General features: G+C 66.1%; 212 protein-coding genes and 5 tRNA genes (2 of these 217 running past the window's edge). 87 read left to right on the top strand and 130 right to left on the bottom strand.

What is annotated here, in order from left to right; translation table 11 throughout:
- The 16 genes from ASG11_RS11775 to ASG11_RS11700 all read right to left on the bottom strand — a co-directional run.
- Window positions 1-4, bottom strand: partial view of a PilZ domain-containing protein gene (locus ASG11_RS11775; protein ID WP_055779329.1) — the 5' end (the start) only. It extends 323 nt beyond the left edge of the window; the window shows 4 of its 327 coding nt (coding positions 1-4); it begins with the start codon at window positions 2-4; its stop codon lies off the left edge, out of view.
- Between the two features lie 83 nt (window positions 5-87).
- Window positions 88-318 (bottom strand): 50S ribosomal protein L31, encoded by a 231-nt coding sequence (gene rpmE / locus ASG11_RS11770; protein WP_055779325.1) that lies wholly within the window; start codon window positions 316-318, stop codon window positions 88-90.
- A gap of 107 nt (window positions 319-425) precedes the next feature.
- Window positions 426-917 (bottom strand): 3-hydroxyacyl-ACP dehydratase FabZ, encoded by a 492-nt coding sequence (fabZ, locus tag ASG11_RS11765; RefSeq protein ID WP_082472727.1) that lies wholly within the window; start codon window positions 915-917, stop codon window positions 426-428.
- Complete coding sequence (locus tag ASG11_RS11760; RefSeq protein ID WP_055779320.1) at window positions 914-1,576, bottom strand: OmpH family outer membrane protein; 663 nt, start codon at window positions 1,574-1,576, stop codon at window positions 914-916. The genes fabZ and ASG11_RS11760 overlap by 4 nt, the downstream gene beginning before the upstream one ends.
- Window positions 1,576-4,329, bottom strand: coding sequence for an outer membrane protein assembly factor BamA (gene bamA, locus ASG11_RS11755; protein WP_443024463.1), 2,754 nt, complete (start codon window positions 4,327-4,329; stop codon window positions 1,576-1,578). Before bamA ends, ASG11_RS11760 begins: the two co-directional genes overlap by 1 nt.
- Before the next feature lie 70 nt (window positions 4,330-4,399).
- On the bottom strand, window positions 4,400-5,533 hold the full coding sequence (gene rseP / locus ASG11_RS11750; RefSeq protein ID WP_055779317.1) for an RIP metalloprotease RseP: 1,134 nt from the start codon (window positions 5,531-5,533) through the stop codon (window positions 4,400-4,402).
- Window positions 5,530-6,687, bottom strand: a complete 1,158-nt coding sequence (locus tag ASG11_RS11745; RefSeq protein WP_055779314.1) for a 1-deoxy-D-xylulose-5-phosphate reductoisomerase — start codon at window positions 6,685-6,687, stop codon at window positions 5,530-5,532. The genes rseP and ASG11_RS11745 overlap by 4 nt, the downstream gene beginning before the upstream one ends.
- Window positions 6,684-7,478 (bottom strand): phosphatidate cytidylyltransferase, encoded by a 795-nt coding sequence (locus ASG11_RS11740; protein WP_055779311.1) that lies wholly within the window; start codon window positions 7,476-7,478, stop codon window positions 6,684-6,686. The genes ASG11_RS11745 and ASG11_RS11740 overlap by 4 nt, the downstream gene beginning before the upstream one ends.
- Before the next feature lie 8 nt (window positions 7,479-7,486).
- Complete coding sequence (locus tag ASG11_RS11735) at window positions 7,487-8,209, bottom strand: isoprenyl transferase (protein ID WP_269083393.1); 723 nt, start codon at window positions 8,207-8,209, stop codon at window positions 7,487-7,489.
- A gap of 29 nt (window positions 8,210-8,238) precedes the next feature.
- Window positions 8,239-8,796 carry a ribosome recycling factor gene (gene frr / locus ASG11_RS11730; protein ID WP_055779308.1) on the bottom strand — a complete coding sequence of 186 codons (558 nt, stop codon included), beginning with the start codon at window positions 8,794-8,796 and terminating at the stop codon, window positions 8,239-8,241.
- 2 nt (window positions 8,797-8,798) lie between these two features.
- Window positions 8,799-9,467: a UMP kinase gene (gene pyrH, locus ASG11_RS11725; RefSeq protein WP_055779305.1), complete on the bottom strand. Its 669-nt coding sequence runs from the start codon at window positions 9,465-9,467 to the stop codon at window positions 8,799-8,801.
- A gap of 159 nt (window positions 9,468-9,626) precedes the next feature.
- Window positions 9,627-11,432 (bottom strand): tetratricopeptide repeat-containing sulfotransferase family protein, encoded by a 1,806-nt coding sequence (locus ASG11_RS11720; RefSeq protein ID WP_055779302.1) that lies wholly within the window; start codon window positions 11,430-11,432, stop codon window positions 9,627-9,629.
- 253 nt (window positions 11,433-11,685) lie between these two features.
- On the bottom strand, window positions 11,686-12,618 hold the full coding sequence (gene tsf, locus ASG11_RS11715) for a translation elongation factor Ts (protein WP_055779299.1): 933 nt from the start codon (window positions 12,616-12,618) through the stop codon (window positions 11,686-11,688).
- A 179-nt stretch (window positions 12,619-12,797) separates the two neighbouring features.
- Window positions 12,798-13,688 carry a 30S ribosomal protein S2 gene (rpsB, locus tag ASG11_RS11710; RefSeq protein WP_055779296.1) on the bottom strand — a complete coding sequence of 297 codons (891 nt, stop codon included), beginning with the start codon at window positions 13,686-13,688 and terminating at the stop codon, window positions 12,798-12,800.
- A 392-nt stretch (window positions 13,689-14,080) separates the two neighbouring features.
- On the bottom strand, window positions 14,081-14,890 hold the full coding sequence (gene pssA, locus ASG11_RS11705; protein ID WP_055779293.1) for a CDP-diacylglycerol--serine O-phosphatidyltransferase: 810 nt from the start codon (window positions 14,888-14,890) through the stop codon (window positions 14,081-14,083).
- Between the two features lie 10 nt (window positions 14,891-14,900).
- Window positions 14,901-15,632 carry a phosphatidylserine decarboxylase gene (locus ASG11_RS11700; RefSeq protein WP_055779290.1) on the bottom strand — a complete coding sequence of 244 codons (732 nt, stop codon included), beginning with the start codon at window positions 15,630-15,632 and terminating at the stop codon, window positions 14,901-14,903.
- Between the two features lie 154 nt (window positions 15,633-15,786).
- Here ASG11_RS11700 and ASG11_RS11695 point away from each other — a divergent pair, with 154 nt between their 5' ends.
- The gene (locus ASG11_RS11695; protein ID WP_055780785.1) at window positions 15,787-17,007 is read left to right on the top strand and encodes an NADP-dependent isocitrate dehydrogenase; all 1,221 of its coding nucleotides are present in this window, start codon (window positions 15,787-15,789) and stop codon (window positions 17,005-17,007) included.
- Window positions 17,008-17,010: 3 nt separating this feature from the next.
- Here the strand turns inward: ASG11_RS11695 and ASG11_RS11690 are convergent, their stop codons facing one another.
- Window positions 17,011-18,219, bottom strand: a complete 1,209-nt coding sequence (locus ASG11_RS11690; protein ID WP_055779287.1) for an FAD-dependent oxidoreductase — start codon at window positions 18,217-18,219, stop codon at window positions 17,011-17,013.
- Window positions 18,220-18,258: 39 nt separating this feature from the next.
- Here ASG11_RS11690 and ASG11_RS11685 point away from each other — a divergent pair, with 39 nt between their 5' ends.
- On the top strand, window positions 18,259-20,061 hold the full coding sequence (locus tag ASG11_RS11685; RefSeq protein WP_055779284.1) for a cation:proton antiporter domain-containing protein: 1,803 nt from the start codon (window positions 18,259-18,261) through the stop codon (window positions 20,059-20,061).
- A 607-nt stretch (window positions 20,062-20,668) separates the two neighbouring features.
- On the opposite strand, the gene alaS is transcribed toward ASG11_RS11685, so the two are convergent.
- A complete protein-coding gene (gene alaS, locus ASG11_RS11680; protein WP_055779281.1) occupies window positions 20,669-23,329 on the bottom strand; it encodes an alanine--tRNA ligase in 2,661 nt (886 codons plus the stop codon).
- 107 nt (window positions 23,330-23,436) lie between these two features.
- Here alaS and ASG11_RS11675 point away from each other — a divergent pair, with 107 nt between their 5' ends.
- Window positions 23,437-23,838 (top strand): GFA family protein, encoded by a 402-nt coding sequence (locus tag ASG11_RS11675; protein ID WP_201781311.1) that lies wholly within the window; start codon window positions 23,437-23,439, stop codon window positions 23,836-23,838.
- A gap of 100 nt (window positions 23,839-23,938) precedes the next feature.
- Window positions 23,939-24,145 carry a hypothetical protein gene (locus ASG11_RS11670; protein WP_156363748.1) on the top strand — a complete coding sequence of 69 codons (207 nt, stop codon included), beginning with the start codon at window positions 23,939-23,941 and terminating at the stop codon, window positions 24,143-24,145.
- Window positions 24,146-24,169: 24 nt separating this feature from the next.
- Here the strand turns inward: ASG11_RS11670 and ASG11_RS11665 are convergent, their stop codons facing one another.
- Together ASG11_RS11665 and ASG11_RS11660 are read right to left on the bottom strand one after the other, a co-directional pair.
- Window positions 24,170-25,081, bottom strand: coding sequence for a diacylglycerol/lipid kinase family protein (locus ASG11_RS11665; RefSeq protein WP_055779274.1), 912 nt, complete (start codon window positions 25,079-25,081; stop codon window positions 24,170-24,172).
- The gene (locus ASG11_RS11660) at window positions 25,078-26,340 is read right to left on the bottom strand and encodes a M24 family metallopeptidase (RefSeq protein ID WP_055779271.1); all 1,263 of its coding nucleotides are present in this window, start codon (window positions 26,338-26,340) and stop codon (window positions 25,078-25,080) included. Before ASG11_RS11660 ends, ASG11_RS11665 begins: the two co-directional genes overlap by 4 nt.
- 76 nt (window positions 26,341-26,416) lie before the next feature.
- Here ASG11_RS11660 and ASG11_RS11655 point away from each other — a divergent pair, with 76 nt between their 5' ends.
- A complete protein-coding gene (locus tag ASG11_RS11655) occupies window positions 26,417-27,736 on the top strand; it encodes a dicarboxylate/amino acid:cation symporter (RefSeq protein WP_055779268.1) in 1,320 nt (439 codons plus the stop codon).
- Between the two features lie 58 nt (window positions 27,737-27,794).
- On the opposite strand, the gene ASG11_RS11650 is transcribed toward ASG11_RS11655, so the two are convergent.
- From ASG11_RS11650 to dapA, 10 genes are all read right to left on the bottom strand, one after another.
- The gene (locus ASG11_RS11650; protein ID WP_269083387.1) at window positions 27,795-28,433 is read right to left on the bottom strand and encodes a glutathione S-transferase family protein; all 639 of its coding nucleotides are present in this window, start codon (window positions 28,431-28,433) and stop codon (window positions 27,795-27,797) included.
- 10 nt (window positions 28,434-28,443) lie between these two features.
- Window positions 28,444-29,157, bottom strand: a complete 714-nt coding sequence (locus tag ASG11_RS11645) for a class I SAM-dependent methyltransferase (RefSeq protein WP_055779265.1) — start codon at window positions 29,155-29,157, stop codon at window positions 28,444-28,446.
- 182 nt (window positions 29,158-29,339) lie between these two features.
- Window positions 29,340-29,519 carry a hypothetical protein gene (locus tag ASG11_RS11640; protein ID WP_055779262.1) on the bottom strand — a complete coding sequence of 60 codons (180 nt, stop codon included), beginning with the start codon at window positions 29,517-29,519 and terminating at the stop codon, window positions 29,340-29,342.
- Window positions 29,520-29,850: 331 nt separating this feature from the next.
- A complete protein-coding gene (recA, locus tag ASG11_RS11635) occupies window positions 29,851-30,960 on the bottom strand; it encodes a recombinase RecA (protein ID WP_201781310.1) in 1,110 nt (369 codons plus the stop codon).
- A 134-nt stretch (window positions 30,961-31,094) separates the two neighbouring features.
- Entirely contained in the window at window positions 31,095-31,448 is a 354-nt protein-coding gene (locus ASG11_RS11630) for a response regulator (RefSeq protein WP_055779260.1), read from the bottom strand.
- 37 nt (window positions 31,449-31,485) lie between these two features.
- The gene (locus ASG11_RS11625) at window positions 31,486-33,879 is read right to left on the bottom strand and encodes a hybrid sensor histidine kinase/response regulator (RefSeq protein WP_055779257.1); all 2,394 of its coding nucleotides are present in this window, start codon (window positions 33,877-33,879) and stop codon (window positions 31,486-31,488) included.
- A 186-nt stretch (window positions 33,880-34,065) separates the two neighbouring features.
- The gene (locus tag ASG11_RS11620) at window positions 34,066-36,135 is read right to left on the bottom strand and encodes a M13 family metallopeptidase (protein ID WP_055779254.1); all 2,070 of its coding nucleotides are present in this window, start codon (window positions 36,133-36,135) and stop codon (window positions 34,066-34,068) included.
- Window positions 36,136-36,276: 141 nt separating this feature from the next.
- Window positions 36,277-36,795 carry a DUF2062 domain-containing protein gene (locus ASG11_RS11615; RefSeq protein WP_055780773.1) on the bottom strand — a complete coding sequence of 173 codons (519 nt, stop codon included), beginning with the start codon at window positions 36,793-36,795 and terminating at the stop codon, window positions 36,277-36,279.
- Between the two features lie 235 nt (window positions 36,796-37,030).
- A complete protein-coding gene (gene smpB / locus ASG11_RS11610; RefSeq protein WP_055779252.1) occupies window positions 37,031-37,513 on the bottom strand; it encodes an SsrA-binding protein SmpB in 483 nt (160 codons plus the stop codon).
- Window positions 37,514-37,903: 390 nt separating this feature from the next.
- The gene (gene dapA / locus ASG11_RS11605) at window positions 37,904-38,785 is read right to left on the bottom strand and encodes a 4-hydroxy-tetrahydrodipicolinate synthase (RefSeq protein WP_055779250.1); all 882 of its coding nucleotides are present in this window, start codon (window positions 38,783-38,785) and stop codon (window positions 37,904-37,906) included.
- An 88-nt stretch (window positions 38,786-38,873) separates the two neighbouring features.
- On the opposite strand from dapA, the gene ASG11_RS11600 reads away from it, so the two are divergent.
- From ASG11_RS11600 to ASG11_RS11575, 6 genes are all read left to right on the top strand, one after another.
- On the top strand, window positions 38,874-40,856 hold the full coding sequence (locus ASG11_RS11600; protein WP_055780770.1) for a lytic transglycosylase domain-containing protein: 1,983 nt from the start codon (window positions 38,874-38,876) through the stop codon (window positions 40,854-40,856).
- Between the two features lie 134 nt (window positions 40,857-40,990).
- Window positions 40,991-41,494: a transcription elongation factor GreB gene (gene greB, locus ASG11_RS11595; protein ID WP_055779248.1), complete on the top strand. Its 504-nt coding sequence runs from the start codon at window positions 40,991-40,993 to the stop codon at window positions 41,492-41,494.
- Between the two features lie 53 nt (window positions 41,495-41,547).
- The gene (locus ASG11_RS11590) at window positions 41,548-41,928 is read left to right on the top strand and encodes a DoxX family protein (RefSeq protein WP_055779246.1); all 381 of its coding nucleotides are present in this window, start codon (window positions 41,548-41,550) and stop codon (window positions 41,926-41,928) included.
- Window positions 41,929-41,998: 70 nt separating this feature from the next.
- On the top strand, window positions 41,999-42,784 hold the full coding sequence (locus ASG11_RS11585) for an NYN domain-containing protein (protein ID WP_055779243.1): 786 nt from the start codon (window positions 41,999-42,001) through the stop codon (window positions 42,782-42,784).
- A complete protein-coding gene (locus tag ASG11_RS11580; RefSeq protein WP_082472829.1) occupies window positions 42,784-44,427 on the top strand; it encodes a M28 family peptidase in 1,644 nt (547 codons plus the stop codon). The genes ASG11_RS11585 and ASG11_RS11580 overlap by 1 nt, the downstream gene beginning before the upstream one ends.
- Before the next feature lie 163 nt (window positions 44,428-44,590).
- The gene (locus ASG11_RS11575; protein WP_055779237.1) at window positions 44,591-44,863 is read left to right on the top strand and encodes an acylphosphatase; all 273 of its coding nucleotides are present in this window, start codon (window positions 44,591-44,593) and stop codon (window positions 44,861-44,863) included.
- A gap of 97 nt (window positions 44,864-44,960) precedes the next feature.
- Here ASG11_RS11575 and ettA read toward each other — a convergent pair whose 3' ends face one another.
- A complete protein-coding gene (gene ettA / locus ASG11_RS11570) occupies window positions 44,961-46,640 on the bottom strand; it encodes an energy-dependent translational throttle protein EttA (RefSeq protein WP_055779235.1) in 1,680 nt (559 codons plus the stop codon).
- A 447-nt stretch (window positions 46,641-47,087) separates the two neighbouring features.
- Here ettA and ASG11_RS11565 point away from each other — a divergent pair, with 447 nt between their 5' ends.
- From ASG11_RS11565 to ASG11_RS11545, 5 genes are all read left to right on the top strand, one after another.
- Window positions 47,088-48,515 (top strand): M20/M25/M40 family metallo-hydrolase, encoded by a 1,428-nt coding sequence (locus ASG11_RS11565; protein WP_055779232.1) that lies wholly within the window; start codon window positions 47,088-47,090, stop codon window positions 48,513-48,515.
- 156 nt (window positions 48,516-48,671) lie between these two features.
- Complete coding sequence (locus ASG11_RS11560; protein WP_055779229.1) at window positions 48,672-48,938, top strand: hypothetical protein; 267 nt, start codon at window positions 48,672-48,674, stop codon at window positions 48,936-48,938.
- A gap of 164 nt (window positions 48,939-49,102) precedes the next feature.
- A tRNA-Pro gene (locus ASG11_RS11555) sits at window positions 49,103-49,179 on the top strand.
- A gap of 59 nt (window positions 49,180-49,238) precedes the next feature.
- Window positions 49,239-50,342 carry a DUF47 family protein gene (locus tag ASG11_RS11550; RefSeq protein ID WP_269083386.1) on the top strand — a complete coding sequence of 368 codons (1,104 nt, stop codon included), beginning with the start codon at window positions 49,239-49,241 and terminating at the stop codon, window positions 50,340-50,342.
- A gap of 12 nt (window positions 50,343-50,354) precedes the next feature.
- Window positions 50,355-51,368, top strand: coding sequence for an inorganic phosphate transporter (locus ASG11_RS11545; protein ID WP_055779226.1), 1,014 nt, complete (start codon window positions 50,355-50,357; stop codon window positions 51,366-51,368).
- A gap of 46 nt (window positions 51,369-51,414) precedes the next feature.
- Here ASG11_RS11545 and ASG11_RS11540 read toward each other — a convergent pair whose 3' ends face one another.
- From ASG11_RS11540 to ASG11_RS11530, 3 genes are read right to left on the bottom strand one after another with little or no spacing between them, the layout of a single operon-like run.
- Complete coding sequence (locus tag ASG11_RS11540; protein WP_055779224.1) at window positions 51,415-52,191, bottom strand: NTP transferase domain-containing protein; 777 nt, start codon at window positions 52,189-52,191, stop codon at window positions 51,415-51,417.
- Window positions 52,188-53,102 (bottom strand): hypothetical protein, encoded by a 915-nt coding sequence (locus ASG11_RS11535; protein ID WP_055779221.1) that lies wholly within the window; start codon window positions 53,100-53,102, stop codon window positions 52,188-52,190. Before ASG11_RS11535 ends, ASG11_RS11540 begins: the two co-directional genes overlap by 4 nt.
- The gene (locus ASG11_RS11530) at window positions 53,099-54,148 is read right to left on the bottom strand and encodes a diacylglycerol/lipid kinase family protein (RefSeq protein WP_055779218.1); all 1,050 of its coding nucleotides are present in this window, start codon (window positions 54,146-54,148) and stop codon (window positions 53,099-53,101) included. Before ASG11_RS11530 ends, ASG11_RS11535 begins: the two co-directional genes overlap by 4 nt.
- Before the next feature lie 281 nt (window positions 54,149-54,429).
- Between ASG11_RS11530 and ASG11_RS11525 the strand changes: the two genes are divergently transcribed.
- On the top strand, window positions 54,430-55,761 hold the full coding sequence (locus ASG11_RS11525; RefSeq protein WP_236697465.1) for a glycosyltransferase family 39 protein: 1,332 nt from the start codon (window positions 54,430-54,432) through the stop codon (window positions 55,759-55,761).
- Here ASG11_RS11525 and ASG11_RS11520 read toward each other — a convergent pair.
- Genes ASG11_RS11520 through ASG11_RS11500 form a run of 5 tightly spaced genes read right to left on the bottom strand, consistent with a single transcriptional unit; the run spans window position 55,758 to window position 59,796 of the window.
- Window positions 55,758-56,573: a hypothetical protein gene (locus ASG11_RS11520; RefSeq protein ID WP_055779213.1), complete on the bottom strand. Its 816-nt coding sequence runs from the start codon at window positions 56,571-56,573 to the stop codon at window positions 55,758-55,760. The genes ASG11_RS11525 and ASG11_RS11520 overlap by 4 nt on opposite strands.
- Window positions 56,570-57,904, bottom strand: coding sequence for a lipopolysaccharide biosynthesis protein (locus ASG11_RS11515; RefSeq protein WP_055779210.1), 1,335 nt, complete (start codon window positions 57,902-57,904; stop codon window positions 56,570-56,572). The genes ASG11_RS11520 and ASG11_RS11515 overlap by 4 nt, the downstream gene beginning before the upstream one ends.
- Entirely contained in the window at window positions 57,901-58,584 is a 684-nt protein-coding gene (locus ASG11_RS18775) for a hypothetical protein (protein WP_055779207.1), read from the bottom strand. Before ASG11_RS18775 ends, ASG11_RS11515 begins: the two co-directional genes overlap by 4 nt.
- Window positions 58,581-59,267 (bottom strand): hypothetical protein, encoded by a 687-nt coding sequence (locus ASG11_RS11505; protein WP_055779204.1) that lies wholly within the window; start codon window positions 59,265-59,267, stop codon window positions 58,581-58,583. The genes ASG11_RS18775 and ASG11_RS11505 overlap by 4 nt, the downstream gene beginning before the upstream one ends.
- A 31-nt stretch (window positions 59,268-59,298) precedes the next feature.
- The gene (locus ASG11_RS11500) at window positions 59,299-59,796 is read right to left on the bottom strand and encodes a DUF2141 domain-containing protein (protein WP_055779201.1); all 498 of its coding nucleotides are present in this window, start codon (window positions 59,794-59,796) and stop codon (window positions 59,299-59,301) included.
- A 99-nt stretch (window positions 59,797-59,895) separates the two neighbouring features.
- Between ASG11_RS11500 and ASG11_RS11495 the strand changes: the two genes are divergently transcribed.
- Window positions 59,896-60,090: a hypothetical protein gene (locus ASG11_RS11495; protein WP_055779197.1), complete on the top strand. Its 195-nt coding sequence runs from the start codon at window positions 59,896-59,898 to the stop codon at window positions 60,088-60,090.
- Here ASG11_RS11495 and ASG11_RS11490 read toward each other — a convergent pair.
- The 3 genes from ASG11_RS11490 to ASG11_RS11480 form a co-directional block, all read right to left on the bottom strand.
- Window positions 60,091-60,167, bottom strand: a tRNA-Ile gene (locus ASG11_RS11490).
- Window positions 60,168-60,211: 44 nt separating this feature from the next.
- A complete protein-coding gene (locus ASG11_RS11485; RefSeq protein WP_236697464.1) occupies window positions 60,212-61,198 on the bottom strand; it encodes a polysaccharide deacetylase family protein in 987 nt (328 codons plus the stop codon).
- A gap of 44 nt (window positions 61,199-61,242) precedes the next feature.
- A complete protein-coding gene (locus tag ASG11_RS11480) occupies window positions 61,243-63,033 on the bottom strand; it encodes a sensor histidine kinase (RefSeq protein ID WP_055779196.1) in 1,791 nt (596 codons plus the stop codon).
- A gap of 182 nt (window positions 63,034-63,215) precedes the next feature.
- Here ASG11_RS11480 and ASG11_RS11475 point away from each other — a divergent pair, with 182 nt between their 5' ends.
- Window positions 63,216-63,683, top strand: a complete 468-nt coding sequence (locus tag ASG11_RS11475; protein ID WP_055779193.1) for an Lrp/AsnC family transcriptional regulator — start codon at window positions 63,216-63,218, stop codon at window positions 63,681-63,683.
- A gap of 235 nt (window positions 63,684-63,918) precedes the next feature.
- On the opposite strand, the gene ASG11_RS11470 is transcribed toward ASG11_RS11475, so the two are convergent.
- A complete protein-coding gene (locus ASG11_RS11470) occupies window positions 63,919-65,202 on the bottom strand; it encodes a tetratricopeptide repeat protein (RefSeq protein ID WP_156363745.1) in 1,284 nt (427 codons plus the stop codon).
- A gap of 185 nt (window positions 65,203-65,387) precedes the next feature.
- On the opposite strand from ASG11_RS11470, the gene yaaA reads away from it, so the two are divergent.
- The 5 genes from yaaA to ASG11_RS11445 all read left to right on the top strand — a co-directional run bounded on the left by yaaA (window position 65,388) and on the right by ASG11_RS11445 (window position 70,596).
- Window positions 65,388-66,143: a peroxide stress protein YaaA gene (yaaA, locus tag ASG11_RS11465; protein WP_055779187.1), complete on the top strand. Its 756-nt coding sequence runs from the start codon at window positions 65,388-65,390 to the stop codon at window positions 66,141-66,143.
- A complete protein-coding gene (locus tag ASG11_RS11460; protein WP_055779184.1) occupies window positions 66,140-66,838 on the top strand; it encodes an SDR family NAD(P)-dependent oxidoreductase in 699 nt (232 codons plus the stop codon). The genes yaaA and ASG11_RS11460 overlap by 4 nt, the downstream gene beginning before the upstream one ends.
- A gap of 106 nt (window positions 66,839-66,944) precedes the next feature.
- On the top strand, window positions 66,945-67,286 hold the full coding sequence (locus ASG11_RS11455; RefSeq protein ID WP_055779183.1) for a hypothetical protein: 342 nt from the start codon (window positions 66,945-66,947) through the stop codon (window positions 67,284-67,286).
- A gap of 188 nt (window positions 67,287-67,474) precedes the next feature.
- Window positions 67,475-70,231 carry a DNA gyrase subunit A gene (gyrA, locus tag ASG11_RS11450; RefSeq protein WP_055779180.1) on the top strand — a complete coding sequence of 919 codons (2,757 nt, stop codon included), beginning with the start codon at window positions 67,475-67,477 and terminating at the stop codon, window positions 70,229-70,231.
- Window positions 70,228-70,596 carry a DUF952 domain-containing protein gene (locus tag ASG11_RS11445; protein WP_055779177.1) on the top strand — a complete coding sequence of 123 codons (369 nt, stop codon included), beginning with the start codon at window positions 70,228-70,230 and terminating at the stop codon, window positions 70,594-70,596. Before gyrA ends, ASG11_RS11445 begins: the two co-directional genes overlap by 4 nt.
- Before the next feature lie 139 nt (window positions 70,597-70,735).
- On the opposite strand, the gene ASG11_RS11440 is transcribed toward ASG11_RS11445, so the two are convergent.
- Window positions 70,736-71,167: a DUF488 domain-containing protein gene (locus ASG11_RS11440; protein WP_055779174.1), complete on the bottom strand. Its 432-nt coding sequence runs from the start codon at window positions 71,165-71,167 to the stop codon at window positions 70,736-70,738.
- Window positions 71,164-71,802, bottom strand: a complete 639-nt coding sequence (locus ASG11_RS11435; RefSeq protein WP_156363744.1) for a lysoplasmalogenase — start codon at window positions 71,800-71,802, stop codon at window positions 71,164-71,166. The genes ASG11_RS11440 and ASG11_RS11435 overlap by 4 nt, the downstream gene beginning before the upstream one ends.
- Window positions 71,803-71,893: 91 nt before the next feature.
- On the opposite strand from ASG11_RS11435, the gene ASG11_RS11430 reads away from it, so the two are divergent.
- The 3 genes from ASG11_RS11430 to trmFO all read left to right on the top strand — a co-directional run bounded on the left by ASG11_RS11430 (window position 71,894) and on the right by trmFO (window position 74,871).
- Window positions 71,894-72,445, top strand: a complete 552-nt coding sequence (locus ASG11_RS11430) for a GbsR/MarR family transcriptional regulator (protein ID WP_055779170.1) — start codon at window positions 71,894-71,896, stop codon at window positions 72,443-72,445.
- A gap of 79 nt (window positions 72,446-72,524) precedes the next feature.
- Entirely contained in the window at window positions 72,525-73,538 is a 1,014-nt protein-coding gene (locus tag ASG11_RS11425) for an SRPBCC family protein (protein WP_055779167.1), read from the top strand.
- Between the two features lie 16 nt (window positions 73,539-73,554).
- Window positions 73,555-74,871 carry a methylenetetrahydrofolate--tRNA-(uracil(54)-C(5))-methyltransferase (FADH(2)-oxidizing) TrmFO gene (trmFO, locus tag ASG11_RS11420; protein ID WP_055780762.1) on the top strand — a complete coding sequence of 439 codons (1,317 nt, stop codon included), beginning with the start codon at window positions 73,555-73,557 and terminating at the stop codon, window positions 74,869-74,871.
- Window positions 74,872-74,991: 120 nt separating this feature from the next.
- Here trmFO and ASG11_RS11415 read toward each other — a convergent pair whose 3' ends face one another.
- Window positions 74,992-75,453, bottom strand: a complete 462-nt coding sequence (locus ASG11_RS11415; protein WP_055779164.1) for an EF-hand domain-containing protein — start codon at window positions 75,451-75,453, stop codon at window positions 74,992-74,994.
- A gap of 48 nt (window positions 75,454-75,501) precedes the next feature.
- Window positions 75,502-76,197, bottom strand: coding sequence for a squalene/phytoene synthase family protein (locus tag ASG11_RS11410; RefSeq protein ID WP_055779161.1), 696 nt, complete (start codon window positions 76,195-76,197; stop codon window positions 75,502-75,504).
- Between the two features lie 77 nt (window positions 76,198-76,274).
- Between ASG11_RS11410 and ASG11_RS11405 the strand changes: the two genes are divergently transcribed.
- From ASG11_RS11405 to ASG11_RS11395, 3 genes are read left to right on the top strand one after another with little or no spacing between them, the layout of a single operon-like run.
- The gene (locus ASG11_RS11405) at window positions 76,275-78,224 is read left to right on the top strand and encodes a TadE/TadG family type IV pilus assembly protein (protein WP_055779158.1); all 1,950 of its coding nucleotides are present in this window, start codon (window positions 76,275-76,277) and stop codon (window positions 78,222-78,224) included.
- Window positions 78,221-78,841, top strand: a complete 621-nt coding sequence (locus tag ASG11_RS11400; protein WP_055779156.1) for a TadE/TadG family type IV pilus assembly protein — start codon at window positions 78,221-78,223, stop codon at window positions 78,839-78,841. Before ASG11_RS11405 ends, ASG11_RS11400 begins: the two co-directional genes overlap by 4 nt.
- On the top strand, window positions 78,838-79,587 hold the full coding sequence (locus tag ASG11_RS11395) for a TadE/TadG family type IV pilus assembly protein (protein WP_055779152.1): 750 nt from the start codon (window positions 78,838-78,840) through the stop codon (window positions 79,585-79,587). Before ASG11_RS11400 ends, ASG11_RS11395 begins: the two co-directional genes overlap by 4 nt.
- A 54-nt stretch (window positions 79,588-79,641) precedes the next feature.
- Here ASG11_RS11395 and ASG11_RS11390 read toward each other — a convergent pair whose 3' ends face one another.
- The gene (locus tag ASG11_RS11390; protein WP_055779149.1) at window positions 79,642-81,078 is read right to left on the bottom strand and encodes a pyruvate dehydrogenase complex E1 component subunit beta; all 1,437 of its coding nucleotides are present in this window, start codon (window positions 81,076-81,078) and stop codon (window positions 79,642-79,644) included.
- Window positions 81,078-82,121: a pyruvate dehydrogenase (acetyl-transferring) E1 component subunit alpha gene (pdhA, locus tag ASG11_RS11385; protein WP_055779146.1), complete on the bottom strand. Its 1,044-nt coding sequence runs from the start codon at window positions 82,119-82,121 to the stop codon at window positions 81,078-81,080. The genes ASG11_RS11390 and pdhA overlap by 1 nt, the downstream gene beginning before the upstream one ends.
- A 151-nt stretch (window positions 82,122-82,272) precedes the next feature.
- Between pdhA and ASG11_RS11380 the strand changes: the two genes are divergently transcribed.
- The 6 genes from ASG11_RS11380 to ASG11_RS19285 all read left to right on the top strand — a co-directional run bounded on the left by ASG11_RS11380 (window position 82,273) and on the right by ASG11_RS19285 (window position 89,016).
- Window positions 82,273-83,574 carry an MFS transporter gene (locus tag ASG11_RS11380; protein WP_055779144.1) on the top strand — a complete coding sequence of 434 codons (1,302 nt, stop codon included), beginning with the start codon at window positions 82,273-82,275 and terminating at the stop codon, window positions 83,572-83,574.
- Window positions 83,571-84,491 (top strand): cysteine synthase A, encoded by a 921-nt coding sequence (cysK, locus tag ASG11_RS11375; protein ID WP_055779141.1) that lies wholly within the window; start codon window positions 83,571-83,573, stop codon window positions 84,489-84,491. Before ASG11_RS11380 ends, cysK begins: the two co-directional genes overlap by 4 nt.
- Window positions 84,492-84,590: 99 nt before the next feature.
- Complete coding sequence (locus tag ASG11_RS11370) at window positions 84,591-84,887, top strand: hypothetical protein (protein ID WP_055779138.1); 297 nt, start codon at window positions 84,591-84,593, stop codon at window positions 84,885-84,887.
- Window positions 84,888-84,944: 57 nt separating this feature from the next.
- Complete coding sequence (locus ASG11_RS11365; RefSeq protein ID WP_055779135.1) at window positions 84,945-86,282, top strand: cell wall hydrolase; 1,338 nt, start codon at window positions 84,945-84,947, stop codon at window positions 86,280-86,282.
- 355 nt (window positions 86,283-86,637) lie between these two features.
- The gene (locus ASG11_RS11360) at window positions 86,638-87,927 is read left to right on the top strand and encodes a hypothetical protein (RefSeq protein ID WP_156363743.1); all 1,290 of its coding nucleotides are present in this window, start codon (window positions 86,638-86,640) and stop codon (window positions 87,925-87,927) included.
- Between the two features lie 525 nt (window positions 87,928-88,452).
- Window positions 88,453-89,016 carry a PEPxxWA-CTERM sorting domain-containing protein gene (locus tag ASG11_RS19285; protein ID WP_236697463.1) on the top strand — a complete coding sequence of 188 codons (564 nt, stop codon included), beginning with the start codon at window positions 88,453-88,455 and terminating at the stop codon, window positions 89,014-89,016.
- Between the two features lie 352 nt (window positions 89,017-89,368).
- Here ASG11_RS19285 and ASG11_RS11350 read toward each other — a convergent pair whose 3' ends face one another.
- From ASG11_RS11350 to ASG11_RS11330, 5 genes are all read right to left on the bottom strand, one after another.
- Complete coding sequence (locus ASG11_RS11350; RefSeq protein ID WP_055779127.1) at window positions 89,369-91,171, bottom strand: acyl-CoA dehydrogenase C-terminal domain-containing protein; 1,803 nt, start codon at window positions 91,169-91,171, stop codon at window positions 89,369-89,371.
- A gap of 10 nt (window positions 91,172-91,181) precedes the next feature.
- The gene (locus tag ASG11_RS11345; RefSeq protein ID WP_055779124.1) at window positions 91,182-91,601 is read right to left on the bottom strand and encodes a MerR family transcriptional regulator; all 420 of its coding nucleotides are present in this window, start codon (window positions 91,599-91,601) and stop codon (window positions 91,182-91,184) included.
- A gap of 31 nt (window positions 91,602-91,632) precedes the next feature.
- Window positions 91,633-92,136 carry a hypothetical protein gene (locus tag ASG11_RS11340; RefSeq protein WP_055779121.1) on the bottom strand — a complete coding sequence of 168 codons (504 nt, stop codon included), beginning with the start codon at window positions 92,134-92,136 and terminating at the stop codon, window positions 91,633-91,635.
- Window positions 92,133-92,495 (bottom strand): phosphoribosyl-AMP cyclohydrolase, encoded by a 363-nt coding sequence (gene hisI / locus ASG11_RS11335; RefSeq protein ID WP_055779119.1) that lies wholly within the window; start codon window positions 92,493-92,495, stop codon window positions 92,133-92,135. The genes ASG11_RS11340 and hisI overlap by 4 nt, the downstream gene beginning before the upstream one ends.
- 180 nt (window positions 92,496-92,675) lie before the next feature.
- On the bottom strand, window positions 92,676-92,924 hold the full coding sequence (locus ASG11_RS11330; protein WP_055779116.1) for a Rho termination factor N-terminal domain-containing protein: 249 nt from the start codon (window positions 92,922-92,924) through the stop codon (window positions 92,676-92,678).
- 130 nt (window positions 92,925-93,054) lie between these two features.
- On the opposite strand from ASG11_RS11330, the gene purF reads away from it, so the two are divergent.
- The gene (gene purF / locus ASG11_RS11325; RefSeq protein ID WP_055779113.1) at window positions 93,055-94,524 is read left to right on the top strand and encodes an amidophosphoribosyltransferase; all 1,470 of its coding nucleotides are present in this window, start codon (window positions 93,055-93,057) and stop codon (window positions 94,522-94,524) included.
- 146 nt (window positions 94,525-94,670) lie between these two features.
- Complete coding sequence (locus tag ASG11_RS11320; RefSeq protein ID WP_055780760.1) at window positions 94,671-95,381, top strand: SDR family NAD(P)-dependent oxidoreductase; 711 nt, start codon at window positions 94,671-94,673, stop codon at window positions 95,379-95,381.
- Window positions 95,382-95,518: 137 nt separating this feature from the next.
- Here ASG11_RS11320 and ASG11_RS11315 read toward each other — a convergent pair whose 3' ends face one another.
- The 8 genes from ASG11_RS11315 to ASG11_RS11280 form a co-directional block, all read right to left on the bottom strand.
- Window positions 95,519-96,694: a serine hydrolase domain-containing protein gene (locus tag ASG11_RS11315; RefSeq protein WP_055779111.1), complete on the bottom strand. Its 1,176-nt coding sequence runs from the start codon at window positions 96,692-96,694 to the stop codon at window positions 95,519-95,521.
- Window positions 96,695-96,717: 23 nt separating this feature from the next.
- The gene (locus ASG11_RS11310) at window positions 96,718-97,986 is read right to left on the bottom strand and encodes an SAM-dependent methyltransferase (protein ID WP_055779108.1); all 1,269 of its coding nucleotides are present in this window, start codon (window positions 97,984-97,986) and stop codon (window positions 96,718-96,720) included.
- 45 nt (window positions 97,987-98,031) lie between these two features.
- Window positions 98,032-99,408: a cryptochrome/photolyase family protein gene (locus tag ASG11_RS11305; RefSeq protein ID WP_055779105.1), complete on the bottom strand. Its 1,377-nt coding sequence runs from the start codon at window positions 99,406-99,408 to the stop codon at window positions 98,032-98,034.
- A gap of 62 nt (window positions 99,409-99,470) precedes the next feature.
- A complete protein-coding gene (locus tag ASG11_RS11300; protein ID WP_055779102.1) occupies window positions 99,471-99,863 on the bottom strand; it encodes a GxxExxY protein in 393 nt (130 codons plus the stop codon).
- Between the two features lie 46 nt (window positions 99,864-99,909).
- Window positions 99,910-100,941: a 2-oxoacid:ferredoxin oxidoreductase subunit beta gene (locus ASG11_RS11295; protein ID WP_055779098.1), complete on the bottom strand. Its 1,032-nt coding sequence runs from the start codon at window positions 100,939-100,941 to the stop codon at window positions 99,910-99,912.
- Window positions 100,942-100,992: 51 nt separating this feature from the next.
- Complete coding sequence (locus tag ASG11_RS11290) at window positions 100,993-102,879, bottom strand: 2-oxoacid:acceptor oxidoreductase subunit alpha (RefSeq protein WP_055779095.1); 1,887 nt, start codon at window positions 102,877-102,879, stop codon at window positions 100,993-100,995.
- A gap of 306 nt (window positions 102,880-103,185) precedes the next feature.
- The gene (locus ASG11_RS11285; RefSeq protein WP_055779093.1) at window positions 103,186-104,010 is read right to left on the bottom strand and encodes a PEPxxWA-CTERM sorting domain-containing protein; all 825 of its coding nucleotides are present in this window, start codon (window positions 104,008-104,010) and stop codon (window positions 103,186-103,188) included.
- 89 nt (window positions 104,011-104,099) lie between these two features.
- Window positions 104,100-105,017 carry a histone deacetylase family protein gene (locus tag ASG11_RS11280; protein WP_055779090.1) on the bottom strand — a complete coding sequence of 306 codons (918 nt, stop codon included), beginning with the start codon at window positions 105,015-105,017 and terminating at the stop codon, window positions 104,100-104,102.
- 57 nt (window positions 105,018-105,074) lie between these two features.
- Here ASG11_RS11280 and ASG11_RS11275 point away from each other — a divergent pair, with 57 nt between their 5' ends.
- The 8 genes from ASG11_RS11275 to ASG11_RS11240 all read left to right on the top strand — a co-directional run bounded on the left by ASG11_RS11275 (window position 105,075) and on the right by ASG11_RS11240 (window position 112,755).
- Entirely contained in the window at window positions 105,075-106,049 is a 975-nt protein-coding gene (locus ASG11_RS11275; protein ID WP_055779088.1) for an alpha/beta hydrolase, read from the top strand.
- A gap of 135 nt (window positions 106,050-106,184) precedes the next feature.
- On the top strand, window positions 106,185-106,670 hold the full coding sequence (locus tag ASG11_RS11270; protein WP_055779086.1) for an RNA pyrophosphohydrolase: 486 nt from the start codon (window positions 106,185-106,187) through the stop codon (window positions 106,668-106,670).
- A gap of 63 nt (window positions 106,671-106,733) precedes the next feature.
- Entirely contained in the window at window positions 106,734-107,612 is an 879-nt protein-coding gene (locus ASG11_RS11265; protein WP_055780757.1) for a DUF481 domain-containing protein, read from the top strand.
- A 187-nt stretch (window positions 107,613-107,799) separates the two neighbouring features.
- The gene (locus tag ASG11_RS11260; protein WP_055779083.1) at window positions 107,800-109,008 is read left to right on the top strand and encodes a hydrolase; all 1,209 of its coding nucleotides are present in this window, start codon (window positions 107,800-107,802) and stop codon (window positions 109,006-109,008) included.
- Window positions 109,005-110,018: an arginine N-succinyltransferase gene (locus ASG11_RS11255; RefSeq protein WP_055779080.1), complete on the top strand. Its 1,014-nt coding sequence runs from the start codon at window positions 109,005-109,007 to the stop codon at window positions 110,016-110,018. Before ASG11_RS11260 ends, ASG11_RS11255 begins: the two co-directional genes overlap by 4 nt.
- A 153-nt stretch (window positions 110,019-110,171) precedes the next feature.
- Window positions 110,172-111,428 carry an N-succinylarginine dihydrolase gene (locus ASG11_RS11250; RefSeq protein WP_055779078.1) on the top strand — a complete coding sequence of 419 codons (1,257 nt, stop codon included), beginning with the start codon at window positions 110,172-110,174 and terminating at the stop codon, window positions 111,426-111,428.
- 65 nt (window positions 111,429-111,493) lie between these two features.
- Window positions 111,494-111,712, top strand: coding sequence for a hypothetical protein (locus tag ASG11_RS11245; protein ID WP_055779075.1), 219 nt, complete (start codon window positions 111,494-111,496; stop codon window positions 111,710-111,712).
- A gap of 74 nt (window positions 111,713-111,786) precedes the next feature.
- Window positions 111,787-112,755, top strand: coding sequence for a magnesium and cobalt transport protein CorA (locus ASG11_RS11240; protein ID WP_055780754.1), 969 nt, complete (start codon window positions 111,787-111,789; stop codon window positions 112,753-112,755).
- On the opposite strand, the gene ASG11_RS11235 is transcribed toward ASG11_RS11240, so the two are convergent.
- From ASG11_RS11235 to ASG11_RS11205, 8 genes are all read right to left on the bottom strand, one after another.
- Window positions 112,750-114,321, bottom strand: coding sequence for a ShlB/FhaC/HecB family hemolysin secretion/activation protein (locus ASG11_RS11235; protein WP_055779073.1), 1,572 nt, complete (start codon window positions 114,319-114,321; stop codon window positions 112,750-112,752). The two genes, ASG11_RS11240 and ASG11_RS11235, sit on opposite strands and share 6 nt — an antisense overlap.
- Window positions 114,322-114,402: 81 nt before the next feature.
- Window positions 114,403-115,371 (bottom strand): hypothetical protein, encoded by a 969-nt coding sequence (locus ASG11_RS11230; protein WP_156363741.1) that lies wholly within the window; start codon window positions 115,369-115,371, stop codon window positions 114,403-114,405.
- A gap of 269 nt (window positions 115,372-115,640) precedes the next feature.
- A complete protein-coding gene (locus tag ASG11_RS18765) occupies window positions 115,641-115,781 on the bottom strand; it encodes a hypothetical protein (protein ID WP_156363740.1) in 141 nt (46 codons plus the stop codon).
- A gap of 121 nt (window positions 115,782-115,902) precedes the next feature.
- Window positions 115,903-116,178, bottom strand: coding sequence for a hypothetical protein (locus ASG11_RS11225; protein WP_156363739.1), 276 nt, complete (start codon window positions 116,176-116,178; stop codon window positions 115,903-115,905).
- Between the two features lie 73 nt (window positions 116,179-116,251).
- Complete coding sequence (locus ASG11_RS11220) at window positions 116,252-116,713, bottom strand: hypothetical protein (RefSeq protein ID WP_156363738.1); 462 nt, start codon at window positions 116,711-116,713, stop codon at window positions 116,252-116,254.
- Between the two features lie 47 nt (window positions 116,714-116,760).
- The gene (locus tag ASG11_RS11215; protein ID WP_055779061.1) at window positions 116,761-117,132 is read right to left on the bottom strand and encodes a hypothetical protein; all 372 of its coding nucleotides are present in this window, start codon (window positions 117,130-117,132) and stop codon (window positions 116,761-116,763) included.
- A 36-nt stretch (window positions 117,133-117,168) separates the two neighbouring features.
- The gene (locus ASG11_RS11210) at window positions 117,169-117,645 is read right to left on the bottom strand and encodes a helix-turn-helix domain-containing protein (protein ID WP_168371729.1); all 477 of its coding nucleotides are present in this window, start codon (window positions 117,643-117,645) and stop codon (window positions 117,169-117,171) included.
- A 293-nt stretch (window positions 117,646-117,938) separates the two neighbouring features.
- Window positions 117,939-118,015 (bottom strand) — tRNA-Arg (locus ASG11_RS11205).
- A 101-nt stretch (window positions 118,016-118,116) separates the two neighbouring features.
- Here ASG11_RS11205 and ASG11_RS11200 point away from each other — a divergent pair.
- Window positions 118,117-118,644 carry a hypothetical protein gene (locus ASG11_RS11200; protein WP_156363737.1) on the top strand — a complete coding sequence of 176 codons (528 nt, stop codon included), beginning with the start codon at window positions 118,117-118,119 and terminating at the stop codon, window positions 118,642-118,644.
- A 139-nt stretch (window positions 118,645-118,783) separates the two neighbouring features.
- Here the strand turns inward: ASG11_RS11200 and ASG11_RS11195 are convergent, their stop codons facing one another.
- From ASG11_RS11195 to hemB, 4 genes are all read right to left on the bottom strand, one after another.
- Window positions 118,784-120,910: a fused MFS/spermidine synthase gene (locus tag ASG11_RS11195; RefSeq protein ID WP_168371743.1), complete on the bottom strand. Its 2,127-nt coding sequence runs from the start codon at window positions 120,908-120,910 to the stop codon at window positions 118,784-118,786.
- 101 nt (window positions 120,911-121,011) lie between these two features.
- Complete coding sequence (locus ASG11_RS11190) at window positions 121,012-121,548, bottom strand: GNAT family N-acetyltransferase (protein ID WP_055779047.1); 537 nt, start codon at window positions 121,546-121,548, stop codon at window positions 121,012-121,014.
- Window positions 121,545-122,087, bottom strand: coding sequence for a GNAT family N-acetyltransferase (locus ASG11_RS11185; RefSeq protein WP_055779045.1), 543 nt, complete (start codon window positions 122,085-122,087; stop codon window positions 121,545-121,547). Before ASG11_RS11185 ends, ASG11_RS11190 begins: the two co-directional genes overlap by 4 nt.
- Entirely contained in the window at window positions 122,084-123,076 is a 993-nt protein-coding gene (hemB, locus tag ASG11_RS11180) for a porphobilinogen synthase (RefSeq protein ID WP_055779043.1), read from the bottom strand. Before hemB ends, ASG11_RS11185 begins: the two co-directional genes overlap by 4 nt.
- Before the next feature lie 77 nt (window positions 123,077-123,153).
- On the opposite strand from hemB, the gene ASG11_RS11175 reads away from it, so the two are divergent.
- A complete protein-coding gene (locus tag ASG11_RS11175) occupies window positions 123,154-124,041 on the top strand; it encodes a diacylglycerol/lipid kinase family protein (RefSeq protein WP_055779040.1) in 888 nt (295 codons plus the stop codon).
- A 121-nt stretch (window positions 124,042-124,162) separates the two neighbouring features.
- Here the strand turns inward: ASG11_RS11175 and ASG11_RS11170 are convergent, their stop codons facing one another.
- The 8 genes from ASG11_RS11170 to ASG11_RS11135 form a co-directional block, all read right to left on the bottom strand.
- Window positions 124,163-125,617, bottom strand: coding sequence for an MATE family efflux transporter (locus tag ASG11_RS11170; protein ID WP_055779037.1), 1,455 nt, complete (start codon window positions 125,615-125,617; stop codon window positions 124,163-124,165).
- A 121-nt stretch (window positions 125,618-125,738) separates the two neighbouring features.
- Entirely contained in the window at window positions 125,739-128,519 is a 2,781-nt protein-coding gene (locus tag ASG11_RS11165; protein WP_055779035.1) for a valine--tRNA ligase, read from the bottom strand.
- A gap of 20 nt (window positions 128,520-128,539) precedes the next feature.
- Window positions 128,540-129,199: an AAA family ATPase gene (locus tag ASG11_RS11160; RefSeq protein ID WP_055779031.1), complete on the bottom strand. Its 660-nt coding sequence runs from the start codon at window positions 129,197-129,199 to the stop codon at window positions 128,540-128,542.
- Window positions 129,171-129,380, bottom strand: coding sequence for a hypothetical protein (locus ASG11_RS11155; protein WP_055779030.1), 210 nt, complete (start codon window positions 129,378-129,380; stop codon window positions 129,171-129,173). Before ASG11_RS11155 ends, ASG11_RS11160 begins: the two co-directional genes overlap by 29 nt.
- Window positions 129,381-129,430: 50 nt before the next feature.
- Window positions 129,431-131,485 (bottom strand): S9 family peptidase, encoded by a 2,055-nt coding sequence (locus ASG11_RS11150; RefSeq protein ID WP_055779027.1) that lies wholly within the window; start codon window positions 131,483-131,485, stop codon window positions 129,431-129,433.
- Window positions 131,486-131,665: 180 nt separating this feature from the next.
- Window positions 131,666-132,214, bottom strand: a complete 549-nt coding sequence (locus ASG11_RS11145) for a DUF2497 domain-containing protein (protein WP_168371728.1) — start codon at window positions 132,212-132,214, stop codon at window positions 131,666-131,668.
- Between the two features lie 40 nt (window positions 132,215-132,254).
- The gene (locus ASG11_RS11140) at window positions 132,255-133,754 is read right to left on the bottom strand and encodes a TolC family outer membrane protein (RefSeq protein ID WP_055779024.1); all 1,500 of its coding nucleotides are present in this window, start codon (window positions 133,752-133,754) and stop codon (window positions 132,255-132,257) included.
- A gap of 13 nt (window positions 133,755-133,767) precedes the next feature.
- A complete protein-coding gene (locus ASG11_RS11135) occupies window positions 133,768-134,436 on the bottom strand; it encodes a protein-L-isoaspartate O-methyltransferase family protein (RefSeq protein WP_055779021.1) in 669 nt (222 codons plus the stop codon).
- 189 nt (window positions 134,437-134,625) lie between these two features.
- Between ASG11_RS11135 and ASG11_RS11130 the strand changes: the two genes are divergently transcribed.
- Window positions 134,626-134,699: transfer RNA gene (locus tag ASG11_RS11130), tRNA-Cys, on the top strand.
- A gap of 54 nt (window positions 134,700-134,753) precedes the next feature.
- Window positions 134,754-135,551, top strand: a complete 798-nt coding sequence (locus ASG11_RS11125; RefSeq protein ID WP_055779019.1) for a hypothetical protein — start codon at window positions 134,754-134,756, stop codon at window positions 135,549-135,551.
- On the opposite strand, the gene ASG11_RS11120 is transcribed toward ASG11_RS11125, so the two are convergent.
- Window positions 135,548-135,940, bottom strand: a complete 393-nt coding sequence (locus ASG11_RS11120; protein ID WP_236697462.1) for a (deoxy)nucleoside triphosphate pyrophosphohydrolase — start codon at window positions 135,938-135,940, stop codon at window positions 135,548-135,550. The two genes, ASG11_RS11125 and ASG11_RS11120, sit on opposite strands and share 4 nt — an antisense overlap.
- 98 nt (window positions 135,941-136,038) lie before the next feature.
- Between ASG11_RS11120 and ASG11_RS11115 the strand changes: the two genes are divergently transcribed.
- The 3 genes from ASG11_RS11115 to ASG11_RS11105 all read left to right on the top strand — a co-directional run bounded on the left by ASG11_RS11115 (window position 136,039) and on the right by ASG11_RS11105 (window position 136,768).
- Window positions 136,039-136,224 (top strand): Flp family type IVb pilin, encoded by a 186-nt coding sequence (locus ASG11_RS11115; protein WP_055779013.1) that lies wholly within the window; start codon window positions 136,039-136,041, stop codon window positions 136,222-136,224.
- Between the two features lie 129 nt (window positions 136,225-136,353).
- Window positions 136,354-136,521 (top strand): Flp family type IVb pilin, encoded by a 168-nt coding sequence (locus ASG11_RS11110; RefSeq protein WP_055779010.1) that lies wholly within the window; start codon window positions 136,354-136,356, stop codon window positions 136,519-136,521.
- A 76-nt stretch (window positions 136,522-136,597) separates the two neighbouring features.
- A complete protein-coding gene (locus ASG11_RS11105; protein ID WP_055779008.1) occupies window positions 136,598-136,768 on the top strand; it encodes a Flp family type IVb pilin in 171 nt (56 codons plus the stop codon).
- A 28-nt stretch (window positions 136,769-136,796) separates the two neighbouring features.
- Here the strand turns inward: ASG11_RS11105 and ASG11_RS11100 are convergent, their stop codons facing one another.
- The 4 genes from ASG11_RS11100 to ASG11_RS19010 are packed head-to-tail and all read right to left on the bottom strand — an operon-like array spanning window position 136,797 to window position 140,645.
- The gene (locus tag ASG11_RS11100; RefSeq protein ID WP_055779006.1) at window positions 136,797-137,744 is read right to left on the bottom strand and encodes an acetyl-CoA carboxylase carboxyltransferase subunit alpha; all 948 of its coding nucleotides are present in this window, start codon (window positions 137,742-137,744) and stop codon (window positions 136,797-136,799) included.
- A gap of 12 nt (window positions 137,745-137,756) precedes the next feature.
- On the bottom strand, window positions 137,757-138,656 hold the full coding sequence (locus ASG11_RS11095; protein WP_055780749.1) for a tyrosine-type recombinase/integrase: 900 nt from the start codon (window positions 138,654-138,656) through the stop codon (window positions 137,757-137,759).
- Between the two features lie 41 nt (window positions 138,657-138,697).
- The gene (locus ASG11_RS11090; protein ID WP_055779003.1) at window positions 138,698-140,527 is read right to left on the bottom strand and encodes a hypothetical protein; all 1,830 of its coding nucleotides are present in this window, start codon (window positions 140,525-140,527) and stop codon (window positions 138,698-138,700) included.
- Window positions 140,508-140,645 carry a hypothetical protein gene (locus ASG11_RS19010; protein ID WP_168371727.1) on the bottom strand — a complete coding sequence of 46 codons (138 nt, stop codon included), beginning with the start codon at window positions 140,643-140,645 and terminating at the stop codon, window positions 140,508-140,510. Before ASG11_RS19010 ends, ASG11_RS11090 begins: the two co-directional genes overlap by 20 nt.
- Window positions 140,646-140,730: 85 nt before the next feature.
- On the opposite strand from ASG11_RS19010, the gene ASG11_RS11085 reads away from it, so the two are divergent.
- The 3 genes from ASG11_RS11085 to ASG11_RS18420 are packed head-to-tail and all read left to right on the top strand — an operon-like array spanning window position 140,731 to window position 142,550.
- Window positions 140,731-141,294 carry a shikimate kinase gene (locus ASG11_RS11085; protein ID WP_082472715.1) on the top strand — a complete coding sequence of 188 codons (564 nt, stop codon included), beginning with the start codon at window positions 140,731-140,733 and terminating at the stop codon, window positions 141,292-141,294.
- Window positions 141,291-142,391, top strand: a complete 1,101-nt coding sequence (gene aroB / locus ASG11_RS11080; protein ID WP_055778998.1) for a 3-dehydroquinate synthase — start codon at window positions 141,291-141,293, stop codon at window positions 142,389-142,391. Before ASG11_RS11085 ends, aroB begins: the two co-directional genes overlap by 4 nt.
- Entirely contained in the window at window positions 142,392-142,550 is a 159-nt protein-coding gene (locus ASG11_RS18420) for a DUF2256 domain-containing protein (RefSeq protein WP_082472714.1), read from the top strand.
- Window positions 142,551-142,736: 186 nt separating this feature from the next.
- Here ASG11_RS18420 and ASG11_RS19275 read toward each other — a convergent pair whose 3' ends face one another.
- From ASG11_RS19275 to ASG11_RS11040, 9 genes are all read right to left on the bottom strand, one after another.
- Window positions 142,737-142,904, bottom strand: coding sequence for a hypothetical protein (locus tag ASG11_RS19275; protein ID WP_236697515.1), 168 nt, complete (start codon window positions 142,902-142,904; stop codon window positions 142,737-142,739).
- A gap of 87 nt (window positions 142,905-142,991) precedes the next feature.
- Window positions 142,992-143,771 carry an SDR family oxidoreductase gene (locus tag ASG11_RS11075; RefSeq protein ID WP_055778995.1) on the bottom strand — a complete coding sequence of 260 codons (780 nt, stop codon included), beginning with the start codon at window positions 143,769-143,771 and terminating at the stop codon, window positions 142,992-142,994.
- Window positions 143,772-143,910: 139 nt separating this feature from the next.
- A complete protein-coding gene (locus ASG11_RS11070; protein ID WP_055778993.1) occupies window positions 143,911-144,243 on the bottom strand; it encodes a DUF423 domain-containing protein in 333 nt (110 codons plus the stop codon).
- Between the two features lie 2 nt (window positions 144,244-144,245).
- Window positions 144,246-144,614, bottom strand: coding sequence for a diacylglycerol kinase (locus ASG11_RS11065; RefSeq protein ID WP_055778989.1), 369 nt, complete (start codon window positions 144,612-144,614; stop codon window positions 144,246-144,248).
- A complete protein-coding gene (locus ASG11_RS11060) occupies window positions 144,611-146,389 on the bottom strand; it encodes a cation:proton antiporter domain-containing protein (protein WP_055778986.1) in 1,779 nt (592 codons plus the stop codon). Before ASG11_RS11060 ends, ASG11_RS11065 begins: the two co-directional genes overlap by 4 nt.
- Window positions 146,389-146,829 carry an iron-sulfur cluster assembly scaffold protein gene (locus ASG11_RS11055; RefSeq protein WP_055778982.1) on the bottom strand — a complete coding sequence of 147 codons (441 nt, stop codon included), beginning with the start codon at window positions 146,827-146,829 and terminating at the stop codon, window positions 146,389-146,391. Before ASG11_RS11055 ends, ASG11_RS11060 begins: the two co-directional genes overlap by 1 nt.
- 73 nt (window positions 146,830-146,902) lie before the next feature.
- Window positions 146,903-147,460 (bottom strand): CvpA family protein, encoded by a 558-nt coding sequence (locus ASG11_RS11050; protein WP_055780746.1) that lies wholly within the window; start codon window positions 147,458-147,460, stop codon window positions 146,903-146,905.
- A gap of 57 nt (window positions 147,461-147,517) precedes the next feature.
- Window positions 147,518-148,900 carry a DNA repair protein RadA gene (gene radA, locus ASG11_RS11045; protein ID WP_443024459.1) on the bottom strand — a complete coding sequence of 461 codons (1,383 nt, stop codon included), beginning with the start codon at window positions 148,898-148,900 and terminating at the stop codon, window positions 147,518-147,520.
- A 110-nt stretch (window positions 148,901-149,010) separates the two neighbouring features.
- Window positions 149,011-149,715: a glutathione S-transferase family protein gene (locus tag ASG11_RS11040; RefSeq protein WP_055780741.1), complete on the bottom strand. Its 705-nt coding sequence runs from the start codon at window positions 149,713-149,715 to the stop codon at window positions 149,011-149,013.
- A gap of 78 nt (window positions 149,716-149,793) precedes the next feature.
- Between ASG11_RS11040 and ASG11_RS11035 the strand changes: the two genes are divergently transcribed.
- Window positions 149,794-150,945 (top strand): glycosyltransferase family 4 protein, encoded by a 1,152-nt coding sequence (locus ASG11_RS11035; RefSeq protein ID WP_055778979.1) that lies wholly within the window; start codon window positions 149,794-149,796, stop codon window positions 150,943-150,945.
- Window positions 150,946-151,094: 149 nt separating this feature from the next.
- Here ASG11_RS11035 and ASG11_RS11030 read toward each other — a convergent pair whose 3' ends face one another.
- Together ASG11_RS11030 and ASG11_RS11025 are read right to left on the bottom strand one after the other, a co-directional pair.
- Entirely contained in the window at window positions 151,095-151,415 is a 321-nt protein-coding gene (locus tag ASG11_RS11030; protein ID WP_055778976.1) for a DUF2218 domain-containing protein, read from the bottom strand.
- Window positions 151,412-152,026 (bottom strand): PadR family transcriptional regulator, encoded by a 615-nt coding sequence (locus ASG11_RS11025; protein WP_082472713.1) that lies wholly within the window; start codon window positions 152,024-152,026, stop codon window positions 151,412-151,414. The genes ASG11_RS11030 and ASG11_RS11025 overlap by 4 nt, the downstream gene beginning before the upstream one ends.
- 218 nt (window positions 152,027-152,244) lie before the next feature.
- On the opposite strand from ASG11_RS11025, the gene ASG11_RS11020 reads away from it, so the two are divergent.
- Together ASG11_RS11020 and ASG11_RS11015 are read left to right on the top strand one after the other, a co-directional pair.
- A complete protein-coding gene (locus ASG11_RS11020) occupies window positions 152,245-153,558 on the top strand; it encodes a replication-associated recombination protein A (protein WP_055778970.1) in 1,314 nt (437 codons plus the stop codon).
- Between the two features lie 130 nt (window positions 153,559-153,688).
- Window positions 153,689-154,486: a hypothetical protein gene (locus ASG11_RS11015; RefSeq protein WP_330218898.1), complete on the top strand. Its 798-nt coding sequence runs from the start codon at window positions 153,689-153,691 to the stop codon at window positions 154,484-154,486.
- Window positions 154,487-154,510: 24 nt separating this feature from the next.
- Here the strand turns inward: ASG11_RS11015 and ASG11_RS11010 are convergent, their stop codons facing one another.
- From ASG11_RS11010 to ASG11_RS10965, 10 genes are all read right to left on the bottom strand, one after another.
- Entirely contained in the window at window positions 154,511-157,291 is a 2,781-nt protein-coding gene (locus ASG11_RS11010) for an alpha-L-rhamnosidase (protein ID WP_055778964.1), read from the bottom strand.
- On the bottom strand, window positions 157,288-159,654 hold the full coding sequence (locus tag ASG11_RS11005) for a glycoside hydrolase family 95 protein (RefSeq protein WP_055778963.1): 2,367 nt from the start codon (window positions 159,652-159,654) through the stop codon (window positions 157,288-157,290). Before ASG11_RS11005 ends, ASG11_RS11010 begins: the two co-directional genes overlap by 4 nt.
- Window positions 159,651-161,957, bottom strand: coding sequence for a GH92 family glycosyl hydrolase (locus ASG11_RS11000; protein ID WP_055778960.1), 2,307 nt, complete (start codon window positions 161,955-161,957; stop codon window positions 159,651-159,653). Before ASG11_RS11000 ends, ASG11_RS11005 begins: the two co-directional genes overlap by 4 nt.
- Window positions 161,954-163,390: a glycoside hydrolase family 125 protein gene (locus tag ASG11_RS10995; RefSeq protein ID WP_156363736.1), complete on the bottom strand. Its 1,437-nt coding sequence runs from the start codon at window positions 163,388-163,390 to the stop codon at window positions 161,954-161,956. The genes ASG11_RS11000 and ASG11_RS10995 overlap by 4 nt, the downstream gene beginning before the upstream one ends.
- Entirely contained in the window at window positions 163,387-165,852 is a 2,466-nt protein-coding gene (locus tag ASG11_RS10990; protein WP_236697461.1) for a glycoside hydrolase family 3 C-terminal domain-containing protein, read from the bottom strand. The genes ASG11_RS10995 and ASG11_RS10990 overlap by 4 nt, the downstream gene beginning before the upstream one ends.
- Before the next feature lie 305 nt (window positions 165,853-166,157).
- Window positions 166,158-168,803: a beta-mannosidase gene (locus ASG11_RS10985; RefSeq protein ID WP_055778954.1), complete on the bottom strand. Its 2,646-nt coding sequence runs from the start codon at window positions 168,801-168,803 to the stop codon at window positions 166,158-166,160.
- Window positions 168,800-171,391 (bottom strand): beta-mannosidase, encoded by a 2,592-nt coding sequence (locus ASG11_RS10980; protein ID WP_055778952.1) that lies wholly within the window; start codon window positions 171,389-171,391, stop codon window positions 168,800-168,802. Before ASG11_RS10980 ends, ASG11_RS10985 begins: the two co-directional genes overlap by 4 nt.
- A complete protein-coding gene (locus ASG11_RS10975) occupies window positions 171,391-173,673 on the bottom strand; it encodes a beta-N-acetylhexosaminidase (RefSeq protein ID WP_055778949.1) in 2,283 nt (760 codons plus the stop codon). Before ASG11_RS10975 ends, ASG11_RS10980 begins: the two co-directional genes overlap by 1 nt.
- Window positions 173,670-175,808: a glycoside hydrolase family 2 protein gene (locus tag ASG11_RS10970; RefSeq protein ID WP_236697460.1), complete on the bottom strand. Its 2,139-nt coding sequence runs from the start codon at window positions 175,806-175,808 to the stop codon at window positions 173,670-173,672. The genes ASG11_RS10975 and ASG11_RS10970 overlap by 4 nt, the downstream gene beginning before the upstream one ends.
- Window positions 175,809-175,956: 148 nt before the next feature.
- Window positions 175,957-178,698: a TonB-dependent receptor gene (locus ASG11_RS10965; RefSeq protein WP_055778943.1), complete on the bottom strand. Its 2,742-nt coding sequence runs from the start codon at window positions 178,696-178,698 to the stop codon at window positions 175,957-175,959.
- A gap of 403 nt (window positions 178,699-179,101) precedes the next feature.
- On the opposite strand from ASG11_RS10965, the gene ASG11_RS10960 reads away from it, so the two are divergent.
- The 6 genes from ASG11_RS10960 (at window position 179,102) to nagE (ending at window position 187,159) form a co-directional block, all read left to right on the top strand.
- Window positions 179,102-179,881, top strand: a complete 780-nt coding sequence (locus ASG11_RS10960; RefSeq protein WP_055778940.1) for a copper homeostasis protein CutC — start codon at window positions 179,102-179,104, stop codon at window positions 179,879-179,881.
- 69 nt (window positions 179,882-179,950) lie between these two features.
- Window positions 179,951-180,688, top strand: coding sequence for a GntR family transcriptional regulator (locus tag ASG11_RS10955; protein ID WP_055778938.1), 738 nt, complete (start codon window positions 179,951-179,953; stop codon window positions 180,686-180,688).
- 101 nt (window positions 180,689-180,789) lie between these two features.
- Entirely contained in the window at window positions 180,790-181,797 is a 1,008-nt protein-coding gene (locus tag ASG11_RS10950; protein ID WP_055780735.1) for an SIS domain-containing protein, read from the top strand.
- Window positions 181,794-182,939 carry an N-acetylglucosamine-6-phosphate deacetylase gene (gene nagA / locus ASG11_RS10945; RefSeq protein WP_055778936.1) on the top strand — a complete coding sequence of 382 codons (1,146 nt, stop codon included), beginning with the start codon at window positions 181,794-181,796 and terminating at the stop codon, window positions 182,937-182,939. Before ASG11_RS10950 ends, nagA begins: the two co-directional genes overlap by 4 nt.
- A 3-nt stretch (window positions 182,940-182,942) precedes the next feature.
- Window positions 182,943-185,453 carry a phosphoenolpyruvate--protein phosphotransferase gene (gene ptsP / locus ASG11_RS10940; RefSeq protein ID WP_055778934.1) on the top strand — a complete coding sequence of 837 codons (2,511 nt, stop codon included), beginning with the start codon at window positions 182,943-182,945 and terminating at the stop codon, window positions 185,451-185,453.
- A complete protein-coding gene (nagE, locus tag ASG11_RS10935; RefSeq protein ID WP_055778931.1) occupies window positions 185,450-187,159 on the top strand; it encodes an N-acetylglucosamine-specific PTS transporter subunit IIBC in 1,710 nt (569 codons plus the stop codon). Before ptsP ends, nagE begins: the two co-directional genes overlap by 4 nt.
- 103 nt (window positions 187,160-187,262) lie before the next feature.
- Here nagE and ASG11_RS10930 read toward each other — a convergent pair whose 3' ends face one another.
- The 10 genes from ASG11_RS10930 to ASG11_RS10885 form a co-directional block, all read right to left on the bottom strand.
- The gene (locus tag ASG11_RS10930) at window positions 187,263-187,817 is read right to left on the bottom strand and encodes a cupin domain-containing protein (protein ID WP_055778928.1); all 555 of its coding nucleotides are present in this window, start codon (window positions 187,815-187,817) and stop codon (window positions 187,263-187,265) included.
- 52 nt (window positions 187,818-187,869) lie between these two features.
- Window positions 187,870-188,850, bottom strand: coding sequence for a fumarylacetoacetate hydrolase family protein (locus ASG11_RS10925; protein ID WP_055778925.1), 981 nt, complete (start codon window positions 188,848-188,850; stop codon window positions 187,870-187,872).
- A complete protein-coding gene (locus ASG11_RS10920; protein WP_168371726.1) occupies window positions 188,847-189,800 on the bottom strand; it encodes an NAD-dependent epimerase/dehydratase family protein in 954 nt (317 codons plus the stop codon). The genes ASG11_RS10925 and ASG11_RS10920 overlap by 4 nt, the downstream gene beginning before the upstream one ends.
- Window positions 189,797-190,513 (bottom strand): EthD domain-containing protein, encoded by a 717-nt coding sequence (locus ASG11_RS10915; protein WP_055778921.1) that lies wholly within the window; start codon window positions 190,511-190,513, stop codon window positions 189,797-189,799. The genes ASG11_RS10920 and ASG11_RS10915 overlap by 4 nt, the downstream gene beginning before the upstream one ends.
- A gap of 18 nt (window positions 190,514-190,531) precedes the next feature.
- The gene (locus ASG11_RS10910) at window positions 190,532-192,946 is read right to left on the bottom strand and encodes a TonB-dependent receptor (protein WP_082472710.1); all 2,415 of its coding nucleotides are present in this window, start codon (window positions 192,944-192,946) and stop codon (window positions 190,532-190,534) included.
- Window positions 192,947-193,052: 106 nt separating this feature from the next.
- Window positions 193,053-193,568 carry a hypothetical protein gene (locus ASG11_RS10905; RefSeq protein WP_055778915.1) on the bottom strand — a complete coding sequence of 172 codons (516 nt, stop codon included), beginning with the start codon at window positions 193,566-193,568 and terminating at the stop codon, window positions 193,053-193,055.
- Window positions 193,565-194,722 carry an alpha/beta hydrolase family protein gene (locus ASG11_RS10900; RefSeq protein ID WP_055778913.1) on the bottom strand — a complete coding sequence of 386 codons (1,158 nt, stop codon included), beginning with the start codon at window positions 194,720-194,722 and terminating at the stop codon, window positions 193,565-193,567. Before ASG11_RS10900 ends, ASG11_RS10905 begins: the two co-directional genes overlap by 4 nt.
- Before the next feature lie 5 nt (window positions 194,723-194,727).
- Entirely contained in the window at window positions 194,728-195,642 is a 915-nt protein-coding gene (locus ASG11_RS10895; RefSeq protein ID WP_055778909.1) for a VOC family protein, read from the bottom strand.
- An 11-nt stretch (window positions 195,643-195,653) separates the two neighbouring features.
- On the bottom strand, window positions 195,654-196,763 hold the full coding sequence (locus tag ASG11_RS10890) for an FAD-dependent oxidoreductase (RefSeq protein WP_055778906.1): 1,110 nt from the start codon (window positions 196,761-196,763) through the stop codon (window positions 195,654-195,656).
- A gap of 123 nt (window positions 196,764-196,886) precedes the next feature.
- Window positions 196,887-197,804 (bottom strand): LysR family transcriptional regulator, encoded by a 918-nt coding sequence (locus tag ASG11_RS10885; RefSeq protein ID WP_055778903.1) that lies wholly within the window; start codon window positions 197,802-197,804, stop codon window positions 196,887-196,889.
- A gap of 195 nt (window positions 197,805-197,999) precedes the next feature.
- Here ASG11_RS10885 and ASG11_RS10880 point away from each other — a divergent pair.
- The 3 genes from ASG11_RS10880 to ASG11_RS10870 all read left to right on the top strand — a co-directional run bounded on the left by ASG11_RS10880 (window position 198,000) and on the right by ASG11_RS10870 (window position 201,448).
- A tRNA-Thr gene (locus tag ASG11_RS10880) sits at window positions 198,000-198,075 on the top strand.
- A gap of 46 nt (window positions 198,076-198,121) precedes the next feature.
- On the top strand, window positions 198,122-198,817 hold the full coding sequence (locus ASG11_RS10875) for an endonuclease/exonuclease/phosphatase family protein (protein ID WP_055778901.1): 696 nt from the start codon (window positions 198,122-198,124) through the stop codon (window positions 198,815-198,817).
- A gap of 324 nt (window positions 198,818-199,141) precedes the next feature.
- Window positions 199,142-201,448 carry a patatin-like protein gene (locus ASG11_RS10870; protein WP_055778898.1) on the top strand — a complete coding sequence of 769 codons (2,307 nt, stop codon included), beginning with the start codon at window positions 199,142-199,144 and terminating at the stop codon, window positions 201,446-201,448.
- A 43-nt stretch (window positions 201,449-201,491) separates the two neighbouring features.
- On the opposite strand, the gene ASG11_RS10865 is transcribed toward ASG11_RS10870, so the two are convergent.
- A complete protein-coding gene (locus ASG11_RS10865; RefSeq protein ID WP_156363735.1) occupies window positions 201,492-201,956 on the bottom strand; it encodes a hypothetical protein in 465 nt (154 codons plus the stop codon).
- Window positions 201,957-202,126: 170 nt separating this feature from the next.
- Between ASG11_RS10865 and ASG11_RS10860 the strand changes: the two genes are divergently transcribed.
- The 9 genes from ASG11_RS10860 to ASG11_RS10820 all read left to right on the top strand — a co-directional run bounded on the left by ASG11_RS10860 (window position 202,127) and on the right by ASG11_RS10820 (window position 209,372).
- Complete coding sequence (locus tag ASG11_RS10860; RefSeq protein WP_055778890.1) at window positions 202,127-202,486, top strand: DUF1049 domain-containing protein; 360 nt, start codon at window positions 202,127-202,129, stop codon at window positions 202,484-202,486.
- Window positions 202,486-203,160, top strand: a complete 675-nt coding sequence (gene pyrF / locus ASG11_RS10855) for an orotidine-5'-phosphate decarboxylase (RefSeq protein ID WP_055778887.1) — start codon at window positions 202,486-202,488, stop codon at window positions 203,158-203,160. Before ASG11_RS10860 ends, pyrF begins: the two co-directional genes overlap by 1 nt.
- A gap of 137 nt (window positions 203,161-203,297) precedes the next feature.
- Window positions 203,298-203,936, top strand: coding sequence for a phosphoribosylanthranilate isomerase (locus ASG11_RS10850; protein WP_055778884.1), 639 nt, complete (start codon window positions 203,298-203,300; stop codon window positions 203,934-203,936).
- Between the two features lie 185 nt (window positions 203,937-204,121).
- Window positions 204,122-205,351 carry a tryptophan synthase subunit beta gene (gene trpB, locus ASG11_RS10845; protein WP_201781342.1) on the top strand — a complete coding sequence of 410 codons (1,230 nt, stop codon included), beginning with the start codon at window positions 204,122-204,124 and terminating at the stop codon, window positions 205,349-205,351.
- Window positions 205,352-205,481: 130 nt separating this feature from the next.
- Window positions 205,482-206,285 (top strand): tryptophan synthase subunit alpha, encoded by an 804-nt coding sequence (trpA, locus tag ASG11_RS10840; protein WP_055778879.1) that lies wholly within the window; start codon window positions 205,482-205,484, stop codon window positions 206,283-206,285.
- Window positions 206,282-207,136 carry an acetyl-CoA carboxylase, carboxyltransferase subunit beta gene (gene accD, locus ASG11_RS10835; protein WP_055778876.1) on the top strand — a complete coding sequence of 285 codons (855 nt, stop codon included), beginning with the start codon at window positions 206,282-206,284 and terminating at the stop codon, window positions 207,134-207,136. The genes trpA and accD overlap by 4 nt, the downstream gene beginning before the upstream one ends.
- Window positions 207,137-207,180: 44 nt before the next feature.
- The gene (locus ASG11_RS10830; protein WP_055780731.1) at window positions 207,181-207,552 is read left to right on the top strand and encodes an endonuclease domain-containing protein; all 372 of its coding nucleotides are present in this window, start codon (window positions 207,181-207,183) and stop codon (window positions 207,550-207,552) included.
- Window positions 207,552-208,859 carry a bifunctional folylpolyglutamate synthase/dihydrofolate synthase gene (locus ASG11_RS10825; protein WP_055778872.1) on the top strand — a complete coding sequence of 436 codons (1,308 nt, stop codon included), beginning with the start codon at window positions 207,552-207,554 and terminating at the stop codon, window positions 208,857-208,859. The genes ASG11_RS10830 and ASG11_RS10825 overlap by 1 nt, the downstream gene beginning before the upstream one ends.
- A 69-nt stretch (window positions 208,860-208,928) precedes the next feature.
- Complete coding sequence (locus ASG11_RS10820) at window positions 208,929-209,372, top strand: DUF6628 family protein (RefSeq protein WP_055778869.1); 444 nt, start codon at window positions 208,929-208,931, stop codon at window positions 209,370-209,372.
- 89 nt (window positions 209,373-209,461) lie between these two features.
- On the opposite strand, the gene ASG11_RS10815 is transcribed toward ASG11_RS10820, so the two are convergent.
- Both ASG11_RS10815 and ASG11_RS10810 read right to left on the bottom strand, forming a co-directional pair.
- Window positions 209,462-210,799 (bottom strand): AmpG family muropeptide MFS transporter, encoded by a 1,338-nt coding sequence (locus ASG11_RS10815; RefSeq protein WP_055778866.1) that lies wholly within the window; start codon window positions 210,797-210,799, stop codon window positions 209,462-209,464.
- An 82-nt stretch (window positions 210,800-210,881) separates the two neighbouring features.
- Entirely contained in the window at window positions 210,882-211,319 is a 438-nt protein-coding gene (locus ASG11_RS10810; RefSeq protein WP_055778863.1) for a response regulator, read from the bottom strand.
- 143 nt (window positions 211,320-211,462) lie between these two features.
- On the opposite strand from ASG11_RS10810, the gene ASG11_RS10805 reads away from it, so the two are divergent.
- Together ASG11_RS10805 and rsmD are read left to right on the top strand one after the other, a co-directional pair.
- Complete coding sequence (locus ASG11_RS10805) at window positions 211,463-212,845, top strand: pseudouridine synthase (RefSeq protein ID WP_443024458.1); 1,383 nt, start codon at window positions 211,463-211,465, stop codon at window positions 212,843-212,845.
- A 3-nt stretch (window positions 212,846-212,848) separates the two neighbouring features.
- Window positions 212,849-213,385: a 16S rRNA (guanine(966)-N(2))-methyltransferase RsmD gene (gene rsmD, locus ASG11_RS10800; RefSeq protein WP_055778860.1), complete on the top strand. Its 537-nt coding sequence runs from the start codon at window positions 212,849-212,851 to the stop codon at window positions 213,383-213,385.
- 246 nt (window positions 213,386-213,631) lie between these two features.
- Here the strand turns inward: rsmD and ASG11_RS10795 are convergent, their stop codons facing one another.
- The 8 genes from ASG11_RS10795 to ASG11_RS10760 all read right to left on the bottom strand — a co-directional run bounded on the left by ASG11_RS10795 (window position 213,632) and on the right by ASG11_RS10760 (window position 221,469).
- Window positions 213,632-214,909: an MFS transporter gene (locus ASG11_RS10795; RefSeq protein WP_055778857.1), complete on the bottom strand. Its 1,278-nt coding sequence runs from the start codon at window positions 214,907-214,909 to the stop codon at window positions 213,632-213,634.
- A 102-nt stretch (window positions 214,910-215,011) separates the two neighbouring features.
- Window positions 215,012-216,661 carry an inorganic phosphate transporter gene (locus ASG11_RS10790; RefSeq protein ID WP_055780727.1) on the bottom strand — a complete coding sequence of 550 codons (1,650 nt, stop codon included), beginning with the start codon at window positions 216,659-216,661 and terminating at the stop codon, window positions 215,012-215,014.
- Between the two features lie 83 nt (window positions 216,662-216,744).
- Window positions 216,745-217,125 carry a nuclear transport factor 2 family protein gene (locus ASG11_RS10785; RefSeq protein ID WP_330218897.1) on the bottom strand — a complete coding sequence of 127 codons (381 nt, stop codon included), beginning with the start codon at window positions 217,123-217,125 and terminating at the stop codon, window positions 216,745-216,747.
- Window positions 217,126-217,170: 45 nt separating this feature from the next.
- Window positions 217,171-217,824, bottom strand: a complete 654-nt coding sequence (locus ASG11_RS10780) for a class I SAM-dependent methyltransferase (RefSeq protein WP_055778851.1) — start codon at window positions 217,822-217,824, stop codon at window positions 217,171-217,173.
- 4 nt (window positions 217,825-217,828) lie between these two features.
- Window positions 217,829-219,067, bottom strand: coding sequence for a DUF3419 family protein (locus ASG11_RS10775; RefSeq protein WP_055778848.1), 1,239 nt, complete (start codon window positions 219,065-219,067; stop codon window positions 217,829-217,831).
- 155 nt (window positions 219,068-219,222) lie between these two features.
- Window positions 219,223-219,687 (bottom strand): hypothetical protein, encoded by a 465-nt coding sequence (locus ASG11_RS10770; RefSeq protein WP_055778846.1) that lies wholly within the window; start codon window positions 219,685-219,687, stop codon window positions 219,223-219,225.
- A gap of 150 nt (window positions 219,688-219,837) precedes the next feature.
- Window positions 219,838-220,998 carry an aspartyl protease family protein gene (locus ASG11_RS10765; protein ID WP_082472708.1) on the bottom strand — a complete coding sequence of 387 codons (1,161 nt, stop codon included), beginning with the start codon at window positions 220,996-220,998 and terminating at the stop codon, window positions 219,838-219,840.
- Window positions 220,999-221,070: 72 nt separating this feature from the next.
- Window positions 221,071-221,469, bottom strand: a complete 399-nt coding sequence (locus ASG11_RS10760) for a GFA family protein (RefSeq protein ID WP_055780724.1) — start codon at window positions 221,467-221,469, stop codon at window positions 221,071-221,073.
- Between the two features lie 102 nt (window positions 221,470-221,571).
- On the opposite strand from ASG11_RS10760, the gene ASG11_RS10755 reads away from it, so the two are divergent.
- The 6 genes from ASG11_RS10755 to ASG11_RS10735 all read left to right on the top strand — a co-directional run bounded on the left by ASG11_RS10755 (window position 221,572) and on the right by ASG11_RS10735 (window position 226,306).
- Window positions 221,572-223,893: an ATP-dependent helicase gene (locus tag ASG11_RS10755; protein ID WP_055778840.1), complete on the top strand. Its 2,322-nt coding sequence runs from the start codon at window positions 221,572-221,574 to the stop codon at window positions 223,891-223,893.
- Window positions 223,894-223,898: 5 nt separating this feature from the next.
- Window positions 223,899-224,375 carry a hypothetical protein gene (locus ASG11_RS18755; RefSeq protein WP_156363734.1) on the top strand — a complete coding sequence of 159 codons (477 nt, stop codon included), beginning with the start codon at window positions 223,899-223,901 and terminating at the stop codon, window positions 224,373-224,375.
- 384 nt (window positions 224,376-224,759) lie between these two features.
- Window positions 224,760-225,002: a type II toxin-antitoxin system Phd/YefM family antitoxin gene (locus tag ASG11_RS10750; protein WP_055778836.1), complete on the top strand. Its 243-nt coding sequence runs from the start codon at window positions 224,760-224,762 to the stop codon at window positions 225,000-225,002.
- 70 nt (window positions 225,003-225,072) lie between these two features.
- Window positions 225,073-225,414 (top strand): type II toxin-antitoxin system VapC family toxin, encoded by a 342-nt coding sequence (locus tag ASG11_RS10745; protein WP_236697459.1) that lies wholly within the window; start codon window positions 225,073-225,075, stop codon window positions 225,412-225,414.
- A 106-nt stretch (window positions 225,415-225,520) separates the two neighbouring features.
- Window positions 225,521-225,802 (top strand): hypothetical protein, encoded by a 282-nt coding sequence (locus ASG11_RS10740; protein ID WP_055778835.1) that lies wholly within the window; start codon window positions 225,521-225,523, stop codon window positions 225,800-225,802.
- 120 nt (window positions 225,803-225,922) lie between these two features.
- Window positions 225,923-226,306, top strand: coding sequence for a hypothetical protein (locus tag ASG11_RS10735; protein ID WP_055778831.1), 384 nt, complete (start codon window positions 225,923-225,925; stop codon window positions 226,304-226,306).
- 90 nt (window positions 226,307-226,396) lie between these two features.
- Here ASG11_RS10735 and ASG11_RS10730 read toward each other — a convergent pair whose 3' ends face one another.
- On the bottom strand, window positions 226,397-226,741 hold the full coding sequence (locus ASG11_RS10730) for a hypothetical protein (RefSeq protein WP_055780721.1): 345 nt from the start codon (window positions 226,739-226,741) through the stop codon (window positions 226,397-226,399).
- Window positions 226,742-226,829: 88 nt separating this feature from the next.
- Here ASG11_RS10730 and ASG11_RS10725 point away from each other — a divergent pair, with 88 nt between their 5' ends.
- Both ASG11_RS10725 and ASG11_RS10720 read left to right on the top strand, forming a co-directional pair.
- Entirely contained in the window at window positions 226,830-227,267 is a 438-nt protein-coding gene (locus tag ASG11_RS10725) for a cupin domain-containing protein (RefSeq protein ID WP_201781308.1), read from the top strand.
- An 11-nt stretch (window positions 227,268-227,278) separates the two neighbouring features.
- Window positions 227,279-227,610, top strand: partial view of an MFS transporter gene (locus ASG11_RS10720; RefSeq protein ID WP_055778828.1) — the beginning only. Its footprint extends 1,063 nt past the window's final position; the window shows 332 of its 1,395 coding nt (coding positions 1-332); it begins with the start codon at window positions 227,279-227,281; the stop codon falls past the right edge of the window.

The raw sequence follows: 227,610 nt of genomic DNA, 5'->3' as shown, positions 1-227,610 counted from the left end.
ACATGGCTTTCCTCTCGTCGATAACGAGGGAAAGCCTAGTCCTGCGATGCCTAATGCGCCGTTAAGAACGACGCACCAGGCAGGATATTATTTCTTGCCGAACGAGAGGCCACCAAAGCGCTTGTTGAAGCGCGCAACCTGGCCACCGGTGTCGAGCATCGTGCCACGGCCGCCGGTCCAGGCCGGATGCGCGAGCGGATCGATTTCGAGCGTCATCGTGTCGCCTTCCTTGCCCCAGGTGGAGCGGGTTTCGTACACGGTGCCGTCGGTCATCTGCACCTTGATGGTGTGATAATCGGGGTGAATGTTCTTCTTCATGATCAATCTCCGTCAGTGGCTGGTTTCCGACCAGCCGGGACAAGCGCGGCGCACTACACGCCGCGCCCAAGTAGAGCAAGGTGTTTAAGCCGAGGTGGCTTGACCGGTCAGCCGGCTTTGGGCGGATCCGCGATCATCGCCATGAACTTCGCCTCGGCGGCGAGCTTCCCGTCGATCAGCGCGCGACCGGCGAATTTGGTACTGCGCGAGCTTTTCTGCACGATCTCGACCTCAAGGCGCAGCAACACGCCGGGTTCGACCGGCTTGCGAAACTTCACTTCGTCGATCGACATGAAATAGACGAGCTTGCCGGTACCGGCGAGCCCGAGCGATTCCAGCGCGAGGATGCCTGCGGCCTGCGCCATCGCCTCGACGATGAGTACGCCGGGCATGATCGGCCGTCCAGGGAAATGCCCCTGGAAGAACTGCTCGTTGATCGTCACCGCCTTGATCGCCACGATCGACCGGTCGAGGATCACTTCCTCGACACGATCGACCAACAGCATCGGATAACGATGCGGCAGAGCCGCCATGATCCGCCCGATATCGAGCGGACCAAGCGTCACCGCCTCCGCAGCCTGGACTGCGTCTTCACTCACCGCGTGGTCGGCTTCTTGGCCGGAGCGGTCGTCGCGGCCGGAGCAGCCTGCGCGGCACCAGCCTGGCCCGGCTGCCAGTTCGCCGGTGGCGTGGTGCTGACGCTCGGCACGACCGTGTCGAGTTCGGCAGTGATCGCCGGGGTCAGGTCCGCCGCCGGCTGGGCGAAGATCACCGCATCCGGACGAACGATCAGTTGAACGCTACGCTTGGAAACGACCGACTGCAGCGCAGCTTCGTACTTCATCGCGATCTGCTCGGCGGCATATTGCTGCGCGCGTGCGGCCGGTGCCTCTAGGCGGCTGACTTCCTGCTGGACCGCGGCCTGCTTCTGCTGGATCGCGGCGATCTCGGGACGCTTGGCAGCCTGAGCGGCTTCCAGTTCCTGCTGGCTGACCTGGCCGTTCTTGTCGGTATCGAGAGCAAGCGCGAGCGCCTCGATTTCCTTCTGGACGGCGGCGCGGCGTGCGGTGGATTGATCGAGCTGAGTCTTGTAGGTGGTCTTGATCTGCGCGACCGCGGCGCCGAACGCCTTGGTGTTGGCGATCGCCCCCTGCGGATCGGCGACCGCGACCGCCTGAGCATTGGCCTGGGCCGCGCCGAGCGTCGCGGCGGGGGCCGCGAGAATGGCGATCAGCAGCATCTTTGTGTTCGTGTTCATCAGAAACTTGTCCCTACGTTGAATGTTACGAGTTTGGTGTCGTCGCCCTTGTCCTTGACGAGGGCATAGGCCACGTCGATGCGCAGCGGCCCGAACGGCGAGGTCCAGTTGACGCCGGCACCGATCGAGATGCGGGGCTTGGCCGAGTTGCCGACGAAGCGCTCGAGGAACGGCGAGATCGTCGAACCCTGAGGCGTATTGGGAATGATGCCATTGCACGCGCCGCTGGCGTCGGGAAGACCCGCGCGGCAGGAGGTCGACACCAGACCGCCGTCAGCCTGCGTGAAGTAATAGAGCTGATTGCCGGCCGTATCCAGCACCGGAACGAACGCCGATCCGATCGTCGTCACGCCATTGGCGTCGGTGGACTGAGTGAAGCAATTGAGGGTTGCCCCGTTCGTGCAGGTGCTGATCGTCGGGAGCGGCTTGGTCACGCCGAACAGGGCACCGGCCTGCACGTAGATCGACGGCCGCAGACCCAGTTCGCGCGCACCGGCACCGAGCGGGATTTCGAGTTCGAGACGACCGGAATAATAAGCCCGGCCGCCGAGCGCATCGTCGACGATGCTGTTCTTGTCGGTGGTCAGCGTCTGTACGCCATTCGAATCGGTGACGTAGGGCACGCGCTGGACGCGCGGGCCGACACCGCGAATGTCGAAGCCGCGGAATTCCGGCTCGCCGAGATAGAAGCGATCGGTGATGCGGACCTTGTCGATGCCGGGCCCGCGACTGCCTTCGAGCGACTTGATATAGCCGCCTTCCGCCGTGGCCGACGCGATGAAGCCCCCGCCAATCCCCCAATATTTCGAGGCATCGAACTTGGTGCGGATATATTTCACGTCACCGCCGAGGCCGGCGAAATCCTGGCTGAAGATGAAGCGATGCCCGGCGCTCGGGCGCAGTCGGCTGTTCAGGCTGTCATAGACCAGCGAGTAGCCGACCGACGATGTCGCACGGTTGCCGATCGAGTCGCACAGATAGCGCCCGGCCTTGATCGGGTCGCAGACGCCGTTGGAATAATAGGTACTCTGATCCAGCGTGACGTTGTCGAAGCTGAGACCGTAGCGACCGGACAGCGACCAATATTCGGTCAGCGGCACGCCGGTGCGGATCTGGAAACCGGTGGAAACCTGTTGATAGGTCGTGTTGCGGTCGCCGCTCGCGGTCAGATTGAACGAATTGTAGTCGCGCCGGAAGATGTCGCCGCCGATCGCGATATTCTTGTCGAACAGATACGGCTCGGTAAAGCCGAGTTCGACGGACTTGGAATAGCTCGAATAATTGACGCTGGCGCGCAGTTCCTGGCCCTTGCCGCGGAAATTGCGCTGCTTGATCGAGGCCTGGACGATGAAGCTCTCCAAGCTCGAGAAGCCCGCCGACAATTGCAGTTCGCCGGTCGACTTTTCCTCCACGTCGGCGGTCAGCACCACACGATCGGGTGCTGACCCCGGATTCTGCTTCAGCTCGAACTTGTCCTGGAAATAGCCCAGCGAGTTGATGCGATCGGTCGACCGCTTGACCTGGAAGCTGTTGAACGCATCGCCTTCCGCCAAACGGATTTCCCGGCGGATGACCTTGTCCTGCGTATTGGTGTTGCCGTTGATCTCGACCCGCTCGACATAGGAGCGCTTGGCTTCGGCGATGTTGAAGTTCATCGACATCGTGAGCGTTTCACGGTCGCGGTTGAACTCCGGATTCACTTCGGTGAAGGCGTAGCCGAACAGACCGGCAGTCTCGCTCAGCTGATCGACCGAATTCTCGACCTTCTTCGCGTCGTACCAGTCGCCCTTCTTGATCGTCAGACCCTCGGCCAGCTTCTTGTTGTCGAAATCGCGGATCGAACTGTCGACCGTGACGTCGCCGAATTTATAGCGCGGGCCTTCCTCCACCACATAGGTGATGATGAAGTCCTTCTTGTCCGGCGTCAGTTCCGCCACGGCGGAGGTGACGCGGAAATCGGCATAGCCCTCGGTCAGGTAGAACTGACGCAGCTTCTGCTGGTCGTACGCCATCCGGTCCTGATCATAGCTGGTGTTCGAGCTGAGCAGGGTCAGCAGGCGCGCCTGCTTGGTCGCCATCTGCTCGCGCAGCTTGCTATCCTTGAACACCTCGTTGCCGATGATGTTGATCGCGCGGACCTTCGACTTGGCACCTTCGCTGATCTCGAACACCACATCGACGCGGTTCTGATCGAGCGTGACCATCTTCGGCTGGATCGAGGCGGCGAAGCGGCCCTGGCGACGATACAGCTCGACGATCCGCGCGATATCCTGACGGACGGCGGTCCGCGTGAAGATCTGGCGCGGCGCGAGCTTGATCTCCTTGCGGATCTTGTCTTCTTTCAGGCGCTTGTTGCCTTCCAGGATGACGCGGTTGATCACCGGGTTCTCGCGGATGCGCAGGACAATATCGCCCTTTTCCGCGCCGGCGATCGACACGTCGGCGAAGAAGTCGCTCGCGTAGAGATCCTTGATCGCCTGATCGAGGCTTTCGTTGGTGTACGCCTGGCCGACCCGCAGCTTGGTATAGGACAACACCGTGTCGGGCTCGATGCGCTGCGATCCCTCGACGCGCAGCGACTTGATCGTGCGCGTCACCGGCGCGACGACCGGGGCCGGCGTGACAAGCTGGCGAACCGGGGCGGCCGGTGCCTGCTGCGCACGAGCGGCGATCGGCAGGCTGGACAGCATCGTGCCAGCCAGCAGAGCCGTCGTAGCGCGCACGCCGTATTTCGAAACCTTGATCGCTGTCACTATCCCACCCCAAAAACGGAGAAATTACGCGGGCCGCCTAAAATCGCGCGCCCGCCCTGCCTTACCTGCGTCAACCGATCAACCCGGCGAGGCTCTTCCATAGCCCGAACGTGCCGAGATCGTTGAACGTCACCATCAGCATCAGCGCCAGAATTGCGATCAATCCGCCGCGGAACGCCCATTCCTGCACCGCCGCCGGAACCGGACGCCGCCGGATGCCTTCGATCGCGTAGAAGAACAGATGACCGCCATCCAGCATCGGAACTGGCAAAATATTGATGAACCCCAAATTAATCGACACCAGCGCAATCAAACCGATCAGATCCGGAATGCCGAGCGCCAGTTGTTCGCCCGAGACTTTGGCGATGCGCAAAGGACCACCCAATTCGCTCACCGGCCTCTTGCCGGTGACGATCTGGCCGATGCTGTCGACCATCATCGTCAGGATCGATCCCATCCGCTTGACCGCGACGACCGGAGCCTCGACCACCCCGACGGGAACCCAGACCGGCTTGACCGGCGCGATGCCGAGCAGGCCGAGCTTGAATTCGTTGCCGAAGCGATCGCGCAACGTCTGCGAGCCGACGGCGGCGTCGACGCGCATCGCGCGACCGTTGCGGTCGAAATCGACCTGCACCGTCTCGTTGGCGCGCAGCTGGATGTATTTGGCGACATCGTCGAACGTCTCGACGCTGCGACCGCCGAGCGCGGTGATGCGGTCGCCGGCCTGCATCCCGGCCTTGGCGGCAGCGCTGCCGGCGACGATCTCACGCGCCACGGCCGGTGTGCGACCGTCGCCGTACGTGAGCGCGAACCCCATCAGGATCAGGAAGGCCAGTACGAAGTTCACGAACGGCCCCGCCGCGACGATGATCGCGCGCTGCCACAGCGGCTTGGCCTGGAAGGTCTGTTCGCGCACGTCGGCGGGCAGCAGATACCAATCCGGGTCGGGCTGGCTCGCGGGGTTCATGTCGCCGGCGAACTTGACGTAGCCGCCGAGCGGCAGCCAGCCGAACTTCCAGCGCGTACCGCGCTGGTCGGTGAAGCCGAACACTTCCTTGCCGAAGCCGATCGAGAACGCCTCCGCCTTCACGCCGAACCAGCGCCCGGCGAGGTAGTGGCCCATCTCGTGCACGAACACGAGCGGCCCGATGACCAGAGCGAACGCCAGGATGGTCAGAAAAAGGCCGGGGGCTTCGATCAACGTACGCAATCCTTTACACGCTCATCTGCAATTCTACGCGCCCCCGCGTCGATTGCCAAAACCTCGTCCAGCGTTTCGGGTGCCGGCGGATCGTAACGATCGAGCGTATCGGCGACGATTGCGGCAATTTCGAGGAAGCCGATGCGTTTCTTGAGAAACGCGGCAACGGCGATCTCGTTTGCGGCATTAAGGATGGCGGGGCGAGCGCCGCCCGCGTCCAGCGCCTCGCGTGCCAACCGCAATGCCGGGAAGCGCGTGTCGTCGGGTGCGGCGAAATCGAGCCGGCCGATCGCGATCAGGTCGAGCGGTGCCATCGGCGTGGCCATGCGATCGGGCCAGGCAAGGCAATGCGCGATCGGCGTACGCATGTCGGGCGGCCCGAGCTGGGCCAGCACCGATCCGTCGACATAGTCGACCAGCGAATGGATCACCGATTGCGGGTGGATGACGATCTCGATCGCGTCGTGCGGCACCGGGAAGAGGCGCGCCGCCTCGATCAATTCGAGGCCCTTGTTCATGCAGGTCGCCGAATCGACCGAGATCTTCGCACCCATCGACCAATTGGGATGGGCCACCGCCTGTTCGGGCGTCACGTCGCGCATCCGCTCGGTCGACCAGTCGCGGAACGGTCCGCCGCTGCACGTCAGGATGATGCGCCGGACGTTGCCCGGGCGGCTCGCGTCGAAGCATTGGAAGATCGCGTTATGTTCGGAATCCGCCGGCAGCAACGTCGCGCCGCTGCGCTCCGCCGCCTTGAGGATCACGTCGCCCGCCGACACCAACGGCTCCTTGTTGGCGAGCACCACGATGCCCCCGTGCTCCACCGCCGCCATCACGGGTTCCAGCCCGGCGCAGCCGACGATCGCGCCCATCGTCCAGTCCGCGCCCATCGCCGACGCTTCGAGCAACGCCTGCGCGCCGCCCGCCGCCTCGACTCCGGTTCCGGCGAGCCGTTCGCGCAGGTCCGCCAGGCAGGCTTCGTCGGCCACCACCGCGCGCTTAGCATGGGTGCGAATGGCCGCGGCCGCCAGCTTCTCGGTATCGCAATTGGCGGTGAGCGCGAGGATCTCGAAACGGTCGGGCTCGCGCTCGATCAGGTCGAGCGTGGAGGTGCCGACCGAACCGGTCGCGCCGAGGATAGTCACGGTCTTCATGTATAGAATCTCGGCAGGATCAGCAGGAAGGCGGCGAGAGGCGCGACCGGGACGAGGCCGTCGAGCCGATCAAGCACGCCGCCATGGCCGGGCAGGATCGATCCGCTATCCTTGACGCCGGCACGGCGCTTCAACCAGCTTTCGAACAGGTCTCCGCCCTGCGCCAGAACGGCCAGCACCGGAGTCGCCAGCGTCATGCGCCACGGCAGGCCGTACTCGATATGCATCACACCTGCGAACAGGCTTGCCGCGACGACGCCGCCGATCAGCCCGGCCCACGTCTTGTTGGGGCTGATCCCAGGCGCGAGCTTCGGCCCGCCGATCGTGCGACCGGAAAAATAGGCGCCGATGTCACACGCCCAAACCAGCGCCAGTGCCCAGAGCGTGAAGACGATCCCGGCATCCTGCCGGCGCAGGAACACCAATGCCAGCACCGGCAATCCGCAATAGACCAAGCCGGCCGCCAGATCGCGCCGCCGCGTGACGATCACCGCGAAGAACGCGGCGCCGGCGAGCAGCCCCAGCGTGAAGAAATAATGCACCTCGAGGATCAAGGACGGCGGCGCCATCGTCGCCAGCGGCACCGACAGGCTGAACTGCGCGATCCGCTTGTGCGCCGCCCCGGCACCGACCAGATCGGCCCATTCGCCCATCATCACGATCGCGCCAGCGACGCAGAGCAGCCAGAACCAGATCCCGCCCGCCCACAAGGCCGTGGCGGCGACCGCGATCATCGCCACGCCCGTGACGGCACGGACGGGCAGATCGGACGAGCGTTTCGCCCCGTTCACATCTGGGCTCACAGGCCGCCGAAGCGCCGTTGACGCTGGCCGAACGTCGCCACTGCCTGTTCGAGCGCGGCGCCGTCGAAATCGGGCCAGAGCGTGTCGACGAACAGCAACTCGGCATAGGCCGCCTGCCACAGCAGGAAATTCGACAACCGGATTTCGCCCGACGTGCGGATCATCAGATCGAGCGGCGGCAGATCGTGCGTGTCGAGTTCGCGCTCGATCGCGGCCTCGTCGATCGCATCGGCGGCGAGGTCGCCCGCCGCGACCTTGGCCGCCAGCGCGCGCGCGGCGGCGGCGATCTCCGCCTGCGCGCCGTAATTGAGCGCGATCGCCAGGATCGGCCCGTCATTGCTCGCGGTGCGCGCGATCGCATCGTCGACCAGCTTGACCAGATCGGGCAAGAAGCGGCGGTAATCGCCGATCACGCGCAGCCGCACGTTCTCGCGCGCCAGTTCGTCCAGATCGCTGCGGATGAAGATGCGCAGCAACCCCATCAGGTCGCTGACCTCTTCCTCCGGCCGCCGCCAATTCTCGGAGGAGAAGGCGTAGAGCGTCAGCGCCTCGATCCCGAGCGCGCGCGCGGCCCGCGTCACCTTGCGCACCGCCTCGACCCCGGCCTTGTGTCCGGCGAGCCGCGGCAGGAAACGCTTTTTCGCCCAGCGCCCGTTGCCGTCCATGATGATGGCGACATGGCGCGGCAAATGCGACGGTCCGCCCGACGCCTCACCCACCGCGGCGGGAATCCTGGCCGGCGCCGGGCTCACTTGCCCAGGATTTCCTTTTCCTTGGCCGACGCCGCCGCATCGATATCGGCGATCGTCTTGTCGGTGAGCTTCTGGACCTCGGTCTCGAGCTTCTTGCGATCGTCCTCGCCGAACAGGCCCTTCTTTTCGTCGGTCTTCAGCGAATCCATGCCGTCGCGGCGCACGTTGCGTGCGGCGATGCGGGCGTCCTCGGCATATTTGCCGGCCAGCTTGGCCAGTTCCTTGCGGCGTTCCTCGGTCAGGTCCGGGATCGGCAGGCGCAGCGTCGTGCCGTCGACGATCGGGTTGAGGCCGAGGCCGGCCGAACGGATCGCCTTGTCGACCGGGCCGACGTTCATCTTGTCCCACACCTGAACCGATAGCATGCGCGGCTCGGGCACGGACACGGTCGCGAGCTGGTTAAGCGGCATGTGCGCGCCGTACACCTCGACCGTCACGGGATCGAGCAGCGAGGTGGAGGCACGCCCTGTGCGCAGCCCCACCAGATCGCTCTTCAACGCCTCGACGCTACCGGCCATGCGGCGTTCGAGATCGGCTTTATCGTATGCGGCCATGTTCAGCCCTCCTTCTTAACGGTCGTCGAAATGCCCTCACCCGCCAGCACCGCGGCGAGATTGCCGTGATCGCGGATGTTGAACACGACGATCGGAATGTCGTTGTCGCGGCACAGGGCGATGGCGCTGGCGTCCATCACCTTGAGATTGTCTGCAAGCACGGTGTCGTAACTCACGGTATCGTAACGCTTGGCGGTCGGAACGGTCTTGGGATCGGCGTCGTACACCCCGTCCACCGACGTGCCCTTGAACAGAGCGTCGCACTTCATCTCGGCGGCGCGCAGCGCGGCACCGCTGTCGGTGGTGAAGAACGGGCTGCCGGTGCCGGCGGCGAAGATCACCACCCGGCCCTTTTCGAGATGCCGCATCGCGCGGCGGCGGATGAACGGCTCGCACACGCTGGCCATCGGGATCGCGGATTGCACGCGCGTCTCGACATTGATCTGCTCGAGCGCGTTCTGCACGGCGAGCGCGTTCATGACGGTGGCGAGCATGCCCATATAGTCGCCGGTCGCCCGGTCCATGCCGCGCGCCGCGCCGGCCATGCCGCGGAAGATGTTGCCGCCGCCGACCACGACGCAAAGCTCGAATCCCTGGTTCTTGGCATCGGCGATCTCCTGGGCGACGCGCGCCGTCACGGCCGGATCGATCGCCAGACCACCCTCTCCCATCAGGACTTCACCCGACAATTTGAGCAGGATGCGTTTGTACGAAGGGACTGTCACGGGATTCCAATAGGCTGCTGTCGGGGGGCGGCGCGGACCTTAGTTGGGCAGGCGCGGGATTGGAAGCGGGAAGGCGCTATGGCGTCGTCGCTTTCGGGCCGGCTGCTACGGCACCTCGGGATAGCGCGTGAGGACGTCGCCGAGCGCATCCTTCATCGGACCCAGCCACGCCTCGTAGTGACGCCAATGATCGACGGCTTCTGTGTAGATCGGCTGCCGCACCTGTTCCGCGCTCGGCGTGCGGACGGCGCGGGTGCTGGCGTGGAATTCGAGGCAGGCCGGATCGAACGGGAGCCCAAGAAAATCGAGCAGCCGCCGCACTTCAGTCTCGGCATCGGCGATGAGGTCTTCGTACATCACCCGATGGACGAAACCGGGCAACCGCGCATCCCACGATCGCATCAGCCGCACGTAATCGGCATAGAAGCGCCCGACATGCTCGATCGACGTGGCAAAGCTCTGCCCGGTCGGGAAATATTGCTTGAACACCGAAAAACCGCAACCGAGCGGATGACGGCGCACATCGACGATCTTCGCGTTGGGCAGGATCAGGCGGATCAGCCCGACCGACATGAAGTTCATCGGTAATTTGTCGATGAAGAACGGCCGATCCGTGTTTCGCCAGCGCGCCGCGCGATGCAGATATTCCGCGCCCAGCCCGGCGAGTTGCGCGGCGGAAAGCTTGGCGATGCTGTCGGGATAGGGCATCGTCGCCGGATCGCCGATACCCCCCAACAGGCGGACGATGCGTGGAAGTTCGGGCAATTCCATCGTGCCCTCGATCGCTGGATGGCTGGCGAGGATCTGTTCGACCAAAGTCGAGCCCGAACGCGGCATGCCCAGGACGAAGATCGGGTCGGGCGCGGGATCGCCGCTGCCGACGCGCGCGGTGAAGAAATCCGGCGTGAAAAGAGCCTCGCAGCGCCGGGCGAAGGTCGACAGATGTTCGGGATCGTGCGGGGCGTGAGCCTGCTGCAGCCGGTTGCCGGCGCTGTAATGGGCAAAGGAATCGGGATACCGGCCGTGATCTTCCAGAGCCTTGCCCAGAGCGAATTCCAGGCAGATGCGGTTGACGTCGCTCAGCGCCGGGCGCGCCAGTTCCGCCTGCATCGCGGCGATATCGGCCTCGTCGAACGCGAACGACTTCAAATTGGCCAGGCCCCACCAGCTTTCCCCGGTTTCCGGTGCCAATTCCAGACTGCGTCGAAACGCGGCGATGGCGGCAGGGACGTCGCCGATCGTCTTTAGGACGTTGCCGAGCGTCATCCACACCAGCGGCTGGGCCGCATCATCGGCGAGCATGTCGTTATACGCCGAGACCGCGCCCGGATAATCGCCGAGCAGATCCAGCGTCGCGGCACGCAGGTTGCGATAGCCGTGATGTTTCGGGTTCAGCAGCAGCAGCCGATCGAACTCCGCCAGGGCCTCGGGAAGATCGCGGCTCCCGTATCGGACCCGCGCAAGCTGGCCGCGCGCCCGCTCGTGATCTGGCGCGATCTCCAGCGCGTGATTCAGGAACCGCACCGCATCCGCGAAACGTCCGGCCCGGGCGGCGATGTCCGCCAACACCGCGATCGCGGCGACGTCGGTCGGCGCGGTGCGCAACCGTTCACGCACGATCTGTTCCGCCGTCGCCAGCCGGTTGCCGTCGATCGCGACCAGCGCGTCGCCGAGCGGCGGCCGGGAGATCGACAGGCTCGCGGCGCGATCGTGCGCGAACGAGGCCCCCGCCCCGTCGCCGGCCGCCCGCCTGGCGTCACCGAGCGCACGCCAGGCACCGTCCGCGTCGGGCCGAAGGCGCAAGGCGCGCTCCAGCGCGTCGATCGCCTCGCGCCAATGCTGTGCATCGACATGCGCCTGCGCCCTGGTGATCTCGGTTTGGAAAGCGGCGGCGGGATCGGGTTGGGTCATCGCGCGATCAAGCCCGGCCGCGATGTGGTGTCAATCACGCTCGGCGGAGGGTCCGTTTCAGTTTGACCCCATTTCCAATCCGTTCGTGCCGAGCTTGTCGAGGCTCATGCCTCGAACACGTCTTTCGACAGGCTCAGGACTATACGACTTTGTTCGAACCATCCCTTGTTCGTTCAATTCAAACGGCTGGCTCGAATCAAAAAGGGCCGCGTCTCGCGACGCGGCCCTTCCGTTTCGATCAAGTGGCAGCGGCTCAGGCCGGCTGCTTGACACCCGAAGCGGCGGCGACTTCAGCCGCGAAATCGGAGGCTTCCTTCTCGATGCCCTCGCCGAGCTGGAAGCGGACATAGTCGACCAGCTTGATCGGCTTGCCCGCTGCCTTCGCCGCATTGGCGACGACGTCGGAGATCTTGGTCTTGCCGTCCATCACCAGCAGCTGGCTGACCAGCGCATTCTCCTTGCGATACTTGGCAATGCCGCCTTCGACCATCTTGGCGACGATGTCGGCAGGCTTGCCGCTCTCGGCGGCCTTTTCGGTGGCGATCGCGCGCTCGCGCTCGATCACTTCCGGATCCAGGTCTTCCTCGTTCAGCGCCAGCGGGAAAGCGGCCGCGATGTGCATCGCGATCTGCTTGCCGAGCGGCTCGAGCACGTCCGCGCCCGCTTCGCTCTCAAGTGCGACGAGCACGCCGATCTTGCCCAGGCCCGGTGCAGCGGCGTTGTGGACATAGGGCACGACCGCGCCCGACGTCACTTCCAGGCGCTTGGCGCGGCGGATGTTCTGGTTCTCGCCGATCGTCGCGATGTTGTTGGTCAGCGTTTCCTCGACGGTCTTCTCGCCCAGCGAGGTCGCCTTGATCGTCTCGATCGAATCGCCCAGTTCGAGCGCGACCGAGGTCACGTCACGAACGAACGTCTGGAACTGCGCATTCTTGGCGACGAAATCGGTCTCGGAATTCACCTCGACCGCCGCACCCTTGGTGCCCGACACCTCGACGCCGACCAGGCCCTCGGCCGCGGTGCGGCTGGACTTCTTGGCTGCCGAAGCGAGGCCCTTGGCGCGCAGCCAATCGATCGCCGCCGTCATGTCGCCACCGGTTTCGGTCAGCGCCTTCTTGCAATCCATCATGCCCGCGCCGCTCTTTTCGCGCAGATCCTTCACCGCTGCTGCCGTGATCTCGGCCATGTCTCTAATCCTTCCATTGCGGCCCCTTTGCTCTGCGGGGCCTTTCAAAACCAAACCGTTCGCCCCGAGCCTGTCAAAGGGCCGTCCGTCTTTTTCCGGTTGGAAAAGGAAGAACGATGCTTCGACAAGCCCGGCACGAACGGTGAGAGAGTGACTTATATAGTCACGCTCCGTGACGTTTACGCGTCGATCTGGCGCTCGCCTTCGACCGCCGTTTCCGGCTCGGTCGAAGCCGCCGGGGTTTCCGGATCGGCAGCGGCGAAATCCGCCTCGGTCACCGACGTATCGGCCGCAACCGAAGGCGAAGCCTCGACCGGGGCAACCGTCAGCGCTTCCTCGACCGGGGGCTGCTCGAGCGAACCCACGTCGACGCGACGGGCCTGCTCCTGCTGGCCGCCACGCGTCGCGGCGATGGCGATCGCTTCGCAATACAGGCGGATAGCACGGCTCGCGTCGTCGTTCGCCGGAACCGGGAAAGCGATGCCGTCGGGCGAGACGTTCGAATCGAGGATCGCAACGACCGGAATACCCAGCGTGTTGGCTTCCTTGATCGCCAGCTCTTCCTTGTTGGCGTCGATCACGAACATCACGTCCGGAATTCCGCCCATGTCGCGGATGCCGCCGAGCGAAAGCTCCAGCTTGTCCTTCTCGCGCGTCAGCTGCAGGACTTCCTTCTTGGTCAGGCCGTGCGTGTCGCCGGACAGCTGCTCTTCGAGCGTCTTGAGGCGCTTGATCGAGTTGCTGATCGTCTTCCAGTTGGTGAGCATGCCGCCCAGCCAGCGATGGTTGACGAAGTGCTGGCCCGAACGACGGGCGGCATCCGCAACCGGATCCTGCGCCTGGCGCTTCGTGCCGACGAACAGCACCTTGCCGCCAGCGGCGGTCGAGGCGGCGACGAATTCGAGCGCGCGGGCGAACAGCGGGACGGTCTGCGACAGATCGAGGATGTGGACGCCGTTACGGTCGCCAAAGATGTAGGGCTTCATCTTCGGGTTCCAGCGGTGCGTCTGGTGTCCGAAGTGCGCGCCAGTTTCGAGCAATTGCTGCATCGAGACGACAGGTGCCGCCATAGGTAGTTCCTTTCCGGTTGTTCCTCTGGGAAGCGAGTGATCCATCGGGCGAAGCCCCGGACACCGGCTATGTATGCTTCCCATGCGGTGTGAAGGCGCGGTCCCTAGACGACCTTCCGGTGCAAATCAAGCGTTGACATGTGGAACAGGAGTGGAACATACGGGGTCCGTAAGGCGGACAAGGAACCGAATGCACCATGAGGTGTTAGCGTTTCCGAACTCTGGCCCACATGCAGGGAGTTGGGCAATGATGACGATCGTGGTTTTCTTGGTTTTCGGAATCGCACTGGCAGTATCGCTGACGGTAATCGGTCATACGCTCGCGCCGGCGATGCCGCGAATCATCGCCTTGTTCTCGGGCAAAGATGTCGCGACGATGCCGCAACTCGTGCTCAGGGATCGACGCCCTGCCCCGCGGGTCCGCCTGGCACCGCAACCCCGGCCGGCGCACCGCGCAGCCGCTTGATGCGCGCATAGCTGGCGATGCTGAACGGAATCGACAGAATATAAACGACGCATAACGCGGACACGGTGTGCCAGGGCGCGGAGATGACCGCGGCACCGAGCAGGACCACCACTGCCAGTGCCTCGAACCGGATATTACGCCGCAACTTGAGCGATCCCCAGGAAAACGTCGCAACGCTCGATATCATCAATGTCGCCATCAGAGCGACCCAGGGCGCGACGAGATAGGGCGAGCGAAACACCGGCTCGCCGGTCCAGACCCAGAAGAACAATGGTAGCATCGCCAGCGCAGCTCCAGCCGGGGCGGGTACCCCGGTGAGGAAGCCGGCCGATTTGTGCGGCTGCTCCTCCAGATCGATCTGAGCATTGAATCTCGCGAGCCTCAGTGCGCAGAATACCGCCAGAACGAGGGCGCAAAGCCAACCGATACGCGGCAGATCCTTCAGCGACCACAGATACAGGATCAGTGCCGGAGACACGCCAAATGAAATCGCGTCGGCGAGCGAATCGAGTTCCGCACCGAAGCGACTCTCGCCGTGCAGCATCCGGGCGATCCGCCCGTCGAGCCCATCGAGCACGCCCGCCAGCATGATCATCGTGACCGCGATCTCGAAATCGCCGGAAATACCGAAACGAATCCCGGTCAGCCCACAGCACAAAGCCAGGGCGGTGACGGCATTCGGCGCCACGGCGCGCAACGGAAGCCCGCGCCGGACCCGGGGTAACGGCCGCCTCATCGTGCCAATATCACTGCGAGATACCACTCGGCACCCCGCCGCCGACCCGGCCCAGCACCGTTTCGCCCGCAACGCTGCGCTGGCCCAGGCACACTTGGCACGCGACGTCGTCGGGCAGGAATACGTCGACGCGGCTGCCGAAGCGGATCAGCCCGACACGCTGCCCGGTCGCGACCATGTCGCCCGGCTTGACGAACCCCAGGATGCGCCGCGCGACCAGCCCGGCGATCTGCGTGAAGCCCACGCGTCGCCCGTCCTTGCCCTCGACCACGATGTGCTGGCGCTCATTCTCGTCCGATGCCTTGTCGAGATCGGCATTGAGGAATTTGCCGGAGATATAGACGACCTGCCGGATCGTTCCCGCGATCGGCGTACGGTTGATGTGCACGTCGAACACCGACATGAAGATCGACACGCGCACCAAAGGTACGTCGCCCAGACCATTCTCGCCGGCCAGTTCGCGCGGGACGGCCACGCGCTCGATCATCGTGATCAGCCCGTCGGCCGGCGCGACGATCAGATCGTCGCCGTGCGGCGTCACGCGCACCGGATCGCGGAAGAACACGACCACCCAGGCCGTCACGCCGAGCAGCGGCCAGAACAGTACCTTGGAGATCAGCCAGGTGCACAACAGCGTGATCGCCAGCGCGATCATCACGTATTTGCGCCCCTCCGTATGCATTTCGGGGAAGCGCCATTTGACCGGCGGCTTGCCGGTCGGCGAATTGTCTAGGGATGCCATGCCTGCGTTCTATCGGTCGCGGCGGACGCTGACAACGTTCCTCGGCGCGGCACGCCGTCCAGACGGCCGGCCAAAGGTTGATCCCAAAGGTTGATCGACACGGTCCTTGCTCCTAGACGCATCGTCAAACCTCCCCAGAATGGACAAGAGCAGCATGGCGAAGATCAAGGTTAAGACGCCTGTCGTGGAGATCGACGGCGACGAGATGACGCGGATCATCTGGCAGTGGATCCGCGAGCGCCTGATCCTCCCCTATCTCGATATCGACCTGATCTATTTCGATCTCGGCATCCAGAAGCGCGACGAGACGGACGACAGGATCACCGTAGACAGCGCCAAGGCGATCCAGAAATACGGCGTCGGCGTGAAGTGCGCGACGATCACCCCGGACGAGCAGCGCGTCGAGGAATTCGGCCTCAAGAAGATGTGGAAGTCGCCCAACGGCACGATCCGCAACATCCTGGGCGGCGTGGTGTTCCGCGAACCGATCGTGATCAAGAACGTCCCTCGCCTGATCCCGAGCTGGACCCACCCGATCGTGGTCGGCCGCCATGCGTTCGGCGATCAGTATCGCGCGACCGATTACAAGGTGCCCGGCCCCGGCAAGCTGCGCCTGGTGTTCGAGGGCGATGACGGCACGATCATCGACGAGGAGGTGTTTCAGTTCCCGAGCGCCGGCGTCGCGATGGCGATGTACAATCTCGACGATTCGATCCGCGATTTCGCCCGCGCCTCGATGCATTACGGCCTCAACCTGAAATGGCCGGTCTATCTCAGCACCAAGAACACGATCCTGAAGGCCTATGACGGCCGCTTCAAGGACATCTTCGCCGAGGTCTTCGAGGCCGAATTCAAGGACAAGTTCAAAGAAGCGGGCATCGTCTACGAACATCGCCTGATCGACGACATGGTCGCATCGGCGCTGAAGTGGAACGGCGAGTTCGTGTGGGCGTGCAAGAATTACGACGGTGACGTGCAGTCGGATCAGGTCGCGCAGGGCTTCGGCTCGCTCGGCCTGATGACGTCGGTGCTGCTGACCCCGGACGGCAAGACCGTCGAGGCCGAAGCCGCGCACGGCACCGTCACGCGCCACTTCCGCATGCACGAACAGGGCAAGGCGACTTCGACCAACCCGATCGCCTCGATCTTCGCCTGGACCGGTGGCCTGAAATATCGCGGCAAGTTCGACGGCACGCCGGAAGTGACCGAGTTCGCCGAACTGCTGGAGCGCGTCTGCGTCCAGACGGTCGAGAACGGCCACATGACCAAGGATCTCGCGATCCTGATCGGCCCGGAACAGCCCTGGATGACCACGGAGCAGTTCTTCGAACAGGTCCGCGTCAACCTCGAAACCGCGATGGGCGCGCGCGCCTGACGCTCAGGTCCGCTCGCCGGCATCCGGCGAGCGGATCTGTTCCGGCCGGAATCCCATCCCAACGATGCGAGCCGGGATCCGGCGCAGCGGGGGGACCCGGTCAATCATCCGCGCCACCAAGGGCGGCCGTTCCATCGGTTCGGTCGCACTCAGCACCGGGGCGATAATCCGGTTCTGCACCAGCTTCTGTAGACCCTGAGTGATCCTTACCGCACCGATCCGCCGATCGCGGACCTTGTGCAGCAGCGGATCGGGGTCGCGCCCCGCCGCGATCGGCCCGGCGAGCAGGTTCGCCGTCGCCACCGCATCCTGCACCGCCAGATTGATGCCGACGCCGCCGATCGGCGACATCGCATGCGCCGCATCGCCGATCACCAGCAGACCCGGGCGATGCCATTGCGCGAGCCGGTCGACCGTCACGGTCAGCAGTTTCACATCGTCCCAACGCGTCACGCTCTCGCCGACCCGCGCGGTTTCCGCACCCACGGCGCGGACGCGATCGACGAATGCGGCCAACCCCTCGCCCCGCACCTTTTCCGCACCGCCCTTGGGAAAGACGAACGCGCATTGCCAATAGTCGCCGCGATCGATCAGTACGAAGATCCGTCCGGTATCGAACACGCCCATCGAATCGTTGGTCGCCCGCTCGGTCTTGGGGATGCGGAACCAAAAGACATCCATCGGCGCGCCGATATCGGTGACCGGCAAGCCGCCGCGATGTCGCGAATCCCGCCCGTCGCAGGCGATCACCAGCCTGGCGCGCACCTCCTCCCCGTCCCCGGTCCGCACGCCGATGACGCGGCCCCGATCCTCGATCAGATCCATCCCCTCGCAACGCCTGCGCAGCGAGAAGGCCGGATAGCGCGCCGCCGCCTCGGCCACGAAATCGAGGAATTCCCATTGCGGCATCAACGCGATGTACGGTGCCGGCACCGGCAGGTGGCGAAAATCGACCATCGTCAGATCGCGCCCGGCGATCCGTGCCCCGAGCTGCTCGACCTTCTGGTGCGGCCGCGCGAGCAACTCGTTCAGCAGGCCAAGGTCGTGGAAGATCCTGAGCGTCGACGGGTGCACCGTATCGCCGCGAAAATCCCGCAGGAAATCCGCATGCTTCTCCAGCACCAGCGTCTTCACGCCGGCCCGGGCGAACAGCAGACCGGCCATCATTCCGGCCGGTCCGCCGCCGATTATCGCCACTTCCGTCTCGACCATGGGCTGACAACGCCTTCCATTCCCGGTTAGATGCCCGCCATGGCTTCACCACTCGACAATAGCGGTTTCAGCGACGCGCTGGTGATTCTGGGCGCGGCCGGCATCGTGATCCCGGCGTTCGCGCGGTTCAAGATCAGCCCGGTCATCGGCTTCATCTTGGTCGGCCTGCTGGTCGGCCCGTCCGGCCTCGGCGCGTGGGTCAACGAATATCCCTGGCTCTATTATCTCACCATCTCCAACGCGCATTCGATCGAACCGTTCGCCGAATTCGGCATCATCCTGCTGTTGTTCTCGATCGGCCTGGAATTGTCGCTCAAGCGCCTGTGGTCGATGCGCGGGCAGGTGTTCGGCACCGGCGCGGGCAAGCTGTTGACATCGGGCCTGATGATCGGGCTCGGCCTGTACCTCGTCGGCCAGGCGCCGGTCGGCGCGGCGGCGCTCGGCATGGCGCTGGCCTTGTCCTCGACCGCCCTGGTGTTGCCGATCGCGGGAACGAGCAGCGCGGTCGGGCGATCGTCGTTCGCGATGTTGCTGTTCGAGGATCTGGCGCTCGTTCCGATCATCTTCGTGCTCGGCGCGCTGGCCCCGCATGCGGCGGGCGACGGGCTGACCAACATCGTCGGCGTGCTCGGGCGCGGCGTGATCACCGTCGTGATCATCTTCGTCGGCGGGCGGTTGCTGCTGCCCAAGCTGTTCGCGCAGGCCGCGCGCACCAAGAGCCCGGAGCTGTTCCTCGCCGCGTCGCTTCTGGTGGTGATCGCCGCCAGCCTCGCCACCACCGCTGCCGGCCTGTCCCCGATCGTCGGCGCCCTGCTCGCCGGGCTGCTGATCGCGGAGACCGATTATCATAGCGAGGTCGAAGTTATCACCGCGCCGTTCAAGGGGCTTGCGCTGGGCGTGTTCCTGATCACGGTGGGGATGAGCCTGAACCTCGAGCTGATCGCGGAGAATTGGGTCAGCCTGCTGCTCGCCATCGCCGGGGTCGTCGCGGTGAAGACGGCGGTGACGTTCGGCCTGCTCAAGCTGTCCGGCATCCGCAACGGCGTGGCGGCGGAAACCGGCGTGCTGATGGCCAGCCCGTCCGAAACCACGCTGATCGTGCTCGGCGCGGCATCGACCGCGCAGCTGATCCAGCCCTCGACCGCCAATTTCTGGCAGACCGTCACCGCGATCGGCCTGACGATCACGCCGCTGCTCGCGTTGCTCGGCAAGCGCGTATCGAAGCGTATCGAATTGCGCACCAAGGACGATGCCGGTGCGCTGGAAATCCCGCCCGAAGGCCCCGGCACGGTGGTGATCGGCTTCGGCCGGGTCGGGCGGATGGTCGCCGACATGCTGAAGGTCCACAACCAGCCGTTCATCGCGGTCGAGGCGGATATCGATGCGGTCGCGGCGGCGCGGCTGGAAGGCTATCCGGTGATCTTCGGCGACGTCGCGCGCAGCGAACTGGTCGACCGGCTCAATCTCGGCCGGGCCAAGGCGCTGATCCTGACGATGGACGATCCGGTATTGTCGGTGCACCTGACGCGGCGCGTGCGCGGCTGGGTGCCCGACCTGACGATCGTGGCGCGCGCCCGCGACACGGCGCATGCCGCGCAACTCTACAAGGCCGGCGCGACCGACGCGGTGCCCGAAACGCTGGAAAGTTCGCTGCAATTGTCCGAGGCGGTGCTGGTCGATCTCGGCGTCGCGGTCGGCCCGGTGATCGCCTCGATCCACGAAAAGCGCGACGAATTGCGCAAGGAAATCCGGGCTGTGGCGGAAATGGACCGCGATCCGCGACTCAAGCGGCTGCGGCGCCAGACGCCGGGGCCGAGCACGCTGGGCGAGAACGTGGCCTGACCGGCGTCCCCTCCGGCGTCGCGAAATGCGGCGAGATTGGGGCGAAGTTCACACAACGTCACGCACTCCGGGGCATCTCGCCCCAATCGGGGAGACCCTCGCGCGGAAATTGCGGGAGGGGTGCTGACCTGACGTCAGCTCTGAAGCAGCGATTTCAAACAGCGTTAGCTGTCTAGCAAGTTGCCGGCGTGTAGGACATAGCGCGGCCGGATTTCAGGTCATGCCGGGGTCATGACCAGCCGATGCTCTCTCCCGAGGGGGGAGGGAATGGGCGGCGAAGGGTGAGGTTGACCGCGAAACCTGAAGCTGGTGCCTATTCCACCGTTCGTGCTGAGCTTGTCGAAGCACCGTTCCTTGATCGACACGCGACGAGTTCGCGGCATGAAGTACGATGCTTCGACAAGCTCAGCATGATCGGGTGAGTTTTATGTCACTTAAACAGGTGTCGTCATGCTGAACTCGTTTCAGCATCCAGGCGCGATCAGCCGGTCCACGGACACCGTATTCTTGGCACACGACCGCGCCTGGCTCCTGAAACATGTTCAGGAGGACGGGGTACATGTCGCGATGGCATAAGCATTAACGGGTCGGGAGATACGATCCCGTTCTACCCCGCCAGCGCCGCGCGGATCGCGGCGATCGCCTCGTCCGCCTTCGCGCCGTCGGGGCCACCACCCTGTGCCATATCGGGACGGCCGCCGCCGCCCTGACCGCCCAGCGCCGCCACAGCGATCTTCAAAAGATCGACCGCATTGTGGCTGCCGGCGAGATCGGGCGTCACGCCGACCGCGATCGAGGCGCGGCCCTCGTTGACCGCGACGATCGCGGCGATGCCCGAGCCGATGCGCTGCTTCGCTTCGTCCACTGCGCCGCGCAGCCCCTTGGCCTCGAAATCCTGCAGCACCTGACCGACGAAATTGATCCCGCCGACCTGTTCCGGGCCGGCCGGAGGCGCCCCTGCCCCGCCGCCCAGCGCCAGTGCCTTCTTCGCCTCGGCCAGTTCGCGCTCCAGCCGGCGACGATCCTCGACCAGGGCCGCGACGCGCGCCGGAACCTCGTCGGGGGTCGCCTTCAGCGTCGCCGCCGCCTCGCGCAATTTGTCGTCGCGCGACGTCAGATAGTGGCGCGCCGCCTCGCCGGTCAGCGCCTCGATCCGCCGCACGCCACTCGACACCGCGCTCTCGCCGACCACCTTGAACAGACCGATATCGCCGAGCGCCGTGACATGCGTGCCGCCGCACAGTTCGAGCGAATAGACCCTGCCGTCCGCTTCCGCGCCCATCGAGACGACGCGCACCTCGTCGCCATATTTCTCGCCGAACAAAGCCATCGCGCCTTCCTCGATCGCTTCGTCGGGCGTCATCAGGCGCGTCGAAACGGCGCCGTTGCCGCGGATCTGGTGGTTCACATCGGCCTCGACCTCGCCGATCCGCGCCGGATCGATCGCGCTGGGCTGCGAGAAATCGAAACGCAGCCGATCGGGCGCGACCAGGCTGCCCTTCTGGGCGACGTGCAGGCCGAGGCGCTGGCGCAGCGCCTCGTGCAGCAGATGGGTGGCGCTGTGATTGGCGCGGATCTGGTCGCGGCGCGCGACATCGACGTTGAGCTTCACGGTATCGCCGACGCGGACGCCGCCGGCGTCGACGATCGCCTGATGCACGAACACGCGGCCCAACTGCTTCGACGTTTCGGTGACGTGCGCGCGCAGGCCATCGTCGTTCGAGATCGTGCCGGTATCGCCGACCTGCCCGCCACTCTCGCCATAGAATGGCGTCTGGTTGACGACGATCGCCACGGTATCGCCGGTCGCGGCATGCTCGACGCGTGCGCCGTCCTTGACCAGAGCGACCACCTGCCCCTCGCCCGCCGTCGCGGTATAGCCGAGGAATTCGGTGCCGCCCGAGACTTCGGCGATGTCGAACCAGATATCGTCCGAGGCCTTCGCGCCCGAACCCTTCCAGGCGGCGCGCGCCGCCCGCTTCTGCTCCGCCATCGCCGTGTCGAACCCGGCGCGGTCGATGTGCATGCCGAGGCTGCGCAGGGCATCCTCGGTCAGGTCGTAGGGGAAGCCGAACGTATCGTAGAGCTTGAACGCGGTTTCGCCCGGCAACGTATCGCCCGCCGTCATGCTCGCGGTCGCCTCGTCCAGCAGGCGCAGGCCGTTGGTCAGCGTGCGGCGGAACTGGGTTTCCTCCTGCAACAGGGTCGATTCGATCGACGCCTGCGCGCGCAGCAGTTCGGGATAGGCCGCGCCCATCTCGGCGATCAGCGCCGGGACCAGCCGGTGCATCAACGGCTCCTTCGCGCCGAGCAGATGCGCGTGCCGCATCGCGCGGCGCATGATCCGGCGCAGCACGTAGCCGCGCCCCTCGTTGGCCGGTAGCACGCCGTCCGCGACAAGGAAGCCGGACGTACGCAGGTGATCGGCGATGATGCGATGGCTCGCCTGATTGTCGCCGGTCGTCGCCGTGCCGGTCAGCGCGCCCGATGCCGCGATCAGCGCCTTGAACGTGTCCGTATCGTAATTGTCGTGCACGCCCTGCAGCACGGCGGCGATGCGCTCCAGCCCCATGCCGGTATCGATCGACGGCTTGGGCAGATCGGCGACGATGACGTTGTCGGCCTGCTCGTATTGCATGAAGACGAGGTTCCAGATCTCGACGAAGCGATCGCCGTCCTCGTCCGGGCTGCCCGGCGGGCCACCGGGAATATGATCGCCGTGATCGTAGAAAATCTCGGAACACGGCCCGCACGGTCCGTTATCGCCCATCGTCCAGAAATTGTCCGAGGTGGGGATGCGGATGATCCGCTCGTCGGGCAGGCCGGCGATCTTGCGCCACAGCTCGAACGCCTCGTCGTCGGTATGATAGACGGTGACGGTCAGCTTGTCGGCGGGCAGGCCCCAGACCTCGGTCAGCAACGTCCAGGCGTGCGTGATCGCCTGGTCCTTGAAATATTGCCCGAACGAGAAATTGCCGAGCATCTCGAAGAACGTATGGTGCCGCGCGGTATAGCCGACATTGTCGAGATCGTTGTGCTTGCCCCCGGCGCGCACGCATTTCTGGCTCGACGTCGCGGTCGTGTACGGGCGGCTTTCCAGCCCGGTGAAGACGTTCTTGAACGGCACCATGCCGGCATTGACGAACATCAGCGTTGGATCGTTCTGCGGCACGAGCGGCGCGGAGGCGACGCGGGCGTGCCCCGCATTCTCGAAATAGTCGAGGAAGGAGCGGCGGATGTCGTTGGTGGACATGAAGTGTGCGGTCATGGGCAAGCGATCTAGGCGAGCGCGCGCCTGCGCTCAAGCCATGGCTGGACGATATGCCGATGCCACCATATTTTGCCTGTTGGAAACGTTCCGCCGGGAGAAACGTCGTGCGCACCGCATCGTGCAGCTGCGGCCAGTTGCAGATCCATCTCGCGGGTGCGCTGCGCGGTGTCGGCGTGTGCCACTGCCTCGCCTGCCAGCGGCGCACCGGCAGCGTGTTCGCCGCGCTGGCCGGGTTCGACGCGCCGTATACGGTGACGGGCGAGGCGACGGACTATGTCCGCACCGGCGATCACGGCGCGCGGTTCCGCTTCCGCTTCTGCCCCGTTTGCGGAACGTCCCTCTTCCACACCGAGGAGGGATGTAACCGATCGTCGGTGAGCGTCGCGGTGGGTGCGTTCGGCGATCCCGATTTCCCGCCGCCCGAGGATTCGGTCTATGATTGCCGGCGGCATGGCTGGGTGGAATTGCCGGCCAGCATCCGGGTCTACGACCGGGATCCGGAGTGAGCGCGGGCAGCGCGTCGCGGTTCGCAACAAAATGTCACGATCGGTTCTACCGCCAGCCAAACGATCTTCGTTCTGCACCTGAACGCGAATGGAGATGTTCATGAAAAGCACGCACGGCCGAGGCTCGAACCCGAAGACCTATACGTCGCGCCCCGCTCTCGGGGTGATGGCGCTGGTGCTGGCGATCATCGCCGCGGTGGTGATCATCAGCCAGACCGAGATGTTCCAGCTCCGCCCAGCCTCCGGCACGGCGCGGGCGATCGCCGAGGCCGCCGCGCCCCCGGCGGCGGAGAGCGCGAAGCCCTGATCGCCGCCGCCGCGCCCGCCTGTTTCAGGGGATCGGGGGTGCCACCACGGCCAGGGCGCCCGGCTCGATCGTGAACTCGAGCGGCAGCGGCAGGTCGATCACCTCGCCGTCCAGCGCGATATCCACCTTGCGCGAGCGGCCGGTGACGGTGAGCGCGGCGACATCGCCGATCGCGGCGAAATCCTGCCGGCGATCGGCGCGCCCGACCAGCGTGCGCAGCGCGAAACCGATCAGCGCCGTTCGGCTCCGCTCGGCCACCGCGAAGACCGAGAGCTTGCCGTCGTCCAGCGCGCTGCGCGTGCCGACCTGGCCGGCCTTCAGCTCGTAATGGTTGTTGCCGACGAACAGCATCGGCGTGACGACGTCGCTGAACCCGCCCGGCGCGTGGAGGCGCAGGCGATGGTGGCGCAGCCGTTTCAGCGTGCCCCACGACGCCGGGACCGCCGCGAGCCATTTGGGCAGCCTGAACTGGGCCTGCTCCTCGTCGCGCAGCCGCACCATTTCCGGATACAGGCCGATCGAGGCATTGTTGATGAACAGATGCCCGTTGACGCGCGCGACATCGATCCGCCGCCGCTCGCCCGAGGCGATCAGTTTCGCCGCGCCGGGCAGGTCCAGCGGTACGCCGAGCTCGCGCGCGAGATGGTTGCGCGTGCCGAGCGCCAGGATGCCGAGCGCCGCCTTGCCCGTCAGCACCTCGCCCGCCGCGCAGCCGATCGTGCCGTCGCCGCCGCCGACCACGACCAGCGGCAGGTGCGCGCGCGCCTTCACCGCGTCCTGCATGTCGCAGCCTTCGATCAGCTGCAGGTCAATCGCGAGCCCCGCCCCGGCAAAGGCGGCGCGGACTTCGGCTTCGAGCTTGTCCCCCTTCGACGCGGCGGTCCCGCCGCCGGCGTTGATCAGGACGGGGATCAGAACGGGGACGGGCGCGCTCACCCGAACGGAGCGTCGATGGAGGTCGGCGGCTTCGAGAACCAGGCCGGCCCGGTCGCGGTCATGTGGAAGCAATCCTCCAGCCGCACGCCGAACTTGCCCGGGATGTAGATGCCCGGCTCGTTCGAGAAGCACATGCCGGGCTCCAGCCGCGCCGTCTCGCCGCGCACCAGATTGACGGGCTCGTGCCCGTCCATGCCGATGCCGTGGCCGGTGCGATGCGACAGGCCCGGCAGCCTGTAGTCCGGGCCGTAACCGAGCGATGTATAATAGCGCCGCACGGCATCGTCGACGCTGCCCGCCGTCGCGCCGAGCTTCGCAGCGGCGAACGCCGTCTGCTGGCCGCGCGCGACCTGATCCCACACCTTGCGCTGCGCCGCGTCGGCGCTCCCGAACACGAACGTGCGCGATACGTCCGATTGATAGCCCTGCACCGTGCAGCCGCAATCCATCAGCACGATCTGCCCGTCGGCGACGATCTGCGGTTTCCGGCTGCCATGCGGATAGGCCGCCGCCTCGCCGATCAGAACCAAGGCGAATTCGGGACTTCCGCCCAGCTTGCGCGTCGCGGCGTTCATCAGCGCGCCGACATCGGCGTTGCTCATGCCCTTTTCGATCCGGCCATGCGTCCAGCGATAGGCGGCGATCGTCACGTCGGTCGCCGCCTGCATCAGCGCGATCTCGGGCGCGGTCTTGATGCCGCGACAGCCGCGCACGACCGGGTTGGCGGAGACGATCTTCGCCCCGGGCAGCGCGCGCGCCAGACCGTCGACCGCGAAATAGCGCACCGTCTCCTCGATCCCGATCGGTCGCACCGCCAGCTTGCGCTCCTTCAGGAACCCGGCGACCACCGCCAGCGGATCCTGATCCTCCTGCCACACGCGCACATCGGCCGCGATACCCAGAGTCTCGCGCACCGAGGGTGCCTCGAAGAACGGCGTGACGATGCACGGCATGCCCTCGACCGGCAGGACGACACAGGTCAGCCGCTCGCTTCGGCCCCAGCGCACGCCGGTGAAATAGGTCAGCGACGAGCCCGCCTCGATCAGCACGGAGCCGATGCCGTTGGCGCGCATCAAGCCCTGCGCCCGCGCGACCCGCGCACGCCGCTCCGCCTCGCCGATCGGCACGACGCCCCTGGTCATGTCGGACAGGCCTGAGAGGTCCGGCTCGGCGGCGCGCAGCACGGCGGGCATCGACAGCAACGGCATGGCTGCAGCGGCACCGATCAGCTGGCGGCGGTTGAAGGGGGCTTGCCTCATGCATCATGCGATACGGCGCTTGACCGCGCCGCCGCAATCCCCTTCCTTGCCCGCGACAACGAACACCGGAGCATTCATGGGCAAGCGCCTGACCTATTACATCCTGATCGGGCTGGTCGCCGGCCTCGCGCTCGGCCTCGCCATCAACGGCTATTACGACGACGATGGCGGGCCGGGGACGAAGTTCGCCGCCGAGATCGCCGGGTATTTCTCGATCGTCACGGCGCTGTTCCTGCGCCTGATCAAGATGATCATCGCGCCTCTCGTTTTCTCCACGCTCGTCGTCGGCATCGCGCATATGGGCGACACGCAGGCGCTCGGCCGCGTCGGGTTCCGCGCCGTCGCGTGGTTCATCTGCTGCAGCCTGGTATCGCTGACCCTGGGGCTGATCCTGGTCAATCTGTTCCAGCCGGGCGTCGGCCTCGCCATTCCGGTCCCGCCGGTCGATGCGGCCAGCGGCGTGGATCGTGCCGCGTTCAACATCAAGGATTTCATCACCCATATCGTGCCGTCGTCGATGGTCGACGCGATGGCCAAGAACGAGATCCTGCAGATCGTCGTCTTCTCGCTGTTCGTCGGCGTCGGCATCACCGCGGTGGGCGAGAAGGCCGCGCCGTTGGTGCGCGGCGTCGATGCGCTGGCGCAGGTGATGCTGCAGGTGACGAACTATGTGATGCGCTTCGCCCCGCTCGCGGTGTTCGCCGCCGTCACCGCGACGCTCGCCGAACAGGGGCCGTCGATCATCGGCCGGCTCGCCTATTTCATGGGCACGTTCTACATCGCGATGGGGCTGCTGTGGTGCCTGCTGATCGGCGTGTGCTTCCTGATCGTCGGGCGGCGCACGGCGTTGCTGGTGAAATATATCCGCGAGCCGTTGCTGCTCGCTTTCTCCACCGCTTCGTCCGAGGCCGCCTATCCGCGCACGCTGGAGGCGCTCGACAAATTCGGCGTGCCGCCGCGCATCGCCAGCTTCGTGCTGCCGCTGGGCTATTCGTTCAACCTCGACGGATCGATGATCTACATGACCTTCGCGACGATGTTCATCGCCCAGGCGTACGGCATCCCGCTGACGATCGGGCACCAGATCACGATGCTGCTGGTGCTGATGGTCACGTCCAAGGGCGTCGCCGGCGTGCCGCGCGCCAGCCTGGTCGTGATCGCCGCGACCCTGGCGTTCTTCGACATCCCGGAGGCCGGCCTGCTGCTGATCCTCGCGGTCGATCACTTCCTCGACATGGGCCGCTCCGCCACCAACGTGGTGGGCAATGCGGTGGCGAGCGCGGTGATCGCGAAGTGGGAGGGCAATCTCGATCCGCTGGAATCACCGGTGATCGATCCCCTGCCCGCGCCGTCCGGACACGGCCCGAGGGTCGATCGGGACAGTTTTCAGGGGTGAGGGCTTCGCGCCGATGCCCGACCCGCCATCGCCGCACGGGCGGCGAGGACGGGAGGGATCAGGCGTAGGCGTAAGGCCCGCCCTTCTCGAGCGCCGTCTGATACGCCGGCCGGGCGTGGATCTTGTTCAGCCAGGCGATCGTCGCCGGACGCGATTCGTTCAGGCCGGCGCGGCCGCGCGCGGCTTCCAGCGGGAAGCTCATCATGATGTCGGCGGCGGTCATCTCGTCGCCGGCGAACCAGGGGCGGGAGGCGAGTTCGCTTTCGACATAATCGAGATGAGCGTCCGCCATCGGTTGCACGCGCTTGATCGCCTTCTTGCCGAAGAACGGGATCCGCCCGAGGATCAGCAACAGCAACAAGGGCGGCATCATCGAGCCTTCCGCATAATGCAGGAACTGGCGGTAGCGCAGCACCGATTCGCGATGCCCGCTTGGCCCCAATCTGCCATCCGCCTTCTCGACCAGATACTCGCAGATCGCGCCGGTTTCGACGATGACCCGACCGTCATCCTCGATCACCGGCGACTTGCCGAGCGGATGGACCTTCTTGAGTTCCGGCGGTGCGAGCATGGTCTGCTTGTTGCGCTCGTAGCGCTTGATCTCATACGGCAGGCCGAGTTCCTCGAGCATCCAAAGAATGCGTTGCGAGCGCGAATTTTCGAGATGATGGACGATGATCGTCCCGGGGATGGTCACTGGCGCTCTCCTATCGGTTCTCGGCCGACCATAGCCATGCCGCGGCAGGGAAATCCACAGCATTGCCATGGCGGTAGCGTGCGCAGACCTCCGCCACGCGGTCGAGCATGTCCCGTCGGCGTCCGGCGGGCGCATCGCGCAGCACGCGCGCGGCGGGACCGATGCGCGTGAAGAAGGCGACCGCATCGGCGACCGGGTCTTCGCCCTCGCCGGCACGATAGGTGAAATCCACCGCGCGCGGCTCCGCGTTCGACCAGCCCGCCGCCGCCAGTACCGACCGCACGAACTTCTCGTCGGCAAAGGCGAACGGCCCGGGGGCATAGGCTTCGGGCGGCGGTGGCGGCGCGTCGAGCATGGCGGCGACGATCTCCGACGACCAGAGATTGTGCGACGGCGCCCGGAAACAGGAGAAGATCAGCCCGGCGCCCGGTGCCGCCCCAGCCCGCATCGCGGCGAGCCCGTCCACGGGATCGGGAAAGAACATCACGCCATGCCGCGATACGATCAGGTCGAACGGGCCGAGCGGCGGGAGGATGTCCTCGACCGGCCCGGCGACGAAGCCGAGATTGTCGAGCCCGGCGGCACGCTCCGCCGCGACGGCGAGCAACGCTTCGGACAGGTCCATGCCGATGATCCGCGCCTTGGAATTGGCCCGCGCCGCAGCGATCGATGTGGCACCCGCCCCGCAACCGACATCGCCGACGAGCATTGCGGCACCGTCCATCCGGTCCCGGATCGCGGCATCGAGGTGGCGCGACAGATCCGCGAACGTCCGATCGGTCCGCCGCCATTCCGCCGCCCAGACATCCCCGACCGGCCCGGTCCATTCGCTCGCGTCGATGATCGTGCTCCTTTGGCGCGAGTCTCTACCTGCGTTGGAACGGGCGCAAGTGTTTGCGGGTAAAGTCAGGCCGGCGAATTCACCTCACCGCCGTTCGTGCTGAGCCTGTCGAAGCACTGTTCTTTTTTCTTTACCGCCGAAAAGAAAGGACGGCCCTTCGGCAAGTTCAGGACGAACGGGAATGATGTGGTCGATCCGAATGAGGCGGTGTCGAGGCCGATATCCGAGGTGCGCCAATCCGTCATTTCCGCGCAGGCGAAAGTCCATAGTCTCGACGTCTGGTATTCTCGCAGCGGTGGCCAGCATGGATTCCCGCCTGCTCGGAAATGACGACACTGATATGCTGGAGCGAAATTGCCGCCGAGATACCGTGACAGTCTCGCCGGGGACGTCCGCGAAAACCAACGCGAAAGGCTCGCCGACGCGGGCGAGCCTTTCCATGTGTGTGCGACGCGCAGTCGAACGCCGCCTTGAAATTCTTTGTGCTGGACGCTGAGTGGAGTTTTCCGGCCAACCGGTAGTGGGCAGCTCTATGTCCAGAACCCCGCCCCTCTCACCTGAGAGGGGCGCAGGCGATCACATCTCGTCGTCGGTATCGTCCTCGGGCTCCGGCCCGGCCATCATTTCCTCGGCCACCTTGTCGGTGCGGGTACGGATCGCCAGTTCCAGGCGGTCGCACATTTCCGGATGCTCCTTGAGATAGGTCTTCGAATTCTCGCGACCCTGTCCGATGCGCACGCTGTCGTACGAGAACCACGCGCCCGATTTCTCGACCAGCCCGGCCTTGACGCCAAGATCGAGGATCTCGCCGATCTTCGACACGCCCTGACCGTACATGATGTCGAACTCGACCTGCTTGAACGGCGGCGCCACCTTGTTCTTGACCACCTTCACCCGGGTGGTGTTGCCGATGATATCGTCGCGATCCTTGATCTGACCGGTGCGACGGATATCGAGACGGACCGACGCGTAGAATTTCAGTGCGTTGCCGCCGGTCGTCGTTTCCGGATTGCCGTACATCACGCCGATCTTCATGCGCAGCTGGTTGATGAAGATCACCATGCAGCGCGAGCGGCTGATCGATCCGGTCAGTTTGCGCAGCGACTGCGACATGAGGCGGGCCTGAAGCCCGACATGGCTGTCGCCCATCTCGCCCTCGATTTCCGCGCGCGGCACGAGCGCCGCGACCGAATCCACCACCAGCACGTCGATCGCGTTCGACCGCACCAGCGTATCGACGATCTCCAGCGCCTGCTCGCCGGTATCCGGCTGCGAGACGATCAGCTCGTCGATATTGACGCCCAGCTTCTTGGCATAGACCGGGTCGAGCGCATGTTCGGCATCGACGAACGCGGCCGTGCCGCCCGTCTTCTGCGCCTCGGCGATGACGTGAAGCGCAAGCGTCGTCTTGCCCGAGCTTTCCGGGCCGTAGATCTCGATCACGCGGCCGCGTGGCAGGCCACCGACGCCGAGCGCGATGTCCAGCCCGAGCGACCCGGTCGAGATCGTCTCGACCTGCATCGTCTGCTTCGACCCCAGCTTCATCGCCGAACCCTTGCCGAAGGCGCGATCGATCTGCGCGAGCGCCGCCTCGAGCGCCTTGGCGCGTTCGCCGGAGGCCTTTTCTGCGGCCTTGTCGTTGGATGCTGCCATTTTGCTGTCGATGACCTTCAAAGATGCCGCCATGTGCGAAGCTCCACCGCTAGACCGAACGCCCGTTGCGTTCAATCGTCGAAGCAGCATGTATCGCCTTTGTTCTCATGGAACAAGAGTGGAACGAAATTTATTTCCAACACGCCGGACCGGCGCGCCGCAGCCGGTCAGGCCAGGCCTTCCAGGGCCTTAGCCACGCCGTCCATCGTGAACGGCTTGGCCAGGGTCGGGCGGTCGCGGTGATCGTCGCCTAGGCCGTCCTGCGATCCGCCGGTGGCGAAGACGAACGGCACGCCCTGCGCCGCCAGCGCATCGGCGATCGCGAAGCTCTTCTCGCCGCCGCGCAGGTTGACGTCCAGAATCGCCGCGTCGATCCCGCCGCCCGCGACGAGAGCGAGCGCATCGCCGACATTATCCGCCTGGCCCGCCAGCTCCTTGCCCAGGACTTCGAGGAAATCCTCGAGCATCATCGCGATCAGGGGTTCGTCCTCGACGATGAGGATGCGTTGCGGAGCCGTCATATCACGGCCTTAGCCAATGCGCCCCTTTATCGCCACCTTATTTCGCAACCAGAACGGCGCGGGCGGCCTCGGCAAGTTGCTGCACCGAAAAGGGTTTTGCCAGGAACTGAACGTTGTCGAGATCGATCGACTTGCGCAACGTCTCTTCGGCATAGCCCGACATGAAGAGGATCGGAAGGTCGGGATAGCGCTCGCGGGCCTGTCGCACCATCGTCGGACCGTCCATGATCGGCATCATCACGTCGGAGATCAGCAAATCCGGCCGGTCGTTCTTGGCCAATACTTCCAGCGCGGCCTCGCCATGTTCCGCGGTCAGCACGGTATAGCCCTGACGACTGAGCGCGCGCTCGGCGATCGCGCGGACCATGTCCTCGTCCTCGACCAGCAGGATCGTGCCGGTGCCCCAAAGATCGGTCGGCCTTTCCTTCGCCACAACGGGCGCGCGCGCCGGTTCGGGCGCGGCGGTCGCGGTATGGACCGGCAGATAGATGGTGAAGGTGGTGCCTGGTCCGCTCTTGTTGTTGTCGGCGAAGATATAGCCGCCGGATTGCTTGACGATGCCGTAGACGGTCGAGAGGCCGAGGCCGGTGCCCTTGCCCACTTCCTTGGTGGTGAAGAACGGTTCGAAGATCTTGGGCAGGATCTCGGCCGGAATGCCGGTGCCGGTATCGGCGATCTCCAGCGCGACGTAATCGGCGATCGGCAGGATGTCGTTGCCCATGTGGCGGACCTGCGCCGAGGAGATCTGCCGGGTCTGGATCGACAGGACGCCGCCGCCGCCTTTCGACATCATCGCGTCGCGCGCATTGACCGCGAGGTTGACGACGACCTGTTCGAGCTGCCCCGGATCGGCCCGTACCGCACCGAGGCTGCGACCATGCTTGACCGTCAGCGTGACGGTCTCGCCGAGCAGCCGCTTGAGCAGGTTCGACACCTCGGAAATCACGTCCGGCAGCTGCAGCACCTGCGGGCGCAGCGTCTGCTGGCGCGAGAAGGCGAGCAATTGCCGCGTCAGGCTGGCCGCGCGGTTCGAATTGGCGCGGATCTGCTGGATGTCGTCATAATCGCTGTCGCCCGGCGTATGGCGCATCAGCATCAGGTCGCAATGCCCGATGATCGCGGTGAGGATGTTGTTGAAATCGTGCGCGACGCCGCCGGCGAGCTGCCCCACCGCCTGCATCTTGGTCGCCTGCGCCACCTCGCGCTTGAGGCGGGTTTCCTCGCCATTATCCTTGAGGCTGAGAAGAACCGCCGCCTCGCCCAGCCCGCGCGCGCCGGCGATCGACAAGGCGACCGGCTCGTCGGGATGATCCTTCAGCCGCACGGCCAGGTCGGTCGAATGCGTCGCGCCATTGGCGAAGCGGCGGATCGCGTCGGCGACCACGCCCTTGTCCTCGCGCACCAGCAGATCGCCGGGATAGAGCGGCGGACTGTGCGAATCGACCTGCGCGGCGCGTGCGAAGGCGTCGTTCATCTGGATGAAGCGCCCGTCGCGATCGACCAACGCCATGCCGAACGGCATCAGGCTGACGAGGCTGCGGACATGCGCGGTGGCGTTCCCGCCGATCGCCGGGGTGGCGATGTTCGTTTCCTCGTCGAGCAACGCGACGAGCAAGGGCGCGTCGTCGCCCTCGAGGAACGGGATCTGCAGTACGCGCAGCGGCACGCCGCTCAGCCCCTCGCGCTCGAAGCGCACCTGGCCGTGATCGTCGGTGATCAGGAAACGCGCGAAATCGCGGCCGGAGACGGCGCTGTCGTCCTGCCCCATCGCCCGGGCGCGAAACACGCGGTTGGCGCTGCGAATGCGCCCTTCCGGACCGATCAGGGCGGTCATGATGCCGGCGGCGGCGAGGCGATCGCCGGTCGGCCCGGAGATCAGGCCCTCGACCGAGGCGGCCATGTCCAGCCCCTCCGCGCCGCGAAAGCGCCAGACGAGCAGATCGTCGGCCTGCCCGGCCCGCTCGACCATCGCGGCGAGCGGCGTGCCGCGCGCGAGGATGCGATCGACCCGCGCGCTGCCGTCGCGCCACGCCGCGCGCCCGGCGACGCTCAGGCGATCGACGCCATTATCGTCCACCGGCAGGCCCGGCGGCGTGGGGAAGCCGGCGAACAGTTCCTCATAGCGGTCGTTGGCGCAGATCAGCCGGCCGGCGCGGTCGGTGATCGCCACCGCGTCGGGGCTGGCGGCGGCGAGCGCGCGGGCCACGCTCCAGTCGGGCTCGGCCACCTTGCCGCGCGTTTCGGGAAACAGCCGCCGCGTGGCGACCACGCCGCCGGCAAGGATCAGTCCGGTGGCCAGGAACGCGCCGGCGATGGCGATATTGCCGATCAGCCACAGCACGAGCGCGGCCGCCGCGACGCCGCATCCGCCGGCGATCAGCGCGGCGGTGCGGCTGGGGTGGGGATCGGTACTAACGGGGAGGCTGGCCATCGACCTTGTCTTGGAGCCTGTGGCTTTGGCGTCAAGGGGTTAGGCGCGCGTTAGGCAACAGCCCCTCCCCGTTCGCCCTCAGCCTGTCGAAAGGCCGTTCTTCCTCCTGTCGTTCGAAGAAGGAAAACGGTGCTTCGACACGCTCGGCACGAACGGGTTGGGGTTAGCGCATGGCGCTGGTGGCGATTACCAGACCTTCAGGCGATCCGCCGGCGCCAGATACAGCTTCTCGCCCGGCTTGGGCTGGAACGCGCCGTACCACGGGTCCATGTTGCGCACGATCGAGGCGCGCTGTTCGGACGGGCTGTGCGGATCGGTCAGCAGGCGCTGGCGCAGCGTCGCCTCGCGATAGCTGCGCCGCCACACCTGCGCCCAGCCGAGATAGAAGCGCTGGTCGCCCGAGAACCCGTCGATCACCGGAGCCGCCGCCCCGTTCAGCGATTTCTTGTAGGCGTCGTACGCAACCGTCAGGCCGGCCAGATCGGCCATGTTCTCGCCCAGCGTCAGCGCGCCCTTCACATGCATGCCCGGCAGCGGCTCGTACGCATCGTACTGCGCCACGACCTTGCCGGTCAGCGCGGTGAAGTTTTTCACGTCGGCCGGCGTCCACCAGTCGGACAGCGTTCCGCTGGCGTCGTACTTCGCGCCCTGATCGTCGAAATGGTGGCTCAGTTCGTGGCCGATCACCGCGCCGATGCCGCCATAATTCACCGCCGGGTCGGCCGCCGGATCGAAGAAGGGCGGCTGCAGGATCGCGGCCGGGAAGACGATCTCGACCATGCCGAAATTGGCATAGGCGTTCACCGTCATCGGCGTCATGCCCCATTCCCAGCGCTCGACCGGCTTGCCCAGCTTGGCGACCTGATAGGCGATCTGCCACTTGTTCGCGCGCAGGTTGTTGCCGAACGCGTCGCCGGCAACGATCTGCAGGCCGGAATAGTCCTTCCAGCGATCGGGATAACCGATCTTGGGCACGAACGCGGCCAGCTTGGCATGCGCCTTCACCTTGGTCTCGGGCGCCATCCACTCCAGCTTGTCGATCCGCGAATCCATCGCCGAGATGATGTTCTTCACCAGCTGGTCCGCCGCCGCCTTGGTCTCGGGCGGGAAATATTTCGCGACGTACAGCTTGCTGACTTCGTCATCCATCGCGCCGCTGGTGAACTGCACCGCGCGCTTCCAGCGCTCTTCCTGCTGCGGCGTGCCGCCCAGGATCGTGCCGAAAAAGGCGAAATTCTCGTCGTCCAGCGCCTTGGGCAGCACGTCCGAGAAATTGCCCAGCGCGTTGACGATCAATTGATCGCGCAGCACGCCGATCGGCGCGTCGGCGACCAGTTTCGCGATGGCCGCCACCGCGCTCGGCTGCGCGACGACGAGGTCGGTGACGTTCGCCGCGCCGCCGGCCTTGAACATCGCGTCGAAATCCACGCCGGGCGCGAGCTTGCGCAGTTGCGCGACCGTCATCTTGTTATAGGTCTTGGTCGCATCGCGGCTGTCGATGCGCGTCCAGCTGACGTTCGCGATCGCGGTCTCGAAATCGACGATCGCCTTGGCGCGGGCATCGGCATCCGGCTCGCCGGCCAGCGTCAGCATCTTGGCGATGTGCACCTGATACGCTGCCTTGGCCTCGGCCAGCTTGGCATCCTTGCTGAGGTAGTAATCCCGATCCGGCAGGCCGAGCCCGGCCTGATACACGCTGAAGATATAGGCGTTGGGGTTCTTGTCGTCCTGCCCCACGCCGCCGCCGATCGGGCTGCGCACGCCGATCGTCGCCATCTCGCCGAGCAACGCGGAATAGCCGGCCTTCGACGTCGCCTTGATCTTGGCGATCAGCGGCTTGATCGGAGCGAGGCCCTTGGCGTCGATCGCGGCGCGATCGAGATAGGTCGCATAGGCGATACCGATCTTGGACGACGACATCTTGGCCTGCTCATCCAGAATGCCGCGCGTGCGCGATTCGGACAGGTCGGACAGGATGTTGAACGCGCCGTAATTGGATTTGTCGGCCGGGATCGGCGTGGTCTTCGCCCAGGTGCCGCTGGCGTAATCGTAAAAGCTGTCGCCCGGCTTCACGCTCCGGTCCATGCCAGCCTCGTCGAAACCGAACGTGCCATATGCGGGCTTGGACGCGGGCGCGGCCGCCGGTGCCGCGGGAGCCGCGGCCTTGGCGACAGGCTTGGCATCCTTGGCTTGGGCCGCGGCGAACCCGGCGAGCGCGGTGGCGGACAGAAGAACGATGGCGAGCGAACGGTTCATATACGGCGACTCCGAAAGAGCGGGATGCCGCGTGTGTTCTACGTCGCCAATACGCTTGTCAAATAGTGGTAACAAATTTTACCGGATGCCGGGATGACGGCTGTCGACTCTCCTCCCTGGAAGCAGGGGAGAAATATCGAGTCAGCCCTCGAAGGCCTCCGCGCGGTTGTGCCGATTGCGCCATTTATGCCCGATCCACAGCCGCCAGCCGAGCGCCGTCAGCGCGTAGCCGGCGACCGACAGCGCGACGGTGATCACCACCAGCCCGACGATCGTCGCCGGCAGCGCGCCCGCCCAAAGCCAGTGGATCCAGTCGGTATTGGCCGCCACGGTCTGCGCGATCGGATCGCCCGGCACGGCCTGATCGAGCCGAAGCACCGTCTTGCCGATCCAATAGGCCGCGACCCACAAAGGCGGCGTCGTCAGCGGATTGGTGATGAACGTTGTCGCCGCGGCGGTCGGGATATTGGCGCGGAACGGCAAAGCGAGCACCGCCGAAAGAACGATCTGCGCCACGGGAAACAGAATTCCCGTCACCATGCCCAGCGCGACGCCGCGCGGCACCGAACGCCGGGTGAAGCGCCACAATTCGGGCGCCAGCACGCGGTGCGCCACCGGCTTGAGATAGCGATTGCCCTCCAGGCTCTCGCGCGTCGGCATCGACCGGCGCCACCATGCGGCGAGGCGGGCGGGCAGGCCGGGTTTTTCAGCCACGACCAAGCGAAACCGTCAGTTGGTCCTGATCAGGGATTGCCTTCAAAACGCACCGTCATGCTGAACGTGTTTCAGCATCCAGGCGCGGTCGCCCGCCCCTACAACACCGCCCGTTTGGCAAGTGTACGCGCCTGGATCCTGAAACAAGTTCAGGATGACGGGGTACTTCGGAGCGCTGGGCTCACCCACGATCACGCATGATCCTCCCCTGCTCCCGCTTCCAGTCGCGTTCCTTGATCGTGTCGCGCTTGTCGTGCGCCTTCTTGCCCTTGGCCAGCGCGAGTTCGACCTTCGCCTTGCCCGAGGGATTGAAGTAGACCGACAGCGGCACCAGCGTCATGCCGTCGCGCGCCACCGCGCCGTGTATCTTCTTGATCTCGCGCTCGTGCAGCAGCAATTTGCGCGGCCGCTTGGGTTCGTGGTTGAAACGGTTGCCGTGGCTGAATTCGGGAATGTTGGAATTGATCAGCACGACCTGCCCGTCGGACACCTCGGCATAGCTCTCGACGATCGAGCCCTGTCCGAAGCGCAGCGACTTCACTTCGGTGCCGACCAGAGCGATCCCCGCCTCGAATACCGTCTCGATGAAATAGTCGAACTTCGCGCGCCGGTTCTCGGCGACGACCTTGGTCTTTTCGAAGGTAGCGGGTTTGGGTCTGGCCATGGGAGGCAGCGATGTAGGCGCGGGCGACGCGGAAGGGAAGCGCGGCGGGCGCGGATTCCGAATTCGCCCCTACTCTCCCGTTCGTTTCGAGCGCAGTCGAGAAACAGGCTGCGAGCGCTGTGCCCAACTTTCTCGACTGCGCTCGAAACGAACGGACGGGGGTTCGTCGATCTGGCGCGCGGCTCTCGATCTGGCGGCGGCAGCTTCAAAGACTATTTCGCACGAAGCCACGAAGAGAAGACTACGAAGAGAAACACCTTCTTTTTCTTGCTCTTCGTGTCTTCGTGTCTTCGTGCGAAACCCTCTTTTCTATCCACATAAGGGTTCGCGCAGAGGCGCGGAGGACGCAGGGACGAGGGAGGAACGGCTACGCCGTTATCGCGCGTCCGATCACAGCACGTCCGCCGCGACCAGCGCCGCATCCACCGCCGCGCGGCTCGCTTCGTTCGGCGGGGTCATCGGCAGGCGCAGATACATCGGCCATTCGGGCTTCAGCTTGCCCAGCGCGTACTTCACCGGCCCGGGCGAGGCATCGGTGAACATCGCGACGTGCAGCGGGAACAGCTTGTCCTGCAAGTCCAGCGCCAGCGTATAATCCTCGTCCGCGCACGCCGCCTGGAATTCGGCGCACAGGCGCGGCGCGACGTTCGCCGTGACCGAGATGCAGCCGACCCCGCCCGACGCGTTGAACGCCAGCGCCATGTCGTCATTCCCCGACAATTGGCAGAAATCCGCCCCCGCCGCGATCCGCTGGGCCGAGGCGCGCTGGATCACGCCGGTCGCGTCCTTGATGCCTACCACGCTCGGGAACGCCTTGGCGATGCGCGCGACCGTCTCGACCGCGATGTCGGTCACCGTCCGGCCCGGCACATTGTACAGCACGATCGGCAGATCGCAGGACTGCACCACCGCCTCGAAATGGCGGAAGATGCCGTCCTGGTTCGGGCGGTTGTAATATGGCGGCACCATCAGCGCGGCATCGGCGCCCGCATCCCTGGCCGCCCGGATGTTGGCGATCGCCACCCGCGTGTCGTTGGAACCGGCCCCGGCGATCACCGGCACGCGACCCTTCGCCTGATCGACGCACACCCGCACGGCATGGAAATGCTCCTCGGCCGACAGCGTCGCCGCCTCGCCGGTGGTGCCGCAGGGGACCAGGCCGTTCGATCCTTCCGCGATCTGCCATTCGATGAAATCGCGATAGGTTTGTTCCGCGAACGACCCGTCGGATTCGAACGGGGTGACGAGCGCCGGGATCGATCCGGAAAACATGGCTAATCTGCTCCTGTGGTGCGACAATCCGCCGATCCCGGCGCTTTTGGTGGGCGACAGATACGAAGCGATGGCATATCCTGTCCACATGATACCGCTGTTCAAGACCGCCCTGATGTTTGCCACCGCAGCCGGCCTGATGGCGGCCGGGCAGGAACAGCTCGGCTGGGGCCGCGTGCAGCAGATGCTGGAGGGCCAGACCCCGTCGCAGGATGCCGCTCTCGCCTCGGCGGTGGTCGAGTGGCAATCGCTGCGCCAGTCGCCCGGCTATCCGTTCGAGAATTACGCCCGTTTCCTGCTCGCGCATCCCGGCTGGCCGGGCGAAACGGGTCTGCGCGACACGGCCGAGCGCGCATTGGCCAAGGGTGCCTGGGCGCCCTCCACCGTGGTCGCCTTCTTCCGTCGCTTCCCGCCGCGTTCGGGCGCGGGCGGCACGGCGTTCGCCAGTGCCCTGGCGATGAGCGGCTTCCGCGACGAGGCCAATGCGGCGGCGCGCAAGGCGTGGGTCGGTGGATCGCTCGCCGCCACCGACGAGGCCAAGCTTCAGGCCGATTTCTCCTCCGCCTTCGGCCCGCTCGATCAGGACGCGCGGATGGACAAATTGCTCTGGCAGAACAGCCTGCAATCGGCCCAGCGCCAGATTTTCTTCGTAAGCCCCTTGAAACGACCGATTTTCGAGGCCCGCCTGGCCTTGCGCATGAATGCCCCACAGGCGGCAACTTTGGCAACTTCCGTCGAAGCGACCGGCGCGAACGATCCCGGCTTCATCGCCGATCGCGCGATCTGGCTCCGCAACGGCGCGGCCGCCCCGGCCGCGCGCACCCTGCTCGCCCGCCCGCGCCTTCTCGCCACCCGGCCGGGCGATGTCGGGCGCTGGTACGACGTGCTGCTGACCAACGCGCGCGAATCCGCCAATGACGGTCAGTTGACGCTGGCCTATGACATCGCCAGCAAGGTCGACGATGCCTATCCCGCCGGCACCGACGTGTCGAAGGCACCGCTGAGCGAACGCGACGATTACACCAGCCTCGTCTGGCTCGCCGGGCAGACCGCGATGAAGGCCGGCCGCCCGGCGGACGCGATCGGCATGTACGATCGCTACGCCCGCGGATCGCAGACACCGCAATCCCAGTCGAAAGGCTATTACTGGGCCGGACGCGCGGCGGAGGCCGCCGGACGTCAGGTGGATGCGCGCGCCTGGTTCGCCCGCGCCGCCGGCTATCGCGATCTGTTCTACGGCCAGTTGGCGATCGAGCGGCTGGGCCAGTCGCTGACCCCGCCCGCCGCGCCGCTCGCCCGGCCGATCGACGCCAGCGCGCGCAGCAAATTCTACAATCGCGAGGTCGTGCGCGCCGCGCAATATCTCGGCACCACCGGGCGCTGGGAGGACCAGAGCCTGTTCGTCCGCCAGATCGCGATCGACGCCAAGAGCGACAGCGATCATGCGCTGGCCAGCGAATTTTCGCGCGTAATCGGCCGGCCCGATCTCGGCGTGATGGTCGGGCGCAGCGCGATGCAGAACGGGCTGACCGATTATACGACGGTCGCGTTCCCGAGCGTGAAGGTGCCGGCGGACCAGGCGGCGAACTGGTCGATGATCCACGCCATCGCGCGGCAGGAAAGCCAGTTCGATCGCGCCGCGATCAGCCGGGTCGGCGCGCGCGGGCTGATGCAGTTGATGCCCGGCACTGCGCGCGAGCAGGCGGGCAAGCTCGGCATGTCGTACGATCCGGCCGCGCTGACCGCCAATACGGACTATAACATCCAGCTCGGATCGACCTATTTCCAGCGCATCTACGGCAATTTCGCGAGCTATCCGCTGGCGATCGCGGCGTACAATGCCGGGTCCGGCAACGTTAACAAGTGGCTCCGCGCCAATGGCGATCCGCGCATGGGCACGATCGATATCGTCGACTGGATCGAGGCGATTCCGCTGCAGGAAACGCGCAACTACGTGCAGCGCGTGCTGGAGAATGCGGTCGTCTACGATCTGATGAACCCGGCCCAGGCGCGGTCGGCCAGTGCGACGAACAAGATGAGCTGGTATCTCGGCAAGGGCCGGCCGGGCTGAGGTTTGTAAGCCCATCCCACAACGTTCGTCACCCCAGCGAAGGCCGGGGTCTCTACGGGGAGAACGCTACGCCCGCCCCATAAATATCCCAGCCTGCGCTGGGATGACGAACGGGGCTGGGTTACGGTAAGAAAATGGATCGCCCGAACTACATCACCCCGGCAGGCTATGCCGTGCTCAGCGCCGAATACCGTCAACTCCTCGGTGAAGAACGGCCCAAACTGGTCGACGTCATCTCCTGGGCCGCCGGCAATGGCGACCGGTCGGAGAACGGCGACTATATCTACGGGCGCAAACGCCTGCGCGAGATCGATCGTCGCGCCGCCTTTCTCGCGCGCCGCATGAAGGCCGCCAAGGTGATCGATCCGACCCAGCAGCCCGACCGCTCGAAAATCTATTTCGGCGCCACCGTCACCATCGCCGACGAGGACGACAATCACCGCACGCTGACGCTCGTCGACGACGACGAGACCGAGGCCGGCGAAGGCCGCATCGGCTGGAACGCCCCGCTCGCCCGCGCACTGCGCGGGGCCGGCATCGGCGACGTGCGGCGCGTGGAACTGCCCGGCGGAGAGCGCGAATATGAGGTGATGGCGATCACCTATCCGTCACCGGAGGGTTTCGCGGACGAGAATTGACGCATCCGTACGGAAGTGAAACGAATGCACGTTCGTAACGGAGACTGTCTGCCATGCCGATTCCCGCCACCTGGTCCCCCAAGCTTCTCGCCTTGCTGCGCATCGTCGCCGGGCTCGGATTTCTCCATCACGGCACGTCGAAATTCTTCAACCTCCCGCCCTTCCCGATGCCGCTGAACCCGTTGTTTACGGTGGCGGGCGTGCTGGAACTGGCCGGCGGTGCGCTGATCGTGCTGGGCTTGCTGACGCGTCCGGTCGCCTTTGTCCTCGCGGGCATGTCGGCCGTCGCCTATTTCATGGTCCATGCGCCCAAATCGCCCTTCCCAAGCGTCAATGGCGGCGAGCCGGTGATGCTCTATTGCTTCATCTTCCTGTACCTCGCAGCGGCCGGCGCGGGTGCCTGGAGCGTGGACGCGACGCGTTCCAGATCATGAGGCTTGGCGGGGGGTGACACGCCCCCCGCCCGCCTGATACCGCTCCGCGCGACAATCCGAGGAGACGGCCATGAGCGACGAACCTTCCCGCAACGTCGCGCTTCTGATCGACGCCGACAATGCCCAGCCCTCCTCGCTCGATCCGGTGCTGACGGTGCTGGCCGATCTCGGATCGGTCAACGTGCGCCGCGCGTATGGCAATTGGAGCAAGCCGGGCCTGAAGACCTGGGCCGCGCTGACGCTGAAGCACGGGATCGAGCCGCAACAGCAGTTCGACATCACCAAGGGCAAGAACGCCACCGACATGAAGATGACGGTGGATGCGATGGACCTGCTGTATCGCGGTCGCGTGACCGGCTTCGGCATCATGTCGTCGGACAGCGATTTCATGCCGCTGGTAATGCGCATCCGCCAAGAAGGATTGCCGGTCTACGGGTTCGGATCGTCGCGTACGCCCGAGGGTTTCCGCCAGGCCTGCACGCGCTTCATCGACGTCACCGGCCTCGCCGTGCAGGAGGAGATGCCGCTGCCCCCGGCGATCTCGCCCAAAACGACGACCGCCAAGCCTGCGCCGGCCAAGGGTGCCGCCGCTGCTCCAACGCCCACCCCGGCCAAGGACAAACCCCTCCCGGTTGGCGAAGAACTGCTCAAGCTGCTCGGCGATGCATGGAAAGCGGCTAAGCGCGACGCGGACGGCTTTGCCAGCGTGTCCGAAGTCGGACGCATCGCCGGCAACCGCTCCAGCTTCGACGTGCGCAGCTACGGCTTCGCGAAGCTGGGCGACCTGATCGCCACCCTGCCCGAGTTCCGCAGCGAAGTGCAGGACGGGCGCACCTATGTGAAGCGGGTACGATGATGCGCAAGATCGCCCTTGGCCTGATGGCTCTGTCGTTGACCGGCGCGGCCGAGGCGCCGCTTACCGTCGATTCCGCGCGCCTTTCGGACACCGTGAAGGTGCTCGCGTCCGACGAATTCGAGGGCCGCAACCCCGGCACGCCGGGCGAGGCGAAGACGATCGAATATCTCATCGCGCGGTTCAAGGCGCTCGGCCTGCAACCCGGAGGCCCCGGTGGTGCCTGGGTGCAGAAGGTGCCCTTGATCCACACCCGCCTCGGCGAGGGCGAAACGGCGCTGATCGCCGCGAACGGCAAGCGCATTCCGCTGATGCGTCCGAGCGATCTCAACCTGACGACCGTCGGCGCTGCGCCGAAGATCGACATCGCCGGCGCGCCGATGGTGTTCGTGGGTTACGGCGTTTCCGCGCCCGAAGCGGAATGGGACGATTTCAAGGGCGCGGACCTGAAGGGCAAGGTCGCCGTCTTCCTCGTCAACGACCCCGATTTCGAGGCGGTCGAAGGCGAGGACGCGTTCGGTCGCTTCGGTGGAAAACGCATGACCTATTACGGCCGCTGGACCTACAAGTTCGATGAGGCGGCGCGGCGCGGCGCGGTGGCGGCGCTGATCGTCCACGACACCGGCGGCGCCGGCTATGGCTGGAGCACCGTTTCGGCCAATCAGGGCGAGAATTACGACATCGTCCGCGGTCCCGAGGATCGCCGCGTGCCGCTGCAGGGCTGGATCGCACACGATGTCGCCGACCGGATGTTCGCCGATGCCGGGCTCGACCTGAACGCGATGCGCAAGGCGGCCCGCTCGGCCAGCTTCAAGCCCGTCGCGCTGCCGTTGCGTTTCGCTGCCTCGATGCCGGTGAAGGTCGATCGGATCGAGAGCGGCAACGTTCTTGCCAAGATCCCCGGCGCGAAACGCCCGGCTGAAAGCGTGATGTTCGGCGCGCATTGGGATGCGTACGGCCAGGGCCAGCCCGACGCGACCGGCAAGACGATCCGGCCCGGTGCGAACGATGACGGGCTGGGCGTGGCCGGCGTGCTTGAACTGGCGCGGCTGTTCAAAGCCGGGCCCGCGCCGGACCGCTCGCTGGTCTTCGCATTGTGGACCGGCGAGGAACGCGGCCTGCTCGGTTCGGAATATTATGCCACGCATCCGGTTTATCCGTTCGCCACCACCGCCGCGAACCTGACGCTGGATATCCTGCAGACCGCCGGCCCGGCCAAGGACGTGATCCTGGTCGGGGCGGGCAATTCCTCGCTCGACGCGCTGCTGGCCGATGCGGCGAAAACGCAAGGGCGAACGATCACGCCGGAAACGTTCAGCGAACGTGGGCTGTTCTACCGCGCCGATCACTTCTCGGTCGTGCGCAAGGGCGTGCCGTCGCTGTTGCTGATGGCGCTGGGCGGCGCGCCGGACTTGAAGGCCGGCGGCAAGACGGCGGGACAAGCCTGGCTCGATGCCTACATGGCCTGCTATCACAAGACCTGCGACGTCTGGTCGGCGGATTGGGATCTGCGCGGCGCGGCCGAGGACATCGCGCTGTTTCACGACATGGGCGCGCGGCTCGCAAAGGCCGGTGTGTGGCCGGAATGGAGCGCAGGTTCGGAGTTCGCCGGCTTGCGGGCCAAAACACGTGCCGCCCGAAAATGAGGATGAGATCGGGTCGTCGCATCTGGTGACCGTTTGACGGCAGAAGCTGTTCGAATCGCGACGGAATTCAGCGCCCCATCTGTGACGACGGCGGCTAGCTGATAGCCATCGCGAACGAAGCCGGGCGGGGGTCGCACGGACGAAGGCGACGGGCATAGACGACATGGCGGCACACCGAATCATCGTAACCGGCAAGGTGCAGGGCGTGGGTTATCGCAACTGGACAGTCACACGGGCGCGGGTGCTGGGCATCACCGGCTATGTCCGCAACAGCGGCAAATCGGTCGAGGTCGTCGTTTCGGGCGACGATGCCGAGGTCGAGAAGATGATCCAGTTGCTGCATGAAGGCCCTGCGCTGGCCCGCGTCGACAATGTCGAGATCCATGCTGCCAACGATGCGCGGTTGAAGGGGTTCACCAAGCGGCTCGGCGCCTGACGCGAAGGCCGCCGGATTGCCCCGACGGCCTATATATCTATCGATCATCCTCACCTGCCCGGAGATGACGAGGCATCGTTGAAGCCCCCCTCCCCGATCAGCGCGTGAGTTTCTTGTACGCCAATGCCGTCGGTCGATCGGCCGCGTCGCCCAGGCGGCGGCGCTTGTCTTCCTCATAGGCCGCGAAATTGCCCTCGAACCATTCGACGTGCGAATTGCCTTCGAACGCCAGGATGTGCGTGGCGAGGCGATCGAGGAAGAAGCGGTCGTGGCTGATCACCACCGCGCAGCCCGCGAAATTCTCGATCGCTTCCTCCAGCGCGCCCAAAGTCTCGACGTCGAGATCGTTGGTCGGTTCGTCGAGCAGCAACACGTTGCCGCCACGCTTCAGCATCTTGGCGATGTTGACGCGGTTGCGTTCGCCGCCCGAGAGCTTGCCGACATTCTTCTGCTGGTCCGAACCCTTGAAGTTGAACGCGCCGACATAGGCACGGGTCGACTGGTCGTGGCCGTTGACCTTCATGTAATCGAGCCCGTCGGAGATTTCCTCCCACACGTTCTTCTTGGGATCGAGATGGTCGCGGCTCTGATCGACATAACCGAGCCGGACGGTGGTGCCCTTGTCGATCGTGCCGCTGTCGGGCGTCTCGTTGCCGATGATCAGCTTGAACAACGTCGATTTGCCCGCGCCGTTCGGCCCGATCACCCCGACGATGCCGCCGGCGGGTAGCGTGAAGGACAGATTCTCGAACAGCAATTTATCGCCATACGCCTTGGAGACGTTCTCGACCTCGATCACCTTGCCGCCCAGACGCTCGGGCACCTGGATAACGATCTGCGCCTTGCCGGGGGTGCGATTCTGCTGTGCTTCGACCAGGCGATCAAAGTTGGCAATACGTGCCTTCGACTTGGTCTGGCGCGCCTTGGCACCCTGACGGATCCATTCCAGCTCGTTGCGGATCGCGGTCTTGCGGCCCGATTCCTCGCGATCCTCCTGTTCGAGCCGCTTGGCCTTCTTCTCGAGATAGGTCGAGTAATTGCCCTCGTACGGGAAATACTTGCCGCGATCGATTTCGAGGATCCATTCGACAACGTTATCTAGGAAATAGCGGTCGTGGGTGATCATCAGCACCGCGCCGGCATATTCCTTCAGGTGATTCTCCAGCCATTCGACGCTTTCGGCGTCGAGATGGTTGGTCGGCTCGTCGAGCAGCAGGATCGACGGCTTCTGGATCAGCAGGCGGGTGAGCGCCACGCGGCGCTTCTCGCCGCCCGACAGGCTGTTGACCGGCGAATCCGACGGGGGGCAGCGCAACGCTTCCATCGCCAGTTCGAGCTGGCTGTCGAGCGACCAGCCGTCGATCGCGTCGATCTTGGCCTGCAGGTCGCCCATCTCCTCCATCAGCGCGTCGAAATCCGTATCGTCCGTCGGATCGCCCATTTCAGCGGAAATCGCGTTGAAGCGATCGACCATGTCCGCCGCCGCCCGTGCGCCGTCCTTGACGTTTTCCAGCACCGTCTTGGTCGGATCCAGCTCCGGCTCCTGCTCGAGATAGCCGACCGTGATGTTCTCGCCCGGCCATGCCTCGCCGGTGAAATCCTTGTCCACGCCGGCCATGATCTTCATCAGCGTCGACTTGCCGGCGCCGTTCGGGCCGACGATCCCGATCTTGGCACCCTGGTAGAATTGCAGGTTGATGTTGCTCAGCACCGGCTTGGGTGCACCGGGGAAGGTCTTGGTCATGTCCTTCATGACGAAGGCGTATTGAGCGGCCACGGGAATTGCTCCGTTCTTAGCGAAATGGTCTGCGGGAAGGTCGGGTGGCGATGTAATGGCCGCGGGGCGGATTGGCAAACCTGCGCGAGGGATGCGTGGGCTGGAACGCCTTCGCCCGAATCGTAGCCCGGATCTTCGCCGGTCGTGCCGGGCCGGTTTGGCCGGGTTCAGCGACTCGGAAGTTCACACAAAGTCACACGATCTGCGGTTGCGACAGGCCAGCGGACGACGGATCCGGCAGGCGAGCCGGGGCAGTTCGGTATCGAGACGAGGGTGCTGGATGGAGCATAATCCCATGGTGGCATGACCGATGGCGTGTAGGACAGCGTGGTTTTTCGACCTGCTTCTCGGGGGCGGTGTTTGTGGGATGTCCTGCCGGGCCGGTTCGCTTTAAGCCTCGCATCCGACAGCGGCACTGACCGGGTCGCCACACGACGGAGATTTCGTATGAACCGCGCTTTGATGCTCGCCGCTTTGGCCGGCACCGCCCTTTCCGCTTCAGTGTCCGCACAGACTCCGGCGCCGACGCGCCCACAGCAGCGCACCACCCTGCCCGCGCCGGTGAAGGTGGATCCGGCCGTCGCCAAGCTGCGCGACGCGGCACTGAAGGACGAGGTCGCCTACGACATCGTCGAAGGGCTGACGACCGAGGTCGGCCCGCGCCTGGCCGGCACCGAGGCGGAGGCGCGGGCCCGCGCCTGGGCGGTCGTCAAGCTGAAGTCGCTCGGATTCAAGAACGTGCATATCGAGACGTATCAGATGCCCGTGTGGGTGCGCGGCGTCGAGACGGCCGAGGTCGTTTCGCCCTTCCAGCAGAAATTCCACCTGACCGCCCTGGGCAATTCCGGCGCGACCCCGCCGGAGGGGCTGACCGCCGAGATCGTCTATTTCCCGAGTTTCGCCGATCTCCAGTCCGCGCCCGACGGCAGCCTGAAAGGCAAGATCGCCTTCGTGTCGAACGCGATGGTCGCGACGCAGGACGGATCGACCTACGGCCAGTTCGGCGCGGCGCGTTTCACCGGACCGAACGTCGCGGCGAGCAAGGGCGCGGCGGCGATCGTGATCCGCTCGATCGGTTCGGATCACGGGCGTGGGCCACATGCCGGCCTGACCAACTTCGCCGCCGGCGTGACGCCGATTCCGGCGACGGCGCTTTCCACCTCGGACGCCGACAACCTCGCGCGCATGGTGGCGCGCGGCAAGCCCGTCACGCTGAAGCTCGTCCTCACCCCGCAGCAGACCGGTACCCACGAATCGGGCAACGTCGTCGCCGAAGTACCGGGCAGCGACGCGAAGGCCGGCATCGTGCTGATCGGCGGGCATCTCGACAGCTGGGATCTCGGCACCGGCGCGATCGATGACGGCGCGGGCGTGGCGATCACCGCGGCGGCGGCCAAGCGCCTGCTCGACGGGCCGCGCCCCAAACGCACGATCCGGGTCGTGTGGTTCGGGTCTGAAGAGGTCGGCGGCTTCGGCGGCCGGGCCTATGCCGAAGCGCACAAGGGCGATCGGCACGTGCTCGCCGCCGAATCCGATTTCGGAGCGGACACGGTCTGGCGCTATCAGGCCAGCCTGCCCGATATGGCCAAACCGGTCGGCGATCGGGTCGGCGCGTCGCTCGCCCCGCTCGGCATCGTCAAGGGCAAGGACGCGGCGCATGGCGGCAGCGATGTCGAACCGGTACTGGCGACCGGCGTCGCGGGAATCGATCTCAACCAGTCCGGCCAGCGCTATTTCGATTATCATCACACGCCCGAAGATACGCTGGATCGGATCGACCCCGTGCAGCTCGCGCAGAACGTGGCGGCGTGGACGACGATGCTGGCGGTGGTGGCGAATGCGCCGGAGGATATCGGGCCCGTTCCGGCAAAATGAGACGAACCGAGTCGCCTCCTCTCCTTGCCACAAGCTGAATCCCGATCGTCTTGATCGGAGTTTGCGATTGACGGTTCCGCAAACGCCGTTATTTGCAGGGTTTCGCGGGGGGCAATCGAGCTGGCCGCGAGTTTTGCTATGCTTGGGAGCAACCGCATGAAGAAGATCGCATTTGTTCTCGCCGCCGCCGGCCTGATGTCCGTGGCTGCTTGCACGAAGTCCCCTGAGGCCGAAGCCGTCGTGAACAACGCCGACGTCGCCGCAGACAACCTTGAAGCCACCGCAGACAACATCGACGCGCTGGCCGACAACACGTCGAACGCCGTTGCGGCCGACGCACTGTCGAACACCGCCGACAACCTGAACGCGGCAGCCGACAACGTTCGCGACGCTGCGGACGCCAAGGCAGACAACATGAAGTAAGTCCTGTCGGGCCTGCGCGGCCCGATGGATTTGGTTCGATCAAGGGCGCTCCCGTAAGGGGGCGCCCTTTTTCGTGGCTACGCCGCGATGCGCCGCCAATCCCCGTCGCAAACCGCTATTCGCCTTGCACCCGGGCGCTAGCCCGCCTAAGCGCTTCCTCGCGTCGGGGAGTGGCGCAGCCCGGTAGCGCGCCTGCTTTGGGAGCAGGATGTCGCAGGTTCGAATCCTGTCTCCCCGACCATCCCGGCCTGACGGCCTGATGCCAGATCAGGAATTCCACGCATTCGTCAGATCGCCGCCTTGCCGTATCGCACCGAAGGGAACGCAGCCGAATCCGGCGTGCGCATCCTGCTCGTCACGTCGCGCGAAACGAAGCGGTGGGTGATTCCCAAGGGCAACCTGATGTCGGGCCTCGGACCGCATGCGGCCGCGTTGCAGGAAGCGGAGGAAGAGGCCGGGGTATCCGGGCCGGTCTGCCCGACGCCGCTCGGATCGTATCGGTATCGCAAGAAGCGCGGCAGCGGCGCGTCGCTGATGATCGATGTCGATGTCTTCCCGCTCGCCGTCACCCGCGAATTTCCCAAATGGAAGGAGCAGGATCAGCGCGAGCGGCGCTGGTTCACGCTCGCCGAAGCGGCCGGCGCCGTGGAAGAACCGGATCTGCGCGATCTGATCCGCTCGTTCGGCGCCTCCGAATTCAAGGCCGCCGCCCGGCGCACCGGGCTGGCCGCAGCCGTAACCCAATCAAAGGTAGGATCGATGTTCGCCTGGTTTCAGCGATTGTTGCCCAAGACCGGTAACTTCTTCGGAATGTTCGAAGCGCACGCCGCGACGGTGACGAAGGCGGCCGATGCGCTCGCCCGGTTGCTGGACGGCGGGCCGGCCGCAGCCGAGCATATCCGCGAAGTGACCGAGCGCGAGAACGACGCCGACGAGATCACCCGCGAAGTGCTGCAGACCGTGCGCAAGACGTTCCTGACTCCGTTCGATCGCGGCGCGATCAGCAATCTGATCGGCGCGATGGACGATGCGATCGACGAGATGCAGGCCGCGGTCAACGCGATCGGCCTGTACGAGGTGCAGAGCTTCCAGCCCGAGATGAAGGACATGGCCGGCATCGTCGTGGATGCCGCGCGCGTGATGGCCGAGGCGATGCCGCTGCTGCGCGATGTCGGCGCCAACGGCCCGCGCCTGCACGAACTGACCGAACGCCTGGTGCGCATGGAAGGCCATGCCGACGAGATCCACGCCGCCGGACTGAAAAAGACGTTCCTGGAGTTCGGGGCCAGCGACACGCTGAGATTCGTCGTCGATCGCGAGATCTACAAGCATCTGGAGCGGATCGTCGATGCGTTCGAGGATGTCGCGAATCAGATCGACGGCATCGTCATCGATCACTCCTGATCGATCCGGACCATGCACGAACTTGCCTTCCCGCTGCTCGTCGCGCTGATCGCCCTGGCGCTGGCGTTCGATTATCTGAACGGGCTGCACGATGCGGCGAATTCGATCGCAACGGTGGTGGCGACGCGCTTGCTGAGCCCGGTCCAAGCCGTGGCGTTCGCGGCGGTGTTCAACTTCGCGGCCTATTTCCTGACGATCGCCTTCCCCGCTTTGCACGCGGTGGCCGATACGATCGGCAAGGGACTGATCGACAAGGATCTCGTCACGCCATCGGTGATCTTCGGCGCGCTGGTCGGCGCGATGTTCTGGAACGTGGTCACCTGGCTCAAGGGCATTCCGTCCTCGTCCAGCCACGCGCTGGTCGGGGGGCTGATCGGGTCTGGCGTGGCGCATGCCGGGCTGACCGGCATCAAATGGACCGGCCTCAACAAGACGCTGATCGCGATCGTGCTGTCGCCGACGTTGGGCATGATCCTGGCGATGCTGATCATGCTGATCACCAGCTGGATGTTCCACCGCGCCACCGCGCGGACCGCGGAGAAGAGCTTCCGCGCGCTGCACCTCGTGTCGTCCGCCGCCTATTCGCTCAGCCACGGCCTGAACGATGCGCAGAAGACGATGGGGCTGATTACGGTCCTGCTCTATTCGACCGGCTATCTGACCGGCGATTTCGAGGTGCCGCACTGGGTGGCAATCAGCTGCTATATCGCGATCGCATTGGGCACGCTGACCGGCGGCTGGAAGATCATCGAGACGATGGGATCGCGCATCACCCGCCTGTCGCAGCACCAGGGGTTCAGTTCCTCGCTCAGCGGGTCGATCATCCTGTTCTCCGCCTCGGCGCTGGGCATCCCGGTCTCGACCACGCACACCATCACCGGCGCGATCATCGGTGCGGGAACGGCCAGGCGAGCCTCGGCGGTGCGCTGGGGCGTGGCGCGCAGCGTGGTGACGGCTTGGATCATCACGATCCCGGCCTCGGCCGCGGTCGGCGCATTGTTCTACGGGCTGACGACACTGTTCTAATTCGCTAGATCTCGGCCCCCGGGCTGGTTTCAGCGGGAACAGCCGGTCAGCGCGCGTCGCCGACCAACCGTCGCACCAGATCCAGATCGGCGGGCTTGTCGACATCGACCGCCGCCAGCCCGAACGGGCTCGGCACCATCGCTGCTCGTACGCCCGCCAGCTTGCCGATCTGCGCCAGCCCGGCGGCCAATGTCAGCCGCCCAAGCAGATAGCGCAGCAACAGCGTTGGCCCCAGTCGCCGCACGATCCGCCACGGCCGCTTGCGGTCCGACTCGACCGATTGCCACAGCGTGATCGCGGATGCCGCGCGGGGCGTCGCGAGATAGAAGAGATTGCAGCCCGACCAGGCCCCGTCGGCGAATCGCAGGTAGGTTCGCCTGGTCTCCGGCACGGCCTGTTCGATCGTGTCCCGCCGCGCGAGCAGCACCGCGACATCGGCGTCACCCGGCACGTCGGCGACAAAACGATTTACCCAGTCCGATTCGAGCAAGGCATGATCGGCGGTCGTCACCAACAACGGCGCACCGAGCAGGTCGAAACCGCGACCCGCGCTGGCGCTTGGGCCGGCGGCGGCATCGATCACCTCGAGACCGAGGTCTTCGGCATGACGTCGTACGACAGGGGCGGACGCGACGACGACGATGCGAACGGCCCCTGCCCCGCGTACTGCGTCGGCTACCCGTGCGAGCATCGTGCGGCCGCCGATCTCGATCATCGCCTTGTCGCCGACGCCGGCATATTCCGCGACCGGATCGACGCCCCCGCGCGATCCGGCGAGGATCAACGCGTTGAAGCTTTTCCGCCGATCATCGGACCGGCTCACGAGGATTGCGTGCGCATCACCCGCCACAAGACGCCGGGCGCGGCCAGCACCGGATGCCGCTCACGCCATGGCGTCAGCGCGACATCGACCCCGGTATGACGCCGGACCTTCCACAAGCCGTAGCGTGCGGCACCTTCGAAAGTAAACGTCGCCTTGATCAGCCGAGCGATGTTGAGCGCCTTGCCAAGCCTCACGCGCAGCAGCCAAGCCTCGGCCAATGCCTGATAGGGCGCGAACGCGATGAACGGGGCGAGCGCCGCGCCGTCATCGGCGAAGGCGATGCCGCCCGCTTCCCAGGCGATCGGGAGCAAGGCGTCGTAGCGCGCCGGATCGTAGACCAGAATCTGCTGCTCGCGCCCCGGCGGTTCGACGCGCATTTCGGCACGATAGGTTTCGCGGAACAATGCCAGCCAGTAATCGCGCGCCGGGCCACGCTCCGGTCCCAGAACGCCGGCAAAGCTCGCGGCGGTGATCGCGGCATCCGCCACCGCCCGCTTCACCCGCCGTTCGACCAGCGCATCGCGCACGGACAACAGTGCCGAAGGCTGCACGAAGCGCGTCCAGATCGTCGTATCTACAAACGACCCGCGCGTCGCCTGTTCGAATGTCGCCAACGGCATCGTCGCGACCTTGGCGCGCAACATCTGCCCGCCGACGACGACTTCATGGAAGCTGACATCGGGCCAGAGCCAGCGCATGCCGGTTCGCCTCAACAACGACCCGTTCGCCTGCTCGGTCAGAACGTAGAAATCGAGTACGCCGTCAAGGTCGCCGGTCCGCAACGCCGAGCCGTAGAACAGCACGGCGATACCGCCCAACCGCTCACGAACCGCTTCACTGACCGCGCGGATTTCCGTGCGGACCGGGGCGGCGAGTTCTTGCGCGACGAACCGCGCCAGACGTGGCGTCATGGAACGACGAACCGCATCGGACAACCCTGACGGAGCGTGAGATCGCCACCGTCGAACGTCTCGCCATCGAGGATGAAGCCGCCGTCCAGCCGCAGATCGAACCGCTCGGAATCCTCGCGATGATAGCCGGATTGCGCCATCCAACGTGGCTGCCCACCACCCAGCAACGCCGGCAGAGCCGAAATGATGTTCCGTGGCGATCCTTCGACGCGCAGCAGCTTCAGTCCCGCGCGTGGCTCACCGAACGGGCGGACCTTGAGCGGCATGTGTACCAGCGTCGAACCGATCAGCATGTAATGTGCGCCGTCCACGTCAGTGCCGTCGGCCGACGCCACGCGCATCGGCTCGCCCCGCCGCCAGCTGTTGTCGCGGCCGCCGAATAGCGTCTGCGCCACCGCGCCAGCGATCGACAGGCCGACCGCCATCCCGTTGAAGGCACCGAAGCGATGCGTGGTCTGGGCAAGACCCGTTGCGCGCACGAAGGCCCCAGCGCCGAAGATGAAGCCCCGCAACTCGGCCTGCTCGGCACCCGGGCGCCAGACCTCGATCGGGGAGCGCTCCTTGATGCCGCCGAACCGGATCGCTTCGACAGCATCCTTCGCCGTCCAATGCTTCGGTAGGCCGAGGTCGAGCGCGAGGGCGTTGGTCTTGCCCGAGGGCACGATCGCGATGCGCGGAAATACGCCGGAATAGTGGCGCGAGGCGATCGACATCACGTCGCGTACCGTGCCGTCGCCACCGTCGATGATCAGAGCGTTTACGCCACGCGCCGAAAACCCCGCCAAAGCTTCATCCAGTTCGGCATGGGACTGCGGCATGACGTGTTCGCAGCCATCCACGAACAACGGGGCGGCGCGCAACAGGTTATGGCGCGCGCGAGCGTTATGGATCACCCCGATCCGAACCTCGGCATCGGCCGGAGTGGCGATACGCAACGGCGACGGCCACGGGCGGCACACGCCCCGTCGCTGAGGTTCGGCCCTGGCCGGATCGGCAAGCCGGTTGAGCGGCGCGGCGGCACCGAATTGACCTTGATCGAGTTTCAATTGCGCATCTTTCGTACTGTCACAGAACCGTAACGAGTTCGTCTCGATTTGGTTGCTTCTTGCTACCAAACCATTGCTGAAACGACGGACCGTCAGATCGATGTTTCAATAAGATGAGAGATATGCGTCAATTCCGTGACGACATCAGGGCACGAGACGACGTATCGAGTGGTCGGTGTACCGATCGTGATCGGCGCATTACTTTGACGATAGGGGCATGGGTGGACCGGGGCACACGACATACGGCTTGGCGGACTGCCGCTATCGCGGTGGTCGGCCTGTTGGCACTGGGGCATTTGTGGTGGTTGCCGGCGCAGGCCGCGCTCAACGTCAACGAGGGCTGGAATGCCGGGCAGGCGGTACGCGCGATGGGTGCCGGTACGCTCTATCCACATCATGACGCCCTTACGGCAAACAATTATCCGCCGTTATCCTTTTACCTGATAGGCGCGGCGGGATGGCTGTTCGGGGACATCATCATCGCCGGGCGAGTGATCGCGCTGCTTGCCCAGGTCGCCAATGGGCTGGCGATCTACGTCGTCGTGCGACGGTTTGCGGATGCGCGCTGGGCAGCGATCGGCCTGTTGCTCTTCGCGGGATACTCGGTGACGTTGCTGCGGGCGTATCTGGCAATCAACGATCCGCAATGGCTGGGGCAAGCAGCGATGAGCTGGGCGCTGGTATTGCTGCTGCCATCCGACGCCGGAAAGCGGATCGCCGTCGGGCGGGTGATCGCAGCGGCCGCGCTGATCGTCGCGGGGGGACTGATCAAGCACAACCTCGTCGCCTTTCCCATCGCGATCACACTGTGGCTGTGGTGGGCCGATCGTCGGGCGCTCGTAGCATGGATCGTCACCGGCGCGCTGTTCGCCGCGATTGCCGCGCTCGCCTTGTTCGCGATCTGGGGTCCGGACGTTTTCATCGACGTGCTGTCGCCGGCGCGCGGTTATTCGCTCGCGCGCATGACGGCCAAGGGCGGTCCGCTGCTGCTCCTGATGCTACCGGTGCTGCTGGCTTGCCGCCCGCTGACGATGCGGTTGCGAAGTGACGCGCGGCTTGCCCTGCCCCTGTTCTTGCTCGCGGTCTCGATTCCGCTCGGCATCGTCCAGCGATCGGGGTCCGGCGTCGACGTGAACGCGTTCTTCGAAAGCATCATCGCGCTGGCGATCGCGGTGCCGGTCGCCTGCGCGCTCCGACCGGACGGGCCATATCGCTGGCTGGCGATCACGGCGCTCCCGGCACTGTGCCTGGTGCCGATGGCGGCGACCAAGACGATCAGCGAGATCACCGGCCGCGACGATGCCGTGCGCCAAGCGCGGCCGTTCATCGCCGCCATCGCCGCGGCCCCCGGTCCGGTCGCGTGCGACGATCAGGCGATCTGCTATTGGGCCGGGCGGCAAAGCGGGATCGATTTCTTCTCGGTCAAGCAACGCCTGTTGAAAGGCGATGGCGACGCGCTGGTCCCCACGCTCGATCGGAGCCATTTCGCGATGATCCAGATGCGCAGCGACAATCCCGGCTGGCAGCAAAATCTGCTGATTCCGATCATCCGCGCCCATTACCGCACCGTCTACGCGTCGGGCGGCAGCGAATTGCTGGCACCGAAACCCTAAGTATACCGCGCGACGAGCGCCTCCAGCCGGGCGCGGATATCCTCGGGCATCGCGAACGTGCCGTGGGCGTAGTCCAGTTCCCCGTGGCCCGCGCGCAGCACGAGTTGGTCATGGAAGGCGCCCATCAGCCCGTTGATCGCGCTCATATACCGCGACAGCACCACGTGCTCGTGCGCGGGGTGGATGATGCGCATGTCGTCATGGAACGACACCTGGCGGCTGACGATCTTGCGGGCCGCGTGGAAGCGGTGCCCGGTGAGTTCGCGCTTCGCCAGCGTTGCCCGCAGGTCTGCGATCTGATCCAGCGTAAACTCGCGGAAACCCGCCGCGTCGCTGTGCTTCAGGTGATGGACCTCGCGGTCAAGCAGCTTCAGCGGCAGGCGCGACAGCATCGTCCGCAATATCGCCGATTGCCGTACGGTCGCACCGCGCTGGCCGTTGCGGAACGCATCCTGTAACAGGCCCATGCTGGTCGTCACCGACTTGAACATGCGCGGGCAGAGATGGTCAGCACCGTAAAGCACGAACGCGAAGCGCAGATGCTTGAACTTGGCGCGCACATGCTTGAACCAGATCTGGTCGTCGGCGGTGATCGGTTCGCCGCGTCGGAGCTTCGCGATGAAGGCGATCAGAGCGTCGCGATCGAAGCCTTCGCGCCACACTTGCCGCGAGATCGCGAAGCCGTCGGCGAGGTGTTCCGCCAGATAATCGACCCGGATCGACGGCGGCAACTCGACCATCGCATCGACCACGTCGTTGACCAGGATGGCATCGAACAAGGCCTCGCAATCGGCGGCGGAAAAATGCCTCATGGCTTCGGCGTATCCGGTCGCCAGACGATCCTGTCGCGCTGGCGATAGGCGATGATCGTGGGTATCAGCATGCACAACGACACCGCGATCGTGCCGAGCAGGAAGGCGACCCCCGCCCCGTTCAGCCCGAACCAATGCGTGAACGTCGCCAGCAAGGCGAAATAGATCAGAACGGCGGCCACCTGCGCCACCAACGCCGCGCGCTGACGCCCGGCCATGTAGAGCAGGGATTCGAGCGGAAAGGTCGCCATCTGGATCGCCAGCGAGAATACCATCAGCCGCAGCAGATCGTAGGCTGCGAGATATTTCTGCCCGAAGGCGAAGGCGATCACGGGCTTGCCGCCGAGCGCCACCACCAGCACCACGATCAGCCCAACACCGCCGGCCAGCAAACCGGCCCGCACGCCGAGCAGCCACGGCCGCGTACTGGCGGGATCCAGCCGCATGATCTCCGGATAATATCCGCGCCGCAGCAGATCGGCCGGCTTGGTCGCCGAATCGAGCAGCGTGCTGGCGATCTTGTAAAGGCCGGCCGCGACCGGCCCGAGGATCGTCGCCACCACCAGATTGCTGAGCGGCCCCCAGGCGGCGTAGACCGAATGCGCGGCGTTGGTCGTCCACACGAAGCTCCACGCTTCCGGCAGGCGCCGCGCGACGCCGAACATGCCGGGCCGGAGCGCATCGAGCATGCCGCGCCGCTTCAATTCGCGCACCGCGAAGCCCCACAACACCAGATCGCCCGCCAGATCGGCGACATACCAGGCGATGATGAAGCCCGGCAGCCCGAGATCGGCGAAATAGGCGATCGCCGCGCCTCCGCCGCGCAGAAACGGCGTGACCACCTGTTGCGCGGCGATCAGATCGAAGCGATCGAGCACGCGCAACGATCCGCTGGCGGTCGCCTCGGTCATCGTGGGAACGAGCGTGCAATAGGCGATGGCCCAAGGCAGATACTCGGCTCCGATGCCGAAATAGCCTGCCAGCACCGGCAGCAGGATCATCGCCAGCACCATGCCGATGATGCCGCTCGCCAGATCGAGGCCGAAGGCGAAACGGATCACGTCGCGCGCCCGGTCGTTGTCGCCGTGGTGCAACGCCGGGGTCGCGTGGCGGACGATATATTGCCAGGTCTGGAACTTTACGATCCCGCCCGCACCGGTGGCGTAGGTGTGGATGATCATCAGCACGCCGAACAGGGTCGGGGTCAGCCCACGTCCGGCACAGGCCAAGGCGACCAGCCCCAGCCCGGCCCCGACCAGCTTGCCCGATCCGAGCAGCCCGGCGTTGCGCAACACGGTGCGGAACACGCCGTCGGCGAACCACGCCCTCACGGGTTCAGAACGCGCAGGATCGCCGCCTTGGCGTCGGCGATCACCTCTTCCAGCGGCCGCGTCGAATCGAGATCGACGATCGGCGCGCCGTCGAACGTCAGCCGCGGTACATCCTCGATCTTGGTCTTGAGCGACGACGGGCGATGATCGGGCTTGCGCGCCAATGCGGTCGCGAGATCGACGTTGAGGCGGATGACGAGCGTAGGGCGATACGCCTCCATCCATTCGTAATGCCGGCGTTCGCGCCGCGCGAGCATGCCCTGGAACCCGCTCGAACGCGCCTTGGCGAGGCCCAGCCCGTCCATCGGCCCCGGCACCGCGGTCTGCGGAAAGCGATCGGCCAGGATCGTGATGCCGCGTCGTCGGTCGGCCAGCATCCGCTTGAACCGCCGGACCCGGCGCATCGAGAACAGGTAGATGACCAACGCCGTGAACGCCCCCGGCCCCTTCGGATCCCGAGCGCCACCGGATTTCCTGACGATCGTTTTGTCAAGCCGCTGGCCGACGATCGGCCAGCGCGCGATGGCGCGACCGATATTTCCCGTCTGCTTGCCGAGATGGTGGAGTTCGGTCCGGCGGCTCTCGTTGAGCCAGGCGAGCAACGCCTCGCCTACGGTAGACTTGCCCGATCCGTCCGACCCCACGATCGCGATCAACGGCGCCAGCGCCTCTCCGGTCACGCCACTCGATCCAGCACCGGCAGGATGCCGGCCAGCGCACGGCGTCGCATCTCCTCATAAGGCGCGCGGGAATCGAGGTCGACGATCGGTGCGCCGCCGAACCGGAGCGAGGGGGTCACCGCAACCTTCTGCCGCAACAAGCCGATCTCGTGATCGGGCTTGCGGGCATGGGCGGTCTCAGCGTCGATATCGAGGCGCAGCACAAGCGTCGGACGGTAGCTCGCCATCCATTGATACATCGCGAGTTCGCGCGCGGCGAGCCATGCGACGAGGCTGCTGCCGGCACGCGCGGCGGACAGGCCGGGGCCATCGTAGAATCCGGGCACTTCGATCTGCGGGTAGCGATCGGTGATCACCGTCACCCCCCGCTGCCGCAGCGCCAGCACTCGGCGGAAGCGCCGCCGCCTGAGCAGCGAAAAACCATAAATGACGATAGCGGTAGCGAGGCCGGGTATCTTTTCCCCTTTTGTCCTCGCCTTCGTGCCGCGCTTGGCGAGCGCGGCTTCTGCGGCCACGCCGATCAGCGGCCAGCGCTTGATCCGCGCGCCGATCGCCCCCGATCCGAGGCCGAGATAGGCGAGCCGCACCGGCCGGTCCCGGCCAAGGACGCCCGCCATGTCGGTCGCGAGCGTCGATTTGCCGGAGCCGTCGCAGCCGACGATCGCGATCAGGGGAGCGAGCATTCCCAAGCCCTGCCCGCGCTCGCTTGTGGCGTCAATCGCCCCGTATCGGACGGAACGATCCCCCATCGAGATACATCAGCGTGACCGGGACGATCGTGGTCCCGGCCCCGACGGAGAATTGCACCTTCTCGGGCGCCGGTTTGCGGGACAGCAGCACGTCGAACAGGCTGAGGCGCGGATTGCCAGACGTGCCGCCGCCATCCGCCCGATCGGTCTTGCCGTTGCCGTTCTCGTCGTGGCGCACGTCGATCGCATAGGTGCCGGGTTTCGGCGCGACGACGCAGATCGTCACCGCGCCGCTCGCCGGCACGGGACGCTCGATCCGCACCAATGCCTGCTTCTTGTCGAAATACGTCGAGGTCGCGCCACCGAACAGCCGCACGCGCACCTGCCCCGCCCGGCTGCGAAAGCCGGTGATGCGCACTGCGATCTCGTTCGCGACACCGGCATGGCACTGCCCGTCGGCGGCGCGCGGCGGCGGAGCGGCGGCTGCGGCGAGCAGCAGGGGGGCGAATATTGCGATCATCATGTCCTGTCCTGCCGGCGATTGACCCGGCGTATAGCATCACGCAGGTGAACCCCTGCTGTCGCCGGTCCGTTCCCGCCCCAGCACCATGAGGCGAACCCAATGCGCACCACTTCCCAGGATACCCCCGTCCGTCTCTATCATCTGAGCGACGACGGCGTAGCCTCTACCTTGGTGTACGGCACATTGGCCGAAGCGCTGGCGCGGGCGGCCGCGCAGCCGGAGGACGTACAGGACGGCCTGTTCCTGCAAACCAGCAACGACGTGGTCGGCTATCTCGATTTCATCGAGGGATGATGGTGGGCCCGGCAGGACTTGAACCCGCAACCTAGCCGTTATGAGCGGCCAGCTCTAACCAGTTGAGCTACAGGCCCACACAGGCGGGCGTTAGCGGATGCTCCCAGCCCGGCGCAAGGGCTCACGGTCCCTCGGAGGCCACGATCAGATCATCGAGCGACGCCGCACGCACGCCACGCCGCGCCAAGTCGGCCAGCACGACGTCCCACCAGTGGTGAAATGCCGCCAGATCGGCCGCGTCGCGCACGTACGGGGTATGGCCCGGCACCAGCGACGGCGAATGAAAGGCGAAATTCAACACGCGCACGCCCTCCCCTACCGCCACGGCGATCGCCCGAAGCGCGTCGGCCAGCGGCATGTCCTCCGGTGTCAGCGCCACCCGCGACAGCAAGTGCGTGCGGGCGAACACGCCACGTCCCTTGGGGATGCGCCCCAACGTACGATACAAGCCGACCCCGCCCGACCGTGCGGCGCCGGTGAAGACGGTGGTCAGCGGCAGTTCGACGATCGCTTTTCCCGGCCCGCAGCGAAAGGCGTGATTGGGCACGGACGAAAAATCCGGTCCGGCCTCAGCGCTGTAATCATAGGCCGATCGCATCGAGCTATCGATGCGATAGCCGCGCGCCGCCAGCAACGCGAGCGTCGCCGGCCCGATGCCATAGCGCCCGGCGCGATAGATGCGGGGAGGCGCGCCGATGCCTTGCGTGATCGCATCGGTCAGCACATCCAGCTTCGCCGCCTCGAGCGATTCCGCGAGGTTGCCGACGAAGGTGTTCGCCGGGACCATCACCTCGTCGAGCGGCGGATTGACCCAAGGGTGAAGCTGCGTCCCGACCGCGGACCGGCCGTCCTCGATGAGGCGGCGCAGTATGTCCATGGCAGCCCGATCGGTCGCGACGGGATGATCTATCAGATAGGTCAGCGGCACGCCGTCGTTACCGAAGCGGCGGTGGGCATCGGGGAGTGCGACGATCGCGCGGACCGATCGGTTGGCGCTGTCGAGCGGCGCGCGCCAGTCGAATTCCTCCTCGGTATCGACCATGACGGTGAAGCGCGTGCCGAAATCCGCCGGCCAGGCGACGAAATCGGCGGTGGCAGGTGCCGGCACGCGATAGCCCGGCGGCCTCTCGGAAGCGATCGACCCTGCCACGGTCAGTTGGAAGAAGCCTGCTCCACGGTCGCGATAACGGCGGCGGGCAGCCGCAATGTCAAGCGCTGCGCATCGATCGACAGCACACCGCCCAGTTCGTTGGCCAGGTTGCGCGCCAGCCGCAGTGCGAAGCCCGTGCCGAGCAGAGGCGCGCCCTCGACCTCGGCGACCGCCTCGGCATCGATCGACATCAAGGCCTCGCTGCCGAACGCGGCCAGCGTGGCGGGCCGGTCGAAGGTCAACACCACCTGCGCCTCGGCAGCCAGCGACGCCACGACGCCGATCGTCTCGCCCGCGCCACCCGACGCGACGAGAGTCGCCATCAGCCGCGCGATCAGCCGCTCGACGGCGCGCTCGTCGCCGGCAATGGCGAGATCGTCCGCTTTGGCGTCGATCGCGAGCCGCGTTCCGCGCAAGGTGGCGAGCGGTGCGAGATCATCCGCGACCTGCCGCAACAGCGCCCCGACCGGCACATGCTCCGCGCGCAGATCGAGCGCATGCGATTCGAGCCGTGCGGCCATGTCGATATCGTCGATCGCCGTCAGCAGGTCGGCGGTCTGGCGCCGGATCGCGCCGGCCTGATCGCGATACGCCTGCGGCACCGGACCCAGCAATTGCGTTTCGATCATCTCGGCGAACCCGGCGATCGCATTGGTCGGGGTACGCAATTCGTGCACGAGCTGACGCAGCGAATCCGCCGCGGGGCTGCGCGGATCGCGTACCGGCGCAGCGCTCTCGTCGACGCGCGGGCGGCGGGCGGTGCCGCGATAGCCGGAGAAGCGCCCGCTGGCGCGATCGAATACCGGGAGGCCGGTTATGCGCCATTCGCCAGCGGCATCGGATTGCCCTTCGACCAGCAAGCGCGCGTCCGCGAAGCCCGCGCGCCGCCGGAAGGCGCCCGCCGCGACGCCATCGACGCGCGAATCGCCGGGATGCACCGCGAAGTCGAGCGAAAGCCCGATCAGCGGGGCGCGGGCCGCCCCTTCGATCCAGCGCACGACGCCATCGGCATCCGTCTCGAACCTGAACGTCTGCGCCTGTACCGGCTGGAGATCGAACAGGGCAGGCTGGTCTTCGTTCGCGGCGAAAGGCGGGCGATCGTCGCGGTGGCGCTGGTAGGCGTCGATGCGGGCGACCAGCTCGGCGATCTGGAAGGTGCCGTCCTTCTGTTCCGGCTGGACCGGCACCTGGGCCGCTTCCGCCTGACGCAGTGCCTCGGCCACGACGGGCAACCCGCGGGCGATCGCCCCGACCGAGACGAATGCGGTTTCCACCGGCAGATGCGGGACGGGTTCCACGAGCGGCACGTCCGCCGCTACGGGGTCGGGCAGCACTTCGGAAATCGCCTCGATCGCGACCACCGAAATCGAGGTCAGCCGGAAATCCTCCGGCCCGAACGCCTCAAGCGCGCGCCCTACATCAGCGGGAAGATCACGGCGATGCCGCAGCACCGACCGCGCGGCGGGCGACATGCCCGGCAACATCGCGATCCACTCCGCGCCGCTCAAAGTGGCCGAGCGCAGCACCGGTGCGGCGATCGCAATCTCGTCATCGAAGAACAACCGCACGAGATCGGCGGGCGGGTTCGCCGTAGCGAGCGCGCGCGCGCTCGCCGCGCGCACGGGCGGCGGCACCATGGCCCGGATCGCCTGCAACCGCGCGATCGTCTCCGGTGTGGCGGGCGTGCGGCCCCGGCCGATCAGGTCGACCAGCTGCCGCCAGGTCGATTGCGCACCGAATGGCGACGCAATCTCTGCCGAAAGGACCGTGTCCAGGCTATCGTCGAAACGCAAATCGTCATCCTCGGGCGAGCGCGACCGTGGCTCGTAAGGATTCCTTAACCGCACCGGGGAGCGGCGCAAACCCGGAGATTTCGGGACGTAGCAATGTGGGACAATTGCGTTCGTCCGCAATTATATTATGTTCCCGCGCAGCAGGCCGCCCGAAAAGTCGCGCCGCCGGGGAGTGTTGCGTAATGGCTTTCGATCATATCGACCGGCAGATCCTGACCCTGTTGCAGGAAGACGGGCGAATGACCAATGTCGACCTGGCCGAGCGGGTCGGCCTCACTGCGCCGCCATGCCTGCGGCGCGTTCGCGCGCTGGAAGATGCCGGCGCGATCCGCGGCTATCACGCCGAACTCGATCCAGCCGCCCTGGGCTATCCGATCACCGTGTTCGCGATGGTCAGTCTGCGCAGCCAGGCCGAGCACGATCTGGCCGCGTTCGAGGAACATGTCGCGGCCATTCCCGAAATCCGCGAATGCCATATGCTGAATGGCGAGATCGATTTCATTCTAAAGATAGTCGCCGCCGATCTGAGAAGTTTCCAGGACATCCTCACGACGCATCTGACGCCCGCGCCCAACGTCGCCAGCGTAAAGACGTCGTTGACGATCCGCACCGCCAAGGCGCTGCCCGGCATCCCGGTGCGAATGGACTGAGGCGGAGGCGCGCCGCGTCCTGACCTAGCTCGGCCTCGATCGGGCGCACCGAAATTTGCCACGAATTTATCGGGCCGCGACTCCACGTTCGTGCGCCCATTTGGGGTGTGCGCTTCGACAGGCTGAGCACGAACGGATCTCGGTAACGGCGACCTCATGGAGACGAGGTGACCTCGCACACGAAAAAGGGGCGGCATCGCTGCCGCCCCTTGCTCGGTTTCTCGTCGGCCGAGGCTCAGCCGGCGGTCGGCACGCCGGGCGCATCGGCCCAGGTGGTCCACAATTGTGCGATCTGCGCACGCAGGCCGGTCTTCACCAACGCGAATGCCGCCTTGGCCGAGGCCTTGTCGCCGGATTCGAGATAGGCGATGCCGAGATGGGTGTTGACCTCGTCGGCGTTCAGCTTGTCGCCGCCCTTGGTCAGCGCGAGCTTATACATCTCGATCGCCTTGGCGTAGTTGCCGTTGCCGAGATAGAAATCGCCCGTACCCGCCGCCGACAGGCCGTTGGGCGATGCGGCGGCGGATTTCTCCTGCGCCGCAGCCGAGCCTTCCTTGGCAACCTGCGCCGCGGCGTCGGCCGAGATACGGCTGACATTGGCGTTGGTCGCGGCGATCTTGTTGCTCGCCTTGCCTTCCTTGATCACCGACTGGCTCTCGGTCGCGACGCCGACTTCGACCGCGAGATCGGCATATTCGAGATACTCGCTCTCACCCGCCAGCGCTCCGGTCGCGCGCAGCAGGCGGAAAAGATCGACGCGCTCACGCTTGGTGATCACCTTCTGGTTGGCACCCTGGAAACCAAACACGTAGATCGCGGTGTGCCAGTTCTTCTGGGTCGGATAGGCATAGAGCCATTCACGCGTCCAGCGCTGGGTCGCGGCGACGTCGGTCGTCTTCTGCAGCGCGGTGATCGTATACTTGTACAGATCCTCGTCGGATTTCTTTCCGGCCGCCTTGTCGGCCGCGATGATCGCTTCGATGTCCGCGGCGCCACCGGCCGGGTCACCGCCGAGAATCTTGGTGCGGGCCAGCTGCAGGCCGAGATTTGGGCTGACATAGCCCAGGTCCTTGGCCTTCTGGTATTGCGCCAAGGCCGCCGGATATTGCTTGGCATTGTACGAGATGTTGGCGCGCATGTAGCTGAAGCGACCGACCTCGGCCTTGGGGGTTGCTGGATTGGCCAGAAGAGCGTCGATCGGGCCGGCCAATGTCGCGTCGCTGCCCGTCGGGCCGAGCTTGTTGGCTTCGAGCTGCAGGCGAAGCACCTGCGCGAAATAGCGCTCGTCATCGGTCTTGGCGCCGGCCTCGACCGTGGCGATGTTGGTTTCCGCGGTCGCCAGATCCTTGGCGGTCAGCGCGGTCTGGGCAGCGATGATCGCGGGACGGAGTTCGGCACTCACCTTCGGACCGGCGGGAGCCTCGTCCTTCTTCTTGGCTTCTGCGGGCATCACGAAGGCGATGCTGCTGGTGCCGGCGATCAAGGCGGCCGCCAGCGCGGCCCTGGTCAAAGTCTTCACGAAGCAACTCTCCTTATAGGGCGGCGGCGATGCGCCGTTCGAACTCAAATCCGCTGTAGCCTCCGGCATCGCCGGGTCAAGCGACGCGGCCCGGCTGGTGGCGAATGGCGGCTGAACAACGGTTGAACCCCCAAACGGCTCCCACAGGCTTTGACCGTCCCTGCCCGCCCCGCTAACGCCACGCCATGATCGCCACGCTCTCCCCCGCCAAGACGCTCGATTACGACAAGCCGATTCCCGCCGTCACGCCGACCGTGCCGCGTTTCGCCGCCGACGCCGAGAAACTGGCCGCGTCCGCCGCGAACCTCAGCCAGAAACGGCTTGGCGAACTGATGCACATCTCCAAGCCGCTGGCGAAGCTGAACGCCGATCGCTTCGCCGGCTTCATGGACCAGCCCGAGCGGCCCGCGCTCTACGCCTTTGCCGGCGACGTCTATACCGGTTTCGAGGCGAAGACGCTGGACGATGCGGCGGTCGCGTTCGCGCAGGGTCATGTCCGGATGCTGTCCGGCCTGTACGGGTTGCTCCGCCCGCTCGATGCGATGCGGCCGTATCGGCTGGAAATGGGCACGCGCTGGGCGCCACGGCGCAAGGGGCTGTACGAATTCTGGGACACGCGCATCGCCGCCTTGCTCGCCGAGGATCTGGCGGACGAGGGATCGGGCACGATCCTGAACCTCGCCAGCCAGGAATATTGGCAGGCGGTCGACGGCAAGCTGCCCAAATTGGTGCGCGTGATCGAGGTGGATTTCCGCGAACCCGGGCCGAACGGACCCCGCTTCGTCAGCTTCAACGCCAAGCGCGCGCGGGGCATGATGGCGCGCTACCTGTGCGAACATCGCATCGACAGGGTCGAGGACATGAAGGGCTTCGACAGCGACGGCTACCGCTACGATGCGAGCGAGAGCGAAACGGACCGCTGGCGGTTCACCCGCGCATGACCGGTTCGGCGGTCGTCATCGGTGCCTCGGGCGGGATCGGCGCGGCGCTGGAGGAAGCGCTGGTCGATGAAGGTGCGTTCGATCTGGTCCACGGCTTCGCCCGCTCGCGAACCGGCGCGCGGCATCTCGACCTGGAGGACGAATCCAGCATCGCCGCCGCCGCCGCGATCGTCGCGAAAGGTCCTGCGCCAACTTTGATCGTCGTCGCGACCGGGCTGCTGCATGCCGGCGATCGCGGCCCCGAAAAGGCGATGCGGGAACTCGACCCCGCCTGGCTGGCGCGGAATTTCGCGGTCAACACGATCGGCCCGGCTTTGGTCGCCAAGCATTTCCTGCCGCTCATGACTAAGGGTACACGCGGCGTGTTCGCGGCGCTGTCGGCGCGCGTCGGCAGCATCTCGGACAACAAGATGGGCGGCTGGTACGGTTACCGCGCGTCGAAATCCGCGCTCAATATGATGATCCGCACGCTGGCGATCGAGGAGAAGCGCCGCAACGATCGCAGCATCGTCGTCGGCCTGCATCCCGGCACCGTGGATACCGGCCTGTCGAAGCCGTTCCAGGGCAATGTGCAGCCCGGCCGGCTGTTCGATGCCGGGCGCGCGGCGGTGCAATTGCTCGACGTGATCGATGGGCTGAAAGTGCCCGACAGCGGCAAGATCTTCGCATGGGACGGTGCCGAGATCCCCGCATGACGCATTTGTCATGTCCGCGCCACGCCATCGTCAGGTGCCACCGGGCATAAGCTTCCTCACAAGCGGCGGCACGATCCGGCCCCGCGCCACAGTTGAGGAAGCTGCCATGTCGAAATCGACCCCGCTGATGATCCTGACCGCCGCCGCCTTGTTCTCGGGCGTCGCCGGTGCCGCGACGCGCACCACCGTCAGGACGGCCAAGCCCGCGATGACGGCGACCACGAAATCGACCGCCAAGCCTGTGACGGCTTCGACCAGCAAGACGGTTGCCAGACCGACGACGGTGACGACGACGAAGACCGCCGCCCGCCCTGCCCCGGCCATGAAGATGGCGGCGGCCCGGCCCGCCACGACCGGCCGCATGGTTTCCGCCAAGCTCGCCAACGGCAAGACCGTGACGTACAATTGCTCGCTCGCCGGCAACGCCACCAAGAAGGCCTGCAAGTAATCCAGTTTGGCCGGTCGGGGATTCCGCCAGCTCCCGGAGCGGCGTTCCTGGCCGGTCAATCCCCTGCCCCATTTCGTGGCAGGGGGTCCCCTCGCGTACGTACGCGCACAGGCGCGCGGGGTTGGCATAGGGTGGCCTGTCGGCTAAGGCCGTAACAACACTGAAACCAACCCCGAAAGCGCTGAAATTTGACCGACGAGACCATCCTCGCCGACCCTTCCGATATCTCCCCCATCTCGATCGTGGACGAGATGCGGTCGAGCTATCTCGACTATGCGATGAGCGTGATCGTGTCGCGCGCGCTGCCCGACGTGCGCGACGGCCTGAAGCCGGTGCACCGCCGCATCCTGTTCGCCAGCCAGGAGGGCGGGTTCGTCCCCGGCCGCCCGTATCGCAAGTGCGCCAAGATCGTCGGCGACGTGATGGGCAATTACCATCCGCACGGCGACAGCTCGATCTACATGGCGCTCGCCCGCCTCGCCCAGGATTGGGCGATGCGCGTGATGCTGATGGACGGCCAGGGCAATTTCGGATCGATGGATCCGGATATGCCGGCATCGATGCGCTATACCGAGGCGCGGCTGACCAAGGCGGCGATGGCGCTGCTCACCGACATCGACAAGGACACGGTCGATTTCGCGCCGAACTATGACGGGTCGCGCGAGGAGCCGACCGTCCTTCCGGCACGCTTTCCCAACATCCTCGTCAACGGCGCGGGCGGCATCGCCGTCGGCATGGCGACGAACATCCCGCCGCACAATCTCGGCGAAGTGGTCGATGCCTGCCTCGCCTATATCGACAATGGCGGGATCACGATCGACGAACTGATGGAGATCGTGCCGGGTCCGGATTTCCCGACCGGCGGCATCATCCTCGGCCGCGCCGGCTGCCGCTCCGCCTATCACGAGGGCCGCGGCTCGATCATCGTGCGCTCGCGCCATACGATCGAGGAAGCGCGCGGCGATCGCCGTTCGATCGTGCTCACCGAAATCCCCTATCAGAGCGGCAAGAACGCCCTGGTCGAGAAGATCGCCGAGGCCGCCAAGGACAAGCGGATCGAAGGCGTCAGCGACATTCGCGACGAATCGAACCGCTTCGGCGTGCGCATCGTTATCGACCTGAAGCGCGATGCGACCGCCGAGGTCGTGCTCAACCAGCTCTGGCGCCATACGCCGGCGCAAGGCAGCTTCCCGGCGAACATGCTGGCGATCCGTGGCGGCCGCCCGGAAACGCTGAACCTGCGCGACATCATCGAGGCGTTCGTCAAGTTCCGCGAAGAGGTGATCACGCGGCGGTCGAAGTTCGAACTCGCCAAGGCGCGCGAGCGGGCCCATCTGTTGCTCGGCCTCGTCATCGCCGTCACCAATCTGGACGAAGTGGTGCGGATGATCCGCGGGTCGTCCAGCCCGGCCGTCGCGCGTGCCAAGCTGCTCGACATGTCCTGGCCGATCGCCGAGATCGCGCCGTACATCCGCCTGGTCGAGGCGGTCGAGGACAAGCAGGAAGGCGACGTCTATCGCCTGTCCGAGGCCCAGGTCCGCGCGATCCTCGACCTGCGCCTGCACCGCCTGACCGCTCTGGGCCGGGACGAGATCGGCAACGAGCTTCAGGGCCTCGCCGATTCGATCACCGAATTGCTCGAGATCCTCGCCAATCGCGCGAAGCTGTACGAGGTGATGAAGGCCGAGCTCGCCGCCGTGCGCGCCGAATTTGCCACGCCGCGCAAGACCGAGATCGCCGCCGCCGCCGATGGCATTGACGACGAGGACCTGATCGAGCGCGAGGACATGGTCGTCACCGTGACGCTGCAGGGCTATATCAAGCGTACCACGCTCGACACGTTCCGCGCGCAGGCCCGCGGTGGCAAGGGCCGCAGCGGCATGGCGACGAAGGACGAGGACGTCGTCACCGAGCTGTTCGTCACCAGCACGCACACGCCCGTGCTGTTCTTCTCGAACCACGGCAAGGTGTATCGCATGAAGGTGTGGCGCCTGCCCGAGGGCGGTGCCGCCACGCGCGGACGGCCGATGATCAACCTGTTGCCGCTCGCGGCCGACGAGAAGATCACCACCGTGCTGCCGCTGCCGGAGAATGAGGACGATTGGGGCGCGCTCCATGTCATGTTCGCCACCGCCAAGGGCAGCGTGCGCCGCAATTCGATGGATGCGTTCACCAACGTGCCGACGAATGGCAAGATCGCGATGAAGTTCGAGGGTGACGACGCCGATGACCGATTGATCGGCGTGGCGGTGCTGGATCAGGACGACGACGTGCTGCTCGCTACGCGCGGCGGCAAGGCCATTCGCTTCGCGGCGACCGATGTGCGCGAGTTTCAGAGCCGAAACTCGACCGGCGTGCGCGGCATGACGCTGAAGACGGGCGACGAGGTGATCTCGCTGTCGATCCTGCACCGGGTCAACGCGACGCCCGAGCAGCGCGAGAATTACCTGAAGTTCGCGCCGTGGAAGGCCGAACGCGAAGGCGCACCCGACGATCAGGCGTTGTTCGACGAAATGGTGACGAAGGAGCAGTTCATCCTGACGGTCTGCGCCAACGGCTATGGCAAATTGTCGAGCGCCTACGACTATCGCCGCACCAATCGCGGCGGCCAGGGCATCACCAACATCGACAACATCGCCCGCAACGGCCAGGTCGTCGCCAGCTTCGCCGCGGCCAAGGGGCATCAGCTGATGCTCGTCACCGATCAGGCCAAGCTGATCCGCACCACGCTGGGATCGCTGCGCGTGATCAGCCGCAATTCGGCCGGCGTGAAGCTGTTCGATGTCGGCAAGAACGAGCATGTCGTCTCCGCCGCCCGGATCGAGGAAACCGAAGGCGACGCCGAGATGGACGTGCGCGGCCCCGAGGATCTGCCCGAGATCGCGCCGAACGACGATGCCAACACCGCCGACGACAGCGCCGCCGGCCCGGAGAACGGCGAATGAGCGATGGGCAGAAAAGCGGGCGCGACACCACCGCCTACAAGGTGCTGACGGCCGAACAGATGGCCGAGCTGGAGGCGACCGGCAGCTTCGCCGGTGCGCCGATCGATCTGGCGGACGGGTATATCCACCTGTCCACGCCGGAGCAGCTGACCGAAACGGTGGACAAGCATTTCGCCGGGCATAGCGACCTGCACGTCGCGGCGGTCGATCTCGGTGCGTTCGGCGACGTTCGCTGGGAGGAATCGCGCGGCGGGCAGCTGTTTCCGCACATTTATGGCAGCGCGCTGCTGCTGGAAACGGTGATTGCGTACGGGCCGCTAGAACGGGATGCCGAGGGGCAGGTCAAGCTGCCGGTGGCGGGGTAAGCCCTCCCCTCAGTCGTCATCCCGGACTTGATCCGGGATCCATCGTGCCGAAAGCGTTCTGCTTGATGTGGGCAGGTTCCCAAGCGGCTTGGTGGATCCTGAAACGAGTTCAGGATGACGGCAATGGGCTCAGTCTTCGCTACGCATACAGATCCACCACTTCCACCCCCTGCCCCACCGCGTCCAGCAACAAGGTCCGATGGCAATGGCACGGATCGCGCTCGTAACAGAGCAACGCGCTCGGCATCTCGCCCGCCAATTCCAGCATCTGCGCCGCCTGCACCTGCGCTTCGGGCAAGTCGAGTTGATCGGCATAGACCGCCTTCAGCGTCGCGACGTCGCCCTTCTTCGCCGCATCGCGCCCGCGCTTGGGGGTGCCGAGCGCCTTGAGGTGGACGTAGCCGATCCCCGCTTCGGCCAGCGACGCGGCAAGCGAGGATTTCGAGAAACCGGGCCGGCGCGACAAGGGAAGCGCGCGGACGTCGATCACGCGGGCCACCCCCGCCGTCTTCAGCGCGGCAAGGAATTCGGCCATCGTCGTGGCTTCATAGCCGATCGTATAGACTTTCATCGCGTCGAGATGGGGCCGCCCTGCCCCCCGCGCAATCCGCTCACCACGCCGATCGCGATCAGCGCCTGCGCGGCGAAATAGGTCGGCCAGATCAACAGACCCGGCAGAAGCGATCCCGCAAGCGCGCTGCCCTTGGCGAAGATCAGCAGGTCCGACACCACGAACAGTACCGCACCCAGCCCGACCAGGCGACGGTCGAACCGGCTGGCCAGCGCCGCGCCCGCCATGCCGCCGAGCGCGAGGCCGTACACCGCGACGCCTTTATCCGCCGTCAGCGCGAACGCGGCACCGGCGATCACGCAGGCCGACAGCGCAGTGGCAAAGATCGATCGCCGTAGGCTGCTCCGCGACGCACCCAGATACAATGTGATCGCCAGCACATGCCCGATCAGGAACGCGATTGCGCCCACGACCGTGCCGGATGTCTCGAGCAACACGTCGCCCAGCGCGCCGAACGCCAGCACCGCAACCAGCAACCACCCTTTCCGATCCCATGCCTCGCTCGCCGCCCAGATCGCGAGCAAAGCCACGCCCGCGCCCTTCCACGCGATCAGTCCGGCACCCGGCGGCCCGTCCTTGACGAACTGGAAGCTGATCCCGGCCAGCAGGGCACAGATGAGAAGCAGGCGCGACATCGCGTGACGATAGCCGTTTCCCGCCAAAGGACCAAAGCTTGACGGATAACCCACAATCCGTTATTTCTGGAATTACAGAAACGGACGACTGATGAAACTCTACGATCATCCCGATGTGAAAGCTTTCGTCCTCCATTGGGGGGAGATGGGCACGCATTGGGGCGTCGCCCGCTCGGTCGCGCAGATCCATGCGCTGCTGTATCTCAGCGACAAGCCGCTGAATGCCGAGGAGATCGTCGAGACACTGGGCCTCGCGCGCTCCAACGTCTCGACCGGGCTCAAGGAATTGCAGGGCTATGCTATCGTCCGCCGCGTGCATGTGGAGGGCGACCGGCGCGACCATTTCACCGCCGAGACCGATCTGTGGGAGATGCTGATGCGCATCGCCGCCGAGCGCAAGCGGCGCGAGATCGATCCGACGATCGCGCTGCTGAACGACCTCGCCGAACGGCTCGCCAAGGACAAGACCGCCTCGGCGCATGTCCGCGAGCGGATCGGCCGGATGCATGAATTCCTGGCAACGCTCGGCACCTGGTACGATCAGGTGCGCGTGCTGCCCAAATCCACGCTTGTAACGCTGATGAAGCTCGGCGGCGGAGTCGCCCGGCTGATCCCCGGCCGCAAGTCCAAGCCCAAGGATTGAGGCGTTCGAACGATGGTCCTTCCTCCCTAGCCTCGCCCGTTAGTTTCGGATTTTACAGAATTTAGAGAACAGGTTGCAGATGATGGAAAACGAGAATGCCCCTGTCCGCAGACCGTCCGCAACGACCAGAATCGGCATCGCCATCGCCGCAGCCCTTGCGTTCGCACTCGGCGTGTATTTCCTGATCGAGGCGACGCGGCCGTCCGGCGGACTGATCAGCTTCTCGTTCTTGCTCGTGCTCCCGGCGGCGGTATCGGCATTCGTCTGTTACGTCGCCGACCCGTATGCCGAACGCTCACGCGGACAATATCTCGCAATACCGTTCTGGCTGCTGCTCGTCGTGATCGTCGCCTCCATCTTCGTCCTGCGGGAAGGCGTGATCTGCGTTCTAATGCTGTCGCCATTATGGATGATCAGTGGGATGATCGGCGCGGCCATAACTTACAAAATGCGCCGCCGCCTGCCGGATGAAAGCGGGCGGACCTACTGCGCCGCGTTGGTCTTGCTGCCGTTGCTATCTATGCAGGTCGAGCCGATGATACCGCTGCCATTGGATACCAAAATGGTCGCACGCAGTATCGTGATCGATGCCAGCCCAAAGCAAATCTGGCCTTTGCTGCGTGGCATTCCCGACGTGCGCCCCGGCGAAGGTGCGTGGAATTTTTCGCAGGACGTGATCGGCATCCCCCGCCCGGTCGGCGCACGGTTGATCGGGAACGGGGTCGGCGCCGACCGCTATGCCGATTGGGGGCAGCGCATAAAATTTCGCGAGCGCATCGTCGAATGGCAGCCCGGCCGGCGGATCGGCTGGCGCTTCATCTTCGACGACATCGCCGGCTGGGGCTACACCGATCGCCATCTGATGCCGGACAGTCCCTATTTCACGGTGACGACTGGCGGCTACACGATGCAACCGCTGGGCCCCAACCGCACACGGGTGACGATCGACACGCGCTACCGCATCCAAACGCCGGTCAACCTCTACTCGGCGTTATGGGGCCAATTGTTCCTCGGCGATCTTGAGCACAATCTTCTGGCGCTGATCAAGCAGCGCGCGGAACGTGGAACGGTGGTTGGCGAAGGACGACGATAGGCGCTATCGGCACCGCATGACACACGATATCCAAATCATTGGCGGTGGCCTTGCCGGATCGGAAGCGGCCTGGCAGCTTGCCGAAGCCGGCCTCCGCGTGAAGCTCTCCGAGATGCGCGGCACGGGGGAGAGGACCCCCGCGCACCACACCGACGGCCTTGCCGAACTGGTCTGCTCGAACAGCTTCCGTTCCGACGACGCGACCAGCAACGCGGTCGGGCTGATCCATCAGGAGATGCGCACGCTCGGCTCGCTGATCCTGCGCGAGGGCGATATCCACAAGGTGCCGGCGGGCTCCGCGCTGGCGGTGGATCGCGATGCCTTTTCGGGCGGCGTGACGGCGGCGATCCTCGGCCATCCCAACATCACGGTCGTGCGCGAGCGGGTCGACGCGATCCCGACCGACGGCCCGGTGATCATCGCCACCGGACCGCTCACCGCCGCGCCGCTTGCCGCCAGTATCGGCGCGGCGACGGGCGCGGATGCGCTCGCGTTCTTCGACGCGATCGCGCCGATCGTCCATTTCGACAGCATCGACATGGAGACGGCCTGGTTCCAGTCGCGCTGGGATAAAGGGGAAGGCAAGGATTACATCAACTGCGCGATGGACAAGGACACGTATCACGCGTTCGTCCAGGCGCTGGTCGATGGCGAGAAGACCGAATTCCGCGAATGGGAAAAGGATACGCCCTATTTCGAGGGCTGCATGCCGATCGAGGTGATGGCCGAGCGCGGGCCGGAGACGTTGCGCTTCGGGCCGATGAAGGGCGTCGGGCTGGACGATCCACGCACCGGGCGCTGGCCCTATGCCGCGGTGCAGTTGCGACAGGACAATGCCAGCGCCACGCTGTGGAACATCGTCGGCTTCCAGACCAAGCTGAAGCATGCCGAGCAGGTGCGCCTGTTCCGTACCATTCCGGGGCTGGAAAATGCCGAATTCGCGCGGCTGGGGGGGCTGCACCGCAACACCTTCATCCGTTCGCCCGAATTGCTCGATCCGACGCTGCGGCTGAAGAGCATGCCGAACGTGCGCTTCGCCGGGCAGATCACGGGGTGCGAGGGTTATATCGAGAGCGCCGCGATCGGGTTGATTGCCGGGCGCTTCGCGGCGGCGGAACTGAAGGGCGAGACCTTGACGCCACCGCCGGTCGCCACCGCCTTGGGCGCGCTGCTGCATCACATCACCGGGGCGGCCGAGGCCGAGACGTATCAGCCGATGAACGTCAATTTCGGGCTGTTCCCGCCGATCCCGGGGCGGACGAAGAAGGCGGATCGCAAGAAGATGTATACCGATCGGGCGCGGGCGGCGCTGGGGGAATGGCTGGCGGCTTGACCGCCTGCGTGTAACTGCCCTCATTCTCCCGTTCGCCCTGAGCCTGTCGAAGGGCGTGTCTGGGGCATGTGCATCGACAGGCTCAGCACGAACGGGGTAGGGTGCGCCTTAAACGATCCCTCAACTCTCCTCCTCCCCCTTCCCGACCGGCGGGCACGGCGGTCTCGGCCGCTGAGCCTTGCGTTTCACCGCGGTCGTGGCGAATTCCGCCGCGTTCATCGCGCCGGACCTGTCCTTGTCCGCCTCGGCGAACTTGGTCGTGGCCTTCACCGCCCATTCCTCGAACGAGAGCCGGCCGTCGGCGTTCATATCCAGTCGGGCGAAGGCCTTGCGCCGCGCGGCGAGATATTCCTCGCGCGTGACCCGGGCGTCACGATCCTTGTCGTAGCGGTCGAAGCGTTTCTCCTCGCGGGTCTTCGCGCTCGCCTCGGGCACGGTATCGGGCAGGCCCTCCGCCTGGTCCGTCGCGGCCGGGGGAGCGGCAACCAGGGGCGAGTCCGATCGGGCCGGGCTCTTGAACAGCAATACGCCCGCCGCCACCAGCAGCAACGCCGCCACTCCACCCGCCAGATAGCGCCACATCGAGCCATTCTCCCGCCGTCGTCCAGCCGGGGATAGCCCGGCTTACGTTCAGCGCCCACTGATCCGATGGTATATCAATCGCGCCACCCGGCGCGGCGCGCCGCGTCGGATCGGTTGCCCCGGCGGCACCGCAAGATCCAGTCGCGCCAGATGCGCCAACGCGCCGAGCGTTCGGCCGTTCCGGCTCCATGTCGCGGCCGTCGCCACCGCCAGCGCCGGGCCGGCCATCGCGCCGGCGCGTGACGCCACGGCGGCATCCCCGACGTGCCGCGCCAGATCGGCGAGCGCCCAGCCCCGCCCCGCCGGTGCGACCGGATCGTCCGGCGGCACCCCCAGCACCGTGCCGAGCGCCTCGAACAGGATCACCCCGCGCGCGGCATAGCCCGCCAAAGTCGCATCGTCCGGCGTATCGGCATCGAGCAGCATCTCCCACGCGTCGATCATGCCGGCCAGGCGTGCGCCGGAGACGCCTCGGGGCAGCACCTCCGCGGCCAGCGCACGCAGCACCGGCTCGGCCGGCGGCGGCGCGCTGTCCAGCCGGGTCAGCGCCTCGTGCCACCAGGTCAGCCGCATCTGCCCGACCACCGGCTCGCGCGTCGTGCGCAGGATCTGCCCGAGCAGATCGTCGAGCGCGAACAGCGCGGTCGCCCCCGCCCGCGCCGCCACCGGCGCATAGGACAGGGCCAGCAGCCGTTCCGCCGCCGCGCCCTCGTCGCGGGCAATGGTTACCGCGCCGTTTACCATGTCGTTTGATCCAGCCTTATCCATTCCCCGCCTATCGGACTTGTCAGGTGTCAATTCCAGAGTGCGCGGGAAGCCGGATGTGGGGATTTAAGGGCAGGTCGGCGTCAGCCAAGACCTTTTTCGGCCGGCTGAAGCGCGACGTCGGCGGCAACACGCTGGCGATGATGGCGGTGGCGCTCGTGCCGCTGTCGGCGTTGACCGGCTCGGCGGTCGATATCGGCCGGCTCTACGTCATCAAGGTGCGCCTGCAACAGGCCTGCGATGCCGGCGTGCTGGCGGGGCGTAAATCCATGACCGACGCGACCGCCGCGACGCTGGATCCGACCGCGAGCGATCAGGCCAAGGCCTTCTTCAACAACAATTTCAAGACCGGCTGGATGCAGACGAACACCGTCGCGTTCACGCCGAGCAAGACGAGCAACAATCAGGTCGGTGGCATCGCCTCGACCAATGTGCCGATGACGGTCATGAAGATGTTCGGCATGGCCGACCAGACGCTGAGCGTATCCTGCGTCGCGCGCTACGACGTCGCCGATACCGACGTTATCTTCGTGCTCGACACGACCGGATCAATGGCCTGCCTGCCGGGTGGGCCAGACTCATGCGGCATGGCGAGCTATACCTTCACCCGTCCGGGCACCGGCGGCATCACCGGCTATACGGCTGTCCCGGGCTATGCCGGCAGCACCGGCGCCGGCATGAAGGAGCTGACGTCGAACGGCAGCAACGTGTCGCGCATGGAGGCCTTGCGTCAGGCCGTGCTCAGCTTCTTCGACACGTTCGCGGCGGTGGCCGACAAGACGACGCATATCCGCTACGGCTTCGTCACCTATGCGTCGGGCGTGAATGTCGGCCAGGCCATTCGCGACATGTCGTCGAACTATCTGGTCGGCTCGGGCGGGTCGTCCGACACGGCCAACTACCAGTCGCGCCGCATAACGGGCGAGTATGACATGACCGCGTCGCCCTTTTCGAACGATACGGCCAACAACAAGACTTCGGCGAACTGCACGGCCGCCGGCACGCGCAATCCATCGACCGCGCTGACGTTCAACTCCAGTGGGACGGCAACCAAGACCAATTACGACGTTTTGCGGTCGGGCAAATGCTACACGCGCTCGTCGGGCACTTTCGGCCCGGTGTGGAAGTATCAGCAATGGCCGGTCGATGTCAGCCAATTGGTCAGTGGCAGCACGAATGTGCTCGATCCGACCAAGGTGACCGGCGACAAGGTGCAATGGGCCGGCTGCGTCGAGACTCCCGTCGACACGCCCGGACAGAGCACCTTCACCACCTCGAACCTGCCGTCCGAAGTCAGCCCGGATACGATGCCGAGCGGATCGAGCCGCTGGTGGCCGCATCTCGGCGATGTCGAATATACCCGTTCGGGCACCGCCGCCGATACCACCAACGGCGATGCCGGCCGTACCGACATGAACACCGACGGATCGACCACCGGCCAGAGCAACAACCTGACCGGCGGGTACTCGGCCTGTGGCAAGCCGGTGAAACGGCTCGGCGTGATGTCGCGCAACGAAGTCTACAACTATGTGTATGCCAGCGATTTCGTGCCGATGGGCGGCACGTATCACGATACGGGCATGATCTGGGGCGCGCGCCTCATCTCGCCGCTGGGCGGATGGGCCAGCGACTCCCAGCCCTGGGCCGACCACGGCACGCAGCCGAACCGCGTGATCGTGTTCATGACCGACGGCACCCCGACGGCCTATACCAACGTGTACTCGATGTACGGGCTCGAGATGTACGACAAGCGCGTCGCGAACGGCGACACCAGCAACCTCGTCAGCTATCACATCAAACGCTTCCTGGCCGCGTGCGCAGCGGCAAAGGATCCGAACCACAAGGTCAGCATTTGGACCGTCGAGATCGCGCCATCGCCGACCTCGACGATGCAGAGCTGTGCGACCTCGACCAATCAGGCGCTGGCGACGACCACCGGCCAGGGCCTGCAGGACGCCTTCAAATCGATCGCCCAGAGCCTCGCCATGCTGCGGATCACGCAATGATCGCCCGGCTGCGCCAAATGCTGCGCGATCGGCGCGGCGCCACGCTGGTCGAATTCGCGCTCGTCTCGCCGGTGATGTTGCTGATGCTGATGGGGCTCGGCGACCTGCTGTACCAAGTCTACACCCAGGCGGTGTTGAACGGCGCGGTGCAGAAGGCGGCGCGCGATGCCGGTATCGAGGGGGGATCGGATGCCACCGGGACGATCGACGGCAAGGTCGTCGCCCTGATGACTCCGTTGATCAAGAACCTGACGATGAACTGCGATACGCCGGCACCGGCGAGCAGCTATTGCGTGACGCGCAAGACCTATGACACGTTCGGCGAGGTCGCGCCCGAACCGATCATGGACAAGAACGGCAATGGGGTGCTCGATCCCGGCGAATGCTTCACCGACGTGAACGGCAACGGGGTGTGGGATCCCGATCCCGGCATCACCGGCCAGGGCGGCGCCAGCGCCGTCACGCTCTACACCATGTCGATCACGTATCCCCGGGTCTTTCCGGTGGCCGGATTGATCGGCTGGTCCAAATCGCAGACCATCAGCTCGACCACTTTGCTGAAGAACCAGCCCTACGCTTCCCAGAACATCAACACCAACGCTACGGTCTGCACATGACGACGCTCACGGTTCTTCCGCCGCGCCTCCACCGCCTGCGCCAGGCGGCCGCACGCCTGCGGGCGGATCGCAGCGGCGTCGCCATGCTCGAATTCGCCTTCGCCGCGCCGATCGTGCTCGGCATCGGCTGTTACGGGGTGGAGATTTCCAATCTCGCGCTGGTCAACATGCGTGTCAGCCAGATCGCGCTGAACCTGGCCGACAACGCCTCGCGCGTCGGTTTCTCCACGTCTGGCGGGCAACAGATGCGCGAAGTGGACGTCAACGACATCTTCGCCGCCGCGCGCTATCAGGGTCAGGGCATCAAGCTGACCTCCAACGCCCGGATCACCGTCTCCAGCCTGGAACTGTACCAGGGCAAACCCTATGATACCGCCCCGGTCCAGCGCATCCATTGGCAGCGATGCATCGGCACGGCGACCGGTGCCACGTATGATTCCCAGTTCAAGGCCAATGTGGCCACCACCGACGGGTCGACCGCGCAGGCGGCGAACAAGGGTTATGACATACCCGGCGGGATCAGCGACAATGGGGGCGCGGTGATCAACGCCCCGGCCGCGAACACCGGAGTCATGTATGTGGAGGTCAACTACCTCTACAAACCGCTGTTCGGATCATGGCTGGTTCAGCCGCAGCGCATCCATTACATCGCGTCGTTCGTCGTGCGCGACCAGCGCGACTTCTCGCAGATCTTCAATCCGTCGCCCGCGGCAACACCCGCGACCTGCAACCTCTACACCATTTGAACGATCCGAAGGCCATCCCGCGAAGTGCGCAAGATGGCCCTCAGGCCCAAAAGGTCAAACGATCTTCTTCACCGTGTCGACGATCTTGGCCGAGCTGAGCAGCGCCAGCTTTTCCAGGTTCGCGGCATAGGGCAGCGGCACGTCCTCGTTCGCCACGCGCAACACGGGGGCGTCGAGATCGTCGAACCCTTCCTCCATGCAGATCGCGACGATCTCCGAGGCGATCGAGCAGGTCGCCCAGCCCTCCTCCGCCACGACCAGGCGGTTGGTCTTCTTCAGGCTCTTGAGCACCGCCGCCTTGTCGAGCGGACGCAGCGTGCGCAGGTCGATGACCTCGACGTCGATCCCCTCTTCCGCCAACTTGTCGGCGGCTTCGAGCGCGAGGCCCACGCCGATCGAATAGCTGACGATCGTCACGTCCTTGCCCTCGCGCATGACGCGCGCCTTGCCGATCGGCAGGACGTAATCGTCGAGCGCCGGCACCTCGAACGTGCGACCGTAAAGCAATTCGTTCTCGAGGAAGACGACGGGATCCTCGGTGCGGATCGCCGCCTTGAGCAGGCCCTTGGCATCGGCCGCGTCATACGGCGCGATCACGATCAGCCCGGGAACGCTGGCGTACCACGGGCCGTAATTCTGGCTGTGCTGCGCGCCGACGCGTGAGGCCGCGCCGTTCGGGCCGCGGAACACGATCGGGCAGCGCATCTGTCCACCGGACATGTAATTGGTCTTGGCGGCGGAATTGATGATGTGGTCGATCGCCTGCATCGCGAAATTGAACGTCATGAACTCGACGATCGGACGCAAGCCCCCCATCGCCGCGCCGGTGCCGACGCCCGCGAAGCCGTATTCGGTGATCGGCGTATCGATCACGCGCTTCGGCCCGAACTCGTCGAGCAGGCCCTGGGTCACCTTGTAGGCGCCCTGATATTCGGCGACTTCCTCGCCCATCACGAAGACGCGATCGTCCTTGCGCATCTCCTCGGCCATGGCATCGCGCAACGCCTCGCGCAGCGTGACCTTGACCATCTCGGTGCCAGCGGGGATCGCCGGATCGGAGACTTCGGCGTCGTGCTTGGCCGCCTCGAACATCTGGCGCGCGCCGGTCTCGACCTTCTCCTGTGCCGGGTGCGCCGAATCCTCGACCGCGTCGTCCTTCTTCTCGTCGGCCTTCGCTTCGGGTTCCGGGCTATCGTCTTTCGATTTATCGGTGTCGGCCGTGGTCGCCGCTTCTCCTGAAGCGTCCTCGCCTTCTTCCAGCAGGGTCGCGATGACGGTGCCGACCTTCACGTTGTCGGTGCCTTCGGCGACGGTTATCCTGCCGATCGTGCCTTCGTCGACGGCCTCGAATTCCATCGTCGCCTTGTCGGTCTCGATCTCGGCCATGATGTCGCCGGATTTCACGACGTCGCCTTCCTTGACCAGCCATTTGGCCAGCGTGCCCTCTTCCATCGTCGGCGAAAGGGCGGGCATCTTGATCTCGATGGGCATCAGTAGTTTTCCACCAGCACGTCGGTATAGAGTTCGGCCGGTTCCGGCTCGGGCGCGGTTTCGGCGAAGTCGGCCGCATCGGCGACGACCTTGCGGATCTCCTTCTCGATCTCCTTCAGCTCGTCTTCCCTGACGCCGGCTTCCTCGAGCAGTTTCTTGCAATGCTCGATCGGGTCGGACTTGTCGCGCACCGCCTGAACCTCCTCGCGCGAGCGATACTTGGCCGGATCGGACATCGAGTGACCGCGATAGCGATACGTCTTCATCTCGAGGATGATCGGACCCTTGCCCGCGCGGACCCAGGCCAACGCCTCTTCCGCCGCGCCGCGCGCCGCCAGCACGTCCATGCCGTCGATCTGGATGCCCGGGATGCGGAAGCTCTCGCCGCGACGATACAGCTGATCTTCCGAGGACGCGCGGTTCACCGAAGTGCCCATCGCGTATTGGTTGTTCTCGATCACGTAGATGACCGGCAGCTTCCACAGCTCGGCCATGTTGAAGCTTTCGTAGACCTGCCCCTGGTTCGACGCGCCATCGCCGAAATAGGCCAGGCAGACGCCGCCATCCTCGCGATATTTGTGCGCGAAGCCGAGCCCGGTGCCGAGCGACACCTGCGCGCCCACGATGCCGTGGCCGCCGTAGAATTTATGCTCGACGCTGAACATGTGCATCGAGCCGCCCTTGCCCTTCGAGATGCCCGCCTGACGCCCGGTCAGCTCGGCCATCACGTCCTTCGGCGGAATCCCGCACAACAGCATATGGCCGTGATCGCGATAGCCGGTGATCACGCTGTCCTTGTCCGACAATGCGGATTGCAGCCCGACCGCGACCGCTTCTTGCCCGATATACAGGTGGCAGAAACCGCCGATCAGGCCGAGGCCGTAGAGCTGCCCGGCCTTCTCTTCGAAACGGCGGATGAGCAGCATCTGCTTGTAGAATTCGAGCAGCTCGTCTTTCGACGCCTCGTACAGTTTCGGCTCGTCGGGGCGCTCGCGATTGGGGGCGAGCGGTTCGATCTTTCGGGCGGCGGGGGCTTTGGCCACAGGCTGGAACCTCGTTTTCCTTGGGGAGGAGAAGGGCGCGTATAAGCGCCTTTTGGTCGCGACATCAATCGTCCGCGACATGCAGAAGTTTCGTACCCCCAAGCAATCGGTGATTGCCCCGGCCGCAACGCCCCGCCTAAAGCGATGCGAGATGGATTCCGCACCAGAGCCGCGACACGCCCACCCGCTTCGCATCGCCAATTTCCGCGCCTATTTCGTGGCGCGCTTCGCCATGACGATCGCGCAGAACGCGATGATCATCGTCATCGGCTGGCAGGTCTATACCATCGCCCGCGAACAGATGGGGATGAGCGTCAGCGGCGCGGCGGCGCAATTGGGGCTGATCGGGCTGCTGCAATTCCTGCCGCTGTTCCTGACGACGCCGGTCTCGGGCTTCGTCGCGGATCGCTTCGACCGGCGCTGGATCACGCGGATCACGGTCGGACTGCAACTCCTCTGCGCCTTCATCCTCGCGCTCGCGACGTACGAGGGCTGGATCTCGCTGCCGATCCTGTTTTCCGTCGCGGTGCTGCTCGGCCTGGCGCGGGCCTTTTCCGGCCCGGCCTTTTCCGCGCTCGCCCCCAATCTGGTGCCGCGCGAGGTCCTGCCGACGGCGATCGCGCTCAGTTCGATCTCGTGGCAGGTCGGCACGATCATCGGCCCGGCGATCGGCGGTTTCGCCTATGCCCATGCACGCAGCGGCGCCTATTGGCTGGCGGTCGCCCTGTTCGGCGTCGCGCTGGCGTGCATGTCGCTGATCGGCCGCGTCGCGCAGCCGCCCCGCTCGGCGGCGCATCCGATCCGCCAGATCATCGACGGGCTGCGCTATGTCGGGCAGAACAAGCTGGTGCTGGGCACGATCACGCTCGATCTGTTCGCCGTCTTCCTGGCGGGCACGAGCGCGCTGCTGCCGATCTATGCGCACGATATCTTCAAGGTCGGGGCGCAGGGCCTGAGCCTGCTCGCCGCGGCCCCCGCGGTCGGGGCATCGGTGATCGCGCTGATCTTCTCGATCCGCCCGCTCAAGCACAATGTCGGGCCGCGCATGCTGATCTCGGTGCTGGTCTATGGTACCGCGACGATCCTGTTCGGCATCGCGCACCTGATCGTGCCGGCCTATGCGTTCGAGGTCGGCGTGGGTGCGCTCGCGGTGGCGGGCGGGGCCGACATGTTTTCGGTCTATATCCGCCAGTCGTTGATCCAGCTTTACACGCCGGACGAGATGCGCGGCCGCGTCGGCGCGGTGTCGCAGCTGACGATCTCCGCCTCGAACGAGCTGGGCGAGGCCGAATCCGGTTTCCTCGCCTCGATGCTCGGGCCGATCGGTGCGGTGCTGGTCGGCGGCGGCGGGGCGATTGTAGTGACGATCCTGTGGACCTATCTGTTTCCCAGCATCCGCCGTGCGAAGACGTTCGATCCGCCTGAACCCCAAAAGCTGGAGGCAAAATCATGAAAGCCAACACGATCCTCGAGACGATCGGCAACACGCCGCACATCCGTCTGCAGCGCCTGTTTCCCGGCAACGAGGTGTGGATCAAGTCGGAGCGCTCCAATCCGGGCGGCTCGATCAAGGACCGGATCGCGCTCGCCATGATCGAGGCGGCGGAGGCATCCGGCGAATTGCAGCCCGGCGGGACGATCATCGAGCCGACCTCCGGCAATACCGGCGTCGGGCTGGCGATGGTCGCGGCGGTGAAGGGGTACAAGCTCGTGCTCGTCATGCCCGAAAGCATGTCGATCGAACGCCGCCGCCTGATGCTGGCGTATGGCGCGACCTTCGACCTGACGCCGCGCGAAAAGGGCATGAAGGGCGCGATCGAGCGCGCGCTCGAACTGGTCGAGCAGACACCGAACAGCTGGATGCCGCAGCAGTTCGAGAATCCGGCGAATATCGAGGTGCATACGCGGACGACCGCACAGGAAATCCTCACCGACTTCGCCGATACGCCGATCGACGTGATCATCACCGGCGTCGGCACCGGCGGACACATCACCGGCGTGGCCGAGACGCTGAAGAAGAGCTGGCCAAACCTGAAGGTCTATGCGGTCGAGCCGCAGGCCTCGCCGGTGATTTCCGGCGGGCAGCCGGGGCCGCACCCGATCCAGGGCATCGGCGCGGGCTTCGTGCCGGCCAACCTCCATACCCAGGCGATCGACGGCGCGATCCAGGTCGATGCCGCCGTCGCCAAGGACATGGCGCGCCGCGCCGCGACCGAGGAGGGCATGCTGGTCGGCATCTCGTCCGGCGCGACGCTCGCCGCGATCCTGCAGAAACTGCCCGATTTGCCCGACGATGCGCGCGTGCTCGGCTTCAACTACGATACCGGCGAACGCTACCTGTCGGTGCCCGATTTCCTGCCCGAAAGCTGACAAATAATAATCGGCGCCGGCATGATACAGGTATCGCCCGGCGCCGGTAACCATTATGAACGCGCCAGCGGTGTTCGGAGCACCTTTGGGGGAATTTGAATGCGTAAGGCGATGATCGGCATCACCGCGATGCTGGTGCTGGTACAGATCTGGCCGTCGATGTTCGGCCAGCGCAGCGCCGCCGATCTCTCCGTACCCGCCGCCCATGCCGCCGCCTCGAGCCCGATGCCGACGCGTCGCGGTACCGCAAGTGCCTGGGAAACCACGACTCCTCCCGCCTGCGCGCCGCAACATCGCGTCACGCTGGCCGCCTGCGCCAAGGGCGATCGCGCTTGCTCGAACCGCGCCGCCCACGCCTGGGACGTGTGCGAAGCCACCGGATTCTGGCCGCAATAGACCCGGACGGAGCGGAGCGAATCGACTTACGAGTCGCCGCTCTGTACGGGTTCGCGCATGCCGAAAACCCCACTTCCGATCTCGCCGAGGCTCCGCGCGATCCTCGGGCTCGTCGCACTGATCGCGATCGCGCTGCCCGCGCTGATCGTCGCCACCGCCGCCCCGATCACGCCGCGCCCCCGCATCGCGGCGGTGCCGCAGCGCGTCGTGCCGCAGGCCGAACTGCCGCCGGTCGAGCCGCTCGCCTATCAGGATCTCGATCCCGACGAGGCGCGCGCGTTCAACAAGACGGTGCCCTTCTCGACCGACCCCAATCCGCCCGCACGCCCGTTCTTCCTCACCGGCACCGTCGAGGACAAGGCGCGCGCGACCGACTGCATGGCGGTGGCGATGCTCTACGAAGCGGGCGACGACACGCTCGGCCAGCGCTCGGTCGGCCAGGTGGTGATCAACCGCGTGCGCCACCCCGCATTCCCAAAGACGATCTGCGGCGTGGTTTTCCAGGGATCGGAGCGCAGCACCGGTTGCCAGTTCACCTTCACCTGCGACGGCGTGCTGATGCGGCATGCCTGGTCGGACGAGGCGTGGCGCCGGGCGCGGGAGACGGCGGCGCTCGCGCTCACCGGCCGCGTGTTCAAGGCGGTGGGCTATTCGACGCATTATCACACCGACTGGGTGGTGCCGTATTGGCAATCGAGCCTCGACAAGGTCGCGCGCGTGCGCACGCATCTGTTCTTCCGCTGGACCGGCTGGTGGGGCACGCCGCCCGCCTTCCGCCGCGCGGTGTCGCCAAGCGAACCGGTGATCCCGGCGCTCGCCGCCCTGTCGGACGCGCACAAGACCGGCGCGGCGCTGGCCGAAGCGGAGGCGGCGAAGATCGAGGCGGCGGCGGCGGAAGGCACCCTGCCCGCGCCCGCCCCGGGTGATGCCGACAGCTTCCTGGTGACGATCGATCCGAAGCTGGCGCCGGAAAGCTATGCGACGCTGGCGGCGGCAACCTGCGCCGATCGGCCGTATTGCAAGTTCATGGGCTGGAGCAGCAAGGCGAGGACGCCCACTGCCCTGCCCCTGCAACCGGCCCAAGTCGCGGCGATGTCGTTCAGCTATCTGCGCGATCACGCGCGGGGCTACGACAAGCCGCTGTGGAACTGCGCGGAGTTTCCGCGGCCGGACAAGACGCAGTGCATGAAGCTGCAGATGCTGCCCCCGGCGGTGCCGGTGACGCGCCCGGCGGCGGAGGTTTTCAAGCTGGAGACGTTGCCGGGATCGAAAGTATCGGTGCCGGTGGCGAAACCAGCACCGGATGCGCTGACCGGGGTGCGGCGGCGGGTGGAGATGACCGGGGTGCCGCCGAAGCCGGTGGCTACGCCGACAGCGACGGCGGAGGGGCGTTGATGCAGCTTGCAACCGGGATGCCTAACATGTGCCGCAAATATAGGGGCAATGACCGCTTTCGCCCCACACCCGGACGTCCGCGTGGGCAATTCGCCCTCCCGAAAGCGGTCATCCGTTCAGCATGGCCGTTCCCGATGCTCCGGCTCCGAGTGGCCATTTCGGGAAAAAGCAATCGGGACCAGATTTTGGGAAGGCGAAACCCGCCTGTGGTCGTCAGCCCGAGCGGGGAGGCCGGTTTCCCGATCTATGTTTGTTTCCGGGAATGACTATCACCCAAGTGTTCCTTGTTTTTATCGTGCGCCCGTGATTGACACCATCAAAACGGAGTTGGGGGAATGACAGAATGCGACGATTGATGTGGTTCTTGGTAATTGCATGTGCCGGGTTCGCCGTCGTTCCGGCATCAGCTCGCAGCTCTGGCGCAGCGATCGATGCGATCGCCAAGGATTATGTGGCGCTAAGCCTGGCCGCGGGCGAGCGGGATCCAGGCTATGTCGATGCCTATTTTGGCCCGTCAACCCTCGCCGCCGCAGCAAAGCTCGATAGGCGCACGCCATCTGAACTGAGCGCCGATGCAGCGAGGCTACACACGCGACTGGCGACGATCGACCCGAAGACGCTGTCGCCCATCGAGCGCAAGCGCCGCGCGGCGCTGCTGCTCCAACTCATGGCCGCGCAAACGCGCATGGCGATGGTTGCGGGCAAGAAGATCAGCTTCGATCAGGAGGCCAAGAGCCTGTTCGGCGTGACGTTCGCTGCACCGCCATTGGCCAGTTTCGATCCCATTCTCGCCGAGCTCGACCGCCTCGTGCCCGCCGGACCGGGAACGCTTGCCGAGCGCATAAAAAGGCTGAGCGACCGTGTCACCGTACCGCCCGAAAAGGCGGAAACGGTAGTCAAGGCGGCCATCGCCGAATGTCGCCGTCGGACGCTCGACCATATCGCGATACCGCCGAGCGAAGCGATCAAGCTGGAGATGGTTCGCGACAAGCCATGGGCCGGCTACAATTATTTCCAAGGCCACGCTCACAGCCTGATTCAGGTCAACCTTGATGTGCCGCTTACGATGGACATGGTCATCAAGCTGGGCTGCCACGAGGCATATCCCGGACACCACGTGCTCTATTCCCTCTACGAACAGAACCTGGCGAAGCGGCGGGGCTGGATCGAATATACGGTGTTCCCCCTCTTTGCGCCGATGGCACTGATCGCTGAGGGATCGGCCGACTATGGGCCGGACCTGGCGTTCCCCGGCGATGAACGCATTGCATTCGAGCGCGACACCCTGTTCCCCCTCGCTGGGCTCGATCCGGCGGACGCGGCGTTGTTCGAAAAGGTCCGGACCGTGCAAGCGAAGCTCGTGCCGGCGTCGGCGGTGATCGCGCGCGACTATATCGACGGACGGATCGATCGCGCCCGCGCCGTTGCCTTGAAGGAGCAATATGTCCTAGTGACTCCGCAGGAAGCGCAACGGAGCATCCGTTTCGTGGATACCTATCGCAGCTATCTGCTCAACTATTTCCTGGGTCGCGCCATGGTTGCCAAGAAGATGGCGACGGTAGGCACAGATCCCGCCGCGCGCTGGACCGCGTTCGAGCAGCTGATCGGCGGCCCTACTACGCCTGACGATCTCGTCGCGCCGTGACAAGGGGGCTGATATGCCGCTATATCGCCGCTCGCGTTCCAAAAACCATAGTCAGGGATGAAATATGGGAAGCGATTGGCGTTCCCAATTCTCGATCCTTTTCGGGAAAGGCCGCAGCGTCAGGCGACGTCCGCCAACGCCATGCGCCTTCCCGATAGCGGCCGGTCCGTTCCACACCCAAAACCGGACCTTCAGCGCATTGCGACGCCTTCTCAAAGGCTGAAAGGCCGGCAATTCCCATGCATCGTCGTTCAAGAAGCTGACGGCACCGCGAGACGCCGGAAGTTCGTTGCCCGGCCCGACGCGATCGAGCCGATTTCCCGCCGCCGCTACGTTCCCTGGCCGACGCGATCGGCCCCACATACAGCCACTCAAGACAGTAGTTGCCTCCGCCGCACCGCGCTCCGCCAGTTATTCCTTACAATTTTCTTGTTAACCTTCAATTTGGGTTCCGTACGAAATCGGTCTCGCTTAATGCCCCGTTAACGGCGAGCGAGGGTCGCGGCCAAACCGGGGATAATGTTCATGAAGACATTTTTGATGACGGCTGCTGCCGTCTGCGCGTTCGCAGCTTCTGCAGTCCAGGCCGAGACGATGACCTTTTCCGGTGTGACGACATCTTTCGTCACCGGGCCCTATGTGGAAAACGGTATTACGATGACGCCGCCCACCGGCGGTGGATATTATGGTTTTCAGAGCAACGGAACGGTCCATCTTGACCAAGGCTCGACGAACGGCATTTACGACTTCACCTTTGCCAGCGGACTTTTCGATCTCGTCAGCATCGACGTCGCGACATCCTACGGAGCCGGCGGTTTGGGCACCTTCACCGCGTTCGATGCAGGCAATACCCAGATCGGCACCGTCAACTTCAGCGCGAACACGGTCGGCACCAAACTGCTCAGCCTGACGGGCGTTTCTCGCCTCCGTCTGGTTGCGACAGGCACCCATTTCAACATCGACAATCTCGTGCTCAACGCAGCGGCTGTGCCCGAGCCAGCCACCTGGGGCATGATGATCGCAGGCTTCGGCATGATGGGCGCAGCCATGCGAACGCGTCGGCGCAGCACGAACGTCACGTTCGCCTAACTTCTCGTTCGAGAACGCCGAGCCGCTGGCCGAAAGGCCGGCGGCTTGTTCGTATTTACCGCTGGAGCGGACCGTCGGCTTTCCGGCATGATCCCAAGGTCCGGGTCCGATCTCGACTTGCAGTACGATGCGCCGGCACTCGACGTGTCCGAGTTACTTGGCGGGCAGGCATGCCACCGGCTTGCGTCTCGCTCCGAACGCAGTGGTCGAGCCGATCGATTTCCGCGCGCGCGGGGAAGGACGGGGCGCGGTTTGGGATGCGGCGATGCCTCGGAAACCGGCTTCGGTCTCGGTGAGATTGCACGGCCCCAGCCCAACCCCTCCCCTGAAGGGGAGGGGCTTTTGCAGACGATCACGCCGCCATGAACATCTCGGGCGGCAGCGCCATCAGCGATTCCGCGCCGCTTTCGATCTTGCGGCGGAGCGCGCCGGCGTCGGGCAGGATGCGTTCGGCGAAGAAGCGGGCCGTTACCAGCTTGGCGTCGAGAAAGGCGGCATCGCCCTCGCCCGCCGCCTTCAGCTTCACCGCGGCGCTCGCCATGCGCAGCCACATCAGGCCGGTCGCCACTAGGCCCATGATCTGCATGTAGCTGTACGCGCCGGCGCCGACATTGTCGGGGTTCTGCATGCCGTTCTGCATGAACCACATCGTCGCCGCCTGAAGCTCGCCATTGGCCTTTTCCAGCGCGCCCGCGAACGCCGCCGTTTCCGGCACCGCCTTGGCCGCCGCGACATCCTCGGCGACGATGCGGAACAGCGCCTGCACCGCGCGGCCGCCATTGCTGGCCAGCTTGCGGCCGACCAGATCCATCGCCTGCACGCCGTTGGTGCCTTCGTAGATCATCGCGATCCGCGCATCGCGGACATATTGCTCCATGCCCCATTCGGCGATGTAGCCGTGGCCGCCGTACACCTGTTGCGCGTTGGTCGCGATCTCATAGCCCTTGTCGGTGCCATAGCCCTTGATCACCGGCGTGAGCAGGCCGAGCAGGTCGCCCGCCAGCTGCTTCTCCTCGTCGGTCGGCGCGGCATGTTCGAGATCGGCCTGGAGCGCGCCCCACAGGCACAAGGCGCGAAGCCCCTCGGTCATCGCCTTGGCCTCCATCAGCATGCGGCGAACGTCCGGGTGGACGAACAGGGTATCGGCCTTTTCGTTCGGCTCCTTGGGACCGGTCAGCGCGCGGCCCTGGCGGCGATCGTGCGCGTACTGGACGGCGTTCTGGTATGCCGTCTCGCCCACCGCGAGGCCCTGAAGGCCGACGCCCAGGCGGGCCGCGTTCATCATGATGAACATCGCGGCCAGGCCTTTCATCTCCTCGCCGACCAGCCAGCCGGTCGCGCCATCGTAATTCATCACGCAGGTGGAATTGGCGTGGATGCCCATCTTGTGTTCGATCGACCCGCACGACACCGCGTTGCGCGCGCCGATCGCCCCGTCGTCGCCGACCATGAACTTCGGCACGACGAACAGCGAAATGCCCTTCGAGCTTTCCGGCGCGCCCGGCGTCTTGGCGAGGACGAGGTGGATGATGTTCGAGGTGAGATCATGCTCGCCGCTGGAGATGAAGATCTTCGTGCCGGTGATCGCATAGGAGCCGTCGGCGTTCGGCTCGGCGCGGGTGCGGATCAGGCCGAGATCGGTGCCGCATTGCGGCTCGGTCAGGTTCATCGTGCCGCCCCATTCGCCGCTGACCATCTTGGGGACGTACTTCGCCTTCTGCTCGTCGGTGCCCTTGACCAGCAAGGCGGCGATCGCGCCGTGCGTGAGGCCGGGATACATCGCGAACGCCATGTTGGCGGAGATCATATATTCCTGGAACGCGGTCGAGATGACATGCGGCATGCCCTGCCCGCCGAACGCCTCCGGCGCGCTGAGCGTGCCCCAGCCGGATTCGACGAACGCGGCATAGGCTTCCTTGAAGCCCTTGGGCGTCGTCACGCTGCCGTCGTCGTGGCGCGTGCAACCTTCCTGGTCGCCCGAATGGTTGATCGGGAAGAGCACTTCGGCGACGAACTTGCCGCCTTCGTCCAGCACCGCATCGACCACGTCGGGCGTCGCGTTCTGGAAGCCGGGGAGATTGGCGTAGTTCTGCAGGCCGACGACGTGTTCGAGGACGAAGCGCGTATCGCGCACGGGCGGGGTGAATTGCGGCATGGGGGTTCCTTCAACCTTGATTCGTATGGAGCACGGCGACGAACGCGTTCAGCTCGGCGATCGCCGCGTCGATATCCTGTTTCTGCGATTCCAGCAGCGCGATGCGCTCCTGACAGCGTTCGATCGTGACGAGGCGCTGTGCCTTGCGGCCGTCGCCGATGTCGTAGAGGTCGATCATCTCGCGGATCTCGGTGAGCGAGAAGCCGACGCGCTTGCCGCGCAGGATCCAGGCGAGCCGGGCGCGATCGCGGTGCGAATAGACCCGCGTGGTGCCGCGCCGTTCGGGGGCGATCAGCCCCTCGTCCTCGTAGAAGCGCAGCGCGCGGGCGGTGACGTCGAATTCCGAGGACAGGTCCGAGATCGTGAAGTGCTCGCGATCGTCGCGCGGCGGGACGATGACATAAGCGGGCGCATGAGCGACGGTCGACATGCGCGTGACTTAGGTTCCGTTTACGTGAACGTCAATCGCCGCCGCACAGAAGTCGCCCCTTCGTGTCGCGCAGCGTCGAGGCTTCCGATGCCGATTCGCTCAGCCGCTCGACGTCGAGCGCGGCGATCGAGGCGCGACGCTGGCAGACCCCGGCGCATGCCTCGGGCACCTGCGCCGGGAAGACGATGCGGTCGCCCTCGAACCGCGCCCGGAAGCTGCAGCCCGGCGCGGCGGGGATGTCGATGCTCAGCGTCTCGCCGTCGCGGGTGACGGTGCCAGAGCCGGCGCAATTCAGGTTGTCGCCATAATCGACGAAGACGCCGATGCGGTAGTTTTTGGCGGCCGGCACGATGCACACGCGGTCGGTCTCGCGGGCGTACAGGCCGGTGATGTCGGCGCTGGCGGGATCGGGGATCACCCCGGCGGCGATCGCCGCGGCTTCGAGGCCGGTGGCGGGCGTGGCGTTCGGAGCGGGCGTGGTGCCTTCCCTGGAACAGGCGGCGAGCAGGAGGAGCGCCGGCAGCGCGCGGTTCATTCGACGCGGCTCAACGTGTCGCCCTCGATGCGGCGGAAGAAGCACGACCGTTCGCCGGTGTGGCACGCCGGGCCGACGGGATCGACGATCAGCCACACCGCATCCTGATCGCAATCGATGCGGATGTCGTGGACGTAGAGGACGTTGCCGGAGCTTTCGCCCTTCTTCCAGAGCCTGCCCCGGCTGCGCGACCAGAAATGCGCCTCGCGCGTGGCGATCGTCGCGGCCAGCGCTTCGGCGGTCATATGGGCGAGCATCAGGACCTCGCCGGTGGTGCGATCGGTGGCGACGGCGGTGATCAGGCCGGCGGCGTCGTATCGGGGGTTCAGCGTGAGGCCGGTGTCGCGGGAGTCGGGCATCGGGAGGGTTTAGCGGCGGCCGGGCGAAATGTCGTCATGAGAGCGAAGCGCATGGGTCCGATCGCTCCCTCTTCGTCATCCCAGCGAAGGCTGGGATCTTTGTGGGGATGTCGCTGCTCCAGCCTCATTGAGATCCCAGCCTTCGCTGGGATGACGGTTGGGGTTCTGGGGAGCAGAAGGTCACCCCTTTCGAATCGCCTTCACCAAGTCCGTCTTGCTCATCTTCGATCGCCCGGCGATGCCGATCTCGCGCGCTTCCTTCAACAGATCCGCCTTCGTGCGGTGCTCAAGCTCGGTCCCACGATGCTTCAGCGTGCCCGCTGCCTTGGCGTTCGCGATTCGCGCCGCTTTCTCCGGGGACGCGCCGTCGCGGCGCAGATCCTCGTACAATTTGTCGTCCTTGATGCTCGGTCCGTGATCCTTCGCCATCGCGCAAGCCTCCTGATTACGCCCGGAAAACGGCCAATGCGGTGGATCGCTCCACCCGTTTCTTACAAAAGCGCGACAAAGCCGCATCGCGCCCCTATATGGCAGGCGAAGCAACACCCCGAAGGGCGCCATGCTGACGACCAATCCGTTCGACACCCCTGACGATGGGGATAAGCTGCGCGAAGAGTGCGGTATTTTCGGCGTTTCCGGCAGCGAGGGCGCGGCGGCGCTGGTCGCGCTCGGGCTGCACGCGCTGCAGCATCGCGGGCAGGAGGCGGCGGGGATCACCAGCTTCGACGGAGCCGAATTCCACACCCACCGCGCGATGGGCCATGTCGCGGGCAATTTCGACCGCGACGACATCATCGGCGCGCTGCGCGGCACCGTCGCCTGCGGCCATGTGCGCTATTCAACCACCGGCGAGACGGCATTGCGCAACGTGCAGCCGCTCTATGCCGATCTGGCGAGCGGTGGCTTCGCGATCGCGCACAACGGCAACATCTCGAACGCGATGCGCATCCGGCGCGATTTGGTGCGGCGTGGCTCGATCTTCCAGTCGACCAGCGATACCGAGACGATCATTCACCTCGTCGCCACGTCCAACTACCGCACCGTGGTCGACAAGTTCATCGATGCGCTGAAGCAGGTCGAAGGCGCCTATTCGCTGATCGTGATGACGCCGGAGGGGATGATCGCCTGCCGCGATCCGCTCGGCATCCGCCCCCTCGTGATGGGCAAATTGGGTGACGCGGTGATCTTCGCGTCCGAAACCGTCGCGCTCGACGTATGCGGGGCGGAATTCGTCCGCTCGATCGATCCGGGCGAGCTGGTGATCGTCAAGGGCGACCAGATCCTGTCGCACCGCCCGTTCGCGCCGGTCGCGGCACGGCCGTGCATCTTCGAATACGTCTATTTCTCGAGGCCCGATTCGATCTCGGAGGACCGCAGCGTCTACACCGTGCGCAAGGCGATCGGGGCGCAGCTGGCGATCGAGTCGCCGGTCGAGGCGGATCTCGTCATTCCGGTGCCGGATTCGGGCACGCCGGCGGCGTTGGGCTATGCGCAGCAATCGGGGATACCGTTCGAACTCGGCATCATCCGCTCGCATTATGTCGGCCGCACCTTCATCCAGCCGAACAACGAGGTCCGGCATCTCGGCGTGAAGCTGAAGCACAATGCCAATCGCGCGCTGATCAAGGACAAGAAGATCGTGCTGATCGACGATTCGATCGTGCGCGGCACCACGAGCCTGAAGATCGTGCAGATGATGCGCGATGCCGGCGCGGCCGAGGTCCATATGCGCATCGCGTCGCCCCCGACGCGGCATTCCTGCTTCTACGGCGTCGACACGCCCGAGCGCGCCAAGCTGCTCGCCGCGAACATGAACATCGACGAGATGAACACCTATATCCAGGCCGACAGCCTGGCCTTCGTGTCGATCGACGGCCTGTACAAGGCGCTCGGCGATCCCAAGCGCAACGCGATCCGGCCGAGCCACTGCGACGCCTGCTTCACGGGCGATTACCCGACCAGCCTGACCGATCAGGACGATGTGGTGCAGATCGACCAGTTCGCGCTGCTAGCCGAGCGGATGGTTTAGCCTCAGTCCCAAAAAAATATCGTCATGCTGAACTTGTTTCAGCATCCATGCGCGGTCATCAGCCATCATGACGGTGTCCGTGGATCGGCTGACCGCGCCTGGATCCTGAAACGAGTTCAGGATGACATTCGAACTTGGATTTGCTCATGACCGACCTCCCCCTCCAGAACCAGATCGCCCTCGTCACCGGGGCCAGCCGCGGGATCGGTGCGGCCACGGCCAAGGCGCTTGCCGCCGCCGGCGCGCACGTCGTGCTCACCGCGCGCACCGCCAAGGATCTGGAGGCGGTCGAGACCGCGATCTTCGATGCCGGCGGCAGCGCGACGATCGCGCCGCTCGATTTGGCCGCGACCGACAGCATCGGTCGGCTGGCCGTGGCGATCGGCGAGCGTTGGCCCGCGCTCGACATCCTGGTGCTCAACGCCGCGATGCTCGGCAGCCTGACGCCGGTGCCGAGCATCGACGCGAAGGAACTGGCGCAGGTCCTGACCCTGAATGTCAGCGCGCAGGCGGCGATGATCACCGCGTTCGACCCGATGCTGCGCAAATCGAAACGCGCGCGCGTGATCGGCCTTACCTCCAGCGTCGGCCGCAAGGCCCGCGCCTATTGGGGCCTGTACGGCGCATCCAAGGCCGCGTTCGAAGTGCTGCTGACGTCGTATGGCGAGGAGATGGAGCGGATCAGCTCGATCCGCACCGCGATCGTGGATCCCGGCGCGACCCGCACGAAGATGCGCGAGCGCGCCTATCCGGGGGAAGACCCGGCTTCGGTGAAGACGCCGGACGTGGTGGGGGATCGGATCGCGGCGCTGGTGATCGAGGAATTCGAGACCGGGCATTTCGAACGGGTGGGCTGAGGCGAGCGGCTCACCCGTCATCCCGGACTTGATCCGGGATCCAATAAGCGGCTTGGTGTTCCGCCCATAATCGAAGCTCGCCATCGCGGCACGTTGGATCCCGGATCAAGTCCGGGATGACGGAATTTAAGGCGGCGTTATCGTACCGCCGCGTCGATCAGCTTTTGCTGGAAGGCCGCGCGGGCCGCCGACAGATCCGGCCCTGTCGCCTTCGGCCAGGCGCTCGACATGGCGATGACGATGCGGCGCTTCGGGTCGATCAGGATGCTTTGCCCGAAAATCCCCTGCGCGCCGTAGCGTGCATCCGGATAGGTCCACCATTGATAGCCATAGCCGAAGCCCGGCCGCCCGACATCTGCCTTGGGCGCGGTCGCCGCCGCGAACCAGCCGGGCGCGACGACACCCTTGCCGCCGCCCAGCACCAGCACGCCCATCCGCGCATAATCGCGTAGCGCGACGGACAGGCAGCAGCCGCCGATATCCTGGCCCGACTGATCGACCATCCAGAACGCGTCCTGCTCCATGCCGAAGGGCTGCCAGACCTTTTCGCTGAGATAGGACGCCAGCGATTTCTTCGTCGCCTTGCTGACCAGCACGCCGATCAGGTTGGTCTCGCCGGTCTTGTAGACCCATTTCTGCCCCGGCGGTGTGTCGCGCGGTAGGGTGCGCATATAAGCGATCGTCGGGTCCATGCCGGCCGGAACGGGGCGAAGATACATCCCCGCCACGTCGGACTTGGGATCGGTATAATCCTCGTTCCACTTCACGCCGGACGTCATCGTCAGCAATTGCGCGATGCTCACCCCGTCATAGCCGCTGCCGGCCAGTTCCGGGATGTACTTCGTCACCGGTTCCTCGACCGACTTGATATAGCCGTCCTTGATCGCCGCGCCGACGAGCGTGGAGGTGAACGACTTGGCGACCGAGAAGCTGGTGTAGCGCCCGCTCGCCGAATAGCCGCGCGCATAGCGTTCGAGCCGGACCTTGCCGTCCTGGACGACGATCAACCCGGCGGTGTTGTTCTGCGCCATGAAGGCATCGACCGTCGCCGCGTCGATCGGCAGCGGCGTGCCGGCGGGCAGCGAGTGGACGCGCCTGCCGCGCTTCACGACATTGCCGGGGAACACCGTCTCCATCGCCGGGAAGGTCGCGTCGCGCTTGGCCTGATCCCAGAACAGGATCGCCGCGCCGACCTGTTGCAGCTTCGCGGTGTCCACCGACGGGGACGCCACCGGCCGCGATTGCGGCGTGGTCGCGCATCCCGCCAGCGCCAGCGCCAGTGCCGTGGCGATCCCGGTTCCGATCCCGCGCATGCTCATCCTCCCTCGTCTCGTTCTTATCGTTTTATCAGCGTCACCTGGGCGACATCGATCCCACCACCCCTGAAGCCGCCCTCGCAATACATCAGGTAATAGCGCCACAGATCGACGAAATGCTGGTCGAATTCCGGCGGCAGATGTCCGCCATCGACCGCCGCGTCGAACGCGACGCGCCAGCGCATCAGCGTCTCGGCATAGTCCAGCCCGAAGGCGAAGCGATCCCGCCACTCCAGCCCGTGCGCCTCGGCCAGGCCGCGGAAGCGGCTTTCGGAGAGCAGCATCCCGCCGGGAAAGACGTAGCGCTGGATGAAATCCACATTGCGGGCATAGGATTCGAAGATCGCGTCGTCGATCAGGATGTACTGGATTGCGGCGTGCCCGCCCGGTTTCAGCGCGGCGGCGATCGCGGCGAGATAGGCCGGCCAATATTCCTGCCCGACCGCCTCGACCATCTCGATGCTGACCACCGCATCGAACTGCCCGGCGACGTCGCGATAATCGGTGAGCGAGACGGTGACGTCGCCGCCCAGCCCCGCCTCCGACAGGCGCAGATCGACGGCCGCCTTCTGTTCGGCGGAGAGCGTGATGCCGTGGACCTTGCGGCCGGCGCGCGCGGCGGTTTCGGCGAAGGAACCCCAGCCGCTGCCAATCTCCAGGATGGTATCGCCCGACACGGTGGCGGTGCGGGCGAGCATGGCGTCGAGCTTGGCGGCCTGCGCGGCTTCGAGCGTCTGATCCCGGGTCTCGAAGATCGCGCTGGAATAGGTCATGCCGGGATCGAGCCATAGGCCGTAGAAATCGTTGCCGAGATCGTAGTGGAACTCGATATTGCGCCGCGACCCCTTCTTGTCGTTACGGCGGAACCGATGCGCCAGCCGGCCAAGAAAGCGGACCAGCCCCCCTGCCCGCGCCGTCTCGCCCAGCGACACGGCGTTGCGCATGAACAGATCGAACAGCGGCACCGGATCGGGGCTGGACCAGTCGCCCTCGGCCCAGGCCTTGTACCAGCCGGCCGACCCGCCGGTGACGAGCCGCACGATCGCGCGCCAGCTCGGCATGTCGACGATCGCCACCGGGCCCGGTGCGCGACCGCCCAGCAGGCGCTGCGTGCCGTCGGGCAAGCGCGCCTCGATCGCGCCGGAGTGCAGCCCGGCATCGATCCGGTCGAGGACGCGGTGGAACAGGCCGTGGAAGCGGTTGAGCAGCCAATCGCCGCGCCGGGCCTTGCGCCCCGCTCGCCTGGGCATGCCGAAGCGACGCCCCCTGTTCGGTGTTACCGCGTTCATGATGTCCGCTTCATGCACGCAGCCGGCGGCGGCGAAAAGCGATTCTCACTTCGCGCGCTTCGCCGCCGCCAGCGCCCGCTCGCGGCCTTCGCGGTGGCCGATGATCTTGGCCGGATAGTCGTTCGGGCGGCAGCCGGTTTCGTCGGGATCGTGGATCGCGGCATCGCTCAGGCCCGCCAGTTCCGGCACCCATTCGCGGATATAGTCGGCGGCATCGAACTTCGCCGACTGGCCGAGCGGGGCCATGATGCGGACGAACATGTTGGAGTCGATCCCCGTGCCCGCCGTCCATTGCCAATTGACCGTGTTCGATCCGTAATCGGCATCGCACAGGCAATCCCAGAACCATTCCTCGCCACGCCGCCAGTCGATCAGCAGATGCTTGATCAGGAAGGACGCGGTGATCATGCGCACGCGGTTGTGCATCCAGCCGGTGGCCCACAGCTGCCGCATGCCGGCATCGACGATCGGATAGCCGGTGCGGCCCTGCTGCCATGCCTTCAGATCGACGTCGGCCTCGGCACCGGTGCGCCATTCGAGCCGGTCCAGGTTCGGCCGGCCGTTCTCGCGGCCGTAATCGGGGAATTGCAGGATGACGTTCTGAGCGTAATCGCGCCAGGCGATCTCCTTCAGGTAGATCGTGGCGTCGCCCTTGGCCTTCAGGACATGGTGCCAGACGGTGGCCGGGGAGATCTCGCCGAAATGGAGGTGGGGCGAGAGGCGCGAGGTGAGTTCCTCGGACGGCAGGTTGCGGCCGGTGTCGTACTTGGCGGCGTGGGGGATGAAGTCGGCGAGCCGTTCCTTCGCGGCGGCCTCGCCGGGGGTCCATTCCTTGGCGAAGCCGGTGGACCAATCGGGTTTGGTCGGGAGCAGCTTCCAGTCGGCGACCGTGTCGCCCTTTGGCCATTTCGACGGCGCGGGGATGGTGTGCGGCACCTGGGCGGGATGCGGCGGCGGCATCTGATCGTTCAGCGCGCGCCAGAACGGGGTGTAGATCTTGTAAGGCTGGCCCGCGCCGGTGGTGATCGTGCCGGGGGGCGCGAGGTAGTTGCCGTCGTGACAGGCTAGATCGAGCACATTCGCCACCGCGCGCTCGGCATTGCGCCACCAAGGTTCGTAGTGGCGCAGGCAATGGACGCGGGTGGCGCCGGTTTCCTTCGCCAGTTTCTCGAGGATGTCGGCCGCCTTGCCCTGGCGCAGGATCAATCTCGATCCTTTTTCCCGGAGGTGTTGGTCAAGCGACGTCAGGCTGTGGTGCAGCCACCAGCGCGAGGCACCGCCCATCCTTCGGTGCCTGGGCGTGTCGTCGTCGAGGATGTAGACCGGGATCACCGGACCTTCGTGCGCGGCGGCGATCAGGGCGGCGTGATCGGCCAACCGCAGATCGCGGCGCAGCCAGAGAAGGGTCGGGGCGGACTTCATTTTCGATCCCAGAAAGAAGGTTTGATCGCGCTAAGACGCGAAGGCGCGAAGAAGGATCATATTTATGATCGGCGATAATTGTTCGCGAGGCGGCGAACACCATCTTTGAAAGTGGCTGCACCGAAATTCATCAGCAGGCCAATCGGCAGATCCATCAATCTGAGATAGGTGATAACCTGCTTGGCATGAACAGGTGCATAGCTTTCAGTCGATTTCAACTCGATCAGAAGACGATTTTCAACCAGCAGGTCGGCACGGAATGCCTCCTCGATGACCATGCCGTTGAAACGTATCGCGATAGGTTTCTGCCGTTCGACGAAAAGGCCCCGGTCCATCAAGCTCTTGAAAAGACAAATTTCGTAGACTGATTCGAGCAGTCCCGGCCCCAGCGCCTCGTGCAGCTTGAAACCGCAATCGACCGCCACCCGCGCCAAATCTTCCAGCGCATCACTCAAAGGCCTTTTTCCTTCGCGTCTTAGCGCCTTAGCGCGAGCAATCCTTCTACTCCACCCGAGGTTCTTTCTCCACCTGCCAGGTCTGGCCTTGTGACAGGAGCTTCTGCAGGTCGGGCGCCTTGCCCTTCGCGGCTTCGGCGTTCTGGGCGACGACGGCGCTTTCGAAGGTGGGGGCGGGATCGTTGTAGATCACGCCCAGGGCGACCGGGAAGCCGACCAGCGGCATTTCGACCAGCATGTGCGCGATGGCGCGGTTGGTCTGGTTGTGGACGATGACGTCGGCCGCCTTCCAGTCGCCGTCCGCCACATCGACCACCTTCAGGACCAATGCGTCGCGGTCCAGCGCAATGCCCTTTTTGCCGCCGGCGAACAGTAACGGCGCGCCATGTTCGACCCAGAGCTGGCCCAGCGCGGCATTCGCCTTGTCGGTGAAGCCGGCGAAGACGTCGTCGTTATAGACGATGCAGTTCTGGTAGATCTCGATGAAGCTCGTGCCCTTGTGCGCGTGGGCAGCCTTCAGGACCGCGGGCAAATTCTTGTTCACGTCGATCGCGCGGGCGATGAAGCGGCCGCCCGAGCCGAGCGCGAAGGCGCAGGGGGACGCGGGGCGATCGACCGAGCCGAACGGCGTGGACGGGCTGCGCGTGCCGACCCGGCTGGTGGGCGAATATTGCCCCTTGGTCAGGCCGTAGATCTCGTTGTTGAACAGCAGCACCTGGCAATCGAGATTGCGGCGCAGCAGATGCATCGTGTGGTTGCCGCCGATCGACAGCGCATCGCCGTCGCCGGTGATGATCCAGACATCAAGATCGGGATTGGCGAGCTTCACCCCCGTCGCCACCGCCGGCGCGCGGCCGTGGATCGTGTGGAAGCCGTAGGTCTCCATGTAATAGGGGAAACGAGAAGAACAGCCGATCCCACTGACGAACACGGTGTTTTCGGGTTTCACGCCGAGTTCGGGCATCGTCCGCTGCACCGCCTTCAGGATCGCGTAATCGCCGCAGCCGGGGCACCAGCGCACCTCCTGATCCGTCTCCCAATCCTTCGGGCTGGTCTTGACCGGGGTCATCTCGTTCATCGGAGGGGCTTTCGAAGTTCACACAAGGTCACACGAAACCGGGCGGGTCGATCAGGGACAGATGGCGTCGATCGCAGCCTCGATCTCGGCGATCATGAAGGGCTGGCCACTGACCTTGTTGAGCGGTCTGGCATCGACCAGGAATTGATCGCGCAACACCGTCTTCAGCTGCCCGGTGTTCATCTCGGGCACGAGGATGTGATCGTAATTTTCCAACAATGCACCCAGATTTTTGGGCAGCGGCCAGATGTGGCGCAGGTGGATGTGCGCGACGTCCCGCCCGCGCTTGCGGGCGCGGCGGACCGCCTGATGGATCGGCCCGAAGGTCGAGCCCCAGCCGACCACGACCAGATGCCCGTGATCCTCGCCGAGTTCGACCTGCTGGTCCGGCACCGCGATGTTCGCGACCTTGTCGCGGCGGATTTCGGTCATCTTCTGGTGATTGGCCGCACCGTAATCGATGTTGCCGCTGCCGACCGCTTTCTCGATCCCGCCGATGCGGTGGAGCAGGCCGGGCGTTCCAGGCTTTACCCAGGGCCGGGCGAGCTTGTCGTCGCGGCCGTAGGGCTTGAAGCCGCCTTCGGGCACGTCCTCCAGGAACTGGACCGGGAAAGGTTCGTAGCGGCTCATGTCCGGTACCGCCCAAGGTTCGGCGGCGTTGGCGATATAGCCATCGGTCAGCAGCATGACCGGGGTCATATATTGCGTGGCGATGCGCACCGCCTCGATCGCGACGTCGAAGCAGTCGGCGGCGGAGCGTGCAGCGATCACCGGCATGGGTGCGTCGCCGTTTCTGCCGTAGACTGCCTGATATAGATCGGATTGTTCAGTCTTGGTGGGAAGGCCGGTCGATGGCCCGCCGCGCTGCGAGTTGACGATGACCAGCGGCAATTCGGTCATGATCGCGAGGCCCATCGCCTCGCCCTTCAGCGCGATGCCGGGACCGGAGGAGGAGGTGACGCCGAGTTGACCGGCATAGGATGCGCCGATCGCCGACGCGATCGCGGCGATCTCGTCCTCGGCCTGGAAGGTGGTGATGCCGAACTCTTTCAGGCGGCTCAGATGATGCAGGATCGCCGAGGCCGGGGTGATCGGATAGCCGCCGAAGAACATGCGGATCCAGGCCAGTTGCGACCCCGCGACGAGCCCCATCGAGATCGCCTCAGCGCCGGTGACGGTGCGGTACAGGCCGGGAGCGACGGGCGCGACCCCGATATGATGCTGCCTGAACCCTTTGTCCCCAAGCCCACCGCCGGAGATTTCGGCCGTCTCGCCGTAAGCATGGCCGGCGTTGAGCGCCGCGATGTTCGCCTCGGCCAGCACCGGCATCTTGGCAAACTTGGCCTTCAGCCAGTCGACGATCGGCGCGCGGTCGCGGTCGAACATCCACAGCGCCAGGCCCAGCGTCCACATGTTCTTGCAGCGCAGCGCCTCCTTGTTGCCGAGGCCGAACGGCTTCACCGCATCCAGCGTTAGCTGCGAGATGTCGAAGCTCAGCACCTGCCATTTGGCGAGGCTGTCGTCGGTCAGCGGGCTGGCGTCATACTTGGCCTTGTCGAGGTTGCGCCTGGTGAATTCGCCGGCATCCGCGATGATCAGGCCGCCGGGCTTGAGTGCATCGACGTTCACCTTGAGGCCCGCAGGATTCATCGCGATCAGGACGTCGGGCTGGTCGCCGGCGGTCTCGATCGCGGTCGATCCGAAATTGATCTGGAAGGCGGAGACGCCGAACAGCGTGCCCTGCGGCGCGCGGATCTCGGCGGGAAAATCGGGGAAGGTCGCCAGATCGTTGCCGGCGAGCGCGGTGGACAAGGTAAATTGTCCCCCCGTCAGCTGCATGCCGTCGCCCGAATCCCCCGCGAAACGCACGACCACCGACTCCGCGGGCGGATGAGCGGTCGACTCCTCGGACGTCACGTCATGGACGGCGCTGGCCATATCTCACTTCCTAAGTCGCACCCTCTCTGACGGAAGGTGTTGGCGGACAAGGTAGTTTGGTTGGGGCAGCGTGCAACGGTTTCTTTTTTTTGGGTGGGATAGTGCCGCGAGCGCCAAGTCGAACCCGTCTGCCCTGAGCTTGTCGAAGGGCTGCCCTTCTTCGTGCCGGAGCAATTGCCGGGCGAAGAGAAGGGCAGTGCTTCGACAGGCTCAGCACGGACGGGGATAGATGGACAGGTGCGAGTGAAAAACAAAAAGGCCGCCGCTCTTGCGAGCGGCGACCCCGAGTTGGTCGATCTGGGAGGATCAGACGGCGTAGGAGACGCGCGCGCTCGAACGGCGGCGCATCGCGGAACCGATCATGCCGAAGCCGGCGATCATCATCGCCCAGGTGGCCGTTTCCGGCACGGCGGAGGCGGCGGTGACGGCGGAGAGCGAGAAATCGTCGACGGCCAGACCATCATCGGCACCGGTCGGATCGGAATCGATCCAGCGGAACGCGAAGCTCTGGCCGTTGGTGATCGTCAGGCCGCTCAGCAGGGCGCTGAGCGCGGTGCGGTTGGCGGCGGCATTGCCGTCCAGTGCACCGACCACGGCGTTGCTCGGCGACAGGAATTCCAGAGCCGCCAGCGAAATCCACGCCGTGCTGTTGTCGGCATCGGCAATGTTGGTCGAGGTGAGCGAATATTGGAAGACGAGCGAATCGACCGATGCGCTGCCGTTGCGCCACTGTTCACCGGTGTAGCCGATGTTCAGGCCGGTGATCGTCGCGCCCGTGGCGTTGGTGAACACCGCGCCGAACGACGGGATCAGCGTGCCGCTGCGCAAGGTGCCGAGCGCACGATCGGCGGCGGTCGACCCGAAGCTGTAGACGTCGCCGCTGGTGCTGCTGCCGGTGCCGGCGGTGTAGACGCCGTTGGAATTGGTGCCGGTCTCGGTCACGATCCAGCCGGTCGGCAGCGTGCTGCTGGTGCCCGAAGACGCGAGCGTGTTGAAGTTCTGCGTGTAGCCGCCCGTGCCGAGCGCGACCGAGCCGCTGCCGTATACGAAATCGGCGGCGAAGGATGGTGCGGCGGCGAACAGCAGTGCAGCCGCGGTTGCGCCGCGAGCAGCGATCGAAAGACAAGTCATGATAAAGGACCCCGTTGTGTAAGAACTGGATGCGGCGTTCGCATCTGCATCGCCTGCTAAAGGTCTAATGCGTAAGTATTATGACTTTTTTAACCTTTCGCGTCGACCCCGGAAATGACACCGAAATGTCGTCCCAGAACGAGAATGGCGCGCACGTGGCGCCTGGCGATTTCCAGCGCGTCGGTGCCGTATCCGCCACCGACCGTACTCGCCAGCGGGAGACCTCGCGACAGCGCCAGCCGGGCGATCAGCGCTTCGCGCGCGTCCAGCCCCTCCTGCGTGAGCGCCAGCCGGCCGAGCCGATCGCCGGCGAACGGATCGACGCCGGCCTGATAGAGAATGAGATCGGGCGCGACCTGATCGACGAGTGGTGTCAGGGTGCGTTCCAGCGTTTCGAGATAGGCCCGATCTCCGGTTGCGTCGGCCAGCGGCACATCCAGCGTCGAGCGCGCCTTGCGCACGGGGAAGTTCTTTTCGGCATGGATCGAATAGGTCGCGATGCCGGGCCGCCCGGCGGTGAGCGCGGCGGTGCCGTCGCCCTGATGCACGTCGCAATCGACGATCAGCGTGCGGATTCCCTCGCGCTCCAGTTGCACGGCGGCGATGGCGAGATCGTTGAAGACGCAGAAGCCGGCGCCGGTATCGGCGAGCGCGTGGTGGCTGCCGCCGGCCGTGTTGGCGGCGAAGCCCCTGTCGAGCGCCAGCCTGGCGGCGAGGTACGTGCCGCCGGGCACGACGCGGGCGCGACGGGCGACCTCTGCCGTGACGGGGAAGCCGAGACGCCGCTCCTTTTCGCGCGGCACACGGGTTTCCAACACCTCGGCGACATAATCGGGATCGTGCACCGCTTCGAACCAGGCGAGGGGTACGGGCTCGGGCGTGTGCCAGTCGATCGCCTCGCCCCGTTCGCGCAACAGGTCGCGGATCAGGCCGTTCTTGTTCCACTGATAGGGGCTGCGCGCTGGGGCCGGCGCGACATAATCGGGGTGGTGGACGATTGCGATCATCCTGCTTACCTAGGTGTCAGCAAGCGCCCACGCCAGCTATGGGGCCGAGGAGAGACCATGACCGAACCGTTCGTCCGTGCCGATACCAAAGCGTTCCTCGCCTTTCTCAACGCCATGCCCGGCCCGAAGATGCACGAACTGGATGCGCCGGCGGCGCGCGCGCAATATGTCGCGATGAAGGACATCGCCGATCCGCCGGTCGGGGTGCTGGGTACGCGGCTGGACCTTTCGATCCCCGGCCCGGCGGGCGATATCACCGCGACTTTGTTCGATCCGCGCGCGTCGCGGGAGCCCGGGCCGGCGGTCGCCTTCTTCCACGGCGGCGGGTTCGTGATCGGCAATGTCGAAACGCATGCCAGCTTCTGCGCGGAGATGGCGCGGTCCCTGGATCTGTCGGTGATCTCGGTCGACTACCGGCTGGCACCGGAGGCGCCCTGGCCGGCCGCGCCGGACGATTGCGAGGCGGCGGCGCGCTGGATCGCGGAGAGCCCGGCGGACCTGGGTCGTGCCGTCACCAGCCTGATCGTGGCGGGGGACAGCGCGGGCGGCAATCTGGCGATCGTCACCGCCATGGCGCTGCGCGATGCGCCGGCGAAGGTTCCGGTGATCGCGCAACTGCCGTTCTATCCGGCGGCCGACATGAGCCGCGAATTTCCGTCATTCAGCGAATTTTCCGACGGCTATCTGCTGACGCGCGCGGGGATGGAATGGTTCAACCAGGCCTATCTCGCGGAGCTGGAGCATGTCCGCGCTTCGCCGCTTCAGGGCAGCGTCGCGGGTCTGCCGCCGGCCGTGGTGGTGACGGCGAGCCTGGATCCGATCCGCGATCAGGGCCGCGCTTATGCCGCCGCGCTGGCCGAAGCGGGCGTGCCGGTGGTGTTCCGCGAGGCGAAGGGCAATATCCACGGCTTCATCACGCTGCGTCAGGCGATCCCGTCGTCGGTGGGCGACGTGGCGGGAGCGTTCGCGGCGCTGAAGGCGATCGTGGTGGAGGCCGAGGGCGAGCGGGTTATGGCGCAGGCTGCGGCCTGAGCTACGCCACGCCCTCTGCCGTCCGTGCTGAGCCTGTCGAAGCTCTGTCTTTCTTGGCCCGAAGAAAGGGCAGTGCTTCGACAAGCTCAGCACGGACGGATAAGGAAAGCAGCACGGACGGCTAGAGAAAGAGTTATGATCGATCCCGACACCCTGCCCTATCGCCCGTGTGCCGGCATCATGCTGCTCAATCGCGAGGGGCAGGTGTTTGTCGGACAGCGCCTGGATGCGACGGTCGAGGCGTGGCAGATGCCGCAGGGCGGGATCGACCGCGGCGAGGATGCGGAAACCGCCGCGCTGCGCGAACTCGGCGAGGAAACCGGCATCGCGGCGGAGATGGTCGAGCTGATCGCGATCGCCCCGCATGATCTGAACTACGACCTGCCACCGGAGTTGGTCGGCAAGGTGTGGAAGGGCAGGTATCGCGGGCAATCGCAGCGCTGGTTCCTGTATCGCTTCTTGGGCGAGGACGGCGACGTCAACATCGCCACCAAGCATCCGGAGTTCAGCACATGGCGCTGGATCGATCCGTCGGAGCTTCCGGGCGTGATCGTGCCGTTCAAGAGGGAATTGTACCAACAGGTGCTGGCGACATTCGCCAGTCATTTGTCGGAGCGATGAAACGAGGCTTACTTGCGATGGAACCGATGTAATTCCTGCGATGGTTGCGGTATCGGAATGGTCATGCGCGCACTGCTGATCCTAGTCCCCCTGCTCCTGGCCAATGCGGACATCCCGCCGCAGATCCGGACGATGCTGGACGCGGCGATCGCCGGGGGAAACCCGTCCGAAGTGGCGATCGTCGAGAAATATGCCCGCAACGCGGCACCCGACAGCGCCGATGCGATCAGCGCGCTCGCCGATAGCTGGCGGCATGAACGCGAAGAGAAGCGTCTGGCGCAGATCCGCAACGCGGGGCCGCTGCAATTGTGGACCGGCAATGCCGAGATCGGCGGGTATCTCACCACCGGCAATACCGAGAATATCGGCGTCACGGGCGCGCTGAACCTAACGCGCGAAAGCCTGGACTGGCGCCACAAGTTGCGGCTGGCGGCGGATTATCAGGAGAGCCTGGGGCTGGTCAGCCGCGAACGCTATGTGGCCGCGTACGAGCCGAACTACAAATTCTCCGATCGCGGATATGTTTACGGCGCGGCGCAATATGAGAGCGATCGCTTCCTGGGATACGATACGCGCATCTCCGCCTCGCTCGGGGCGGGTTACAGCGCGATCAAGGCACCGGGCGCGACGCTCAACCTCGAACTCGGGCCGGCCTATCGCCGCACCGATTTCACGGATTCTAGTCACGAGAGCGCCTTCGCCGCGCGCGGATCGCTCGATTTCGGCTGGAAGCTGTCCAACGCGATCTCGCTGACCCAGGCCGCCTCGGCCTATGTCCAGCAATATAACAGCACCGTGACCGGCACGACCGCGCTTAACGCGAAGCTGATCGGGCCGCTGGCGGCGAAGATCTCGTACAGCGTGCAATATGAGAGCATGCCCCCGATCGGGCGGGTGGGCACGGACACGACGAGCCGCGCTTCGCTGGTGTACAGTTTCTAGCGCGGGGCCGGGACCGACCCCCTGCCCGTTCGTGCCGAGCTTGTCGAAGCACGTGCCCAACGCGCCTCCCGTGCCTGGCGCACGCCCTTCGACGGGCTCGGGGCGACGGAATGCGGGGGGTGGTCTCGGACGATCGACCTAGCGCGGGGGGTGGAGCGATCGGGCCGGAGCGGCTAGGCTCGCGCCGATGACGTCTCTCACCACCATCGAACAGGATCTGCTGGACACCGCCCGCGCGCAGCCGATGCTGGCGCAGGTCGAGCGCTGGGCGGCGATCAATTCCGGCACGCGCAATCTGGTGGGCCTCGCCCGGATCGCCGGGAAACTGGCCGATGCCTTTTCCGCGCTGCCCGGCGAGATCGCTTTGGTCGCTCCGGCTACAGCCGAAAGCGTCGGCACCGACGGGTTCGTCTCGGCGATCGAACATGGCCGGCACCTTCACCTGAACGTCCGCCCCGATGCGCACGTGCGGATGCTGTTCACCGGGCATATGGACACGGTCTATCCGAGCGATCATCCGTTCCAGACGCTGACGATGCGGGACGACGGGACGCTGAACGGCCCCGGTGTCGCCGATATGAAAGGCGGCCTCGCGCTGATGCTTGCCGCGCTGACCGCGATCGAGGCATCGCCGTACGGGGCGAAGATCGGGTATGAGGTGCTGATCAATTCCGACGAAGAGACCGGCTCCTTCTCGTCCGCCGCGCTGATCGCGCAGGCCGCGCGCGGCAAGGTCGCCGCGCTGACGTACGAGCCTGCGCTGCCGGACGGCACGCTGGCCGGGGCGCGCGGCGGGACGGGGAATTTCTCGATCGTCGTGCACGGCCGCAGCGCGCATGCCGGGCGCAATCCCGAAGAGGGCCGCAACGCGATCCTGGCCGCCGCCGATATCGCGCTGCGCCTCGCCGACGCACGGGGCCCGCGCCTCGCGGTGAACCCGGCGCGGATCGATGGCGGTGGGCCGAACAATGTCGTGCCCGATCTCGCCGTGCTGCGCGTGAATTTCAGGCCCGCGACCGCCGACGAGATCGCACGCGCGCAGGCGCAGATCGACAGCGCGGTGGCGATGGTCGCGGCCAAGCACGACGTGCGGATCGAAGTGCATGGCAGCTTCAACCGCCCGCCCAAGCCGATCGACGCTGGCGCTGAGAAGCTGTTCGCATTGGTCAAATCGAGCGGCGCGGAGCTTGGGCTCGACATCGGCTGGCGGCACAGCGGCGGGGTGTGCGACGGCAACAATATCGCCGCGTGTGGCGTCCCCGTCGTCGATACGATGGGCGCGCGTGGCGGCGCGATCCATTCGGCGGACGAATTCCTGATCGTCGACAGCCTCGCCGAGCGCGCCGCGCTTTCCGCCCTCACCATCGCGCGCATCGCGCAGGCAGGACGTCTATGACCTTTCGCATCCGCGTCGCGCGGCCCGACGATCTCCAGGCGCTGTACGAAATGGCCAAGCTGACCGGCGGGGGCTTCACCAATCTGCCGCCGGATCGTCGCGCGCTCCGCTCCAAGCTGGAGCGCAGCCAGGAGGCATTGGCCAATACCGACCCCAAGGGCGACGAACTTTTCGTGCTGGTGCTGGAGAACGTCGCGACGAACGAGGTGCGTGGCACCTGCCAGTTGTTCACGCATGTCGGGCAGCGTTACCCGTTCTACAGCTACCGGCTCGGCAACCTGACGCAGCACAGCGCGGCGCTGAGCCGGACGTTCCGCGCCGACATGCTGTCGCTTGCCACCGATCTGGAGGGTTCGAGCGAGGTCGGCGGGCTGTTCCTGCATCCGGGGGAGCGCGCCGGGGGCCTGGGCCTGTTGCTTGCGCGCAGCCGCTATCTGTTCATCGCGCAGCACCGTGCGCGCTTTGCCGACCGCATCCTGGCCGAACTGCGCGGCGTGATCGACGAGGCGGGCGGATCGCCGTTCTGGGACGGGCTGGCCGGGCGCTTCTTCGGAATGAATTTCCAGGATGCCGACCAGTTCAACGCGGTGCACGGCCACCAGTTCATCGCCGACCTGTTCCCCAAGCACCCGATCTACACCGCGATGCTGAGCGAGAGCGCGCGCGCCGCGATCGGCCTGCCCCACCCGAGCGGCCGCGCGGCGATGCGCATGCTGGAGAATGAAGGGTTCGCGCACGAGAATTACATCGACATCTTCGACGGCGGCCCGACGATGACCGCCAAGACCGACCGGGTGCGATCGATCCGCGAGGCCAGGACCGACCGGATCGTCGCGGTGGATGACGATGGCGGCGCGCAGGCGTTGGTCGCGTTCGGCGAACTGGGCAATTTTCAGTGCGCATTCGGCGGCGTGCGCGCGGTGGAAGGCGGGATCGCGATCGACCGGGCGTGCGCCGGCGCGATCGGGGCGGAGGCGGACGACGTGGTGATGCATGTGGGGCGGGTTTAGGAAATGCCCGTTCGTGCTGAGTAGGGACTGAGTAGCCGAAGGCGTATCGAAGGCCCGTATCGAAGCATCGCTGCAAGAGTGGAACGGTCCTTCGATACGCGTCTTCGACAAGCTCAGCCGCTACTCAGGACGAACGGAGATTTGGGAGACCGCATGCTTACCGAAATCAACTTCGACGGGCTGATCGGGCCGAGCCACAATTATGCCGGCCTCAGCCCCGGCAACCTCGCCGCGACGGGCAATGCCGGGCGCGTGTCGCGGCCGCGCGCCGCCGCGCTGGAGGGGATCGCCAAGATGCGCGCCAACATCGCGCTCGGGCTGACGCAAGGAATCCTGTTGCCGCATGCCCGGCCGGACCATCGCTGGCTGGACAGCCTCGCCACGCGCTATAGCGACGCGGTGCCTCACCTGAAGGCGCAAGCGCTGTCCGCGTCGGCGATGTGGGCGGCGAACGCGGCGACCGTCTCGCCGGCCGCCGACAGCGCGGACGGGCGGTGCCATCTGAGCGTCGCCAACCTGGTGACGATGCCGCATCGCAGCCACGAATGGCCCGAAACGCTGGCGCAGCTCCGCCTAGCCTTCGCCGATCCCGGCTTCGCGGTACACGGCCCCGTCCCCGCCCCGTTCGGCGACGAGGGTGCGGCGAACCATATGCGGCTGTGCACGGAGCATGGCGCACCGGGCGTCGAGGTGTTCGTCTACGGCGTGTCCGGCGGCCCCTTCCCTGCGCGCCAACATATCGAGGCGAGCGCCGCCATCGCGCGCCGCCACGGCCTCGATCCGGCACGCACGATCTTCGCGCAGCAATCGGTCGCGGCGATCGCGGCGGGGGCGTTCCACAACGATGTCGTCGCGGTCGCCAACGAACGCGTGTTGTTCGCGCACGAACAGGCGTTCGAGGATCGGGGCGGTTTCCATGCCGAGTTGCGCGCGAAGCTGCCCGAGATCGAGATCGTCGAAGTGCCGGCCGCCCGCGTCAGCCTGGCCGATGCGGTGTCGTCCTATCTGTTCAACGCGCAAGTCGTCACGCTGCCGGGCGGCGGCGGGATGGCGCTGATCCTGCCGGGCGAGGCGCGCGAGAATGACGCGGTATGGGGCTGGTTGCAGGACATGGTTGCCGGCAACGGGCCGATCCGGCGGCTGGAGGTGGTGGACGTGCGCCAGTCGATGGCGAATGGCGGCGGGCCGGCATGCCTGCGCCTGCGTGTCGTCGCCGATCCGGCACGGGTCGATCCGCGCTTCCTGGTCGACGATGCCAGGCTCGATATGATCGCGAGCGTGGTCGAGGCGCATTGGCCCGAAACGATCGACATGGGCGATATCGCCGATCCCGCGGTGATCGCGCGGATCGAAGCCGCGCGCCGCGCGCTGCTCGACGCGCTCGGGATCGTCGAATTCATTTACACTTAACCCTGTTCGTTAAGGCGGGATGACGCGTTTCCGCGCTTGGCCCGATGATTGCTTAAGACACGAGCATGTGGACCAAATTCGCCAAGCTGTTCGTCATCAAGACGAAGTTCGAAGCCTTTCTGGTGATCTATGGCCTCGGGCTCGGCGCGGTCGAGCGGGGCGTGCATTATCTCGAGCAATATCCCGGCTATGGCGGCTGGATGCTGTTCGCCTGCTGCCCGATCGCGGTGTTCATGGCGGGCGCCCGCATCCTCGATTCCCTCGAACGCCAACGCACTGATTGAGCGCGATTTAAGGGCGCGACGTGGCAGGCGCGCTTTGCTAGTCAAACGGACAAGTCTGTCATGAGGTGCCTCCGTTGAGCGTCGTCGCCGCCTATCTCTACCGCGATGGCAAGCGGGTCCGCGATATCTCGATCGACGAGCCTTCGCCGTGCGGCGGCAATCCGTCCGAATTCGTCTGGATCGGGCTGCTGGAACCGACCGACGACGAATTGCTGACGTTGCAGGAGAAATACGGCCTGCATCCGCTGGCGGTGGAGGATGCGTTGAAGGCGCATCAATTGCCGAAGGTGGACGTGTATGGCGACCAATTGTTCGTCATCGCGCGCACCGCTCACCGGCAGGGCGATCGGATCGCCTATGGCGAGACGGCGACGTTCGTCGGGCGCAACCACATCATCACCGTCCGTCACGGATCGGCCCGCGCGCACAGCGACCTGCGCGTGCATCTGGAGGCATCCCCCGGGCTGCTCAGGCTCGGCGTCGATTACGTGCTGCATTCCATCCTCGACTTCATCGTCGACGGCTATCTGCCGATCGTCGAGGCGATTGAGGAGGAAGTGCTGGAGACGGAGCAGCGGGCGATGAACGCATCGCTGATGAAGGACGAGACGTCGCGCCTGTTCGCGCAGCGCCGCGACGTGATCCGTTTCCAGCGGATCGTCGGCCCGATGGTCGAGGTGGCCAACAAGCTCGCCAATCTCGACATGCCGTGCATCGACGCCGAGGCGAAACCGTATTTCCGCGACGTGCTGGATCATGTTCGCCGGGTCGAGAACATGGTCGGGGGCTTGCGCGATTCCCTGACCTCGGTCTTCGAGGTGAGCGCGCTGCTCGAACAGCAGCGCCAAGGCGAGATCACGCGACAGCTTGCCGCCTGGGCCGCGATCCTCGCCGTGCCGACGGCGATCGCCGGGATCTACGGCATGAACTTCAAATACATGCCCGAACTGGAATCGCGCTGGGGCTATCCGATCGTGATCGGCGTGATAGTGGTGATCTGCGTCGGGCTGTACGTTCAGTTCAAGCGGGTGCGCTGGCTATAGCGTGAGCCGCCACGCGACCGAGATGCGCCAGTCCTCGCCATAGCCGGGATAGGGATCGTCGATCGCCCGCGCCGCCTCCAGCCCGAGTTCCGCTTTCTCGCGGTAGCGCGCGCGGACGCCGACGCCGGTCGAGGCCAGGCTGTAATTCTGCCGGCCGGCGCCGCGATCGGCCAGCCCGACCAACCCGCCATCGACGAAGCCGTAGAGTTCGCTCTGCGCGAATTTGGGGGCGCGGATCGGGCGCAGCGCGATCTCGGCCGATCCACCGGCACCCCGATCGCCGGTCAGCAGACCGGTGTCGAACGCGCGGCCGACGCCTTCGCCGCCGACCGCGAAACGCTCCGCAGCCGGAAGGCGGTCGGCACTGTACTGGCCACTCGCCGACAGCCGGACGAAGGCGCGCTTGCCGATCTGTTGCGCGGCGTTGGCCGCCAGATTGCCCTTGAAGAACCTGGCCTCCGCCAGCGGAAAGGTGACACGGGCACCGAGCAGGTCGAGCCCGCGCGAGACCGATCCGCTGACCGAGAACGAACGCCGCTCGCGCGCCTCCGCGAAGCTGCCGGCGATGCGTACCGCGCGCGTCCGTTCGGTCGCGATGAGATTGCCGAACGCGGCATTGTCGCTGTTCAGCCCGTCCACGCCGATGCTGATATCGCCCGAACGGTGGAAATCGCGCAGCCAAGGATAGGCGAGCGACAGGCCGGCCAGTTTCGCCTGGCCGGTGATGTTCAGCCCCTTGGGCCGAGTTTCGAGATAGGCGGCATTGGCGGCGATCGTCAGTCCGCTGGCCGAAAGCGGCGCGGCATAGCCGATCGCGCCGTAGCGATAGCGGCGGAAGTCGCTCGCGGTGCTGGCGTTGAAGCTCAATTGGTCGCCGTCCTTGGCGAGGCCGTAGAATTCGGCGGTCGCGTCGAACTGCCCGTCACCGAGCAGATCGACGCCGCGATTGCTGAACCCGAGCGAGAATTTATGGCGCTTCTGCTTGGGTGTGACGGTCAGCGCCAGCGCGCCGTCGGCGGCGGGATCCTGAAAATCCGCGTCGAAGGTGAGGCCGGGGATCGCACGGGCCAGCGTGATCTGCCGCTCGAACGTCGCACGGGTCAGCGGCGCTTCCTCCGTCAGTCGTGCGAGGCGGCGGCGCAGGAGCGTGTGGCCGTCGCCCTTGACCGTAACGGCGGCGACCTTGCCCTCGGTCAGCAGCACCACGATCGTGCCGCCGCTGAAATCCTGCTCGGGGATCGCGACCGTGTAGAGCGCCACCTCGCTTTTGGCATAGGCTGTCGAGAGCGCGGCGGCGAGCAGTTGCAAATTCTCCGCGCTGGCCGGCTTGCCGAGAAAGGCACGTGCCGCCTCGGCCACCGGGGCCGGCGCCTGCGCGCCGCGAAAGGCGATGCCGGCGATCGGCGTCTGCGAGCCCTTGGTCGCGATCACGGTCTTCTCGCGCTCGGGCGGCGCGCTGCTCGGCGTGGCCGGCGGGCGGGCGCGATCGATGCGATTGCGATCGATCACGATGTCGGAAGGGCCGCTCTGCGACGGTAAAGCGGCGGCGAGCAGCAGGGCGATCATCGCCACGGCCTGTCCCCTTTTGTCATGATTTGGTGCGAAGTGACGAGGCGCGCGTCCACCGGCGCACGCCTCGTCGAGCGATCAATGCCCGGTCAGGCCGCGCACCTTGCCGGTCACGCCGCCGACGATGTTGGTGACGGGTGCCAACACGCCGGTAGTGCTCACGCCGCCGCTCGCGGTTGCGCCCCCGCTGACGCTGCCGGTGATGTTGCCGGTCAGTCCGCCGGTGACGCCGCCCACCACATTGGTCACGGGCGCGAGGACGCTGCCGGTCGTACCGCCGGTGACGCCTGCAACGACCGCCGTGACCGGGGCCAGCACGCCGCCGGTCGTGCCGCCAGTCGTGCCGCCGGTGACACCGTTGACCACGGTCGTGACCGGGGCCAGCACGCCGCCGGTATTGGCCGCGCCGCCCAGGCTGACCAGTGCGCCCGAATTGCCGAGATTGACCGCCGCGACGCTGCCGGTCGCCACCACCGGCGACAGGACCGAGACGCCGAGCAGGCCGGACCCGGAACTTGCCCCGGTGACCGTCTTGGACAGCAGATCGATCTTCACGACTTCACCCAGCTTGCCGCCGGCGCCGTTCAGGATCAGCGACTGTCCCTGCCCGAGATCGACGAGGCTCTGACCGGTCTTGGCCAGCACGTTGGTGACGGTTCCGGTGATCGTGGTGGCACCGGGGGCGAGCCCGTTGATCTTGGTGGCGAGCGCGTTGTGCTTGCTGGACAGGCCGATCACCGTGTTGCCGGAGGTCACCAGCACGGCGCCGACCACCGGGATGCCGCCGGCCATGCTGCCCGATCCGGTGCCGGCGGATCCGGTGCCGCCCGTCGACCCCGTGCCAGTGCCAGTGCCAGTTCCGGAGCCCGTCCCGGTGCCAGAACCCGTGCCGGTACCCGAGCCCGTGCCGGTACCACCGCCGGCGGTGCCGCCACCGCCGGTATCGGTCGGCGTGCCGTCGACGGCGGTCGATCCGACCGAGGCGACGCGGTATGATCCCGAACTGCCGCAAGCCGCCAACGACAATGCGCCGACGGACGTAAGCAAGATACCGAAAGGCTTAGTATGTGCTGTATTAAACATGACACGCCTCCTTTTAAGTTAAGTCAAGCCAATCGGCTCGATTGAACTCAATTCTCGGCGGGTCCGCTATGTTCCCGTAATTGATGCCTAACACGTTGTTAAGTAGTAATACTTTAGCCAGTACACAGTTCAAACCAAAGTTGTTCTATTTATCTATCAAATTGATTTAAATAATTGGCCGTAGCCAACCGATAGCTAATCAAACTGGATTTCGCTTGGGTGCGATGCCGGTATCAATGAATGCGTGGTGGGAAGTCTTCGCCGCCGCGCTCCAGCAAAGCGATGGCGTGGGCGACGTGCGCGCCGGCGATATGTTCCTGCTGGGCATCGAGCATCGCCAATGCGTGACGCAGAAGATCGAGCACTTCGCCCAATCCATCGCCATCTGCTCGATCAACCACCGCGGCCCCCGCCTCAATTGCGAAGCGCCCCAGGGCTTCCTTCGTCGCGGGGCCTTGAATCGATGCGACGATAGCGTGACGCCTCTAACATGGATCAAATGGCGAAATCCAGATAGTCCGTCATCAATTTCCGGCCCCGTTCGCTGAGCGCGACGATCGTCGGAGCCCCTTCGGTGCGGATGATAAGCCCGGACGATGCGAGCCAATCGAGATAGCGTTTCGCGATCCTATGCGAGACGCCCGCCGCGGCGAGCAGATCCGGCTCGGCCAGTGGCCGATCGTCAAGATCATGAGCGCTCAACGCCAGCAACAGGTCCCAGCCCGGCTCTCCGAAACCGTCACGCAATTCGGCAAAGACGTTGTCGCGCAAGCGCCGCGCTTGTCGAAATCGCGCCGCCAGCCGGGCATGGTCCGCGGACATCATCGACGATGTCGTTTCGGGCTCAAGCCGGGACGATACCGGGCGACGACTTCCAGGGTGGATCGGGATCGCCGGAGCGTCGCCGATCCCGGTGCCGCCACGCGCCCGCCGCCGTGGCGAGGACCATCGGATAGGCCCAGATCTGCGCCTGGATGGCGTAGCCGGTCGCCAGCATGGCCGGATCGAGCAGCTTTGCCAGGTGTGCGACGATCGCGGCCAGCTGCCACCCCGCCACCCATAACGGCCAGAACCGGGTCGAGCGCCATGCCAGCACGATCAGGGCCACCAGCAGCAGGACATCGATCGTCGCGGTGCCGATCACCGCCGAGCGATACCCGGCGGCGTCGATCATCCAGTGCACGGGCAGGCCGAGCGCGTAGCTCAGCACCAGCAGCCCCGCCGCCACCCGCTCCGGCGCGCCGCCGCGGAGCAGGGCGTAGCCGCAGCAGAGGACGAGCCAGATCAGGAAGAGCAGCACACTCACGGCCAAGCGCGTTCAGCGTCCGAGGCGATGTCGTCAACCCCGGCCGATCATGCCGCATCGACGATTGCCAGCGCATGCGCCGGTTGGCCGCCGACCTGACCGCTCGGGGCGAACTCGGTCGGCGTATCGCCGTAATCGCCGAAGGAGATCGTCCCCAGCCCCATGTCCTGCTGCACCTGGCGGAACACCAGATGCGCCTCGTGCACGGCCTTGCGCGCCGCGATCAGGTTCATGTTGGCGGTGGCGAGCTGTTCGAGGCCGGCCTGACCGGTGTGGAGCGGCAGCTTCGCGGCGCGGCGGCCCTCGACGGCGATCGCCTGCAACCGGGCCTGAGCGATCAGGGCGGCGTCGAGATTCTTCTCGATCGCGATCAGTTCGGCGGCGGCTTTGCGGGTGAGTTCGAGACGGGTGTTCAGCATCGGAAAAAGGCCCCCATGACGGGGCAGCCCCCGCCGTTAGCGTGTCAACCGATGGACGGCCTCTATCACCGGGCGGGCAACGGACGGGAGCCCGTTGCCGACCGACGTCGCCAGCGCCAGCGCCGCCAGCGAGCCGATCGCGATCGTCGCGATCCACCCGAGGGTCTGCGTCAGCGTCAGCGAATTGCGCTGGCGATGCCGTGACGGCCAGGGCCTCGACATCGCCGATGCCTCCATCGACAAGGCCGGCACTGCATCGGGCCGAGACGCGCCGGATACCCGCGCCGCATCGCCCCCCGACGCTGCACGGGGCAGATCGCCGAACGCCATCGCCGCCGCCTCGCGCCGATCGCGCGCGCCGAGCTGCTCGACCGCCTCGGCGATATAGCCGTCCACGGTGGACTTGCTGATCCCCAGCGCGATGGCGATCTCCTTCGACGTCGCCTGGCGATCCCACACCAAGCGGAGACATTCGCGCTGGCGCGGACTGAGCTGATCGATCGGCGGCGTCACCGGGCGATCGTGCCTTCGGATCGCCGCTCCGGCCAAGCGGCTTCGATCAGGCGATCGCAACGCCTGTCATCGATCGGAGAGTCTGGCCGAACTTGGTGCACAGTCGAACATCCACGCTGCGAGCGGCGACGGGAGATCACATTGCACGAGCGGCCCGCCCGAGTCTCCAAGGAATGGCGGTCGAGGGCCGTGCGCGTTCGGCGCGCATAGCGTGCAAGACCTGCGATCTCGCGACCTGCCGGGCCCTGAAAAACATAAACCCTGCCAAGTCGAAGACCTGGCAGGGTTTATGTTGGTGCACCCAGAGCGATTCGAACGCCCGACCCTCAGATTCGTAGTCTGATGCTCTATCCAGCTGAGCTATGGGTGCGTGGAGGCGGTGCAATAGAGGCGGGTTTGCGGGGACGCAACCCCGTATCTTGCTCGTACGAAGATTGCGTGTCGCTTTTTGCACGCATAGAGCGAATGCCGATGACACAGCTCCGCACATTCGCCGTCCCCGCCCGCCTGCTCCTGCTGGGCGGCGTGATTCTCGCCGTGGGGGGGTGTGTCGAGAAGAGGTCGGCAACCTATCCTTCACTGCTGCCGCGCCCGATCGAGAGTCGCAGCGACGCCGAACCGGTGGCGACCGTGCCGGTGGTCGAACCCGATCCGGCGCTCGACACGGTGGTCGCAAAGAGCCTCGCGGCGGTGGAGACCAACAAGAAGGATTTCGCGATCGCCGCGACGCGCGCCGAATCGGCGGCCAAGGTGGCGAAGGGCGACAGGGTCGGTGGCGAGCGCTGGATCGAGGCGCAGACCGCCTTGGCCGAACTCGACATCATCCACGCACAGGCCTTGAGTGTCGTTACCGACCTGGAACAGGCGGCGATCGCGCGCGCGGCGGACGGCAAGCCGGCCTATCCCAGCCTCGATAGCGCGCATCTGGCGGCGCAGGCCGAGCTGCAGGCGGAGACCGCGACGGTGGCGCGGCTGCAGGTGCTCTTGCCGGCGGCTTGAGTGTTTAGATCGATACGATTGGGGTCGAACGCTCCCCGCTCGCCCTGAGCCTGTCGAAGGGCTGCATTTTCTTTCGACCATCGAAAAGAAAAACGGTGCTTCGACAAGCTCAGCACGAACGGGGGAGTGGGAAACGTCTCTACCGAAACGCCTTCACCAGCGGCAGGATGGTCGAATAATCGTCGGTCCAGGGCGTGAAGCCGGGATAGTCCGTCAGCGGAAGCCAGCGCCGGTCGCGCGCCTTGAGCGCCGCGATCACCGCCGGATCGCGCGACAAGGCGATCCATGCCGATCCCGTGACCGCCACGCCGGCGTCGGCCGGTCGGCTGAAGGTCAGTCCCGCCGCGCTCCACCCGCCGGCCCTGGCTGCCGTGGCCACGACCGGCTCCAGATCGAGGAAGCGGTTCGAGATGTGCACCAGCAGCACCCCGCGCGGCGAGAGGACGCGGCCGTAAGCGGCGAATGCCTCGCGCGTCATCAGATGCATCGGCACCGAATCCGAGGAGAAGGCATCGAGCGCGAGCAGGTCGAGCGTCGCCGCGGTCTCGGCCTGCAAGCGCAGCCGCGCGTCTCCAATCTCGATCCGCGCGCCGCCCGGCAGGCAGCGCGAAAGGAAGCTGAACTGCTCGCGCGCGATGCGCACCACCGCCGGGTCGATCTCGTAGAAGCGCCAGTCCTGCCCCGGCTTCGCATAGCAAGCGAGCGTCCCCGCCCCCAGCCCGACCACGCCGACCCGCGCGTTCGGCCCGTACAACGACGGCAGCGCGAGCATCGCCTGCCCGACGCCCGATTGCGGCACGTAATACGCGGTCGGCGTGCGCTCGCGTGCGACGCTGCCGAGCAATTGCGTGCCGTGGATCGTCGTGCCGTGCGCCAGTTGCCGTACGGTGGCATCGTGCGTGACGGTGTAGACGCCGAAATAGCTGCGCACCCGCGCGTCCGGCTCCATCGAGATCAGGATCGAGCGATAGCCGCCGAACGCGACCAAGGCGCCCGCCAGCACGATGACGAACGCCGCGCGCGCGCCGACCACGACCAGACCCAGCGCCACCACGATCAGGAAGACGAAGCCCGGTGCCGGCATCGCCTCGCTGCCCGAATGCGCAGCGCGGATCATCACCGCCAGCACCACAATCGCCATGATCCCGGCGATGCCGAGCGTGATGAAGCGATAGCGCGCTGCCGATCCCTGCCAGAGGCGGCGCACCTGCGGGATCAGGAACCCCTGCGGCACGAGCACGCCTGCGGCGAGGATCAGCAGCGGATATTCGTAGGTCCAGTCGAACACCAACGGCGCGACCAGCGCGGCGAACACCCCGCCGAGCGCCCCGCCGACCGACATGGCGAGGTAGAAGCCGGTCAGCCGGTCCGGTGCGGGGCGCTGCCGGTACATCGCGGTGTGCAGCGCGACCGAGGCCATGAACAGCAAGACGAGCGCGAGGCCGGCGTTGAGATACGGCTTCTCCTGATAGCCGCCGACCATCACCCCGCCGAACAGCAGGATCGTGACCGGCGCGATCCGCGTCAGGAGGTCGGCGAGGTCGCGGGTTGCGGCGAAGGCGATCGTGAAGCTGAGCAGATACAGGCCGAGCGGCAGCACCCACAGCAGCGGCATCGCAACGATGTCGGTGGTGATGTAGGTCGAGGTCGCCAGCATCAGCCCCGACGGCACGAAGGCGAGCGCGATCCACAAGGCGACGCGGGACCGGGGCGGGGCCGCGCTGACGGTTTCGGCGTGCGCCACGGCCGTCGTCGTGCGCGGCAGCTTGATCGCGCAGGCGGCGATCAGCAGTACGACCACGCCGTAGCCCGCCGTCCACAGCCAGCTCTGCCACTTCACCGCCAGCATCGGCTCGACCAACAACGGATAGGCGACCAGCCCGCCGAAGCTGCCGAAATTCGACGCGGCGTAGAGCGCATAGGGGTCCGCGCCGTCGCTCGACACGCTGAACCAGCGTTGCAGCAGCGGCGCCTGTGCCGAGATCGCGAAGAACAAAGGCCCGATCGATGCCGCCAGCAGCCATGGCACCCACAAGGCCGGCGCGGCGTCGGCGGGCATTTGCATCGCCATCAGGTGGAGCGGCAGCCACAGCATCGCCGCGACCAGCACCGCCAGATGCACGAGCGCCTGCCGCCGGGCGCTTAGCCGCCCGAGCCAATGCGCATAGGCATACCCGCCGAGCAGCAACGCCTGATAGACCAGCATCGCCGAGTTCCACACCGCCGGCGCGCCGCCCAACCGGGGCAACGCCATCCGCGCGACCATCGGCTGGACGAGGAACAGCAGGAAGGATCCCGCCAATATCGCCGCGACAAACAGCGGTCGCCGGCCTGCCCCTGCCTCAGCCTCTAACCCGGCGCCGGTCGTCACGCGGGGCGATCGATGCGATACAGGATGTGGCGCTTGAGCGGGCTGTCGTCCGGCACCAGCGGATGATCGAAATCGCCATCCCGCACGCGAGTCATGCCGAGCCGCTCCATCAGGCCCCAGCTCGCCGAATTGCGTTGCACGGTGATCGCGACGACCTGCGCGCAATCGAGATTGGCCCAGGCCCAGTCGAGGCTCGCCTGCGCCGCCTCGCGCGCATAGCCCTGGCCCCAATGGGGGCGGGCGAACCGCCACCCGATTTCGACGGCGTCGGCGATCGGCGTGTCCGGTGCGCCGGGCTTCAACCCGCAGACGCCGAGGATCGCGCCATCCGCGCGCCGCTCCACCGTCCAGAAGGTATAGCCGAAATCGGCGAGATACCCGTCCATCCGCGCAACCATCGCGTCGTGCGCGGCATCGTCCGGCACCGGCAACAGATAGCGCATGACCTCGGGATCGTCGCACATCGCCCGCATCGCCGCCCGATCGCGTGCGTCGTCGTAGCGCCGGAGGATCAGGCGTTCGGTTTCGATCATGCCGGGCGAGCGATGACGAAGACGACGGTGTCGCGCAAGCGGTCGCCCTCCGCGAAGGAGGGGTGGTGATAGTCCAGCGACGGTTCGGCGTGCATGCCGATCCGCTCCATCAGCCGCTGGCTCTTTACGTTCACGCGCGCGGTGATCGCGACGATGTCGTTTTCGCGGCAATGATCCCAGGCCCAAGCGATGCAGGCGACCGCCGCCTCGCGCGCATAGCCCTTTCCCCAATGTTCGGGGCCGAAGATCCAGCCGATCTCCAGCCGCCCGGCCAGCGGATTGCCCGGATTGCAGCGCTTGAGCCCGCAAAACCCGACGGCCACGCCATCAGTCTTGCGCTCCACCAGCCAGAAGCCCAGCCCCTCGCCGCGAAAGCTGTCGTGCCGCGCGATCGCGGCGTCGGCACCGGCCTCGTCCATGGCGGGTGCGAGGTCGGCCATCACCGCCGGATCGCCGAACCAGCCGTGCAGCGTCGCCCGATCCCCGGGGCCGGGCACGCGCAGCCGCAGCCGTTCGGTCTCGACGATCGTCCCGCTCACGCCGCCAGCAGCCTCGCCGCGTGCAGCGCATGATAGGTCAGCACGCCGGAACAGCCCGCGCGCTTGAACGCCATCAGCGTTTCCAGCACCACCGCATCGCGCTCCGCCGCGCCGGCCGCGACCGCCGCCTCGATCATCGCGTATTCGCCCGACACTTGGTATGCGAACACGGGTACTTGAAACTCACTCTTCACGCGCAGGATGATGTCGAGATAGGGTAGGCCCGGCTTGACCATCACGCTGTCCGCGCCTTCGGCGAGATCGAGCGCGACCTCGCGCAGCGCCTCCTCGGCATTGGCCGAATCCATCTGATAGGTCTTCTTGTCGCCCTTCAGCAGACCGCGCGAACCGACCGCGTCGCGGAACGGGCCGTAGAAGCCGCTGGCATATTTGGCGGCATAGGACATGATCTGGACGTTGACCCGGCCCTCGGCCTCCAGCGCCTCGCGGATCAGGCCGACGCGGCCGTCCATCATGTCGCTGGGCGCGATGATGTCGGCACCCGCCGCCGCCTGGTTCAGCGCTTGCCCCACCAGCACCTCCGCCGTGCGGTCGTTCAGCACATAGCCGCCTTCGTCGAGCAGACCGTCATGGCCGTGCGCGGTGTAGGGATCGAGCGCGACGTCCGTCAGCACGCCGATTTCGGGCACCGCATTCTTCAGCGCGCGGATCGCGCGACACATCAGATTGTCGGGGTTGAGCGCCTCCTCGCCGCCCGCCGTGCGCAGGTGCGGCGGCGTGTTCGGAAACAGAGCGATGCAGGCGATCCCGGCATCGCGTGCCTCTCTCGCCCGGGCGACGATATGATCGACCGACCAGCGCGACACGCCGGGCAGGCTGGCGATCGGTTCCTCCACCCCCTGTCCTTCGGAGATGAACAGCGGCCAGATCAGATCGGCCGGCGTCAGGACGGTTTCGGCGTGGAGCCGGCGGCTCCACGCGCTGGCGCGCGTACGGCGCAGGCGAAGGGCGGGATAGCTTGCGGACATGGCTGCGTGGTAGACAACAGCCAGGCAACTTCCAAGCGTTACGCACCCGAAATCGATCAGCACGCGTTGAGCCGTACATGACCGATACGATCACGTCCGCCGCGCTCATCATCAACACGAAGTCGCGCACCGGCCAGGCGCAGTTCGACGCGACGTGCCAGGCGATGCAATCGCTCGACTTTCCGGTCGATGCGCGCGCCGTGCCCGATCCGGCGCGGCTGGAGGACGAACTGCGCGACGCTCTGTCCAAGAAACCCGATCTCGTCATCCTGGGCGGGGGCGACGGGACGATCAGCGGGCTGGTCGACCTGCTCGTTGGGCAGGACGTGATCCTGGGCGTGCTGCCGCTCGGTACCGCCAACAGCTTCGCGCGCACGCTCGGCATTCCGCTGGATATCCCGGGCGCGGTGGAGGTGTTGCGCACCGGCGCGCCGCGGCGGATCGACCTCGGCATGATCGACAACGATTATTTCGCCAATTGCGCGGCGATGGGCATTTCACCGCAGATCGCGCAGACCGTGCCGCACGGGCTGAAGAAGATGTTCGGGCGGGTCGGCTATCTCGCCTGGGCGAGCTATCAGTTCACCCGCTTCAAGCCCTTCACGCTGATCGTCGGCGAGGGGCCGACCGCCGAGCGGCTGCGCGTCGTCGAGGTGCGCATTTCCAACGGGCCGTACCATGGCGGCACCGAACTGGTCGATGCGGCGGCGGTCGATTCGGGCGAGATCGTGGTGCAGGCGGTGGTCGGCCATGTGAAGCGCCGGCTGGTGAAGAACTGGGCCGCGAGCTTCTTCCGCCACAAGGCGCGACACGAGGATACGCGCGACTTCCACGGCAAGTCGCTGCGCATCGATACCGAGCCGCGCCTGCCGATCTCGATCGACGGCGAGGTGCTGGCCAAGACGCCGGTGACGGCCAAGGTGGCGGCGGGGATCATCCGGGTTATGGCGCCGGTCGTCCAATAGCCGTCATCCCGGACTTGATCCGGGATCCAACACGCGGCTTGGTGGACAGATCGAGGCGAGACGCTCGCCACGCCGGCACATTGGATCCCGGCCTTCGCCGGGATGACGAAGATGAGATAATTCACCCCGTCGGATGCGTCCGTCCGGCGGGTTCGCTCACCGCATGGGCATGTTCCTCGCCATCCTCGGGCTCCGGGGGCACGACCAGGGTCTCCGCCCGCCACGTGCCGCGCGCGTAGAACCAGATCGCGCAGCCCAGCGACACCGCCGATCCGATCGGGAACGCCCACCACAAGGCGTCCGCGCCGATATAGGGCCGCGCGAGCAACGCGAACCCGATCCGCACCGGATAGAGCGAGATCGCCAGGATGATCAGAGGCGCCAACGTCGCGCCGTTGGCGCGCACGGTGGAAAATAGCACCATCGTCGCGCCGAACATCACGAACGTCCAGGACGAGATCAACTGGATATGCCGCGCGATCGGGATCGCCGGGCTGTCGCTGCCGATGAACAAGGCCATCACCGGCCGGTCGAACAGGATGATCGCGCCGATCACCGCCAGCGTGATGATCGTATTGTAGAGGATGCCCGCGCGGGTGATCGCATCGACCCGGTCCCATTTGCCCGCGCCGATATTCTGAGCCGCCATGCTGCTGACCGCGACGCCGATCGCCATCGCCGGCATCTGGATATAGGTCCATAATTGCTGCGAGACGGCATAAGCGGCGGCGGTATCGATCCCCAGCCGGTTGACCAGCCCGACCATCGTGAGGCCGGCGGTGGACATCACCAGCATCTGAGCGCCCATCGGCAGGCCCTTGGCGACGATCGTGCGGACCAGCGCGGCTTCGGGCAACAGATAGCGCAGTTCGTGCCCGCGCAGCCGGATCGGCAGATCGCGGACATAGACGTAGAGGATCAGCCCGAACGTGGAGACGATCGCCGCGATCAGCGTCGCGGTCGCGGAGCCGGCGATGCCCATCTTGGGAAACGGCCCGATGCCGTCGATCAGCAGTGGATTGAGCGTCGAATCGACGATCACGCTCAGTACCATGAACCAGAGCGGCGTCACCGAATCGCCAGTGCCGCGCAGACCCATCTGGACCAGCACGCCGAGCATCGACAGCGGCAGCCCGATGAAGATCACGCGGAGATAGGCGAGCGCCAGCGGCTGAGCCTCGGCCGGCGTCGCCAGCAGATGCAGGATACCGGGCGCGAAGATCCAGCCGAGCAAGGAAATCAGCACCGCGCCGCCGCAGACCAGCCCGACCGCGGAGCCGAACGCCCGCCGCGCCGCCTCGATATCGCCGCGCCCGATCGACTGGCCGACCAGGATCGTCGCCGCCATGCCGAAACCGAAGACGGCGGAGAACATCAGGAACATGATTATGTTGGCATTGCTGGTAGCCGCCAGCGCCCCCTCGCCCAGGAAGCGCCCGACCCAGATCGAATTGATCGACCCGTTGAGCGATTGCAGGATGTTCGACGCGAGCGTGGGCAGCGCGAAGGCGAGCAAAGTCGCGCCGATCGGCCCGACGGTGAGATCGCGCTGGCGGCGACTTGATCCTGCTGCCATGCGCCTCACTCCTTGCCCGTCACCCCGGACGTGTTCCGGGGCCCACCGGGCCGACAATCCAAAGCGCGTTGCCTATGCGGCACGGCGGACCCCGGAACAAGTCCGGGGTGACGACGACGTGCTAACCGAGCCGCGCCAATGCCGCGCTCAGCCGCTCGGCCTCGGCGGCCTTGTCGGCATGATCGGCGCGCGCCTTTTCGACCGCTTCCGGCTTGGCGCGCTCTACGAAGCTCGCATTGCCGAGACGGCCGGCAAGCGCATCGCGTTCCTTTTCCGCCGCCGCGATGCCCTTCGTCAGGCGGGCTTTCTCGGCATCGAGATCGACCACGCCTGCGAGCGGCAGTACGAAGGTCGCCTCGTCGACTACGATCTGGACCGCGCCGCCGGCCGGCCCGTCGCCCCCCGCCAGATCGACCCGAGCGAGACGGGCGATGGCCGCGCTTTGCCGCGCAAGGCGGCCCTTCGTGTCCGCGCCTGCATCCCGCACATGCACCGGCATGCGCACGCCCGGCGAGACGCCCAGTTCGTTGCGCGCCGCGCGAACCTCGGTGACCAGACGGATCAGCCAGTCCACTTCCTTCGCCGCTTCGGGATCGATCGCCCGGGCATCCGCCATCGGCCATTTGGCGACGATCAGATCATAGTCGCGCGGCCCCATCTTGGACCACAATTCCTCGGTGATGAACGGCATGAATGGGTGGAGCAGCACTAGCAACTGGTCCAGCACCCAGCCGGCCACCGCTCGGGTTTCGTCCGCCTCGAGGCCGGTCGCAGGAGCATCCATCTGGCCCAGAACCGGCTTGATCAGTTCGATGTACCAATCGCAGAAGCGGCTCCAGCCGAACTGGTAGATCGCGTTCGCCGCGCCATCGAAACGGTAATCGGCCAACGCCAGATCGACCGCCTGTACAGCCTGGATGGTCTCGGCGATGATCCAGCGGTTGACCGCGAGTTCCGCCTTGGGCGCTTCGAGGTGCTTGCTCGCGACGATGCCGTTCGACTGGCAGAAGCGTGCGGCGTTCCAAAGCTTGGTCGCGAAGTTGCGATAGCCCTCGACGCGCTTTTCATCCATCTTGATGTCGCGGCCCTGGCTCTCCATCGCCGCCATGAAGAAGCGCAGCGCATCCGCGCCATACTGATCGATCAGCCCGAGCGGATCGACCGTATTGCCCTTCGACTTGGACATCTTCGACCCGTCCGCCGCGCGGACCAGACCGTGCAGGTAGAGCGTCTTGAAGGGGACGTCCTTCATGAAGTGGATGCCCTGCATCATCATGCGGGCGTCCCAGAAGAACAGGATGTCGAAGCCGGAGATGAGCACGTCGTTGGGGTAGCGGCCGCCCAAGGTCTCCCTCTCCCCGCTTGCGGGGAGAGGGGCAGTATCGGAGGCCGGCGCTTGCGACTGCCTCTCTCCCCTGCCCTCTCCCCGCGAGCGGGGAGAGGGAGAAGAATCAGGCCAGCCCATCGTCGCGAAGGGCCAGAGTGCGGAAGAAAACCATGTATCGAGGACGTCGGGATCCTGCGCCAGCGTCACGCCCGGCCCGGCTTTCGCCTGCGCTTCGGCCTCCGTCAGTTCGACATACACTTCGCCGTCATCGCCAAACCACGCCGGAATCCGGTGCCCCCACCATAATTGGCGGCTCACGCACCAGGGCTGGATCCCCTCCATCCAGTTGAAGAAGGTCTTCTCCCAGGTCTTCGGCACGATCCGAATCGCGCCCGACTTGACCGCCTCGATCGCCGGCTGCGCCAAAGTCGCCGCATCGACATACCATTGGTCGGTCAACCATGGCTCGATCACCACACCGGAGCGGTCGCCATAGGGCGTCTGGATCGTGCGCGGTTCGGACTCGTGTTCCTCGCCGTCCTTGTCGATGTGCGGCACGAGAAAGCCTTCGGCCTTCAGCCGCACGACGACCGCCTGGCGCGCCTCCGCCGTCGTCATGCCGATGAAGTCCGCCGGGATCAGCCCGTCCGACACCTGGACGATCTGTGCCTTGGCATCGAGCATGTTGAGCATCTCGCCCGCCTTCATGCCGGCGCGTTTGCCCACTTCGAAATCGTTGAAATCATGCCCCGGCGTGATCTTCACCGCGCCCGACCCCAGTTCCGGATCGGCATGGTCGTCGGTTACGATCGGGATCAGTCGACCGGTGATCGGCAGGCGCACCTTCCTGCCGACCAACGCCGTGTAGCGATCGTCCTTCTCGTTCACCGCCACCGCCATGTCGGCGAGCATCGTCTCGGGTCGCGTCGTCGCGACCTCGATGAAGCCCGAACCGTCCTCCAGCGGATAGCGCAAATGCCAGAACTGCCCCTTGATCTCGCGCGTCTCGACCTCGAGATCGCTGATCGCGGTGCCGAGGCCCGGATCCCAGTTCACGAGGCGCTTGTCGCGGTACAGCAGGCCCTGCTTGTGCAGATCGACGAACACCTTGAGCACGGCTTTCGAAAAGCCCTCGTCCATCGTGAAGCGTTCGTTCTTCCAGTCCATCGAGCAGCCGAGGCGACGGAGTTGCTGCGTGATCGTGCCGCCGCTTTCCTCCTTCCACGCCCAGACCTTCTCGACGAACTGTTCGCGCGTGTAGTTGGTGCGCTTGTCCTGGCTGAGCTGCATCTGGCGCTCGACCACCATCTGCGTCGCGATCCCGGCATGGTCGGTGCCGACCACCCACAGCGCATCCTTGCCCTGCAATCGCGCGTGGCGCGCGAGGATATCCTGCAGCGTATTGTCCAGCGCATGGCCGATATGCAGGTTGCCGGTCACGTTGGGGGGCGGATTGACGATCGTCCACGGCTCCGCACCGGGGCGGTCGGGGCGGAACTTGTCGGTCGCCTCCCAATGCGCATACCAGCGCGATTCGATTTCGGCGGGGTCAAAGGTTTTCGGGAGTTCGGTCATGGGGAGGCCTTAGCTGTCCATCAAAGCACATGCCAAGTGTCAGGATTGGTCAGTTTAGGAGTTCCCACCCCAGCACCGTTCAAAGCGGCCAGAAGGTCGTTTGGAAATTCTCTGATCTGAACGAGATAGCCGCTTCGCAATCCCCCAACCAGCTCGGGCTCGCCAGTCGAGTTGTTGAAGACCAAACACTCGTCCACGTGCGTTGCAAACCATGCCAGCTGATCGAACGAGCGCTGGCGACGCGCAGCTACCTTATCGGCCGGCACGTCATGTCCCCCTTCCGCCACCCGATTACGGATCCGAGCGAGTTGCAATTCAACGGTATCGAGGATGACGTAAATCATCCTAATCTCAAACCCACGAGTTTTGGCCAATTCAACCAGGCGGCGATATTTAGGTGACGAGAGCACGGTCTCGACGCCGATCGTCTGATAGGCGTTAATCGAGGCTTCGAGCCATTCCTCGACCCGCCGAACCGCCGCAAGATTCGCATCTTCCAGATCAAGACGCTCTGACTCGGCAATCTTCGACGTCAGCAAATCCGGATTGATGATCCAGACGGAGCCGCCCCAGCCTTCGATATCCGTGCGATTGTACAGCGAACTCTTGCCGCTGCCGTTCGGCCCGGCGATGATCCAGAAGATCGGTTTATCAGGCCTGCGCGGCGTCTTGTTGGGCACGCGCGCGCTTCCGCTGCTCCGTCTTGATGCGACGCACGTTGGAGCGGAATGCCGCCAGCATGTCCAGCGCAAAGGTCGCGCTGTTTGCCTGCACGACCTTCATCTGGATCATCGATCCGTCCGGTGCCTGCACGCGCTTCGTCGGCAGGTCGCTCGGACGGATTTGTTTGGGCTTCGGCATGGTGTTTCTCCACCTCCAAGATAGGCAGCGCCGAGGATCAAGGGAAGCGGTTACTTCTTCCCCGTATACGTTCCCATCCAGCCGAGCACCTCGCGGTACCATTGGCGCGAGTTCTTTGGTTTGAGCACCCAGTGATTCTCGCTCGGGTTGACGAGCAGGCGCGATGGGATGCCCCGGCGTTGCAGCGCGGTGAAGGTGGCGAGGCCCTGCGTGTAGGGGATGCGGAAATCCTTCTCGCCGGTGATCACCAGCATCGGTGTCTTCCACGCGGTGACGTAGTTGACCGGGTTCCATTTCTCGAACGCCTGCGGGTCTTCGAAATAGGCCTTTCCGCCATGTTCCCACTCGTCAAACCACAATTCCTCGGTCTCATAGGCCATGGCGCGGGCATCGAACACGCCGTCATGCTGCACGATGCATTTGAAGCGATCGGGCCATTGGCCTTCGAACCAGTTCATCATGTAGCCGCCATAGGACGCGCCGAGCGCGCAGGCATTGTCGGCGTCGAGCCAGGCGAACTTCGTCGTCGCCGCCTTCAGGCCCTTCTGGAGATCCTCCAGCGGCCAGCCGCCCCAATTGTTGCGGATCGCATCAGTGAAGGCTTGGCCGTAGCCGGTCGAACCGTGGAAATCGACCGCGACCAGGCCGTAGCCGGCGCCCGCGAACACCGCCGGGTTCCAGCGATACGACCAGCTGTTGTTGCTCGACCCCTGCGGCCCGCCATGCACCATGTATGCGATCGGCACCTTGCCGCTGCTGCCGTACGGCTTCACCGCATAGCCCCAGACGGTATCGTTGTTCGCGCCGGTGAAGCTGAACCGCGTGACGGTCGGCATGTCGATCCCGGCGAGCTTGTCGGCGTTGACCGCGGTCAGCCGGGTCGTGCGCTTGCCGTCGAGACGGTAGAAATCGTCCGGCGCGGTCAGGCTGTTCATCGCGAAGACGATGCCCTTGGGCGTCGGCACGATGCCCGAAACGTGGCCGGCCTGGGTCAGGCGCGTGACCTTGCCGGTCGCGGCGGCGACGGCGAAGGCGGGGGTTTCCTGCACGTCGTCGGCGGTGACGTAGATTGTCTTGCTGTCGTTGCTCCATGCGATCGACCCGACCGAGCGATCCCAGCCTTGCGTCAGCGCGCGTACCTGCCCGCTGGCGAGATCGCGCAGCATCAGCACTTGGCGGTCGGCCTCGTAGCCGGGGCGCGCCATCGAGAAATAGGCCAGGCTGCGGCCATCGGGCGAAACGGTCGGCAGATTGTCCATGCCGCGATTGGCCGCGGTCAGATTGACCGGGGGGGTCGATCCGTCGGCAGGTGCGGCGAAGATGTCGAGATTGGTCGACAGCGGTTCGATCCGCCCGGCCTCGCGCAGCGCGAAATAGACGGTCTTGCCGTCCGCGCTCCACGACACTTCCTCGCCGCCGCCCGAAGGCTTGGACGGCGCATCGCCGACCAGCGTCTTCTCGATCGCCACGCCGTCGCCGGGCGCGCCATCGGGACCGAGCGGCAGGACGAACAATTGCGACCGCGTGCCATCCGCCCACGTATCCCAATGTCGCACGAACAGTTGATCATAGGTCCGCCCCTGCCCCGCGTTCGGATCCTTCTTGGTCATCGCAGGCGCCAGGCTCGGCGCGCCGGGCAGGCGATCGGCCCAGACGAGGATCTTGTCGCCGGTCGGAGCGACCTTGAACCCGCCGAAGCCGCCCTGGAAGCCGGTCAGCTTCTTCGCGGCCGACCCGTCGATGCCGATCGCCCAGATCGCGTCGTCGCCGCCCTTGTCGGACTGGAAGAACACGGTGCGGCCGTCCGCGGAGAATTGCGGTGCGGTTTCGTTGACGTCGGCTTCGGCCGCGAGCTTCTCGGGCTTTGCACCTTTGCGCGAGAGATCGAGCCGCCACAGGTCGAACCGGCCCTTGTCGGCGGCGAGATCAGTCTCGCGCTGCTGCCAGACGAGCCAGCGTCCGTCCCGCGACACGTCGGGTGACGAGGCGCGCGACAGCATCGTCACGTCGTCGATGGTGATCTGGCGGGCAGCGGCCGGGGTTGCGGCTACGGCGCCAAGAATCAGGGCGGGGGCGAGCGTGCTCGCGGACAGGATCGTCTTCATGGCCGCGAGTGATAGGCCAATTTTCGGGGCGGGTGCAACGGCAGCAACTGCCGTCGTGCTGATCTTGTTTCAGCATCCAGGCGCAGTCATCCGCACCACTGATAATATCGATATTGGCAACCGACCGCGCCTGGATCCTGAAACGAGTTCAGGATGACCATCTCTTGAGGATACGGACGTTCAGTGCTGGCCGGTGATCCGGGCGATTTCCTTGGCCACCATCTGCTCGACCAGACCGGGCAGCTTGGCGTCGAGCCAGTCGCGCAGCATCGGGCGGAGCATCTCGCGGACCAGAGCTTCCAGCGTGTCGGCACCGCCGACCTCGGGCTTCACCACCATCCGCGACAAGGCTTCGAGCGGACCACGCGTCGCCTGGGTGGCTTGCGCGGAGATGATCGAATCAGCGAGCGCTGCCGACGCCTCGACCCTCTGTGCCACCGGGAGCGGCGCGGGCGGCTCGACACGAACCGGCTCCACGCGCGCCTGCTCGACCGGCGCAGGAACGATCCGCTCCGGCGCGGCGGCACGCACCGGCTCGCTCAGTTCAAGAATCTCGTCGCGATCGAAATCGTCGATATCAGCGCGCGGGATCGGCAGGGGCGCACGCGGCGCGGCCGCGGCACGACGCGAGCTACGCGCCGCAACCGCCGCATCGCCTTCCTCGGCGATGATGCGTTTGATCGACGAGAGGATGTCCTCCATCGACGGTTCGGCGCTGATATCCCCCATCGATCAACCCTTGGCGCACGGCATCGCGATCTCGTGATGCTTAACGCGGTGTTCCTGCGGGATTTGCAACGTCCCTGTCAACCGGCGTGTCGAGAATCGGATCGAGCGGCTTGGTCACTTCCGCGCCCTGCGCCTTGGTGTCGCGCGTCGTGGTCGCCAGCGGCACCGGCTCGGGATCGGACCCCCAATCGGACAGTTTGTGGCGTACGCGCTTGTAATTAACCACCGGATCGTAGAGCGCGCCACCGTCCAGCCCGAGATCGCGCGCCTCGGCCCGGCCCATCGCCGCCTGCAACGCGAAGCGCGCGACATAGGCATCGCGCCGCGCCGTCACCAAGGTGACCTGCGAGTTGAGCAGTTCCTGCTCGGCGTTCAGGATGTCGAGGATCGTGCGGTTGCCCACGCTGTTCTCGGCGCGCACACCTTCCAGCGACAGGCGGTTGGCGTTCACCGCCACCTCGGACGAGGCGATCACCTCCTCCGAAGACTTCCACACGGCATAGGCCGAGCGCGTATTGGCGATCACCTGGCGTTCCGCCTCGGTCACCTGCTCGATCGCCTGCCCGCGCCGCTCCTGCGCCTGACGGACCTGCGCCGCCGGACGACCGCCCTGATAGAGCGGCAAGGTAAGGCCGAGGCCGACCGTCGCCGCGGTACCGTTCTGCGGGACCGACTGTCCGGTGGTGGAGCCGAGCGAGCCCAGATAGTTGTAATAATTTCCGCCGACGTTGGCGTTCAGTTTCGGCAGGCGCGCGGCGCGCGCGACGCCTTCGTCGTAGCGCGCCGCATCGCGGGCCTTTTCCGCCGCGAGCAGCGCCGGATTGTTGCGGATCGCTATGTCCACCGCCGCATCCGGATCGGTCGGGCTGTCGGGCACCGGCGGAGGCGTTTCGAGCGTGCCCGGCGCATTGCCGATCAGGCGGATATAGCTTTCGCGGCTGGAGATCAGCCGCGCCTCGGCGGTCTGCAACTGGCTGCGCGCCACGGCCAGACGGGCTTGCGACTGCGCCACGTCGGTGCGCGTCAGATCGCCGACCTGAAAGCGATCGCTGCTCGCCTGCAGATTGACGTCCAGCACCCGGACGTTCTGGCGGTTGAGCGACACGATCGCCTCGTCGCGGATCACGTCCATGTACGCGCCCACGACGGCGGTGAAGAGTTGCGATTCGGTGTTGCGCAGGCCGAAGCGGCTCTGCTCGACACGGACTTCCGCCGCCCTCACCGCATTGCGCACCGCGCCGCCGGCATAGATCGGCACCGAAAAGGTCGTCGACGCGGTCGCCTGGCGTGCCGGCGCGAGGAAGCTGTTCTGCGCGTTGACGACGTTCTCGGTATAATTGCCCGAGACGTTGAGCGACGGCAGCCCCTGCGAGCGCGCGATCGGCACGTTCTCGTCCACCGCGCGCACGTTGGCGCGGTCGGCCGAGAGCGTCGGGTTGGTATTGTACGCCCTGAGCAACGCCTCTTTCAGCGTTTCGGCCATGGCAGGCGCGGCGACCATGGTCAGCGCGCTACCAAGCAGAAGATAAGTCCGGCGCATCACTACGTGTCTTTCAGAAGGTGAAGGATTTCGCGAGCGCGAAACCCGGCAGAGGCACGCAATCGATGTCCGCGAACGGCAGCAGCGCGAAGCCGCCCGCCGTCTTGCGCCCCGACGCGAGCCGCGTGACGCCACGATCGGCCAGGCCACCGACGACCCGGCCTCCGGTCGCGACCTGGGCGACCAGCGCCTCCGGGATCTGTTCTACCGCACCGTCGATGAACAATACGTCAAAGGGGCCGCCTTCGGCATGACCGGCCTCGAGCGGACCTTCGACCAAAGTGACCTTGGGCGAACTGACCAAAGCGGTGCGCGCCAGCGCGGCCAGCGCGGGATCACTCTCCACCGCCGTTACCGAGGCGACGATCTCGGCCAGTACGGCGGCGGTATAGCCGCCCGCCGCCCCGATCAGCAGCACGCGGTCGCTCGCCTGCAACATCGCTTCGGTCAACATCCGGCCGGTGGCGATCGGCACGTTCTGGAACCGGCCGCGGCCCAGCGGCAGCGCGGTATCGCGATACGCCATATCCTGCGCCTCGACCGGCAGATACTCCTCGCGCGGCACGCGGGCCATGGCCGCGACGACGCGGGCATCGCTGACCGCATTGGTGCGCAACTGGCTCGCCACCATCGCGTGGCGCATCGCCACTTGTCCGTCCGAATCGATCGTGCTGAGTTTCATGCCGCCGCCCTTACTTCGACCTTCATCGCACAGCTGTTTTAGCCATGCAATACACTTGTTCCGTTTCGCGGCTTGTATCGTGCCGTGGGGCACACGCCAAGCGACGCCGTGACAAATAGAATATCGCAGAGTCGCACGAACGGTTGACAGCGGCGTCGCACCGCCGCATTTCGCCGCCTCGCTCGTCGAGGCCCGATGGCGGAGTGGTGACGTAGAGGACTGCAAATCCTCGCACCCGGGTTCGATTCCCGGTCGGGCCTCCAGCGATCGATCCGCGCTGACATATTCACGTTACGGGTCCGGGCCACATCCGCACAATGCAGCCGACGTCCAACGCGCCCCAGGCGGACCCACCTTATTCATCGGGCTATCGCTCCGCATCGGATCGCCGGCGCGCGTCCGGCCTGGCGTTCGCGATCATCGCGCACCTGCTCGTTCTGCTCGTGATGCTGCGCCTCGCCCCGTCGGTGACGCACAAGGTCGATGAAAAGCCGCCCACCACCTTCACGCTGACCGATGTACCGAATCCAGCGCCGACACCCGGCCCGGCCACGCCGAAGGTCGACAAGGCGCGCGAGACCGATCGGGGATCGCCGCCGAAGGCACCGCCCGAGCCGCCCAAGCCGCCGGCCCCTCCGGTAACCCCGCCCAAGCCGATCGAGCTGCCGCAGCTGATCGGCGGAAAGGACATGTTCGACGCAGTCGGCACCGCCACCTCGCGCCCCGGACACGACGGTGACAGCGACGGGCAGGCGGTGGCGGGCAAGGACAGCGGATCGGCCTACGGACCCGGTGCCGGGCCGGGCGGCGAGCGGCTCTACAATGCCGAATGGTATCGCGAACCGTCCAGCGCGGAACTGAACGGCTATCTGCCGCCCCGCGCCCAGCCCGGCTGGGGCCTGATCGCGTGCAAGACGATCGAGAATTACCATGTCGAGAATTGCCGCGCGCTGGGCGAATCGCCGCTCGGTTCGGGGCTCGCGCGGGCTTTCCGGCAGGCGGCGTGGCAGTTCCGCGTTCGCCCCCCACGCATCGGCGGCAAGGAGCAGATCGGCGCCTGGGTCAGCATCCGCATCACACTTACGGACGGCGGCGAGGTGACGACCGCGCGCTAGGCCAGGCGCTCCAGCGCGGCGATGAACGGCGCGTCGGCCGGCGGCATGTCCAGCCCGCGCATCTCCGCCGGCGCGACCCATCGCAGCGCCACGGCGTCCAGCGCGACCGGCTCGCCGGTCCATTCCTCGCAGATATACAGCAGCAGCAGGAGATGCTTTCCGTCCAGCGGCTCGCTCGCGAAGGTGGCGGGCCTCAGGGCCGACGCCGCGACCCTTATGCCCAATTCCTCCGCCAGTTCGCGCACCAGAGCCGCCTCGGGCGTCTCGCCACGCTCCACTTTGCCGCCCGGAAATTCCCACAAGCCGGCCATGTGTTTGCCGGGCGGGCGCTGCTGGACGAGCACGCGCCCGGACGCATCGACCAGCGCCGCCGCGACTACGGGGAACATAGTAATCGCCTCGGCTTGATCGGACCTATTCGTCATTCGTTAATGCTCCGGAACTAGGTTTTACTTTTAGATGTACTCGGTCCGGGGCGCGCAACCGAATGTTCACACGTTTCATCAGGCGGCTGGTCCGCGACCGCAAGGGCGGTACGGCAATCGAGTATGGGCTGATCCTATCACTCGTCGTCATCACGATGATCGCGGCCTTTGTCGAGGTGGCGAATTCGACGGTAGGCATGTGGGGCAACGTCAATACAAAAATGGAACGCGCACGCACCGGACAATAGGTTCCCGCCTGCCCCGAAATTATTTTCCGCCTTTAAGTTTTCTTCAACCCTGCCGGCCTAGATCTTGAACTGTCGATGCCGGTTCTCCGGTTCGGCCGGGTGACTGAAGACTGAAACTGGAGACCGAAAATGCAGAAGATCCGCAACTTCATCAAGAATTCCAAGGGCGCAACCGCAATCGAGTACGGCCTGATCGCCGCTCTGATCGCCGTCGCCGCCATCGCTGCCATGCAGGGTCTGGGCAACCAGCTGAAGACCACGTTCGGCAACGTCTCGTCGAACATGAAGGCTTCGTAAGCTTCAACAGCTTATCGAAAGTTCGGGGGCGGCGGGGCTTTGGTTTCGCCGCCCCTTTCTTGTCCAGGGGTGGATAATGTTACACATCATCTTGAGCGCCTTCCGCAACACACGCGGCGCAACGGCGATCGAATACGGTTTGATCGCGGCGTTGATCGCAGTCGCGGCGATCAGCGCGATGCAGGGTCTCGGCAACCGTTTGAAGACCACGTACGGTAACGTATCGTCGAACATGAAAGCGAGCTGAAGCTCGGGTGGCGTAACGGGTCGGCGCGTTACAGCCGACCCATCGCCAGGAACTTCTCGCGCCGGTCGCGACGCAGTTCCGCCGCATCCATGCCCGCAAGCCCGCCCAGGGCATCGCGGATCGCATCGCCGAGCGTAGCGATCGCCTTGGCCGCATCGCGATGCGCGCCACCCAGCGGCTCCGGCACGATCGTGTCGATCACGCCCAGGCCTTTCAAATCCTGCGCCGTCACCTTCATCGCCTCCGCCGCATCCGCCGCCTTGTCGGCGGTGCGCCACAGGATCGAGGCGCAGCCTTCGGGCGAGATTACCGAATAGACTGCGTGTTCGAACATCAGCACGCGGTTGCCCGCCGCCAGCGCGATCGCGCCACCCGAACCACCCTCGCCCACCACCGCCGCGACCATCGGCACGCCCAGCGACAGGCACGTCTCGGTCGAACGCGCGATCGCTTCCGCCTGTCCGCGCTCCTCAGCCTGCACGCCCGGGAACGCGCCCGACGTGTCGACCAACGTCACGACCGGGAGGCCGAACCGGTCGGCCAGTTCCATCAGACGGATGGCCTTGCGATAGCCCTCGGGCTTGCCCATACCGAAATTGTGGCGGAGGCGGCTGGCGGTATCGTCGCCTTTCTCATGGCCGATCACCATAACGCGCTGCCCCCGGAACATCGCGAAGCCGCCGAGGATCGCCTGATCGTCGCCGAACGCCCGGTCCCCGGCCAAAGTCGTAAAATCGTCGAACAGCCCGGCGACGTAGTCCTTGAAATGCGGCCGCTCGCCGTGCCGTGCGACCTGGGTCTTCTGCCACGGCGTCAGCCGCGCATAGGTGTCGCGCAATGCCTTGTCGGACTTGGCCTGCAGCTTGGCGACCTCCGCGTCGATATCGACCGTGCCGTCGGCGGCGGTCTCGCGCAGTTCGTCGATCCGCCCCTGCAGTTCGGCGATGGGTTTTTCGAAATCGAGAAAGCTTGCCATAGCGCCGGGCGGTTAAGCCCCCTGCTGGCCGACGTCAACGCGTGGCGTCGTCGAACGGTCGCCGGCCTGGCGATCGTTGAGCGGATGGCGTTCGTTGACCAAGGCGACCAGCCGCGCGCTGTCGATATGCGTGTAGATCTCGGTCGTCGCGATATCGGCATGGCCGAGCATGGATTGCAGCGCGCGCAGGTCCGCCCCGCCCTCCAGCAGATGCGTCGCGAAGGCGTGGCGCAGGACGTGCGGCGAGACTCGCTCGGGCGGTATGCCCGCCTCCGCCGCCAGCGCTTTCAGCAACTGGTAGAGCCGCACGCGCGACAGGTGCGTCTTGCCCGACGGGAACAGCCATGCTCGGTCGGTGGCGACATAGCCCCGCCAGGCCGCAACGGCAGCGCGGGCGCGATCGGAGATCGGGACCAGCCGCTCGCGCCCGCCCTTGCCGCGCAGGATCAGGTAGGGGCGATCGGGCGAGATGGCATTGCGCGGCAGCGACACGAGTTCGGTCGCGCGCAAGCCCGATCCGTAGAGCAACTCGACCAACGCCGCGAGCCGCAGGTCGTTGGGATCGGGCGGATCGCGGGCGATGCGGTCGGCGATGGCGGCGAACAGCCGGTCGACATCGGCATGATCGAGCGTCTTGGGCAACGCACGCTGTGCGCCCGGCCGCGGCAGGGCCCCGCCGGGATCGTCCGATCGCATGCCCTCATCGGCCAGGAACGCGAAGAACCGCCGGAGCGCGGCGGATTTCCGCGCCACGCTAGAGCGCGACAGGTCGAGCCAATGCTCGCCCAGCCGCGACAGGTCGGTCGCCGAGGCCTCGCCCAGCCGGTGTTCGAGAAACTCCGAGGCCAGCGCCAGATCGCTGCGATACGCCGCGATCGTGTTCTTGGCCGCGCCCGCCTCCGCCGCCATCATCTCCAGGAACCGCTCGATCAGCGCGCGGTCGGCGAGCGTGGTCAAAGCCGGGCGATCGCCTCGACGGCGATCATCCGCGCCTGGCCGCCCAGGCCGACCGCGCGCATCGCACCGATCGTTCGGTACAGCACTTCCGGCGGCACGCCGCGCCACTGCGTCGTTTGCATGCCGATCGAGGCGAGCAGCACGACCAGCCCCGGCTGGTTGTTGCGCGCGGCCCGATCGATCGCGCGCGTCCAGCTGTTCTCCGCGCCGATCCTGACCCCGAGCGATTCGGCGCCGCTCGCGATGTCGTCGCGCGACAAGCGGCCCAGACCGGCCAGCCCCGCGAACAGCATACGCCGTTTTAGGCCGTCCGAATCGTCCTTGCCCGAATAGCCGTTGATATCGCCGATCGAATAACGCGCCCCGAGGTTCAGATCGGCCAGCGCCAGCATCGCCCACGCGTCCCCGCCCTTATCCGCCTTGCCCGACCAGCGCAGCGCTGAGCGGTCCAGCCCGGCCGACAGCATCGATTTCACCAGCCGGTCGACATCCGCGCCTTGGGTATCCAACGGCAGCCGCGCCGCCGCGCGGGCGGTGAGGATCAGCCGAGCATAGCGCCCGTCCGCCGTCTTCGGCTCGTCCCACAGGCCGGTCAGCGCCGTCATCCGCTCGGCGCGCGTGCCGGCCGAATAAGCGGTGCGCAGATCGCGCGCGATGCCCAGTTCGGCGCTCGCCTGATCGTCGTCATTGTCGAGCGCGCCGTAGAGGTCGACCATTGCCGCGTTCGACAGCACGCCGCGCGCCGCGGCATAATCGGCCGGCGCGATCCGCGTGCGCACGTCGACCATCGGCGAAAGCGCCCGCCATGCCTGCACGCGCGGATTGACCGTCGCGATCAACCGATCCGGAATGTCCGTGCCGCTGGCCAGCGCCATGCCGATGCGCCACGCCGTCAACTGATCGACCGAATCCCATTCGATCGTTACCGCCTGGCGTCCGCGTGCGCCCATCCCGGCGACCTTGCGGGCGAGCAGCATGTCGATCCCGCGCGCCGCGCCGGCCTTTTCGTTGGCCGCGAGCAATTGCGTCGCCGGTTGCCCGGCCAACGCCGCGCAGATGCTCTTGGCGACGACCCAGCCACGTTCGCGCGCGCTTGCCGCCGCCTTGTCCGCGACCGGACAGAATGCGCCCGGATCGCCGGTCGCGAGCCCCGTCTGCATCAGCGCGTTATACAGCTTCGGCGTGGAATTTTCGGGGTCGACGCTCTGCGCGACTGCGCGGCCGGCGACCGATTCGCCCATCCGCACCAGCAGCCAGGCCCGCTCGGCAGCGAAATCCGCGCCATTGACGCGCTCCGGCGTGTCGAGCCGCGAGACCAGGGTCTTGCGCAGTGCCATCGACAGCCAGCGCGAGGCGATCGGCGCGTTCAGACGCCGCATCAATTCCTCGACATAGATCCCGTCCGCGCCACGAAGCGCGTCGGGCGCGAGCGCACCCTGTTGCGGCCCGGCGACACCGACCGTGTCGAGCGAACGGTGCGCCGACAAGGCGCGCGCATAGGCCTCGGCGGCACGCACGGCGGCGGCCGCCTGCGCATCGGCGAGCACGGCGGCGACCACCGGATCGACCACGCCATCCGTGGCCGCAGGCGTCGCACCGGGCGACGGCGTGGGTACGGGAGTGGACGAAGGTGCCGGACGACCGAGCGTCGAGGGATTGAGCGTCAGCCCGCCGGGCGATGTCGGGCGCGGGCGCGGTGTCGCGGGATCGTTGAAACCGGGCGGCAGCAGCGATTCGGGGCTGTCCTGCCCCAGCGCAGGAATTCCTGCGCCGATCAGGCAGACGGCAATGGCGAGGCGCGCGCTGTTAGTTCGAGAGATTCGCAAGCGGCACCACTTTCTCGACGCGCACCGGGGACTTTTCATGCGCCATGCCGGACAGCACGAACAGTCCGCCCACCACCACGACCAGAATGACAACGAGCGTGACGACCAAGCGAGACATGACAAAACCCTGTGCGAACGAAGGACGAAGCGGCGCGCCATAGTCTTTTGCCGCAGACGCGGGGTCGCTGTATAGCCCCGGCGCGATGTTGCAAAGCCATCCTCCTTCGGACCCGGGGTCCGGCACCCCTGCGCCACCCCATGCCGAGCGTCCGATCGTGCTCGTCGGCCTGATGGGCGCGGGCAAATCCACCGTCGGCCGCCGCCTCGCCGCGCGGCTGCGCCTGCCCTTCGTCGATGCCGATAACGAGATCGAGACGGCCGCCGGCATGTCGGTCAGCGACATCTTCGAACGGTTCGGCGAAGCGCATTTCCGCGACGGCGAACGCCGCGTGATCGCGCGGCTGTTCGACGGCACGCGCAAGGTGATCGCGACCGGCGGCGGCGCCTTCATCAACGACGAGACGCGCGCGCTCATCCTAGAACAGGCGGTGGCGATCTGGCTCGACGCCGATGCCGCCGTCCTTGCCGAACGCGTGCGCCGTCGCGACACGCGCCCGCTGTTGCGCGGCAAGGATCCCCGCGTCGTGCTGATGGAACTGGCCCGGGTTCGCAACCCGTTCTACGCGCTGGCCCCGATCCGCGTCGCCAGCAACCACGCGCCGCACGACCATACCGTCTCCGCCATCCTGAAAGCACTCGGACTATGACCGTCATTCCCGTGGCCCTTGGCGACCGCAGCTATGACGTCATCGTCGATAACGGCCTGCTCGCGCGATCCGGCGAGCATCTTGCGCCGCTGTCGCGCGGGCGCACGATGGCGATCGTCACGGACGAGAATCTGCTGCCGCATCTTGCGACCTTGCAGGCGTCGCTCACCGCGTCCGGCGTCGCGAGCGAGGCGATCGTCCTGCCGCCGGGCGAGGGCAGCAAGAGCTGGGCGATGCTGGAAACGCTGATCGACCGGCTGCTCGATCTCGGCGTGGAACGCGGCGATCACGTCATCGCCTTGGGCGGCGGCGTGATCGGCGATCTCGTCGGTTTCGCCTGCGCGATCCTTAAGCGCGGCTGCGGGTTCGTGCAGATCCCGACCACATTGCTGGCGCAGGTCGATTCGTCGGTCGGCGGCAAGACCGCGATCAATTCGCGCGCCGGCAAGAACCTGGTCGGCGCGTTCCATCAGCCGGCTCTGGTGCTGGTCGATCCGACGACGCTCGACACGCTGCTCGCGCGTCAGGTGCGCGCCGGTTATGCCGAAGTGGTGAAATACGGCCTGATCGACGATCCCGATTTCTTCGCTTGGTGCGAAGCGAACGCCGCGGCCCTGATCGCGGGCGATGCGGAGGCGCGCAGCTATGCGATCGGCCACAGCATCGCCGCCAAGGCCCGCATTGTCGGCGAGGACGAGTTCGAGACCACGGGCCGCCGCGCTCTGCTCAACCTGGGCCACACGTTCGGCCACGCGCTGGAGGCCGAAGCGGGTTTCTCCGATCGCCTGCTCCACGGCGAGGGCGTCGCGGCGGGCATGGCGCTGGCCTATGGCTTCTCCGCCGGACAGGGGATTGCGCCGGTCGTCGATGCGGACCGCGTGACGGCACACCTGCGCGCGGTCGGCCTGCCCGACGGTCTGGCGGCGGCGGGCAGCAAGGATGACGGCGAAACCCTCGTCGCGCACATGATGCACGACAAGAAGATGTCCGCCGGCACCCTGCCCTTCCTGCTCGCGAAGGGCATCGGGCGGACCTATGTCGACAAGACGGTCGACCTGAAGGCCGTGGCCCGCTTCCTCGACGCCCAGCCGCGCTGAATGCCGCGCGGAATCGCCAAGTCGAACCTGCCGACCAAGATGTGCCCGGTCTGTGCACGTCCGTTTACGTGGCGGAAGAAGTGGGAACGTGACTGGGATAATGTGATCTATTGCTCCGAGCGCTGCCGCCGCACGAGCAAGGCACCGCTCGACAAATAGCGCTTGAAGTTGACGCGGCGTCATCCGCCAGGGGTGATTCGTATGGACAGCCTGGACATAGCCGATGTCGCGTGAAGCACCGGGCTCCTGCCCGCGCGCTGCGATTCTACGAAGCGCGCGGGCTGATGGAGCCGTTGAGCACCTCCAATGGCCGCCGCTGTTTCGGCTCCGGCGAGCTGGCTCGGCTCACCGCGATCGTCGCGCTGAACGGCCGGTTTCCAGTTGGCCGCGGTCCAGCTCTGCGCGCCGGGCGCGGCACCGATCTGGGCGGCTCGTCGCCGCGCAGACCGCCGAGGTCGATGCGAGCGCGAGCGAGATGAAACCGCCCTGTTCGGCGGAGGTGTTGGCGTTCATCGAGTCGGTCGGCTCGGCACCTGGGCCGCAGGGCTGTCCCGTCCAAGCGGGCCGTTCCCTGGCTCACGCGGAACGGCCCGCCACGTTTCAGCCCGGCGTAGCGGCCGAACCGGCCAGCAGTCCCCCGTCGATCGAGAGTTCCGCCCCCGTGATGTAGGTCGCTTCGTCCGACGCCAGGAGCACCGCGATCGCCGCGACCTCCTCGGGCAAACCAAAGCGTTTGAGCGGCGTATCCGCCACGAGTGCCTCCATCCGTGTCTCGCGATCAGGGCCAGTGCCGAGCATCGGTTCCCAGATCGGCGTCAGGATTGCCGCCGGGTGGATCGAGTTGCACCGGATCTTCCACCCCCGCTGAGCGCAATAGAGCGCGACGCTCTTGCTGTGATTGCGCACCGCCGCCTTGGACGAGGCATAGGCCGCGGCCATCGGAATGCCGACGAGCCCCGACCGCGACGAGATGTTGATGATCGATCCCGTCCCCCGCGCCTTCATCGCGCCCATCGCATAGCGGCAGCCGAGGAACGTCCCGTCGAGATTGACGCGGTGCACCGCGCGCCAATCCTCCAGATCGGCATGTTCGGGATCGTGCGCGACCGGACCATCCTCGAACCCGGTGATCCCGGCATTGTTGACCACGACATCGGTGCGCGGGACATGGTCCGCCAAACGAGTCCAGTCCGCCTCCTCGCGCACGTCGAGCGGCTCGAAGCGGCAGCCGATCGCATCGGCGGCGGCCCGCCCCATCTCGATATCCTTGTCCGTGAGGACGACCGCGGCGCCCTCGGCATGAAAAGCGGCGGCAATCGCGCGACCGATCCCGCGCGCCGCGCCGGTGACGACGCAGGTTTTGTCATTCAATCTTGGCATGTCAGTCTCGAAACCAGAGTTCGGTCGGCGGAATGTGCTCCGCCCGCTGAAAGGTTGCCGCTTCAGCGGTGACGATGAACCATGTCGAAAACTCCAAATTCCTGCCCTGGTCTAAGGGCACGACGATCCCTGAGCAAGGCTAACCCCGCGCGCCGCTCCAGGCCAGCCACAGCCACCCGGCGATCAACGATGCGCCGCCGATTGGAGTCACCGCGCCGAGCCACCGCGGCAAGCCCATTGCCATCAGGTACAGCGACACACCGAAGATCGCCCCGCCGGCCAGAAACAGCATTGCCGGCCCTTTCGCGTCCAGCCGCATCGCCACGAGCGCCGCGACCGCGTGGATCAGTTGATACTGCCCACCGGTCTTCAACCAATCCGCTGCTTCGCCGATAGCGCCATGCGCACCGAACGCGCCCGCCCCGACCGCCATCGCACCGGACAGGCCGGCCAGGATCACGATCCAGTTCATGCTCAATGCCCCATCAGGCGGGGCCAGTGATCGACCACCAACGCCGCCGCCACCACGATCGCGCCGACGCTCACAGCCAGCACGGCACCGGCGACCATATCTTTCACCGCCTTGATCTCGGGATGCAGATCCGGATGCAGCAGGTCGGCCAGCGCCTCGATCGCCGAGTTGACCAGTTCGATCGCCACCACCAGCGCGCAGATCAGGGCGACGATCGCCCACCAGATCGGCTCGGGCCGCAGCAATAGCAGGATCACGATCGCGAGCGCGACGATCAGGGTGTGCGCGCGAAAGCTGCGCTCGCGCTTGAACGCCGCGCACCAGCCGGCAAAGGCGAAGCCGGTCCGCTCGATCAGCGATCGGTTCTTCATTTCCCGCCCCCTCCGAGCCCGGTATCCGGTCGGGCATCCTGCGTGATGATCCGGTCGCGCGCCGCGCGCAGATCGCCGGTCTCGTATTGCGCCTTGAGCCGTTCCTTGTCGCGCGCGCGGTAATGCTCCTCGCTGCGGTTGATCTCGCTATCGTCGATGCCGATGCTCTTCATCGCGAGGCGCGCCATCTTTACCGCCGATTCCATGACCTCGCGCACCACGCCGTCGACATGCGCATCCTTAAGCTTCAGCAATGAGCGTCGATCGAACGCACGGACGAAGATCGCCGCCTTGGGGAAAGATTCGTGCACGCCGTCGATCAATTCCGCGCTCAACTGATCGCCATCGGTGCAGAACATGATCAGTTCGGCCTCGGCAGCCCCGGCCTGACGCAACAGATCCAGCCGCGTGCCGTCGCCATAATAGACCTTCGCGCCGAAGCCGCTGGCGACGTCGATCATCTCGATATCGGTGTCGATCAGGGTCACCGGAATGCCCTGCGCGATCAGCATCTGCGCCACCGTCTGGCCGAAGCGGCCATAGCCGACGATCAGCGCGTTCGCACCGTCCGCCACCGGCCCCTCGCGGTCGCTGCTGTCCACCGGCTGGGCCCGGATGCGGCGGGTGATCGTCATCAGGAACGGCGTGGTCGCCATCGACAAGGTGATGATCGCGCCGAACAGGCTCGCCGCCTCGGGCTTGATCAGTAGCGCGTTCTGCGCCTGCGCGAACAATACGAACCCGAATTCGCCGCCCTGGCTGAGCAGCAGGCCGAGCGCCAGCGCGCCGCGCCATGGCATTCGGAACGCCATGCCGATGCCGAAGATGATCAGCGCCTTGGTCGCGATCAGCGCCAGCGCCATGCCGGCGACGAACAAAGGGCGCTCGGCGATCGCATGCAGATCGAGCATCATGCCGATCGCCAGGAAGAACAGGCCGAGCAGGATCGAGCGGAACGGCTCGACATCGGCCTCCAGCTCATGCCGGTACGGGCTGTCGGCCAGCATCACGCCGGCGACGAACGCACCCAGCGCGGTCGACAGGCCCAATGCCTCCATGATCGCCGCGCTGGCGATCACCGTGAACAGGCCGGCGAAGACGAACATCTCGCGCTCACCCATATTGCCGATGATGCGGAACAGCGGGCGCAGGATGAAACGCCCGGCAACGATCAGTCCGCCGACCGCCAGCACGGTGTAGATGAACAGCAGCCAGCCCGGCGGGCCGTTGGCATCCGCCGGGTTGCGCGACATCACCGCGACGATCGTGATCAGCGGCACGATCGACAGATCCTGGAACAGCAGGATGGAAAACGCCCGCTCCCCGAACGGCGTGCGCATGCGACCGGCCGATTGCAGCATCGGCAGCACCTGCGCGGTGGAGGAAAGCGCCAGCGGCAGGCCGAGCGCCAGCGCGGCCGCGACCGAACTGTGCGTCGCGAACAGCACGACCGCCGATATCGCGATCCCGCAGAGCACGACCTGCAACAGGCCGAGGCCGAAGATCTCCTGCTTCATGCGCCACAGGCGGCTGGGGTTCAGTTCCAGACCGACGATGAACAGTAGCAGGGTGATGCCGAGTTCGGCGACGCCGATCTTCGATTCGGCATCGCCCACCAATCCCAAGACGTGCGGCCCCACCACGGCGCCCGCGACGAGATACCCCAGGGTCGCACCGAGACCGAGCCGCCGGAACAGCAATACGAAGACCAGCCCGAAACCGAGCAGCACCACGCCGTCACGGAGCAGCGAGACGGCATCGCCGGCGTCGTGCATCAGGCCGTCCCGTCTTTGGCAGTGGCGGCGAGCGCGGCGGCCTCGGCGGCAGCCTCGAACGCAAGACGGATCGAGGCGTGGCGCGCGCTGTGGCTGAGCGCCGGCGTGAACAGGTCGAACCCCGGCCAATCGGGTAGCGGCCCCGCGCCCGCCAGCCACGCCGTGACGGCATCGCGCGCCGCAGCCAGTTCTTCCGGAGTTTTGCCGATCACGTCGGCCGAGAGGAGCGAGGACGATGCCTGACCCAGGGCGCAGGCGCGGACCAGCATGCCGATCGCGCCGACCCGTCCGCTCGGGTCGAGATCGACATCCACCGTCACGCGGCTGCCGCAGATCGGCGAGCGCTTCTCGGACGTGCCCATCGGATCGACGAGACGCTCCTGATAGGGGATCGTCGCGGCGAGGCGGAGGATTTCGGCATTGTAGAGCGGGGCATTCATCCCCGCGATGTAGGCGACAATGCTCGCAGGCGCACCCCCAAAGCGTTCTGCGGCAAAGTGTTCCGGCATCGCCTCAGGACGCGCGGTCATCCGTGTTGCCGCCGGCATCGTGCGGGCCGAACACCGGCAGGCCCTTGCGCCGCCGGTCGACGAAATCGGCGATGCTCGCGCTGGTGGCGTTGAGCAGCGGGTAGGTCCGCGAGTCCTTCAGCCACAACGGACGGCGGGACGGGCCGCCGCTCATCGTATCCGTCACCAGCACTACGAGCAGGAAGACGAGGCTCGACAGGATCAGCCCCTTGATCGCGCCGAACCCGAAACCGAGCGCGCGATCGAGTGGCCCGAGGATCGAGGTGCGCGTCCGTGCGCCCAGCGCATTCGCCACCATCCGTCCGCCGAAATAGGTCAGCCCGGCCAGGATCGCGAACGCCAGCACCGCCGCGCCCGACACCGTCCCCACCACGCCCGACAGCGCGGAGGCGAGCGGCGTGTGGAACAGCTTGACCACGAATACGATCGCCACCCAGGCGAACAGCGACAGCACCTCCGCCACGAAACCGCGCATCAGCCCCATCACCGCCGAACCCAGCACGGCGATCAGGACGAGGATGTCGAGTGCCGAAAGTCCCATCATATGCCCCAAAGCCCCAACCGCTCGACGCGAACGGAAATCGCGGCTTCCAGACCGCTACCCACGCCCGAGCATATGGTCAACGAAAGCCCCGAGCGTGCGGAACCCGGTCAGCTTCAATGGGCTTTTCTCGCCCGCCAGCGCGGACGGCACCAGGGCGCGTTCGAACCCCAGCTTTCCCGCCTCCTTCAACCGCAACGCGCCATGCGCCACCGGCCTGAGTTCCCCCGACAAGGCGATCTCGCCAAACGCCACAGCGTCCACCGGGACGGGGCGCTCGCTGAGCGCCGATACCAAGGCCGCCGCGACCGCCAGATCCGCCGCGGGATCGGACACGCGGTAGCCCCCGGCGATGTTCAGATACACTTCGCACGACGAGAAACTAAGGCCACAGCGCGCCTCCAGCACTGCCAGCACCATTGCCAGCCGCCCGGAATCCCAACCGACCACCGCCCGTCTGGGCGTCGCCCCGCTCGCAAGCCGCACGACCAAAGCCTGAATTTCGACCAGCACCGGCCGCGTGCCTTCCAGCGCAGGGAACACCGTCGTCCCCGTCACGCTTTCGTCGCGCTGCGTGAGGAACAGCGCCGAAGGGTTGGCGATCTCCGCCAGCCCCTCGGCGACCATCGCGAACACGCCGATCTCGTCCGTGCCGCCGAAGCGGTTCTTGATCGCGCGCAGGATGCGATATTGGTGGCTGCGCTCACCCTCGAAGCTCAGCACCGTATCGACCATGTGTTCCAATACGCGCGGCCCGGCGATGCTGCCGTCCTTCGTGACATGGCCGACCAGCACGACCGCCGTGCCACGTTCCTTGGCGAAACGGATCAGTTCCTGCGCCGAGGCCCGCACCTGGCTCACTGTTCCGGGCGCGCCCTCGATCAGGTCACTGTGCATCGTCTGGATCGAATCGATCACCAGCAGCGCCGGCGGCTGGCCGTTGCCGAGCGTCGTCAGGATATCGCGCGTCGAGGTCGCCGCCGCGAGTTGCACCGGCGCATTGCCCAGCCCGAGCCGCCGCGCGCGCAGCCGCACCTGATCGGCCGCCTCCTCGCCCGAGACATAGGCGACCGGTAGCCCGGCCAGCGCCATCGTCGCCGCGGCCTGCAGCAGCAAGGTCGATTTCCCGATCCCCGGATCGCCGCCGATCAATGTCGCCGATCCCTCGACGAACCCGCCGCCCAGTGCCCGGTCCAGTTCCGCGATTCCGCTCGGCATTCGCTCGGGCAGTGCGATCTCCGCATCCAGCCCGACGAGTTGCATCGTCCGTCCGCCGGATTGCAGATTATGCTTGGCCTGAAACGGCGTGACGTTCCCGCCGCCGGCTTCCTCAACGAGGGTGTTCCATTCGGAGCAATCCGCACACTGCCCGGACCAACGATGCGAGACGGAACCGCAGGACTGACAGACATAGCGCTTCTGGGACTTGGCCAAACTCATCCTGCCTTCTATTTCGAACCGCCGTCCGCCTTGTCTCGTTTGACGGCTGACCGACGCATGACCGCCTCATATAGCGAGAACGTAAGAAGAACAACTAGAACAAGCGACCTTTACCCCCTTGCGGGAATCTTCAATCCGCGTTGCACCGCGGGCCGCGCCAAGCCGCGATCGAGCCACGCGCCAACGTTCCTGTAATCCTCGAAGCCGACGATCTCGCGAGCTTCGTAGAACGTGATCAGGTTGTTTACCCATCCGATCATCGCGATATCGGCGATCGAATAGTCGTCGCCCAGGAACCACGTCTTCCCGGTCAGCGCCGCATCCATCACACCGAGCAACCGCTTCGATTCTTCGACATAGCGGCCGAGCGGCCGCTTATCCTCCCAATCCTTGCCGGCGAACTTGTTGAAGAAGCCGAGTTGCCCGAACATCGGCCCGACACCGCCCATCTGGAACATCACCCATTGGATCGCATGCCAGCGATCCGCCGGTCCGCTTCCGAGCAGCGTGCCCGTCTTCTCCGCGAGATACAGCAGGATAGCGCCGCTTTCGAACAGCCCGATCGGTTTACCGCCGGGGCCGTCCGGATCGATCATCGCCGGGATCTTGCCGTTGGGGTTGAGTGAGACGAACGCCTCCGACTTCTGGTCGTTCTTGGCGAAATCGACCAGATGCGCCTCATACGGCAACCCGGTTTCCTCCAGCATGATGGATGCCTTCACGCCGTTGGGCGTGGGCAGCGAATAGAGCTGGATCCGGGTCGGGTCCTGCGCAGGCCAATGCGATGTGATCGGGAAGGCGGACAGATCGGTCATGGCGCGAAACTCCATTTGGACAAGGCGGGTCTGCGGGAGATAGTCACAGCCCCCGCGCTTCGCTATGGCCGCGCCACCATGCAGCCGACGGACCTCCGCGTCGCCCTCTTCAGCGGCAACTATAACTACACGCGCGACGGTGCCAATCAGGCGCTGAACCTGCTCGTCGGCTATCTGCTGTCGAAGGGCGTGACGGTCCGGGTATATTCACCGACCAGCAGCCGCCCGGCGTTCGCTCCGACCGGGGATCTGATCAAGGTGGCCGCGTTCAAGATTCCGGCCGGGCGGGACGAGTACAAGCTCGCCTGGGGCATGCCCCCCGGCACGCGCCGCGATCTCGAGGCGTTCGCGCCCAACGTGATCCATGTCGCCGCACCGGAATTTCTTGGCCATGCAGCGGTCAGCTATGCCCGGCGGCGCGGCATCCCGTCGCTAGCGTCGCTGCATACGCGGTTCGAGACCTATGGCAGCTATTACAAGATCGGCTGGCTCGCTCCGGCCGCGATCCGGTTGCTGACGCGTTTCTACAACCGAGTCGATCGGGTGGTGACGCCGGGCCAGTCGATGGCCGAGCTGATTCGTGAGTGGGGCGTGACGACGCCGATCTCGATCTGGTCGCGCGGCGTGGACCATGATCGCTTCTCGCCCAAGGCGCGCGATCTGGTGTGGCGGCGCTCGCTCGGCATCGCCGATGACGAGGTGGCGATCGGTTTCCTCGGCCGGCTGGTGCTGGAGAAGGGGCTGGATATCTTCGCTGACGTGGTCGCGGCGTTGAAGGTGCGCGGGGTGAAGCATCGCGTGCTGGTGATCGGTGACGGCCCGGCGCGCGACTGGTTCGCCGAGCGCGTGCCCGACGCCGCCTTTGCCGGTTTCCAGCGCGGCGACGATCTCGGCCGGGCCGTCGCGTCGATGGACATGCTGTTCAACCCCAGCGTCACCGAGACGTTCGGCAACGTGACGCTGGAGGCGATGGCCGCCTCCGTCCCCGTAGTCGCCGCGCGCGCGACCGGCGCGGTCGACCTGATCGAGGACGGCGTGAACGGTTTCCTCGTGCCACCGCGCGACGTGAATGCCTATGCCGACGCGATCCAGCGTCTGGTCGAAGACGACGAAGCCCGCCGCGCCCAGGGCGCGGCGGGTCACGCCAAGGCGGCGACCTATCAATGGGACAGCGTCAACCAGTCGGTGCTGGATGCGTATCTGGAGTTGGTGGCGCGCACGGCGGGTTAGAAGCCGGCCACATCCCCTGCCGTCAGCCCAGCTTCCCGCGACCGTCACCCCAGCGAAGGCTGGGGTCTCTAAGAGGCGAGCGCGGTGCCGCCGCTTGAGATGCCAGCCTGCGCTGGCATGACGATTGGGGATGAGCGACGATCAGAAACTCAGCGCCAATCAAACGCCAGCGGAGCCTCGCGAAACGCGAACCGGTCGAGATGTCGGGCGACCGCGCCCTTCAATCCCTCAAGCTGCCCTTCCACGGAGGCATCGATCCGCACCTCCAGCGTTTCCGCCTTGGCATCGAACGTCACCAGCGCATCGGCCGGCCAGTCCGCGCCGCGCGCATCCTTGGGAAACACTACGGTGCCGTGCTCGGGCGTGAACTCCACCGTCAGATTGTGCTGCCAATGCTTGCACAATTGCTGGAGATATTTGCTCCCGCTCGTCGTCGGCACCGAAGCCGTTGCGCTGACCGGGCCGCTCATTTCAGCCGCTCGATCTTCTGCGCGACCTCGTCGAGCAAGGCCGCCACTTCATGCAGGCGATCCGCGTCGATATCCTCGGCGGTCAGCCGCTGCTGCAACACCAGGCGAAGGTTGCCCATCGCGCGCCGGATCGGCCCGCCATCGGTGCGCTGCCGCTCGGCGCCGACATCGGCCAGCCGCCCAAACAACGCCTCGATTTCGGCCTCGCGTTCGGTGAGCAACGCCTGACCGGCGACGGTGATCGCGAACTGCTTCTTCGCGCCCTCGGCCTTCTGCTCCTCGATCATACCCATATCGTCGAGCATGGTGATCGTCGGATACACGACGCCCGGGCTTGGCGCATAGGCACCGCCGGTACGGCCCTCGATCTCGCGGATCAGGTCGTAACCGTGACGCGGTTGCTCCGCGATCAGCTTGAGCAGTACGAGGCGAAGCTCGCCGCTGTCGAACATACGACGCCCGCGGCCCGGACCACGCGGCCCGCCTTCATCGCCGCCGCCCCAGCGCACGGAGAAACCACCCCGCCCGCCGAAAACCCGGCCACCGGGGCCGCCGTGCCGCATGCCATGCTTGTTGTGGCCGCCACGGCTGCCTCTTTCGAAAACTATCATCTAAATTCGTCCTTTCAATAACACGATGGCTCTAAGATATATCTTGAAATAGTTTTGGCAAGAGCGTTCCAGACAAAAAATCCGTCATCCCGGACCCGATCCGGGATTCACCGTGCCGCAAACCCAGCATCGGAACCGATCGCGGCGCGTTGGATGCCGGATCAAGTCCGGCATGACGGGGTGGTGAGCAGACATCGCAGCGCCTATCTTCTCTCCAGATGTCCGATCTCTTCGCCCCCTTCGATCCCCCCGCCCGCGAGGCACCACCCGAAAACGCGCCGCTCGCCGATCGCCTGCGTCCACGCACGCTGACCGAGGTCGTCGGGCAGGATCACATCACCGGGCCCGAAGGTTCGATCGGGCGGATGGTCGCTGCCGGTCGCCTGTCGTCGATGATCCTGTGGGGGCCGCCCGGCACCGGCAAGACGACGATCGCCCGCCTGCTCGCCGATGCGGTGGATTTGCGCTTCGTCGCGATCTCCGCCGTGTTCTCCGGCGTCGCCGATCTCAAGAAGGCCTTTGCCGAGGCGCGCGAACATGCCCGGATCGGCAAGCGCACCTTGTTGTTCGTGGACGAGATCCACCGCTTCAACCGCGCGCAACAGGACGGCTTCCTGCCCTATGTCGAGGACGGCACCGTCACCCTCGTCGGGGCCACGACCGAGAATCCCAGCTTCGAACTCAACGCCGCCGTGCTCAGCCGTGCGCAGGTGCTGATCCTGCATCGCCTAGATGCCACCGCCTTGACCAAATTGCTCAACCGCGCCGAGGACGCCGAGGGTCGCCCCCTCCCCCTCACCTCCGACGCGCGCGACGCGATGGTCGCGCAGGCCGATGGCGACGGCCGTTTCCTGCTTAATCAGGCAGAGACATTGTTCTCGGTCGACCTGCCCGAACCGCTCGATCCCGCCGGGCTGTCGGCGTTCCTGCAACGCCGCGTCGCGGTGTACGACAAGGATCGCGAGGGGCATTACAACCTGATCAGCGCGCTGCATAAATCGATCCGCGGCAGCGACCCGCAGGCCGCGCTTTATTATCTCGCACGGATGCTGACGGCGGGCGAGGAACCGCTCTACCTGCTGCGTCGCCTGACCCGCGCGGCCGTGGAAGATATCGGGCTCGCCGATCCGAACGCGCTCGTGCAATGCATCGCCGCGAAGGACACGTACGATTTCCTTGGCAGTCCCGAAGGCGAACTCGCCATCGCGCAGGCCTGCCTGTACCTCGCCACCGCGCCCAAATCGAACGCCGCCTACAAGGCCCAGAAGGCCGCGTGGCGCTCGGCGAGGGAGACCGGATCGCTGATGCCGCCGGAGAATATCCTCAATGCGCCCACCAAGCTGATGAAGGACATCGGTTACGGGAAGGGCTACGCCTACGACCACGATGCCGAGGAAGGCTTTTCCGGTGCCAATTATTGGCCCGCCGAAATGGCTCCGCACACCTTCTACCAACCGACCGAGCGCGGCATGGAAAAGCGGATTTCCGAACGCATGGCGTGGTGGGACGAATTGCGGAAACGGCAGGAATGACCCGGGCCTGGTTTAGCGATGCACCGGCGGCACCACGCGAGGCGTTCGGCGGCCGGTCTTGAGGGAATTCCGGCATTTCTCGGTGATCGATTGGTCCGGGCAGGCGGTTGCCCGGCCGAAGGGGTTGGCCGTGGCCCACGCCGTCACCGGCGATGCCGCACCGCATCTACTCGCGCCGGAGGGCGGCTGGTCACGCGGTGCGATCCTCGATTCGCTGCGGCACCATGCCGAAGCGCGAACCGATATCCTGATTGGCCTGGACCTGTCCCCTGCATTACCGTTCGTGGATCTGGGCGCGTATTTTCCGGGCTGGTCGCAGTCGCCGCCCGACGCGAAAGCGTTGTGGGCGCTGGTCGATGAAGCGTCGTCAGATGACGACCATCTCGCCGCGGCGAGTTTCCTGCGCGATCCAGAGGTGCGCCGCCATTTTCGCCAGCATCTGGATTGCGGCGATCTTTTTTCCGGCGGTCGCGGGCGGCTCCGCATCTGCGAGTCCGGGCAGCAGGCGATGGGGCTTTCGCCGTCGAGCTGCTTCAACCTGGTAGGCGCGGCCCAAGTGGGCAAGTCCAGCCTCACGGGAATGCGCGTGCTGCACCGCCTGAACGGGATCGTCCCGGTCTGGCCATTCGACCCGGTGCTGGACGCCGGCCCGGTGATCGTTGAAATCTACACGACCATCGCCGCCCGTGCCGCACGATTGCGCAAGGGCATCAGCAAGATCCGCGACGGCGAAACGCTCGATCTTGCGCTCGAGGCGCTCGGCACCGCGCCGCATGCCCCGCTCGCGAAGTATGACGACCATGCCACCGACGCGATCCTCACCACCGCGTGGCTTCGGGCCGTCGCAAACCGACCGGAGTTGTGGCACCCGGACGCCCTTACGCCCCATATTGCGCGCACCGAAGGCTGGACCTTCGGCGTGCCATGAAGAGAGGAACGACTTCGTCGCGCTTCAGGTGGAGAGCGACGCCGTAAATCGGTACGTGCCCGACCCGACGCGTAGGTCGATTGCCCCTAGCGGACCTTTGGATACGCCGATCTCGGGTCGCGCCGACAGCGGACGTCCGCTCTCGCGGATCGTGTTTGCAGTGGTGGCGGGCATACGGATCCGCGCGCTTGCGCCGGCAGGTATGGCGACGTCGAGATGGAAGCGGCCGCGCACTGTCCGCCAACGAGTCCGCACCGTACCGAACGGCGTGACCAGCCATGCGGCCGCGGCTGTGATACCGGGGACCGGCGTAGGCGCGATCCATAGCGCGTCTTCGACACCGCGCGCGAAATCGCAGTCGATCCCGCACAGTCCCGTAAACAGCCAGGACATTGCGTGACCGAGCATGAAATGGTTTTGCGAAGACGACGGATTGGCGTCCCACGCTTCGGTCAGCGCGGTCGCGCCCTTGGCAAGTTGCGCGCCGTAACTGGGCGCATCGCGCCGCGCGAGCATTACGGCGAGCCGTTCTGGCGCCGCGGCGGCAAGCGCGCGCACGACATAATGGAAGCCGATATCGCCCGCCGAAACATGGTCGCCACGCGCGCGGATATCGGCGATCAGATGGTTGAGCACCGCGTCGCGTCGCTCGGCCGGTGGCAGATCGAGGACGAGCGCCATCGCGTTGGCCGTCTGGCTGTTGCGATCATATCCGCCGGTTCCGGGATCGAGAAAGCGGGCGTTGATGATCGCCTTCAGCCGATCGGCCTGACCGGCACACGCCGCCGCCTCCGCCGGTTTGTCCAGGATCGTCGCGATCGCCTGCATCGCCCGCAGATCGGCGTACCAGATCGCGGTGCCGGTGAAGGCACGGCTCGTCAATTGCGCTGCGCCCGGCGGATTGGGGCCGATATCGTACCAGTCGCCAAGCCCGACATCGAGAGTGGCATCAACCGACCGCGTCGCCAGATAGTCCATATACCGCCGCATCGCCGGCCATGCCCGTGCGAGGATCGCCGGATCGCCACCGAAGCGGTACGCCGCCCATGGGCTCTGCACCACCGCCGAACCCCATTCGGGCGAATGCCGGAACGGCGTGTCCTGCCCGTTGGGATAGACGAAGCGGATATATTCCGGGGCGATCGACGGGACCATTCCGTCGTCGCGCTGCGCGTCGATGATGTCGCCGAGCGTCTTGTCGTAAAGCGGCAGCGCCTCGATCGTATGGAATACCGTCCCGGCATTGAGCCAGGTCTGTTCCAACCAACCGAGCTTTTCGCGATGTGGACAATCGGTGAGGACGGTCGCGACATTGCTCAGCACCGCCTGTCGGATCAGGCCGTAAATCGCTTCGATGTGCGGGTCGCTGCAAGCAAAGCCGCCGCTCGACGCCAGATCGGCGCGAATGAACTCGCCATCCAGCGCGACGACGCCCTCCCCCTCGACCTCGAGATACCGGAAGCCGGTATAAGCGAAGCGCGGCGTCCACACCTGTTCGTCCTCATCGTCGCCGCATCCGCCGAGGGTGTAATCGAACCGGATCGCCTCGCGCGCGGAGGCACCCATGCTCGCCTGGGTGACGCGGCCGGCAGCGTCGAGCAATTCGCCCGGCGTGATGCGGATCGTCGTGCCGGGCTTGCCGCGCACGGTGAGGCGTGGGCGACCTGCGATGTTGCGGCCGAGATCGTGCACCGCGATGCCGGGGGCGGGATGCGTCACCGCGACGGTCTTCAGCTTTTCCGCGACGGTCAGGCCGGGCGTCGTCTGCGGCCGCAGCGCCCCGCCGGGGCCCGTCGTCGCCACGACCGGTGCCCAGCCCGCATCGCCGGCATCGGGCAGATCCCAGCCGATCGGTTCGCGGCGCGCATCGTGATCCTCGCCGCCGAAGATCGAGGAAAACAGGATCGGCCCCGGCCGCGTCCGCCAATCGCCGTCGCTGACGATCCAGCGTTCGCTGCCATCGTCGTGCACGATGCGGAGTTGCAGGATCAGCTTGGGGGCACCGAACGACCCGACGAACTTGGTGTATCGCCCGGGTCGCTTTGCGACGTCGTACATGCCGCCACCCAGGCGGATGCCGAGCATGTTCGCCCCGACGCGCAAATGATCGGTGATATCGATCGTCTCGTACAGCACCGTCTTGCGAAAATCGGTCCATCCGGGGTTGAGCAAAGCCCGCGACGGCTCGCGCCCGTTGATGCTGAGCGTATGCGCCCCGAGCCCCGCTACGCAGAGCACGGCATGCCGCACCGCACGCTGGATCCTGAAGGCACGGCGGAGCAGCGGCAGCGTATAAGTGGACGTCGCGGGCGGAGCGCCTTCGCTGGGCGGCGCAGTGATCGGGCCATCGCGTTCCGCGGCGATCCAGAATCCTCGCCAAGCGCCCTCGACCCCGGTCACGAACCGCGCGGGTCTGCTCCAGGGCGATGCGCGTGCATCCTGATCCCAGACCATGACGCGCCAGTCTAGCGGCGTCTGCGCGGGCAGCGCGAGGTCCTGCGGCGGCACGAGCGCGAGCGACGGACCGTCGATGCGCCCGCTATCGAACAAGGTCGTACCGCCGGGATCGGTGACGATCACGCGTGCGGCGGACTGGCGCAGATTGCGCTGCGCCGGATCGCGCGCGGCGAGCGTCCAGCCGAATCTCGGCCGTGCGGTCGCCAGCCCCGCCGGCGCGATGCGATGGTCGATACGCAGGTCGCGGGGCAGAAGCGTGCCGATCGCTTCGGCCTGTGCAGCGAGCGACGGCGTGCCGATCGACGCGGTCAGAAGCGCAAGCGTCTCGCGCCGCGTGAGGTGTGTCATTGGCGAGCGCCGAAGGTCAAGGCGTAGGCGTGGCCGGCCTGCAGCTGCAGCACCGGTCCGGCCGGATGCTCGCGTCCGTCCTTCAGCACGCGCATGAGCCGTTGGCCCGGCGGCGGGGAAATCGCGAACGTCGCGTCGCGCTCCGGCCTCAACAGCACCCGCCGTGCCAAGCCACCGCGCCAGACGATATCCACCGCGACGCCACCACGGGCGCGGATGCCGGTGATGCTGCCATCGGGCCACGCGCCTGGCAGTGCCGGCAAGATCCGCAGGCGGCCGTCATGGCTCTGCATCAGCATCTCGACGATCGCCGCCGTCGCGCCGAGATTGCCGTCGATCTGAAAGATCGGCCCGTCATCCGCCGGGTGGGTGTCGAAATAATTGTCGGCGGTGGAGTCGCGGAACAGCTTGCGCAGCATCGCCCAGGCCTGATCCCCCTCGCCCAGCCGCGCGCGGAACATGGTGAGCCAGGCCGCGCTCCATCCGGTCTGCCCGCCACCGCCCGCGAGCCGAGCCGCGAGCGTCTTCCGCGCCGCGGCGGCGAGATCGGGCGTCGTATCCCTGTCGATCTCGTCGCCGGGATAGAGGCCGAACAGGTGCGAGATGTGCCGGTGCCCGGTCTCCGTCTCGGCAAAGGGTTCGGGCCATTCCATGATCCGCCCATCGGCGCCGATACGCAGCCGCTGAAGGGTGCCGATCGCATTGTCGCAGCGCATCGCCATCGCCGTCTTGCCGAGCAGCACGGCCGCATCGCGGCATCGGCTGAGCACCGCATAGGCGATCGACTGCGACATTGCCGGCCCCATCGTGATCGCGCCCCTGCGCCCATCGGGCAGGCGATAGCTGTTTTCCGGAGAGGTCGCCGGCCCGGCGACCAGCTTGCCCGTCGCCGGATGCGGCACGAGATAGTCGAGCGTGAACTCGGCACAGGCCTCGAGCATCGGATAGGCATGGTCGCGCAGGAAGTGGTCGTCGCCGCCGAACAGGTAATGCTCCCAGAAATGCAGCGAGAGCCACGCCAGCCCCTCCGGCCACATCCCGTACAGCAGGTCGCCGTCCAGCGCGGTGTACCCCCAGGGATTGCTGGTATAGTGCGCCGCCGCACCGGCACAGCCGTATGCAACCCGCGCCGTCGTTCGCGCATGCGGCAGTAGCCGTTCGGCGTGCAGGAACAGCGGTGCGGTGAGCGCGCCGAGGCCGCAAACCTCGGCCGGCCAATAGTTCATCTGCAGGTTGATGTTGATATGATAATCCGCGCCCCAGGGCGGGGCGAACCCGTCCGCCCATAGCCCCTGCAGATTGGCGGGCAGCGACCCCGGCCGCGACGACGCGATCAACAGATAGCGCCCGACGTTGAAATACCGCTCGACCAGAGCATGTTCGTCACCGCCCTGTGCCAGTGCAGGAGGCGGCGCTCCGGTGCCGATGGCGGACCCGAGCTTCAGGGCGACCGCATCGAACAAAACGCGATGATCGGCCCGATGCGCGGCGACCAGCGCAGGCCAGGATGTGCGACGGGCCGCCGCGAGCGCGTCGCTGGCGTGGCCGACCGGATCGGGCGCGAGAAGATCCGTCGCTGCGGTCAGCAAGAGCGTCACGCTGCGCGCGCCAGCGATGCGGATACCGTCAACCGTCGCCGTCGCGGTGCCGCCTTCGGCATCGCAGGACAGATCGGCGGCGAAGGTTACGCCATACGGTTTCGGCCGGCCGCGCAGATGCAGGACCGTGCCGGTCGGCGTGACGACGGCATCCTGGCTCCGCCGCAACCGCACGGTCAGTGCGAGGCCCGCGGGCGCGGTCGTCGTCAGCCGGATCGCCAGCACCGCATCGGGATGCGAACACAGGATCGTTCGGGCATGACGATGCCCGCCGATCGTGTAATCGACCCGCGCCTCGCCGGTCGCCAGGTCGAGTGTGCGCTCATACTGCGTCACCGTCTCGCCATGATCGAACGCGAGCAGCAGATCACCGAGTGTCTGGTACGACCCGTAAGTCTCCGGGTTCATCGGCGTCATCATCCGCGCCTGAGCCAGCGCGTTGGCCTCGGCATAGCGCCCGGCGAACAGCAGGCGGCGGACCTCCGGCAATGCGGCAAGCGTCTCGGGCCGGTCGTCCTGCGATGCGCGACCGGACCATAACTCGATATGGTTGAGCGCGATCCGCTCCTCGGCAATCCCGCCATGCACCATGGCACCGATGCGCCCGTTGCCGACCGGAACGGCTTCCAGCCATTTCTCCGCCGGCGTCGCGAAGCGCAGCGTCCGGCTGTCCCCACCCCGCGTCATTCGCGCGAAGGCAGTTTGCGTCCAGCCCGGCAGCAGGCCCGCCGCCATGCCGCCAAGCACCGTGCGGCGCGTGGTCACGGCATGCGCGATGGCGGCGGTGGGCGATCGACAAGCGCGCGGCCGAAATCGCGGTTGGGGGCGACGCCCATCTCGAACACCAGCCGCCCGCCTCGGGCGATATCGGCATGCGCAATCCAGCTTTTCGTCCACGGGCGGCCGTTCCACGTCACGCTTTGGACATAGGGTCGGTCGGGGGCGTTGCCGCGCGCCTCTACGATCAATCGCCTGCCACCACCCAACCGCATTTCGGCACGGTCGAACAAGGGGCTGCCCAGCACGTAGTTGGCGCTGACCGGATCGACCGGATAGATGCCGAGCGCCGACAGCACGAACCATGCGCTCATCTGGCCGCAATCGTCGTTGCCGATGATCCCGTCGGGATCGGCCTTGTACATCTCGGTCAGCAATCGGCGGACCATGGCCTGAGTCTTCCACGCCGCGCCGCAATAGGTGTAGAGATAGGCGACATGGTGGCTCGGTTCGTTGCCGTGCGCATATTGGCCGACCAGCCCGCTGATGTCGGGCGGTGCGTCGGCCGGGAGCGTCGAGGGGCCGTCGAACAACGCATCCAGCTTCGCCTCGAACGTAGCATCGCCGCCCATCGCCACGATCAGGCCGTGCACATCGTGCTGGTTGACGAACGTCCCCTGCCAGCCATTGCTCTCGGTGAAATCCCGCCACTTCTTCGAATGGCCGAGCGCGATCGGATCGTAGGGCAAGGCCCAGTCGCCGTTCGCCAATCGCGGCCGCGCGAAGCCGATCTTCGCATCGAACACGTTGCGCCAATTGCCGCTGCGCCGGCGCAGGCGCGCGGCATCGGCGGTGGCACCCGCCGCATCGGCGATCGATGCGGAGGCATAATCGTCATACGAATATTCGAGCGTGCGCGAGACCGACTCCCAAACCTGATCGGCGGGGATGAAGCCGAGCCGGTCGTAGGGCTCGCGGCCCAGACTGTGGTCCTTGTCCGGCATGGCGAAGTCGAACGCACGGCGGCGGACGTTCGGCCAGGCGGCGGCATAATCGGCGGGAATGCCCTTTGCCCTCGCCTCCGCCAGCACCGAGACCGCGTGCCAGCCGATCATGCAGCCCGTCTCGACCCCTTGCAACGGCCAAGCCGGCGGGCCGTACGGACTCTGCTGCGTCTGGCGGATCAGATCGCCGGTCAGCTCGGCGCTGCGTTCGGGCTGGATCAGCGTGAGCAGGGGATGCAGCGCGCGATACGTGTCCCACAGCGAATAGGTGCTGTAGGCACGCGCCTTGCCCTCGATCCGGTAGACCTGCCGATCGAGCCCGACATAACGGCCATCCGTGTCGGAGAAGAGCGTCGGCCCGAGCTGCGTGTGATAGAGCGCGCTGGCCATGATCGTGCGCTGGTCCGGCGTGCCGCCCTCGACCTTCACCGTCTCGAGCGCCGGTTTCCAGCGCCGCGCCGAGTCGGCACGATAGCGATCGAAGTTCCAATGCCGCGCTTCCGCCGACAGGTTGGCGCGCGCGCCGGCGACATCAACCGCGGAGATGCCGGTACGGATCAGGATCGGCGCGGCGCCGGCATCGTCGTAATGCAGCACGACCTTCAGGCGTTTGCCCACGACACCATTCGCGTCCGCCGGGGCCGGCGCGTCGGCGTCGCCGTAGAACTGGACCCGATCGGGCTTGCGCGACAGTTGCATCGCGAAATGGATCCGACGCCCCTTGGCCCAGCGGAATACGCGGCGACTGCCGGTCAGCAGCCCGGTCTCGTCGATCGCGAGCGAGGCCTCGTCGATCAGCGGCTTCGTGTCCGAACTGTCGAGGATCAGGTGCGACAGGTCGACCAGGATATGCCCAGCGCCTGCCGGGAAGGTATGGCGCTGGATGCCGGTGCGATCGGTGACGGTCAGCTCGGATCGCACGCCGGATTCCAGCGTCACCGCGTAATAGCCCGGCTCGGCCTGTTCCGCGCTGAAGCGCTGGCGATAGCCCGCGTCAGGATCGGCCAGCGTACCGGGGATAAGCTTCACCGGACCGGTGGTCGGCACGACCAGCACGTCGAGCATGTCGCCGATACCGGTGCCCGACAGATGCGTATGGCTGAAACCCATGATCGACGTGTCGGTGCGGTGATAGCCCGAACACGCATCCCAGCGTTCGACATCGGTGTCCGGGCTGAGCTGAACCATCCCGAATGGCAGCGTCGCGCCGGGATAGGTATGGCCGTGCCCGCCGGTGCCGATGAACAGATCGGGCTTGGCTGGCGCGGCAGGTGCGGCGAAGACGGCACGCGAGGTGAGCGCCAGCGCACCGGTGCCGGCCAGAAGCGTGCGGCGGCTGATCTTCATACAAGGGCTTTCAAGAGAGCGGGGCGTCGGGCTGCGACATCCAGGATCAGTTCGCCGAACAGGCCGTTGGCCCAGGCGAACCAGCTGCGGGTGAATTTCGCTGCGTCGTCCTGGTCGAAGGATTCGTGCATGAAGCCGGTGCCGCCGTGGCTCGCCTTCAGCCAGCGCAGGCATTGCCCGACGGTGCGGTCATCCCGGGCGTTGAGTGCGTGCATGACTATGCTCATCGGCCAGATCTGCTTCAGCCAAGTGTGCGGGCTGCCGATGCCGTCCGCAACCTTCCCCGAGCAGAAATACGGATTGCGCGGGCTCCATGCGCGTTCCGCCGTGCGGCGCCACAGCGGATCGTCGCGCGACACGCAGCCGAGATAAGCGAGGCCCGACAGGCTCGGTACGTTGGCGTCATCCATGAAGTGCGCGTTGCCGATGCCGTCCACCTCATAGGCCCAGATCTGCTGCCCATCGGTATCGCGCATCGTGCCGTATTGTCGAAGGGCGGCGTCGACCTCGTCGGCGAGCGCTAGCGCATCTGCCGCCAATTTGGGCTCGGGCCGCGCCTCGGTGGCCAGCACCGCCAGCTGGCGCAGGGCGGCGACGGCGAACAGGTTCGACGGGATCAGGAACGGGAAGATGCAGGCATCATCCGCCGGGCGAAAGCTGGAATGGATCAGGCCGATCGGGCGAGACGGTGGGCCGTAGCCGTCGAGCATCAGCGTTTCACTCGGAATCTTCGATGCGCGCTGGAAGCGGTACGGACCGGGTCCGTCCTTGCGCTGCTGCTCGCGCATCGTGCGAATCGATGCTCGGGCGGCTTCCGCCCAGAGCGCATCGAACGGCGCGGTATCGCGGGTTGCCCGCCAGTAGCCGTGCGCAATCCAGATCGGATAGCAGAGCGAGTCGAGTTCCCATTTTCGTTCGGCGACGCCGGGCTTCATGTCGGTCACGTCCTTCAGCGACCAAGACAGGTTCGTGCGTGCGGCCGGGTCGTGCATGAAGGCGTTGGCATAAGGATCAATCAGGATCGAGCGCGCCTGCCGGCCGATCAGGCCGTGGAACAGAGTGCGCAAGGCCGGGTCATTCGCTGCCAACCGCAGATACGGATGCAGTTGCGCCGAGCTGTCCCGCAGCCACATCGCGTCGATATCGCCGGTGATGACGAACGCATCTGGCTTGCCATCCACGCGCCCCATGAACACCGTGGTGTCGAGCGTGTTGGGATAGCAATTGCCGAACATCCAGGCGAGTTCTGGGTCTGCGATCTTCGCGGACACGCGTGCGATCTCGCGCTCCACCGCCGGGCTGGTGAAGCGGCGATCGGCAAGCGCGGGACGCTTGCTCGCAAAGGCGGGCGGCGCGGCGCGGAGCGGTCCGGTCACGCTCAGAGCCGCGGCACTGGCGATCAGGGTGCGGCGGTCGATCAGGGGGGCGATCATTTCGGCACGTCCTGCGTTCCCGTGACGGTGAAGACCGTATCGATGCCCGGCCCATCGCCGGGCTGCCCACCGCCGACGTGGAGACGATATTCGCCCGGCGCCACACGACGGTTGCCGGCCCCATCGACGCTGCTCATCGCACGCGCATCGATCGTTAAGGTCACACGCTTGGTCTGCTTGGGCTTCAGCGTCTCGCGGCGGAAGGCGACGAGCTGGCGTTGCAGCACGGGATCGTTGAAACCGGGCTTGGCGGTGGGAGCCGGTGGCACGAGATAGGCCTGCACCACCTCGTCTCCCGCCAGCTTGCCGCTGTTGGTGACGCTGGCCACCACGGTGAGTGTTTCGCCCGCCGCGATGCGCGCCTTAGATACCGGTGCCGCATAGGCGAAGCTGGTATAGCTCAGGCCATGGCCGAACCCCCAGAGGGGTGTACCGGTGAAATAGCGATAGGTGCGCTCGCGCATGTTGTAGTCGATGAACGCGGGCAGATCGCGGGTGCGGGCATAGAAGGTCACGGGCAATCGTCCGGCGGGGTTGCTCTTCCCGATCAGCGTATCGGCGATCGCCTGGCCGCCGGCCTGCCCCGGATACCAGCCGACCAGAATCGCATCGGCATGCTCCTTCGCCCATTGCAGCGCCACCGCGCTGCCGCTCATCAGCACGACGACCAGCGGCTTGCCGGTCGCCTTCGCTGCTTCGAGCAGGCGTTGCTGTGCGGCGGGCAGGCCGATATCGGTACGGTCGCCGCCGGAGAAACCTGGCACCTCGATCCCCAGCGCCTCGCCCTCGACGGCGGGGGACAGGCCGACGAACGCGACGATCGCGTCGGACTCCTGTGCCGCCGTGACGGCTTCGGCGATCTGCGCCGCCGGCGGCGCGATCCATGTCAGGCGCATGCCCTGATCCTCGCCGCTATGAGCAAGTTCGATCCGGATATCATGCGCGCCGGCGGTGAGCGTCACCGGCACCTCCACCTTGGTGCCGCTGCCGTCGTCGTCGGCGATCAGCGTGCCGTCGATCCACAGGCGTGAAGGGTCATGCCCCTTGCAATCGAAGCAGCGCGGGACATCCAGCCGCAGCACGTAGGCGCCCGCCGCCGGCGCGGTGAGCGTCCCGGTCCAGCGGACGGACCAGAAAGCCGGGTCGATGCCGGCCGCGGGCGCGGTGCGATCCCAGTCGAAGTCGATCGTCCGATCCGCGCGCACCACGGGCGTGCCGGCGAAGTCGGGACCGTGGAAATATTCGCCGAGCAGTTTCAGCGCGGTGTCGGGCACGGGCACGGGTACGCCGTCCGCGATGCTTGCGCCTTGGGCGTAGCGGATGTTGGCGAAGTTGGCGCGCAACGCGGCGAGCGGAGTGACGGGCGCGGCGGCGGTGCCGTGATAGTTGGCCTCCAACACGTCGAGGCTGTCGGCGTTGGGGCCGATCACGGCGATGCGGGCGGAGGGCTTCAGCGGGAGCACGCCGGTATTGGCGACGAGCACCATCGCCTTGCGCGCCGCCTCCAGCGCAAGCGCGCGGTGGGCAGGCGTATCCACTTGATTCGGCTTGATTTTGTCCCACGGACTGGTAGCGCCGAAGGCACCGCCCAGCGCGCGGCGTTCGGTGAAGACGCGCGACAGGCTGGTGTCGATCAGGCGTTCCGGCACCAGCCCGCGCCGCACCGCATCCCCCAAGGCGGCATAGGTGCGGCCACAATTGAGGTCCATGCCGGCGGCGATCGCGGCTGCCGATCCGCTCGCATGGTCGGGACGATAGTAATGGAAGTTGGCGATGTTGCCGATCGCGTCGCAGTCCGACACGACCAGACCGCGCCAGCCCCAGTCGCGCCGCAGCGTTCGGTCGAGCAGCGCCTCCGACGCGCAGACCGGCACGCCGTGGATCGAGTTGTACGCACACATGACCGATCGCGCCCCGCCCTCGGTGAGCGCCATGCGGAACGCCGGCAGATAGGTCGCCTCGCGGTCGCGCGGGCTGATGTCGACGTCGAACGCATCGCGCCCCGCCTCCGGCCCGCTATGCGCGGCGAGGTGCTTGGGCGTGGCGATCACCTTGGGATAAAGCGGATCGGGGCCCTGCAGGCCGCGCACGAACGCGACGCCCATGCTGCCGGTGAGGAACGGGTCCTCGCCGTACGTCTCCTGCCCCCGCCCCCAGCGCGGATCGCGGAAGATATTGATGTTGGGCGACCAGATCGTCAGCCCCTGATAACGCTTGCGATCACCCTTGGGCAAAGCGTTGGATTTGGCGCGCGCCTCGGTCGAGATCACGTCGCCGACGCGCTCGACCAACGCCGTGTCCCAGGTCGCCGCCAGCGCGATCGCCTGCGGGAAGACGGTGGCGATACCATTGCGCGCGAGACCGTGAAGCCCCTCGTTCCAATAGTCATAAGCGGGCAGGTCGAGCCGAGGGATGGCCGGCGCGCCGCTCTTCAATTGCGCGACCTTCTCGTCGAGCGTCATGCCCGCGATGGCGGGGTCGATGTCTCGCGCTGTTGCGGGTGTTGCCGCCAGCATCGTTGCGAGAACAAGGAAGAGTTTTTCACGCGAAGGCGCGAAGGCGCGAAGAAAGAACGATGCACGCGGAGCCGCGGAGGCGCGGAGGAGGTTCGCGCGCGGCGGCGTGCTTCCACTCTCCCAACGCTGGCGATGAAGAGCGGCTGATGCCGCATGGAACGGAATCTCCGCGGCTCCGCTGCTCCGCGCGAACCCACCTTCTACTTCGCGCCTTCGCGCCTTCGCGTGAATCATCTTCAAACCCGAACGCATCACTTCGTCGCTCCATAAAAGCTGCGCACCGTCAGCGACCGGCGCAATTGCGCCAGCGATGCCTTCGACGTGACGGCGATCGTCACGCTGTCTCCGGCGGCGAGATCGAAAGCATTGTCGGACAATGCCGCGTCGAGAGTGCCGAAATCGATCCACACGCCGCGGGCCAGCGTCTTGGTCGAAACCGTGAGCGTGTACCCACCGCCGGGCGCGGCGGCGATCGTCGCGGCCAGCCCCGGATCGCTCAGCGTCAGTTCGCGGGCATGAACGAAATAGCTGAATTGCCGCGCGACCGTCTTGCCATCCACGATCAGCTCGGCGACCGCGACGCTGCGCTTCGGGTCGGCCGTGCCGAGCAGATCGGCATCGGCGATCTTCGCGAGCGGCGTCGCCGCCAGCGGTGCGGCGGTGACGTCGCCGCCACGCTCCGACAGCAGCGCGCCGTCACGATCCAAGACGCGCAGCCGCCATTGCGCGCCGAATGCCGCGCGCTGGTCGGAGATCAGCGTCACGATCGTCTCGCCCTTGATATGCTGGGCACCGATCGTGACGGGCGCGTAGAAGCGGCGGGCACGGTAATGGCTCGCCTTCCAGCGATTGTGGAAATCGATGCTGCCCCACGCCTGCCCCGCCCAGATCGAGTTGATCAGCCCCGGCCAGGTGTCGTTGAGCGTCCAATACAGCGTGCCCATGCTCTGCGGGCGCGAGGCGCGTTGGCGGATCACCGACAGTTCCAGCCCCTCGGCCTGGAACAGTTGCGACAGATAGATGTAATCGACGAACGATTTCGGATCGCCATAATCGTCGTGCAGATATTTCAGGATGCGGCCGTTGCCCTTGCCGCTGTCATAGGCGCTGCCCACGATCTGCACCGGCAGGTCCTCGGGCCGGCGCTTGCCGAGGAATTCACGCGTGGTACGCAGGCCGGGCATGGATTGCAGCCCGAATTCCGACATGAAGCGCGGCACCACCGTCAGATAATCGTCGAGCGGTGCGCCGGACCAAGTCTGCCAATAATGCATGTCGCCATCGTTCAGCTTGTCGGACGGGCCGTCATAATCGCTGGTCGGCGAACCGCCCCAATACAGCGCGCCGGGAGCGTGTTCCTTGACGATCGCGCGCAGATCCTTGTCGAACAGGCGACGGATGCTCGCACCGAACAGTTCCTGCCCGTCGGCACCGAGCGCCTTCTGGAACGCCTTGCGATCGCCCCAGCGTTCCCAGCCGACCTGCACCTCGTTATTGCCGTTCCACATCACCAGCGACGGGTGATTGCGCAGGCGACGCACCTGATCGATCGCTTCGGCCCTCGTACTTTCGTGCAGCACCGGGTCGTTCGGCGGCACGGCGTTGCCGAACATGAAATCCTGCCACAGCATCAGCCCGAGCCGGTCGGCCTTATCGAACAGGGCATCGTCCGGGTAATAGCCGCCGCCCCAGATGCGCAGCATATTCATGTTGGCCGCGACCGCCGCCTCCAATGCGGCATCGGTGCGCGCGGCCGGCACGCGCGAAGGGATACTGTCGGCGGGTTCGAAGTTCGCGCCCTTGGCGAAGATCGGCACGCCGTTGACGACGAATGCCATGCCGCGGCCCCATTGGTCCTTCTCGCGTCGCATCTCGACCGTGCGCAGGCCGATATCGTGCGCGGCCTGCCCCAGCGTCTCGCCCTGCGCGGTGACGGTGGCCTTCACGGCATAGAGATCGGGTGCGCCGTATCCGACCGGCCACCAGCGACGCGGCTTCTCGATCCGTGCCGGCAGGACGATCGGGTTCGTGCCGGCGAACAGGGTGACGGTGCGGGTCAGAGTCTGCACGGCCCCGTCCGGCGCGGTGATATCGACGCGCACCTCGACATCGCGCGGCGCGGCCGCGGTGATCTCGACCTTCGCGTCCAACACCGCGACGTCATCATCGAGATGAACCTGCTGCATATGGAAGCCGGACAGGCGCACCCCGTCATAGGCCTCGATCCGTACCGGTTTGCTTATCCCCAGCGTCACGATGCGCGGCGTGAAATCCCAGCCGAAATGATAGCCGGGCTTGCGCACGTAATTGGCGGTCTGGACACCCTTCGGCTCGTCTCCGAACGCGCTGTCATACGCGCCGGGCAACTGGTTCTTCAGCGCGAGCGCCATCGGCAGCAATTTCTTGATCGGCGAGGCGAAATCGATCTCGATCACGTTCGCGCCGGGCTTGAGCAAGGCCTTGGCCGCGACGCGCCACGTGCGAAACATGTTGTCGGCGGCCAGCACCTGCGTGCCGTTCACCCGCACGGCCGCGAACGTATCCAGCCCGTCGAACACCAGATCGACGTCATGCCGTGCCAGCATGGCCGCGTCGACGGTGAAGACGCTGCGATATTGCCAGTCCGACAGGCCGACCCATTGCGCCGCGCGTTCGCCCTCACCCACCCACGGATCGGCGAGCAGGCGCGCGGCCATCAGGTCGGTCTGCACCGATCCTGGAATTGTCGCGGGCAACCACCTTGCGGCGCGTTTGTGCGCCTTGGCGCTTGCGTCGCCCGGCAGGAGGCGGACCTGCCAGCCGGCGTCCAGCGTGCGCGTGATCGGCGAGAGGAGCGGCTGGGCGCTGGCCAGCGGCGCCAGCAACAGGCCGAGCAGGACGAGGAGCAATCGCGTCATAACGGAGACAGGCCTGCAAGCGTGCGAACAGTGAGCGCGCGGGTGAGTGCCGCGGCCGAAGCGGCGGACTGGACCGTGACGGTGCGGCTTTCGCCGGGCAGCAGATCGAAGGCGTTATCGGACGGCGTCGCATCGATCGCACCGAAATCGACCCATACCGCGCGTGCCAGCCGGGTGGCGGTCAGCGTCAGCCGGTCGCCGTCCCAGCGCGTGGTGATGCCGGGATCGGGCAGCGCCATGTCCTTGGGCGCGACCCCCGTGACCAACGTGCGCGAGACCGCGCGACCATCGACCAGGAGTTCCGCCACCGCGACGGTGCGGGCGGGATCGCCGCCGGCGAACACGGCGGCATCGGGCAAGGTCGCTACCGCCGTCGCGGACAGCGGTGCGAGCGTCGTCGCCGTCTCGCGCGCCGCCAGCACCTTGCCGTCCACGTCCAGCGTCCGCACCCGCCAGCGCGCCTCGATCGGCGTGACGGCGTCGGAAATCAGGCTGATCCTCGTCGTCCCGTGCTTGCGCTCGGCGGCGATCGCGAGCGGCGCGAAGAAGCGCCGCGCGTGGAAGTTCAGCGCCTTCCACCGGCCGTAATAATCGATGCTCGACCAGGATGCGCCCGGCCAGACATCGTTCAACTGCCAGTAGAGCGATCCCATCGTCACCGGGCGGCACGCGCGGTGGTGGAGCGCGGCGAGTGCGATCCCCTCGGCCTGCATTACCTGGCTGAGATAGACGAATTCGGCAAAATCGCGCGGGCTCCGATAGTTCTGGCGGATGTAGAACAGCAGGCGATCATTGCCTTCGCCCTTCATGAACTTCTGGTGCGCCTTCATCACGAGCGAGGTCGGCGAGAGATCGCCGGGTCGTGCGAACGCGGCGATGGTGCGGATGTCGGGCATCGCCTGCAGACCATATTCGGACATGAAGCGCGGGCAGCTGTTCAGATAGGCCTCGACCGGCTTGCTACCCGCCCATACGTCCCAATAATGCCGGTCGCCATCGGCATCGGTATCGGGCTTGCCTTCGTAATTGCTGCTCGGCGACCCAGGCCAATAGACCGCATCGGGATCGCGGCGCTCGGCGGCGTCGCGCAGCACCTGGCCGAACAGCACCGCCATGCCGACGCCGACGCGTTCCTGCTCGTCCGCGCCGACCGCCTTCTTGAACGCGACCCGGTCCGACCAGCGATCCCAGCCGCTCAGCACCTCGTTATTGCCCGCCCAGAGCACGATCGAGGGATGCGCCTGAAGCCGATCGACCTGCTCCTCCGCCTCGATCCGCACGTTTTCGCGGAATTCGCGATCTGGCGGGGTCACCGCGCCGCCGAACATGAAGTCCTGCCAGACCATCAGGCCCATTTCGTCGGCCAGATCGTAAAAGGCGTCGTCGAGATAATAACCGCCGCCCCACACGCGGATCATGTTCATGTTGGCGTCGCGCGCGCCGGCCAGCACATTACGGATCTGCGCGACGGGTACGCGCGCCGGGACCATGTCGAACGGGATCAGGTTCGCGCCCTTGGCGAAGACGGCAATGCCGTTGACGACCAACGCCATGCCGCGCCCCTGCACATCCTTGTCGCGGCGCAGTTCGACGCTGCGCAGGCCGGTGCGGCGGGTGGCGGTGTCGCTGCCCGCCAGCGTCGCCGTCACCGTGTAGAGCGGTTGCGCGCCGTAGCCGGCGGGATACCAGAGGCGCGGATCTGCGATCGCGATCGGCACCGCGACATGGCTCGCGCCCGCCGCGACCGTCACGGTGCGCGTGGCCTGCGTGACGCTGCCGTCGGGCGCGGTGACGGCGATGGCGAGGGTCACCGGCCGTTCCTCGCCCGCCACCACGTCCAGTTCGGCGGACAGCCGCGCCTCGTTGCGCGTCAGGCCTTCCTGCACGACGCGCAGCGTTTCGATCCGGGCATCGTCCCACGCCTCGATCCGCGCCGCGCGCCAGATCCCCTGCGTCACGATGCGCGGACCCCAATCCCAGCCATATTGGTATTTGGGTTTACGGATATAGGGCGAGGTCTGCCGGCCGGCCGGCTCGTCGCCGAAGACCGAATCATATTCGCCGGGCAGCGGATGCGGCGTCTTCAGCACCATCGGCTGCAAGGTGCGGATCGGCGAGCGGAACGTGACGAGCAGGTCGTTCGCACCGGGTTTCAGCAGTGCCTTGACGGGCACGCGCCAGCGGCGATGCGCATTGTCGGCGGCGAGCAGCTTCGTGCCGTTCAGCCGCACCTCGGCGAAGGTGTCCAGCCCGTCGAACACCAGATCGACATGACCGCGCCCGAGCAGGTCGGGCGTCGCGCCCAGCGTCGTGCGATACTGCCAGTCGGTCAGCCCGACCCATTGCACCTCGGCCTCGTTCAGCCCGACATAGGGATCGGGGATGATCTTCGCCGCGATCAGATCGGTCTGCGCGCTGCCCGGCACGGTGGCGCGCAGCCAGCGTGCGGCCTTGGGGTGCGCCTTCGCCGCCGCCCGGTCGCCCGGGTCGATGCGCATCGTCCAGCCGCTCGTCAGCGGGACGGAAGTGCGCGGTGCCGCCCAGGCGCAGGTCGGCAACATCGCCAGCAGCAGCGTCAGACGGCGCATCAGTCGCGCTCGCTCAGCTGCATCGCCTCGACCGTGTAGAAGGGTTCGGCGATCGAGGCGGTGAACTGCATGCACAGGTCGGCATCGCCGGTGCCTTTCGGCAACGCGCCCTTGAAGCTCATGCGATTGGGGCTGGTCGCGGGATCGGGCAGCGGGAACGTCGCCGCGACCGGGCCGTCGCACCCGCCGCTCCGCACGATCAGCTCGCCATGCTCGGTCACCTTGTAATATTGCCTCTGCTTGGTCGTGTCGTGCGCCAGCCCGTAATGTCGTGCGAGCCGAGCGACATCGACGGTGAAGCCGCCCGCCACGTCCAGCGGCGCGGCCGGGTACATCGTGCAGGTGTCGAAGATGTTGACGTTGTAGACCGGCGCATTGCCCGTCGCGTCGGCCGTCAGCGGCACGCGCAGGCCGAGATCGCCCTTGGGGCATGCCGCCAGATCGGAAGCGCTGCGCCGCAACAGCATCGCGCGGCTCGTCTCGAAGCGCCTCGGCAGCGCGGTGGGGCGGCGGTCGGCGGCGAAGGCGGCGGCGCGGATCACGACGCCGGGGGCGACGGACAGCGGCGCGGCATAGGCTCTGGAACGCGCCGTCGGCGTCTTGCCATCGAGCGTGTAGCGGATCGTGCCGAAGCCGGTCTGGGTCGACAGCGCCGCCGCCACCTTGCCGGTGCGCAGCGCGTCGCCGCGCGTGCCCTGCAACCGGATATCGACCGCAAAGGCGCTGTCGGCGGCGGCGATCCCGGCGCGGGCATAGCGGCCCATCTGCGGCGCCATGCGGGTGACGAAGGACGCGAAATCGCGCTTGTCCTTGGGCGACCAGGTGAGTTCGGCCAGCGCCGACAGGCGCGGGAACAGGGCATGCTGCACCTGCTCCGGCGTGACCAGATATTCGCTCCACCCGTTGGCCTGAGCGCCGAGCACATGCCTGGCCTTGTCGGGTGCCAGACCCACGGGGGCGGGATCGTATTTGTACAGGTCGGCCAGCGTGACGATCGACTTGCCGCCGGACAACCGGCCCGGCGGCTCGTCGGCATGATCGCTCTGCAGACTGTCGAGATACAGGGTCGGTGCGGGGCTCAGCACCACATCATGGCCGGCATTGGCGGCGATCACCGCGCCCTTCTCGCCGCGCCACGACATCACCGAGGCCGAGGCCGGCAGGCCGCCTTCGAGGATCTCGTCCCAGCCGATCAGGCGGCGGCCATGCTGCGCCAGATACTCGCCGAGCTGGTCGATCATCCAGCTCTGCATCTCCATCTCGGTCTTGAGGCCGAGCGCCTTCATCTTCGCCTGCACCGCGGGCGACCGCTCCCACTGATCCTTGACCGCCTCGTCGCCGCCGACATGGATGAATTCCGACGGAAAGATCGCCATCAGTTCGTCGAGCACGTTCCTGATGAAGGCCATGCTGTGATCGTCCGGGCTGAACAGCCACGGATTGACGCCCCAATCGTGCCCGACCTCGGGCCGGTCCCCCAGCACGCCGATCTCGGGATAGGAGGCGACCGCCGCCTGGGCATGGCCGGGCATGTCGATCTCCGGCAAGATCGTGATTGCGCGATCCCTGGCATAGGCGACCAGCGCTTTCAGCTCGTCCTGCGTGTAGAAGCCACCGACCTTGGCCGTCGGCGTCTGGCCCGACGACGGCGGCGTGCGCCACGCACCGATCCGCGTTAGATCGGGATAGCGCTTGATCTCGACCCGCCAGCCCTGATCGTCCGTCAGATGCAGGTGCAGCACGTTCAGCTTCTGCGCGGCCAATTGATCGATGATGCCATAGAGCGTGGGGACCGGCACGAAATGCCGCGCCGGATCGACCATCACGCCGCGCCATTTGAAGCGCGGCGCATCGTGGATGACGAGCGCGGGCAGCATCACCGGCTTGCCGATCGCCGCATCCGGGCTGAGCAGTTGCGCCAGTGTCATCGCGCCATGCACGAGCCCGGCATCGCCGCTCGCCGTGATCGTCGCTCCCCTCGCATCGATCGTCAGCACATAGGCTTCGTCGCCGGCAATGCTCGCATCCCGCACGATATGGATCGGCCCGGGCGCATCGGTGCGCAAGGCGATCCCCCGATCGATCTTGACGCGCTGGACGAGCAGCCTGGCGGCGATGCCCGCGCCCCGATCGGCCGCCGTGATCCCCGCGCCTTCGGCGATGCGCAGGCCCCCTTTCGCCAGTGCGATCGAGGCCGGCATCGGGACCAGCTTGGGCGTCTCGGCCAGCGCCGCGGTCGATGACAGCAGCACGGCAAGTGCGAGGGTACGAAATCGGATCATTGCGAGACTTTCGGCAATTGGGCGGAATCGGGCGGAAAGACGGCGGACCCGGCCTTGAACGGACGGAAGGTCTCGACCACGCCGCCGGCGCGCGTGCCATCGGCGGTCAATATGTCGATCGTCAGCGTCACGGGGGTCGCGCGCGCGGTCCAGCCGGCGGCGATCGATATGGTGGCACCGGGCGCGATCGTGGCGAGGCTTTGCTCGCCCTCCCCCAGCAGCGCGCGGTCGCCGCCGATCGCGCGCCAGCGCAGCCGATGGCCGACCAGCGGATAGGACGGCAACGCGCCCCCCGCCGCCCCGGCGACGGTCGCGGTGAAGCCGGTGGGAATGTCGCCGGCCATCGTCCAGGCAGCGCTCGCCGAAACGGCCCGTGTCGCGCGTTCCCAGGCGAAGTAGCTCGGCCGACGCTGACGATCGCCATCGACCAGCCCGTGATCGACCAGTCCGTCCGCCTGCCCCGCGAACAGGTTCTTGTTCGAGCGATAATCCTGATAGCTCCAGAAGATCGCGCCGCCGACGAACGGACAGCCGGCAAAGGCAGCCAGTTGTTCCTGAAGGTTCGCTGTGCGCGCGACATCCGCGCTGGCGCTGTCGGCGGAGAACGGCCCCGGCCAGCCGAATTCGGAGATCACCAGCATCTTGTCGGGATAGCTTTTCTGGAACGCGTCGAGCCAGGGCTCGACGCGGTTCGCCGCCCCGCTCCAGGTGCCGAAATAGGCGTTGGCCAGGACGAAATCCGCCTCCGCCAGCGCCGGCACGCGCACCGGGCGGATCGCGATATCGGAATCCGCGAAGGTGACGAAACGATCCGGATCCAGCTGACGGATATGGGCCTTCATCGCGCGCACGAAGGCCAGCCCCTCGGGCGAGGCCGCATCGCTCTCGTTCATCACGCTCCAGCCGAGCACGCTCGGATGATTGCCGCTCTCCGCGATCATCTCGCCCATCATCGCCTTGGCCAGCGTCAGCAGACGCGGATCGCCGAGTTGCGACGCCTTCATCTGCCAGATCGGGATTTCTGGGATCAGCAGCATGCCGGCGCGGTCGGCGGCGTCGAACACTGCCTGCGGTTGCGGGTAATGCACCGGGCGCGTCAGCGTGACATGCAGCGCGGCGAGATCGCGCATGTCGTGCAGGATCGTGCCACGCGTTTCCGCCGCGCCCTCCCATGGCGAGTCCTGATGCCGGGTCACGCCGGTCAGCCGCACGGCCAAGCCATTGACGTAGAGCCTTCGGTCGCGGATCGCGATCGTGCGCAGGCCGATCGTATCCTCGCGGCGGTCGAGCAGTCTGGCGGTTTCGTCGCGCAGTTCGACGACGATGCGATAGAGCTTGCCCGCGCCGATATTCCACAATTGCGGTTTCGCGATCGCCAAGGTCGCGACGGACTGCGCCGCAGCGCCCGCCGCGATCGTCGCTCTCATGTCGCTCCGCGCCGCCTCGCGGCCATCGGGATCGATCGCGATCGCGGTCAATCGATAGGCGTGCGGGCGATGGTCGATATTCTCGAGCGCCACCGCCGTGGTCACCCGTGCCGTCTCGGCGGTCAGCGTCTGGCCGATGCGCTGGCGGCGGATCAGCCCGCCCTCGGCGATGCGCAGCGACACGTCGCGCGTGATCCCGCCGTTCCGCCACCAATCGTACCAGACGTTGCCGGACCCGGCGAGCCGCATGGCGTAACCGGGAATGGTCGCGAAGCCGGGCCGGTCGTCGGCGGCGACGAGGATGCGGTTGGCACCCGGCTTCAGCAATCGGGTCACGTCGAGATCGAACGCGGTATGCCCGCCTTCGTGCGCGCCAGCGGCAACGCCGTTCACCCAGATGCGCGCACGATAGAACACCGCCCCGAAATGCAGTTCGAGATGCCGGCCCGCCAATCCGTCCGGCAGGATCAGCGTGCGTGCGTACCAGCCCACACCATCCGCGTCCGCGCCGCGCGTGAGGTTCCAGCTGTGCGGCACCGTCACCGCCTCCGCCCCGGCCGGATCGGCGTCCAGCCAGTTCGGGACCGGAGGTGCCTCGGCGGGCGCGCCCTTCGCCAGCCAGAACGACCAGCCGCCGTCGAGATCGACTTGCTCCGCCGCCGCCGGATCCCCCACCGCGCCGGATAGGCAAAAAAACGCGAGCGCCACGGCACGCCGCAACGCCCGCAGGGGGGAGGAAGAATGTCTGGCAATCTCAGTCATGCCGGGTTGCGATGCTCCATCGTCGTTTCAACAGCATTGCATGCCCACGATCGATAGCGCCGCCGCGCCCCGGAGAACACGGCGACGTACCGAATCACATCTTGGCCGTCGCGCTCAGCTTGAACACGCGACCGTTCTTGTAGATCGATGTCGGCGCATCCGGCGTCGAGCTGTACTGGTAATAGGTTTCATCGAGCAGATTGCTCGCGCTCGCCGTCACCGACAGATCTCGCGTGATGCTGTACGAGACCTGCGCATCGAGTTGACGATAGGCGTCGGTATAGTCCTGCGACTGCTGCCGGCCGAAGCGGTAGAAATATTTCGAGCGGCGGTTGTAGCTGACCCGCGCCTGGAACGGGCCTCGCTCGTAATAAGGCTGGATCGTGATCGTGTTGCGCGACAGGAATGGCAGGCCGGTGGCGAAGCCGGTATCGGCATCGGCGTAGGTATAGTTGCCCATGATGCCGAAGCCCCAGATCAGGTTGGCATTGCCCGAGATCGAGAACCCGGTGACGCTCGCCTTGCCGCCATTTTCCGGGCGGGTGATCGCGTACCTCAGCGTCTGCCCGGTCTGAAGGTTGGTCAGCGGCACGCCCTGCCCATCCGGCCCGTTGTCGACGCTGTTGCTGATATAGTTTGATATGTCGCGGTAGAAGACTTCGGCGGACAACAGGCTGCCCGGCGCGAAATACCATTCGGTCGAGATACCGAAATTCGTCGCGGCATAAGGCTTCAGGTTCGGATTGCCCGCGGTCCCCGAGCGACTGGCGTCATCGACCGTCAGCGTACCGGCAAGATCGCTGTAGCGCGCGCGGGCGATCACCTTGGCGACCGAGCCACGGATGACGACATCGTCGCCGGCCTGGAAGATCAGGTTTGCCGCCGGCAGGAACCGGTTGTCGTCGTTGGTGACGCGGGTCGGATAGAAGACGCCACCGATCGACGAGTAGAAATTCGATTGCGCGCGCGTGTTGATGTAGCGACCACCGATATTGCCGCGAAATTTGCCGAGTTCGAAATTCGCCTGGACATAGCCCGCCGCGATGCGCTCCTTGACCAGCCAATATTCACTATAGGCAAGGCCGCGAGAGACGCTGACCGTGCCGTATTTCTGCAAGGCCGCGATGATGGTGTCGGCGGTCAGAGTCGCATAGGGCGTGCCGTTGCCCGACGTGCCCAGGCCGCTATAGACATCGGTCCCGAAGACGTAGGGGTTGAGATCCGCCAAGGTGAAGTTCTGGTTGGTGAAGATCGCGTTGCTGTAGGTCGTGTTGCTGTTCTCGTGCTGGGAGAAACGGCCGCCGAACAACAGGCTGACGACGGGCCCCCAATTGACCTCGCGCTTGGCATTCACCTCGCCGAAGACTTCCTTGTCCAGCGTGAAACCCGATTGGGTGGGGATGCCGCCGATCTGACGCCCGAAGAAATTCTGGCCGCCATTGGCCGCCTGATCGCCGGCGCTGAGGTTCTCGCCGCCATACGCGGTGAAGTTGCTCAGCCATTTGGACGCATCGCTGGCGGGAGAATCCCAGTTCACCACCGTGTCGCGGCCGTTGGCACCGGCCGTGAAGCCTTGCTGGGTGCGGAAATCGAGCAGATATTCCGGATCCTTGCCGCCCGATGCACGGGTGTAGCCGGCGTTGCCGGTGACGCTCCAGCCGCCGGGCTTCCAATCGAACAGCAGCGAATAGGTATCGTTCTTGATGCGCGTGCGGCGGTAATTGGTGTCGAGTTGGCCGGTCGCGCCGGTCGAGCCGGCAGGCAGCCCGGTGAACGTCGCCGAGGTCACGATGCCGGGGCTGGCACCACTGGCGGGTGTGAAGGTCGCCGCGGTCATTCGCGACCCTTCATACCCATAGGTGTATTCCGAACTCGAAACGTTGTCGTAATTGCCGCGGATGACCAGGGCGCTCGCGACAAGCGAGAGGTTGTCCGCCGGCTTGAACTGGAGCGCGCCGCTGAAGCCTAACCGCTTGCGCTCCTGCCGGAAATATTCGTGCGCCAGGAACGAGGCATAGCGCGCGTTGCTGAAGGCGGCGCGGTCGGCAGCGGAAAGTGCGCTGATCGCCGTGCCGTTGACGGTCGCGGTGGTCGGCGCCGTCTCCAGCAAGGCTGCGCCGGTGCGATACCAATAGACCGCGACGCCGGCACGCGCCAATTGCTCGCGGTCGTAGCTGACTGCGCCCAGCACACCGAACGTCTCATCGTCGTTGCGCCAGCTGTAGAGCGCCGATCCCCGGAAGCTGCCACGATCGGAGCGGTCGTTATACTGCCCGCCGGCATTGGCGGAGATCGTGTTCGCTTCGAGATCGAGCGGCTTGCGCGTGACGATGTCGACGGTCGCGCCGATCGCGCCCTCCTGCATCCGCGCCTCGGGCGTCTTGTAGACGATCGCCTGGCTGATGATCGTCGGCGACAGCAGCGAATAGTTGAACGACCGGCTCGAACGGTCCGACGGGTTGCCGCCCCAATCGGCCGACGCGACCGAATGGCCGTCGATCGTCAGGCGATTGAGTGCCGGCTCGACCCCCGCGATCGACAGCTGCTCGCCCTCGCCGAACTGATGATCGACCGTGACGCCGGGCAGTCGCGCCAGCGACTCCGCGATGTTGGTATCGGGCAGCTTGCCGACCGCTTCGGCGCTGATCACTTCGACGATGGAGTCGGCGCGGCGCTTGGTCGCGATGGAATCCTGAAGACTGCGGCGGATACCGGTGACGACGACTTCGGTGTCTTCATTCGGTTGCGCCGGCGCGGTCTGCGCTGCGGCGGGAACGGCCGCAGCGCAGACCATTGTGGCACTCGATGCGAGTAGAATCTGATTGCGAAACGTCATTGCCCAGCCCCTTCCAATCGACGCTTCCGCGTCGCCCCGATGCAGGACGGCTGCATCGTCCGAGCCCCGATCGCACGCGGTATCTTTTTGGTACCTTATGTCGCGCGTTGAGGTGAGCAATCTATAACCAATCCGAGCATTGCGCGCTATCGCGAAATTACATTTTCATGACTTGCGGCAAGATATCCTATCAATTCCCATACTGTCACCGGTTATCAATGATTTAAGCCTGGACCGGTCGGGGCGGAAAATGCTGTCTTGGTGGCGAATGTGTCGCAATAAGCACGATCCATGTTAGAACCAGTTCAAGATAGGACCAGTTCATGACAGCATCTTTCGACACCGCCTGCTGCCAGACGGTGATTCGCACCGGTCCCTTCGCTAGCCGTCACGCGGCGAGGCGATGACCCTTCTGGAAGTCTGCGTGGGCGACGCGGCCGGGCTGGACGCTGCGGTCGCGGGCGGGGCGGATCGCATCGAACTGTGCTGCGCTCTATCGGTCGGCGGGCTTACGCCGCCACCGTCCCTGATCGCCGTCGCGGCGACCGCGCCGATCCCCGTCCACATGCTGGTTCGGCCGCGCGAGGGCGGTTTCGAATATAATGCGCGCGAAGCGGCGATGCTGGCGGCCGATATTGACGCCGCCGCGCAGGCCGGACTTGCCGGCGTCGTGATCGGCGCGACACGCGGCGGAGCGCTCGATAGGCGTTTGCTGGCAGAGCTCACCGCGCACGTCGGCGCGCAAGGCCACGCACGCGGCCATCGTATTTCCCTGACGCTTCATCGTGCGTTCGATATGTGCGACGACCTACCGGCAGCGCTCGAGACCGCCGTTGCGCTCGGGTTCGAGCGCGTCCTGACCTCCGGCGGCGAACCGCGCGCGATCGATGCGCTGCCGATGCTGACCCGGCTGCACCGCCAGGCCGCGGGGCGGATCGCCATCCTCGCCGGCAGCGGAATCGATGCAAGCAATGTCGGCGCGATCCTCGAAACCGGAATCGGTGAGATCCACGCCTCGTGCAGCGCAATTTCGACCACCGAGCCGACCGACGCCGACATGCGCCAACGCCGCTTCGGCTTTGCCGATGGCGCCCGCCGTTACACCGATGTCGCACGCGTGCGAGCGCTGCGATCTCGGCTGGACAGTTTCCATATGCAACGCTTGAATAATACCAATCCATGACGTATCCGTGAACCGTTGTCCGGATGGCTACCCTCAAATCGGCTGTCCGGCATCATCGAAAGTACCACTATGACCTTCTCCGCCAGCATCGGTCAGTTCCGCACCGACAATCCCGCGCCGCTCTATGTCCAGTTGCAGCAATTGATCCGCGACGCGATCAACCGCAACGTGCTGGCCAAGGACGATGCGATCCCCGCCGAGCGAGACCTCGCGGTCGAATATGCCGTCTCGCGCATCACCGTGCGCAAGGCGATCGGCGGGCTGGTCGAGGAAGGCCTGCTGACGCGGCGGCGCGGCGCGGGCACGTTCGTCGCGACGCGCGTCGAGAAGAGCTTCTCCAAGCTGTCGTCATTCTCCGAGGACATGGTGTCGCGCGGCCGCACCCCGACCAGCGAATGGGTCAGCCGCACCTCCGGGCTCGTGACGCCCGAGGAATCGCTGTCGCTCGGCCTGTCGCCCGGCTCGATGGTCTATCGCTTCCAGCGTATCCGCTATGCCGACGACATGCCGATGGCGCTCGAATATTCGACGATCGCCGGATATTGCCTGCCGGCCGTGGATGCGGTGGAAGATTCGCTCTACGCCGCGCTCGATGCGGCGGGCAATCGCCCGGTGCGCGCGCTGCAACGCTTGCGCGCGGTGCATTTCAGCCCCGAACATGCGCGGATGCTCGGCGTCGATCCTGGCCATGCCGGGCTGTTCATCGAACGCCGCGGCTTCCTGCGGGACGGGCGCGCGGCCGAATTCACGCAATCCTATTACCGTGGCGACGCCTACGACCTCGTCGCCGAACTCAACGATATCTGACGCCGGCGCGCGATGCGTCGGCCGGGGGGCTTATAGTGATCGAGACGACCGACCATCCGGGCCATGCCGCGTCCGACGACCAAAGCCCCCCCGCTACGCTGATGCACTGCGAGGCGGCCGAGGCGAGCGCGGCGGTCGCACGGATGCTCGCCGCCAATCGCGATGCGTTCGTGACGCTCGGTGCCCGGCTGCGGGGCATGCCGCCCGCCGTGGTCGTCACCTGCGCGCGTGGATCGTCCGACCACGCCGCGACCTATGGCAAATATCTGATCGAGACCCTGGTCGGCGTGCCGGTCGCGTCCGCCGCGCCGTCTGTATCGTCGGTCTACGCCGCACCGATGGCACCGGGCGCGGCGATCGTCATCGCGGTATCGCAGAGCGGCCGCAGCCCCGATCTGCTCGCCACGGTCGAGGCCTATCGTACCGCCGGCGCCTATGTCATCGCGTTGGTCAATGACGAGACGTCGCCGCTCGCCAAGAATGCCGACGTGATGATTGCGCTGAAGGCCGGGCCGGAACGCTCTGTCGCGGCTACCAAATCCTACATCTGCGCGCTCGCCGCCTTCGCCGCGTTGGCCGCGGAATGGGCCGACGATACGGATCTGCGCGACGGCCTCGCCATGTTGCCCGATGGCCTGACCGAAGCGTTCGCGCTCGACTGGTCCGTCATGGTCGATGCGCTGACGTACGCGACCAACCTGTTCGTGATCGGTCGCGGCTATGGCTATGGCATAGCGCAGGAAGCCGCGCTCAAGCTGAAGGAAACGTGCGCGCTGCATGCCGAGGCGTTCAGCGCCGCCGAGGTCCGCCACGGACCGATGGCGATCGTCGGCGAGGGCTTTCCGGTGATCGCGTTCGCCACGTCCGACATGGCGGGCGACGGCGTGCGCACCGCCGCCAGCGAATTCGCGGGTCGCGGCGCGGTCGTCTGCCTGGCCGATGCCAGCGCGGGATGCGACCATGCGCCCGTCGCGCTCGCCGGGCATCCCGCGATCGAACCGATCCTGATGATCCAGAGTTTCTATCGCATGGCCAACCGGCTGTCGCTGCGGCGCGGGCTCGATCCCGATGCGCCGCTCCATCTCAGCAAGGTGACCAGAACGGTATGAGCATGATGCGATTTTCGAACGGCACCGTTCTGACCGCCGATGGCGCGTTGGACGGCGCGACGATCACGCTCGAGGATGACCGGATCGCAGCCATCGCACCCTTGGCGGGCTTCAATGGCGACGCGATCGATCTGGACGGCGGCTGGCTGGTGCCGGGCTTCGTCGACACGCAGGTGAATGGCGGCGGCGGCGTGCTGCTCAACGATGCGCCGACCGTCGCGGGGATCGCCGCGATCGGCGCGGCGCACGCGACCTATGGCACGACCGCCCTCATGCCGACGCTGATCAGCGATACGCCGGACGTGATCGCGGCGACGCTGGACGCGATGGATGCGGCGATCGTGGCGGCCGTGCCCGGCGTGATCGGTGCGCATATCGAGGGCCCCTGGATCAATTTGGCGCGCAAGGGCATCCACGACCCTGCGAAATTCCGTCGCCTGGACGAGGCCATGATCGCGCTGCTGACGCGCCCGCGCAGCGGCCGGGTGATGGTGACGCTCGCGCCCGAACTGACCGATCCCGCGACGATCGCGCGACTGGTCGCGGCCGGCGTGATCGTCAGCGCGGGGCATACCGATGCCGATTACGAGACGACCGTTGCGGCGATCGCGGCGGGGATGACCGGCATCACGCATCTGTTCAACGCCATGTCGCCTTTGCTCCACCGCGCGCCCGGCGTGGTCGGCGCGACGCTCGACGATCGGCAAGTCTATTGCGGTCTGATCGCCGACGGGCTGCACGTGCACGATGCGGCGCTGCGCTTGGCGCTCAACGCGCGACCGCACGACCGATTGATGCTGGTCAGCGACGCCATGCCCTCGGTCGGCGCGGTCGAGAAGGATTTCTGGCTGCAGGGCCGACTGATCCAAGTCTCGGACGGCAAATGCGTGGGTGAGGACGGCACCCTCGCCGGCTCCGATCTCGATATGGCGGGGGCGGTGCGGAATCTCGTACAGCGCACCGGCGCTGGCGTCGCGACCGCCGTGGCGATGGCATCGACCAACCCGGCCGCGTTTCTCGGCCTGTCGCACGAACGCGGCGCGCTCGCGCCCGGACTGCGCGCCGACTGGGTGCGCCTCAGCCGCGATCTTGCACCCGTCGGTACTTGGATCGGCGGCGTCAAGATCAGCGACGGGGTCTGAGGCATGGCGGCTATCCTCCTGACGTCGCCGATGCAGGGCTGGGCGACGTCGCTCGATACGGTGCCCGATGCCGTTTTCGCCGAACGGATGATGGGCGACGGCGTCGCGATCGATCCCACCGGCGACTGCCTGCACGCGCCCTGCGACGGGGTCGTGCTCAGCGTCCATGCGAGCGGCCATGCGATCACGCTGCGCAGTCCGGAGGGGGCCGAGATCCTGATGCATATCGGGCTGGACACCGTGGCGCTCGGCGGGCGTGGCTTCACGCCTTTGGTCGAAGAGGGCGCGAGCGTGGATCGCGGGGATCCGCTGATCCGTTTCGACCTGGACCTGTTGGTGTGCGAGACACCCGCCGTGATCACGCCCGTGATCGTCACCAATTCCGACCGCTTCACGATTCAGGGCCACGAGATCGATCGGCTGGTCGCGATCGGCGACACACTGATGACACTCGTCCGGCGCGACGAGCGCGCGGCGGATGCGGCGATCGTCGCGGGCGACGGCGTGCGGCGGACGATCGTTGTGCCCCTGGCCCACGGCATCCATGCGCGCCCGGCGGCGCGGATCGGCGCGGCGGCGCGCGCATTCGTATCAGAGGTCAGCATCGCGAAGGACGATCGCATCGCCAGCGTGCGCAGCCCCGTGGCACTGATGGCGCTGGGCGTGCGGTTGGGCGACGACGTGACGATCGAAGCGACCGGCCCGGATGCTGCCGAGGCGCTCGCCGCCGTCGCCGATCTGATCCTCGGAGGGATGGGCGAAGGCGCGGATTCGCCTGCGGCAAGCGCGCCTGCTCTCCCGCTGGTCATTCCGGCGACCACCACCCTGCCCGCCGACGGCCGCCTGCGAGGGGTCACCGCATCGCCCGGCATCGCGATCGGGGAGGCCGGTCTCTTCCGCCTCGCCGAGATCGCGGTCGCGCAGGCCGGTAACGGGGTCGAAGCGGAACGCCGCGCGCTCGACGTCGCCCTTGCCGCGGTGTTCAGCCGCGTCGCATTCCGTTCGACCGATGCGACGGAAGCCGAAGGCGCGATCCGCGAGGCGCACGCCGCCCTGCTGACGGACCCGGCGCTGACGGACGCCGCCGATGCCGCGATCGCACGGGGCGACAGCGCAGGGTTCGCCTGGCGCAGCGCGACCCGCGCCCAGGCCGATGCGCTCCGCGCGACCGGCAATGCCCGGATGGCCGAGCGCGCCGACGACCTGCTCGATCTCGAACGTCAGGTGTTGCGCACGCTGGCCGGCGAAGATCCCGACGAGCGGATCGCCTTTCCGCACGGCACGATCCTGCTCGCTGACGACCTGTTGCCGTCGCATCTGCTCGGGCTGGACACCACGACGATCGTCGGTTTCTGCGTCGAACGCGGCGGACCGACCTCACACGTCGCAATCCTTGCAGCGACGATGGGCCTGCCCGCGCTGGTCGCGGTCGGCTCGGCGCTGGCGCGGATCGCCGCCGGCACGCCATTGATCCTCGATGCCGGCGCGGGCGTGTTGCACGTCGCGCCGGATGCCGCATCGCTTGCCACCGCGCAGACCGCGATCGCCGCACAGCGCGACCGCCGCACCGCCGCGCTTGCCGATGCCGGCCGCGAATGTCGTACGCAGGACGGCGTGCGGATCGAGGCGTTCGCCAATCTCGGATCGGCCGACGATGCCGACATCGCCATCCGCAACGGGGCCGAGGGCTGCGGGCTGCTGCGCACCGAATTCCTGTTCCTCGAACGCGAGTCCGCGCCGGATGTCGCCGAGCAGACCGCCGAGTATCAGCGCATCGCCGATACGCTCGCGGGACGTCCGCTGATCGTCCGTCTGCTCGACATCGGCGGCGACAAGCCCGCACCCTATCTGCCGATCGCGGCCGAGGACAATCCCGCGCTCGGCCTGCGCGGCATTCGCGTCGGCCTCGCTTTTCCCGACATGCTGGATGCGCAGTTGCGGGCGATCCTCGCGGTCCGCCCCGCCGGGCAATGCCGCGTCATGGTGCCGATGGTTGCCAGCCTCGCCGAATTGCGCGCCGTCCGCGCCGCGCTCGACCGCGCGATCGAAGCGACCGGGCATCGGGATCCCGTCTCGCTCGGCATCATGGTCGAGACGCCTGCCGCCGCCGTTACCGCGCATCTGCTCGCGCGGGAGGCCGATTTCCTGTCGATCGGCACCAACGATCTGACGCAATATGTGCTGGCGATGGATCGCGGCAATCCCGCCGTCGCGGCTTCGCTCGATGGGCTGCACCCGGCGGTGCTCGCCCTGATCGGCCAGACCTGCGACGGGGCCGCGGCCAACGGGCGCTGGACCGGCGTGTGTGGCGGCCTTGCCTCCGATCCGCTCGCGGTGCCGATCCTGATCGGCCTCGGCGTCACCGAGGTGTCGAGCGCGCCCGCGCTGGTGCCGGAGATCAAGGCGCTGGTCGCGACGCTGACGCTGCCGGACTGCCGAGCGCTCGCGCACGACGCCTTGTCGTGCGGTTCGGCCGCCGAAGTTCGCGCCCTCGCCCGGGAGTTCCGCCGATGAAGTCCGTGCTCGAAACGCTCCAGCCACTCGGCCGAGCCTTGATGCTGCCGATCGCGGTGCTGCCGGTCGCCGGCCTGCTGCTGCGGCTCGGCCAGCCCGACCTGCTCGACATCGCACTGCTGAGCGCGGCGGGCGATGCGATCTTCTCGCACCTCGGGCTGCTGTTCGCGATCGGCGTGGCGACCGGCTTCGCGCGCGACGGCAATGGCGCGGCATGTCTCGCCGGAATGGTCTGCTACCTCGTCGCGTCGCAGGGCGCGCAGGCGCTGATCGCCGTGCCGCCCGCCGCGCTCACCGGTTTCACCGGACCCGCGACCGCGCTGGCGGCCGCGGCGTTCAAGGCGAAGGCCGTGGCACGGATCGACGTGCCGCTCGGCATCCTGTCCGGGCTGATCGGTGGCGGGTTCTACAACCGCTTCTCGACGATCGCGCTGCCCGAGTATCTCGCGTTTTTCGGCGGACGGCGGTTCGTGCCGATCGTCAGCGGCCTTGCCGGCCTGGGCATCGCGCTGATCGTCGGGCCGGGCTTCGGCGCGATCAGCGCGGGGGTGGACGGGCTCAGCTATGCGGTGATCGGTGCGGGCGGGTACGGCCTGTTCGCGTTCGGCCTGCTCAACCGCCTGCTGCTCGTCACCGGGCTGCACCATCTGCTCAACAATATCGCCTGGTTCGTCGTCGGCGACTATCACGGCAAGACCGGGGATCTCGGCCGCTTCTTCGCCGGCGATCCGCAGGCCGGCGCGTTCATGGCGGGATTCTTCCCGGTGATGATGTTCGGCCTGCCCGCCGCCTGTCTGGCCATGTACCACGCCGCCGCGCCCGATCGGCGCAAGGCGGTCGGCGGGATGCTGCTCAGCCTCGCGCTCACCTCGGCGCTGACCGGCGTCACCGAGCCGATCGAGTTCAGCTTCATGTTCCTGGCCCCGGCGCTGTATGCGATCCACGCGGTGCTCACCGGCCTGTCGATGGCGCTGATGAACGCACTCGGCGTCAAGCTCGGCTTCGGCTTCTCGGCCGGTCTGTTCGATTACGTGCTCAACTACGGCAAGGCGACGCGCCCGCTGCTGCTGCTGCCCGTCGGCCTCGCCTATTTCACGATCTATTACGGTCTGTTCCGCTTCGTCATCCGCCGCTTCGACCTACCCACGCCGGGCCGCGAGCGCGATGCGCCGGTCGAGGCCGGCGCCGTCGCAAGGGGCGGCCGAGGCGCAGCGTTCGCCGAAGCGCTGGGCGGTGCGGCGAACCTGACGAGCGTCGGTGCGTGCACGACGCGCCTGCGGCTGATCGTCGCGGATCAGGCAGCGGTCGACGACGCTCGGCTCAAGACGCTGGGCGCGCGCGGGCTTATCCGGCCCTCGGCGAACGCGCTTCAGATCGTGCTCGGTCCGATCGCCGATGTCGTCGCGGTCGAGATCCGCGATGCGATCGCCGGCGGCACCGTGGCCGCCCCGACCGAAGTCGCACCGCCCGCCCCGAACCATGTCACGCTGACCCCGGCGGCGCTTGCCGCAATCGGCGGCGCGGACAATTGCCGCGCGGCGCGCCGCCACGGCAGCCGCCTGCGCATCGTGCTGGAGGACGCCGGCCGCATGTCGGATGCCGCGATCGAGGCGCTCGGCGTCCGGGCGATCGTTCGGCTGCCTGCGGGACGGATCCACCTCCTCCCCGCTCCCGAGACAATGCACCGTATCGTCGAGTCCGAATAGTCTCCGATCGGGCAAGCTGAATCCGCCTCGCGCTGCGCCTGAATCCGTTCGGCTCGGAGCCGACAGGCGACGTTACCGAATCATCGGACGCCTGGAGGCCGCATCACGCGAGTTCGTCGACGAAGATGCCGTCGATCAGCACGAAGGCGATGCGGCAGGTCTTGCCCGAACGGTTCGACCATGCGTGATTGGTGCCGCGCTGGACCACGACGTCGCCGGGTCGGCAGATCGTCTCGCCCTCGTCCACGATGAGGACCAGTTCGCCTTCGATCACGATGCCGTAATCGACGCTGCGCGTGCGGTGCATGAACGGGTGAGGCGCGCCTTTGACGGCGGTGGAGGCGTCCGCCATGCCGATCGCGGCGAAATGTTCGCGCGCGTCCGCCTCGCTGATGTGCTTGAAATCCTCGGTCTCGGGCGGGATGTCGAGTACGCGGATGCGCGTGCCGCCCGGCGGCGGCGGCAGGATCAGGCCTGCTTCGGGAAACTCGCCGCTTGCCGCGTCGATGCGCGCCGGCGTCTCGCGAGTGTTCCAGATCTCGTAGAAGATCGGGCCTTGCGGGCCGATCTTCTCGATCCGCTCCGGGGGTGCATCGGTCTGGATGATCGCCCGGCCCTCGGCATTGTGGCCGGTCACGATACGTCGGATGGTCGGCATGCTGGTCTCCGTGGTTAAGAGCGGTGGGCGGACGGATCGGCCAGGTCGGCGATCATGGTTTTACCGGAACCACCGCCTGATCGATCGCCCCGAACAGCGGACCACCCTGTGCCGTGCGGGCTTCCATCCGGACGCGATCGCCGAAGCGCATGAACGGGGTTCGCGCGGCGCCTTCGTCCAGGAGCTCGATGCCGCGCCGTTCGGCGATGCAGGACGATCCCACCTCGCGGAAGTTCGCGTTCGAGACCGTGCCCGTGCCGATCACGGTGCCCGCGCACAAAGCGCGCGTCCGCGCCGCATGGGCGACAAGCTCGGGCAGCGAATAGGCCATCGCATAGCCCGACGCCGCGCCGAACCGCGTCTCGTTCCAGTCGACGATCAGCGGCAGATCGACCCGCCCGTCGCGCCAGGCCGCGCCGAGTTCGTCGGGCGTGACCGCCACCGGCGCCATGCTGCTGGCGGGCTTGGCCTGCACCCAGCCGAAGCCGGTCTTCATCTCGATCGGCGCGATCGCGCGCAGCGACCAATCGTTGATCTGCACGACGAGGCGGATATGGCGTTCGGCCTCGTCGGCGGTGACGCCCAACGGTACGGCATCGACGATGACGCCGAATTCGCCCTCGAAATCGATCCCGTCCGCTTCGCTTGGAAAGACCGCATCCTGGGTCGGCGCGAGAAAGGTATCGGACATGCCCTGATACATTAGCGGGCGGCCCTTGGGATTGGGTGCCAGACCGAACACCGCCTGCATCAGGTCGCCATGGCTTTCGAACGCCGATCCGTCGAGCCATTGCCAAGCGCGCGGCAGCGGTGCCAGCGCGGCCGCCGGATCGAAGGCGTGCACGCCCCCCACGGCCCCAGCTTCGAGCGCCTCGAACCGGGCATCCAGCGCAGGTTGCACCTCGTCCCAGCGATCGAGCGCATCCTGCAAGGTGGCGGCGATGTCGCTTGCGGCTACCGCGCGGCTCAGGTCGCGCGAGACGATGACGAGCGCGCCATCGCGCGTTCCGTCGGCGATCGTGGCTAGCTTCACGCGCAGCTCTCCATGGCGCGCGCCACCAGCACGTCGATATCGCCATCATGAACGAAGCCCAGCGCGTCGGCGAGCGGGGTCGTCAGCGGAGGCTGGCTGCCGAATTGCAGTTCGATCGCCTCATCGGGGGCATAATCGACGTGCGCCCCGCTCTCCGGAAAGCGCCGTGCGAGCGCCAAGACGAGATCGTCGAAGCGGACGCGCTGCGCGGGCAGCGTCATCGCCCGCCGCCGCGCCAGCCGGTCGCGGTCGATCGTGCCGGCATGCAGCAGCGCCGCGACGCAGGCCTGTACCGATATCAACCACGTGGTGCCCGCCGCCCGGACCGGCAGCGTGATCGCCTCGCCGGCGGCGAAGCGAGGGAACAGGGTGTTGAGAAAGGACGATTTCAACCGGGCATCCGCCCCCGGCCGGGCGACGATGCCGGGCAGGCGCAGGGCCAGTCCATCGATCCAGCCGCGTGCGCTGAACTGCTCGACGGCGATTTCCATCATGCGCTTCTGCGCGCCGTAGATCATCGTCGGCAACGGGATCGTGTCGTCGTCGATCGCGTCGGGCAAAGGTGGGCCGAAGACGGCGATCGAACTCGCGAATACCACGCGCGGCGGCGCGTCCTCGTTCCGTAGCGCCTCGAGAAACGCCAGCGTGGCATCGATGTTGACGCGGCGTGCCGCCGGATAGTCGGCCTCCGCCGCCCCGCCCAATAGGCCGGCGAGATGAAACACCAGATCGGGCCTATCCGCGATGAGGCGCGCCCTGGTTTGCGAATCGCCGAAGTCGCCCTCGCAGCGGACGAGCCGTGGATCTTCGCTACCGTCCGACAGGCGAAGATCGTTGAGCATGATCGCGGCACCGGCGAAGCGCGGGTCGGCCAGCAGCGCATGCACCAGCCGCGCGCCGATGAAGCCGTCCGCACCGGTCACCAGGATACGCCGCGCCGGACGTGTCACGAACGGCTGTCCGCTTTGGCCTGCTCCGTCAGCAGTGCCCGCAGCCGTTCCTCGGTATATTCCTCCGCGACCACGGTCAGCGAACGGTCGCGGTCGATACCGTCCACGGCGAACAGCGCCGGCACCCGCGACGCCGCGTCCATCGCCGCAGCGTGGCCGTCGAACCAGGCCTCGAACACGCTGTCGACGAACCGCTGACCGTGCGGCGGCGGCGCGACGACATTCTCGGTCAGGGCTACGAGCCCGTCCCACCCGCGCATCGTCTCGCCGACGCCATCGCGGATCGCCGTCCAGCGCGCGTCGTCGAGATCGGGCGTGCGGCTCACGAAGACGAACAGCTTGGCGAAAGTTCTCGATCCCTCCACGATCGTTTGCGGGACGACGGCGAGGCGGACGACGCTGGGATTGTGCACGAAACGCGGTTCGTCCGGGCCGAGCTTTTCGAGATAATATGGCGTCGCCAGCGCCGCCTGCATCGCCGCCATGCTTTCGAAATTCACCTCCGTCACCAGATCGCGCTCGATCGCCTGGGCGCCGTCACCCGCGGGATAGCCGCCGTCGACGATATGGTTCTGAACGTAATATGCCGGCAGCGCGCCGGCATCGGCCGGCGGCAGGACGACCATCCGGCCGTGCACATCGCGCAGATGCGCCTGCGCCGCCTGTCGCGTTAGACCCGGTGTGCGGCGGGCCAGGATAAAGACCTTGATCATCCGAAGCGCCTTCCGAAGCTAGAAACTGAACGCCAGCCGCGCGCCATAGGTACGTGGTGGCGCGTAGGTCGAGGTGATCTGGTTGCCGACACTGCCGACATATTGGGCATAGGTCGGCACCGCGCGATTGGTGAGATTGCGGACATAACTCGTCAGCGTCCACCGGTCATCGGCCTTGCCGAAGCTCAGCGAGGCATCGAACGTCGTATTTTCACCGCTGTTCTGCTGCGCCAGATGATCGAAGCCGATGACCGCGTTGGACCGATATTGCATGCTGCCCGACAGCACGGCCTTGTTGTCGCCGAGCGGGATCGTCTGATCGACGCCGGCATTCACCGACCATTTCGGCGAGTTGTACGCGGGCTTGCCCGAGCAATCGACGATATAGACGGTGCTGGCGGCGCTGGGTGTCGAGAACGGGCAGCCGACGACGGGTTGCAACGCGGCCTTGGGCACTTCGTACGTATAGGAGTTCACCTTCGAATCGAGATATTGGACCGTGCCGGTGAGCCGGGTGTTGCGCGTCGCCAGCAACTGGACATCGACGTCGACGCCCTTGAGCGTCGATCGGCCCACATTCTCGGTGAAGAAATTGACCGAGTTGTTCGCGTCGATTCCGAAGTGCGACACCTGCTGATCGCGATATTTCCAGTAGAAGGCCTCGATGTTCAACTGAAGCCGGTTGTCGAAGAAGCGGTTCTTCGATCCCAGGGTCCAGGCATCGACATATTCGGGTTTGAAGATCTCGTGCCCCGGCGCGACCGAGAAGCCGCCCGACCTATAACCGGTCTCGTAGCTCGCATAGAGCAGGGATCGGGGACCAAGATCGAACTCGCCCGCCAAGCGATAGGTGAAGCGGCCATTGTCGATCGAGGCATTCACCGTATTGGGATTGTACAGGACCAGATTGCCGCTGGTCCCGTAGGGAACGGGGACGCCCGGCACCGTCGGACCGCCCACGAACTGGCTGAGCGTATCGATCACCGGCAGCGACGGGCCGCCGATACAGGAGGCCGCGCCGCAGATCTCCACCAGCGTAGCGACATTGGCGTCGAACGCTTTCTTGTCCTTCGTGTAACGACCGCCCCCGACGAGGCGCAGACGATCGGTCAGATTGAGCGTCAGGCGCCCGAACCCGGCATAGGATCGCGTTTCCGAGCGGAAATCCTGAAACGAGGTGATCTGATACTGATTGATCGCGTACCGGCCCCGGACGGTCTCGTCGAAATAATACAGCCCGACCAGCCAGTCGATCGGGCCGATGCGCTTGCCTTGGAAGCGGGCTTCGGTGCTGAACTGTGTATTGGTCTCGACGTTGCGCGACGATCGGAACGAAGGCCCGTTGAAAACGAAATCGAGATCCGATCGGCGATAGGCCGGCAGGATCGTCAGCGTGCCGATATCGGTGTCGAGCGTGATGTCGCCAGCGACGCCGTAATAATTGTTGTTGAGATACGGCGTGCTGAGCGGTTCCGGATTGACGTAGGCGCCCGGGATCACCTGACGGCTGAAATAGGCCCGGCCCTCGGGGGACAACAGGCCGCTATAGGGATCGAGATTGGCCGGGGTGAACGTGTAGTTGGCCGGCGACGTCGCGGTGGCCGGCGAACCGGGCGTGTAAGTCTCCGTGCCGACATAGCTCGCTCCGCTACCCACTCCGCCCTGGTGCGAATAGTCGCCGGACAGGCGCAGGGTGAGAGTGGCGGTCGGCTTCACCAGCAGTTGAACGCGCGCGGCCTTGCCGTTCTCGTCGCCCGTCCCGTCCCGGTAATAGCCTTCGTGATAGGCCGAGGTGGCCGCGATCCTGAGCGCGGCGTCGTCGCCGATCGGCAGGTTGGCGGCGACCTCGACATTGGTCGCGCTATAATTGCCGACACCGAAGGCGACGTTCAGCGAGCGTTCGCCGAGGATCGGCTTGTTGGGGATCACGTTGATCGCACCGCCGGTCGCGTTGCGGCCGTACAGCGTACCCTGCGGCCCCTTGAGCACCTCGATCCGCTGGAGATCGAAGAAGGTGCCGGTGGTCGAGGTGGGCCGCCCGAGATACACGCCGTCCACATTGAACGCGATCGCCGGATCGGAATAGGCGTTGTTGGTATAGTTTCCGACGCCGCGCACGAAGAAGGTCGTGTTTGCGCCACCCCCTTGCTGCACGGTCAGCGCCGGTGCCACGGCGTTCAGCGTCGCGGCGGTCATCACGCCCTTGCCGACGAGTTCCGCAGGTGACACGACGTCGATCGCGATCGCCGCGCGTTGCGCGCTTTCGGTACGGCGTTGCGCAGTGACGACGATCTCCGCCAAGCCCTCTTCAGCAGGCGGCGCATCCGCTTCGGCCGAGGTTTGCGGCACGGGCGCGGCGGTCTGCGCGTGAGCCGAGGTGCCGATCATGATCGCAACCAGCGCCGTGGATGTCGTCCAAAGTTCGCAACGCATAATCCTCTCCTTGTCGGCCGCGTTCCTGGCGGTCTGCGACCAATAGAAACCACGTCATCCAACATCGGAAAAGTTGTTTGTATTTATGAAATATCATTGATGGAATTTATGTATTACGTGCATCGCCTTGCCCAGCCAATTCGCGGGACACACGTTTCCGCCAAGCCGCCCCACCCATCGCGCTGCGCAGAATCAATGGTGTCGTGACGACACTGACGAGACCGCCATAAAGCGATTTCACGATCAACGCGGCCTGCGGCGATATCGCCGCCGGCCCGAATGCGAGCATCAACAGCGCCGCCGCCCCGCCCAGCATCGGCATCACCGCCAGGGCCAGGCCGAACAATCGCCAGATCTGTCGCGCGGCCGACGGCACCGGCCCCAAGGGCGACACGATCCCCTTGCGAACCCGCGCCAGCATGATGAAGGACGGCACGATCCCGCCCAGGAACGTGATCCCGAACGTCTGCACCGGGAAATCGAACGCGAGCGATCGTCCGGCAACCGGCCCCCAGCCGAAGACCAGCAGGAAGAACCCGATGCTGACGATCGCATTCGCGCAGGCGCTCGCTATCGTATCCCGTCGCACCAGCGCCCGGGCGTTGGGAGCGCCCGGGATCACGCGATCCGGCCGCCGAGCGTCTCCGCGAACCAGTCGGCGATGTAGTCGCGACCGAAGCTCATGTTATCGGCGCCGACATGTTCGACTCCGCCCTCGCGCGGCGTGAAGATCTTGAGTTCGCGTCGTGGCGAGTTGATCAGTTGATCGTAGCTTTGATGAGCGTATTCCAGCCCGATCTGGCGGTCGCTTTCGCCGTGCGTGACCAGAAACGGCACCGTGATCCGGTCCATGATCCCCTCCAGCGTCATGCCCTTCGCCTTCTCGAGGAAATCCGCCTGGTCCGTTGCGCCAAACACCCACCAGACATGCCCCCAATAATGCGGCACAGGGTTTTCGCCTTCGCGCCGCATCCGCTTCTGCTGGACTTCCGCCCAATCGTGATTGGCACCCCATACCGCGCCGCTCGCGAAGCGTGGTTCGAAGGCCACCGCGCGCGGGGCGTAGTGACCGCCGAGCGACAGACCGGTCATCCCGATCGCGCCGGCATCGACCTCGTCGCGCGCCTCCAGCCAATCCACCCAGGCCGACGCCCAGACCTCGCTGTCGGCGCGCGCCGGAATGTTCTGCAGACGCAGTGCCTCACCGGTGCCCGGCTGATCGACGCACAGGCAGGAAATGCCGCGCTTGGCGAGCGCATGCGGGAGCCAGGAAAAGAAGATCAGTTCCTTGGTGCTATCCAGCCCGTTGCAATAGATCACCGCCGGGCGCGGCCCCTCCCCGACCCCGACCGTCCAGAGGCCCGACAGCGTCTTGCCCTCGTATGCGATCTCGACCCGCTCGACATTGTCCCTGGCGAAAGCGGTGCCGCGCGCGAAGCTGTCGAGCGCTTTGGCGTAGGTCCCCTCGCGACCGGGATGTCCGTGCCCCTGCATCCGCTCGGCCATCTGGTAATAGAGGGCCGCGCGCTTCAGTTTCTCGCCGGCCGAAAACAGTCGGCCCTTCGCCTCGTCTTCGCCGGCAAGCCCGGCAAGCTTGTCCGCCATTCTGGACCATTCGGCCATGAACGCCGCCGTCCCGCCATCCTCGCCGCGCGCCGCGGCATCCCGGATCGGCGCGCACATGTCGATGATCTCGCCGATCTTCGCGCCGCTTTCGAGCGCGATCGACACCGACAGGTTCCAGACGTAGTTCGGGAAATATTCGAACAGCGCCACGCGTGCTATACCCCCGCCGGCTGGAACAAGGCGACGTCCGCTTCGGGGTGCGGCATCGTGTGCGGGCCACCGACGCCGGTTTCCCATTGGTCCATCACGCCCGGCCCCGGCTCGTGCACCTTCGCTTCGTGCGTGGCGTCGTCGACCGAATCCAGCTCCGAGGTATATTCGACCGCGAACCCGTTCGGCGTCGTGAAATAGCTGAACGTGTTGTTTCCGGCCGTGTGCCGCCCCGGCCCCCAGCGTATGTCGGTGCCCTTCTTCCGCAACCGCGCAATGCCGCGCATCATGTCGTCCACCGTCAGCATGTCGTAGGCGATATGGTTCAGGCAGGGTGGGCCGGGCAGGAAGGCGATGCGGTGGTGCCATTCGTTGCACCGGAGGAAACTCATGAAGTCGCCGAGCCAGTCGGACACGCGGAAGCCGAGCACGTCGACGAAGAACGCCGTCATCGCCTTGTGATCGGGCGAGTGCATCACGATGTGGCTGATCTTCTGCGGCACACCGTCCCAGCGCAGCATCGGCCGCGACGTGCCGCGCGCGACGTCGCTCGACACTTCGAAGGGCAGGCCGTCGGCCGAGAAGAAGCGGAAGCCGTAGCCACCACCGAAGCTCGTCAACTCTCGCGGAGCAAAGACGATCTGGCACCCGGCCGCCTCCACCTTGGCGAACAGCGCGTCGACATCGCCACGCGTGTCGGCGGCCAGTGCGATGATATCGACGCGCTTCTCCTCCGATGCCCGCAGGCGCACGACGTACAGCTCGTCGCTGCCCTCGGTCGCGAAATGCTCCATCCCGTCATGGGTGCCGACATGCTTCAGCCCCCACACGTCGCGGTAGAAATCGCGCTCGGCGGCGATGTCGGGGCAACCATAGCCGACATAGCGGATTTCGGTGACCCTGCTGGTAGTCGCGTTCATGATGCTTCCTTTCAGATCGGTGCCGCGGTGACGGCGAACATGTCGTGCGTGGCCTTGCCCTGTTCGACGCGTGGCCCCTTGCCGATCTGCCCCAGGCAGATGGCGAGGCTGGCGCGGACGATATAGGCGCAGCGGTCGAAGCGGCGGTCGCGATAGGCGGCGAAGCCAGCTTCCGGGGTCGTGGCGCGCGCGAGTTCCTCGGCGAGGACGATCGCATCCTCGATCGCCATTCCACCGCCCTGCCCCAAATGCGGCGTGGTGGCATGCACGGCATCGCCCAGCAGCACCACACGACCCTTGTGCCACGGCCCTTCGACCAGCAACCATTCCAGCGGCTTGTAGACGACGGCCGCGTCGTCGACGATCTGCCCGGCCAGACCCGAAATCGCGGGAGGCATTCCAGCCAGCTTCGCCCGCATCGTTTCCGCCAGTTTCTCGCGCGGATAGCGGGGCTTGCCGGGCTCCGGCGTCGTCAGGTACATGTACATCAGATCGTCCGCGAGCGGCACCAGTCCGACGCCGATCGGCCCTTCAAAGGCGTGCAGCCCGGTGACATCGGCGGAGCGCACGAAATTGTAGCGCCACACCGCCTGGCCGGTGAATTCCGGCACGGGCGCATCGGGCAGGATCAGGCCGCGGATCTGCGAATAGAGCCCGTCGGCACCGACCACGATATCGTAACGCCCCGACGTGCCGTCCGAGAAGACGATATCGACGCCATCGCCATCGTCAGCGAGACTTGCGACCGTCACGCCCAGCCGGACCTTGGCCCCGGCCGCGATCGCCCGATCGCCCAGCACCTTGTGCAGCGCGCGCCGCCCGATGCCGACATTGGCCGGATAGCCCTCGACCAGCGCAGGCGAGGTCAGCCGTGCGACCTGTTTGCCGTCGGGCAGGAAGACGCACACATCGTCATAGCCGAAACCGGCCTCGAGATAATCGTCGAGGAGATCCAGTTCCTTCATCGCCCGCACGACGTTCGACTGCTGGATGATGCCGACCCCGTAGACCGACCAGGTCGGATCACGTTCGATCAGGTCGACCGCCATGCCCTTGCGGCGCAGGGCGATCGCCGCCGTGAGACCACCGATACCGCCACCGACGACCAATATCTTGGTCATCTGGCCGATCCGCGAAGTAAATATGAGATCATGCCATCCTCTCGTCAGACCCCATCGGGGTTCCCGCGAGACAACGGATAATCGATGCCTAAGATTTGTAAAAACGAAGGAATTTATGGATTATCATTCATGCAATCTATTGATTTCGGTTTGGTCCCGAAGCCGCTCGCGCAGCCAGACCAGCCCGGGGTCGCTGGCGCGCGCCGGATGATATTGGACCATCTGACGCATCGTCGGAAATTCGAACGGTATTTCCGCGATCGCGATCGGATGGTGCTCCGCCATGACCAGCGCCAGTCGTTCGTGCATCAGCGCCAGCCGCTCGGTGTGGATCAGCAGCCATGGGACCACCGCGAAGGATGAGGCGGTGATCTCGACCCGCACATGCTTGCCCATCAGCGCGAGGGCGCGATCGCTGAACACCGACGTGCGATGATAGCCGATGGCGACCGTGACATGGCCCGCCGCGAACACGGCCGCTTCGTCGATCGGCCCGGCGAATAACGGGTTCTCCCGCCACCCGACGACGACGTGGCGCTCGTCGAGCAGATGCTCGGCGGGCAGGCTGCGGTCGATATACGCCTCCGGCGTGATCAGCAGATCGACCGCGCCCTGTTCGAGTTGCGCGAAGCTCTGGTCCTCGCTGATCAGCAATTCGAGCCGAACCGCAGGCGCCTCCCGCGCCAGCGCACGCGCAAGCGGGGCGAGCAATGCGGTCGAGATATAATCGGACGAACACAGCCGGAACGTGCGCTGGGAGGTCGCGGGATCGAACCGCGTCGACGTCGCGATCAGGCTTTCGATCGCGCGCAGGCTTTCGCGCACCTGCGGCAACAGGCTTTCGGCATAGGCGGTGGGCAGCATCCGCTTGCCGTGGGCGACCAGGATGTCGTCGCCGAAATAGTCGCGCAGCCGCTTCAATGCCGAACTGAGCGCCGGTTGGCTGAGATTGAGTTCTTCCGCCGATCGCGAGACGCTACGTGTCCGCATCAAGGTGTCGAACACGCCAAGCAGATTGAGGTCGAGGCCCTTGAAACGCATCGTTGGTCCTTTTTGCGGGGCATAGGATGTTTTCCGATCAGCGTGAATACGAGCCCCACGCGGAGAGCGAAGCCGCTCGTGGGCCGGAGGCGCGGCGATCGGAGCCAAGATGGGCGTCCGAGTTCCACCTTGACGCCGCGTCGGCAACATCGGATAGACCGAAAAGTGCCAGATTTCCGCGGTTATCGCGCATGGGCCGGTTTAGCTCAGTTGGTAGAGCGCCAGTTTTGTAAACTGGATGTCGCGGGTTCGATTCCTGCAACCGGCACCATTTCCTTCGGTCGGCGTTACCGCAGTCAGATGATTTCCGATCCATCATGATAAAAGTCGCCAGCTACAACATCCACAAGGGCATCGGGCTCGATCGGCGCCGCGATCCGATGCGCATCCTGGACGTGTTGCGCGAGATCGATGCCGACGTGATCGCCTTGCAGGAAGCGGATCGCCGCTTCGGGGCCAAGGCGGGGATCATACCGATCCACGCGCTGGAGGACCATTCGCCGTGGAAGGCTATTCCCCTCGGTGCGAACGCCGGATCGATGGGCTGGCACGGCAACGTGCTATTGGTACGCAAGGACGCCTTGGTCCTCGACAGCGAGGCGATCCATCTCCCAGCGCTCGAACCGCGCGGCGCGGTGATGGCGGACGTGCGGGCGAACGGAACGCCGATCCGCATCGTCGGCATGCATCTCGATCTGTCGGGCCTGTGGCGCAGGCGGCAAGCGCACGCGATCCTGGCGCATGTCGATGCCAGCGCCGAACGCCGGCCCACCGTCTTGATGGGCGACCTCAACGAATGGAGCGCGGGGAGCGGGTGCCTGCGCGATTTCGGCAAGGATTACGCCTTCGCCGCGACCGGCGCGAGCTTCCATGTCCGCCGCCCGGTCGCCCGGCTCGATCGCATCATGGTCTCACGCGATCTACGCGTCGTCGATTGCGGCGCACACCAGAGCGCGGCCTCGCGCAAGGCGTCCGATCACCTGCCGATCTGGGCGATGCTGGAGGCGGTCTGACCTTTTTCCCCACCGACTCACGCGGGACGGTTGTCGCAAGCTGGCGGCAGCAAGAAGATTTGCTCGCACGAAGGCACGAAGACGCAAAGAACAATAAGAGAAAGAACGGTTTGGAAATTCTTCTCTTTCTTCGTGCCTTCGTGCCTTTGTGTGAACAAATCTACTTCTCATTGCTGCGGCGGACCGGCGGATTGGCACAATCCAAAACGGCAGGCGCCGGATCAGTCCGCAACAAAACCCCACCCCTGTCATTTCCACCTACAATAAGAGATACGATCCCGCGCCCGAGCGCAGGACAGAAGGATTCGGAGAGAAAGCCACCCGATGCGCGAAAAGGAACTTCGTCTCGCGCTCGTCTGCTATGGCGGCATCAGTCTCGCCGTCTACATGCACGGCATCTCCAAGGAGATCTGGCGGCTTGCCCGCGCCAGCGAGGCGTTTCTCAGCGACGGCGCGACGGCCAGTGGCAGCCAGGGCGTCTACCGCGCGCTGCTCCAGGAAATTCAGGACGATACCGGCCTGAGCCTGCGCGTGCTGGTCGACATCATCGCGGGGGCCAGCGCCGGGGGCCTGAACGGCGTGTTCCTGGCGCAGGCAATCGCCACCGGCCAGAGTATCGAACCGTTGACCAAGCTGTGGCTCGATTCCGCCGATGTCGAGGCGCTCATCGACGATGACGCCGCGCCGCATTCACGCCTGTCCAAGGCCTGGGCGATCCCGCTCGCCTGGATGGCGGCCGGGCGCGGCGGCGGGAAGGTGGACGATACGGTCGATCCCGAAACGCGTGAGGAGGTGAAGCGCAAGCTGTCGCACTTCGTCCGCTCGCGCTGGTTCGAACCGCCCTTCGGCGGCGAACGGTTCACCGGACTGATCCTCGATGCGCTGGACGCGATGGCCGCCGGCCCTAAGGGCCCGCGCCTGTTGCCCGAGGGCCAGCCGCTCGACCTGTTCGTCACGGTCACCGACTTCCGCGGCCATCCCGAACGCCTGCAACTCCATTCCCCGGCCGAGGTGATGGAGACCGAGCACCGATTGGTCGTGCCATTCACCGATCATGGCACACGATGCGAGATGCTCGCCCACCCTGCCGAACTGGCCTTTGCCGGGCGCGCGACGAGCAGCTTTCCCGGTGCCTTCCCGCCCTTCACCGTTGGCGAACTCGATTCGGTTCTCGAGAAGCGCAAGGCCGACTGGCCCGGGCGGCTCGCCTTCCTCAAACGCATCCTGCCGCGCCAGTTCGCCGCCAATGTCGCCGATCGCGCGGTGCTGATCGACGGATCGGTGCTGGCCAACGCGCCGTTCCGCCCGGCGATCGATGCCTTGCGCGAACGCCCGGCGCGACGCGAGATCGACCGACGCTTCATCTATATCGATCCCTCGCCGGGCATGAAGATCCATTTCGGCAACACCGCACTCGACCGCCCATCCTTCTTTCAGACGATCCTCGGCGCGGTCTCGGAACTGCCGCGCCAGCAACCGATCCGCGACAATCTGGAGGCGATCGCCGAGCGTTCGGCACGGATCGAACGCATGCGTGCCATCACCGCTTCGATCCGGGGCGATGTCGAAGCGCAGGTCGAATCGCTGTTCGGCTACACGTTGTTCCTCGATTCGCCGACCACCGCGCGTCTCGCGAACTGGCGCCGTCGCGCGCAGAACGCCGCCGCGGCCCGGGCCGGCTATGGCTATGCCGCCTACGGCCATCTCAAGGTTGCCGGCGTGATCGAGGGCGTGACCGCCTTGCTCTACCATGCCGGTGGCGAGCTCGGCCCCGGCCAATGGGATCGCATTCGCGGCTGCATCGCCGCCGCCGTCGCCGCGCGCGGTTCCGACACGATCGGCGCGGCGTTCGGCAGCGGCGCGAGCAAGGAGACGGTCGAGTTCCTGCGCACTTACGATCTCGCCTTCCGCATCCGCCGCCTGCGCCTGCTCGGCCGCCGCCTGACCGAGATCGAGGCCGAATACGATGCCGGAAGCGACCGGGCCGATCTCGGCGGCATGCGCGACGCGATCTACGAATCGCTCGCCGCCTATCTCGACGTGAAGCGCACCGAGGCGCACGGGCATCTGCAACGCGAGGTGCGATCGTTGCGCGGCGATGCCGGTCCGTTGCTCGATCGGCTCGGCGACTCGCTCGATCTCAAGCGCCTCGATGCCGAGACCGATGCCCGCCTCGCCATCGCCTTTGCCGGACTGCCCAAGGACACGCGCCGCCCGATCCTGCTGACCTATCTCGGATTTCCGTTCTTCGACGTCGCCACGCTGCCGCTGCTGCAGGGCGAGGGCACCGACGAATTCGATCCGATCAAGGTCGATCGCATCTCGCCCGACGACGCGAAGTCGATCCGCGCCGGCGGGGCCGAGGCGTCGCTGAAGGGCATCCAGTTCAACAAGTTCGGCGCCTTCTTCAGCCGCGCGTACCGCGAGAACGATTACCTCTGGGGCCGGCTGCATGGCGCGGAGCGGATGATCGACATCATCGTCTCCACCCTGCCCGACAAGGTGCGCCTCAAGCCCGGTCGGGTTGCGGCGGTAAAACGCGCCGCCTTCCTCGCCATCCTCGACGAGGAGGAAGCCAAGCTGACGGCGGCGCCTGGCCTGATCGAAGGGCTGCGGCGCGAGATCGGCTGAGCGAGCGGAGCGATCCCCCACCCGCCCTGCCGCTCGCCCGGGCTCAGACGAGAATGTCGAGCGTGTAGATGCTGTCGGGCAACTTGGCCGACTGGACGGTCGAGATATTGTCGATCCCCTTGTTCGGCTGCACGGTCGAGATGCTGTCGACGGCCTTGGTCGGCTGGACGGTGGAGATGCTGTTGATCGACTTGTTCGCCTGGACCGTGGAAATCTGCGGCGGTGCGTCGCCTCGCCGCCCCTGGCCGCCCTTGCGCGCTTTCTGCAAGGTTTCGGCGGCCGTCTTTACCGCCGTGGCGTCGCCGCTCTCGATCGCCGTGCCCAGGGCTGCGAGCGGGCTGTCGGCAGGCGGTTTGCGATCGGCGGTCAGCTTTGCATAAGCGCTTTTCGCGGTTTCCAGATCGCCCGATGTCGCGGCGGACATCATGCTGGAATAGGCCTCGCGGTTCTGCTTCATGGCGGCGGTCCGGTCGGTGGATACGCCGCTGGCGGTGATCTGCATTCCCATCTTGGTCTCCAGGCGAACACGCGGTTCAAGGACGTCTCGACCTATTTTAGGACGAGAAGGACGAAGGTGGGCGAAATGAGGGAATTTCGGATTTTCGGACGCACCTTCGACGGCGCCATTCCGGCGACCCGTACTAGCCAACCCGCTTAACCCGCGTTAGCCTGCACCCCATGCAATTCCTGAAAATCCTCTTCTGGTGCCTGCTCGCCTTCCTCGCGGCGATCTTCACGATCGGCAATTGGACGAACGTTCAGATCAAGCTGTGGGGCGGCCTGATCGCCGAGGTGAACCTGCCGCTGCTGCTGCTGATCGTCTTCCTGCTCGGCCTGTTGCCGACGATGCTTTATTACCAGACGATCCGGTGGCGCCTGCGCCAGCGTCTCGCCGCCGCGCAGAACGCGGTCGATACGCTGCGCGGGACCAGCGCCGCCGCCGTCCCGACGCTACTTCCCGACTCCGAACCTTCGATCCCGTCCGTGCCCCTCCCTCCGGCGTCGGTGCCCACCGCCGTGCCGCCCGGCGGCGCGTAATGAGCAACCGCATCTTCGTCGCGCTCGACACGCCCGATCTCGCCAAGGCCAAGGCACTCGCGGCCCGCGTCCACCACCATGTCGGCGGAATCAAGCTCGGCCTGGAATTCTTCATGGCCAACGGTCGCGCCGGCGTCCGCGAGATGGCCGATCTCGGCCTGCCGATCTTCCTCGACCTCAAATTCCACGACATTCCCAACACCGTCGCCAAGGCGATCCAGGCGCTCGGCGATCTCGAACCCGCGATCCTGACGGTTCACGCATCGGGCGGTCGCGCGATGCTCGAAGATGCCAAGGCCGCCGCGCCGATCGGCACCAAGGTCGTCGCGGTGACGATGCTCACCAGCCTAGACGATACCGATCTCGCGACGACCGGTGTGCACGGCAGCGCGCACGATCAGGTCCTGCGCTTAACCGAACTGGCGATGGACGCGAAGGTCGACGGCATCGTCTGCTCCGGCGCGGAGGTCGGCGCGGCGCACAAGCTCTGGCCCAAGGGTCTCTTCGTCGTTCCCGGCGTGCGCCCGTCCAACGGCATCATCGGCGACCAGAAGCGCGTCGTGACCCCGCGCGGCGCGCTCGACGCCGGGGCCTCGATCCTCGTCATCGGCCGCCCGATCACGCAGGCCGAGGATCCCGACATGGCCGCGCGCGAGATCGAGGGCACGCTGTAAATCCCTCTCCCGTCGGGAGAGGGTGGCCGCGCGCAGCAAGGCCGGGTGAGGGCGACAGCCAGCACCCACCCTCAACCCTCCCACCGCTTCGCGGCGGGCCCCTCCCTCTCCCGTTGGGAGAGGTGTAAAGGACCGGAATGCCAGCCAACGCCAAGATCTGCGGCCTCTCCACCCCCGAAACGCTCGACGCAGCGATTCGCGGTGGCGCGAGCCATGTCGGATTCGTCTTCTTCCCGCCCTCCCCACGCAACCTCGCCCGCGAACGCGCCCAGCAACTTGCCGCCCGCGTGCCGGATCACGTCACCCGCGTCGGTGTCTTCGTGAACCCGGAGGACACGCTGCTCGATGCGGCGATCTCCGCCGGCCGCCTGCAGGTCCTGCAACTGCACACCACCACTCCGGCCCGCGCCGCCGCGATCCGGGCGAAGACCCGCCTGCCGGTCTGGGCCGCCGTCGCGGTGAAGCAGCGCGCCGATCTCGCCGCCGCCGCGACATTCGAGGGCGTCGCCGATCGCATCCTGTACGATGCCAAGACGCCCCCCGGCGCGACGCTGCCCGGCGGCATGGGCGTCCGCTTCGACTGGACCTTGCTGGAGGGCTTCCGCCATCCCTTGCCCTGGGCGCTGTCGGGCGGGCTCGATCCGTTCAACGTGGCCGAGGCGATCCGGCTGACCGGCGCGGATCTGGTCGATGTGTCGTCCGGCGTGGAATCGTCGGCGGGCATCAAGGATGCGGGCAAGATCGACGCGTTCCTGCGGGCGATTGCGCCAGCCTGAACGAAACGAGCTACGATCCCCGCCAAACCGTCATCCCAGCGAAGGTTGGGATCTCGGGCGGATGCGCAGGACAGGAGCCGCCTGAGACCCCAGCCTTCGCTGAAGTGCGACGCTCGGGGTCTGCAAGCGCACGTTGAGCACCCGCTGTCCCTCGACACACCCGGCGGGGATGCTAAATGCCCCGCATGAACACCCCCAACTCCTACCGCGCCCAACCCGACGAGCGCGGCCATTTCGGCGATTTCGGCGGCCGCTATGTCGCGGAAACGCTGATGCCGCTCGTGCTGGACCTCGACACGGCCTATCGCGCCGCGAAACAGGATCCCGCATTCCAGGCGCAGTTCGACGATCTGCTCGAACATTATGTCGGCCGCCCCAGCCCGCTTTACTACGCCGAACGCCTCACCGAAGCGCTGCGCGAGTCCGCACCCGAGGGCAAAGGCGCGCAAGTGTGGTTCAAGCGCGACGAACTCAACCATACCGGCGCGCACAAGATCAACAATTGCGTCGGCCAGATCCTGCTCGCGATGCGCATGGGCAAGACGCGGATCATCGCGGAGACCGGCGCGGGCCAGCACGGCGTCGCCACCGCCACGGTCTGCGCCCGCTTCGGACTGCCCTGCGTGATCTACATGGGTGCCAAGGACGTCGAGCGTCAGGCCCCGAACGTGTTCCGCATGAAGCTGTTGGGCGCGGAAGTCCGCCCGGTCAAAAGCGGCGCGCACACGCTGAAGGACGCGATGAACGAGGCAATGCGCGATTGGGTCGCCAACGTCCACGACACGTTCTACATCATCGGCACCGCCGCCGGCCCGCATCCCTATCCGGAGTTGGTGCGTGATTTCCAGTCGGTGATCGGCAAGGAAGCGCGCGAACAGATGCTGTCGCGCATCGATCGCCTGCCCGACTTGCTCGTCGCCGCGATCGGTGGTGGATCGAACGCGATCGGCCTGTTCCACCCGTTCCTGGACGACGCGGACGTCAAGATGCTCGGCGTCGAGGCGGCCGGCCACGGCCTGCACAAGGAACATGCCGCGAGCCTCGCGGGCGGCTCCCCCGGCATCCTCCACGGCAATAGGACCTATTTGTTGCAGGACGAGGATGGCCAGATCACCGAGGCGCATTCGATCTCGGCCGGGCTCGATTATCCCGGCATCGGCCCGGAGCATTCGTGGCTCCACTCGATCGGCCGCGTCGAATATACTTCGGCGACCGACGTCGAGGCGCTCGACGCGTTCCAGTTGCTCTGCCGCACCGAAGGCATCATCCCCGCGCTCGAACCCGCCCACGCCATCGCCGCCGTGGCCAAGGTCGCGCGCGAAATGGACCGGGAGCAGATCATCCTCGCCAACCTTTGCGGGCGCGGAGACAAGGACATCTTCACGGTGGCGGAAGCATTGGGAGTGGCGATGTGAGCAACTTCTTCTTCCCCCCTCCCGCTTGCGGGAGGGGCCGGGGGTGGGCTCCCGGCCAAATCGAACGCAGCGGATGTGGTGAGCGCGAGCCCACCCCTAACCCCTCCCGCAAGCGGGAGGGGAATAAGTCATGACCCGTCTCTCCGCCGCCTTCGCCAAAGCCCACCCCGCCCTCGTCACCTTCGTCACCGCCGGCGATCCCACCCCGCACGCAACCGCAGCGATCCTCGACGCGCTGGTCGAAGGTGGCGCGGACGTCATCGAACTCGGCATGCCGTTCACCGATCCGATGGCCGACGGCCCCGCGATCCAGGCCGCCAACCTGCGCAGCCTCGCTGCCGGCACCAAGACCGCCGATATCTTGAACATCGCGCGCGAGTTTCGTGCCCGTTACCCGGAAACCCCGCTCGTCCTGATGGGCTATGCCAACCCCATGACGATCCGGGGCGGCAACTGGTTCGCCGCCGCCGCGAAGGACGCGGGCGTGGACGGCGTGATCTGTGTCGATATCCCGCCCGAAGAGGATCCGGAACTCGGCCCGGCGCTTCGCGCCGCCGGCATCGATCTGATCCGCCTGGCCACCCCGACCACCGACACCGCGCGCCTGCCCGCAGTGCTCGATGGCGCAAGCGGCTTCCTCTATTATGTCTCGGTCGCCGGCATCACCGGCCTGCAACAGGCCGCGCAATCCTCGATCGAGGATGCCGTCGCGCGCCTGAAAGCCGCCACGCGGATCCCCGTTGCGGTCGGCTTCGGTATCCGCACCCCCGACCAGGCCGCCGCCATCGCCAAGGTCGCGGACGGCGTCGTCGTCGGTTCGGCGATCGTCGATCTCGTCGCCGAGCACGGCGCGGATGCACCCGCCGCCGTGCGCGCCTATATCCAATCCCTCTCGAGCGCGATCCGCGCCGCCCGAATGGAAGAAGTCGAATGAGCTGGCTCAACAACGTCCGCAACGCGCTGTCGTTCGTCGTCCCCAAGAAGGACACGCCCGAAAACCTGTGGCACAAGTGCAAGGGTTGCGGCCAGATGGTGTTCCTGAAGGAGCTGGAGGACAACCTCCACGTCTGCCCGCATTGCGAGCATCACGATCGCATCGGCCCGGTTACGCGCTTCGCATACACGTTCGATCCCGGCAGCTACACGATCATCCCGCTGCCCAAGGTGCCGGACGATCCGCTGAAATTCCGCGACACCAAGAAATATGCCGATCGCATCAAGGCCGCCCGCGCCGCCACCTCGGAAGGCGATGCGCTGATCAACGCGCGCGGCACGATCGACGGCCATAAGGTCGTCGTCGGGGTACAGGATTTCGCCTTCATGGGCGGATCGATGGGTCTCGCCGTCGGCGAGGCGTTCATCCGCGGCGTCGAGAACGCGATCCTCGACAATTGCCCCTACATCATCTTCACCGCCGCCGGTGGCGCACGCATGCAGGAGGGCATTCTCAGCCTGATGCAGATGCCCCGCGCGACGGTAGCGATCGCGATGCTGCACGATGCCGGCCTGCCCTATATCGTCGTGCTGACCGATCCGACGACCGGCGGCGTGACCGCCAGCTATGCGATGCTCGGCGACGTGCAGATCGCCGAACCCGGTGCGCTGATCGGTTTCGCCGGCCAACGCGTGATCGAACAGACGATCCGCGAGAAACTGCCCGAAGGCTTCCAGCGCGCGGAATATCTGCTCGATCACGGCATGCTCGACATGGTGACGCACCGCAAGGACCTGCGTGCGACGCTAGCCAAGGTGGTGGATTACCTGAGCGTGAAGCAGGCGGCGTAAGCATAAGGCTCCCCTCCCGCTTGCGGGAGGGGTTGGGGGAGGGCATGGAACAAAGAACCAGAGCCCGAGAGCTAAGGGCAAACCCGACCGAAGCGGAAATCAGGCTTTGGCAAGCGATCAGCGCCCGCAAGGTGTCCGGCGTGCGGTTCAACCGGCAAGTGACCATCGGCCCGTTCATCTGCGATTTCGTATCACGTAGCGCCGGCTTGATCATCGAGGTCGATGGCGGCCAGCATGCTGCGGCAACAGAGCAGGACGCGGCGCGAACCCGATATCTCGAAAAGGAGGGATACCGTGTCATCCGCTTCTGGAATGATGATGTGATCGAGAACCTGGAGGGGGTTGTCGCAGAAATCGAACGCGTTCTTATGACCAATCCCTCCCCTAACCCCTCCCGCGACCGGGAGGGGAGCTAGTGGACCACGCCACCTCCACCTCTACCGCCGTCCAACACCAGCTCGATCGGCTCTGGTCGCTGTCCCCCGGTGCCGACATCCTCGGCCTCGAGCGCATCACCACGCTCCTCGCCCGGCTCGGCAACCCGCAGGAAAGCCTGCCCCCCGTTTTCCACGTCGCCGGCACCAACGGAAAGGGCTCGACCTGCGCCTTCCTGCGCGCCGCGATCGAGGCCGCCGGCTATACCGCCCACGTCTATACCAGCCCGCACCTCGTCCGCTTCAACGAGCGCATTCGCGTTGCCGGCGCGCTCATCGCGGACGACCATCTCGCCGCTTTGCTGGCGGAGGTGCTGGACGTGGCCGACGGCATCGGCGCGAGTTTTTTCGAAGTCACCACCGCCGCCGCCTTTCTCGCCTTCAGCGGCACCGCGGCCGACGCCTGCATCATCGAGGTCGGCCTCGGCGGTCGGCTCGACGCGACCAACGTTATCGCCCGCCCCGCCGTCACCGGCATCGCGCAGCTCGGCATCGACCATCAGAGCTTCCTCGGCGACACATTGCTGCAGATCGCCGGAGAGAAAGCCGGCATCGCCAAGCCTGGCGTTCCGCTGGTCACGATGGATTACCCCAAGGCACTGCGCAAACGGATCGCGGACATCGCCGCCGCCGCAGGCGCGCCCGTCCTCGCGCGCGGCACCGCCTGGACGAGCGAAACCGCGCGCAGCACGATGCGCTATGCCGATGCCGGCTTCTCGGTCGTCACCCACCGCCCGCGTCTCGTCGGCACGCACCAGTCGCGCAATCTCGCGCTCGCCATCGCGATGCTGCGCCATCAGGGGGCGCTCAACGTTCCCGAAGCCGCGTTCCGCGCTGCCGCCGACTGGGCACACTGGCCCGCCCGCATGCAGCGCTTGGGCGATGGCCCGCTCACCGCGCGCCTGCCCGCAGGCAGCGAAATGTGGCTCGATGGCGCGCACAATCCCGCCGCCGCCAAGCCACTTGCCAAGGCGCTGCGCCGCATCGCGCGGGGCCGGCCGGTCACCCTCGTCACCGGCATGCTCGCCAACAAGGATGCCCCCGGCGTCCTGCGCGAGCTCGCGCCGCAACTCGCCCATGTCATTGCCGTGCCCGTACCCGGCCATGCGCATCACGCGCCCGAATCGCTCGCAGACATCGCGCGCGCCTTCGGCATCGGTGCGGGAACCGCACCATCGTTCGATGCCGCGATCGACACGCTCGACGATACGCCCCGCGTCGTCCTGATCGCCGGAACGCTGTATCTCGCGGGTGAAGTGCTCGCCGCCAACGACGAACCACCGACCTGACGCCTTATTGATATTGACTTGCAATAACGAACAGGCGACCTTGCTTTCACCGAAGCGGAGTCGCCTGTCATGCCCATTGCCCCCAACCCGATCGCCACCCAGACCACCGCCGCATTGCCGCATGCCATGCCGCCCTGCCCCAATGCCCGGCTGGCGCTGTTCGCGGTGCGCCGAATGGGCGCGCATGGCCTGTCGGACGCGCATGTCGCACACGCCTTCGTCAACGGCTTCGGCGAAAGCTTCCGTCGCCCCCTGATCCTGATGCGCGCGCTGATGGCCGATCTCGCGGCGAATTCCAGCTGTCCGATCGCCATAGCGCCCTGCTGCTGTGCCCGCATCACTTCGGCCGAAAGCGCGTTGCTCACCATTCTGGCCCGCGCCGAAACCGCCCCGGAAAGCGCGCGTCTGCTGCTCGCCGATCTGCTCGGCATCCGGCGCATCGACGGCGTGCTGGCCAGCGCGACCGCCGTGTCGCTGGCGTTCACGGACGCCGGGCGACCGATCGGGGTTTAGACGTCAGCCTTAACATCCGTTCGCGCTGAGCCTGTCGAGGCCCAAGCGCCGTGCCTGCCCTTCGACAGGCTCAGGGCGAACGGAGGTATTTAGCTCGCACCCGTCCGCGCATCTCCCTCGCCCACCGTCCCCGCATCGCCGATCGATCGATCCACGATCCCGGATCTGCTCATCCACCAGAACAGCAGCACGCCGGGGAAGGCGATGATCGTCGTCATCCAGTAGAAGTCGACATAGCCTAGCCGTTCCACCAGCGCCCCGGCGGAGGCGGCGGTCAGCAGGCGGCCGACGACGCTGGACGCGGCGGAGATCAGCGCGAATTGCGCGGCGGTGTAGCGCAGGTCGCACAGCGCCGAGAAATAGGCGACCACGCTGACGCTGCCGATCCCGCTCGACAGATTCTCGAACCCGATCGTCCCGGCCAGCCCGAGATTGCTGTGTCCGGACCCGGCGAGCAGCGCGAAGCTGGCATTGGACACCGCCATCAAGAACAGGCTGAACAGCACCGATCGCTTCAGCCCCAATCGCGCATACAGCACGCCGCCGATGAACACGCCGATCAGATACGCCCAGAACCCGACCCCGACATCGTAGATCGCGATCTCGTCATTGCTGAAGCCAAGATCGTTGAGCATCAGCCGCAGCACGATATTGGCCAGCGTATCGCCGATCTTGTGGATCAGGATGAACAGCAGGATGATGATCGCCCCCCGCCGTCGAAAGAATTCGGCAAACGGGCCGACGATCGACGCGACGATCTCCGCCGCTCCGCGTCGTTCGGCCGGATCGCGCCGCCGTTCGGGTTCGCCGAGCCAGAAGCCGGTCAGGATCGCCGGCAGCACGAACACCGCGCAGGCGAGATAGCCTACGCCCCAGCCGAACCGCGCCGCCAGCACCAGCGCCAGCGAGGCCGCGGCGACGTTGCCGATGCGGTAGCCATATTGCGACATGCCCGAACCGACGCCCAATTGGTGCGGCTGCAACTGCTCGATCCGGTACGCGTCGATCACGATATCGAACGTCGCGCCGGCCAGCCCGACCAGCAACGCGGCGGCGATCGTCGCGGAGAGATTGGTCTTCGGATCGACGAAGGCGAGATTGGTCACCGCCGCGACCACCAGCAATCCGGCAAAGATCAGCCAAGACAGGCGCTGCCCCAGCCCGCCGATCAGCGGTAGCCGCACGCCATCGACCATCCACGCCCATAACGGCTTCAGATTATAGACCAGGAAACCCAGCGTGAAGGCGGTGATCGTCTTCTTGTCCAGCCCGTCCTGGGCCAGCCGGCTGGTCAGGGTCGCGCCGATCATGGCGATCGGGAAGCCGGACGACAGGCCGAGCGTGAAGGCCGCGATCGGCCCCTTCTCGACATAGGGGCGCAAGCCGTCCACCCAGCTCGGGGTTTTCGGATCTGCCATACCGTTCATTCGCTCACTCTCCCCGCGCCTCGGTCGCGGAGATTAGACGAGCGATCGGAATATGAAACCCCGGGACCGACAGCGACGACGTTTACGCCGCCTCGAACAACCGGAACCCCGATGGCAGTCGCTTCGGTGCCTTGCCATCCAGCATCGCCTCGACCGCACCGATCGCGGCCAGCAAATCGCGTTGCGCATAGGGCTTGGACAGACACCCCACCGCCACCTCGCTTGCACCCATCGGGCAGGAACCGGTCACGAACATCACCGGAATGCCCGTTTCGTGCGCGGCACGCGCCACGTCGATGCCGCTGCCGTCGGCCAGGCTCACGTCGACCAGCACGAGATCGATCTCGCCGCCGCCCTGCCCGGCACCGCGAATCACGCGCATCGCATCGGCCACGCGGTCCACTGTCGCCACGATCTCGAACGCCTCGTCGCGCAGGAAATGTTCGGTGTCGAACGCCACCAACGGCTCGTCCTCGACGATCAGGAGCCTGGAGATGCGCCGTTTCTTCTTGCCGAACATGGTCCGGACACCGCCTTTGTGCTCGTGGCGCAGGATGAAAACCTCCCTGCGACATCGTTACGCCTGCGACCTTAACGCGCGCCGCGAAACTTGGTCGCAACTTTTTTCCTGCCAGCACGCATTTAGCCTGTATTAGCCCTTCCGTGACCAAATCCTACAAATCCCCGGACGCCCCGACCGCCGTTCCCAAGGACGCCCCCGATAACGGGCTCAAAGACGGACAGCGCATCGCCAAACTGCTGGCCCGCGCCGGCATCGCCTCGCGCCGCGAAATCGAGCGTATGATCGAGGAGGGCCGCGTCGCCCTGAACGAGAAGGTCATCGATACGCCGGCGACGATCCTGACGTCGCTCGACGGCGTCACAGTGGACGGCGTTCCCGTCGAAGCCCCCACCGCGGCGCGCCTGTTCCTCTATCACAAGCCCTCGGGCTTGCTGGTGACGGAGCGCGATCCTGGCGGCCGCCCGACGATCTACGACAAGCTGCCGAAGGATCTGCCCCGGCTGGTTCCCGTCGGCCGGCTCGATCTCAACACCGAGGGCCTGTTGCTCCTCACCACCGACGGCGAACTGAAGCGCCAGCTCGAACTGCCCTCGACCGGTGTCGAGCGCGCCTATCGCGCCCGCGCCTATGGCAACGTCACGCAGGCGCAACTCGAGGACTTGATCCACGGCGTCGAGATCGAGGGCGTGCGCTACGGCTCGATCAACGCCAATCTCGAGCGCCGGACCGGCGCGAACGTGTGGATCGAGATGATCCTGACCGAGGGCAAGAACCGCGAAGTGCGCCGCGTGCTCGAATATCTCGGCCTCAAGGTCAGCCGTCTGATCCGCACGCGCTACGGCCCGTTCCTGCTCGCCGATTTGCCGGTCGGCGGCGTCGGCGAGGTGAAGGGGCACGACGTCGCCGCCTTCCGCAAGAACCCGACCAGGAACCCGCCGCCCGAACGCCTGCGTCGCGACGAGAAGTTCAGCCAGCGGCCGAAAGCCGAACCGGTGAAGGTCGGCACCGCGCAACCGCGCCCCGGCGGCCCGCGCCCAGCGCCCGGTTCGCCGAACCTGGCGCGCAAGCCCAGCCCGGTCCAGGCCGGCAAACCCGCCACCCGCATCACCCGCGAAGCCGCCTCCGCCGCCGATCGCGCCGCCTTCGTCGACAATCCCAATCGCGGCACACGCGCCGGCGGTCGTCCCGCGAAGACATCGACCAAGACCGCCGGCTGGCAGCCCGCGCTCGATCACACGCCGCGCGAACCGGCCCCCGCGCCGGGCGGCGTACGCCCGAAACGCTTCTACGACGCCAAGCCACCCAAAGCCCGCGACGGCGAAGGCTCGGGCGAGAGGCCAGCCCGCGTGTTTAACTCCGAACTCGGCCGCAACGTTGGCGCCAAGCCGCCCCGCGCGCCGCGCGACAGCGCAAGCGACGCCGCTCGGCCAGCCCGCCCGTCATCGCGCCCCACCCCAAAGGGCACGGGCAAACCTATCGGCGGCAGCCCCAATCGCGGGGGCCCGCCCCGCAGCCGGAAGTAAGTCATGCGCATCATTTCGGGCCTCTGGCGCGGCCGCCAGATCATCGCTCCCAAGGGCGACGCCACCCGCCCCACCGCGGATCGCACCCGCGAGACCCTGTTCTCGATGCTCACCAGCCGCCTCGGCAGTTTCGAGGGGCTGGCGGTGGCCGACCTGTTCGCCGGCTCAGGCGCGCTCGGCCTGGAAGCGCTGTCGCGCGGCGCGGAAAGCTGCGTGTTCGTCGAACAGGACAAGCCCGCGCTCGACGCGCTGCGCACCAACATCGCCAAGCTCGAAGCAAAGGCGGACGTCCGCGCCCAATCCGTCCTCGCGCTCGGCCGCGCGACGAAGCCGCTCGACCTGATCCTGATGGACCCGCCCTATGCCACCGGTGCCGGCGCGGTCGCGCTCGACAAGCTGGCGCGCTTGGGCTGGACCGGCCCGGCGACCTGGATCAGCATCGAAACCGCCCGCGACGAAACGATCGCGGTCGACGGCTTCGAAATCGATGTGGAGCGGAATTCCGGCAAGGCCAAGCTGACGATCCTGCGGGCGGTGTGACGTAGGCGTTCGCCTGTCGGGCAAGAAGAAGTTCGGCTCGCACGAAGACACGAAGACGCGAAGAACAAGCAGAAATAATCAGGTTAGGCGGCAACGCCGGCCACCGTTCGTGCTGAGCTTGTCGAAGCCCATGCCCCGAACACGTATTCGACAGGCCCAGGGCACGCGAATGCGTCAGCCGCCCAACTTCCCGTCTCTCTTAGCGTCTTCGTGTCTTCGTGCGATTTAAACTTCTTCTTCTACAAATCACCGCCGTAAGATCAGCAGCCCGCCCAAGCTCAACACCCCCGCCACAACCAGATACGCCCCCACCAGCGCCAGCCCGCCCCGTGCCGCCAGCGCGGTCGCGGCGATCGGCGCCAGTGCGCCACCGAAGATCCCGCCCAGATTGAACGCGATCGACACGCCGGTATAGCGCACCCCCGGCTCGAACAGCGACGGCAACCATCCGCCGAGCGGCCCGTATGCAAAACCCATCACGAACAGCCCGAACGCCAGCCACGCGAACACCATCCAAAGGCTCGCCGCGCCCAGCATCGGCCCCATCAGCAATCCCGCGATCACGCACCCGGCAAAACCCAACCGCAACATCGCCTGCGCGCCGGTTCGATCGGCGATCGTGCAGGACACGATCACGCCCAGCGCCAGGAACAGGATCGCGGCGATCTCCACGCCCAGAAACGCCTGCCGCCCGTGGCCCAGCGTCGTCGTGCCGTAACTCAGCGCGAATGCCGTCGTCAGGTAGAACAAGGCGAAGCACGCAATCACCCCCACCGTGCCCGCGATCGTCGGGCGCAGGTGCGAGCGAAACAGTTCGGCGATCGGCACCTTGGGCAGCGCGTCATGCGCCGCCGCCGCGCGGAACGCCGGCGTCTCGGTCAGCTTCAACCTTACCCACAGGCCCAGCCCGACCAGCACCGCGCTCGCCAGGAACGGCACGCGCCAGCCCCAGTCGCGGAATTGCTGCTCGTCCAGCATCGTGCCGAGCAGCAGGAAGAACCCGTTCGCCGCGATGAACCCGATCGGTGCGCCGAGCGGCGGGAACATGCCGTAGCGATTCTCGTATCCCGGCGGCGCATTCTCCACCGCCAGCAGGCTCGCCCCGCCCCATTCGCCGCCTAGGCCGAAGCCTTGCGCGAACCGCAACACGCACAGCAGCAACGGCGCGGTCCAGCCGATCTGCGCGTAGGTCGGCAGGAACGCGATGCACACGGTCGCCCCGCCCATCAGCATCAGCGACCCGACCAAGGTCGATTTGCGCCCCAGCCGATCCCCGAAATGCCCGAACACCGCCGCGCCCAACGGCCGGGCGAAGAACGCCAGCCCGAAACTGGCGTAAGACAGCATCACCTGCGCCGACGCGCTTTCCGAGGGGAAGAACAATGGCCCGAAGACCAACGCCGCCGCGGTCGCATAGATATAGAAATCGTAGAACTCGACCGACGTGCCGATCAGGCTGGCGATCAGGATGCGGCGATGCGCGTGCATGGGCGAGGCCGTGTGGCGTTGGGGGGATACCGTCATGCCACCCTCATACCGTTCGCCCTGAGCTTGTCGAAGGGCCGTTCTTCTCCCGGCGAAGGAGGGAGGGCGGTGCTTCGACACGCTCAGCACAAGCGGGAAACTTCACCCCCCGTAAGCGCGCACCGCCGTCAGTAATCCCCAATACAGCCCGCCCGACAGCAGCATCGCCGCCGGCAGCGTCATCACCCAGGCAAGCGCCATGTTGCGGATCGTCCGCATCTGCAGCCCCTGCCCGTTCGCCACCGAGGCACCGGCCACGCCCGAGGTCAGGATGTGCGTCGTCGACACCGGCAGCCCGAACCTTTCCGCCAGCAGGATGACCGACGCCGCGACGATCTCGGCCGATGCGCCCATGCCATAGGTCATGTGGCTCTTGCCGATCTTCTCGCCGACCGTGACGACGATCCGCTTCCACCCGACCATCGTCCCCAGCCCGAGCGCGATCGCCACGCTGATCTTCACCCATACCGGGATGAACCGCGTGCCGCTTTCCAGCATGTCCTGATACGCGCCGATCGTCTTCAGCTCGGGCGCCGAGAAACGTTTGGCCGCTTCCTTGTCCTTGGTCATCAGCTTGGTCGTATCCAGCACCAGATACATGTCGTTGCGCACGTTCGACGCCACGCCGGCCGGCACGTTGCTGAGCGCGCCATAGCTGCCGACCCGCGCCGCCAGATCGCGCGACACCGTCTCGACCGCGCCAAAGACCTTCGCGCCCTCGACCTTCTTGGCCTGCAACGCCGCCGTCAGCACGCCGCGCGCCTCGGTCGGTGCCACGGTCAAGCCGCCGGACTTGGCGTCGAACACTTCGCTGACCGCCGTCGCGGCGGACACGAACGCCGGTGTCGCGCCGCTCGGCAGCGTGCGGTTCAGCGCATAGGCGGTCGGCGCGCAGCCGATCAGGATCAGCATGATCAACCCCATGCCCTTCTGCCCGTCATTCCCGCCATGCGCGAAGCTGACGGCGGTGCAGGTGAAGATCAGCAGCGCGCGGATGCCCTTCGGCGGCGGCGCGCCCTCGACCGGCGGCGTGTACAGGGTCGGGTTGCGCACCACGCGCTTCATCGCGAACAGCAGCACGAGCGCGGCGGCGAACCCGATCAGCGGCGCCATCCACAGCCCGGTCATCACCTTCTGCACCTGCGCCCAGTCCAATCCCGACGTGCCGCCCGAGCCCGCGCCGGACAGAAGCTGGTTGGCCACGCCCACGCCCAGGATCGACCCGATCAGCGTATGGCTGGAACTGTTCGGCAGGCCGACGTACCAGGTCGCCAGATTCCACAACACGGCGGCAAGCAGCAGCGAGAAGATCATCGCGAAACCGCCCACGCTGCCCACGTTCAGGATCAGATCGACCGGCAACAGCGTGATGATCGAATAGGCGACCGCACCCGACGACAGCATCACGCCGAGGAAATTGAAGCAGCCGGACCATACCACCGCCAGATGCGCCGGCATCGAGTGCGTGTAGATCACCGTCGCCACCGCATTGGCGGTGTCGTGGAAGCCGTTGACGAATTCGAACCCCAAGGCGATCAGCAGCGCCAGCCCGAGGAACGCAAACACGCCCAGCGCCAGGCTCTCACCCACCTGCCGCGTGTCCACGAACACGCTGAACCCGGCATAGGCCAGCCCACCGATCAGCGCGACGAGGAACAGAATGCGGGCGGTCGGCGAAATCGGGCGATCGAACCCGGTGCGTGCGGGCGCGTCGATGGGCGACTCAGGAGCCGCGATAGCGTGTGTTGCCATGATGACCATGCCTTTGCCGGGCTTCGTTACACGTTGATGACGGTTCCATGACACTGGTCGCGATGTCCCGGATCGAGGCTCGTTCAGGCCGCCCCCAACCGTGCGCCCATCAATGGCAGGATCGTGTTGAGCGCCTTCAACGGCCGCATCATCACCTTGAACGCGATGATCCGTCCGTCCGCGCCCCAGGTGATGATATCCACCCCGTCGATCTGGATGCCGTCGATCGACAACTGGAACTCCAGTACCGCCGACCGATCCGCGCGCCATTCGCCGACATAGCGGAAATCCGGCTGCTTCAGCACCGCCAGCGCGGCGGTCAGATATTTGATCGTGATCGCCTTGCCGGCCTGCGGCGTGTGCACCGCGGGCGAATGGAACACGCACTCCTCGGCGATCAGCGCATCAAGTGCTTGGGGGTCGTTGCCTTCGACATAGGCATGCCAGCGTTCGAGCGTGTCCATCGGCATTCTCCCGGCTGTCATCGGCCACCCGGCGACGATACAGGCTCAGGGCGCGGCGGTCGATGCCCGTTCCAGCCGCCCCGCCCAGGCATAGCCGCGATGCAGCGACGTGAAACCCGGCGACAGCGCCTCCCTCGCCCCGATCTCGTCCAGCGCCCGGGCCAAGTCTTCGCGCGGGGTCACGTCGAACCGTTCCAGCCACGCGAACAGTCCGCGCCGGAACACCGCCGGCAGCCTCTCCTGTTGCCCGAAATCGACGATCTCCACCCGCCCCCGCGCCACCCGCGCCGCCTGCGCCATCGCCGCGCGCCAGTCCGGGATCATCGACAAGGTGTAGGACAGCACCACCCGGTCGAACCCGTCCTCGCCGAACAGGCGTCGCGCATCGAACGCCGTCGCATCGCCCTGCGCCAGCGCGATCCGCTCGCTCAGCCCGGCCCGCGCGACGTTCGCACGCGCTGTCGTCAGCATCGCCTCGGACAGGTCGATTCCGAACAGTCGCGCCTCGGGCCAGACGCGAGCGATCGCGATCAGGTTGCGCGCCGTACCGCATCCGATTTCGATCACGCTGTCGCCGGCCACCAGATCCAGCCCGGCGATCAGCCGGTCCCGCCCGAGCAGATAATATTTCCGCGTCGCATCGTAGAAATGCCGTTGCCGCGCATAGATCGCGTCCATCCTCTCGGCCCGTTCGGACATCGGCTCAGCCCTTCAGGACATAGAGATGGACGCCGCCATAGATCGAGGATCGGTCCCGCGCGGTGAAGTCCAGCGACTCCGCCGCGCGATAGTCCCAGCGATCGAGCACCGCCTCCGCCACCCGCCCCGGTAGCAGGCTCGGCGCGGCGGCGGTGCGGAACAGCACGCGCGCACCGGGCCTGGCGGTACGCGTGATCTCCGCCCACAGGACGTTCAACTGCGCGTCGGTCATCCAGTCCTGCGCGTCGAGCAGCACGTACCGGTCGCGGCTGGCCGCCGTCAGGCTCGCCAGATGCTCGGTGAAATTCGCGTGCAGCACCTCGATCCGCGAAGCGCGCGCGACGATATCCGCGTGATGCTCCGGTTCCAGATACGGCGGCACCGAATGCCCTGCCCCGCTCGCATAGCGTCGGCCGAACGCCTGTTGCGCGAAGTAATTGTCGCCCACCGGAAAATCGCACGCCAATTTCTCCAGCCGCCCGCGCAGCACCGCGCGGATCCCGCCCGGATCGTCATTCGACAGCGCGGCATATTGCGCCGGCGGAATCCCCAGCCCGAACAGGGACGCCGGCTGGTCCATCAGCCAGCGCACGAAGCCTTTGTCGAACACCGGCGCCAGCCGTGCCTCGAACACGCGCCGCTGTTCCTCCACCGTTTCCGCCGCCAGCACCTCGCGCGGGTCGATGCCGTACAGCCGCGCCACCAGATGCGCGCTGCCGATGAACCCGCCGAGCAGCCCGCGCTTGTAGATGTTGGTGGCAAAGCCCCGGATGCGCCGCTTACCGCTGAGATCCCGCCCCTCCCAATAGCGCCGGGTCACATCGTCCAGATGCTGCCGCAGCACCTCTTCATAGGCGCGCACGTTCGCCCCGTCGTCCGCCTGCCCGAAGAAGCGATGGAAGCTGGCATGATCCGGCAGATGCGCCGCCGCCGCCACCTTCAACCGGTTGAGCGCGACATGCGCGGTATTCAGGTCCACCGCCGTGATCCGCGCGGGATTTGCGGTCAGGTACGACAGCACGTTGCACCCGCCGCTGGCGATCGTCACGACATGGCAGTCGGGCGTGATCGCCAGCGCCGCCATGTCCACCACCGGATCTTCCCAGATCTGCGCATAGACCAGCCCCCGGAACGCGAAGGTGAATGCCCGCTCCAGCAACCCCGCCTTGCTCGCCCCGTCATGCTGGTGGACGGCAGCGCCCACCTTGACCGTCGTCGCCTTCCGATGCTTCAGGCTCGCCATATCCGCACATCCCCGACTGGTTCGAGGGCGCGGTTACGCCCGCGCCGTGACGCTCGCGTGACGATGGGGTTGCGGTTTGAAGATGAGTGTAGAGGCTAGGCCAACAGCGGACATCGCAAGCAATTATTCATCTGTCGCGAGCAGGGCGCCATCCGTCAAAATACCTTATCGGCGATCCGGTCGCAAAGGGGAAGCCAATCGTCTTCGGGCTTCCATTCCCAGGTCCTTACCTGGCGTTTCCCGTCCTCGTCGAAATTCACCGTCGCCCGTTCCGTGGCACCAGCGAATGTCCAGCAATCACCTTCGCGGGTCACCTTATAATCGCGATAAAAGCCGTGATTCTCGACGCTGCGCGAAAAGTACGAGCCATCGTCATCGATGCCGAGAATACTGAATGTGTCGAAGCGGTCGCCCGCGATATCGGCGCGCTCGTCCTGAAGTATGAAAAACCTGCCCGTATGCCACGACGCCTCATGCGTGCTGACCCAAGGCTGCCCATTCGCCTTCGGATCTCCGCCCGTCTGGTCGGTGCCCCCGAAGGACGTTCCACGTGCCGACCACTTTCCAAGAAAGACCGTCAGTGCTTCATGTTGATCGGTACGTCGTGGGACATCCGCCATCGTGCCCTCCTGTCTGATATGTCGTGATTCAACGCGGTGATCGCCGGACTGTTCACGTTCGAACGATGGTGCATTGTTCTGCTGCGGCCTGACGTCCGCTGACCCCCTATACGCAACACTCATGCCTGCATCGGCCGCCAAACAATCACGTCAGAGATAGGGCCTCAACGTGAAACGCACATCCGAAGCAACACCCCCGCGTTCTATCTTCAGACCAACCTCCATCCCCGGCCCGCCGCCGATCTTGCGCAGCAGCATCGGAAACGCCTCGCCCACGATCCGGTCGCCCACCTTCAGCCCCGCCGCCGCCGCCGGACTGCCCGTGCCGACCGCGGCCACCGTCACGCGGTCGCCCGCATGGTCCAGCCACAGGCCGGACAGGCCGTAATGTTGCGGCGACACGCTCTGGCGGCTCGGCTGCACCCATAATTTCCGCTGGCGCGCGTCGATCGACAGGTTGAAGCGGCGGATGAACGACAGGCCGAGGATCCCGTCGAAGCCGTTGCCCACCTCATTGTCCAGCAACGTCACCAGCGGCCTGTCTTCGCGCGCGCCGCCCATCTCCAGTGCGCCGACCCGCACGATCCGCGCGATCGGCCCCGCCCCGCCGATCCCGTTCGGCCGGATCGGCGCGTACGGCCGGTCGTCGCTCCACAGGCCCAGCCGCCGCACCGCCGCCCGGCCGAGGATCAGCCGGCCCGGGGCGCCCGTATCGAGGATGCAGCGGATAACCCGACCGTCGATCGTCACCGCGGCGCTGATCTTGCGCGATCCACGGTTCGGTTGGTCGATGCGTGGGATCTCGGAATCGATCGCCGTATAGCCCGTGCGCACGCCGCGCCCGTCGGGATAGATGCGCAACTCGCCCTTGTCGAAATCCAGGTCGGTATCCGTGGTGGTCAGAACGCCCGCCGCCAGCGCGCCGTAGATATCCTGCCGATACCCGAATTCGAACGAGTCCTGCAGCACCACGCCAGGCTGGCGGATGGTCCCGCCGATGACGAAATCCTTCGCCGCATACAGCGCGAAGCCCCGGCCCTTGCCACCCACGCCGCGCGAATGCTCGATGCCCTGCACCGGCAGCTTCAACTGCTTGGCCAGATCGGGGCGGATCAGGCTGACATAAGCACCGGTGTCGATCATGAAGATGAACGGGCCGGCGCCATTCATGCCCACCGCCACCAGAACGCGGTCGTTCTCCACCGCGATGCTGGAGGTGTAGACCCGCGGTTCGGCGGCGAGGGCGCGCCCGCCGATCGCTACGACGCCGCCGCCCACGGCGAGCGCACGAATTACATCCCGGCGGTGCATCCACGACCTCCTCGTACAAGCCGCCACATGCTTAAGTCACCGCGCCGGCCCCGGCAATTCGCGCCGGTCCGCTCATGCCCCCGGATAGCGCTCGAACTTCGGCAGCGCCTCCAGCCCGGCCATCCAGCGCGGCGCATCGGCCATCTGGATGCACGCCTGCGGGGCCAGCGCGTCGGGATCGTCGAAGCTGCCGGTCTGGATATCGATCTTGCCCGGAAAGATCGTCTCGCTGAGATAGAACAGCCCCGTCCCACACGTGCCGCAGAATTGCCGCTGCGTGTCGCCGGACGAATTGTAGCTCACAGGCGTGCCGGTGATCGTCACCGCCTCCGCCGCGAACAGCGCCCAGCCGACCATCGGCGCGCCCGCCGACCTGCGGCACTGTTCGCACAGGCACAGCGCATTGTGATCGGGCTGCCCTTCCGCCGTGTAGCGCACCGCGCCGCAACGGCATCCACCGGTAATCGTCATCTCCAACCTCCCTCTTGTGTTGCCGGTTTGTTCCATATCGATCGCGGCCGCGCAACCCCTTCGCGCTTGCCCCCCGCGCTCGCGTTCCCTACCTGTTCACGAATGTCGCTTACCCCCGTACCCCAGCAGGAACCGCCTTACATTACGGGCCTCAACCCGCCGCAGCGCGAGGCGGTGCTGACCACCGAAGGCCCGGTCCTCGTCCTCGCCGGTGCCGGCACGGGCAAGACCGCCGCGCTCACCGCGCGCCTCGCGCACCTGCTCTGGACCAAGCGCGCCTGGCCCTCCGAGATCCTCAGCGTCACCTTCACCAACAAGGCCGCGCGCGAGATGAAACATCGCGTGCGCAACATCGTAGGCGACGTGGTCGAGGGCATGCCCTGGCTCGGCACCTTCCACGCGATCGGGGCCAAGATGCTGCGTCGCCACGCCGAACTCGTCGGCCTGCACAGCAACTTCACGATCCTCGACACCGACGATCAGCTTCGCCTGCTCAAACAGCTCATCCTCGCCGCCGATATCGACGAGAAACGCTGGCCCGCCCGCCAATTGGCCGGCGTGATCGACGGCTGGAAGAACAAGGGCCTCACCCCCTCGGACATCGACGCGGGCGAGAGCGAACTCTACGCCAACGGCCGTGGCGGGGAGATGTACGCCGCCTACCAGGCCCGCCTCATCGCGCTCAACGCCTGCGATTTCGGCGACCTGCTGCTCCACATGCTCGTCATCCTGAAGCGCGACCGCGAGGTGCTGGCCGATTATCAGCGCCGCTTCAAATACATCATGGTCGACGAATATCAGGACACGAACAGCGTCCAGTATCTCTGGCTCCGCCTGCTCGCGCAGGAGCGCAAGAACATCTGCTGCGTGGGCGACGACGATCAGTCGATCTATTCCTGGCGCGGCGCGCAGGTCGAGAACATCCTGAAGTTCGAGAAGGATTTCCCCGGCGCGAAGGTCATCCGGCTCGAACAGAATTACCGCTCCACCCCCCACATCCTCGGCGCCGCCTCCGCCGTCATCGCCAACAATAGCGGACGCCTGGGCAAGCAGCTCTGGACCGACCTCGACGTCGGCGAGAAGGTGAAGGTGCTGGGCGTCTGGGACGGCCCCGAGGAAGCGCGCCGCGTCGGCGACGAGATCGAGGGCGCACAGCGGACCGGCAAGTCGCTCGACGAGGTCGCCATCCTCGTGCGCGCGCAGCACCAGACGCGCGAGTTCGAGGATCGCTTCATCGCCATCGGCATGCCCTATCGCATCGTCGGGGGTTTCCGCTTCTACGAACGCGCCGAGATCCGCGATGCGCTCGCCTATCTCCGCGTCGTCGCGCAGCCGGCCGACGATCTCGCCTTCGAACGCATCGTCAACGTCCCCAAACGCGGCTTGGGCGACAAGGCGGTGCAGAAGGTCCACCAGCTTGCCCGCGCCACCGGCGTACCGCTCACCACCGCCGCCGCGCGCATCCTCGATACCGACGAGTTGACCGGGGCCGCGCGCAAGTCGCTCGGCAACCTCGTCGCCGACATGGCGCGCTGGCGCAGCATGGCCGGCGAGATGCCGCACCCCGATCTCGCGCGCCAGATCCTGGACGAGAGCGGTTACACCGCGATGTATCAGGCGGAAAAGAGCGCCGAGGCCGCCGGCCGGCTCGAAAACCTCACCGAACTCGTCCGCGCGATGGAGGAATACGAGAATCTCGGCGCGTTCCTCGAACATGTCAGCCTCGTGATGGACAACGAGAACAATGCCGAGGATCCCAAGGTCACGATCATGACGATCCACGCCGCCAAGGGGCTGGAATACGACACCGTCTTCCTCGTCGGCTGGGAAGAGGGCCTGTTTCCCTCGCAACGCTCGTTGGACGAAGGCGGCTTGGCGTCACTCGAAGAGGAACGTCGCCTGGCCTACGTCGCGATCACCCGCGCGCGCCGCAAGGCCGTGATCATCCACGCCGCCAACCGCCGCATCTACGGCCAGTGGACCAGTTCGATCCCCTCGCGCTTCGTCGGCGAACTCCCCGCCGACCATACCGAGAGCGAGACCACCATGTCCGGCGGCGAAAGCCTGTGGCGCGCCAACTGGTCCGAACGCGCCGATCCCTTCGCCGATGTCGCCCGCGGCACCGGCCGAGGCCCCGGCTGGCAGCGCGCGGCGGGCCTGGGCGGCGGCATCGATCCCGCCAAACCCGGCGGCACCTTCACCAGCCGAACCTTCTCGCGCGAACCCTCCCGCGTCGTGGAAGCCCGCGCCTCCGCCGTCAGCCTCGGCAACAAGGGCCGCGACGACGTGAGCGTCGGCCTGCGCGTCTTCCACCAGAAGTTCGGCTATGGCGAGATCGCCGAGATCGAAGGCAACAAGCTGGAGATCGACTTCGAGACTGCGGGGCGGAAGCGGGTGATGGATAGTTTCGTGACGGTGGGGTGAGCGTTATGTCGAGCGAGATTGTAGCAGTCTGTATCGGAGGTGGTTTTGCACTTGGCGGCGCTTATTTGGGTCCGTGGATGCAGTTTCGTCAGAAAAAGTCTGAACATGCGCGCGAACACAACGCAATGCTAAGAGAGAAGGGTGAAGAGCTTTTTGCTCTTCTCGCTAACGTACGCGCAAACGCTCAGGATTGGACAGCGTCTTTTTTCATATCAGAACAAAAGAAGTCTTATGCTATAACGGAGTTTAACAAACTTCATAGAATGTTCGCAATTTCTGCTGTATATTTTCCTAAGTCACTTGTTATATTTACTGATTGGCGAAGTCGGACAGATAGAACGTTGGATGCTATTGAAAAATATGGCAATTTTACTGCCAAGCAACGCGAAGCGGAGATAACAAAGGTTATTTCCAAAGAAGCCAACGCGTTATGTTATCAAATAGAGAATTATTTGGTCGAGCAAATGCCAAAATATCTCTAATTTATTTAATTCCATAATTATGTCGCTACTCGCTCCACGTTAATGTTTCCGGCCTGCGCTTGCACCACTGCCAAATTATGCGTCGCTTGCATCCGCATCAGTTATTGGCGCTCGGTACGAACGCTCTTTCGAACCCGATAGCCATTTCCGCCCACAGTCCGGCACGCCCGCCGAGCAAATGCTCATCGACTGCCGCGTTACATGCAATCTGGCGGCGGAATCCGTTACCGAAAAGCCGTGCGGCGCGACGATCTCCGCGCACAGCTATGCATCGGGATGCACCGCGAAACTTGGATTAAGCATAATCGCAATAAACACCTCTGCGGCGGCATCTTACATCCTGAAAGAAATTCTGATAGTCACCAACCTAGTCAGGAGCACCAGATGGAACGCATCAACCTAGCCGATGCGAAATCGCATCTCAGCGAGATCATCGATCGCGTGGAGGCGGGCGAGAGTATCGAGATAACCCGTCGTGGCAAGGCTGCCGCGCAAATCCGGCCGCTCGGAACACCACGCCAGAAGATCGACGTGGACGCCCTTCGCAAGCTGCACGAAGGCCAGCAGATGCAGGCGGTCCCCGCCGCAGACTTCATCCGTCAGATGCGCGATTCCGATCGGTACTGATGTTCTATCTCGACACGTCGGTCATCGTCGCCGCGCTTACGCTGGAGCCGCAGAGCGAGCGCATCATCTCGTGGATGGCGAGGGGTCGCTCTACGTCAGCGAATGGTGCGACACGGAGGTGTCGAGCGCCCTCGCCCTGAAACTACGCACCGGCGCGCTGTCCGTCGAGAAGCGTGCCGAGGCGCTGGCGATGTGGCGCGGCTGGCGGGATCGCGTGCTGACCTTGTCGCCGGTTGCGTCCAATCATTTCACCGCAGCCGCCGGATTCGTGGATCAACACATGCTCGGACTGCGCGCGGGCGATGCGCTGCATCTGGCAATCGCCGCCTCCGCCGGGCTGCGCATCGTCACGCTCGATCGCACGATGGCCGACGCCGCCCCCGCGCTCGGCATCCCGGTCGAACAGGTCTGACACTCAACCTGTACCTCACCCTACAGACACATTCAGCAACGATATCCGCGCCCGGGCGTACTCCCGTCGCAAGGCCCATACCGGGCCGAACGAGAGGATATCGATCATGAAGTTCACCCACATGCTCGCCGCCGCCCTGATGGTCGCCGGCATCGGCGTTTCGACCGAGGCGTCGGCGCAGCGTTATGACGGCGCCTACAATCAGGAGGTCCGCTACGATCGCCATGACCGTGATCGCCGCAACGACCGTCGCTGGGATCGCCGCGACGACCGCCGCAGCTGGGGTCGCCACGATCGCGGCCGTCATAACGGCTGGCGCGGCGATCGCGGCCGGAACAATTGCCGCCTCGTCTATCGTCACGGCCAGCGTTACACCGTCTGCCGCTGAGGCTCGCGGGCGGGAAGGGCCGACGCCCTTCCCGCCTTCGCCGCCAAAACGCTGCGCTCGATAGCGCCGCCTGAAAAAAATGCTGTCCTACAAGGATCGGTCCGGCGCATAGACTGGTCGATGCACGATCCTCTCGATTTCACGCCCGTCCCCGGGCAAACCGCGACCGTTCGACACGATGGCTGGACGCCCGCCCGGCAGGTCGCTTTCATCGCCGCGCTCGCCGCGATCGGCCTTGTGTCGGCGGCCGCCAAATCGGTCGGCATGTCGCGCAAATCGGCCTATGCCTTGCGCAAACGCGCCGGTGCGGAGAGTTTCGCGGCGGCGTGGGACGCCGCGCTGAAACGGGGTCAGGCGGAAGTCCTGTCCATCGCGATCGATCGCGCCCTGCACGGCGTCACCACGCCGGTCTTCTATCGCGGCCGGAAGGTCGGCGAGTGCCAGAAATTCAACGATCGCCTGCTGATCGCGGCGATCCGCGCCATCGATCCCAGCTACAGATAGAGGACATCTTCGGAAACGCGTACCGAACAGCGCGCTTTCCCCGCGCACTCACCGAATTCGCAGTACCTTCGTTACCTTCGCCGTCGCGATTCAGTCCGGCTCGACCGCCATCAGCGTGGTGTCGGCATATTTGAAGCTGCCCTGGTCGAACAGGGCGCTGACCGTAAAGGCGCGCGGCGTGATGCGCACGCCGGTCAGGCCGACCAGCTTGAACGTGCCGATCTTCGGCTCCTTGGGCGGCTTGCCGTCGCGGGCCAGCACTTCGGCATCGATGAACAGCTCGTCATGCTTGGTGTAGATGACATGCGGTGCCAGCGTCATCTCGACCTTGTTGTAGGTGGCCGCGATGCACATCTTGCGCACGATCGCCTCGAAGAGGATCGGCGTCGTGGTCGGCACGGCTGCGGGCGGGCGCTCGGCGGTCAAGGTCGTCATCCGTTCCATTTAAACGTTGCGCTGCACTGCAGCAACCCGCATTCACGGTAAACGTCGCCACCGCATTCGGAAACACAGCATTTCCAGTTTGTCAGACATATCGCAAATCATCGCGCGATTGCAGCTAGCRCCTCACCCTGAGGGCGGCTGGTATCGCGAAACCTTCCGTCAGCCCGCCCCCGGCGGTGGTCGCGGCCTCGCCACCACGATCCTGTTCCTGCTCGAGGCCGGTCGGCGCTCGCACTGGCACCGCGTCGATGCCGCCGAATTGTGGATGTGGCATGCCGGCCACCCGCTGCGGCTCGCCATTCACGACGGCGCGGCGCACGAACATCTGCTCGGCCCGGACGTCCTTGCCGGCCACAGCCCACAGGCGCTCGTCCCGCCGCACGCCTGGCAATCGGCCGAGGCGCTTCACGGCTGGGCCTTGGTCGGCTGCGTCGTCACCCCGGCGTTCGAATTCTCCGGCTTCGAACTCGCCGCACCGGGCTGGTCCCCGGCTTGCGATCCCACGCCAGAAGCGTAATCGGACCAGCCATGAACGACGGCCTTCCCATGCCCCGCCGCCTGCTGGCGATCGGTGCCCTGTGTTGCGGCACCGCTTTGATCATCATCGACGGCGCCGTCGCCACCGTCGCGCTGCCGACCATCGCCCGCGACCTGCATGTCGGGCAGAGCGCGGTCGTCGCGGTCGTCACCGTCTATCAGCTCACCCTCGTCATGCTGCTGCTGCCGTTCGCGGGCCTTGGCGACCGCATCGGCCTGAAGCGCATGTATCAGCTCGGCCAATTGGTCTTCACCGTCGCGACGATCCTGTGCTTCTTCGCCAAGAGCCTGCCCTTCCTCCTGGTCGTCCGGGTGATGCAGGC

The organism is Sphingomonas sp. Leaf357 (assembly GCF_001423845.1).
Taxonomy (GTDB): Bacteria; Pseudomonadota; Alphaproteobacteria; order Sphingomonadales; family Sphingomonadaceae; genus Sphingomonas.
This window is presented reverse-complemented; position numbering and strand designations above follow the sequence as displayed.

What these genes read in the sequence shown, in the direction of transcription:
- hemB (WP_055779043.1), bottom strand. Translation starts at nt 123,076, where the DNA reads ATGTCCGCAAGCTATCCCGCCCTTCGCCTGCGCCGTACGCGCGCCAGC.
- ASG11_RS11170 (WP_055779037.1), bottom strand. Translation starts at nt 125,617, where the DNA reads ATGGCAGCAGGATCAAGTCGCCGCCAGCGCGATCTCACCGTCGGGCCG.
- ASG11_RS11460 (WP_055779184.1), top strand. Translation starts at nt 66,140, where the DNA reads ATGACCGGTTCGGCGGTCGTCATCGGTGCCTCGGGCGGGATCGGCGCG.
- ASG11_RS10910 (WP_082472710.1), bottom strand. Translation starts at nt 192,946, where the DNA reads ATGCGTTGCGAACTTTGGACGACATCCACGGCGCTGGTTGCGATCATG.
- ASG11_RS11760 (WP_055779320.1), bottom strand. Translation starts at nt 1,576, where the DNA reads ATGAACACGAACACAAAGATGCTGCTGATCGCCATTCTCGCGGCCCCC.
- ptsP (WP_055778934.1), top strand. Translation starts at nt 182,943, where the DNA reads ATGGCGGCTATCCTCCTGACGTCGCCGATGCAGGGCTGGGCGACGTCG.
- ASG11_RS10995 (WP_156363736.1), bottom strand. Translation starts at nt 163,390, where the DNA reads ATGATCGCCCCCCTGATCGACCGCCGCACCCTGATCGCCAGTGCCGCG.
- trmFO (WP_055780762.1), top strand. Translation starts at nt 73,555, where the DNA reads ATGACACACGATATCCAAATCATTGGCGGTGGCCTTGCCGGATCGGAA.
- ASG11_RS11030 (WP_055778976.1), bottom strand. Translation starts at nt 151,415, where the DNA reads ATGAGCGGCCCGGTCAGCGCAACGGCTTCGGTGCCGACGACGAGCGGG.
- ASG11_RS11670 (WP_156363748.1), top strand. Translation starts at nt 23,939, where the DNA reads ATGAAAAGCACGCACGGCCGAGGCTCGAACCCGAAGACCTATACGTCG.
- ASG11_RS10810 (WP_055778863.1), bottom strand. Translation starts at nt 211,319, where the DNA reads ATGTTCGGCAAGAAGAAACGGCGCATCTCCAGGCTCCTGATCGTCGAG.
- ASG11_RS11720 (WP_055779302.1), bottom strand. Translation starts at nt 11,432, where the DNA reads ATGACCCAACCCGATCCCGCCGCCGCTTTCCAAACCGAGATCACCAGG.
- ASG11_RS11440 (WP_055779174.1), bottom strand. Translation starts at nt 71,167, where the DNA reads ATGAAAGTCTATACGATCGGCTATGAAGCCACGACGATGGCCGAATTC.
- ASG11_RS10760 (WP_055780724.1), bottom strand. Translation starts at nt 221,469, where the DNA reads ATGACGATTACCGGTGGATGCCGTTGCGGCGCGGTGCGCTACACGGCG.
- ASG11_RS11025 (WP_082472713.1), bottom strand. Translation starts at nt 152,026, where the DNA reads ATGATAGTTTTCGAAAGAGGCAGCCGTGGCGGCCACAACAAGCATGGC.
- nagA (WP_055778936.1), top strand. Translation starts at nt 181,794, where the DNA reads ATGAGCATGATGCGATTTTCGAACGGCACCGTTCTGACCGCCGATGGC.
- ASG11_RS11340 (WP_055779121.1), bottom strand. Translation starts at nt 92,136, where the DNA reads ATGAACCGCGCGCTGCCGGCGCTCCTCCTGCTCGCCGCCTGTTCCAGG.
- ASG11_RS11580 (WP_082472829.1), top strand. Translation starts at nt 42,784, where the DNA reads ATGCGCAAGATCGCCCTTGGCCTGATGGCTCTGTCGTTGACCGGCGCG.
- ASG11_RS11520 (WP_055779213.1), bottom strand. Translation starts at nt 56,573, where the DNA reads ATGAGGCATTTTTCCGCCGCCGATTGCGAGGCCTTGTTCGATGCCATC.
- ASG11_RS10875 (WP_055778901.1), top strand. Translation starts at nt 198,122, where the DNA reads ATGATAAAAGTCGCCAGCTACAACATCCACAAGGGCATCGGGCTCGAT.
- ASG11_RS11165 (WP_055779035.1), bottom strand. Translation starts at nt 128,519, where the DNA reads ATGACCGAACTCCCGAAAACCTTTGACCCCGCCGAAATCGAATCGCGC.
- ASG11_RS10755 (WP_055778840.1), top strand. Translation starts at nt 221,572, where the DNA reads ATGTCGCTTACCCCCGTACCCCAGCAGGAACCGCCTTACATTACGGGC.
- ASG11_RS10740 (WP_055778835.1), top strand. Translation starts at nt 225,521, where the DNA reads ATGAAGTTCACCCACATGCTCGCCGCCGCCCTGATGGTCGCCGGCATC.
- hisI (WP_055779119.1), bottom strand. Translation starts at nt 92,495, where the DNA reads ATGCCCGACTCCCGCGACACCGGCCTCACGCTGAACCCCCGATACGAC.
- trpA (WP_055778879.1), top strand. Translation starts at nt 205,482, where the DNA reads ATGACCCGTCTCTCCGCCGCCTTCGCCAAAGCCCACCCCGCCCTCGTC.
- ASG11_RS10865 (WP_156363735.1), bottom strand. Translation starts at nt 201,956, where the DNA reads ATGGGAATGCAGATCACCGCCAGCGGCGTATCCACCGACCGGACCGCC.
- ASG11_RS10795 (WP_055778857.1), bottom strand. Translation starts at nt 214,909, where the DNA reads ATGACGGTATCCCCCCAACGCCACACGGCCTCGCCCATGCACGCGCAT.
- ASG11_RS11190 (WP_055779047.1), bottom strand. Translation starts at nt 121,548, where the DNA reads ATGATCGAAACCGAACGCCTGATCCTCCGGCGCTACGACGACGCACGC.
- ASG11_RS11645 (WP_055779265.1), bottom strand. Translation starts at nt 29,157, where the DNA reads ATGGACGGTGCCGCAATGCTCGTCGGCGATGTCGGTTGCGGGGCGGGT.
- ASG11_RS10820 (WP_055778869.1), top strand. Translation starts at nt 208,929, where the DNA reads ATGCCCATTGCCCCCAACCCGATCGCCACCCAGACCACCGCCGCATTG.
- ASG11_RS11745 (WP_055779314.1), bottom strand. Translation starts at nt 6,687, where the DNA reads ATGAAGACCGTGACTATCCTCGGCGCGACCGGTTCGGTCGGCACCTCC.
- ASG11_RS11195 (WP_168371743.1), bottom strand. Translation starts at nt 120,910, where the DNA reads ATGGTCGCGCGGATGGCGTTGCCCCGGTTGGGCGGCGCGCCGGCGGTG.
- ASG11_RS11495 (WP_055779197.1), top strand. Translation starts at nt 59,896, where the DNA reads ATGCGCACCACTTCCCAGGATACCCCCGTCCGTCTCTATCATCTGAGC.
- ASG11_RS11120 (WP_236697462.1), bottom strand. Translation starts at nt 135,940, where the DNA reads ATGTTCCCCGTAGTCGCGGCGGCGCTGGTCGATGCGTCCGGGCGCGTG.
- ASG11_RS11370 (WP_055779138.1), top strand. Translation starts at nt 84,591, where the DNA reads ATGCGTAAGGCGATGATCGGCATCACCGCGATGCTGGTGCTGGTACAG.
- ASG11_RS11065 (WP_055778989.1), bottom strand. Translation starts at nt 144,614, where the DNA reads ATGAAGAACCGATCGCTGATCGAGCGGACCGGCTTCGCCTTTGCCGGC.
- ASG11_RS11330 (WP_055779116.1), bottom strand. Translation starts at nt 92,924, where the DNA reads ATGGCGAAGGATCACGGACCGAGCATCAAGGACGACAAATTGTACGAG.
- ASG11_RS11270 (WP_055779086.1), top strand. Translation starts at nt 106,185, where the DNA reads ATGATCGATCCCGACACCCTGCCCTATCGCCCGTGTGCCGGCATCATG.
- ASG11_RS10775 (WP_055778848.1), bottom strand. Translation starts at nt 219,067, where the DNA reads ATGGCGAGCCTGAAGCATCGGAAGGCGACGACGGTCAAGGTGGGCGCT.
- ASG11_RS10785 (WP_330218897.1), bottom strand. Translation starts at nt 217,125, where the DNA reads ATGGACACGCTCGAACGCTGGCATGCCTATGTCGAAGGCAACGACCCC.
- ASG11_RS10885 (WP_055778903.1), bottom strand. Translation starts at nt 197,804, where the DNA reads ATGCGTTTCAAGGGCCTCGACCTCAATCTGCTTGGCGTGTTCGACACC.
- ASG11_RS11110 (WP_055779010.1), top strand. Translation starts at nt 136,354, where the DNA reads ATGCAGAAGATCCGCAACTTCATCAAGAATTCCAAGGGCGCAACCGCA.
- ASG11_RS18420 (WP_082472714.1), top strand. Translation starts at nt 142,392, where the DNA reads ATGCCGCGCGGAATCGCCAAGTCGAACCTGCCGACCAAGATGTGCCCG.
- ASG11_RS11105 (WP_055779008.1), top strand. Translation starts at nt 136,598, where the DNA reads ATGTTACACATCATCTTGAGCGCCTTCCGCAACACACGCGGCGCAACG.
- ASG11_RS11320 (WP_055780760.1), top strand. Translation starts at nt 94,671, where the DNA reads ATGACCGACCTCCCCCTCCAGAACCAGATCGCCCTCGTCACCGGGGCC.
- ASG11_RS11545 (WP_055779226.1), top strand. Translation starts at nt 50,355, where the DNA reads ATGCACGAACTTGCCTTCCCGCTGCTCGTCGCGCTGATCGCCCTGGCG.
- ASG11_RS11135 (WP_055779021.1), bottom strand. Translation starts at nt 134,436, where the DNA reads ATGAAACTCAGCACGATCGATTCGGACGGACAAGTGGCGATGCGCCAC.
- ASG11_RS11070 (WP_055778993.1), bottom strand. Translation starts at nt 144,243, where the DNA reads ATGAACTGGATCGTGATCCTGGCCGGCCTGTCCGGTGCGATGGCGGTC.
- ASG11_RS11200 (WP_156363737.1), top strand. Translation starts at nt 118,117, where the DNA reads ATGACACAGCTCCGCACATTCGCCGTCCCCGCCCGCCTGCTCCTGCTG.
- ASG11_RS11575 (WP_055779237.1), top strand. Translation starts at nt 44,591, where the DNA reads ATGGCGGCACACCGAATCATCGTAACCGGCAAGGTGCAGGGCGTGGGT.
- ASG11_RS11400 (WP_055779156.1), top strand. Translation starts at nt 78,221, where the DNA reads ATGATCGCCCGGCTGCGCCAAATGCTGCGCGATCGGCGCGGCGCCACG.
- ASG11_RS11695 (WP_055780785.1), top strand. Translation starts at nt 15,787, where the DNA reads ATGGCGAAGATCAAGGTTAAGACGCCTGTCGTGGAGATCGACGGCGAC.
- ASG11_RS11305 (WP_055779105.1), bottom strand. Translation starts at nt 99,408, where the DNA reads ATGAAGTCCGCCCCGACCCTTCTCTGGCTGCGCCGCGATCTGCGGTTG.
- ASG11_RS11055 (WP_055778982.1), bottom strand. Translation starts at nt 146,829, where the DNA reads ATGAATGCCCCGCTCTACAATGCCGAAATCCTCCGCCTCGCCGCGACG.
- ASG11_RS10765 (WP_082472708.1), bottom strand. Translation starts at nt 220,998, where the DNA reads ATGCACCGCCGGGATGTAATTCGTGCGCTCGCCGTGGGCGGCGGCGTC.
- aroB (WP_055778998.1), top strand. Translation starts at nt 141,291, where the DNA reads ATGACCGTCATTCCCGTGGCCCTTGGCGACCGCAGCTATGACGTCATC.
- ASG11_RS11250 (WP_055779078.1), top strand. Translation starts at nt 110,172, where the DNA reads ATGCTTACCGAAATCAACTTCGACGGGCTGATCGGGCCGAGCCACAAT.
- ASG11_RS11640 (WP_055779262.1), bottom strand. Translation starts at nt 29,519, where the DNA reads ATGACGGATTGGCGCACCTCGGATATCGGCCTCGACACCGCCTCATTC.
- ASG11_RS11280 (WP_055779090.1), bottom strand. Translation starts at nt 105,017, where the DNA reads ATGATCGCAATCGTCCACCACCCCGATTATGTCGCGCCGGCCCCAGCG.
- ASG11_RS11155 (WP_055779030.1), bottom strand. Translation starts at nt 129,380, where the DNA reads ATGCCGAAGCCCAAACAAATCCGTCCGAGCGACCTGCCGACGAAGCGC.
- ASG11_RS11260 (WP_055779083.1), top strand. Translation starts at nt 107,800, where the DNA reads ATGACGTCTCTCACCACCATCGAACAGGATCTGCTGGACACCGCCCGC.
- rsmD (WP_055778860.1), top strand. Translation starts at nt 212,849, where the DNA reads ATGCGCATCATTTCGGGCCTCTGGCGCGGCCGCCAGATCATCGCTCCC.
- purF (WP_055779113.1), top strand. Translation starts at nt 93,055, where the DNA reads ATGCTGACGACCAATCCGTTCGACACCCCTGACGATGGGGATAAGCTG.
- ASG11_RS10730 (WP_055780721.1), bottom strand. Translation starts at nt 226,741, where the DNA reads ATGACGACCTTGACCGCCGAGCGCCCGCCCGCAGCCGTGCCGACCACG.
- ASG11_RS11265 (WP_055780757.1), top strand. Translation starts at nt 106,734, where the DNA reads ATGCGCGCACTGCTGATCCTAGTCCCCCTGCTCCTGGCCAATGCGGAC.
- ASG11_RS10975 (WP_055778949.1), bottom strand. Translation starts at nt 173,673, where the DNA reads ATGATCCGATTTCGTACCCTCGCACTTGCCGTGCTGCTGTCATCGACC.
- ASG11_RS11360 (WP_156363743.1), top strand. Translation starts at nt 86,638, where the DNA reads ATGTGGTTCTTGGTAATTGCATGTGCCGGGTTCGCCGTCGTTCCGGCA.
- ASG11_RS10850 (WP_055778884.1), top strand. Translation starts at nt 203,298, where the DNA reads ATGCCAGCCAACGCCAAGATCTGCGGCCTCTCCACCCCCGAAACGCTC.
- tsf (WP_055779299.1), bottom strand. Translation starts at nt 12,618, where the DNA reads ATGGCCGAGATCACGGCAGCAGCGGTGAAGGATCTGCGCGAAAAGAGC.
- alaS (WP_055779281.1), bottom strand. Translation starts at nt 23,329, where the DNA reads ATGACCGCACACTTCATGTCCACCAACGACATCCGCCGCTCCTTCCTC.
- ASG11_RS11405 (WP_055779158.1), top strand. Translation starts at nt 76,275, where the DNA reads ATGTGGGGATTTAAGGGCAGGTCGGCGTCAGCCAAGACCTTTTTCGGC.
- ASG11_RS11315 (WP_055779111.1), bottom strand. Translation starts at nt 96,694, where the DNA reads ATGCGCGGGATCGGAACCGGGATCGCCACGGCACTGGCGCTGGCGCTG.
- ASG11_RS11620 (WP_055779254.1), bottom strand. Translation starts at nt 36,135, where the DNA reads ATGAACCGTTCGCTCGCCATCGTTCTTCTGTCCGCCACCGCGCTCGCC.
- ASG11_RS11010 (WP_055778964.1), bottom strand. Translation starts at nt 157,291, where the DNA reads ATGACACACCTCACGCGGCGCGAGACGCTTGCGCTTCTGACCGCGTCG.
- recA (WP_201781310.1), bottom strand. Translation starts at nt 30,960, where the DNA reads ATGGCGGCATCTTTGAAGGTCATCGACAGCAAAATGGCAGCATCCAAC.
- ASG11_RS11475 (WP_055779193.1), top strand. Translation starts at nt 63,216, where the DNA reads ATGGCTTTCGATCATATCGACCGGCAGATCCTGACCCTGTTGCAGGAA.
- ASG11_RS11585 (WP_055779243.1), top strand. Translation starts at nt 41,999, where the DNA reads ATGAGCGACGAACCTTCCCGCAACGTCGCGCTTCTGATCGACGCCGAC.
- ASG11_RS10980 (WP_055778952.1), bottom strand. Translation starts at nt 171,391, where the DNA reads ATGCGCCGTCTGACGCTGCTGCTGGCGATGTTGCCGACCTGCGCCTGG.
- ASG11_RS19285 (WP_236697463.1), top strand. Translation starts at nt 88,453, where the DNA reads ATGAAGACATTTTTGATGACGGCTGCTGCCGTCTGCGCGTTCGCAGCT.
- ASG11_RS11060 (WP_055778986.1), bottom strand. Translation starts at nt 146,389, where the DNA reads ATGCACGACGCCGGCGATGCCGTCTCGCTGCTCCGTGACGGCGTGGTG.
- ASG11_RS11435 (WP_156363744.1), bottom strand. Translation starts at nt 71,802, where the DNA reads ATGTCGCGCCTGCTTCTCATCTGTGCCCTGCTGGCCGGGATCAGCTTC.
- ASG11_RS10955 (WP_055778938.1), top strand. Translation starts at nt 179,951, where the DNA reads ATGACCTTCTCCGCCAGCATCGGTCAGTTCCGCACCGACAATCCCGCG.
- ASG11_RS11125 (WP_055779019.1), top strand. Translation starts at nt 134,754, where the DNA reads ATGCAGCCGACGTCCAACGCGCCCCAGGCGGACCCACCTTATTCATCG.
- ASG11_RS11290 (WP_055779095.1), bottom strand. Translation starts at nt 102,879, where the DNA reads ATGGCCAGCGCCGTCCATGACGTGACGTCCGAGGAGTCGACCGCTCAT.
- ASG11_RS11600 (WP_055780770.1), top strand. Translation starts at nt 38,874, where the DNA reads ATGATACCGCTGTTCAAGACCGCCCTGATGTTTGCCACCGCAGCCGGC.
- ASG11_RS10915 (WP_055778921.1), bottom strand. Translation starts at nt 190,513, where the DNA reads ATGATCAAGGTCTTTATCCTGGCCCGCCGCACACCGGGTCTAACGCGA.
- pssA (WP_055779293.1), bottom strand. Translation starts at nt 14,890, where the DNA reads ATGAGGCGGCCGTTACCCCGGGTCCGGCGCGGGCTTCCGTTGCGCGCC.
- ASG11_RS10830 (WP_055780731.1), top strand. Translation starts at nt 207,181, where the DNA reads ATGGAACAAAGAACCAGAGCCCGAGAGCTAAGGGCAAACCCGACCGAA.
- ASG11_RS10790 (WP_055780727.1), bottom strand. Translation starts at nt 216,661, where the DNA reads ATGGCAACACACGCTATCGCGGCTCCTGAGTCGCCCATCGACGCGCCC.
- ASG11_RS11275 (WP_055779088.1), top strand. Translation starts at nt 105,075, where the DNA reads ATGACCGAACCGTTCGTCCGTGCCGATACCAAAGCGTTCCTCGCCTTT.
- ASG11_RS11395 (WP_055779152.1), top strand. Translation starts at nt 78,838, where the DNA reads ATGACGACGCTCACGGTTCTTCCGCCGCGCCTCCACCGCCTGCGCCAG.
- ASG11_RS11565 (WP_055779232.1), top strand. Translation starts at nt 47,088, where the DNA reads ATGAACCGCGCTTTGATGCTCGCCGCTTTGGCCGGCACCGCCCTTTCC.
- ASG11_RS11095 (WP_055780749.1), bottom strand. Translation starts at nt 138,656, where the DNA reads ATGATGGCGGCGGAGGCGGGCGCGGCCAAGAACACGATCGCGGCGTAT.
- ASG11_RS11175 (WP_055779040.1), top strand. Translation starts at nt 123,154, where the DNA reads ATGACCGATACGATCACGTCCGCCGCGCTCATCATCAACACGAAGTCG.
- rpmE (WP_055779325.1), bottom strand. Translation starts at nt 318, where the DNA reads ATGAAGAAGAACATTCACCCCGATTATCACACCATCAAGGTGCAGATG.
- ASG11_RS11430 (WP_055779170.1), top strand. Translation starts at nt 71,894, where the DNA reads ATGAAACTCTACGATCATCCCGATGTGAAAGCTTTCGTCCTCCATTGG.
- ASG11_RS10895 (WP_055778909.1), bottom strand. Translation starts at nt 195,642, where the DNA reads ATGAACGCGACTACCAGCAGGGTCACCGAAATCCGCTATGTCGGCTAT.
- ASG11_RS11140 (WP_055779024.1), bottom strand. Translation starts at nt 133,754, where the DNA reads ATGCGCCGGACTTATCTTCTGCTTGGTAGCGCGCTGACCATGGTCGCC.
- ASG11_RS11455 (WP_055779183.1), top strand. Translation starts at nt 66,945, where the DNA reads ATGTCGAAATCGACCCCGCTGATGATCCTGACCGCCGCCGCCTTGTTC.
- ASG11_RS11700 (WP_055779290.1), bottom strand. Translation starts at nt 15,632, where the DNA reads ATGGCATCCCTAGACAATTCGCCGACCGGCAAGCCGCCGGTCAAATGG.
- ASG11_RS10770 (WP_055778846.1), bottom strand. Translation starts at nt 219,687, where the DNA reads ATGGCGGATGTCCCACGACGTACCGATCAACATGAAGCACTGACGGTC.
- ASG11_RS11245 (WP_055779075.1), top strand. Translation starts at nt 111,494, where the DNA reads ATGTGGACCAAATTCGCCAAGCTGTTCGTCATCAAGACGAAGTTCGAA.
- ASG11_RS11115 (WP_055779013.1), top strand. Translation starts at nt 136,039, where the DNA reads ATGTTCACACGTTTCATCAGGCGGCTGGTCCGCGACCGCAAGGGCGGT.
- ASG11_RS11505 (WP_055779204.1), bottom strand. Translation starts at nt 59,267, where the DNA reads ATGCTCGCTCCCCTGATCGCGATCGTCGGCTGCGACGGCTCCGGCAAA.
- ASG11_RS11285 (WP_055779093.1), bottom strand. Translation starts at nt 104,010, where the DNA reads ATGACTTGTCTTTCGATCGCTGCTCGCGGCGCAACCGCGGCTGCACTG.
- nagE (WP_055778931.1), top strand. Translation starts at nt 185,450, where the DNA reads ATGAAGTCCGTGCTCGAAACGCTCCAGCCACTCGGCCGAGCCTTGATG.
- ASG11_RS19275 (WP_236697515.1), bottom strand. Translation starts at nt 142,904, where the DNA reads ATGAACGCCAACACCTCCGCCGAACAGGGCGGTTTCATCTCGCTCGCG.
- pyrF (WP_055778887.1), top strand. Translation starts at nt 202,486, where the DNA reads ATGAGCAACCGCATCTTCGTCGCGCTCGACACGCCCGATCTCGCCAAG.
- trpB (WP_201781342.1), top strand. Translation starts at nt 204,122, where the DNA reads ATGAACACCCCCAACTCCTACCGCGCCCAACCCGACGAGCGCGGCCAT.
- smpB (WP_055779252.1), bottom strand. Translation starts at nt 37,513, where the DNA reads ATGGCCAGACCCAAACCCGCTACCTTCGAAAAGACCAAGGTCGTCGCC.
- ASG11_RS11100 (WP_055779006.1), bottom strand. Translation starts at nt 137,744, where the DNA reads ATGGCAAGCTTTCTCGATTTCGAAAAACCCATCGCCGAACTGCAGGGG.
- ASG11_RS11365 (WP_055779135.1), top strand. Translation starts at nt 84,945, where the DNA reads ATGCCGAAAACCCCACTTCCGATCTCGCCGAGGCTCCGCGCGATCCTC.
- ASG11_RS11040 (WP_055780741.1), bottom strand. Translation starts at nt 149,715, where the DNA reads ATGACCGATCTGTCCGCCTTCCCGATCACATCGCATTGGCCTGCGCAG.
- ASG11_RS11690 (WP_055779287.1), bottom strand. Translation starts at nt 18,219, where the DNA reads ATGGTCGAGACGGAAGTGGCGATAATCGGCGGCGGACCGGCCGGAATG.
- ASG11_RS11075 (WP_055778995.1), bottom strand. Translation starts at nt 143,771, where the DNA reads ATGCCAAGATTGAATGACAAAACCTGCGTCGTCACCGGCGCGGCGCGC.
- ASG11_RS10950 (WP_055780735.1), top strand. Translation starts at nt 180,790, where the DNA reads ATGCACTGCGAGGCGGCCGAGGCGAGCGCGGCGGTCGCACGGATGCTC.
- ASG11_RS11380 (WP_055779144.1), top strand. Translation starts at nt 82,273, where the DNA reads ATGGATTCCGCACCAGAGCCGCGACACGCCCACCCGCTTCGCATCGCC.
- ASG11_RS11425 (WP_055779167.1), top strand. Translation starts at nt 72,525, where the DNA reads ATGATGGAAAACGAGAATGCCCCTGTCCGCAGACCGTCCGCAACGACC.
- ASG11_RS11500 (WP_055779201.1), bottom strand. Translation starts at nt 59,796, where the DNA reads ATGATGATCGCAATATTCGCCCCCCTGCTGCTCGCCGCAGCCGCCGCT.
- ASG11_RS11590 (WP_055779246.1), top strand. Translation starts at nt 41,548, where the DNA reads ATGCCGATTCCCGCCACCTGGTCCCCCAAGCTTCTCGCCTTGCTGCGC.
- ASG11_RS11445 (WP_055779177.1), top strand. Translation starts at nt 70,228, where the DNA reads ATGAGCGATGGGCAGAAAAGCGGGCGCGACACCACCGCCTACAAGGTG.
- ASG11_RS10860 (WP_055778890.1), top strand. Translation starts at nt 202,127, where the DNA reads ATGCAATTCCTGAAAATCCTCTTCTGGTGCCTGCTCGCCTTCCTCGCG.
- ASG11_RS11235 (WP_055779073.1), bottom strand. Translation starts at nt 114,321, where the DNA reads ATGATCGCCCTGCTGCTCGCCGCCGCTTTACCGTCGCAGAGCGGCCCT.
- rpsB (WP_055779296.1), bottom strand. Translation starts at nt 13,688, where the DNA reads ATGGCGGCACCTGTCGTCTCGATGCAGCAATTGCTCGAAACTGGCGCG.
- ASG11_RS11410 (WP_055779161.1), bottom strand. Translation starts at nt 76,197, where the DNA reads ATGGTAAACGGCGCGGTAACCATTGCCCGCGACGAGGGCGCGGCGGCG.
- ASG11_RS19010 (WP_168371727.1), bottom strand. Translation starts at nt 140,645, where the DNA reads ATGTCTCGCTTGGTCGTCACGCTCGTTGTCATTCTGGTCGTGGTGGTG.
- ASG11_RS10930 (WP_055778928.1), bottom strand. Translation starts at nt 187,817, where the DNA reads ATGCCGACCATCCGACGTATCGTGACCGGCCACAATGCCGAGGGCCGG.
- ASG11_RS11415 (WP_055779164.1), bottom strand. Translation starts at nt 75,453, where the DNA reads ATGTGGCGCTATCTGGCGGGTGGAGTGGCGGCGTTGCTGCTGGTGGCG.
- radA (WP_443024459.1), bottom strand. Translation starts at nt 148,900, where the DNA reads ATGAGTTTGGCCAAGTCCCAGAAGCGCTATGTCTGTCAGTCCTGCGGT.
- ASG11_RS11255 (WP_055779080.1), top strand. Translation starts at nt 109,005, where the DNA reads ATGACCTTTCGCATCCGCGTCGCGCGGCCCGACGATCTCCAGGCGCTG.
- ASG11_RS10735 (WP_055778831.1), top strand. Translation starts at nt 225,923, where the DNA reads ATGCACGATCCTCTCGATTTCACGCCCGTCCCCGGGCAAACCGCGACC.
- ASG11_RS11150 (WP_055779027.1), bottom strand. Translation starts at nt 131,485, where the DNA reads ATGAAGACGATCCTGTCCGCGAGCACGCTCGCCCCCGCCCTGATTCTT.
- ASG11_RS11145 (WP_168371728.1), bottom strand. Translation starts at nt 132,214, where the DNA reads ATGGGGGATATCAGCGCCGAACCGTCGATGGAGGACATCCTCTCGTCG.
- pyrH (WP_055779305.1), bottom strand. Translation starts at nt 9,467, where the DNA reads ATGGGAGAGGGTGGTCTGGCGATCGATCCGGCCGTGACGGCGCGCGTC.
- ASG11_RS11000 (WP_055778960.1), bottom strand. Translation starts at nt 161,957, where the DNA reads ATGAAGATCAGCCGCCGCACGCTTCTGGCCGGCACCGGTGCGCTGGCG.
- ASG11_RS11295 (WP_055779098.1), bottom strand. Translation starts at nt 100,941, where the DNA reads ATGAACGAGATGACCCCGGTCAAGACCAGCCCGAAGGATTGGGAGACG.
- ASG11_RS11390 (WP_055779149.1), bottom strand. Translation starts at nt 81,078, where the DNA reads ATGCCCATCGAGATCAAGATGCCCGCCCTTTCGCCGACGATGGAAGAG.
- cysK (WP_055779141.1), top strand. Translation starts at nt 83,571, where the DNA reads ATGAAAGCCAACACGATCCTCGAGACGATCGGCAACACGCCGCACATC.
- ASG11_RS11020 (WP_055778970.1), top strand. Translation starts at nt 152,245, where the DNA reads ATGTCCGATCTCTTCGCCCCCTTCGATCCCCCCGCCCGCGAGGCACCA.
- ASG11_RS10965 (WP_055778943.1), bottom strand. Translation starts at nt 178,698, where the DNA reads ATGACGTTTCGCAATCAGATTCTACTCGCATCGAGTGCCACAATGGTC.
- ASG11_RS11630 (WP_055779260.1), bottom strand. Translation starts at nt 31,448, where the DNA reads ATGACGGCTCCGCAACGCATCCTCATCGTCGAGGACGAACCCCTGATC.
- dapA (WP_055779250.1), bottom strand. Translation starts at nt 38,785, where the DNA reads ATGTTTTCCGGATCGATCCCGGCGCTCGTCACCCCGTTCGAATCCGAC.
- ASG11_RS10990 (WP_236697461.1), bottom strand. Translation starts at nt 165,852, where the DNA reads ATGACGCTCGACGAGAAGGTCGCGCAATTGAAGAGCGGCGCGCCGGCC.
- ASG11_RS11215 (WP_055779061.1), bottom strand. Translation starts at nt 117,132, where the DNA reads ATGCTGAACACCCGTCTCGAACTCACCCGCAAAGCCGCCGCCGAACTG.
- ASG11_RS11535 (WP_055779221.1), bottom strand. Translation starts at nt 53,102, where the DNA reads ATGACGCCACGTCTGGCGCGGTTCGTCGCGCAAGAACTCGCCGCCCCG.
- ASG11_RS11660 (WP_055779271.1), bottom strand. Translation starts at nt 26,340, where the DNA reads ATGAGGCAAGCCCCCTTCAACCGCCGCCAGCTGATCGGTGCCGCTGCA.
- ASG11_RS10985 (WP_055778954.1), bottom strand. Translation starts at nt 168,803, where the DNA reads ATGACGCGATTGCTCCTCGTCCTGCTCGGCCTGTTGCTGGCGCCGCTG.
- ASG11_RS11050 (WP_055780746.1), bottom strand. Translation starts at nt 147,460, where the DNA reads ATGGGACTTTCGGCACTCGACATCCTCGTCCTGATCGCCGTGCTGGGT.
- ASG11_RS11085 (WP_082472715.1), top strand. Translation starts at nt 140,731, where the DNA reads ATGTTGCAAAGCCATCCTCCTTCGGACCCGGGGTCCGGCACCCCTGCG.
- ASG11_RS18755 (WP_156363734.1), top strand. Translation starts at nt 223,899, where the DNA reads ATGTCGAGCGAGATTGTAGCAGTCTGTATCGGAGGTGGTTTTGCACTT.
- accD (WP_055778876.1), top strand. Translation starts at nt 206,282, where the DNA reads ATGAGCTGGCTCAACAACGTCCGCAACGCGCTGTCGTTCGTCGTCCCC.
- ASG11_RS11035 (WP_055778979.1), top strand. Translation starts at nt 149,794, where the DNA reads ATGCAGCCGACGGACCTCCGCGTCGCCCTCTTCAGCGGCAACTATAAC.
- ASG11_RS10780 (WP_055778851.1), bottom strand. Translation starts at nt 217,824, where the DNA reads ATGTCCGAACGGGCCGAGAGGATGGACGCGATCTATGCGCGGCAACGG.
- ASG11_RS11560 (WP_055779229.1), top strand. Translation starts at nt 48,672, where the DNA reads ATGAAGAAGATCGCATTTGTTCTCGCCGCCGCCGGCCTGATGTCCGTG.
- ASG11_RS10890 (WP_055778906.1), bottom strand. Translation starts at nt 196,763, where the DNA reads ATGACCAAGATATTGGTCGTCGGTGGCGGTATCGGTGGTCTCACGGCG.
- ASG11_RS11615 (WP_055780773.1), bottom strand. Translation starts at nt 36,795, where the DNA reads ATGCCGACGCGCGAGAGCCTGGAGGGCAATCGCTATCTCAAGCCGGTG.
- ASG11_RS11655 (WP_055779268.1), top strand. Translation starts at nt 26,417, where the DNA reads ATGGGCAAGCGCCTGACCTATTACATCCTGATCGGGCTGGTCGCCGGC.
- ASG11_RS11310 (WP_055779108.1), bottom strand. Translation starts at nt 97,986, where the DNA reads ATGAACGCGGTAACACCGAACAGGGGGCGTCGCTTCGGCATGCCCAGG.
- ASG11_RS11345 (WP_055779124.1), bottom strand. Translation starts at nt 91,601, where the DNA reads ATGTCGACCGTCGCTCATGCGCCCGCTTATGTCATCGTCCCGCCGCGC.
- greB (WP_055779248.1), top strand. Translation starts at nt 40,991, where the DNA reads ATGGATCGCCCGAACTACATCACCCCGGCAGGCTATGCCGTGCTCAGC.
- frr (WP_055779308.1), bottom strand. Translation starts at nt 8,796, where the DNA reads ATGGCCGCATACGATAAAGCCGATCTCGAACGCCGCATGGCCGGTAGC.
- ASG11_RS11685 (WP_055779284.1), top strand. Translation starts at nt 18,259, where the DNA reads ATGGCTTCACCACTCGACAATAGCGGTTTCAGCGACGCGCTGGTGATT.
- yaaA (WP_055779187.1), top strand. Translation starts at nt 65,388, where the DNA reads ATGATCGCCACGCTCTCCCCCGCCAAGACGCTCGATTACGACAAGCCG.
- ASG11_RS10870 (WP_055778898.1), top strand. Translation starts at nt 199,142, where the DNA reads ATGCGCGAAAAGGAACTTCGTCTCGCGCTCGTCTGCTATGGCGGCATC.
- ASG11_RS10960 (WP_055778940.1), top strand. Translation starts at nt 179,102, where the DNA reads ATGACCCTTCTGGAAGTCTGCGTGGGCGACGCGGCCGGGCTGGACGCT.
- ASG11_RS10815 (WP_055778866.1), bottom strand. Translation starts at nt 210,799, where the DNA reads ATGAACGGTATGGCAGATCCGAAAACCCCGAGCTGGGTGGACGGCTTG.
- ASG11_RS11625 (WP_055779257.1), bottom strand. Translation starts at nt 33,879, where the DNA reads ATGGCCAGCCTCCCCGTTAGTACCGATCCCCACCCCAGCCGCACCGCC.
- ASG11_RS10750 (WP_055778836.1), top strand. Translation starts at nt 224,760, where the DNA reads ATGGAACGCATCAACCTAGCCGATGCGAAATCGCATCTCAGCGAGATC.
- ASG11_RS11350 (WP_055779127.1), bottom strand. Translation starts at nt 91,171, where the DNA reads ATGCCGCAATTCACCCCGCCCGTGCGCGATACGCGCTTCGTCCTCGAA.